Source organism: Caniella muris (assembly GCF_943193035.1).
Lineage (GTDB): Bacteria > Actinomycetota > Coriobacteriia > Coriobacteriales > Atopobiaceae > Granulimonas > Granulimonas faecalis.
The window spans coordinates 688,130-918,815 of the sequence record NZ_CALPCK010000001.1 but is presented as its reverse complement, the minus strand read 5'-3'; the positions used below and the strand labels follow the sequence as shown (position 1 = coordinate 918,815).

The following is a 230,686-nucleotide window of genomic DNA, read 5'->3' as shown; positions in this document are numbered from 1 at the left end:
GCGCCGGGCCGGTGATGCCGCGATCGAGCCGGGGAGGGAGCCGACCCCTCCCTCCCCACCTGAATGCGTCCGAGGACGACCCCTCCCGGCACCTGAACGCGGTTGAGGGTGGATTTCCTCTCCCTGAACGCGGATGAGGGCGGGTTTGCCGGGAATTCCGCCACGGGGGTCGCTCCTAACCGCGTTCAGGTGCCGGGGGCGGCCCGCCGTGCCCGTGCCGCGGCCCCACGCCCCCATGTGCGGGCCCCGCGCCCCAATCTGCATGCCCCACGCCCCCATGTGATGGGACCGTGAAGAACGACAGGTACCGGTTAAATCCCCTCGACAGGTTTGACCGGCACCTGTTAGAGTTGTCGCCATGAATAACAGGTGCCTGTTGTAAATCCGGGCACCCCCACCGCAACCGGGAGGTTCCATGTACGACAACAAAGAGCTCATGCACCGCTTTGCCAAGGTGGGCCGCATGGCCATGGGTGGCCGCGGCCGCCACGGCCACCACGGTCCCGAGGGCCACCACGGTCCCGAGGGTTCCCGCCACTGCTGCCACAGGGGCCCGGAGGGTCCCGCTCCCGAGGGCGGCCACCACGGCTCCCACGGTCGCTGCCACGGCCGTGGGCCGTCCGGCCCCATGAGCCCCATGCGGGGCCAGGGCCGCATCCTCGCCGCCCTGGCGGAGCGGGACGGTCTCACCACCCGCGACCTTGTCGAGCTGCTCGACGTCCGCCCCTCCTCGCTCAACGAGTCCCTCGGGCGCCTCGAGGCCCGCGGGCTCGTGGGGCGCAGCCAGTCGCAGGCCGACGGCCGCCAGGTGGAGGTGCGCATCACCGACACCGGCCGCGAGCTCGCCCAGGCCATGGCCGAGCGCGACCCCTCCTCCATGTTCGACTGCCTCACCGACGAGGAGCGCGAGCAGCTGGGCTCCCTTCTCGACAAGGTGATCGCCTCGGCCAAGGAGGCGCGCCCCGATCCCGAGCGGGGGACCGCGTAAGCCCCCTGCAGAGCCGTTTGGTACTTTTTGGTGCCAAACATGATGAAAACCACCAAACGGCAACCCGTTTGGTGGTTTTTCGGTCTCCGGACGAGGGAAAACCACCAAATGACCGGTGGCCGGCCTGCGGCCCCCGCCCCCGGCGCCCAACCGCAACCGTCCTAGGAAAAAGGGCCCCACATCCGGAGATGCGGGGCCCTTCGTGTCCATGGGGTCGGTCGTGCGGCCCCGGAGCGGGTTAGCGCAGGACGTTGAAGCCGTTGCGGCCGGCGTACTGGGCGGAGTCGCCGAGCTCGTCCTCGATGCGGAGGAGCTGGTTGTACTTGGCCACGCGGTCGGTGCGGGCGGGGGCACCGGTCTTGATCTGGCCGGCGTTGGTGGCGACCACGAGGTCGGCGATGGTGGTGTCCTCGGTCTCGCCGGAGCGGTGAGAGACGATGCAGGCGTACTTGTTGCGCTGGGCGAGCTCGATGGCGTCCATGGCCTCGGTGAGGGAGCCGATCTGGTTCACCTTCACGAGCAGGGCGTTGGCGGCGCCGTTGTCGATGCCCTTCTGGAGGCGCTTGACGTTGGTCACGAACAGGTCGTCACCCACGAGCTGCACCTTGTCGCCGATGCGGTCGGTGAGCTTCTTCCAGCCGTCCCAGTCCTCCTCGTCGAGGCCGTCCTCGATGGAGACGATCGGGAACTCCTCCACGAGCTCGGCCCAGTAGTCGACCATCTCGTCGGAGGTGAGGGTGCGGCCCTCGCCCTTGAGGTTGTAGGTCTTGGTCTCGGGGTCGTAGAGCTCGGAGGTGGCGGGGTCCATGGCGATCATGAAGTCCTCGCCGGGGGTGAAGCCGGCCTTGGTGATGGCCTCGACGATGAACTGCAGCGGCTCCTTGTTGTTCTTGAGGTCGGGGGCGAAGCCGCCCTCGTCGCCCACGCCGGTGCTGTGGCCGGAGTCCTTGAGGACGTTCTTCAGGGTGTGGTAGACCTGCGTGGACCAACGGAGGCACTCGGAGAAGGTGGGGGCGCCCACGGGCACGATCATGAACTCCTGGAAGTCCACGTTGTTGTCCGCGTGCACGCCGCCGTTGAGGATGTTCATCATCGGGGTGGGGAGCACGTGGGCGTTCACGCCGCCCAGGTAGTTGTAGAGCGGGAGGCCCACAGACTCGGCGGCGGCGCGGGCCACGGCCAGCGAGCAGCCGAGGATGGCGTTGGCGCCCAGCTTGCCCTTGTTGTCGGTGCCGTCGGCGGCCAGGAGGGCGGCGTCCACGGCGCGCTGGTCGCAGGCGTCCATGCCCACGAGCACGTCGGCGCACTCGTCGTTGACGTGGTTCACGGCCTCGAGGACGCCCTTGCCCATGTAGCGGTCCTTGTCGCCGTCACGCAGCTCGACGGCCTCGAACTGGCCGGTGGAGGCGCCGGAGGGAACGATGGCGCGACCCTGGGAGCCGTCCTCGAGGGTCACCTCGACCTCGACGGTGGGGTTGCCGCGGGAATCGAGAACCTCACGGCCGTAGACATCGATAATCTCTGCCATTGTTTGGAGCTCCTTTCGTGAGCGCCCGACCCGGAACTGCCCGGGTGCGGTTTTCTTTCACTGACTTTAGGCGTGCGCGGGCCGCCGTCGCGCCCGGCGTCCCCGCACTTTGGCAAACCCCGTCAGAAGTTCATAAGAAAAATGAGTGGACAGAGGCGAAAAGCGCAGCTAGTTGTGGGATGTCCAGCCGACAAGGGACAACTTCGCCGCGCGGGGGCGCCCAACGTGGACGCCATGTAACGACGGGGTCGGACCGTGGGGCGCGGCGCCGGGCCTGCACTAGAATGCGAGGGGCAGGGGGCCGCGCGGCGGCCCGCAGCTTTTTTCGACGAAGAGGGGACGCAGCCATGGCATTGAGCCAAGAGGACGTCCGCGGCATCGCCGACTATGCCCGCATCGCCTTGGAGGGCGACGAGCTTGAGGCCATGACCGCTTACATGAACGACGCGGTGGCAATGCTCGCTCCGGTCGTCGGGTTCGCCCAGGAGGCGGACCCCACCTACCATCCCATCGGCGACCTGGCCAACGTCATGCGCCCCGACGAGGTCAAGGCCGGCTTGGAGCTGGAGGACGCGCTCTACAACGCCGTCGCCGTCAAGGGCCGCTGCTTCCGTGTGCCCTCGATCATGCCCGGCGAGGCGGAGGGGGGCGACCAGTGATGGCCAACATCGACCAGCTCACGAGCTCCCAGATCGCCGCCGGCGTGGCGGCGGGCGACTTCTCTGCCACCGAGGTCTGCCACGCGGCCCTCGACGCCGTGACCCAGCGCGACCGCGACGTGGACGCGTTCCTCGAGATCACCTACGACATGGCCCTCGACCGCGCCCACGACCTCGACCGCGCCCGTGCGGCCGGCGAGGTGCTCGGCCCCCTGGCCGGCGTGCCCGTGGCCTTCAAGGACAACATGAACCTCGAGGGCTCCCACACCACGTGCGCGAGCCGCATGCTCGAGGGGTTCGACTCGCCCTACACCGCCACCTGCGTGCGCCGCATGCTCGACGCCGGCGCGCTGCCCATCGGCAAGACCAACATGGACGAGTTCGCCTTCGGCTCCTCCACCGAGACGAGCCACTTCCAGAAGACCCGCAACCCCTGGGACACCCGCCGCGTGCCCGGCGGCTCCTCGGGCGGCTCGGCCGCGGCGGTGGCCGCCGGCGAGGTCACGCTGGCCCTGGGCTCCGACACGGGCGGCTCCATCCGCCAGCCGGCGTCGTTCTGCGGCGTCGTGGGCATGAAGCCCACCTACGGCGCGGTCAGCCGCTACGGCGTCGTGGCGTTCGGCTCGTCCCTCGACCAGGTGGGCCCGTTCGGCCGCTGCGTCGAGGACGTCGCCCGTGCCATGAACGCGCTCGTGGGCCCCGGCAGGGACCCGCTCGACTCCACGAGCCAGGACGTCCCCGTGGACTTCCTGGAGCACCTCGACGACCCCGTCGAGGGCCGCACGGTGGGCGTCGTGAGCTCTCTCCTCGAGGCCGAGGGCCTCTCGCACGAGGTCAGGGAGGCCTGCGGGGCCGCCCGCCGCGCCCTCGAGGACGCCGGCGCCACCGTCGTGGACGTCGAGCTGCCCCACATCGACGCCGCCATCAACGCCTACTACGTCATCGGCCCCTGTGAGGCCTTCTCCAACCTGGCCCGCTTCGACGGCGTGCGCTACGGCTACATGGAGCAGGGCTGCGGCACGCTGGCCCGCCAGACGTCGCTGTCGCGCGCCCACGGGTTCGGCGCCGAGGCCAAGCGCCGCCAGCTCCTGGGCGCCTACCTGCTCTCCTCGGGCGTGTACGACCGCTACTACATGGGCGCCCTCTCGGCGCGCACCCTCATCGGCCGCGACTACGCCGAAGCCTTCTCCAAGGTGGACTGCCTGCTCATGCCGGTGGCCCCGCGCACGGCGTGGTTCTCCGGCGAGATGGGTGACGCCACGCAGATGTACCTGTCCGACATGTTCACCATCTCGAGCAACATCGCCGGCAACGGCTCGGTCTCGGTGCCCATGGGCCTCGGCCACGACTCGGGGATGCCCGTGTCGGTGCAGTTGCAGACCCCGGCGTTCCGCGACCGCACGCTGCTCACGTTCGCCCGTGCCCTCGAGAGGGCCGTGGGTGCCGGTACCGTGGCACCCGGCTTCGCTGGAAGGGGAGGCTCCCTGGCATGAAGACGCTGAACGAGGTGCTCAAGGACTGGGAGGCCGTCATCGGCCTCGAGGTCCATACCGAGCTCACCACCCTCGAGACCAAGATGTTCTGCGGCTGCAGGCTCAGCCACGACGACGAGCCCAACACCAACGTGTGCCCGGTGTGCCTGGGCATGCCCGGCGCGCTGCCGGTGCCCAACGAGGAGGCCATCCGCTCCGTCGTCAAGGCGGGCCTCGCCACCAACTGCACCATCGAGAAGCACTCGATGTTCTACCGCAAGCACTACTTCTATCCCGACATGGCCAAGAACTTCCAGACCACCCAGGGGCCCGTGGCGTTCTGCATGCATGGCCACCTCGACCTCGAGGTGCAGGGCCCCGGCGCCAAGGAGCGCGAGGACCGCGCCGGCCTGGAGGCGCTGGACGACGGCTACGTCGCGCCGGTGCGCATCCTGCGCATCCACATGGAGGAGGACGCGGCCAAGATGGTGCACGTGGGCGGCGAGGAGGGCCGCATCGCCAGCGCCATGGAGTCGCTCGTCGACTACAACCGCTGCGGCACCCCGCTCATCGAGCTCGTGACCGAGCCCGACCTCCGCACCCCCGAGGAGGCCCGCCTCTTCATGGAGAAGCTCCGCCGCACGTTCCTCGCCCTGGGCATCTCCGACTGCTCCATGGAGAGCGGCTCCATGCGCTGCGACGGCAACGTGAGCCTCCGGCGCCGCGGCTCCAAGGGGCTGGGCACCAAGACCGAGCTCAAGAACATCAACTCCTTCAAGAGCCTGCACGACGGGCTCGAGTACGAGATCCGGCGCCAGGCCGAGGTGCTCGAGGGCGGCGGCGAGGTCTTCCAGGAGACCCGCCACTGGGAGCCCTCCAAGAAGCGCACCGTGGTCATGCGCGTGAAGGAGACGGCCGACGACTACCGGCTGTTCCCGGACCCCGACCTCGCGCCCTTCGACCTGTCCGACGAGTTCGTCGAGGGGTGCCGCCGCGAGCTCCCCGAGCTACCCGACGCCCGCCGCGACCGCTACGTGGCCGACCTCGGCCTCAAGCGCGCCGACGCCGCCCAGCTGGCGGCCGACCCCGACGCCGCCGCGTTCTTCGACGCCGCCGTGGAGGGCGCGCCCAAGCTGGCCCAGGGCATCGCGAACCTGCTGGTGAACGACGTTGCCGGCCACCTCAACGCCGCCGGCCTGGGCTTCTCGGCGCCCGACGTCTCTCCGGCCCAGGTGGCCGGCCTCGCCGCGCTGCTCGCCGAGGACGCCATCACCGCCAGGCAGGGCCGCGAGGTCGTGGAACTCATGGCCGGCACCGACCAGACGCCCGACGCCGTCGTGGACGCCAAGGGCATGCGCCAGGTCACCGACGACGGCGCGCTGCTGCCTGTCGTGGAGGCCGTGGTGGCCGACTGCCCCGACCAGGTGGCGCAGTTCAGGGACGGCAATCAGCGCGTGGTGGGCTTCCTCGTGGGCAAGTGCATGAAGCGCGCCAAGGGCTCCGGCAACCCCAAGCGCTTCAACGAGCTGCTGGTGGAGGCCATGTCCAAGGCGCCCGCGGCGGAGGCCGAACCGGCGGCTGCGGAGAAGGGGGCGGAGAAGGCCGCCAAGCCGGCGGCCAAGCCCGCGGCGGAGAAGAGGTCCGCTGCCAAGCCGGCGGCAAAGAAGGCCGCCGCCAAGCCGGCTGCCGCAGCCAGGAAGACCGCTGCCGCCAAGAAGACCGAGGAGGCCAAGGAGCCTGCCGCGAAGGCGGCGCCGCCCAAGAAGGCAGAGCCGGCTACCGAGGAGGCGTCGTCCGCCAAGGCGGTCTCCAAGGCCAAGCCGGCCCCCAAGACGACCGGGGCAAGGAAGACCGCCACCAAGAAGACGACGGCCGCACCCAAGCCGGCCGCAGCGCCCAAGCCCTCCTCGTCCGCCAAGGCCTCCGAGGCCAAGCCCGCCAAGGCCGAGGTCGAGAAGGCCACGACCGCTTCCAAGTCGAAGCCCGCCCCCAAGGCCGCGGGGGCACCCAAGACCAAGGCCGCGACGGCACCGGCCAAGAAGGCGGCCGCCGCCGACAAGGCCCCTGCAGCCGCGGCGGAGGCCAAGCCCGCTGAGCCCAAGGCCGCGAAGTCCCCGGTCGCCCGCAAGTCCGCGGCCAAGCCGTCGGCCCGAAAGCGCCGCAGGTAACGGCGTCGGACGACCGAGCCGCCAGGCGCCCCGACCCCTCGGGAGGGTCGGGGCGCCTTCTCTTTTCCGTATCGGGGCCGGCCATGCCGAAGGCCCCTCTGGCATGGGTCTATCGACGCAAGATGGCCAAAACCCATGCCAAAGGCCCCTCTGGCATGGGTTTCCTGGCCCGACGCGCGCCAAAACCCATGCCAAAGCCCGCTCCGGCATGCCCGGGATTTATAAACTGAGAAATATCCTAAGTGACAGATGGGCCAGGCACCGCTGTCACATGTCACATGACGGCGGTGCCTGGCCGTTGGGACAAAAGTGCCCGACCATTGGGACAAAAGTGTCCGGGTGATGGGACAGGGGGGCGGCTAGTCGGCTCCCATCACCGACGACAGGATCATCGAGACGAGCGAGATCACGATGGCGCCGATCAGGGCCGAGCCGAAGCTGTCGATGTAGATGCCCACCCCGAGCACCGCACGGGCGAGCCAGCTGGAGAACTCGAGCAGCACCGCGTTGATCACGATATAGAAGATGCCCAGCGTGAGCACGGTGATGGGCAGCCCGATGACCTGCAGCACCGGTTTGATGGAGACGTTCACCAGCGACAGCACCAGGGCGCAGGCGAGCGGGCCCACCCACTGGCCGCCCACGGCGAAGATGCCCGGGACGATGTTCACGGTGACGATGGTGGCGATGAACGTGACGAGCCAACGGCCGATAAAACCCATGAGTTACTCCTGTCCTGCGGTCCCCGGCGTGCCGTACCATGGGAGGGTGACGTGTCAGATATGAAGGTATGTTCCCAGGAGACCCCATGGACCGACGGCGCAAAGAGCAGATGAGCAGACCCGATGTGGACGCCCTGGCGGCCGCCCTCGTGTCCGTCTCCACCGTCGCCGAGGCCAAGGCCCTCATGGTGGACCTCTGCACCATCCGCGAGATAGACGACCTCGCCCAGCGCCTCGAGGTGGCGCGCATGCTCGACGAGGGGGACCCCTACGCCAGCGTGCAGAAGGCCACCGGCGCCTCCTCGACCACCGTGAGCCGGGTCTCCAAGTTCCTCAACGGCGGCTCCGGCGGCTACCGCCTCGTGCTCGACCGCATGGACGGCGCCCGTTGAGCACGGCCCCGCACGACGGTGCCGTGACGCCCCGGACCGCCGAGCTCGTATGGCTCGTCGCCGGCTTCGTCGTCACGGCCCTCGACCTCTCCCGCCGCGCCCGCAAGTGGCCCCTGCGCCGCGAGTCCCTCGCCGGGATGCCCGTAGACGAGGCCCTGCGCCTCTCGGCCGCGGCGGACCGGTCCTGGACGCGCCTCGGCGCCGTGACCTCGTTCTGGATGAGGGAGCCCTTCGGCCCCGGCCCCGCGGAGGCCTGGCGCCTCGACCGCTCCTGGAGGGGCGACCGCTCCCTCGGCCCCGGCGACGTCCTCCGGTCGCTCGCGTCCTCCGCCCGCTCCTCCCGGCGCCCCGACCTCTGCCGCGCCCTCGCGGCCCTCGAGCAGGGGCGCCCCGCCCGTGCGGTCCGCATGATGGGGGAGGGGCCCGCCGCCGACGACCCCGCCTGCGCCCAGGCGCTCCGTCGCGTGCGGGACGCCCTGCTCGCCGTCGCCGCCGAGAGGGGCACCCGCTCCCTGCCGGCCACCGCCGAGCTCCGCCGGGCCCTCGCCGCGCTGCTCCCGCCTCTCGTCCCGCCTGCGCCACCTGTCCCTGCCGGCCGTCCCGCGGCGGGGCCGGCCCCCGACGCCGCCGTCCCCGTGCCGCCCGTCTATGCCCCCGGGCCCGTGGACGAGGCGGCGCGGCCCCTCGTCGTCTGCCGTACCGACGAGCGTGTCGGCGGCCTGCCGCGCCTCTCGGCGTCCCAGCTGGAGTCCTATGGGGAGTGCCCCGGCAAGTGGCTGGCCCTCAGGCGCCTGTCCCTGGGCCGGGTGGACGCGACGTTCGACGGCGCGGCGGTGGGCAGCCTCGTCCACCGCGTCCTCGAGCAGGTGCACCGCCGCCTCTACGAGGAAGCCTGCGCGGCGGCCGGCGTCGACCCGGACGAGAGGCCCCTGGCCCCCGTCCCGGGCAGCGCCGTCGCGCCCGACACCCTGGGCCGCGCCCTCGAGCTCCTCGACGAGGAGCTCGCAGGGGACCTGGGCGACCAGGTGCGCACCTACCGCCGGGCGGCGCAGCAGTCCGTGGTGCCGCACTCGGCCGGGGAGCTGGCGCGCCTCTCCGCCGTGGCCGACGAGATCGCCGGGTTCCTCTCGTGGGAGGCCGCCCACGCCGACGGGCTGCAGCCCCGTTGGTTCGAGGCCGCCTTCGGGCGGGAGCGCCCGCAGGTCCTGGGCGGCGCGTCGTTCGTGGGCACGGTGGACCGCATCGACGTCGCCCCGGACGGCCTGGCCCGCATCGTGGACTACAAGCACCGCTCCGCGGCCGAGGAGTACGCCGCCGCGCCCGACCCCGCCGGGGTGTCCGGCCCCGCCGGAGACCCCGGTTCCTCTGCCGTCCCGGCGCCCCGCCACGCCCAGGCCTACCTCTACGCCCTCATGGTCGACGGCGTCGACCCCCGGCTGCGCCCCGGCTCGGCTCTCTACGAGGGGACCATGGCGCCGTGGGAGCCGGCCGGCGCGGGGACGGCGGAGGGCCTCGGTTCCACGGTTATGCTACCTTTTGTGAACGATATGCAACCGGATGCATTCTCGGCCCTGCTTCATGCCACGGCCGACGACGTGTCCGCGTCCGTGGGATCTCTCCTCGCCGGCCGGCTCGCCCCCGCTCCGGTGGACGCGCGCGCCTGCGCCTTCTGCCCCGCGCCGGGCTGCCCCAGGCGCCGCTCCCCGGAGGACGCTCCCGTGGACGACGCGGCCCTGTCCCCAGAGTTTCAGGTTTCTGCAGCTGCAACGTTCCTCTCGCAGCCCGGCGACACGGCCGGTGGGCTCGCGCCGCTCCTCGTGGGCCCCCTCTTCTCCCTCTCCGCCGGCGACCTCCTGCTCCTGGCCACGGGTCGCGACCCGCAGACCGGACGCCTCTCGCACCGGCGCCTCGACCGCGGCGTGCTGGCCGGCGCGGCCGGTCTCGCGGCGCCCCCGTCGCCCCGGCTCGCCCATGCCCTCGCCGTATTGGGGGACGCCGTCTCAGCTGTGGCGACGACGCCCCTCGACGTCGCGGTCCGCTCCCTCGTCGAGGGGAGCGGGTGGCCGGGGCGCCTGGCCGCGTCGCACGCCCCCGGGGACGCCGCGGCCCTCGCCCGCCTGACGGCCGCGCTCTCCCGCCTCTCGTGCTCCGAGGTGCGCGCCCGGCGTGCTCTCTGAGGTTTTCCGCCGGTGGGCAACGGCAGATTGCCGTTCGCCTATATTTTGGATTGCATTCAGAAATGACTTGCAGCGGGAAGGTCCCAGCCGCTAACATATCGACTAAACACGTTGTATAACCCGGTGTGGAATACCCGCCGTGGCTGCGGGGCAGGATTGCCGGTCGGGGAGGATAGGGGGTACCCATGGAGAGGGAGAGCGTCGAGCTGCAGGAGGAGCAGGAGCATGCCGCCCGCCTGATCATCGAGGGCACACGGCTTCTCACCACGAGAATACCCGCCCTTTTCGAGACGGAGGCCTCGGACATCACGTTCCGGCAGTGGGAGGCCCTCAAGGTCGTCCTCGCCGCACGGTCGCCCGAGATCTCGCTCTCGGACATCACCTCGTACATGGGGTACTCGCGCCAGAACGTGAAGAAGCTCGTGTCGGGCCTCGAGCGTGCGGGCTACGTGACCCTCCAGCCCTCCCACATCGACAACCGCGCCCTCCGCGTGGAGGCCACCCGCAAGGCCCGTCGCGAGGCGCCCCGCTACGCCGAGGCCGAGAACCGCATGATCTGCTCGCTGCTCGACGGCGTGCAGGAGAGCGACCTCTCGGTGAGCGCCCGCACCATGGCCGCGATGATCCGCAACGTGGCCTACGACTGAGTGCCCGCCGCGCTCCCACCGTCGGAACCGGCCTTCCCGGGCCCGCCGTCCCCCTCTCCCCCGGGGGCGGCGGGCCTTTCCTGTGTCGGCGCCCCGCCGCCCGTGCCGCCGCCCGTGCCGCCGCCTCCGGGCAGCCCCACCTTGGGGGCCACATAGCCGCGGTTGAGGATCCGCAGGCACTCGGCCGCCACCATGCGGTCGCAGGCGGCCGGGTCGTCCATGCAGTCGGCGCCGCGGTCGCGGTAGTCGGCGGGGTCGTCCACGAGGTAGTAGTGGCGCATGAGACGCATGGACTCGTGGGGGAGGGGCTCGCCGGGCCTGGGCGAGCGGCCCACGAACGCCATGGTGCGCTCCAAGCCGTCGAACCCGCCCTCCACGGGCCGCCAGCCGTTGGCCCTGAGGAAGGCGCACCACCGCGCGTGCTCCAGGTCGCCCATGGCGCAGAGGAGCGGGTGCTCGGAGCGCAGGCGCGCGTCCCCGTCGGCCAGGGCCCTGCGGCGCGCCGCGCGCTCCTCGGCGCCGGTGCCGGCGGGCCCCGGGCGCACGCCGGCCAGCGCGGCCACGGCGCCGGCGTCGCCGGCGGCCAGGCGCTCCAGCACGGGGGCCACGCCCAGCTTGGCGAGCCAGCGGCCCTGGAGCTCGCCCGACACGTCGTGCTGCGCCCCGTCGCCCAGCCCCAGGCACCACAGGCGGTAGAACGTGAACCGCGTGGCCGCGCGGTTGGAGAGCTTCCTCACCTCGTAGGCGTTGTAGTCCTCCATGGCCCGGCCGCGGCCCACCTCGGTGGGCTTGCCCGCCGCGGCCGCCTGGGCGGCGTCGTAGGCGGCCTGCAGGTTGACGGAAGCGTCCTCCCAGGGGGCGGCCAGGATGGAGTCGTAGGAGAAGGCGTCCTCGGTGGAGCCGAACGGCACGAGGCCGAACCGCTCCTCGCCGCCGGAGATGTTGCGCACGGACTCCAGGACCTCCTCGCTGCGCACGAGCACCGAGACCAGGGGGTTGCACTGGGGTGCCGTGGCCTCGTCGAGCGTGCCGTCGAGCACGCGCTCGGAGAGGGTGCGGTGCAGCCTCAGGGACACGTCGAGGTCCACCTCGTCGTCGCCGAGGCACGTCACGGTGTAGACGCGGCTCCCCCTGCCGATGGACACGGGGCAGGTGCCGGCCCCGTCGGGCCCCCAGCAGAGCGCCTCCACCTCCTTGCCGGCGAGCAGCGGGGAGAGGTCCTCGGTGCGGGCGTCCGCCTGCACGAGGCACACGGTGGGCAGCGGGTCTCCCGTCGGCCCGTCCTCGGCCACCGGCTCGGCGAGGTCGGCCAGGCACGACGGCTCGCCCTCGGGCACGCGCTCGGCCATGAGGTCGGGCCACATGGCGGCGAGCTCGCCCAGGCGCCTCTCCGCCTCCAGGTCCACGCCCACGATGCGGAGCTCCACGCCGGGCAGGCGGCCGAACCAGAAGGCGGCGCGCACCGCCTCGGCGCCGAACGACCCCACGCCGAGCACCAGCACCACGAGGCGCTGCCGGGGCACGGGCCCCGCCGAGACGTCCACGGGGTCGAGGACCTCCGTGAGAGGGTGGCTCACGAGGGAGTCCCACACCACCTGGCGCTCCTCGGAGAGCAGGCGCACCTCCACGAGGTTGCGCACCCGCACCATGAGCGGGGAGAGGCCGTCCACGATGCGCCGGCGCCGCTCCTCCTTGGGGTCGTGGCCGCGGCGCCGCCTGAGGAGGCGCGCCAGGATCTCCTCGTCCGGGCGCCGGTGGGGGAGGGAGTCGAAGATGAGGTCGTCGTCGGGGTTGCCGTGGACGCACCACACGTGGATGTTGCCGGCGTAGCGGCGCGTGCGGTCGGTGAGGGAGGGCCGCGAGCCCACGCGCTCGACGTCCCAGGCCCGCGCGCCCATCTCCCACGAGACCATCTGGCTCGTGAGGGTGTCGCACAGGGCGATGGTGGCGCGCACGTTGTCGTCGGTGTCGTCGGAGATCACGAGGTAGTAGACGTTGCAGCGGGTCTGGGTCCAGCGAGCCAGGTGGCCCGGCACGCTCTCGAGGCCCAGGGGCGTGAACACCACCGTGGCGCAGCCGTAGGCCTCCTCGCGCACCTGCTGGGCCATGCCGTTGCCGTCGGCCACGGCGGCGCTCGACAGGTCGCAGAACACCAGGAGCGGCATGGAGCGGCTCCGCCTGCCGCCCTTCTGCACGTGGTCGAGCAGGTCCTTGGCCAGGGTGACGGTGTTGTCGTTGAGGTCGTAGAACACGTAGATGTCGCGCCCCAGGACCGACTTCTTGGCGCTCTCCACATAGAGGAGCAGGCCCGTGAAGCCGTTGGCGAAGATGTCCACGGCCGTGAGGGCCAGCATGACCGGCGCCGCCACGGTGTAGAAGCAGAGCACCTGGTAGTAGAGCAGGGAGAGCAACCCGTCGCCCATCACCTGGTGGATGACCGGCGTCCACTCCTCCAGCTCGCCCGCCACGCCGGTGATGTTGACGGTGAAGTAGAACGTGGCCGGCACCGCCTGGGCGAGCCCGGGCCAGAGGTCGCCATGGGACCCGGGCAGGTGGATGGCGATGGGCAGCAGGAGGAAGAACGCGCCCACGAGGATGAGGGCGAACTTGCCGCCCATGGTCCCCAGCCACTTGAAGCGGCTCTTGAGCCGGGCGGAGCCGATGGACGCGGCGATCAGGACGATGGAGAGCACGCCCACGGCGAAGCAGAAGGCGGCCAGGGGGTCGGTGTGGGAGAGGTCGACGAAGTGCTCCTCGGCCACGGTGGAGGAGTGGATGACCGACCCGGCCCCGGTCTTGTCGATGAGATGGGTCGTGTCCACGGCGGCTTCCTCCTCGTCTCGTGCCAGGAAGGGGAATATGCCCCGAGTCGGCCCCCGTTTTCTTGGCGTGGGGCGTCTCCAGAACCTTCTCCGCCGGCCCCCGGGTCGGGTAGTATCAAGGACCCGCCAACGCGGCACGACCGTCCCTACGACCCTACGGAGTCATGCCATGGCATTCGTGCACCTGCACAACCACACCGACTTCTCCATGCTCGACGGCGCCACGCGCGTCGAGGACATGGTCGCCCGGGCCGTCGAGCTCGGCATGCCCGCCGTGGCCATCACCGACCACGGCAACATGTGCGGCGTCCCGGCCCTCGCCCGGGCCACCGACGCCGTCAACCACGCGGAGCCCGACTACGACCAGTGGTTCCACGACAAGGACAACCTCGAGAAGGGCCGCCCCGTGGAGGAGCCCGACGCCTCCGACGAGCGCCGCCACGCCCAGTGGGAGGCCGACATGGCCTGCCACGAGGCCGGCCGCCCCCTGGACGAGGTCAAGCCCAAGCCCCGCGTGAAGCCCATCTTCGGCTGCGAGGTCTACTTCACGCCGGACTCCGAGCTCCGTCGCGACCGCAAGCCCGAGTACTACCACATGATCCTCCTGGCCAAGAACGAGACCGGCTACGTCAACCTCATGAAGATCGTGTCGGACGCCGCCACCCGGGGCTTCTACTACAAGCCCCGCGTCACGCTCGAGATGCTCCAGGAGCACTCCGAGGGCGTCATCTGCACCTCCGCCTGCGTGGCCGGCATCATCCCGCGCAACATCATGACCGGCAACCCCGGCGAGGCCCTGCGCTGGGCCAAGACCTTCAAGGAGACCTTCGCCCCCGGCGACTTCTACCTCGAGGTCCAGGAGCACGGGCTCGACTTCGAGGACCGCTTCCCCGGCTGGACCGACCGGCGCCTCACCGAGACGCTCCTGGAGATGGCCAAGACCATCGGCGTCAAGGTGGTGGCCACCAACGACTTCCACTACCTCACCCGCACCGACGCCGCCATGCAGGACGTGGTGAGCTGCATCGGCATGGGCAAGACCCTCGACGACACCAACCGCATGCAGATGACGCAGAACCCGCCGGGGTCGGGCCAGGGCGAGTTCTACATGAAGAGCGAGGATGAGATGCGCGCGCTCTTCGACTGGTGCCCCGAGGTCTGCGACAACACCCTCGAGATCGCCGACAAGTGCGACTTCGAGCTCGACTGGACCCACATGTACCTGCCCAAGTTCCCCGGCCTCGCCGAGGGGGAGACCTCCGAGGAGCGGTTCCGCAAGGAGTGCGAGGAGGGCCTTGCCAAGCGCTACGGCGACGACTGGCGCGAGCGCGAGATCGGCGGCGAGTCCATCCTCGAGCGCTTCGAGTACGAGTACAAGGTCATCTGCGAGAAGGGCTTCGCCGACTACTTCCTCATCGTGCAGGAGTACGTGCAGTGGGCCAAGGACCACGGCATCGGCGTGGGGCCGGGCCGCGGCAGCGCCGCCGGCGCCATCGTGGCCTACGCCATGAACATCACCACGTTCGACCCCCTGGAGAACGGCCTCATGTTCGAGCGCTTCCTCTCGCCGGAGCGCTCCGAGATGCCCGATATCGACATGGACTTCGACGACGAGCGGCGCCTGGAGGTCGTGCAGCACGTGCGCGAGCTCTACGGCCCCGAGCGCGTGTGCCACGTGATCACCTTCTCCACCATCAAGGCCAAGCAGGCCATCAACGACGCCAACCGCGTGCTGGGCAAGCCCGTCTACATGGGGCAGAAGCTCTCCAAGATGGTGTCGGGCGACCCCAAGGCCAAGCTCAAGATGGTGCTCAACAAGACCCCGGGCAAGGAGGACCTCTACAGCCCGGACTTCGCCGACGCCTACGGTCACGACCCGGAGTCCCACGACATCATCGACACGGCCCTCTCCATCGAGGGCCTCACCCGCGGCGAGGGCGTCCACGCCTGCGCCGTGCTCATCGCCCCCACGCCGGTGAACGACCACGTGCCCACCAAGCTCGACACCAAGGGCGGGTTCGAGATCACCCAGTACGAGGGCCACGACGTGGCCGACATGGGCCTGCTCAAGATGGACTTCCTGGGCCTGCGCACCCTCACGGTCATCTCCAAGGCCCTCGCCAACATCCGCGCCAACCACGGCACCGCCGCCGACGCCGAGGCCGCCCCCGAGGCCGTGCGCGCCACCCTCAAGGAGGGGTCCGTCGGCGTGGACATCGACGTCGACAAGATCCCCTTCGACGACCCGGCCATCTTCGACCTCATGGGCCGCGGCCACACCGCGGGCGTCTTCCAGGTGGAGTCCGGCGGCATGACCGCCACCATCAAGTCCATGCAGCCCAAGGAGTACCGCCAGGTGGTGGCCCTCATCGCCCTCTACCGCCCCGGCCCCCTGGGCGCCGGCATGGTGGACTCCTACATCAACCGCATGAACGGCCGCGAGCCCGTGGCCTTCTACGACGAGCGCCTGTCCGACATCCTGGACGAGACCTACGGCACCATGGTCTACCAGGAGCAGGTCATGAAGATCTCGGTCAAGATGAGCGGCTTCTCCGCCGGCGAGTCCGACAGCCGCATCCGCAAGCCCGTGGCCAAGAAGAAGATCAAGCTCCTCACGAGCACCGTGTTCCACTGGGACGACGGCTCCGACGAGACCACCTACGACCACTGGGTCAACGGCGCGGTCAAGAACGGCTACAAGCGCGAGGTAGCCCAGAAGATCTGGGACGACGTCCTCGAGTTCGCCTCCTACGCCTTCAACAAGAGCCACTCGGCCGGCTACGCCATCCTCGTCATGCAGACCGCCTGGCTCAAGGCCTACTACCCCCGCGAGTACATGGCGGCCGTCCTCACGAGCTACACCGGCAAGACCGAGAAGATCGTGCACTACATCGGCTCCTGCCGCCAGGAGGGCATCGACGTGCTGCCCCCCGACGTCAACGAGAGCGGCATCGAGTTCACTGCCGTGCCCGAGGGCATCCGCATCGGCCTCGCCGGCATCCGAGGCGTGGGGGAGGGCGCGGCCGAGCTCATCCTCAAGGAGCGCGCCGCGGGCGGCCCCTTCGCCACCATCCACGAGTTCTGCGACCGCGTGGACACCACGCAGGTGAACCGCCGCGTCATCGAGGCCCTCGTCAAGGCCGGCGCCTTCGACTCCACGGGCTACACCCGCAAGCAGCTGGCCCACTTCGTCGACAAGGCCAACCCCGAGAACATCCTCGACGCCGCCGTGAAGCGCCAGAAGGACCGGGCCGCCGGGCAGGTCTCGTTCTTCGACATGTTCGCCGACGTCGCCGACTCGGGCTTCGCCTCCGACGTCCCCGAGCCCGACGGCGAGGAGTGGGACCGCACGCTCAAGCTCTCCCAGGAGAAGGACGTGCTGGGCATCTACGTGTCCGACCACCCCCTGCGCCCCTACGAGTACGCCCTCACCAAGGCCCGGAGCTACTCCATCGGCGAGGTGCTCAACGGCTACGAGCACACGGCCGACGACGGCGTCACCGAGATGCGCGCCGTGGACGACGAGCGCACCATCTGGCTCGCCGGCATGGCCTCGGCGGTGCAGAAGCGCACCACCAAGAAGGGCGACCCCATGGCCATCGTCACCCTGGAGGACATGGAGAACAAGATCGACGTCGTGGTCTTCCCCAAGACCTACTCCAAGTGCGCGTCGCTCCTGTTCCCCGACGACGACGGCGACATCTTCCTGCGCATCGAGGGCCGCGTGGACCGCTCCGACCGCGGCGACCAGTTCATGGCCCAGTCGGTGGAGCCGCTGCTGCTCGACGACGAGGCCAACCGCCCCAAGACCCTCGAGGTGCTCATGCCCGCGGAGGGGGTCACCAAGGAGTTCCTCTCGGCGCTCTCCCGCTCGGCGTCCCGCCACGGCGGCCTCGACTCCCTGGAGCTCTACGTGGACGGCGGCGCGGGGCTCATGCGCCTCTCCATGCCCGTGACCGTGGACGCCCAGTCCGTGGTGCTCTACGCCGAGGTGGCGGCCCTCGTGGACGCCCAGGGCAAGGTGCAGGTGGCCTAGGTGCCGGACCGCCGCGCCCGCGGCTGAATCAGGGGCCCCCATATGGGGAACCCACAAGAGGAGTGTCGGCGGCCCCGCGCTGTGCGGGGCCGCCTTTTTTCACGGCTGCGACGGGAGCGGGGGACAGGGACATGGCCAAGGGCGGGATCGTTCCGGAGCGCGTGGGGCTTGCGGGCCTCGTTGGGATCTCGGTCTCGGCCATGGTGGGCGGCGGAATCTACTCCCTGCCCGGCGCCGTGGCGGCCCACGCCTCGGCCGGCGCCACCCTCGTGGCGTGGCTGCTCACCGGCCTGGGCATGTGGTTCGTGGTGGGCACCTTCCGCATCCTCGCCCAGGTGCGCCCCGACCTCACCAACGGCGTGTACGCCTACGCGGAGCGGGGCTTCGGCAGGCTCGTCGGCTTTCTGGTGATGCTGGGCTACTGGTGCACCTCCTGCTGCGCCATGGCCACCTACGGGGTGCTGCTCATGGCCACCCTCTCGCCGCTGGTGCCCGCCTTCGGGGCCGGCAACACCGTGCCCGCCCTCCTGGGCGCCTCGGCGGTGGTGTGGTCGGTCTTCGCCCTCGCGCGGCGCGGCGTGGAGCAGGCGTCGGTGCTCAACATCGTGGGCACCGTGGCCAAGTTCGTGCCCGTGGCGGTCTTCGTGGCGGTGTGCGTCGCCCATTTCGACCCCGCGGTCTTCTCCGGGGACTTCTTTGGCTCGGCCCCGGCCGCCCCCGGCGGCACGGCCGACGGTCTCGCGGCCCAGGTGGCCGACGTGATGATGGTGACCCTGTGGGTGTTCATCGGCATCGAGGGCGCCGTGGTGGTCTCCGGCGACGCCACGAGCCAGAGGGCGGTGGGCAGGGCGGTCACCCTGGCCCTGGCCGTGGCCCTGGTCTTCTACGTCCTCGTGTCCACGGTGCCCTTCGGCGTCTTCTCCCAGGGCGACATCGCCGCCATGGCCTCGCCCTCCACAGCCCAGATCCTCCTGGTGCTGGCGGGTGGCTGGGGGAGGGTCCTCGTCTCGGTGGGCATCGTGGTGTCGATCCTGTCGTCGTGGCTCGTGTGGATGTGCATGCAGGGCCAGATGCCCACGTCGGCGGCGGCCGACGGCATCTTCCCGGCCCGCTTCACCTCCCGAAACCGCTTCGGCGCCCCGGGGCGCTCCCTTCTGGCCTGCGCCGGCCTCACCCAGCTCTTCCTGGTGTTCGCCTGCCTGCTGGGCTCCGAGGCGTGGGACACCATGGTCTCCATCACCTCGGTGATGACGGTGCCGGCCTACTTCTGCTGCTGCCTGTTCTTGGTGAAGGAGGCCGTGGTGGGGCGCGACTGGCGGGCCCCGGGGGTGCCGAGGCCCCGGGCCTTCCTCGTCGGCGCCGCCGGCTGCCTGTTCGGCGTGGCGCTGCTCGTCGCCGCGGGGGTGGAGAACCTCATGCTCGCGAGCATCGTCTTCGCCCTGGGCCTGCCGCTCTTCCTCGTGGGGCTGCGCCAGTCGGGGCGGGGCGTCCCGCTCAGGGCGTGGGAGCGGGCGGCCATGGTGGCCATCGTGGCCGTGGCCGTGGCGTCGGTCCTGGGTTTCGTGTTGCAGGCCCTTGCCTAGACCCCGTGGCGGACGGTAGAAAACAGGGGTGCTACCTCAATTTTTAGCCGCAGGCACGCTTTCTCCACAATCGGTGTCCCTACAATGAATTTAATTTGACCGTCCGCAACTTTCAGGCTCTCCGCATACCGGGCCGAGGGCGCGGATTAAATATAAATACCTAAAACATATTAAAAGTAAGCTCTGTATATGTCGATATTACGAGGACAGACCCGTGGTTTTTGAAGACTAAATGGGGAACTAGGCCCCTAGGCAAGCTTCGGCAACCAAGGGGGTCCCATGGGCGGTCTCACAGACAGGCAACAGGCCACGATCGACAAGGCGTCGAGGGTCGATGTGGCGGGATGGCACCACGTGAAGGTGGCGGGCACGCCCTACGAGTGCGGGTTCCAGGAGGGCTACCTCCTGGCCGATGAGTATGCCGACGCCCTCCGCGTGTACGACTACATGACGCTGCAGACCTACGGCATGAGCTACCAGTGGTTCTGCGAGCAGGCCGTGCGCCTGCACAAGGACAGGATCCCCGAGCGCATCATGGACGAGCTCCGGGGCATGGCCGACGGCCTCACGGCGGCCGGCGTTCCCTCCACGGTGGACGACCTCATCGGCTGGAACGCCTACTACGAGGTCACCGGGTACTGGTGGCCCCTCAACGCCGCCAAGGTGGTGGGGGCCATGCCCGAGAACATCATGACCCACAAGACCTCCCACTGCTCGGCCATCGTGGCCACGGGCGGGGCCACCGCCGACGGCCGCCCCGTCATCGCCCACGAGTCGTTCGACGAGTTCTGGGCGGGCCAGTACTTCAACGTCTGCCTCGACGTCACGCCCGACGAGGGCCACCGCTTCGTCATGCAGACCGTGCCGTGCTACGTGGACTCCATGACCGACTACTACGTCACCGACGCCGGCCTGGCCGTCACCGAGACCACCCTGGCCGGCTTTTCCGGCTACGACGACTCCGGCGTGCCCGAGTACGTGCGCGTCCGCAACGCCGTGCAGTTCGCCGACTCCATCGACGACTTCGTGCGCCTGATCGATGAGGGCAACAACGGCGGCTACGCCAACGCGTGGCTTATCGCCGACACCAAGACCGGCGAGGTGGCCCGCTACGAGCAGGGCCTCAAGTTCCAGTCCCTCGACCGCACCCACGACGGCTGCTTCTTCGGCTGCAACGCGGTGTTCGACCCGCGCATCCGCAACCTCGAGTGCAAGGACAACGGCTTCAACGACCCGCGCCAGCAGACCGGCGCCCGGCGTCAGCGCTGGATGGAGCTCATCGAGCGTCACTCCGGCTCCATCGACGTCGAGCTCGCCAAGAAGATGCTCGCCGACACCTACGACGTATACACCGGCTACGACAACCCGTCGAGCCGCACCATCTGCAGCCACTACGACGTCGACCCGCAGTACTGGGCCGACGACCCGGCGGCCGTGTGGAACGTGCCCTTCTACCCGGCGGGGTCGTGCGACGGCAAGGCGGCGGGCGCCGACGACATCGAGGCCATGCGCTTCTGGGGTCGCTACGGCCGCGCCGACGGCGTGGAGTTCGACGCCGACGAGTTCTTCGAGCATCACCCGCTCTGGCGCTGGCAGGAGGGCTACACCAAGAGCCGCCCCTCCCAGCCCTGGACCCTCTTCGAGTAGGGCCGGCACGGCGGTACCCATAGACGCAGGAAGGCAACGGCCGCTGGGGCGGCCACGACAGAGGACGAGGTAGACACCATGAAACTGAGCAAGGAATCCATCGCGAAGATGGCCGAGGCCTACAAGGGCGCCACGACCCAGCACGTCGCCGAGCGCGCGGTGACCAAGAACGGCATCCTCGCCGCGTCCGAGGACATCCAGGTGGCCAAGGAGCTCTCCACCCCGGCCTTCGCGTTCTCCATCGACGTGGACGACGAGGCCGTTGCCAACCAGAAGCAGTCCGGCCGCTGCTGGATGTTCGCGTGCCTGAACTTCTGCCGCTTCCACGTGGAGAAGGAGCTCGACCTGCCCCGCGGCACCTTCGAGCTCTCCCAGGCCTACCTTGCCTTCTACAACAAGCTCGAGCGCTCCAACTGGTTCCTCGACCACATCGTGGCCACGGCCGACAAGGGCCTCGACGATCGCGAGGTCACGTGGCTCATCAACGCCCCCATGCAGGACGGCGGCGACTGGGACATGGTCTGCGGCCTCATCAAGAAGTATGGCGTCGTGCCCCATGCCGCCATGGTCGAGACGGCCTGCACCAACGACACCGCCCAGGTCAACACGGTCCTCTCGCACCTCCTGCGCCAGGACGCCCTCAAGCTCCGCTCCATGGTGAGGGAGGGCGCCGCAGACGCCGCCGTCGAGGCCGCCGAGGAGGCCATGCTCACCGAGGTCTACCGCGTGCTGTGCGTGGCCTTCGGCGAGCCGCCCCAGAAGGTGGACTTCGAGTACACCGACTCCAAGAAGGAGTTCCACGGCGTCTACGGCCTCACGCCCCTCGAGTTCTACAAGCGCTACGTGGGCATCGACCTCGACGACTACGTGGGCGTCATCAACGTCCCCGGCGAGGGCAACCCCTACGGCCGCACCTACGCCATCGAGGACTCCGACCAGGTCCCCGAGCGCGAGAACCTCTACCTCAACGTCGACATGCCCACCCTCAAGGCCGCGGTCATCGACCAGCTCAAGGCCGGCGAGCCCGTGTGGTTCGGCTGCGACGTGCTCCAGCACTGCGACGAGCAGCTCGGGGTCATGAGCCCCGACCTCTACGACTTCGACGACCTCTTCGGCGTCGAGTTCTCCATGGACAAGGCCGAGCGCTTCGCCATGCACCAGAGCCTGCCCACCCACGCCATGATGATCGCCGGCGTGAACATCGTGGACGGCAAGCCCGACAAGTGGAAGATCGAGAACTCCTGGGGCACCGAGGCCCACGGCAAGAAGGTGGGCCACAACGGCTACTACGTCTGCAGCGACGAGTGGTTCGACGAGTTTGTCTACGAGGTGGCCGTGAGGAGGTCGTTCCTCTCGCCCGAGCTCCAGAAGGCTCTCGAGGGCGAGCCGGTCGTGTGGCCCTTCTGGAACACCTTCAACCCGGTCTCCGCATCCTAAGGCCGCGTAGCGCAGGGGGAGGGGCGCGCCGCGCGCCCCTCCCACGTCTCCACACCCAGAAAGGGTCTCCATGTTCGGACATCATCATCTCAATAAGGTGAAGGGCCACGCCGACGCGGTCACGGCCGACCCCAAGCCCGACAAGTCGGGCCAGTACATCTCGCTGATGGCCCTGGTCATGATGAACGTGACCATCATCGGCTCCGTGGCCAACGACGTGCAGCAGGCCTACTACGGCCTGTCCTCGGTGACGCTCTTCGTCATCGGCGCCATCGTGTTCTTCCTGCCCACGGGCCTTGTGGCGGCCGAGCTCGCCAGCGGCTGGGGCCAGCGCGGCGGTATCTTCCGCTGGGTCGGCGAGGCCATGGGTCCCGGCCTGGCCTTCACGTGCCTGATGGTCCTCTGGTTCCAGACGGCCATCAACTTCGGCTCCGGCGTGGCCACCGCCTCCACCACCATCGGCTTCTACACGCCCGACTGGGACTGGGCCGTCAACTTCATGAACCACCCGCAGTTCCAGTTCCTCATCATCCTCGCCTGGCTCGCCTACTACTGGATTCTCACCTGGATCTCCACCAAGGGCGTCAAGGCCTTCGCCCGCATCACCAAGTACGGCGTGCTCATCGGCACGTTCATCCCGCTGGCGTTCATGATCGTCATGTGCGTGGTGTGGGTCGCCCAGGGGCACACCCCTAACGTCGAGGTGACCCCCGAGGCGTTCAACCCGTTCCGCGACGGCATCAAGCTCTCCACGCTGTCCCTGGCCGCCGGCGTGTTCTTCTCCTACGCGGGCATCGACATGAACGCCGCCCACATCAAGCAGCTCAAGAACCCCCAGAGGGAGTTCCCGCTCTCCATCTTCATCTGTATGATCCTCACCCTGGTCATCTTCATCGCCGGCACCCTGGTCATCGCCATCGTGACCCCCGAGTCCCAGATGAACCTCGTCTACGGCCTCAACCAGACCTACAAGATCCTCGGCGAGTGCTTCGGGGCGCCCTGGGTCTACGTGCTCTTCGTCTGGGCCGGGCTCGGCGCCTCCATGGCGTCCCTGGTCACCAACATGGCCGGCCCCTCCTACATGCTCGGCCAGGCCGGCCGCTCGGGCTTCCTGCCCAAGGCCCTGCAGTCCAACAACAAGCACGGCATGCCCAGCCGCCTCATGTACCTGCAGATGGCGTTCATGACCGCGATCGCGTTCCTGTGCTTCCTTATCCCGAACATCGAGGGCTTCGTGATCCTGATCACCCAGGCCATCACCATCCTCTACATGCTCTACTACGTGCTCATGTTCGTGTCGTTCCTCAAGCTGCGCCGCGACCAGCCCAACCGCCCGCGCTCCTTCAAGGTGCCCGGCGGCGCCGTGGGCGCCTACGTGGTGGCCGGCCTCGGCCTCGCCGCGTGCGTGTTCGGCATCGTGCTGGCCATCATCCCGCCGGCTCAGGTGTCCGAGGAGGTCGGCAGCCCCGTGGTGTACGTGGGCGTGATCGTCGCCCTCATCGCCGTGGTGCTCGGCGTCTGCTTCGCCATCTACCGCTCCTCCCGCAAGCACGACTGGGTGGACCCCTCCAACGCCTTCGCCCCCTTCACCTGGGAGGTCGAGGGTCTCAAGAAGCCCGAGAAGGTGCTCTCCAACGTGCCGTCCTCGATGCTCGCCGAGGGCCAGAACCCCATGGGCATGCCCGTGAAGAAGCTCTGGGACCCCAACGAGAAGCTGCCTGAGACGGCCGTCAGGGAGGCCGAGGCCAAGCCGCCCATGCCGGACGACGACCCCGCCGCCATCAACCACCCGGTGAAGCCAGCCGCCGACGCCGCCGGCGGCGCGGGCGGCGCCATCCCCCTGAGCCAGCCGCCCCAGATCTCCCGGGCCGCCAAGATCGGCACCTCGGCGGACGCCGGCCTCAAGCACCCCTCGACCCCCTCGGCCGACGTGGCCGTGAAGCAGGCCCCCGACGTCCCCGCCGCGCCCGCCGCGATGGTGGCCGCCGAGAAGGTCCCGGCCGACCCCGCCGCCGACGCCCGGGCCGCCACCGCGGCGGAGCAGGCAGACGAGCGTGCCCTCGCCGACGCGGAGGCCGACGTGGCCCGCGAGCAGGTGCGCATCCAGGCCGAGAAGAACCGCATCGCGGCCGACTCCGCCCTCGCCGGCGCCCAGCGCGCCGCCCGCGAGGCCCTGGCCGCGGAGCAGGAGGCCGCCAAGGACGCCGGCACCAAGGACGGTGCCGACGGCGCCGGTGCCGCCGCCAAGGACGCCGGTGCCGCCAAGCCCGCGCCCAAGCACGCCGCCGCGGCAGACGAGGACGACGCCCCCAAGGCGTAGCCCGGCGCCCCCGTGGGTAGATAGGAAACACCTCGGCGCCGGTCGGACCAGTCCCGGCCGGCGCCTTTCCGGACCAGACAAGAAAGCAGGCTGAAATGGCCCAGAGCACCCAGGAGGAGAGAGCGTCCGCCACGACCGTCGCGGTCCCGGGCGAGCGTGGTCTCAGGTACCACCACGACCCCGAGACCCAGGGCGGCAAGCCCCCTGTGACGCCGGAGAAGAAAATACCGGCGCCCAAGAGGCTGGGCATCAAGGACATGGTGTCCTACGGCATGATCATGATGGTGCCCATCGCGCCCTTCGCCCTCTACGCCTCCATCTTCCAGACCTCCAACGGCATGCCCGCCCTGTCCTACCTCATCGGCGCCGTGGGCATGCTCTTCACGGTCTTCTCCTTCGGCGTGATGATCCCGCTGTTCCCGTCGTCGGGCTCCATCTACACCTATGCCAGCCAGACCATCTCGCCCGCCGTGGGCTTCGTCGCGGGCTGGCTCATGCTCCTGCAGTATCTCATCACGCCCGACCTCATGTTCATCCAGGCCGGTCAGGCGCTGAACCAGTACCTCCCTGAGGTACCGGTGTGGGCCTGGTGCCTCATCTTCCTCACGTTCGTGACGTGCCTGTCCATCCGCAGCCTCGGCAACGCCATCAAGGTCGAGAAGGTCGCCCTGGTCTGCGAGATTGTGGTCTTCGCCATGTTCATCGTCTTCGGCGTCGTCTACATCTTCGGGCACCCTGCCACGAGCGGCTTCACCCTCACGGCCCTCGTCGACCCGTCCAAGATCGAGCCCAAGAGCCTCATGGGCTCCGTCTCCCTCGGCGCCATGTCGTTCGTGGGCTTCGGCTGCGTGGCGACGCTCACCGAGGAGGCCAAGGACCCCAAGAAGGGGCCGGCCAAGTCCATGCTCATCATCGTGGTCATCCTCGCCTGCATGTTCGTGGGCATGTGCTATGTGGCCACCTGCGTCGACCCCACCGGCTCCATCATGGCCGGCCATGCCGACACCGGCTTCTACCTGCTCGCCGGCACCGTGGGCGGCCCCTGGTTCGGCGTGGTCTGCGCCGTCGCCAACGCCATCGCCCTCGGCGCCTTCACCGGCCTCACCGCCACCACCTCCATCTCGCGCGTGCTGTACGTCATGAGCCGCTCGGGCGCCCTGCCCAAGGAGCTCGGCATCATGGACAAGAAGACCGGCGTGCCCCAGGTGGCCACGCTCTTCGTGTGCGCCCTGTCCCTGGTCATGCTGCTCTTCCTCATCCCGCTCGGCATGACCCAGGTGGCAAAGCTCAGCAACTTCGGCGCCCTGTCCACCTACTGCCTGCTCAACATCTGCGTCATCTGGTACGCCTTCGGCCGCAAGCAGGTCAAGCTGCCGTTCTGGCGCTCCGCCGTGCTGCCCGTCCTCGGCGCCCTGGTCACCGGGGCCATCCTGTTCTCCATCGACCCCCAGATCCTCTTCATGGGCTGGGGCTGGGTGCTTCTCGGCGTCATCTACTACCTGGTCCAGACCCGTGTGTTCAAGCACGAGATCGACTTCGGCTGATCCGTGGGTGAGAGAGGCACCGCCGCGGGCGCGGCCCCGACGGGCGGCACACCCACCCGTCCCGCCCGTCGCATAGGCTTCATCGGCCTGGTGTGCCTGGTGGTCTCGGCCATGCTCGGGGGAGGGGTCTACAACCTCCCCAAGTCCGTGGCCGAGACCTCGGGCCCCGCCGCCGTCGCCCTCGCTTGGGTCGTCACCGGCGTGGGCATGGTCTTCGTCGTCAACACGTTCCGCGTGCTGTCGCTTCAGCAGCCCGAGCTCAAGAACGGCATCTACACCTACGCCGAGCGGGGCTTCGGGCCGCTGGCCGGCTACCTCGTGGCCTACGGCTACTGGGTTTGCAACATCTTCGCCATGGTGGCCTACGGCGTGCTGCTGCCGGCCACCCTGGACGCCGTCTTCCCGGGCGTGTTCGGCGACGGCAGCAACTGGGCGTCCGTGGCCCTCTCCTCGTGCGTCACATGGGCGATGTTCCTCCTCGCGCGCCGCGGCGCCGAGAGCTCGGCCGCCATCAACGTCGTGGGCACCGTCTGCAAGGTGGTGCCCATCGTGCTGTTCGCCTGCCTGCTGGCGTCGCGGTTCTCCCTCGCCTTTGCGGGGGAGCACCTGGCCGGTTCGGCCGGCCTCGCGGGCCTGGAGCCCGCGGCCTTCTCCCATCAGGTCGGCGACACCATGACGGTGACGCTCTTCCTCTTCATAGGCGTCGAGGGCGCGGTCGTCGTGTCGGGGGAGGCCAAGAGCGCCAAAGCCGTCTCAGCCGCCACGGTGGCCGGCTACGTCGTGGTGCTCGTGCTCTACGTGCTCGTGTCGCTCCTGCCCTTCGGCTGCCTCACCCAGGACCAGGTCGCCGCCGCCGCGAGCCCCTCCATGGCCTCCATCCTCGACGCCCTCGGGATGGGATGGGCCTCCGCCGTGGTGAAGGCTGGCGTCGTGGTGTCGCTCCTCTCGGCGTGGCTCGTGTGGACCGTGATGCTCGGGCAGATGCCGCTGTTCGCCGCCCGCGACCACGTGTTCCCCGCGGCCTTCGCGCGGGAGAACCGGTTCGGCGCCCCCACCTTCTCGCTTTTCGTGACCTGCGTCCTGATCCAGTGCATGCTCGTGGCCGCGCACTTCCTCTCGGGGGCCGCGTGGTCGGCCATGGTCAACATCACGGCGGTCATGGCCATGCCCTGCTACCTCGTGTGCTGCCTGTTCCTCCTCAAGCTGGCGCTCCGGGGCCCCTGGGGAGGCGCCACCGGGCGCAGCTCGGGCCTCGTCACGGGCGCCCTCGGGTCGCTCTTCTCCGCCTACCTCGTGCTGGAGGCCGGCGTGCAGCTCCTGGCCGTGGCCTGCATCCTCTATGCGGCGGGACTCCCGGTGTACCTCTGGGCGCGCCGGGGCGAGCGGCTGCCGCGTGGCGAGCGGGTGCTCGCGCTCTGCGTGCTCGCGGCCGCCGTGGCTGGCGTCGTGCTCATCGTCCCGTGACGCCGGCGCCGCCCGGTGCGCCGGGGGAGGGTCTGGATTTCTTCTGGGCGTTCCCGCGCGGCGCATGGGCGGGGCGACCGGTGGTAGACAGTCAAGGATCGCGGGGGCCGGACCGGCCCCCGACAGACGAAAGGACCCGACCATGGCAGACATCAAGTTCTGGCGCTGCAACCACTGCGGCAACATCTTCTACACCGTGCAGGACGGCGGCGTGACGCCGGTGTGCTGCGGGGAGCCCATGGAGCTCCTCGTCGCCGACTCCACCGACGCCGCCACCGAGAAGCACGTCCCCGTCGTCACCCGCGACGGCGACGACATCGTGGTGCACATCGGCTCCGCCGACCACCCCATGCTCGACGCCCACTACATCCAGTGGGCCTCCGTCGTGGACCCCGAGGGCAACGTCATGATCAAGTACCTCAAGCCCGGCGAGGCCCCCGAGCTCACCTTCAACGGCAAGGGCATCGAGCACGGCACCGCCTACGAGTATTGCAACCTCCACGGCCTGTGGAAGCAGGAGTTCTAGGCCGCGCCCCTTCCCGGCGCGCATGACGTGACAGGGGTGCCTGGCCCATCTGTCACTTCCCCTATTGCGATCGTGATGGGAGGCCCCGGTGGCGACCGTGCCGCCGGGGCCTCTCTGCCTGCCGGGGGCTGTGACGGCCGCGGCGGGGCCTGTGGCCTGAGGCGGGGCGTCTCCGCAACGGCGCCCTGCAGGGCCGCCCTGCAACGCCCCTCTGGCGCGGGCCCGCGTTGCCGTGCGCCCTCCAACGCATTTTTGCCGCAAGGGGGTCTTGGAGGGCGGGTTTCGGCACGCAAAGGCGCCCCGACGCGCGACCCGCCGCCCCGCAGCGGGCCCCTGCCGCAACACCCCGTTGCAGGGTGCCCCTACAGGGCGGCCCCGCCGCATGCAGCCCCTACAGGGTGGCCCCGCCGCATACAGCCTCGGCACTCCGCCCCGCCGCACGCCGCGCCCCTCGCACGTCGCCGCGGCCCCGGACCGGGTCCGCCCCGCGTCGGCGAGGTGGGACAAAAGTGTCCGGGTGAATGGCCCTGCCCAGGGCTCCGCCTGCAGCGGTGGATACGTCTATGTATGGCGGGACCTCCTCAATTCCATTGGGCGCTATCACGCGGTTTGTGCCCGTGGGGTATGCTTGGGGCCAAGGGAGGGAGGCTTTCCATGAAGATAGCCATTGCCCAGATGAACGCGACCATGGGCGCCTTCGAGGACACGGTCGAGAGGGTTCTCGCCCACGACCGCGCCTTCGCGCGCCAGGGGGCCGACCTCGCCGTGTACCCGGCCTGCGTGCTCACCGGCTACGACCCCCAGACCCTGCTCAACGCCGAGGGCTTCCAGGCGGACGTCGCCGCGGCCCTCGACAGCCTCGCCGACGGCTGCTCCGTGCCGTCGCTCGTGCCGTTCGTCTTCGAGTTCGCCGGCGCCCCGGTGCCCGAGGTGGCCTACATCCACGAGGGTCGCATCGTGCCCCTGCGCATGGCCTCCTACCTGGCCAACGTCAACGCCCGCGGCTCCATGCCCGCGGAGGAGCCCGCCGTGCAGTTCCAGCTGGGCGACACGGACTTCGGCGTGGCCTTCGACTTCGCTGGCCTGGACGCCTACTCCCAAGGGGTCGAGAACGCCGACGTCATCGTCTACCTGCCCTTCGAGGGCTACAACACGGACGACGAGGCCACGTCCATGGCCAGCTCTGTGGGCGACGGCTTCTACCTCCAGGACGCCACGCGCGCCAACAGCTGGCTCGTGGCCGTGAACTCCGTGGGGGCCCAGGACGAGATGGCCTACGCCGGCGGCTCGTTCATCCTCGCGCCGTGGGGCGAGCTCGCCTGCGTGCTGCCCGCCTTCGAGGAGGCCGCCTCCGTCACCGAGGTGGAGCCCCTCGCCGAGGGCCCCCTCGAGGACCCGGTGGCGCCGCCCTCGTACCACCGCATGCGCTCGCTCTGGAGTGCCCTCACGGTGACCCTCCGCGACTTCGTGGAGAAGCAGGGGTGGGACGGCGTGTGGCTGCCCATGACGGGCGACCTCCTCTCCTGCGCCCTCGCCGCGCTCTCCGTGGACGCCCTCGGCCCCACCCGGGTGCACGGGCTCATCGTGCCGGCCATGGGCGGGGACGCCGTGGCCGACGCCCGCCGGCTGGCCTCCAACCTGCGCATCGGCTGCGAGGAGGTGCCCGCGGAGACCCTCTCGGCCGTGGGGGAGCTCCTCGGCGACGCCTCGCCGTCGCTCTGGTGCCGGTTCGCCCGCGCCATCGCCCCGCGCATCTTCCCCGACGAGCGCCTCCTGCCGCTCACCTCGGTGGACAAGACCGCCCTCGCCGTGGGCCAGGACCCCGACGACTACCACGGCGCCCTGTTCGCGCCCTTCTCGGACGTCTACCGCACCGACCTCGCCGCCCTCGTGTCCGACCGCAACCTCAAGAGCCCGGTGGTGCCCCGCACCGTCCAGGCGCGTCTCGAGGTGCCCGCCGGCATCGTGGCCCTGCCGCGCCTGCGCTCCAAGGCCCGCGCGCTGTCGGACATCGACTCCCTGCTGCTCAGGGTCATCGAGCGCGGCGAGTCGCTCACGGACCTCGTGCGCGCGGGGACGCCCCCCGACGAGGCCCGGGCCGTCCTCTCGCGCGTCATCGCCTCGGAGCTCGGGCGCCGCACCTGCCCCGTGGGCCCCGTGCTGTCGGACCGCTCCCTCGTGGAGCACCGGATGCCGCTCTCGTGCCACTGGGACGACCGCGTGCGCACCGACGAGGAGCTCGACGGCGTCTTCTCCGACGACGGCGAGCCGGCGGACGACGTGGCGGAGCTCATCGGGCGGTTCCAGGCCATCGCCGGCGTGGAGGCCTCGGTGCCCGACCCGGCGGAGGCCGCCATGCCCACCGACATCCGCGGCTACCTGCGCGACTTCGCCCTCGGCGGGGGCCTCTCCACCGACGGCGACGACATCTGGGGGTCGGGCCTCTTCTCCAAGAACTGAGCGCCGCCGCGCTCCCCGTGCTACACTGGAGGCTCTGTAGAACGTCTGTTCGCGGGAGGCGCGGTGGTCATTCTGGGCATAGATCCGGGCCTGGCCCACACGGGCTGGGGCGTCGTGGAGACCCGCGGCACCCTCTGCCGCGCCCGCGCCTACGGCTGCGTCGCCACCAAGGCCCACGACCCGCTGCCCGAGCGCCTGGGCGCCATCCACAGCGAGCTCGCCCAGGTGATAGAGCGGTTCCATCCCACGGACGTCGCCATCGAGCAGATCTTCTTCGGCCAGAACACCAAGAGCGCCATCGCCACGGCCCATGCACGCGGGGCCGCCCTCGTGGCCTGCGCCACCGCCGGCTGCGCCATCGGCGAGTACACCCCCATGCAGATCAAGCAGGCCGTGGCCGGCACGGGCGCGGCCGACAAGCACCAGGTGACCTACATGGTGCGCACGGTGCTCGCCCTGGACCACGACCCCAAACCGGACCACTGCGCCGACGCCCTCGCCGCCGCCGTGTGCCACGCCCACCTGGAGCGCACGCTCGCCAAGGCCCGCGTGGCCGTTCCCCGATAGGAGGCCCCATTTGATCGCACAGCTCACCGGCACCGTCGTCGATGCCTCGCAGCCGGGCGCCGTCGTGCTCGACGTGCGCGGCGTGGGCTACGAGCTCGGCGTCTCCCGCACCACGGCGGCCGACCTCCCGGCCCCGGGCACGCCGGGCGTCACGCTCCTCACCCGGCTCCGGGTGAGCGAGAACGCCGTGGCGCTGTTCGGCTTCTCCACCCGCGAGGAGCGAGCCGTGTTCGACCGCCTGGTGCAGATCCCCAAGGTGGGCCCGGCCCTGGCGCTCAAGATCCTCTCGTCGTTCACGCCCCGGCAGCTCGCCGAGGTGGTGGCGTGCCAGGACGTGGGCCGCATGACGGCGGTGCCGGGCGTGGGCAAGAAGTCCGCGCCCCGGCTCCTGCTCGACCTCGCCCAGGCCTTCTCCAAGGACCCCGAGCTCAAGGCCATCGCCTCCGCCGCCACGCCCCTCGACCTCGTGGGCGCGGGCCCGGCGCCCGCGGGCGGCCCCTCCGTGGTCGAGGAGGCCACGGCGGCGCTCCTCGCCATGGGCCTCACGCCCCAGGAGGCGGAGGTCGTCTTCGAGGGGCTGCCCGACGACGCCACCGTCGAGCAGGCGGTGCGCTACGCCCTCAAGCGCATCGGGGGCCGCCCGTGATGTGGGAGGCCGAGGCCGGCAGGGACCTCTTCGCCGACGGCGCCGGCAACCACGTGACGGGCCAGCGGCGCCCGGTGTCGGCGGACCTCGCGGCCGAGGACCTCGACATCGAGCGCGGCCTCAGGCCCCAGACCCTCGAGGACTACTGCGGCCAGAGCCGCGTGAAGGAGAACCTCCGGGTGCTCATCGACGCCGCGTCCTCGCGCAACGAGCCCCTTGACCACGTGCTCTTCTCGGGCCCGCCGGGCCTGGGCAAGACCACGCTGGCGGCCGTCGTGGCCAACGAGATGGGCGGCACGCTGCACACCACGTCGGGGCCGGCCATCACGCGCCCCGTGGAGCTCTCGGCCACCCTCACCAACCTCGGGGAGGGCGACGTCCTGTTCATCGACGAGATCCACCGCCTGAGCCGCAACGTGGAGGAGATCCTCTACTCGGCCATGGAGGACTTCTTCCTGGACATCATCATGGGCGACGGCCCCGGCGCCCGCTCCATGCGCTTCGAGATCCCGCCTTTCACGCTCGTGGGCGCCACCACGCGCACAGGCCTGCTCACGGGCCCGCTGCGGGATCGCTTTGGCATCTCGTACCGGCTCGACTACTACACGGTGGACGAGCTCACCCAGATCGTGCTGCGCTCCGCGGGTATCCTGGGCGTGGACATCGACCTCCCCGGCGCCCAGGAGGTGGCCAGCCGGAGCCGCGGCACGCCGCGCCTGGCCAACCGCCTCCTCAAGCGCGTGCGCGACTACGCCCAGGTGCGCGCCCAGGGCTCGGTCACATGGCAGGTGGCCGCCGAGGCCCTGGCGTTTTTCGAGATAGACGAGCTGGGCCTCGACTGGATGGACACCAAGATCCTGCGGGCCCTGGCCGAGACGTTCCGCGGCCGCGCCGTGGGGCTGTCCACCCTGGCGAGCGCGGTGGGGGAGGACCCCTCCACCATCGAGGAGGTCTACGAGCCGTTCCTGCTCCAGCAGGGGCTCATGGTCCGCACCCCCCAGGGGCGCCAGGCCACCCTGGCCGCCTTCGAGCACCTGTCGGTCGCACCGCCGGTTTCCTGAAATCGAACCGGTGTAGGATAGGAGAACCATGCTGCAGAGAGACTACCTGGCCAAGGTCATAGAGTCGTTCACCAAGCGCACGTCGGAGACGCTGCGCGACGCCGTCGTGCTGCGCTCCGCCGAGGGCGTGTCGGAGACCGAGGACGCCCTCGGCGAGCTCATGGAGCTCGACCCGGCGATGTTCCTCTCCCTCGCGCCCGACTCCATGGTCACCATGATGCGGCTCGGGGGCAACGGCGAGGCCGTGGGCGACTTCGTGGCCTACGTCCTCAACGCGCTGGCCGACGCCTCGCTCATCTCGGGCGACCGCGACACCGCGCGCCTCCGCCGCGACCAGGCCCGCGCCGTGGCCCTGGCCTTCGGCGTGAGCCGCGACGTCGTGCCCGAGCAGTACGCCGAGGTCGACCGCGACATCCAGCAGGCGCGCAGCGAGGCCGGCATCGGCTAGGTCGCACGGAGCATGGGGGCTCACCGTTCGCACGACGAGATGGGAGAGACATGCCTTCTGACATCGAGATCGCCCAGGCGGCCAACCCCGACCCCATAGCCGACGTCGCCGCACGGCTCGGGATCCCCGAGGAGGACCTCGTCCCCTACGGCCGCGACAAGGCCAAGGTGGACATCGGGGTCCTGCGCGAGGGGGGCGGCCACCGGGCCAAGCTCGTCCTCGTGACCGCCATCAACCCCACGCCCGCCGGCGAGGGCAAGACCACCACCACCATCGGCCTGGCCGACGCCATGCGGCGCCTCGGGACCAACGCCGTGGTGGCCCTGCGCGAGCCGTCCCTGGGGCCGGTCTTCGGCATCAAGGGCGGGGCGGCCGGCGGCGGCTACGCCCAGGTGGTGCCCATGGAGGACATCAACCTCCACTTCACGGGCGACTTCCACGCCATCGGCGCGGCCAACAACCTCCTGGCCGCCATGATCGACAACCACATCAAGCAGGGCAACGAGCTCGGCATCGACCCACGCCGCATCACCTGGCGCCGCTGCGTTGACATGAACGACCGCCAGCTCCGCAACGTCGTGGACGGCCTGGGCGGCGTGGCCGACGGCATGCCCCGCCAGGACGGCTTTGACATCACGGTGGCCTCCGAGGTCATGGCCGTGCTGTGCCTGTCCTCCTCCATCGCCGACCTCAAGGAGCGCCTCGCGCGCATCGTCGTGGGCTACACCTTCGACCGCGAGCCGGTGCGGGCCGGCGACCTCCACGCCCAGGGGGCCATGTGCGCCCTGCTCAAGGACGCCCTCATGCCCAACCTCGTGCAGACCCTCGAGGGCACCCCGGCCTTCGTGCACGGCGGCCCCTTCGCCAACATCGCCCACGGCTGCAACTCGGTCATGGCCACGCGCATGGCCCTGCACTACGGCGACGTCGCCATCACCGAGGCGGGCTTCGGCGCGGACCTCGGCGCCGAGAAGTTCTGCGACATCACCTGCCGCATGGGCGGTTTCGCCCCCGATGCCGTGGTCGTGGTGGCCACGGTCCGCGCCCTCAAGTACAACGGCGGCCAGCCCAAGGCCGACCTCGCCACCGAGGACCTCGACGCCCTGGCGGCCGGCATGCCCAACCTCCTGCGCCACGTCTCCAACATGCGCGACGTCTACGGGCTGCCCTGCGTGGTGGCGGTCAACCGGTTCCCCACGGACACCGAGGCCGAGCTCGCCCTCGTGGAGGAGGCCTGCCGCAAGGAGGGCGTGGACGTGCGCCTCTCCGAGGTGTGGGCCAAGGGCGGCGAGGGCGGCCTCGAGCTCGCCCGCGAGGTCCTGCGCCTGGTGGGGGAGCCCAACGACTTCGACTACGCCTACCCCAGCGGCACGCCCGTGCGCCGCGCCGTGGAGGCCGTGGCCAGGCGCGTCTACCGCGCCGACGGCATCGACTTCACGCCCCAGGCCCTCCGCCAGCTCGCCGAGCTCGAGCGCAACGGCTTCGGGAACCTGCCGGTGTGCATCGCCAAGACGCAGTACTCCTTCACGGACGACCAGTCCAGGCTCGGCGCCCCCGAGGGGTTCCGCATCACGGTCCGCGAGGTCAAGGTGGACGCTGGCGCCGGGTTCGCGGTGGTGCTCACGGGCGCCATCATGACCATGCCGGGCCTGCCCCGGCACCCGGCGGCGGAGTCCATCGACATCGACGAGACGGGCCGCATCACCGGTCTCTTCTAGGCCTCCTATCGATGCCCGTCGTTGGGTTGTCAAGGTGATTTTCAGTGAAGATGTGACGGAGGTGGGGTCGGCCACGGTGCCGGCCCCACCTTTTGCTCCGGGCGGTATCCCCAGTTCAACGGCCCGTCCCGTGCGTCTTGGGCCCCGGTGCGCAAAAACGTCCGTGCCTGGACCCGGTTCTTGGGTCTGCGGTCGGGGGTTTCGGTTAAACTAACCCATGCCCTTGCGGGGTCTGACCCCGGGGCGTTTGTTCAAGCGCGCATGCGCGCACCATGGTTGCCCTAAGCCAAGGGCAACAGAAAGAAAGGCACGTCATGGCTCACGGTACTGTTAAGTGGTTCAACCCGGACAAGGGCTACGGCTTCATCTCTCGCGAGGACGGGGACGACCTGTTCGTCCACTACTCCGAGATTCAGATGGACGGCTTCAAGACCCTCGACGAGGGCCAGGTCGTCGAGTTCGACATCACCACCGGCCAGAACGGCAAGCTCCAGGCCTCCAACGTCCGCAAGGCGTAGCGTAGGGTCTGACCTGCCTCTTGAAGGCACGCCGTACGGGGGCCGCATCCTAACGGGTGCGGCCCCCGTTCATTTTGCCTGCCCTGCGGGGTCCCGCGGGCCCGGGAGGGTACATAGTCCCCGAGAAAAGCGGGGACGGCCCAGGGGTCGACGCACCCCAAGGCCGAGCCGCCCCGGGACCGACGCATCGAGAGGAGCCGCGCCGTGCGCATCGCCTTCGTCATGGACGACCTCGGGGTCCACTCCAACGGGACCTCCGTGACCGCCCGGCGCTACGCTCGCGCCCTCAGGGCCCAGGGCCACGAGGTGCGCCTCGTGGGCGTGGGCGCCGAGGGGGACGACGCCTTCCCCGTGCCGGAGCGCCGCATCCCCGTGGTGACCCCGGTGTCGGCGCGCTGCGGCTTCCGGTTCGGCGAGCCGGACCCCGACGTGCTCGACCGCGCCCTCGGGGGCGTGGACCTCGTGCACCTCTTCCTCCCGTTCGCCCTGGAGCAGGCGGCCCTCCGGTGGGCGCGCTCCCACGGCGTGGCCGCATCGGCGGCCTTCCACCTGCAGCCCGAGAACGTCACCTACAACGCCGGCATCGGCGGGGCGCCCCCGGTGTGCGACGCCGTGTACGCGCTGTTCCGCCGTTGGCTCTACGACGGCGTGCGCCACGTCCACTGCCCCAGCGAGATGATCGCGGGCCGCCTCGCGGACCACGGCTACCGCGCCCGCACCACCGTGATCTCCAACGGCGTGCCCTCGCCCTTCGTCCCCGCCGGGGCCCCGGCGCCCACCTTCGGCCCCGACGGCCTGGTGCACGTGGTCACCGTGGGGCGCCTCGCCCCCGAGAAGAACCAGGCGACCATCCTGCGTGCCGTGGGCCTCAGCCGGCACCGGGACCGCATCAGGCTCCACATCTGCGGCTCCGGCCCCCGCCGGCGCTCCCTCGAGCGCCTGGGCTCCCGGCTCCCGGTACCGCCGTCATTCGAGTTCCACGACGCGGCCGGGCTTGTGGCGCTGGAGCAGGCGAGCCCCTTCTACGTGCACGCCTCCGTGGCCGACATCGAGGCCATCTCGGTCCTCGAGGCCCTGGCCTGCGGCTGCGTGCCCGTCATCGGCGAGGCGCCCCAGAGCGCGCCCGCGGCCTTCGCCCTCACCCCGGAGAGCCTCTTCCCGGCCAGGGACCCCCAGGCGCTCGCCGACCGCCTCGACTGGTGGATCGAGCACCCCGACGAGCGCGTCGGGATGTCGGCGCGCTACGTCGCCGAGGGGGAGTCCATGCGCGTCTCGCGGTGCTGCGAGCGGTTCGCGGCCTTCGCCGAGGGCGCCGTGGGGGAGGATGCGGCGCTCGGCCTCGCCGCGGCGGGCGCGCGATGAGCGGGGGCCGCCCCCTCAACCCGGCCGAGACCCCGGGGCGCCGCCGTCGTCGGCGGGCCCTCTACCGGGCGGTCCTGCCGCTCCTCTCCGTGCACCTGAGGCTCTGGTACGGGTTCCGCGTGCGCCGCGCCCCCGGGGCGGCCGCGGACCTCTCCGACTGCGTGGTGGTGGCCAACCACGTGTGCGTCCTCGACGCCCCCATGGTGGCCGTGGCCGCCCGCCCCGCCGTGGTGAGGTTCCTCTCCCTCGCGCAGAACGGCAGGAACCGCCTGTACGGGCCCGTCGTCCGCGCCCTGGGGACGGTGTTCGTGGGGTCGAGCCTCGCCGAGACCCGCGAGATGCTGCGCCGCGAGGACGAGGCCCTGGCGTCGGGCGAGGCCGTGGGGGTGTTTCCCGAGGGCCGTCTCAGCCCCTACGCGCGCACCCTCGGCCCCATGGCCGCGGGGGCCTTCCGCATCGCGGTCATGGAGGGTGTGCCCGTGGTGCCGGTGGCGCTCGTGCAGCGCGACGTCCCCTGCCTCAACCGTCTGCGCGGGAGGCCCGGCTGGGAGGCATGGGTGGGCCCGGCGCTCGAGCCCGGCGAGACGGGCGGCCGCGGGGAGCGGGCGCGCTCGCTCGAGGGACGGAGCCGCGCCTTCATCGAGGCACGGCTCGCCGGCGGAGACCGGCCTACCGGGCCGTGAGCCCCTCCCAGCCGTCGATGACGAGGGCGGCCTCGGCCCGCACGGCGTCGAGGTCCTGGGTGGGGTCGTCGGAGCGCACGCCCACGGCCGTGAACCCGGCCGAGGCGGCGGAGCGGAGCCCCGCGGGGATGTCCTCGAACACAACGGTCCGCCCCGGCTCCCGGCCCATGCGGCGCGCCGTCTCCACGTAGATGTCGGGCCAGCGCTTGTCGCGACCCACCTCGGCGCCGTGCACCCGGAGGTCGAACAGCGCGTCGACGTCCACCCGCGGCTTCAGGGCGTCGAGCACGGCGGCGTCGTTGTTGGTGGCGAGGGCGCAGGCCACACCGGCCGCGCGGAGGGCCCGGATGTAGGCCTCGACGCCCGGCCTCAGGCACACCTGGTCGCGGTAGAGGGCGCTGCCGAGGTCGTTCCACTCGTCGCAGACCTGCTCCACGGTGTCGGGGAGGCCGTAGGTCCCGATGACCCAGCGGGCGCCCTCCTTGAAGCCCCGGGCCGCCAGCTGCGCGGAGAAGCCGGGCTCGTAGGCGATGCCCCGGCGCGAGAGGAACGTCTCGTCCACGAGGCGCCAGACGTGGGACGACTCAGCGATCGTGCCGTCGAAGTCGAAGATGGCGGCCGTGAAGGGCGTGTGTCCCGGGGCGAGGTCGGCGGGGCCTGTGAGGGTCATGGGCGCTCCTGTGGTCGGTCGGCGGACGCGGGAAGTATAGCCGAGCGCGGGCCGGTTGGATGTGGTTTCATGGGCCATGAAGGAAGCCGTCAGGACAAGCGGCGCCTCGGGCGCCGGCAAAGGAGGTACGCCATGGAAGAGCCCAAGGTCTCCCGCGAGGAGATCGACGCCTACGTGGAGCGCGTGTGGCCCGAGGTGCTCGAGGACATCGCCACCCTCGTGGCCATCGACTCGGTGGAGGACCTCTCCGCCGCCGCCCCCGGCGCCCCGTGGGGCCCCGGCCCGAAGGCCGGCCTCGACGCGGCGCTCAACATCGCCGAGCGCCTGGGTCTCGACGCCCACGACGTGGAGGGCTACATCGGCTACGCCGACCTTCCCGGCAGGAGCGAGAGGCAGGTGGCCACCATCGCCCACGTGGACATCGTGCCCGTGGGCACCGGCTGGGACACCGACCCGTTCACCCTCACGGTGAAGGACGGCTACCTGATGGGCCGCGGCACCCTCGACGACAAGGGACCGCTCGCCCTCACCCTCTGGGCCGCCCACTTCTTCAAGGAGCGCGGCGAGGAGCTGCCCTACACCCTGCGCTGCATCGTCGGCGCCAACGAGGAGACCGGCCTCGGCGACGTGGACTATTACAACGAGCACTTCGAGCAGCCGGCGTTCCTGTTCACCCCCGACGCCGAGTTCCCCGTGTGCTGCGGCGAGAAGGGCGGCTTCTCGGCCACCTTCACCTCCGGCCCCGTGGCCGGCGGCACCATCGTGGACTTCAAGGGCGGCACCGCCGGCAACGCCATCCCCGACCTCGCCGAGGTCACCGTGCGCGCCGACGCCGCCTCCCTGCCCGCGGCCGAGGGCATCGACGTCGAGGACGCCGGCGACGGCCTGGCCCGCCTCACGGCCCACGGCAAGGGCGGCCACGCCTCCCTGCCCGAGGGCACGGTGAACGCCATCGGCATGCTGGTGGACTACCTCTGGGACAACGACCTCCACTCCGAGGAGGAGCGCCCGTTCCTCGAGCTCGAGCGCCTCATCTTCGCCACCACCGACGGCAGCTCCCTGGGCATCGACGCCACCGACGACATCTTCGAGCCCCTCACCTGCATCGGCGGCACCATCGAGGTCGAGGACGGCCGCTTCAAGCAGACCGTCGACGCCCGCTTCCCCAAGTCCACCACGGCCGAGCACATCGAGGAGGTCCTCTCCAAGCTCGGCGAGGAGCACGGCTGCACCCTCACGGTGGACCTCGCCCTCGTTCCGTTCTACGTCGACCCCTCGAGCCCCGAGATCCAGACCCTCATCCAGACCTACAACGACCACACCGGCAAGGACAAGAAGCCCTTCACCATCGGCGGCGGCACCTACGCCCGCGACTTCAAGAACGCCGCGTCGTTCGGCCCCGAGGAAACCGACATGGTGAACCCCGACTGGGTGGGCGGCATGCACGGCCCCAACGAGGGCGTGTCCGAGCAGCTCCTTCGCGACTCGCTCTCCATCTACATCGACGCCATCGCGCGCCTCATGGAGCTCGACCTCTAGGGGTCGGGCCCGTCGCACCGGCGCCCCGCGAACGGGAGGGCGCCCCGGCCGCCGTGGCCGGGGCGCCCCTTTCCGTCCCTGTCGCAGCCGACGGAGGCGGGGTCAGGCGCCCGCCTCCATGGAGAGGGCCACGGTGAGCAGGCTCTCGTCTTTGGTGAGGACGCCTACGAGGGCCGTGAGGTCGCGGGCCACGGGGAAGATGCCGGCGTCCACGGCCGCCTTCGCGCCGTCCACGAGGACCTCGCCCACCCGGGCCACCGGGGCCAGGGGGATGCCGGCGCCCTCGAGCTCGTCGGCGACGGTGCCGGCGGGGGCCGGCTCGTACCCGCCCCGGGCCTGGAGGTCGCCGAGGGCCTTGGCGGCCGCCGGGGCGCACACGCCTCCCACGGCCAGGGCGTGGCGCAGGCTGGCGTCGGCCAGGCGCAGCTCGCCCTCCTGGCGGAGCGCGCCGCCCAGGCGCAGGTAGGCGGCACAGATGGAGTCGGGGTCGTGGGCGAGGGACAGGAGCTCCCGGACGGTGGCCTCGGCCATGGGGGCGTCGCCCAGGAGCTCGTAGCACCGGGCCGCCCTCAGGCGCGCGTTGACGTCCATGGGGTCGAGCTCCACGGCGCGCAGGGCGAACGCGAGGGCGCGGTCGGCGCGGCCCAGGCGCATGGAGAGGCTCGAGAGGGCGCCGTGGGCGTGGTAGTAGGGCGCCGGGACGAGGCGCACCTCCCGGCCGTCGGGGCCCGACAGCCGGTTGTGGAGCCCGCGCTCGGCGTAGGTGTTGAAGAAGCGCCACACGTGGCCGGCGCCGTCGCGGTAGGGCTCGGCGTCCTCCTCGGCCGCCAGGAGCCCCTCCAGCCCGCGGGCGCACCGCTCCACCTGCACGGGGTCGCCACCCTCGGGGGAAGCGAGGAGCGAGAAGGCGTCGGCCACGGCGCGGCCGAGGTCGCCGTCGGCCAGGAGGGCGTCGCGCACGGCCCCGGGGTCGCCGCCGTCCAGGGTGCCGTCGATGAGGGATCGCACGACGCGCTGGCCCGCGGCGCGGACCTCCCGGTCGCCGTCGTGGGCCGTGGCCTCGAGGACGGCCGCCACGGCGTGGGAGCAGGTGCCGTCGAGGGCGGCGCAGACGCGGTCCGCGGCCGCCTCCCGGCGCGCGGTCCCGCGGATGGCGAGGTCGGCCATGGCCGAGGCGCCGAGGGCCCGGGCCACCTCGGGCGCCAGGGAGTGCCGGGAGGTCTCGGGCTCGTCGCCCCTCCACGGGGGACAGAGGAGCGGGTCGGTCATGGAGAACCGCGGCGTCACGGGGTGGAGGCGCCCGTCGCGGGCGTCGACGGACGCGCCCAGGGCAGCGAGCTCGTCCTCGGGGCGCTCGCCGGGGCCCTCGAGGTCGAGGGCCGCCACGGCGGCGCGGGTGGCGCGCCAGGAGATGAGGCGGCGGCCGTCGCCGTCTGCGGCCTGCACCCACGCCTCACGGAGGTGGGGCGACGTGGAGAGCGCCATGACGGCGAGCACCATGGCCTCTCGGCACGAGAGCCTGGCGGCCCTGAGCTCGCGGCGCGCCCGTGTGGTGCGGCGGGTGCCGCCGTCCTCGCACCACTCGCGGGGTGCGACGACGTCCGGGTCCACGGTGCCGAAGGAGAGGGCCACCACGCCGGCCTCGAGGTTGAGTCTGAAGCGGCACTCGAGACGGTAGGGGAGGCGGAGCGACTGGATGCCTAGGGCCACGGCCCGGCGCACCTCCCACTCGCCGCGGCCGCCGTATCCGGCGGCGCCGGTGTCGATGCCGGCGGCCTCGCAGGTGACGGAACGCTCGATGGCATCGGAGAGCAGGTAGAGCTCGGAGACCGAGGTCCCGGGCCTGCGGCCGAGGCAGCGCTTGGCGTAGACGGCGCGGTTGAGGGCCGACTCCACGCGCCGCAGGGTCCGCACGCCCTCCCCGTCGAGGCCCGGCCCCTGGACGTCCAGGCGCACCTGGCCCGACCGGGCGTTCGGTCGGAGGCGTGCGGGGGCGTCGTCGGCGAGGCCGAGCAGGCCTGCGTCGTCGAGCTGCTCGGCCACGAACGAGGAGAGGGCGTCGGGGAGAGTGGGGGAGGTGCGGCGGGCATGCGCCACGCGGAGGGCGCCGAGCACGGACTTCAGGGACTCCACGGGGAAGGGGTCCCTCTCGAGTGCGGCCACAAGGCCGTCGAGGTCGATGGTCCCCTCGGCCGCGCCCCAGCCCGTCTCACGTGATGCCATGGATCCTCCCTGCGCTTTCGTACGCAGGGTACGTTCCCCTCTTTTTCTGTCCCGTATTTAAGGGACAGTGCAGCATTGGGATCCTTGCGTGTGCCGCCCCGGCCGCCCGGGTGGGACAAAAGTGTCCGGGTGTTGGGACGGGGGTCAGTCGCCGTGGGGCTGTTCCAGCGACTCCCGCAGCCCCAGGAGCACCTCGTCGCTGTCGAGGAGGGCCGCCGCCGTGGCGAGCTCGCGGGCCACGGGGAAGACGCCCGCCTCCACAGCGGCCCGGGCGGCCTCGCGGACGGCGGAGCGCACGGCCTCGGTGGGGGCGTCCGGGACGCCGCGGCTCGCGAGCACGCGCCCCTGCTCCCCCTCCGGCACCGGCGCGACGCCCTCCTGGGCCTCGAGGGCAGAGAGCTCGAGGGAGGCGATGAGGGCGCAGGGCGTGTTGAGGGCGATGGAGCGCCGGTAGCAGGCGTCGGCCAGCTCGAGGTCCCCCTCCTGCCACGAGAGGAACGCGAGCCGGTAGTAGGCGACGGCCGCCCCGGCGGGCTCGTAGGCGCGCTCGAGGAGGTCGCAGCAGGAGGAGATGGCCATGGGGATGTCGCCCATGGCCTCGTAGCGGGCCACGAGGGCGAGGTGCGCCGACGGGTCGAAGGGGTCGAGCTCCCGGGCGGCGAAGGCGTGGGCCATGGCGCCGTCGCCGTCGCCCGTGGCGGCCAGGAGCGACGACGCCAGCAGGTGCGCGGCCAGGCGTGAGGTGGGCACGAGGGGCGCCTGGGCGCCGTCGGCCCCCTCGAGCCGGTTGTAGAGGCTCCGCTCCACGTAGTTGGAGAAGCAGCGGGCGCCCTCCGGCACCCAGGCCTCGGTGCGGGCCAGGGCTTCCTGCACCTCGGAGAGGGCGGCCGCGCCGTCGCCGCCGTGGATGTGGGCCGCGGCCCGGGCCATGGCGTCGCGCACGGCGTCGACGCGGGTCACCCCCACGGCCAAGGCCATGGGGTCGCATTCGTCGACGGTGCCCTCGAGCAGCACGTCCACGAGACCGCGCACGGCCTCGCGCACCTCCGGGTCGTCGATGCCGTCGAGCGCGCCCATCAGGAACGAGACGCTGCTCTCGCACGACCCGCCCAGCCCCGCCGCGATCCCCTCGGCGAGGGCGTGGCGCCTCGTCGCCGCGTCGCGGGAGAGCCCCGCCAGGGTGGGGGACCCGAGCGCCCGCCGGGCCTGCTCGGGGAGCGGGCGGTCCGAGCCCTCGGGCTCCTCCGTGCGCCACCGGGGGCAGAGGGCCTCGTCGTCGAGGGAGAACCCGGGCGCCACGGGGTCGAGTCCGTCGCCGCTCCAGGAGACGGAGCCGCCGGCGAGCCGCACGGCCTCCACGGGGTCGCCCAGGGCCGTCGGGTCGAGGTCGGCCACGGACGCCCGCGTCATCTGGGCGGAGAGCACGCAGGAGGGGCCGCGGTCGACGCGGACCCACACGCGCCCCACGCCGTCGCAGCGGTCGAACACGTGGAACGCGAGGAGCAGCGCCTCCCGGCACGCGAGCTCGGCGGCCGCACGGCGCCGCATGGTGCCGGTGGTCTCCACCACGCGGCCGAGGCCCTCCACCCACATGTGCCGGGCCATGGCGTCGGCCGGCTGCGCGGCCAGGGAGAACCCCACGACCCCGGTCCCGGCGTTGACGCGCCACCGGGCGTCCAACCGGTAGGGGAGCTGGAACTCCTCGAGCCCCTCCGACACGGCGCGCCGCACGTCCCACTCCCCGGACGCGCCGGTGACGTCGCCGTCCCTGCGCCACGGCGCCTGGGCGGCCACGGAGGCCTCCACCGACGCGCTGAAGCGGTAGCAGGCGTCCGTGCCCCCGGCGGGGGAGCAGCCCAGCCGGCGGTCGCAGAAGAGCGCCCGGTTGAACGCGGTCTCGACGCGTCTCAGGCGGAGCGGGGCGGCGGGGTCCTCGGGCGGCTCGGCGAAGGAGAGGCGCAGGCACCCGGTGCGGGGCGCCACGCGGGCGCGCACGGGGGCGTCGCCCAGCGAGAAGACGTCGGCGTCCTCGAGCTCGGCCGCGAGGAAGGTCTCGAGGGCGCAGGGGAGGGGCGCCGTGCCGCCGCCGAAGACGCCGTCGGCCGCGCCTTGGCGCAGCCGCACGTCGCGGACGAGCCCGGCGAGCGCCACCACGGGCTCGGGGGTCCCGGCGAGGGCCGCGGCGAGGGCGTCCATGTCGATGGAGCCGGTCTCGGCGGCGGGGGCAGAGGCAGGGGCCGCGGGTGCGCGGGACGCGGCGGCGGGCGTGGCGGGCGTCTCCGCGGCAGGGCCGGCGGGCAGCAGGGCGCGGCGGGCGAAGGCCCTGCCCGCCCCCACGCCGCAGGCGAGGCCGCCGAGGCAGCCGAGCAGCGCCGCGAGGGCGCCCCAGGCGGGGTCCTGCAGCGACGCGAGGACGGCGCCGCAACCGAGCAGGGCGGCCCCGGCCCAGCCGAGGGCGGCGTCGCCCATGGAGTCGATGCGTCGGCGAAGGTCCATGGAGCCCTCCCTCCCGGTGCCGGCGGGCCTCCCCGCCGGTCCACCCACAGTATATGCGCCGCCCGCCGACCCGGGGGCGCCGGCCGCCGGAGCCGGCGGCGGGGGCTTGCCCGCGGGGACCCGTGAGGTATACTGCTGATGAACATATGAGCAAGTGCTCATGAATTACGGAGAGGCCGCCCGTGACGGCGGCGGAGGGAGGGGCCCATGGGCACCGACGGACCGTCCACCGAGAGGACCGACGCGTTCCTCGCCGACGAGGACGCCATCTACGGGGCGACGCAGATCTTCGACGCCCTGTCCGACTACACGCGCTTCCAGATCCTCGGGGCGCTCATGACGGCCGAGCGCTCGGTCTCCGAGCTCCAGGAGATCTGCCCGGTGTCGCAGTCGGCCATCTCGCACCAGCTGCGCCTCCTGCGCGACCGCGGGCTCGTGGCCCAGCGCCGCGAGGGGCAGCGCTCGATCTACTCCCTGGCCGACGGCCACGTGGCCACGCTCATCCGCGTGGGCCTCGAGCACGCGGGGGAGGAGCTCTCATGAGCGGGCACGACCGCCACGACCACGACCACTGCGGCTGCGACGCCCACGGCCACGACGCCCACGGCCACGACGGCCACTGCGGCTGCGGCTGCGACGACCACGCCCACGGCGACGCCGCCCCGGCCCACGGGCTCTCCGGCGCCCCGGACCTCACGTTCAGGGTGGCCGACCTCGACTGCCCCAACTGCGCCCGCGCCGTCGAGGAGGCCGTGAGGGGCCTGCCCGAGGTCGCCGACGCGAGTCTCACCTATGCCACGGCCACCCTCTCTGTGGTCTCCGCGGCCGGGACCGAGCCCGCCGCCGTGGAGCGCGCGGTCCTGGACGCCGTGCGCTCGTGCGGGGAGGACCTCGAGCTCACCGACGAGCAGCTCGAGCGCCTCGACGCCCGCCGCGGGTGGTTCGCCGGGCACCGCGCCGCCGTGCTCCTCGGCGCCTCCGCCGCCCTCATCGTCGCCGGCGTCGTGGCCGAGGCCACCGTCGGCGGCCTCGCCACGGCCTGGCTCTACACCGCGGCCGCCCTGGCCGGCCTCGCGTTCATCCTCCCGCTCGCCGCCGCGTCCCTCGGGCGCCGGAAGGCCGACATGAACGTGCTCATGTCCATCGCCGTCGTGGGCGCCCTGGTCATGGGCCTCGTGGAGGCCCTCGGCGGCCACCTGGAGGTGGACACCTTCCGCGACGCCGCCATCGTCATCTTCCTCGACCAGGTGGGCGAGTGGCTCGAGGGCTGGTCCATGCGCCGCAGCCGCGGCTCGGTGGAGGGCCTCATGGAGCTCGCCCCCGAGACCGCCCACGTGGTGCGCGCCGACGGCTCCGTCGCCGACGAGCCCCTGGCCGACGTCGAGGTGGGCTGGGAGGTGCGCGTGCTCCCCGGCGAGCGCGTGCCCCTCGACGGCACGCTGGTGGCCGGTGACTCCAGCTTCGACGAGGCGCCCGTCACCGGCGAGTCCGTGCCCCAGGACAAGGGGGCGGGCGCCCAGGTGTACGGCGGCTCGCTCAACACGGTGGCGCCGGTCACCGTGCGCGTCACGAGCCGCGCCGACAGCGGCACCCTGGCCCGCATCGTCTCCATGGTGCAGGGGGCCCAGGCGCAGAAGGCGCCCTACGAGGCCTTCGTCGACCGCTTCGCCGCCGTCTACACCCCGGCCGTGGTGGCCGTGGCGGCGGCCGTGGGCATCGGCGTGCCGCTCTGCCTCACCCTCGTGGGGGCCCTCGGCCTCGGGGCGGCGCCCGACTGGGGCGCCTGGGTCTGGCGCGCCCTCACGCTGCTCGTCATCGCCTGCCCCTGCGCCCTCGTGATCTCCACGCCGGTCTCGTTCGTCTCGGCCATCTCCCGTGCGGCCCGCATGGGCGTGCTCGTGAAGGGCGGGGCGTACTTCGACATCGGCTCCAAGGTGGACGCCGTGGCATTCGACAAGACCGGCACCCTCACCGCCGGCACGCCCGAGGTGGTCTCGGTCACGCCCCTCGGCGGTCTCTCCCGCGAGCGCGTGCTCGCCCTGGCCGCCGCCCTGGAGCGCGAGTCCACCCACCCCCTGGCCGCTGCCGTCCGCGCGGCTGCCGAGGGGTCCGGCACCCCCGCCCTCGCTGCCGAGGACGTCCGCGAGACGGCGGGCAACGGCATGACCGGCACCGTGGACGGCGCCGCCGTGCTCGTGGGCAAGCCGGACTTCGCCCGCACCGCGGCGGGGCTCGACGGGGACGCCGGGCGGGCCGTGGACGACGCCGCCGCATCGGGGGCCACGGCCCTCGTGGTCGTGGTGGACGGCCGCGTCGCCGGCGTGGTGGCCGTGGCCGACTCCGTGCGCGCCACCACCCCCGAGGCCGTCTCCCGGCTCCACGCCATGGGCATCCGCGACACCGTGATGCTCACGGGCGACAACGCCCGGGTGGCCGCCGTGGTGGCGGGGCGCGTGGGCGTCGCGGAGGTGGCGGCCGAGCTGCTCCCCGACGACAAGGTGGCCCGCGTGGAGGCGCTCCGCTCCCAGGGCCGGACGGTGGCCATGGTGGGCGACGGCATCAACGACGCTCCGGCCCTCGCCGCTGCCGACCTCGGCGTCACCATGGGAGCCGCCGCCAGCGACACCGCCCTCGAGGTGGCCGACGTCGCGCTTCTCTCCGGCGACCTCGAGCGCCTGCCGTCGTTCTTCTTCCTGTCCCGCCGCTGCATGGCGGTGGTGCGCGAGAACATCGTCTTCGCCATCGCCGTCAAGGTCGCGGTGCTGGTGCTCGCGGTGCTCGGCGTGGCTGGCATGGGCGCGGCCATCTTCGCCGACACGGGTGTGGCCCTCATCGTCGTCCTCAACGGCATGCGCCTCATGACCCCCTGGGAGACGCGCTTCTAAAGGCGCCGTCCCGCGCGCGGGGCGTTTCCTCCGGCACCGGCACCCGGCGGCGGGTGCCGGTGCTAGGCTGGTTGCCGTGTCTGCAGCCGTCAGGAAAGAGCCGCCGTGCCAGAGCCTGCGCAAGGGAACCGGAACCTCTCCACCTATCTCGACGTGTCGGGTCCGCACCACATGCGGGTGCCCTGGCATGAGTCCCTCAACGAGCCGGACCTCCCCGCCGTGGACGCGCCGCTGGCCGACAAGGTCTCGGTCATCATGCGCACCGGCCAGCTGGCCCTCTCGGCCGGCGACTCCGCCTGGCGGGTCCGCGACTTCATGAACCGCGTGGCCCACGTCCTCGGCGTCACGGTGCATGCGGACATCTCGCTCGTCAACATCGAGGCCACCTGCATCGAGGGCTCCCGGTCCATCACCGAGGTGGTGGCCAACCCCACGGCCGGCGTCAACACCGAGCGCGTCATGCTCCTCGAGCACTACCTCCACGAGGTCGAGGCCCTGGGCCGGGAGATCTCGGTGGGCGCCTTCCACGACCTGCTTGACGTCGTGGAGTCCAAGGGCCAGCGCTACCGCCCGTGGCAGAGCGGCCTCGCCTCGGGCCTCGCCTGCGGGTCCTTCGTCTTCCTCCTGGGCGGCGGCCCCATAGAGATGGTCGGCGCCGCCCTCGGCGCCGGGTTCGGGCAGTTCGCCCGCCGCGCGGTGGCGGGTCGCCGCATCAACCAGTTCGTGGCCGTGGCCTGCGGCGTGGCCGTGGCCTGTGTGGCCTACCTCCTCTCCCTCATGGCCATGTCGCCCTGGGTGCCGGACGCCATGAGCCATGAGGCGGGCTACATCGGCGCCATGCTCTTCGTCATCCCGGGCTTCCCCCTCATCACGAGCGGGTTCGACCTCTTCCAGTCGGAGATGCGAAGCGGCATCGAGCGGCTGGCCTACGCCCTCAGCGTCATCCTCACCGGCACCGCCGTGGGCTGGCTCGTGGCCACGGGCGTGCAGCTCTACCCCGACGACTTCGCGCCTTTGGGCCTCGGCCCCGTGCCGCTCACCGCGCTCCGGGCGCTCTTCTCGTTCGTGGGCGTCTACGGCTTCTCGGTGATGTTCAACTCCACGCCGCGGATGTGCGCCGCCGCGGCGTCCATCGGGGCTGTGGCCAACACGCTGCGCCTGTCGCTGACGGGGTTCTGCTCCGTGCCCCCCGAGGCCGCGGCCCTGGCCGGCGCCTTCGTGGCGGGGCTCCTCGCCGCCGCGTGCAAGGCGCGCACCTCCATCCCGCGCACCGCCGTCACCGTGCCCTCCATCGTGATCATGGTGCCCGGCCTCTACATGTACCGGGCCGTCTACTACATGGGCACGTTCCAACCCACCGATGCCGTCGACTGGCTCATCAGGGCCTCCATGATCGTGGTGTTCCTGCCCATCGGCCTCATCGCCGCCCGGGTCATCACCGACCCGCGGTGGAGGAGGGTCTCGTGACCGCGCCGACCGCGCCCGCGGTGCGGCCCATGGGCGAGGACGACCCCCGCCAGCGGCTGTTCCGGCTCTTCGGCGACGACGCCATGGCCCGGCTGGCCGGCGCCCGCGTGGCCGTGGTGGGCATCGGCGGCGTGGGCTCCGCCTGCGCCGAGGCCCTGGCCCGCGGCGCCGTGGGCAACCTGGCCTTCGTGGACGGCGACACCGTGACGCCGTCCAACATCAACCGGCAGGCCGTGGCGTTCCTCGACACGGTGGGTCTGCCCAAGGTGGATGTCATGGCGGCCATTGCCTCGCAGGTGAACCCCGCGGCCCGGGTGGACACGTTCCGCAGGTTCGTGCTGTCCGACGAGGTGGCGGGCCTCCTGGACGAGATGGGCCCCGTGGACTACCTCTGCGACGCCGTGGACTCCATCGCCGTGAAGCTGGCCCTGGCCGGGCTCGCCCAGGAGCGCGGCATCCCGCTGGTGAGCGCCATGGGCGGCGCCAACAAGGTGCACCCCGAGCGCATCAGGGTCGCGAGCATCTGGGACACCGTCAACGACCCCATCTGCCGCGTGGTGCGCAAGGAGTGCCGCAAGCGCGGCATCCGCGACCTCACGGTGGTGTTCTCGGACGAGCACGCCGTGCCGGTGGCCATGGAGCCGGGCACGGGCCGCGCCGAGCGCACCAACCTGGGCACCGCGTCGTTCATGCCGCCGGCCATGGGACTGGCCATGGCCGGCAAGGTGATCCGCGACCTCACCGGCGTGGGGGAGTGACAGCCGTGGGTGCCGACGCGGCGGGCGCCTGCCTGGCGCCGTTCGACATGCACCTGCACGGCGACTGGTTCTCGGACCCGCGGGCCTGCTCGGCGTCGTTCGCCGCCGCCGGCGGCGGGGCGCTGGGGTGCACCGTGGAGCCGGCGGGCTACGAGGGGCTGGCGGCCGCGCTGGCGGACGCGGGCCGTGCGCCGGCCAAGGGGGCCGCGCGGGTGGGCGGCGGCCCCGGGATGGTCCCGGCCCTCGGGCTGCACCCGTGGTACCTGGGGGAGGGTGCCGAGGCCGGGCGGCGCGTGGAGCGGTTCTGCGAGCTCGCCGGCGGCTGCCGCCTCGTCGGCGAGGTGGGTCTGGACCGCGGGCGGGCCCACCGGCAGGCGTTCGACGCCCAGGTCGCGGCCTTCCGGCGCATGTGCGACGCCGTGGCGCCCGGGTCGGTGCTCTCCATCCACAGCGTGGGTGCGGCGGGGGAGGTGCTCGACATCCTCGGGGAGAGCGGCCGTCTGGCCGACTGCGCCTGCGTGTTCCACTGGTTCTCCGGCACGTCTGAGGAGCTTGCCCGCGCCCGGGGCGCCGGTTGCCTCTTCTCCGTGGGCCCGTCCATGCTGCGGTCCCGGCGCGGCCGCGAGTACGCCCGCCAGATACCGGTGGGCCGCCTGCTGTTGGAGACGGACCTCCCCGAGCGCCCGGGCACCCCCTGGGACGCCGGGGCGGGGCTCTCGGCCCTGGACGGGGCCCTGGTCACCGTCGCCGCCCTCAAGGGGATGGAGCCGGAGGCCCTCGCCGACGCCGTCCGCCGCGCCTCCCGGGAGCTCCTCTCCCGCTGATCCCATAGGTCGCCGACGTCGGCCGTCGAGCCCCCCCTCGCCGCCGTGGGTCCCTTCTTCACACCTGAACGCGGTTGGGGGCGACCTCGAAGGCCGACCCGGCCTCTGATGCGCCCCCAACCGCGTTCAGGGAGGCGATTTCCGCCCACAGCTGCGTTCAGGTGGGGGCGGGGGCGCCCTCAACCGCGTTCAGGTGGGGAGAGGGGGTGGAGAGGGGGCTCGAGGAGGAGGGGCCGAGGGGAGGTGTGGGCCTGCGCCGCGCCCCAGCCCCGTGCTCCGTGCCCGGTGGCCGCTTCATTGCCCTTTAAATTCAGTGAGTATATAGTCTGCTTTAGGTATCCTGAAATAAAACTCTACATACAGGGTAAACGCGGCTATGGGGGTAGACATGAGGCGGAAGGGTGCGGGCTCCAAGGTCTTTGCGTGGGTCCTCTCGTTTGTGATGACGCTCTCGCTGGTTCCCGCCGTCCCGCAGCGGGCGGTGGCGGCGGACGACCTCTCCTTCGAGGAGGGGCACATCAAGGTCACGGGCAAGGTGACCGTGGCATCCGACAAGCAGCTGGTCCAGGACCTGCGGTGGTCCTTCCCCTTCGAGAACCCGCTGCGCCCCGGCGAGGGCATCGCCGACCCGGGCCGCCCCTACAAGTACGTCATCTGGCAGTCCAAGAAGGCCACGAGCTCCGACACCTGGAGCGCCTGGGAGTCTCGGAGCGCCTACAACGACTCCAACAAGATCCGCGTGCTCAACGTGGCGCCCAACGCGGCCTCCAAGGCCTACCTCACCAACTGGATGAACATGGCGACCACCGACCCCGCCACGGGAGAGGCGACGACGGTGGGTCGCGGCCTCATGGACATCACGGCCATCACCTTGGACGAGTACAACGCCAACCCCAACGGCCACCTCATGGAGACCGTCCAGGACGCCCAGGGAAACAGCATCCAGCAGTACAGGTACGACGTCATCATGTTCGGCACCTACGACGCCAACGACAGCAAGGACCTCGTCGCCGCCTCCCGCGACGCCACGGTGGAGTTCGCCCGCCACGGCGGCGGCCTCATGTTCGGCCACGACACGGTGACCGGCTCCGCCTCGTCCACGGCCGACCCCTACGCCGACATGACCTCCAAGGCCCTCCACCACCCGTACTTCAACCGCTTCGCCAAAGAGGACTTCCTGGACATCTTCCCCGGCCAAGGGGGGACCACCTACGTCCTCAACCACTGCAAGGTCGTCGACACGGGCTTTCTCACCTCGCGCCCGTGGGACCTCAACGGCCAGACCCTCACCATCCCCACCACCCACGTCCTGGGCCAGAGCGTGAAGCCGGGCTCCAACGCCCGCGTGTGGATGCAGATGAGCGACGCCTCCGGCAACGTACAGGGCATCCGCTTCACCCAGGGAAACGGCACCGACAACTACTACCTCGTCACCAACGGCTCCAACGCCATGATCCAGACCGGCCACTCCAACGGCCAGGCCACCGTGGACGAGGCCAAGGTCTTCGCCAACACCCTGCTCTACATCGCCCAGGGGTCGCGCTACACCTCGGGCTCCGACCTCTCCTTCGCCGACGAGGATGCCCCCTCCGAGGCCACCGCGTCCCTGCGCCGGGTGACGCTCACCCGGGACGGCAAGAACTACTCGGCCACGCTCAACCTCCGCGGCTCCGTGGACGCCGGAACGCAGTTCGCCTACAAGATCCAGGGCATTCCCCAGGCCGCCCTGCAGAACGCCCCCGAGTACGTGGAGCTCTGGAGCGACCCCGAGACCTTCGACGACGCCCCCGACGAGACCGCGTCCCTCGTGCAGACGGCCCTCTCTGGCCTCCGCGGCTACTGGGTGCGCTCGGTGGACACCGACCCCACCCCCGTGGCGGTGACCAGGTCCCAGGTGGTGACCTCCCAGATCGTGCCGGCCAGCAACGCCACCGACACCGTGACCTACACCTCGGCCCAGAACCTCTCGCTCGACACCCAGTACTACGCGCACGTCTACGCCGTGGACTGGGCCGGCAACGTGAGCGGCGACACCGTGGTGCCCATCCAGGTGCTGGAGCGCCGCGCGCACTTCCATCGCAACGAGGACGGCGCCTCCGATCCCGAGTCCGAGGACGACGAGGCGCAGTCGCTCTTCACCAACAACCACATCATCGCCAGCTACCCCGACGACCCGGTGCGTGACGGCTACCGCTTCGACGGCTGGTACCTCGACAGTGCCGCCACCGGCACGCGCGTCGTGGCCGACGGCACCTACCCGCCCTCCGGCTCCGATCCCAAGGAGCCCCTCCACGCCTACGCCAAATGGGTCAAGACTTGGGGCGTGATGGTGAGCCAGAAGGGCAACGGCACCACGGGCATCCAGGTCGACGGCGCCGACCCCGTGCCGGTGGACGACCAGGCGCACACCTACGACACCGGTACTCGGCTCTCCGTCTCCCTCAAGGCCCCCGCGGGCGGCTCGATCGGGTCGGTGTGGCTGGACGACGAGCTGCTCGCCCCCTCCGCCTACGAGGGCGGCACGCTCGACCTCGGAGCCCTCGGGGACGACCACCACGTGGTGGTGGAGTACCTCTCGGCCGAGGTCGAGACCCCGGCCTACGCCCAGGTGACCACCAGGCTCACCGGCGACGCCGGCAGCTCGACCATCACCAAGTCGACCAACGTGCCCACGGGCGGCGACGAGGCCGTCGGCTACCGGGTGGACTGGGCGGTCGACCCCGACCGCGAGGTGGAGGCCGTCTACGTGGACGGCGTCGAGCGCCCCGACCTCGTGGCCCGCGGCGCCACGTCCGTGACCTTCTCGCAGGTCGATCGCGACCACGACGTGGAGGTCAGGCTCAGGCCCAAGGGCTCCCCGGCGTCCACGGGCGAGCACCGCGTCTCCACGCGCCTGACCGGCGGCCCCGGCACCATCAGCCCCTCCGTCACGGTGGCCGACGGCGAGGGGGTCGAGGTCACGGCGTCCATCGCCGAGGAGTTCGCCTCGTCCTACGACATCAGGAGGGAGAACGTCGTCGTCACCGACGCCGACGGCAACCCCGTCACGCCCGAGGAGGTCACGGTGAACGACGACGGGTCGGTGACCGTGCGTCTGCCCGAGGGCTCCAAGGACTGCACGGTGGAGGTGCGCCTCACGCCCAAGGACCAGGCCGGCAACGTCACCCTCCCCGAGGGCGAGCAGGTACGCATCGACACGGGGGTGACGGGCCGGGGCACCATCAGCCCCTCCGCCATCGTGCGACGCGGCGGCGACTACCCCGTGACGTGGGAGCCGGCCGACGGCTGGGTGCTCCAGGGCGTCACTATCGACCGGGCGCGCTCCTTCTACCCCGAGCGCTCGCTGGCCGACCGCCTGACTACCAAGGAGACCGACGTCCCGCAGAGCCAGGGCCTGCTGCGCTCCCTGCTCCGCATGGCCTCGCCGGCCCGCCTCATGGCGGCGGCCGACGACGGGGGAGATCCCGCCGGGGGCGGGGAGGAGGGGCCGCGGGAGGACCCCGTCATCGACGACGCCGGCTCGTACCCGTTCTACGGGGTCGACCGCGATCACACCGTCCACGCCACCTTTGTGAGGGCGGACGCCGTCACCACCGACCCCGAGGAGCACGACGGCACCACCTGCCGCGTCTTGACCTCGATCGTGAGCGAGGGGCCGGGCTCCATCACCGCGAGCGCCAGCGCCCTCGCCAAGGGCTCCAGCTACCCGGTGTCCTGGGACGTTCCCGAGGGCTACGCCGTCACCGGCGTCTTCGTGAACGGCGAGAGCCGTCCCGACCTGGCGGGTGCCGGCGAGGTCGTCCTTGAGGACCTCCAGGCCGACGCCACCGTCAAGGTGGTGGTCGAGAGGGTCCGTACGGGTTCCGGCCTCAAGGTGAAGGAGCATGCGGACGGCGTCGCGGCGTTCGTCTACAACGGCACGCAGCCGGGCTCCAAGGTGCTCTCCACCCTGGCGTCCCTCAACGACGACGAGGCCACCGCCTGGGCGCGGTCGATCGCCGAGAGGACCGGGCGCCCGTTCCTGGGCTGGAGCACCTCGCCGGAGGCGTCCGTGCTCGTCACGTCCAACGACACGCTGCCCGAGGGCTACACCACGGTGTACCCGGTGTTCGGCGCCGCCGCCGAGAAGGGCGAGCCTTCGAGTACGCCCGAGGACGGCCCCGACGACCCGGGTGACCCTGACGACCCCGACCGCCCCGTGGACCCGGATGCAGAGCCGGTGGACCCCGCCGACCCCGGCAGCACCCCGGCCCACGACCCCACCGTCGACCCCGACGGGACCGGCGACACCTTCATCACCAAGGTCCTGCGCAACCTCACGCACCCGCGCGGCGTCAACCGCGTGGGCGACACCGTGCGCTACTACATAACGGCTCAGAACAACCGCCTGGCCAACTGGGAGGGCGTGACGGTCTCCGACCCGCTGCCCCAGGGCGTGGTGCCCCAGGCGGGCACCATGAGGCTCATCGTGCGCGACCTCTCCGACCTCGGCGCGGGGACGGCCCTGGCGGTGCCCGACAGCGCCTACGACGCCGCGACCCGCCGCGTCACCTACACGCTGGGCGACGTGGCCCCGGGCACCGCGAGGACCCTCGTGTTCGACGCCACCCTCACCGCCGACGCCCTTGCGGGCGTGCCGCTCGGGACGCCCGTCGCCAACAGCGCCAGCGTCCTCGGCACCACCGACGGCACCCGCACCCCGGAGGACCCCGATCACCCCGACGGCCCCGAGCTGCCCGCCGTGCCGGCCGGCCCCGCCGGCGGTGTCACCGCGGACGTGGAGCTCCCCGACGACGGCGCCGTCCACTGGGCGTCGCCGGACATCTCGGTCACCAAGTCCGCCGAGAACCTCACCGACCCCTCGGCGCCCGTCACGCGCGTGGGCGACCGCGTCTCCTATGCGGTGGAGATGGTCACGGACAAGGCCGACTCCGCCATCGAGAACGGCATCATCAGCGACACGCTGCCCGAGGGAGTGGAGGTCGACACGGCCACCATCAGGCTCTCCGTCAAGGGCGGCGAGCCGGTGGCGGTGGCGCCCGAGGCCTACGACGCGGCGACCCGCACCGTCAAGGTGGCGTGCGGGACGCTCATGGCGGGGGAGAGGGCGCGGCTGACCTTCGAGGCCACGGTCTCGCCCGCGGCCCACGGCCTCTCGATCCCCAACGTGGCCACGGGCACCAACGTGCTGGTGGGCCCCGACGACACCGTCGTGCCGGGCGCCCCCTGGACCGACCCCGTCCCGGAGGGCGGCACGGACTCCGCGCCGGCCTACCCGGCACCGGGTGACAGCGAGCACGCCGTGATCTACGCCGACCCGGAGCTCGCCCTGGAGAAGACCGCCGAGAACCTCAGCCGCGAGGACGACTGGTACCTCGGCGACACCGTGGGCTACACGGTGGTGCTCTCCAACCGGAAGGACCCGAGCATGGGTCACGGCGCCGTGCTGGTGGACGTGATGAGCGACGGCCTCGCTCTCGACACCTCCTCGCTGGAGCTCACGCTCCCCGACGGCACGGTGCGGAGGCTCTCCATGGGGGACGTGGAGTTCGACGCCGCGTCCAACACGCTGCGCGTCCCGGTGGGCGACCTCGCCGGCGGCGAGAACGCGACCCTCACCTACCGGGCCACGATCCGCGAGCCCTCGGCCCCCGGCAAGATCGTCAACAGCGTGTCCGCCACGGCGACCGGCGAGGGTGGCTCCGCCATCCCCGACGGGTCCGACGGCGCCGCCGACGTGTTGATCCGGCTCTCCTCGGCGAGGCTCCCGGGAACGGGTGCCTCCGCCTCGGCGTCGGTCCTCTACCCGGTGAACGGGAGGTTCGGCCTGCTCGGGCGCATGGCCGACGAGCCCGCGCTCCACGCGGCCCTGACGGTGGCCGCGGCGGTCGTGGCCGTGATGCTTGCGAGGGTGTGGAGGCGCAGGCACGCGTAGGCGTAGGGCATCCCATCCCCCGACCGGACGAGAGGGGGCGGGGCCGTCTTCGTCGGCCCCGCCCCCTCTTTCCGTGTGGCACCGGGAACGCCCGGCCGTGGCGACGGCGCCCCTGTCCCTCGACAGGCGCGCCGCGGGTGGCTAGATCCGGTGGAAGAACAGCCCGCTTCTCAGCTTGGGCTCGAACCAGGTGGACTTGGGCGGCATGAGGCGGCCCTCGTCGGCCACGGCCATGAGCTCGTCCATGGAGGTGGGGTGGCAGGCGAAGGCCACGCCCCCCTCGCCGGCCAGGCGCCCCAGCTCCTCGGTGCCGCGGTTGCCGCCCACGAAGTCCAGGCGGGGGTCCTGGCGCGGGTCGGCGATGCCGAGCACCGGGCCCAGCACGCGGTCCTGCAGCACGGCCACGTCGAGCGCGTCGGCGGCGTCGGCCGCGGCGGTCTCGGCCGCGAGGGCCGCGGAGGGCGTCAGCCGGTACCAGGTCCCGCCGCAACACATACCGAAGGTGCCCGGCGCCGTGGGCGCGGCGTCGGCGGCGTCCACGGGCGCCACTTCGAAGCCGGCCGCCCCCACGGCGCCCACGAGCTCCTCGGCGCCCAGGCCGGCGCGGTCGGCCACCACGCGGTTGTAGGCGAGGAGCTCGAGCTCGTCCGCCGGGAACAGCACGGCCATGACGGTGTCGGAGGCCGCCTCGCTGCCGGCGGGGGCGTCGCGGCCGGCCATGGCGCCGGAGCTCTCGCGCCGCTCCATGGCCACCCGCACGGCCGAGGCGGCGCGGTGGTGGCCGTCGGCGATGTAGGCCCCCGGGATCTCGGAGGCGGCGTCGGCGAGCTCGCCGCGCAGGTGCCGGTCGTCCACGCGCCACACGGTGTTGCGCACGCCCTGGGCGTCGGTGAAGTCGTAGAGCGGCTCGCCCGCGCACACGGTCTCCACGGCGGCGGCCACGCGGCCGGCCCCCTGGGCGTCGGCGCGGTAGGCGAGGAACACGGGCCCCGTCTGGGCCGAGAGCGCCCGGATGTGGCGCACGCGCCCCAGCTCTTTCTCGCGGCGCGTGTTCTCGTGGCGCCGCACGGCGCCGGCCACGAAGTCGTCCACGGCCACGCAGGCCACGAGGCCGGTCTGGGAGCGGTCGCCGTCCTGCTCGCGGTAGACGTAGAACGTGGGCTCGTCGTCCTGGCGGTACACGCCCTCCTCCACCTGGCCGGCAAAGCGCCCGGCGGCCAGGGCGCAGGCCTCCTCGCCGTCGGGGTCGCCGCCGTCTGCCACCCAGAGGCCGGGGACGTCGACGCCGAGGAACGAGAGCGGCTCGGCCTCCACGGCGCGCCGGGCCTCCTCGAGGTCCACCACGTCGTAGGGCAGGGCGGCGGTGCGGGCCGTCAGCTCGGGCGCAGGCCTAAGGGCAGCGAAGGGATGGATGTGCATGGGGGCTCCTATTTGATGACGCGCACGCGCCACATGTTGGGGATGGAGGAGAGGCGCTCGATGATGCCCGGCTCCAGGTGCTCGTCGGTGTCGAACATGGTGTAGGCGGCGCGGCCGGCGTTCTCGTTGGTCATGCGCTGCACGTTGGCGCTGGCGTCCGCCAGCACGGCGGTGATCTGGCCGAGCATGTTGGGCACGTTGGCGTGCAGGCACGCGACGCGGCTGGCCCCGCGGCACACGCCCATGTGGCACGTCGGGTAGTTGACGGAGTTGGTGATGTTGCCGTTGTCCAGGTAGTCCACGAGCTCGTCCACGGCCATGCGGGCGCAGGAGGCCTCGGCCTCCACGGTGCCGGCGCCGGTGTGGGGCGTCACGTAGGTGTGGGGCATGTGGAGCGACCTCGGTGTGGCGAAGTCGGTGAAGAAGCGCTGCACCTGGCCCGACGCCAGGGCGGCCTCCATGGCGTCCTCGTCGACCACGTCCTCCCGGGCGTAGTTGAGCACCACGGCGCCGGGGTTGAGCAGGGAGAGCTGCCCGGCGCCGATCATGCCGATGGTGTCCTCCTTGCGGGGCACGTGCACCGTGAGGTAGTCGCAGCCGCGGCAGAGCTCGTCGAGGTCCTCCACCGGCGTGACGTCGCGGGAGAGCTGCCAGGCGTGGTCAACGGAGAGGTACGGGTCGTAACCGCACACCTCCATGCCCAGGTCCACGCAGGCGTTGGCCACCTTGGAGCCCACGGCGCCGAGACCCACGACGCCGATCCTGCGGCCGGCCACCTCGCGGCCCACGAAGGCCTTCTTGGAGGCCTCGGCCTCGGCGTAGGCGTCTGGGTCGTCCTCGTGCTCGCGGCACCAGCGCATGCCGCCGAGCACGTCGCGCGAGCCCATGAGCAGCAGGCCCACCACGAGCTCCTTCACGGCGTTGGAGTTGGCGCCGGGGGTGTTGAAGACCACGACGCCCTGCTCGGCCAGGCGCTCGTGGGGGATGTTGTTGACGCCGGCGCCGGCCCGCGCGATGCAGCGGATGGAGTCGGGCACCTCCATGCCGTGGATGTCGGTGGAGCGCATGAGGATGGCGTCGGCGCCCTCGGCGTCGGGCGCGATCTCGTAGCCCTCGGCGATGGTGGACAGGCCGTCCTTGACGATGTCGTCGATGATCTTGATGGTGCGCATGGGGTCTGGTCCTCTCGTGAGCGGTGTGCGGTGGCTGGGCGCCGGCCCGGACGGCCGGCTAGAAAGATCGCCCGGTCACCGAGAGCTCGAAGGACTCCATGAAGGCCACCAGGTCGCGGACGGCGTCGATGCCCACGGCGTTGTAGATGGAGGCGCGGATGCCCCCCACGAGGCGGTGGCCGGCGAGCCCCACGAGGCCCTGGCCGGCCGCCCGGTCCACGAACTCCCGCTCGAGCTCGGGGGTGGGGAGGCGGAAGGTCACGTTGGCCACGGAACGCGACGAGGGCACGGCGCAGCCGCGGTAGAGGTCGGAGCGGTCGATGGCGCCGTAGAGCAGCGCGGCCTTCTCGGCGTTGCGCTCGCCCATGGCCTCGAGGCCGCCCGTCCCGCGCACCCAGTCGAACACCTTGCCGCAGAGGTAGATGCCGAAGGTGTTGGGGGTGTTGAGCATGGAGCCCTTGGCCAGCTGCGCGGAGTAGTCGAGGTAGGTGGGGCAGACGCCGAGCGCCGGCCCGGCCTCCACGAGGGAGCGGTCCACGACGATCACGCACACGCCCGAGGGGCCGGCGTTCTTCTGGGCGCCGGCGAAGAGCAGGCCGTAGTCCGTCACGTCCAGCGGGAACGAGAGGAAGCACGACGAGACGTCCGCCACGAGCGGCGTGCCCCCGCAGTCGGGGAGCCCGTGGAACATGGTGCCGTAGATGGTGTTGTTCTGGCAGATGTAGCCGTAGTCCATGCCCGCGAAGGCCTCGGGCGCCGGGAGGTCCGGGATGCGGTCGAACCCCGTGGGCTCGCTCGTGGCCAGGATCTCGGCGCTGCCGTACCTCGCGGCCTCCTCGGCGGCGACCTTGGCGAAGTGGCCGCTCACGATGTGGCCGGCGCGGCCGCGGCGCATGAGGTTCATGGGGATGCCCGCGAACTCGAGCGTGGCGCCGCCCTGCAGGAAGAGCACGCCGTAGGAGTCGGGGACGCCCAGCACCTCGCGGAGCGACGCCTCGGCGGCGTCGACGACGCGCCGGTAGGCGGCGGAGCGGTGGCTCGTCTCGAGCACGGACATGCCGGTGCCGGCGAAGTCCATGAACTCCGCCTGGGCCGAGAGGAGGACCTCCTCGGGCATCTGGGCGGGGCCTGCCGAGAAGTTGCGCGGTCGGACCATGGGGCATCTCCCAACGTCGCGGGACAGACGCTAAGAGCATAGCCCGGGCCCCGGCGGCGCGGCCGGCCCTGACACCGGGTGGTAACGAGGGGGCGCGGCCGCTGCGCTATGCTTGGGGCAGATTGAAAGGAGCCCCGCCCATGCCCTTCGCTCCCGACGCCGACCCCGCGGCCTTCTCCGCGGCCCCCGCGGTGTTCTTCGACTTCGACGGCACGCTCGCGAACACCGTCGAGTCCATCCGCGCCACGGGGCGCCGCGCCCTCATGGACTACGGCCTCACCGAGGAGGAGGTGGGAGACGTCAACCGCATCATCGGTCCAGCGTTCCCCGGCGCCTTCTCCGAGGTCTACGGCCTCACCGAGGAGGACGCCGTGTGGGTCACGGCCCGCTACCGCGAGCTCTACCGCGAGCAGGGCCCCGAGGCCTGCGCGCCCTACCCGGGCATCGTGGGGCTCCTCGACGCCCTGCGCGGCCGGGGCCGCACGGTGGCGGTGGTCACCTGCAAGCAGACCGTGCTCGCCTCCGCGGGCGCCGAGGCCCACGGCTACCTCGACCGGTTCGAGCGCGTGGTCGGCAAGCCCGACGACTCCCCGGTGACCAAGGCCGGGCTCGTGGCCCGGGCCCTCTCGGAGCTGGGCCTCGACGCCTCCCAGGCCGTCATGGTGGGGGACCGCAGGAACGACATGGAGGGGGCCCGCGCCAACGGTGTCCTGGCCCTGGGCGTGGCCTACGGCGCCGGGACCGCCGACGAGCTCTGGGAGGCCGGCGCGCAGTGCGTCGTCGACTCTGTGGCCGCCCTGTCCGACGTTTTGCTCGGGCGGGGGACGGGTACGCTTCTTTGAACAGGTCTCACGACGGCATAAGGAGAGGACCATGGCAGACGATCAGAAGAACCCCATCGAGGGCCTGGGCGACATCGCCCACAACGTGTTCCTGGCGGGCGTCGGGGCCGCGGCCATCGTCGGCGAGAAGGCCGGCCAGGTGGTCGACGACCTCGTCAAGAAGGGCGAGCTCACCGTCCAGCAGGGCAAGGTGGTGAACGAGGAGCTCAGCCAGAAGGCCGCCGGCGTGGTCAACGAGACCACCGAGAACCTCATCAAGACCCACCTCAAGAACATGACGCCCGAGCAGCGCGCCGAGTTCGTGGCCAACGTGCGCTCCATGGCCGACGACATCGAGGCCAAGGCCGACGAGGCCTCCGACGAGGCCGCGGCCGACGCCGACGACGCCGCAGAGGCCGTGGAGGCCGACGCCATCGAGGTCGACGAGGACTAAGGACCCATGGCGGAGGACTCGAGGAAGATCTCGCCGGATGCCGAGCAGGTCGACGCCGACCTCTCGGCATCCGGCTCGCAGGAGGTCGTCATCGGCCTCTTCGGCGAGCGCGTGGTGGGCACCGGCGACCTGTCGGCCCGCGCGCGCCACCGCCGCCTGCGCGAGATCTTCGCCATCCTGCGCCGCTACGACATCCTCCGGGGCCTCACGCCCCAGAAGCTCGTGTCCATGCTGGAGGACCTGGGCCCCACCTTCGTGAAGGCCGGCCAGATCCTCTCCATGCGCTCCGAGATCCTCCCCGAGAGCTTCTGCCGCGAGCTCGAGAAGCTCCGCACCGACGTGGAGCCCATGGGCTACCGGACGGTGGTGGAGGTGCTCGAGCACGAGTACGGCCGCCCGGTGGGGGAGGTCTTCTCCCACGTCGACGAGACGCCCCTCGGCAGCGCCTCCATCGCCCAGGTGCACCGCGCCACCCTCGTGACCGGCGAGGACGTGGCCGTGAAGGTCCAGCGCCCCCGCGTGCGCGAGGTCATGGGCCAGGACATCGAGATCATGCGCACCGTGGTGCGCCACGTGGCGCCGTTCATGGGCGGGGACCAGTTCCTCGACCTCAAGGCCGTGGTGGGCGAGCTCTGGGACAGCTTCAACGAGGAGACGGACTTCCTCGTGGAGGCGCGCAACCTCCAGGAGTTCCTGGCCGAGAACGCCTCGGTCCGCTACGTCACGGCGCCCGCGCCCCACATGCGCCTGTGCACGGCCCAAGTGCTCGTGATGGACTACGTGGCCGGCCCCACCATCTCCAAGCCCAAGGAGATCGAGGCCGAGGGCTACGACCTCGTGGAGATCGGCACCAAGCTCGTGGAGAACTACGCCAAGCAGGTGCTCGACGACGGCTTCTTCCATGCCGACCCGCACCCCGGCAACATCATGGTGGCCGACCGCAGGATCGTGTTCATCGACTGGGGCATGGCCGGGCACCTCTCCACCTACTACCGCGGCATCCTGCGCTCCATGCTCACGGCCGTGGCCGAGCACAGCTCGCCCAAGCTCAAGCAGGGGCTCCTGGAGCTCTCCGAGAACCGAGCGAGCGGTGCCGACATCGACCATGGCGCGCTCCTCGCCGAGCTCGACGCCATCGTGGACACCTACGGGTCCATGAGCCTCGAGGAGCTCAACCTGGGGCAGTTCCTCTCGGACCTCATCCAGCTGGCGCGCACCTACTCCATCGAGCTGCCGGGCGCCATGACCATGATCGCCCGCGGGCTCGTGACCCTCGAGGGCGTGGTGGACGAGTTCCTGCCCGGCGTCTCCATGATCGAGATCGTGGAGAACCACGTGCGCGACAGCCAGGACCTGCGCTCCCTCGCGAGGGGCGAGGCCCGGACGCTCGCCCTGGAGGGCCACAAGGCGCTCCACGGGGCCCTCGAGGCCATGGGGCAGGCGGGGCTCGTCACCGACATGCTCACCCGCGGCCAGCTCAAGCTCAACCTGGACTTCTCCGGGTCCCAGGACCCCATCGAGGACCTCTCGCACATCGCGGACCGCCTCACCCTGGGCATCATCATCGCGGGCCTGCTCGTGGGCAGCTCCATCATCTACTTCGCCGGCGCGAGCTTCACGGTCCTGGGCGTGCCGCTGCTTGGCTTCCTCGGGTACGTGCTGGCCATATCGCTCTCCATCTACATGGTCCACGACATCCTCAAGCACGACCGCAAGCGCAAGCGGTAGGAGATTCGCTGTAGCGGGCGGCCCCCTTTCCGGCGCCCCGGCCTCCCCGCGCTACCATGGACGAGGCTCGCCCCTACAGAAAGGCCATCCATGCGCGAAGACGACCGTTCGAAGGTTTCTGTCATAGTCCCCGTCTGCAACGTGGAGACGTACCTGGCCCAGTGCCTCGACTCCATCCTCGGGCAGACCCACCGCGACCTCGAGGTCATCTGCCTGGACGACGGGTCGACGGACGGCTCGCTCGCCATCCTCGAGGCCTACGCCGCCAAGGACGGCCGCGTGCGCGTCGTGGCCAAGGAGAACGAGGGCTACGGCGCCACGTGCAACCGCGGCATCGACATGGCCACCGGCCGCTGGGTGTCGATCATCGAGCCCGACGACTGGATCGACTCGACCATGTACGCCGACATGCTCGCCTTCGCCGCCTCGTTCGACGAGGTGGTGGACGTGGTGAAGTGCCCGTGGACCGACTGGTACGAGTGGGACGACCCCGCCACGGCCCACAGCGCGCCGGGCTCGCTCGCCGGCAGGCTGGCCACCTCCAAGGAGTCGTTCACGCTGGCCGACGAGCCCGTCCTCATCGAGGGGCACCCCTCCGTGTGGTCGGCCGTCTACCGCAAGGGGTTCCTCGACGCCAACGGCATCCGCTTCAGGCCCTACCCGGGTGCCGGCTGGGCCGACAACCCCTTCCTCATCGACACCCTGGCCCGGGCGCGCTCCATCGTCTACCTGGACACGCCCTACTACAACTACCGGGCCGACCTGCCCTTCGCCACCCTCGACCACAAGACCGACGAGGCCGTCGCGCGGCCCTTCGACCGCTGGCTCGACATGCTGGACATCCTCGAGGGCCTCGGCATCGACGACCGCGGCATCCTCGAGGCCCACTACCTGCGCGGCTTCAACTACGCCGACGGCGCCGTGTTCGACGACGGCGAGGACAACCCGGTGGTGGCGGCCAAGACGCGCGAGATGTTCTCGCGCATGGACCCCGACATCGTCTACTGGCACCCCAAGCTGCGCGCCCGCCGCAAGAGGCGGTTCCAGGAGGTAACGGGCGACCACCGTCCCCTCATGCCCAACCCGCGCCGCATGCGCTACCTGGCGCAGGAGAGCCTCTACCAGTTCGAGGAGCGCGGGGGCGTCGTGGGTCTGGGCGGCCGCGTGGCCCGGTTCGTCCGCGACCGGCACATCGAGAAGGGCACCCGTCCCGACGGGGAGTGAGGCACCCTCGACGCGTCTCTGAGGCCCCTGCCCCGTGGAAGGAAGATTTCTGATATGAAGATGTGGTTTGGCGAGACGACCCGCGGCTCCGGGATGGTGTTCACCATGGTCTACGTCGAGGACGCCCCCGCCGACGTCACGTTGACCGTGAGCAACGCTACGTCGGACGGCTCCCCGCTGCCGTGCGGCGTCTACCCGTTCGACCGGTTCGGCGGCTACGTGCTCAACGTCCCGGTGCTCCAGGTGCCCCAGGCCGTGCGCGTGGTGGCGCGGGACGGCGCGGGGTCGGTGCTCGCGGAGGCCGCCAAGACCGTCGACCCCAGGGTCGCCAAGGTGCTCTCGCGGTTCAACACGGCCCGGCGCAACCCCGTCGCCCTGGCCATCCGCAACAGCAACCGCCTCGTCCGCGCCGAGTCCACCACGGTCAAGGTCATGAACGTCATCAAGGGCGTCCACGGCGACAGCCTGATCCATGGCAGCGTCTCCCGGGTCTCCTCCTCCGCGAACGGCGTCGGCGGGTCCATGCGCTTCGACGTGCTCGGCCCCGCCGGCACCCCGGTGCAGCTCGACCCCTGGACCGTCCTGTCGGACGACTCGGTGGAGGACCCGGACCATCCCGGCATCGTCCAGCGCACCGTCCAGTTCTCCGTGCCGATTCCGGCCAGCGAGCGCTCCATCGTGCTCTGGGCCCGTGGCGGCGACGGCGACGAGACGGGCGGCTTCCTGGCCCTCCAGCCCCATATGCTCGAGGGCATGAGGGAGGCGTGGCGCGGGCTGACGCTGTCGGCCGACCGCGACCCGCGCTACGAGGACTGGTTCTTGGAGCACCACCGGGCGTCGGCCCGCGAGCTCGAGGTCCAGCGGGTGAGGGTCTTCAACGAGACCCCCGTGTTCTCCATCGTGGTCCCCCTCTTCCGGACGCCGCTCGACTACTTCCACGAGATGGTCGAGTCCGTGCTGGCCCAGACCTACCCCCGCTTCGAGCTCATCCTCGTGAACGCCAGCCCGGAGGACGGGGCCCTCTCGGCGGCCGTCGCCTCCTACGTCGCCGACGACGACCGCATCAAGGAGGTGCGGCTCGACGGCAACCGGGGCATCACCCTCAACACCAACGAGGGGATAAGGGCGGCCACCGGCGACTTCGTCGCGTTCTTCGACCACGACGACGTCCTCGAGCCCGACATCCTCTACTCCTACGCGGAGGCCGTGAACGCCCACCCCGACACCGACCTGCTCTACTGCGACGAGGACAAGCTCGTGGAGGGGCACTACCGCAACCCGTTCTTCAAGCCCGACTGGAGCCCAGACCTCCTCCTCGGGTTCAACTACGTGACCCACATGCTCACGGTGCGCCGCTCCATCCTCGAGGAGCTCGGCGAGCTCCCCGGCCACGAGTTCGACGGCGCCCAGGACTACAACATGACCTTCCTCGCCTCCGAGCGGGCGCGCAACATCTTCCATGCCCGCAAGGTGCTCTACCACTGGAGGGTCCACCCGGGCTCCACGGCGGCCTCCTCGGGCGCCAAGTCCTACACCTCGGTCGCCGGCGTCCGCGCGCTCCAGGGCCACCTCGACCGCACGGGCATCGCCGGCACGGCGCAGGCCCATGCCCGGAGCAACGACTACTACGTGGACTACCGTTTCGACGAGGAGCCGCTCGTCTCCATCGTCATCCCCAACATGGACATGGTCGACGTGCTGTCGGCGTGCATCGACTCCATCAGGGAGAAGACCATCTACTCCAACTACGAGATCGTGGTGGTGGAGAACAACTCTTGCGAGAGGGCCACGTTCGACTACTACGACAGGCTGGCCGAGGACCCGAGGGTCAGGGTGGTCACGGTCGACACGGGCGGGAAGTTCAACTTCTCCAAGGTGGTGAACCACGGCTTCTCCGAGGCGCGCGGCGACTACCTCCTCATGCTCAACAACGACACCGCGGTCATCGAGGGAGGGTGGCTGACCACCATGATGGGGGTCTGCCAGAGGCCCGAGGTGGGCGTCGTGGGGGCGAAGCTGCTGTTCCCCGACAAGACCATCCAGCATGCCGGCGTGGGCATCGACCGCGGCGGCCCCGATCATCTGGGCCGCGACCTCCCCGGCAACACGACGGACTACTACAACATCTACGACACGCCCCACAACCTCTCGGCGGTGACGGGGGCCTGCCTGCTCACCAAGCGCGACGTCTTCGAGAAGGTCGGCGGCCTCGACGAGAGCTTCGCCTCCGACTACAACGACGTGGACTACTGCATGAAGGTACGCGACGCCGGCTACCTCGTCACCTACGACGCCCGGGCGGTGCTGTTCCACTACGAGTCGCTCTCCCGCGACGTGGGCGGCAACACGCGGCGCCTGCTCCTCCATTACCGTGAGCGTGGCCGCCTCATCCAGCGCTGGCCCGCCTACTGGGCCGTCGGCGACCCGTACCTGAGCCCGAGCTTCCGGCCGGGAACGCTCTACCGAAACCTCGGGTAGCCATCGACGGTCCCCACGAGAGAGGGGCCCTCCCACCGGTCGGCGGGAGGGCCCCTCTCTCGTGACGTCGTGTCGTCCGCCGGTCAGATGGCCAGGATGGCGCCGTACAGGTAGAGGAGGTACCAGAGGTCGAGGAAGGTCGCGACGCACAGCACCCCGGTCGCCGCGGGGCGCGTGAACGCCACGCTTCGGCCGCGTACGGCGAGGAGGAGCAGGGGGAGCACCGGGATGAAGTAGCGACCCTGGACGCCGAGGATGACCGACTCGGTGTCGAAGGTGAACGACGTCGCGAGGGCGAGGAGGCTCGCGAGGACGACGATCACGAAGACGGCGAGGCAGACGGCCCGGAGGAGGGGGCGGGCGACCGTCTCGTCATCCGGCGACCTCAAGGCGCTTGCGAACAGGATGCCGTAGAAGCAGTAGCCGAACACCTGCGGCGCGACGAGCTGGGGCTGGAACCACCCAAGGCTGCCGCCCCACATGGAGTAGAGGTAGAAGTTGCCCTGCGCCTGGAGCGTGTCGACGTAGAGCTGCACCGTCATGGCCGGGTCGGCCACAAGCTCGCCGATGGAGTAGTACCGGCCGGTCTGGTCGCCGCGCACCGCGAGGGCCTTCTCGCCGCCCCCGTCCAGGGCCTGGGTCGCGCTCACGATCGAGCCGAGCCGGAGGGCCGCAAGGGCGACGACGGCCGCGCCGAGACACCCCGCCTTGTAGAGGAGCGCGGTCCTGCGCGACTCGAACCGGGAGGCGGGGATGAAGAAGACCAGCGCCATGACCGGCAGGTAGATCACCTTGCAGGGGATGGTGAGGAAGGCGGCCACGGGTATGGCGGCCATCATGGGGCGCCCCAGGGGGCCGTCGTCGAAGACCGCCTTGAGCAGGAGCGCCGTGAGAAGGAGCATGAGCCCGAGACCGCCGGTGTCGTAGGAGTAGGAGGCGGCGAGGTGCAGGCTCATGGGAAGCAGGGAGACGACCCGAAAGGCGCCTTTGGCGACGGGGGTCAACCTGACCGCGGCCCAACAGAGCAGGATGTAGTACGCCAGGTTGCACAGCCGTCCGAGGTAGAAGAGGGGGAGGGGCCCCAGGTTGAGCAGCCGTGCGACGAGGACGCCGAGCACCGGTGCCCATTTGACCTGGGGGAGGTTGGAGGTCCACGGGTAAGGCGACGGCACGGCTACGTCGACCGTCCCCTGCTCGGCGGCCACGATCTCGAAATCCTCCAGCTGGTCCTCGTAGGACTCGCGGTCCATGACGGTCTCGCCCGGAAGGGCGGTGAAGAAGTTGCGGTCCGCGGTGCGCACGCTGATCGTGTCGTCGGTGGCCGTCTGGCCGAGCAAGGCGTCCGAGTACTTGTAGGTGCAGTAGAAGTGGTAGGACTCGTCGGGCACGGTCCCCGGTCCGAACACGATGCAGAAGCCCAGGCCCAGGGTGATGAGGGCCGCCAGGTACGCGCGGTCGGTGGAGGGCAGGCCCCTCTCGGCGGCGTGCCGCCCCGCCTCCGGGCGCGGTGTGCCCAAGACGGTGACGAGCACGAAGGCGGCCACGGCGACAACGCCTGCGACGACGACCCACTTCGTGTGGAAGAGCACGAAGAGGAACGCGGCCGCGGCGAGCAGGGCGACGGCGCCCGCGATCGCCCATCGGGGGACAAAGGGTGCCGTCAGGCACCCGTCGGATCGTCCGTTCTGGTCGGTGGGTCGCGGTTCTGTCACATGTCCTCCCCTGTAGGTGGAGCCTGTATGCTTGGTTCGGCTGGTCGCTATTCTAAAGGTGGTGCCCTTCTCTCGCAGGGAGAGGGCACTTTCGGTGAGGACAGGGTGTGGAGGGGACGGCAATGGGGCGCGAGGGGAAGAACGGTCCGGTCGACTGCGGGCAGGGCGCCCTTGGCAGCGGACGCGGGGCGCGGTGCCTCGCGGTGCTCGACCGGGGCGCGTCCCTGGCCTGCCGCTTCTCCGTGCCGTCCTGCGCGACGGGTCCCTGGGCCGCCTCGTCCGACGGTGTGCGCGTTGCCGACGGGACGGTCGTGGGCGCGGTACGGGACGGTCGCCCCGTCGTCTCCGTGGCCGCTCCCCCCGACGGGGGCGAGCTGACCCTACTCGGCGGCGACGGCACGGCGCTCTGCACCGTCACCGCCGAGGAGCTGGGGCGCCTCCGCGCCGAGCGCGACGCCCGCATGGTCAACCCCGCCATCGACGGCCTGTACGGGGAGTGGCTCGCGCGCCATCCCGCGGGCGACCCCGACCCCATGCCCGCGGAGGGCCCGCTGTTCAGCGTGGTGGCGCCGCTCTTCGAGACGCCGGTGCCGTACTTCCGCGAGATGGTCGCCTCCGTGCTCGCCCAGACCTACGGCCGCTGGGAGCTCGTGCTCGTCAACGCGAGCCCCCGCGACGCCGCGCTCGCCGAGGCGGTCGCGGCCCTGGACGACCCGCGGGTGCGCGTCGTGACCATGGACGAGAACCTGGGCATCGCCGGCAACACCAACGCCGGCATCGCCGCGGCCACGGGGGACTACGTCTGCTTCCTCGACCACGACGACACCTTGGACCCGCACCTGCTCGCCCACTACGCCGCGGCGGTGGCCGAGGACCCGGGGTGCGACCTGCTCTACTGCGACGAGGACAACTTCGAGACTGTCGAGGGCGGCTACCACGCCCCGCGCTTCAAGCCGGGCCTCAACCTCGACCTGCTCTGCACGTTCAACTACGTGGTCCACTGCCTCTGCGTGTCGCGGCGCGTCCTCGAGCTCACCGAGCGCTCGGACGGCTCGCTCGACGGCGCCCAGGACTACGACCTCACCTTCAAGGCCGCCGAGGTGGCGCGCTCCGTGCGCCACGTGCCCCACGTGCTCTACCACTGGCGCCAGCACGCCGGCTCCACCAACGGCGGCATCATGGAGGGCAAGCCCTACGCCATCGAGGCGGGGGCGCGGGCCATCCGGGCCCACCTTGCGCGGGTGGGCGTGGAGGCGACTGTGGAGGCCGACGAGATCCCCTGCGTCTACGACGTGGCCTACCGCCGCGACCCGTCCCACACGCTCTCGGCTGTGGTCCCGGTGGCCGACGCCGCGTGCCTGCCCAGGGCCCGGGCGCTGGCGGGGGAGCTCTCCGCCATGGGGGCCGTGGGCGAGGTCGCGCTCGCCGTACCAGCCGGGCTGCGCGAACGGGCGGGCGGGGGGCCCTGGGCGGTCGTCGCCGCGGAGGGCGGGGAGCCCACGTTCGGCGCTCTCGTCGACGCCGGCGCCTCCGCCGCCACCGGGTACGGCCTGCTGGTGGTCGCGCCGGAGGTGTCCGCGGTGCCCGAGGAGACGGTCGACGCCCTCGCGGGCTACCTGGAGCGTGCCGACGTGGGTGTCGTGGCCCCGCGTGTGCTCCGGCCCGACGGCCTGGTGGGCAGCGTGGGACTCTCCGTGGAGGACGGCGCCGTCACCGTGGTGGACAGCGGCTTCGAGCCGTTCATGGGCGGCGGCTACCTGGCCCTCGCCCAGTTCCCGGCCCAGTGGGGCGCCGTGGGCCCCCAGGTGTTCGCGATGAGGGGGGACCTCCTCGCCCGCATGGGCGGTCTCGGGGGTTGGGACGACCCGTGGCTGGCCGTGGCCGACCTCTCGCTGCGGCTTCGCGGGGAGGGCCTCTGCTGCGTGTGCGCCGCCACGGCCGACGTGACCGCCCCGGGCCCCGTGTTCGACGTCGCCGGCCCCTACACCGTGGGCACCGGGGAGGAGGCGGCGCGGTTCGCCCGCCGCTGGGGCTCCGTGCCCGACCCCTTCTCGAGCCCCAACATGACGTTCGCCGGGGGTTACCCCCACCTGACGGTGGACTGGGACCCCTCTGCCCCCCAGCCGCGACGCACCGGCACGGCCGCCGTCATCGGCTCCGTCGCCTCGCTCTGGCGGGTGGTGCGGGGGAGGGGCTAGGAGGCCGGCCGCGTGCGGCCCGCGCCTTCCCAGGAAGGGTTTTGGGAAGGGCCGGTTTCTCGGCTGATGATGAGGTACCTTCCCGGAACATGTTCTGGGAAGGTTTTTCTTCCCGGGACGGGTTCTGGGAAGAGGTTGGGGCCCGATCGGCGACCCCCCACCTTCCCAGAATCGATTTTGGGAAGGCCGCTGGGGACTTGGGCGGCATCTGGGGCGGGGCCCTGGGCGGCACCCGGGGCGTCACCACCGCCGTCCGCCCGTTCCTAAAGCGGGGCTTAACCCCGCCGGCGAGCCCGGCGCCGGCCGCCCGTTCGGGTTAGGGTGGTGCCGGGAGAAAGGGGAGCCATGCGTCTGCTGGTGGCAGAGGACGACCGCGACCTCGCCGAGGTGCTCGGCGTGTTCCTCGAGCGCAACAACTTCGCCGTGGAGGTGGTGGGCGACGGCCGCACGGCCCTCGACCACGGGCTCTCCGGCGCCTACGACGGCATCGTGCTCGACGTCATGATGCCGGCCATGGACGGCATCGAGGTGCTGCGGCGCCTCCGCGACGCCGGCGTGGACACGCCGGTCATGATGCTCACGGCCAAGGGCGCCACCCGCGACCGCATCGCCGGCTTCGACGCCGGGGCCGACGACTACCTGCCCAAGCCGTTCTCGCCCGACGAGCTCCTCTCCCGCGTGCGCGCCATGCTGCGGCGCCGCGGGTCCTGGCAGCCGCGCACCGCGTCCTTCGGCGACCTCGTGCTGGACCTCGACGGCTCGGTGCTGTCCTGCGGCGACCGCTCCGTGCAGCTGTCGCGCCGGGAGTTCCAGGTGATGGAGCTGCTCATGGCCGCGCCGGGGGCGGTGACGCCCGCCGAGCAGATCCTCGAGCGCGTGTGGGGCTGGGACGCCGAGGCGGAGGTCAACGTCGTCTGGGTGCACATCTCCAACGTGCGCAAGAAGCTGGCGGCCCTGGGCTCCTCGGTGTCCATCGTGGCCATCCGGGGGCTCGGCTACACCCTCCGGGAGGCCGCCGGTGATTGAGCGGCTGCGCCGGCGCTTCGTGGCCGTGGCCATGGCCGCCGCCACCGTGGTCATCGTGCTCGTGGGCCTGGCCATCAACGGCGCCGGCCTCTACGGCGTGTGCGACCGCGCCGACCACGTGCTCTCCGTCATCGCCGCCAACGGGGGCACCATCCCGCGCGGCACGGCGGGGCTCGACCCCGAGACTCCCTTCTCGGCCCGGTACTTCGTGGTGGAGGTGGGCCCCGATGGCACCGCCGTGGCCACGGACCTCTCCCACGTCGCGGCCGTCACCGCCGCGGACGTCGTCGCCTTCGCCCGCCGGGCCTCGGCGGCGTCGCCGGGCTTCAGCTGGTACGACGGCTACCGCTGCCTCGTGACCGAGGACGGCCCGCGCCGCACCGCCGTCTTCCTCGACTGCCGGGGCGACCTGGCGTCGCTCGAGACCACGGCGCTCGCCACGGTGGCCGTGGGCGTGGCGGCCGACCTCCTCGTCTACCTGTTCGTGAGGCTCTTCTCGGCCCGGGCCATCGACCCCCTCGTGCAGGCGGCCCAGCGGCAGCAGCGCTTCGTCACCGATGCCTCCCACGAGCTCAAGACGCCCGTCACCGTCATCGTGACGAGCCTCCGCGTGCTGGAGATGGAGGTGGGGGAGAACCGCTGGATCGAGAAGGCCTCGCGGCAGGCGCACTCGCTGGCGCGCCTCGTGGACGACCTCGTGGTCCTGTCGCGCCTGGAGGACGAGGGCGCCGCCGTCCGGGAGCGCGTGGACCTCTCGGCCCTCGTGGCGGGGGCGGTCGACGACCTGGCGGACTTCGCCTCGGTGGAGGGCCACGGGCTCCGCGCCGAGGTGGAGCCGGGCGTGTCCATGGAGGCCGACCCCCGCGCCGTGGGGACCCTGCTCTCCGTGCTGCTCGACAACGCCGTGAAGTACGCGCTGCCCGGCGGCGAGGTGACCGTCTCCCTGGCCCGGGTGCGCCGCGGCGTCGAGCTCCGGGTGTCCAACCCCGCCGAGCCGCTGGACCCGGAGGCGCTGGGGCGCGTGTTCGACCGCTTCTACCGGCCCGACGAGGCACGGTCCCGGGAGACCGGCGGCTTTGGCATAGGCCTCGCCCAGGCGGCCGGCATCGTGGAGGCCCACGGCGGCACCGTCCGGGCCACCCAGGGCCCGGGGGCCGACGGCGCCAACGCCTTCACCGTGACGGTGTGGCTGCCGGCCAAGGGGGCGCGGGCCTAGGGTGCGGGCCTGCGGGCCCAAGGTGCGAGCCTAGAAGGCCAGGGGGTGCGCCGTGGGCACGCGCCGCTCGTAGGTGACGAACTCCGTGAAGCCCAGGTCGCGGAGCATCCGCTGGCCCGCCCGCAGGTAGGAGCCCAGGTGTGAGGGCCGGTGGGAGTCGGAGCCCAGGGTCAAGAGCGTGCCTCCGAGGTCGCGGTACAGCCTGAGGACGTCGGTGGAGGGCATGAGGTCGCCGAGCCCGTAGCGCCAGGACGACGTGTTGAGCTCGACGGCCTTGTCGTGGACGACGGCGTGCTCCAGCACGGCGGCCACGCGGTCGCGCACGCGGTCGAAGGGCATCGGGCCGAAGGGGTCGTAGCGGCGCATGAGGTCGAGGTGGGCGAGGGCGTCGTAGCCGTCGAAGGACTCCATGACGGCGAGCATCTCGTCGTAGTAGGCGCCGTGGATGCCGTCCTGGTCGCGCCCCTGCTGGTACTCGCCGTTCCAGAACTCGAGGTCGCCCACCTGGTGGATGGAGAGCAGGCAGAAGTCCAGCCGGTCGCCCCAGGCGTCGAGCAGGCGCTCGAACTCTCCCACGGTGTGGCGCTGCACACCGAGCTCCAGGCCGCACCGGACGTCGATGCGCCCGTCGTACTCGGCGCGCACCCGCTCGACCGCGGGGAAGTAGCGGGCGTAGTCCACGTTGGTGACCGGCTTGCCGTTGTCGGGGTCGTAGCGGAGGGGCGGCTGGCCGGCATCGGGCTTCACGCCGTAGTCCACATGGTCGCAGAAGCAGATGGCGTCCAGGTTCAGGCGCAACGCGTCCTCGGCCACCTGCCCCATGGGGTAGGTGGAGTCGTCGGAGAACTCGGTGTGGACGTGGAAGTCGGCGAGCATGGCGGCCTCCCTTGCGGCTTTGCGGGGCTCGGTGCCCGGCCCCGTCCCGGCGTCTCCGACCAGTCTACGGCTTCAGGGGTGGGGTGCCTTCCCGGAACGGGTTCTGGGAAGGGGCGCGGCCGTTCTGGAGGAGCCCCGCCTTCCCAAAACCCGTTCTGGGAAGGCAATAAATCATAGGTTGAAATGATACCCATCCCGGAAACCGTTCCGGGAAGAAAAACCTTCCCGATCTGGTTTCTGGGAACGGTTCCGGTGCTGATTTTGATAGGCAGCCCTTCCCAGAACGGCTTTTGGGAACGCCCGGCGCCCTCGAGGGCCGGCGGCTCCCGTGCCCTTGCCCGGTGTCACCAGAAGAGGTGCTCGCGCAGCACGCGTGCGCGCAGGGCCCGGCGTGCCGCGAGCAGGCGGTCGCCCCAGTCGAAGCCTACGCCCAGGCGGCCCGCGGCCTTCTCGAGAAGGAGGTCGAGCTTGAGCTCGTCGCGCACCGCCGCCCTGGTGACGGTCATCAGGCGGATGCCGCGCCCCTCGGCGACCTCGCGCCTTGCGGCGTCCCTCTCCTGCTGTGCCGGGTTGTCGTGGAACTCCGCGCTGTCGTACTCGATGCCGAAGCCCGCCTCCGGCCAGAGGAAGTCCACCCTCATGGTCGACCGGCCGTCGAGGGCGAAGCGCTCGTCGGGCGTGAGGACCCACTCGCTGTTGAGGAGGGCGCGCGGGAAGCCCCGGCCGCCGAGGCTCTTGGGGGCCGTCATGAGCAGGGAGAGGGCCGTCTCCATGGGGGAGGCGGACCGCTCCTGGCAGAAGGGGAGAAGCCCGTTCAGCCGCCGGAGGCCGCGAACCTCGCCGACGGTCGCGAGGTTAGAGAGGAGGCCGTCGACCGTGGCGAGGGGCTCGTCGCGGTATTGGATCTCCCCGTTCAGGTCGGGTCGGCGCACGTAGGTGCCGCAGAGCACGGTGGCGGCGAGGGTCAGGTCGATGTCGTCTACCAGCGGGGCGCGCATGAGCAGGTAGAGGGCCGGCGAGACGGTGTAGAGGGGGCCGTCGACGTCGTCGAAGGCCAGTATCGGGTCGTCGGGCAGGGCGCGGGGGAGGCGGTGTGCCACGACGGCGGGCGTCCTCCCGTGGCGGCGGTCCGCGGTGGCGGCGAGGTGGGCGGCGACGGGGAGCCTCGGCGGCGTTCCCGCGTGGATGCGGGAGTACTCCGACAGGGATGAGAGCCACCACGAGCGGCGGAGCCTCCCGACCTCCGTCGAGGAGCACGCCGCCTCCCGCAGCGCGAGGTCTGCCTCTTCCTTCGGGACCGGTGAGAGCGGGGTTCGAGAGGCAAATACGGTCCAAGCACCCAGATCGCGCACCAGGCAACTCATGGGGCCCAGCGTACAGGACGCCTCCGACGGGTTTCCGACCGTCTTTCGACCGTCACCCGACATCGGCCGACAGGGCGGTGGTCGGGGCCTGCCCGCCTCGGCCCGCCGGCCCGGGACCCCCGCCAAAAGGGGACGGCCCCGCGCATCCCATGGTGCGCGGGGCCGTCGAGGCGGCTCTCGTCGGTATGGTGTGGGGCCCTCCCGGCGAGGGCGGCGCCCGCTATTCCAGCTCGAAGGCGCCGGTGTAGAGCTGGTAGTAGGTGCCCTTCTTGGCGATGAGCTCGTCGTGGCTGCCGCGCTCGATGATGCGGCCGTGGTCCAGCACGATGATCACGTCGGAGTTGCGCACCGTCGAGAGGCGGTGGGCGATGACGAAGGTGGTGCGACCCTTCATGAGGGCGTCCATGCCGCGCTGGACGATGGCCTCGGTGCGGGTGTCGATGGAGCTCGTGGCCTCGTCGAGGATCATGACGGGCGGGTCCGCCACGGCGGCGCGGGCGATGGAGATCAGCTGGCGCTGGCCCTGGGAGAGCTGGGAGCCGTTGTCGGTGAGCAGGGTGTCATAGCCCTGGGGCAGGCGGCGGATGAAGTCGTCGGCCCCGGCCAGCTTGGCGGCGTCGAAGCACTCCTCGTCGGAGGCGTTGAGCCGGCCGTAGCGGATGTTGTCGAGCACCGTGCCGGTGAACAGGTTCACGTCTTGGAGCACGATGCCCAGGGAGCGGCGCAGGTCGCCCTTGCGGATCTTGTTGATGTTGATGCCGTCGTAGCGGATCTTGCCGTCGGCGATGTCGTAGAAGCGGTTGATGAGGTTGGTGATGGTGGTCTTGCCGGCTCCCGTGGCGCCCACGAAGGCCACCTTCTGGCCCGGCTTGGCGTAGAGGGAGACGTCGTGGAGCACGGTGTGGTCGGGGGTGTAGCCGAAGTCCACGTCGTGGAAGCGCACGTCGCCGGCCAGCGGGGTGTAGGTGACCTCGCCGCTGTGGTGGGGGTGCTTCCAGGCCCACATGCCCGTGCGCTCCCCGGCCTCGGAGAGCTTGCCGTCGACCATGCGCACGTTCACCAGCTCGACGTAGCCGTCGTCGGTCTCGGGCTCCTCGTCGATGAGGGTGAAGACGCGCTCGGCGCCGGCCATGCCCATGACCACGGGGTTCACCTGCTGGGAGATCTGGCCGATCTGGCCGGCGAACTGCTTGGTCATGTTGAGGAAGGGCACGGCGATGGCGATGGTGAAGACCGACCCCGAGATGGAGACGCTGGGCACGTCGAGGGCCAGGAGGATGCCGGCCACCACGGCCACCACCACGTAGATGACGTTGCCCATGTTCATGAGGATGGGGGCGAGGATGTTGGCGAACGTGTTGGCCTTGCGGCTCGCGTCGAAGAGGCGCTCGTTGTACTGGTCGAAGTCGGCCTCGCACTCGCGCTGGTGGCAGAAGACCTGCACCACGCGCTCGCCGTTCATGATCTCCTCCACGTGGCCCTCGACGGCGGCGATGGCGCGCTGCTGGGCCAGGAAGAACCGGGCGGAGCGCCCGGCGAGGGCCTTGGAGGACAGGGCCATCAGGGCGGTGCCCGCCACCACGACGATGGTCATCCACAGCGAGTACCACAGCATGATGAAGAAGACCGAGACGAGCACCAGGCAGGTCATGGTGATCTGGGGCAGCGACTGGGAGATCATCTGGCGCAGGGCGTCGATGTCGTTGGTGTAGAACGACATGATGTCGCCGTGGGCGTGGGTGTCGAAGTAGCGGATGGGCAGGGTCTCCATGTGGTCGAACATCTCCTCGCGGAACTTCTCGAGGCTGCCCTGGCAGACGATGGCCATGAGGCGGTTCCAGGTGAAGTTGGCGATGAGGCCCACGAGGTAGATGCCGGCCAGGGAGAGGGTGATCTGGCCGATGGGGCCCGCGGCGGACTCCCAGTCGCCGGTGGGCCAGCAGCGCCCCACCACGGCCAGGGCCTGCTGCATGAAGATGGCCGGGGCCGCGTTGGTGAGCGCGTTGATGAGCAGGCACACGAACACGATGGGCATGAGCACGGGATAGAACCGGAACAGCGACTTGAACACGCGCAGGATGACCGCCGGTTTGACGCCGGGGCGCTTCGCCTGCATGGTCTGCTTAGCCACGCTGGGCCTCCTTTCGGTCGATGTCCTCGATCTTCTCGTCGTGGGACTGCTTGTTCTGCGACATGTACACCTCGCGGTAGATGGGGGAGCGGCGCAGCAGCTCCTCGTGGGTGCCCACGTCGGCGATGGTGCCCCGGTCCATGACCACGATGCGGTCGGCGTCCTTCACCGAGCTGGTGCGCTGGGCGATGATGATCTTGGTGGTCTCGGGGATGAAGCTCTTGAAGCCCTCGCGGATGAGGGCGTCGGTCTTGGTGTCCACGGCGCTCGTGGAGTCGTCGAGGATGAGGACCTTGGGCCGGGCGAGCAGCGCCCGGGCGATGCAGAGGCGCTGCTTCTGGCCGCCGGAGACGTTGGTGCCGCCCTGCTCGATGTAGGTGTCGTAGCCGTCGGGGAAGCGCTCCACGAACTCGTCGGCCTGGGCCAGGCGGCAGGCCTCGATCACCTGGTCCATGGTGGCGTCGGGGTTGCCCCAGCGCAGGTTGTCGGCGATGGTGCCGCTGAACAGCACGTTCTTCTGGAGCACCATGGACACGGCGTGGCGCAGGGTGTCGAGGTCGTAGTCGCGCACGTCGACGCCGCCCACCTTGAGCGTGCCCTCCGTGACGTCGTAGAGGCGCGGGATCAGCTGCACGAGGGTGGACTTGGCAGAGCCCGTGCCGCCGATGATGCCGATGGTCTCGCCGCTCTCGATGTGCAGGTCGATGCCGTGGAGGGCGGGGAGCTCGCTGCTCTCGGAGTAGGAGAAGTCGACGCCGTCGAAGTCGATGGAGCCGTCGGCCACCTCGCGGACGGGGTCGGCCGGGTCGTGGATGGTGGTCTTGGCCTGGAGCACCTCGTCGATGCGGCGGGCGCTCTCCATGGACATGGCGATCATGGCGAAGATCATGGAGAACATCATGAGGCTCATGAGGATCATGAAGCCGTAGGTGAACAGCGACGAGAACTGGCCGACGTTCATCACGGTGCCGCTCGTGGACACGATGGTGTAGGAGGCGAAGTAGATCACGCTCACGAAGATGACGGCCACGGCCAGGTTCATCATCGGGCCGTTGAGGGCGAGCAGCTTCTCGGCGCGGGTGAAGTCGGCCTGGACGTCCTTGGCGGCCACGCCGAACTTCTCCATCTCGAAGTCCTCGCGCACGAAGCTCTTGACCACGCGCATGCCCGAGACGTTCTCCTCCACCGACTCGTTGAGGGCGTCGTACTTGCGGAAGACGCGGCGGAAGATGGGAAGTACGCGGCGGATCACGAGGAACAGGCCGAAGGCCAGCGGGATGGTGACGTAGACGTAGACCCACGCCATGTCGCCCGCCATGACGAAGGCCATGACCAGGGCGAACACGATCATCATGGGGGCACGGATGGCGGTGCGGATGATCATCATGAACGACATCTGCACGTTGGTGACGTCGGTGGTCATGCGGGTGACCAGCGACGGGGTGGAGAAGCGGTCGATGGTGGCGAAGGAGAAGGTCTGGATGTTGTAGAACATGTCCTTGCGCAGGTTCTTGGCAAAGCCCGCGGCGGCCCGCGAGCAGGTGATGCCCGCCGCCGTGCCGAAGGCCAGCGAGGCCACGGCCATGACCAGCAGCACCAGGCCGGCCTGCAGGATGGAGGCCACCTGGGCCCCGTCGTTGATCGCGTCGATGAGGTTGGCGGTCACGAAGGGGATCAGCACCTCGATGACCACCTCGCCCGTGACGAGGATGGGCGTGGCTATGGCCGCCCGCTTGTACTCGCGCAGGCTCTTGGCCAGTCTTCTAATCATCCAGCTCCTTCCAGTCTTTCTGCTTCCAGTGGTCGAGCACCCGGTCGAGCAGCCCCTGCAGCTGCTCCTGCTCGGTGGGGGAGAGGCAGGAGAGGCTCCATGCCCTGAACCGGTCCCGGCGCGCGATCTCGGCCTCGGCCTCGGCGGCGCCAGCCTCGGTGAGCTTCACGATGAGCTTGCGGCTGTCGTCGGCGTCGCGGGTCCTGACCACGTAGCCGCAGGCCTCCATCTTGGCCAGGACCTCCGAGAGGGAGCTGGCCTTGATGCCGAAGCGGTCGCCGAGCTCCCGTTGGGTCCTGACGCCCCCGCTCTCGAAGAGGGCGCAGAGAATCTGGGGCTTCCCCGAGACGCCCCTCCCGTGAAAGTACAGGTAGTGGCCCAGGCACTTGATATCGAGCAGGGTTGAGTCGATGCGGTGCGCCTCGACGCTGTCCATGGGTTTCCAGACACCTCCTCAGGTCTTCACAATGCGGCCTAAGGATACTAGTCCCCTGGGACTGATATTGCAAGGTACCGAATGGTTCGGGACCAAAGTTTGTTCATAGGAGGCCATGGGGCCTGAAAGGGACGGCCGTGACGGGTCGTCGCAGGCCGTGGGCCGTGGGCCGGGGCGGGCCGAAGGTCAGGCCAAGAGGGCCTCGAGGCCGTCGCGGGCCCTGGCGAGCACATCCTCGATCAGCCGGCCCTTCTCGGCGTCGAAACGGAAGCTCGGCGTGGTCACACCGATGCCCCAGGCGACCCTGCCCGCCTCGCGCACCGGCAGGGCGATGCAGACGACACCCTCGCTCGTCTCCCCCCGGTCGAAGGCGAAGCCGCCGGCCCGCACCTCGTCGAGCTCGGCGTGGAGCTGGGCCGGGGAGTCGAGGGTCTCGTCGGTGAGCCGCTCCCAAGGGGCCGGCACCAGGGCGTCGACCTCCCCGTCGTCCATGGCGGAGAGCAGGGCCTTGCCGATGGCCGTGCTGTAGAGCGGCAGGGTGGCCCCCGGGGCGCTCGCCAGGCGCACGGCCTGCGGGGAGTCCACCCGCAGCAGGTAGCGAACCCGGGACCCGTCGCGGCAGCCCACCTGGCAGGTCTCCCCGCAGGCCGCCACCACGCCGCGGGCGCACTCGTCGAGGAGCCGGAACGTCCCGTCGCCGCGCTCGAAGGCCCGTCCGCACATGGCGGTCATGGGCCCCATGCGATAGCGCCCCGTGGCGGCGTCGAGGGAGAGGAAGCGCATGTCGGCCATGGTCTTGAGGATGGGGTAGAGGCTCCCTTTGGGGGCGCCGACGGCCCGGCAGAGCTCCGAGAACGACAGCCCCTCGTCGTGGGCCGCCAGGAGGGAGAGCACCTCGAGCACGCGTGCCGTGGCCCGATGCGGTGCCGTGGCGGTCTCCTCGGCCATGGATCCTCCTGCCCTCAGCTGTCCAACCTATATTCAGTCTATATACAGGTAAACCGCTTTTTTGCCCTGAACTGCCGTTCGCGGAGAAAACACGCCCGCTCATGGCAGAGCCGGCGGAACCGCGTCTGCGGCGTCCCGTCGGCTTCCTAGTATAGCAATCGTAATAGCGAACAAGGTTCGTATATACGAACAACAAGGTACGGCAGCAGCCGCACGAACACCGCCCACCCCTGACCCCACGAAGGAGGTAACCCATGCGCAACGCCGTCCTCATCGACCAGAAGGACAACGTCGTCGTTGCCATAGAGCCCCTCGAAGCCGGCACCGAGGTCTGCTACGTCACCCGCACCGGCGAGACCGGCCGCCTCGACTGCGTCGAGACGGTGCCCCTGTACCACAAGGTCGCCCGAAAGCCCATCCCCAAGGGCGAGAACGTGGTCAAGTACGGCGAGTACATCGGGGTGGCCACCTGCGACATCGCCGCCGGGGAGCACGTCCACACCCACAACTGCGTCTCCACCGACGGACTGCGAGCCGAGGAGGTCGGCAATGAGTAGGGTCTTCGACGGCTACCGCCGCCCCGACGGTCGGGTGGGCATCCGCAACCACGTGCTCGTGCTGCCCACGAGCATCTGCGCCTCCGACACCACCGAGCGCATCGCCCGCAACGTGGAGGGCTGCGTCTCGTTCCACAACCAGAACGGGTGCTCCCAGGTGCCCGCCGACCAGCAGGTCACCATGGACACCATGGCCGGGTTCGCCGCCAACCCCAACGTGAGCACGGTGCTGGCCGTGTCCCTGGGGTGCGAGGGGTGCCAGAACGACCTCGTGGTCGAGGCCATCCGCGAGCGCACCGACAAGCCCGTCGAGACCCTCGTGATCCAGCAGGTGGGCGGTTCCATCCGCGCCGTGGAGGAGGGCACCCGCATCGCCGGCCGGCTGGCGGAGCGGGCCGCCTCCGAGCGACGCGTGCCCTGCGACATCTCGGAGCTGGTCCTGGGCACCAACTGCGGCGGCTCCGACACCACCAGCGGCCTGGGCTCCAACCCCCTCATCGGGGAGGTCTCGGACTGGCTCGTCGCCCAAGGCGGCACCTCGGTGCTCTGCGAGACGAGCGAGTTCTTCGGCGCCGAGCAGATCCTGGCCCGCCGGGCCGCCACGCCGGAGGTGGCCTCCCAGATCCTCGGGATCGTCAAGGACTACGAGGAGTACGTGCACATGTTCGGCGCCGAGATGCGCCAGGGAAACCCCAGCCCCGGCAACATCGAGGGCGGCCTCACCACCCTCGAGGAGAAGTCGCTCGGCTGCATCCACAAGGGCGGCCACAGCCCCATCAACGCGGTCTACCCCTACGCCGGCCAGCTCAAGGCCCACGAGGGCCTCGTGATCATGGACACTCCCGGCAACGACCCGACCTCCATCTCCGGGCTTGTGGCCGGCGGCTGCCAGCTGGTGGTCTTCTCCACCGGCCGGGGCACCCCCACGGGCAACGCCATGGCGCCGGTCTTCCGCCTCACCGCCAACCGTGAGACGGCCCGCGCCATGGCCGACAACACCGACTTCGACGCCTCGGCCACCATCTACGGCCCCGAGACCATGGAGCAGCTGCGCGACGCCATGGTCGACGACCTCGTGGAGGTCTGCAGCGGGCGCCTCACCTGCGCCGAGGCCATCGGCTACACCGAGACGGCCCTGCCCCATCTCTGCAACTACATGTAAACGCCGGGGGACCGGCAAGGATGCCCGGCGGCGCCGGGCAACGAAGGGAGCTTTCGTCATGGACCTGCATCTCGAGGACAAGGTCGTCTTCGTCACCGGCGGCTTCAAGGGGATCGGCAAGGGCATCGTGTTCCAGCTGGCCCGCGAGGGGGCGGTGCCGGTGGTGCTCAACCGCAAGGACGGCGTGGAGGACGAGTTCGTCGCCGAGCTCAAGGAGGTCACCGACCGGTTCGAGGTCTACTTCATCGACCTCAACGACGACGACGCCATCAAGCCCATCGTCGACGAGGTCTACGCCAAGTACGGCCACATCGACGGCGTGGTGAACAACGCCGGCAAGAACGACAACAAGGACGTCGAGACCACCACCTGGCGCGAGTTCGAGGAGTCGATCCACGGCAACCTCACCCACTACTACGAGCTCGTCCACGAGTGCTGCCCCTACCTCAAGGAGTCCAAGGGCGCCATCGTCAACATCTCCTCCAAGACCGCCCTCACCGGTCAGGGCAAGACGAGCGCCTATGCCGCCGCCAAGGGCGCGATCCTCGGCCTCACCCGCGAGTGGGCCGCCGCCTTCGCCAAGGACAACGTGCGCGTGAACGCCATCGTGGTGGCCGAGGCCTGGACCCCCCTCTACGCCAACTGGATCAAGACCTTCGGCGACGAGGAGGCCCAGCAGGCCCGCCTCAGGGTGATCACCGACAAGATCCCCCTGGAGCACCGCATGACCTCGGTGGAGGAGATCGCCGACGCCTGCGTCTTCCTGCTCTCCGACCGCTCCAGCCACACCACCGGCCAGTGGCTCCACGTCGACGGCGGCTACGTCCACCTCGACCGCGCCCTGGACTAGGGGAGGGGACCCATGGCAGAACCCGCCTCCAAGGCCTCTGGTCCCAAGGACGCCGTCGGCGAGCGCCGCGGCTCCAAGGCCGTGGTGGCCATCGCCCTCGTCACCTCGCTCTTCTTCGTCTGGGGCCTCACCATGAACCTGGTGAACGGCCTCAACAGCCCCATGGCCAACTACCTCGAGCTCTCCGCCACCGAGGCGTCGCTGCTTCAGGTGGCCTACTACGGCGCCTACTTCATCATGGCCGTGCCGGCCTCCCTGGTGGCCCGCCGCTACGGCTACAAGGGCGGCGTCGTCCTCGGCCTCGCCCTCTTCGTGGTGGGCTCCTTCATCACGGTCCCCGCCACCAACGCCGCGAGCTTCGCTCTCTTCCTCGTGTCGATGTTCGTGGTGGCGGCCGGCGCCTCGAGCCTCGAGGCCAACTGCAACCCCTACATCACCAAGCTCGGTGACGAGAGGCACGAGGCCATGCGCCTCAACCTCGCCCAGGGCTTCAACGGCGTGGGAAGCATCGTGGGGCCGCTCATCCTGGCCCAGATCCTCGGCGTCACCGTGGCCGCGGGCAACCCCGGCTTCGACGCGGCCAAGGTCGACTTCCTCGCCAACATGCGCACCGTCTACATCGTCATCGGCGTCGTGCTCGCGGTGCTGCTCGCCGTGTTCGTGTTCGTGAAGCTGCCCGTGCCCCCGGGCGACGAGGCCGACGGCTCCGAGGTCCACGACAGGGAGGCCTCCTTCGCCCGGGTCGTGCGCCGGCCCCACGTGGCCCTCGGCGTCGCCGCAGAGTTCCTCTACGTGGGCGTCCAGACCATCGGCATGTCGCTGTTCTCCGGCATCGCCCTCGACCAGTGGCAGGGTATGACCGCCGCCCAGGCCGCCATGCTCCTCTCGGTGCTCTCGCTGCTGTTCACCGTGGGCCGCTTCGTCTCGGTGCCCCTGCTCGCCCGTTTCGATGCCGGCAAGATGCTCGGCGTCTACATGGGGGCCGCGGCCGTGCTGTTCCTCGTGTGCTTCCTGGGCCTCGGCCCGGTGTCGGTGGTGGCCCTCATCCTGGCCTTCCTGTTCATGTCCATCGGTTACCCCACGGTGTTCTCCCTCACCCTGCGGGGGCTCAACGGCGCCGCGGCCAAGACCTGCTCGTCGGCCCTCGTCATGTCCATCGTGGGCGGCGCCCTCGTGCCGCTCCTGGCGGGCGCCCTCATCGACATGACCGGCAGCCAGACCTTCGCCATGATCATCGCCGTGCCCTCCCTGGCCTTCGTGGCCTGGTACGGCTTCAGGGGCTCCCGCATCGGATTGGAGGCGAGCTGAGATGGCCGGCAAGGGACTTCGCGTCATAGACGCCCACTTCCACGTGTGGGACCTCTCCTGTCAGAACCTCCCCTGGCTCGAGGGCACCGACGGCTCCATCACACGCACCTACGACCTGTCTGACCTCGAGGCCGCCTATGCCGGGCTTCCCGGCGTGGACTTCGTCGGCGGCGTCTATGTCGAGGTCGACGGCGACGACCCGGCCCTCGAGGACCGGCTCGTGTGGGACCGCATGGCCGACGACCCCAAGCTCCTCGCCGCGATGCTGCGCACCCGGGTGGAGCCCTGGATGCGCCTGCCGGTCTTCGCGGCGGGTGTCCGCGAGCCCCTCCACATCGACTCGGAGCCTCCCCGTCGCTGTCTCGAGCCGGGGTTCCTCGAGGGGCTACGGGTGCTCGCCGCGGCCGGGCTGCCCTTCGAGTCGTGCAACCGCACGGCCGAGCTCCCCGACGCCCTCAGGGCCTTCTCCCAGGTGCCCGAGGAGACCGTCGTGCTCAACCACCTCGGCAACGTGACCCCCGACACCTTCGACGACGCCTGGCGCGACGTCATGGCCGGCTTTGCCGCCCTGCCGAACCTCTACGTCAAGGTGTCGGGGTTCCCGACGGCCGACGCCGGCTTCTGCCGGGAGCTCCTGGGCTTCGTGCGCGAGACCTTCCGCGCCGACCGCCTGCTCTACGCCTCCAACTGGCCCGTCGTCTCCATGTACGGCGACTTTGCCGAGCACTTCGCCCGCCTGCGCGAGGCCTTCGGCGACGACGGGCGCTTCTTCTGCGACAACGCCTGCGCCTGCTACGGCATCGACCCGGCTGCGCTGGACTAAGGAGTGACCATGCTCAAAGGAATCCCCGCCATCATCGGGCCCGAGCTGCTGCGCGCCTTGGACGAGATGGGCCACGGCGACACCCTCGTCCTCGCCGACGCCAACTTCCCCGCCGAGTCGGTGGGCAAGGACACCCTCGTGGTCCGCTGCGACGGCCACGGCGTGCCCGAGCTGCTCGAGGCCGTCCTGAGGCTCGTGCCCCTCGACCAGTACGTCGAGAAGCCCGTCACCCTCATGGAGAAGGTCCCGGGCGACACGGTGGAGACCCCCGTGTGGGACGTCTACGACAGGATCGTCGCCGCCGCAGACGGGCGCGGTGCCGAGGCGGTGGGCCGCATCGACCGGTTCCCCTTCTACGAGGCCGCCTCCCAGGCCTACGTGGTGGTGGCCACCGGCGAGCGCGCCCAGTACGCCAACGTGATCGTGCAGAAGGGCGTGGTCTACGAGAACGAGGAGCTGGCCTAGGGCCGGCGACCGAACCATGTGCGAGGCGTGCCGGGCCCCGGGGCACGCCCATGAAAGGAGCGATTAGATGTTCGACGGCGTGTTCTGCCCCTCGGTCACCGTGACCGACGACGAGGGCAACCTCGACCTCGACCTCTGGGGCCGCCACATCGACCACCTGGCCGAGGCCGGGATCGACGGCGTCCTCCTGTTCGGGTCCATAGGCGAGTTCTACTCGGTGAGCCTTGAAGACAAGAAGCGGGCCGTGTCCTTTGCCGTGGAGAGAGCGGCCGGGCGCATGAAGGTGTTCGTGGGCGTGGGCGACACCACCTTCTCCAACGTCCTCGAGCTGTCCCGCCATGCCGCGCGCTCCGGCGCCGATGCCGTGCTCGCGGTGTCGCCCTACTACTTCGGGCCGAGCCCGCAGTGCGCCGAGCGCTATTTCGGTGCCATCGCCGAGGCCCAGGACCTGCCGGTGGTCCTCTACAACTTCCCGGCCCGCACCGGCACCGACCTCACCCCCGACCTCGTCGCCTCCCTCGCCGCCCGCCACCCCACCATCTGCGGCATCAAGGACACCGTGGACTGCATCAGCCACACCCGCGAGGTGATCGGCGCGGTCAGGGCCGTGAACCCCGAGTTCTCGGTCCTCTCCGGCTTCGACGAGTACTACCTCGCCAACCGCTCCTCCGGCGGCAACGGCGTGCTCTGCGGCCTCACCAACGCCGTGCCCGAGGTGTTCTCCAAGATGGACAAGGCCTACAAGGCGGGGGACCTCGCCGAGGCGTTCGCGTGCTCCCAGATGATCTCGCGCTACATGGCGGTCTACGGGTGCGCGGACCTGTTCGTGTCGGCCGTGAAGGGGGCCGTGGCCGTGGAGGGGCTGCCCATCTCCACCCGCATCTTCGACCCTGCCGTCCAGCTCGACGACGCCCAGATGGATCGCATCGCCTCCATCCTCGGCGTCAGCCGGTAAAAGCCAGCAGGCGGGCCGAGCCCGCCGAGAGGAAGGAAGTACCGCCCATGGTCAACCGTTTCGTTCTCAACCCCGTCTCCTACCACGGCCCCGGGGCCGTGGCCGAGATCCCCGGCGAGCTGCTGCGCCGCGGGAAGTCCAAGGTCTTCGTGTGCACCGACCCCGGCCTGGTCAAGGCCGGCATCGCCGCCAAGGTGTGCGACGTGCTCGACGGCGCCGGCATCCCCTGGGAGCTCTTCTCCGACGTGAAGCCCAACCCCACCGTCGAGAACGTCCAGGCCGGCGTGGCCGCCTTCGAGGCCTCCGGTGCCGACGCCATCGTGGCCGTGGGCGGCGGCTCCTCCATGGACACCGCCAAGGCCATCGGCGTCATCGCCGAGAACCCCGAGTTCTCCGACGTCGTCTCCCTCGAGGGGGTGGCCCCCACCAAGAACCACGCCACCTTCACCGTCGCCGTGCCCACCACCGCCGGCACCGCCGCCGAGGTGACCATCAACTACGTCATCACCGACGTTGCCAGGAAACGCAAGTTCGTGTGCGTGGACGTCAACGACATCCCCGAGGTCGCCGTGGTCGACCCCGACATGATGGCCGGCATGCCCCCGGCGCTCACCGCCGCCACCGGCATGGACGCCCTCACCCACGCCATCGAGGGCTACCTCACCAAGGGGGCCTGGGAGCTCTCCGACATGTGCCACCTCGAGGCCATCCGCATCATCTCCCGCAACCTGCGCGACGCGGTGGCCGAGGCCGAGAGCGGCGAGCCCGGCAGCGGCCGCACCGCCATGGCCCTGGGGCAGTACATCGCGGGCATGGGGTTCTCCAACGTGGGGCTGGGCATCGTCCACTCCATGGCCCACACCCTCTCGGCCCGCTACGACACGCCCCATGGCGTCGCCTGCGCCATGCTGCTGCCGGTGGGGCTCGAGTACAACGCGCCGGCCTGCGGCGAGCGCTACCGCGCCATCGGCGAGGCCATGGGCGTCGAGGGCTCCGACAGCCTCCCCACCGACGAGGTGAACCGCCTCGTGGTGGCTGCCGTGGCCGAGCTCGGTGCCGACGTGGGTATCCCCACGGTGTGCGAGGGCATCGTCGAGGAGGACCTCCCCGACCTCGCCGCCGACGTCATGGCCGACGCCTGCTTCCCCGGCACGCCGCGCGACGCCGACGCCGAGACCATCATCGGGCTCTACCGCAAGATCATGTAGCCCTTGCTCTCACCCTGCGTCGAAGGCGCGCCGGACCCGTCGTCCGGCGCGCCTTTTCCCTGTGGCGAGAGGCGGGCCGCGGCGGCCTGGGCCACGTGACAGCGGTGCCGTCCTGCCCCTCCGCAACAACCCGTTTCTTGTCGGGCGCCCCTCCGCGCCCCCATCATGGGGTCATCGACCAACGACCTCGGGAGGAACCCATGGCCATGAAAGACGTCGTCGCCACCATCCGCAAGGAGTCCGGCCTCACCCAGGAGGAGATGGCCCGCAGGCTCTACGTGACCCGTCAGGCCGTCTCCCGCTGGGAGACCGGGGAGACGGCCCCGGGCATCGACATGATCAAGCTCATCTGCACGGTGTTCTCCGTGCCGCTGGAGCGCTTCTTCGAGATGCCCATGGAGTACTACTGCCAGTGCTGCTCCATGCCCATCCCCGACCCGTCCCTCCACGGCACCGAGGCGGACGGCAGCCCGAGCGACCACTACTGCAAGTACTGCTACGACGGCGGCGACTTCACGGCCAAGGACGTGTCCATGGACGACTTCATCGAGGCCACGGCCCAGCTCGAGGCCGACGCCATGGGCATCTCCCGGGAGGAGGCCGTCTCCCTCATGGGCACGCTGCTGCCGCACCTCGACCGCTGGCGCGGCGAGGCGGCGCAGGGGTAGCACGGCCCCTGCGCCCGCTCGCGCCCCGTCGGCTTCCCGATAACGCTTTTGGGAAGCCGGGAAGGCCTTGCGGCACCGGGCCGTCCTTCCCAAAAACCCTTCTGGGAAGTTTTTCCTTCCCAGAAGGGTTTCCGGGAACCTCTCCGGGGAAAAGGGCCTTCCCGTTTTGGATTCTGGGAAGGCCCGGCGCGGCAACGGGGCAGGCCCCCTTCTCGGGACGGCTTCTGGGAAAGGGGAGACCCTCTCCACGCACCACACAGACGGCAACGGAAGGGCGGCCCCCGCACCTCGAGGTGCGGGGGCCGCCCTTGATCGACCCGACGATGCCCGCCCGGGTCCCCTCGCCGGAGGGCCCGTCTCGGCGGTACCGGCTCAGCGGTACTGGCTCGGGTGCTTCTCGAAGAAGTCGGTCCTCGGCGGGAGCTCCACGAGCTTGTGGTCGGCCGCGGCCTCTCCCATGGCCCCCACGAGCTCCGTGACGCCCTCGAAGGCGTGGTCCCAGGAGAACAGCAGGTCGGCAGGGACGGCCAGGTGCTCGCGGACCTTCTCGCAGCCGGTGGGGGCGGCGGGGTGCATGAGCAGCGTCAGGGTGCGCAGGCTCCGGAAGGCGTCGGCGAGGGCGGCGGCATAGGCGTCCTCGTCGTCCTTGGCGGCCTTGGACGCGGCGTCCCAGCGGCGGTTGGCCTCGCGGCCGAAGGCGTCGGCCACGGAGAGGGCGCGCGTGAAGTCGAGCCCGTGCATGGCCTCCTCGAACGCCAGGGTGGCCTCGTCGCAGGCGGCCACGGTCTCCTCGCCCGGCGCCACCTCGGGCAGGCGGCCGCCCAGGTGCCGCTGGGCGCCGTAGAAGCAGGAGCGCGCCAGGCGGTTGAAGATGTTGGTGAGGAACGCACTCTCCTTCAGGGCCGGGTCCACCACGCGGGGGTCGTCCTTGACCAGGACCTCCTCGCCGGTCTTCTTGTCCTTGTGGGAGACGCTCGTGTCGAACGGCTTGGGGGCGAACGACACGGCCTTGGCGCCCAGGCCCAGCGACAGCCAGTGGCAGCGCAGCTGCTCGGGCGTGTAGAAGTCGAGCAGCTCGGCGGCCATGGGCGGCTTGACGGCCCCGGAGCTGGAGGCCTTCTTGTTCATGAAAAGGATGTGGTAGTTGGCCACGGGGGTGTCCTGGAACAGGCCCCACCCGAGGGCCTTCCATATGGCCGGCTGGGCCACGCAGTAGAAGTAGATGTTGTCCTGGCCGATGAACTGGAAGACCTGGGCGTCGTCGGCGCACCACCAGTCGCGCCAGTCCGCCCTGGCGTGGGTGTCGGGCACCGCCCCGGGCAGCGTGGCGTTGGCGGCGTGCTCCTCGGGCGTCTCGCCGAGCACGGTCTCGGTGAACGAGATGGGCGCCCAGAGCGACTCGGGCCAGCACCACACCGTGAGGCCGTCCACGCCGTCCATGGCCGGCGCCGGCACGCCCCAGTCGATGTTGCCGGTGATGCGGAACGGCAGCAGGCACTTGCCGGTGCGGAAGCGCAGGCCGGCGCCGTCGAGCACCTCGCGGGCGCGGTCCCGGGCCTCCCAGTCGGCGAACTCCACCGAGAAGGACTGCTGCCTGCCCTGGGGCTCGTGCACCGTGTGGGGCGGGAGCTCCGCGGCCACGGCGTCGAACTCCCCGCGCAGGTCGCACTTGAGGTAGATCGCCGGCGGCACGAGCGACTCGCGCACGGTCTTGACCACGACGTCGCGCACCTGGTCGTCGGTCTCCCAGTCGTCGTCGAGGCCCTCCAGGTAGTCCTGGAACCCCGGCAGGTCGAAGTACCAGTTGGCCACGGGCCGCAGCTCGGGCACGGTGCCCGTGACCTGGCTCACGGGGCGCACGAGGTCGGCCGGCTCGAACTGGTGGCCGAGGTCGCACTCGTCGGCGTAGGCCTTCTCGGACTTGCAGCCCGGCACGGGGCAGAAGCCCTGCACCTGGCGGCCGTTGAGGAACTGCCCGGCCTCGACGTCGTAGAACTGCAGCGTCTCGCGGAGCTTGAGGGTGCCGGCCTCGTGGAGGCGGCGGATGACGGCGTCGCTCATGGCGGCGTGGACGTCCTTGGCCGGGGCCAGGCCCGACCCGCCGTAGAAGTCGAGGGCCACCTCGTAGCTGGCGAGCGCGGCCTTCTGGGCCTCGTGGTTGGCGGCGACGTAGTCGGTGATGGTCCCCTCGTAGCCGTTCTCCGCCTTCTTGCGGAAGCCCTCCATGATGGGGGAGCCGTAGCAGTCGGTGCCCGAGACGAACAGCACGTTCTCGGCGCCGATGCGGTCGCGCAGGAAGCGGGCGAAGAAGTCCGCGGGGACGAAGACGCCCCCGATGTGGCCGAAGTGCAGGCCCTTGTTGCCGTAGGGCATGCCGGCCGTCACCACGGCGCGGGCAGGGAATGAGGGGCGGTTGGCAGTGGGCATGGCATACCTCGCGGTGGTCGCGTATCGTGTGGTCAACCCGTCCATTATGGCCCATCGGGAGGTGCCGTGCGCGACCTGGGGATGACGACGGTCGAGTCCTTCGACCTCACGGCAGACGACGCCTGGCTGGCCTCCGTGGCCCGCGGCTCCCTCGTCGTGGTCGCCGCAGGCCTGGTCCTCGACGTGCTCCTCGCCGTCGCCACGCCCGTGGAGGCGGTGGGCGTCCCCTGGCTCGCCGCGGTGGCGTTGGTCTCGGCCGTGGCGCTGCCGGTGCACGAGCTCGTCCACGGGGCGGCGTTCAAGCTGCTGGGCGGCCGCGGCCTCAGGCTGCGGTTCGGCTACATGCCGCCGGGCATGCTCTACACCTGCGCCGACGGCGCCGTGCTGCCGCGCCGCTCGTTCGTGGCCGTGCTGCTCGCCCCGGCCGTGCTCCTCTCGGCCGCGTTCCTGGCGGGCGGCGCGCTGCTCGACGTCCCGCTGGCCGGCGTCACCTGCCTCTGGCTGCACCTCTCGGGCTGCACGGGCGACCTCGTCATGGCCCGGCGCGTCTCTGCGGCGGAGGCCCCCTACGTGCGCGACACCGCCCGGGGCTACGACCTCGTGGCGCCCGGCCCCGCACCCGTGGGGGAGGGGGAGCGGTGAGCGCGCCGGTGCCGGTCGCCGTCCACGCCTGCTGCGGCCCGTGCTCCCTGGAGCCCGTGCGGCTGCTCCGCGAGGAGGGCATGGAGCCCACGGTCTTCTGGACCAACCCCAACATCCAGCCCGTGGCCGAGCACGACCGGCGCCTGGCCACCCTCCTGGAATGGGCCGAGGGGGAGGGGATCGAGGTCGTGACCTGCGGGGACGACCGCACCCTCTGGGAGCGCGCCGTGGCGCCCAAGGGATTCGACCGGGGGGCCCGCTGCCGCGCCTGCTACGCCCTGCGCCTGGCCGAGACGTGCCGCGCCGCCCGGGAGCGGGGCTTCTCGCTGGTGACCACCACCCTGGCCGTGTCGCCCCACCAGCTCCACGACACCTGCGACGAGGTGCTCGTGGCCTGCGCCCGCGCCCACGGCCTGGAGCCCGTGGTGCGCGACTTCCGGCCGGCCTACCCCGAGGCCACGCGGCGGTCGCGCGAGCTGGGCATGTACCGGCAGAACTACTGCGGCTGCCGCTTCTCGGCCGTGGAGGCCGCGCTCGAGCGCGCCGAGGCCCGCGAGGAGCGCCGGCGCCGCCGCGAGGGGGCCCGGGCCAGGACGTGACGGCGCCCCGGGAGGCTTCCGGCGCGCATCGGTGGTATAACCCTCATGTTTTGCCGCGCGTCCCAGGGAGCCAAGCCATGAAGACCGACGATTTCGACTACGACCTGCCCGAGGCCCTCATCGCCCAGGCCCCCGCGGAGCCCCGCGACAGCTGCCGCCTCCTCGTGCTGGACCGCGAGGACGGCTCGGTGGAGCACCGCACCTTCACCGACATCGTCGACTACCTGGAGCCGGGCGACCTGCTCGTTGCCAACAAGACCCGTGTGCTGCCGGCCCGCCTCGTGGGGCGCAAGCCCACCGGCGCCGTCTCCGAGACGCTGCTGCTCCGCCGCCGCGAGGATGTGGACCCCCTGGGCGGCGTCTGGGAGTGCCTGGTGAACCCGGGCAAGCGCCTCAAGCCCGGCGCCGTCATCGAGTACCGCGCCGGCGGCCTCCACGCCCCCGAGGGTGCCGAGGTCGTGCTCACCGGCGAGGTCCTGGACTTCGTGGAGGGCTCCAAGGGCGGCCGGCTCGTGCGCTTCTCGCCCGCCGGCGGCCGCACCCTCGACGAGGCCATGCACGCCGTGGGCCACGTGCCGCTGCCCCCCTACATCACCTCCTACGAGGGCGACCCCGAGAAGTACCAGACCGTCTACGCCATGGACGAGGAGCACTCCGCCGCCGCACCCACGGCCGGCCTGCACTTCACGCCGGCCCTGATCGACCGCCTCGCAGCCCGGGGCGTGGGGATGTGCTTCGTGGAGCTCGAGGTGGGGATCGACACGTTCCGCCTCGTGGAGGAGGACGACCCCGCCGACCACGTCATGCACACCGAGCGCTACCACGTGCCGGCCGAGGTCGTGGAGAGGGTGAAGGCCGCCAAGGCCGCCGGGCACCGCGTGGTGGCCGTGGGCACGACGTCCGTGCGCTCCCTCGAGAGCGCCTTCGACCCCGAGGCGCCGGCCGACAGCCCCGCCGTCGTCGCGCGCCGCTTCGAGGACGCGCCCGACTCCGCCGCCGTGTGCGGCAGGGGGGACCTCGTGGAGCGACGCGACGCCACCACGGACCTCTTCCTCATGCCCGGCTCCACCTTCCACGTGGTGGACGCCATGGTCACCAACTTCCACGTGCCCCGCTCCACGCTGATGATGCTGGTCTCGGCCTTTGCCACGCGCGACCAGATCATGGCCGCCTACGGCGAGGCCGTGGACGAGGGCTACCGCATGCTGTCGTTCGGCGACGCCATGCTCATCAGGTAGGCTGCGGGGCCTTCGCCTCCTGGGTCCGGCGCTTTGCACCACGGGGGCTCCGGCTCGGCCCGCGGCCCGTATCTGGCGATACAGGCCGCGGGCCGAGAGGTCGCCCCCTTTGATGCAAAGCGCAGGACCGCCTGTGACCCCGCTGCAGGGAGGGCCTAGGGGTGCTCTTCGGGGGCCGGGGCTCGGCGAGTACCGCTCGGCTCCGTGACAGTGGTGCCTGGCCCATCTGTCACTTCGCCTATTTCATCATTGAAGTATCACCGCCATGCCGGAAGGGCCTTTGGCATGGTTTTGGGGCGGCAGGCATCAGAAAACCCATGCCGGAGGGGCCTTCGGCATGGGTCTGGGCGCCTCTCGGACGGGAGAACCCATGCCGGAGAGGCCTTTGGCATGGTTCGGCACCCGCGCTGCCCGCGTGGCCACCCCAGCGCGGCGCCGCCGGGGGAGGCCCTAGGCGGAGAACGCCATGAACAGCACCGCCAGCACGATGACGGCGGCCACCACCACGAGGATGAAGGCCACGCGGCTGCGCAGGGTGCGCTGGCGCAGGTCGCGCTCGGTGTCGGCCAGCGTCTGCACATGGATCTCCTGGCGCTCGGCGGCGGCGCTGTTGTCGGCCACGCGGTCGGCCAGGGCGCCCGTCTCCTCGGGGTGGGCCACGATGTCGGCGGCCTCGTCGAGGGTCGCCTGGGCCTGGGACTCGGCCTCCTGCTGCGCGGCGAGGTCCTGCTTGAGGGTGCGCACCTGCTTCTGGGCCTCGATGAGCAGGTCCTCGGCGTCGGCCTCCGCCGCCTTGGCGCGCTCCTGCTCGCGGTCGAGGTCCCGGGCCCGCTTCTTGGCCTCCTTCTTGGCGGAGTCGGCCTCTCTCTCGGCCCCCTCCAGGACCTTGCGGGCGTCGGCGAGGTGCGCCTCGGCGGCCTCGATGGCGGGCGCCGCCTCGCCCGGGGCGGCCTTGGCGTCGTCCTGGGCGCGGGAGAGGCGCGCCATCTCGGCGGTGGCCTCGGCCTTCATCGAGGAGAGCTGCTTCGGGTCGGCGTCGGGGTCGCGCTGCATGGAGGAGATCTCGGACTGCAGGCGCGTGAGGCGCTGGCGGGCGTTGTCGGCGGCCTTGTTGGCGGTGGCCACGCGGGAGTCGCGCCTCTTCGTGAGGTCGCGCACGGCACCATCGGCCGTCTTGGCGGCCTTCTTGGCCTCGGAGAGGGTGCGGGCGGCGTCGTCGGCCGTGGACTTAGAGCTGTCCGCAAGGTTCTTGTAGGGACGGAGGTCGCGCTCGTTCCTCGCCTTGAGCTCCTCGAGGTCGCCCTCCCGGGCCCCCACCTCCGCCTCGGCGGCGGCGATCCTGTCCGAGAGGTCCCGCTGCGCCCGACGGGCCGCCTCGAGGGCGGCGGTCTGCCTGGCGACGAGCTCGTCGTAGGTCTCCTCCACCTCGCGGCGGTGGGCGAGCGTGCGGCTGTCCTCCTCGATGGTGGCCTTGAGCTCGGCCAGGCGGTCGGCGGCCTCCCCGTGGGCGCGCTTGGCCTGGCTCACGGCGCGCATGGCGCTCCAGCCGCTCACGGTCTCCTGGCCCAGCGCCCCCGCGGCCTTGCGGGCGCTGTCGGCCACGGTACCTGCGGCCTTGCGGGCGCGGTCCACGACGTCGGGGGCTGCGCCCGCCTCGGGGCCGTCGTCGGGGGCGCTGCCATCAGCCGCGCCATCCGCCGCTGTGTCATCAGCCGCAGGGGCGTCGTCCCCGGCGGCCGTCCCGCCGTCGCCGGCCGGCCCGTCCACGGCGTGCCCGCCCGTCCCCGGGGCGTCCTCCGCCGCCGCGGCCGCGTCCGCCCGGTCCTCCGTCACGTCCGTGCCCCGCAGGTCGTCCTGCGCCTGCCCGTTCTGCCCGGCATTGTCCGCCATGGGACCTCCCAAAGCCGTTCCATCCGTATGTGAACCACTGTACCCGCCCCGGCGCCGCGTTGCCGCCGGGCCTGCCTCCCCGCCCCCGCCGCACCGGCCGCCGCTGCTAGACTGGCCCCACCGCGAACACTCTGGAGGACCCGTGAGCCAGCAGCCTTTCCCCTTCACCTTCGACGTCGTCGCCGAGGACCCCGCCACCCACGCGCGGGCCGGCGTGCTCCACACGCCCCACGGCGACGTCCCCACCCCCATCTTCATGCCCGTGGGCACCAAGGCCACCGTCAAGGGCCTCATGCCCTCCATGGTGCGGGACCTCGGCGCCAAGATCATCCTCGCCAACACGTACCACCTGGCCATGCGCCCCGGCGCCGAGCTCGTCGCCCAGATGGGCGGCCTGCACGCCTGGGAGCGCTGGGACGGCCCCATCCTCACCGACTCCGGCGGGTTCCAGGTCTTCTCCCACGGCGACCACGTGCGCCTGTCCGACGACGGCGTGACCTTCCGCGCCGTGGACTACGACGGCTCCTACGTCACCTGGACGCCCGAGGAGAACATGCGCATCGCCGAGCTCCTCGGCTCCGACATCTGCATGCAGCTGGACGTCTGCCCCGGCTACCCCTGCGAGCGCTCCTACCTCGAGCGGGCCGTGGACCTCTCGAGCGCCTGGGCCGAGCGCTGCTGGAGGGCCCACACCCGGCCCGACCAGGCGCTCTTCGGCATCGTCCAGGGCGGCATGGACCTCGACCTGCGCCTCAAGAGCCTCCGGCGCCTCGAGGACATCGGCGATTTCCCGGGCTACGGCATCGGCGGCTACTCGGTGGGGGAGAGCCACGACGTCATGTTCGAGACCCTGGCGCCCCTCGCCGGCGAGTACATGCCGCGCGACAAGCCCCGCTACCTCATGGGCGTGGGCAACCCCACCACCCTCGTGGAGGGCGTGGGCGTGGGCGTGGACATGTTCGACTGCGTGCTGCCCACCCGCACGGCGCGCACGGGCACGGCCTTCTCCGACGAGGGGCGCCTCAACCTCAAGAACGCCTGCCACCGCGCCGACCCCCGTCCCATCGGCGAGCATTGCGGCTGCCCCGCCTGCGCGGGCGGCTTCTCGCGCAGCTACATCCACCACCTGGTGAAGCAGAGGGAGATGCTCGGCGGCATCCTGCTGTCGCTCCACAACACGTGGTACCTCCTCGACCTCATGGCCCGTGCGCGCCAGGCCATCCTCGACGGCCGCTACGGAGCCTTCATGGCCGAGTACCGCGACCGCCTCGACGGCCGCCGCGACTTCTAGGCCCCGCACCCCGCGCGGCCGCCGCGCTTCCGACCCGGCGGGGCGGCTTCCACGGCGGGGCGCCGTCGTCGTGGCATACTCAAAGACCACGAGAGGCGGGCCGCGGCCCGGGGAGGGCGGTGTGCCATGGCAGGGCTTGACCGGAGCGACCGGTGGCGCGTCCTCGAGGCCGACCCCGCCGTCGAGCAGGCCATACGCCAGGCCTTCGGCGTCCCGGCCCTCGTCGCCCGCGTGCTGGCCGCCCGCGGCCTCACCGACCTCGACGCCGTGGGGCGCCTCCTCACGCCGTCCCTCGGGCGCGACTGGCTCGACCCGCTCGACCTGCCGGGCATGGCGCAGGCGGCGGACCGCGTGGAGCGGGCCGTGCGCGACGGGGAGACCGTCGCGGTCTTCGGCGACTTCGACGTCGACGGCATGAGCTCCGCCGCCCTGCTCACCCTGGCCCTGCGCGACCTCGGCGCGACGGTCCACGCGTTCATCCCCCGGCGCTTCGGGGAGGGCTACGGCCTCTCCGCCGCCGCCCTCGAGCGCGTGGCGGCCGCCTGCTCGCCCGACCTCGTCGTCACCGTGGACAACGGCATCGCGAGCGCCGACGAGGTGGCGGCCGCCGTCGCCCGCGGCATCGACGTCGTGGTGACCGACCACCACGAGCCCGGCTCCTCCGTGCCCCGGGGCGTGCCGGTCACCGACCCCAAGCTCGACCCAGAGAGCCCGTCGCGCGACCTCGCCGGCGCCGGCGTGGCGCTCAAGCTCGTCTGTGAGCTGGGCCGCCGCCTGGGCCGGCCCGACCTCTGGCGCGGCTACACCGACCTCGCCAGCCTGGGCACCGTGAGCGACATGATGGAGCTCGTGGGCGAGAACCGCGCCCTCGTGGCCGACGGCGTCGCGTCCATGCGGCGCACCTCCCGGCCGGGCCTCGTGGCGCTCGCCGCCTCCAGCCGCGCCGACCTCTCCTCCATCGAGGCCGACGACCTGCCGTTCTCGCTCGTCCCACGCCTCAACGCCGCCGGGCGCATGGGCGACGTCGACGTGGCGTTCGACCTGCTCGTCTCCCAGGACCCCGTGGAGGCCGCCACGCTGGCGGGCCGCCTGGAGGCCATCAACGACGAGCGTCGGGCCACGGAGGCGTCCATGGCCGCCTCGGTGACGGCCCGGGCGGCCGAGGAGTACGACGGCGGGCCCTGCCTCGTGCTGGGAGGCGAGGGGTGGCACGAGGGCGTCAAGGGCATCGTGGCCAGCCGCATGGTCAACCGCTACCACGTGCCCTGCCTGCTGTTCTCCGTGGCCGACGGCGAGGCGCGCGGGTCGGGCAGGTCCGTGGGGTCCGTGGACCTCTTCCACGCCGTGGAGGGCTGCTCGGACCTCCTCACGCGGTTCGGCGGCCATGCAGGCGCCGTGGGCGTCACCCTGCCGGCCGACCGCCTGCCGGAGTTTCGCGACCGCCTCTCGGGGGAGCTCTCCGCCCTGCCCCCGGAGCAGTTCGCCTCGGTGGGGGAGGTGGCCTGTGTCGTCACCCTCGACGAGCTCACGATGCCCGTGGTCCAGGGCCTCGACCTCCTGCGCCCCTTCGGCCAGGGCAACAAGAAACCGCTCCTCGCCGTGCGCGGCGTCACCATGTGCTCCGCCGCGGCCGTGGGCGCCACGGGGGAGCACGTGCGCTTCTTCGCCAGCGACGGCGCCAGCTCCGTGGCGGCCATCATGTTCCGCGCCCCGGACGTGGAGCGGGCGCTCTCCTGGGAGGGCGCCGTGGACCTCGTGTTCGAGGCCGTGGTGGAGACCTGGCAGGGCCGCTCCAAGGTCAAGCTCATGGTGCGCGACATCCTCTACCGCGACGGCGCCCCCGGCGACGGCGGGGACGGGGGCGAGGGCCCCGCGTGCCCCGACGACGCGCCGGCCCCCGGTGCGGCCGCGGACGGCGGCAACGCCGCAGAGGACGGCCCCGACCCCGCGTCCGAGCGCGCCCGCCTGGCGGCCCTCGACGCCCCCGGGCTCACCGACGCCCTGCGCCGCTCCCTCATCGGCGACCGCGACCTGCTGCCCGCCCAGGCCACCGCCCTGGACATGCTGGCCGAGGGCCAGTCGGTCCTCGAGGTCATGGCCACCGGTCGCGGCAAGTCCCTCGTCTTCCACCTCCACGCGGCGCGCCTGGCCGTGGCCGGCGGACGGGCCTCCGTGCTCGTCTTCCCGCTCCGTGCCCTGGTCAACGACCAGGCCTTCCACCTCGAGCACACGTTCGCGGGGCTCGGCATCGGGGTGCGCGTCCTCACGGGCGAGACCCCCGCCCACGAGCGCGACGCCGCCTTCGCCGGCCTCGCCGACGGCTCGGTGGACGTGGTGCTCACCACGCCCGAGTTCCTCTCCATCCACCGAAGACGCTTCGCCGCCTCGGGCCGCGTGGGCCTCGTCGTGGTGGACGAGGCCCACCACGCCGCCATGGGTCACGGCGGCGACCGCGCCGCCTACCAGGACATGCCCGAGGTCCTGTCCCTCCTCGGGTCGCCCCAGGTGCTCGCCGCCACCGCCACGGCGTCGGACTCCGTGGCCCAGGAGGTCTGCCGGCTGCTCTCCGTGGACCGTGTGGTCGTGGACCGCACCGTGCGGTCCAACCTCTCCGTGGTGGACCACCGCGGCCTCCGCGACCGGGGCGCCTACGCCGCCTCCGTGGCGTCGTCGGGGGAGCGGTGCATCGTCTACGTCAACACCCGCGACGCCGCCTGCGCCGTCGCCCGCGAGTTGCGGCACCGGCTGCCCGACCTCGCCCACCGCGTGGCCTTCTACCACGGCGGCCTGGACCGCGGCCGCCGCGTGGCCGTGGAGCGGGCCTTCCGGTCCGGCCGGGTGAGCTGCGTGGTGGCCACCTCCGCCTTCGGCGAGGGGGTCGACCTCCCCGACGTCCGCCATGTCGTGCTCTGGTCGCTGCCCTTCGACACCGTGCAGTTCAACCAGATGAGCGGCCGCGCCGGCAGAGACGGGCGCCCGGCCTGGGTCCACGCGCTCTTTGGCCCCGCGGACGCCCCCACCAACGACGCCGTGCTCTCCTCGGCCGCGCCGGCCCGCGAGGCCCTCGTGGCCCTCTACCGGGCCCTGCGCACCCTGGGCGCCCCGAGCGGCGGCACCGTGGCCGAGTCCGACGGCCAGGTGCTCGACCTCGCCCGCACGCTCCCCGGCGGCGCCGGGCTCACCGAGGCCGCGGTCTCCTCGGGCATCGGCGTCTTCAGCGAGCTCGGCTTCTGCTCCCAGGAGGGCTTCGGGGACGGCCGGCGCCTCTCCATGGCCCAGAGCCCGGGCCACATGGAGCTCACCTCGTCGGTGCGCTACCGCGAGGGGCAGCGGAGCCGGGAGGGGTTCCGCACGTTCTCCGAGTGGGTCCTGCACGCCCCGGCCGAGGCCCTGGCCGAGCACATCGACCGCCCCATCGCCCCCACCTTCGGGGTTCTGTGCGATAGTTGAACCCAACCGTAAAAAACGAGGGGAGGGGCAGGTCATGGATAGCACGGAGGTCCAGGGCGTCCACGCCACCCCGAGAGTGGGCGCAGACAACTACGGCCAGCTGAGAAAGACGTGCGAGCTGTACATGACGCCGGCCCAGATGGCCAAGGTCGAGGAGGCCTACCTCTTCGCGGCCGACTTCCACTCCGAGCAGAAGCGCCGGAGCGGCGAGCCCTACATCAACCACCCCGTCGAGGTGGCCCTGATCCTGGCCCACGACCTGCGCATGGACGACGACGTCGTGTGCGCGGCCCTCCTCCACGACACCGTGGAGGACACGCCGGCCACCAAGGACCAGCTGCAGGACCTGTTCGGCCAGACCGTGGCCGACCTCGTGGACGGCGTGACCAAGCTCACCAACATCGACGTGGGCTCCACCGACGAGAAGCAGGCCCTCAACCTGCGCAAGATGTTCCTCGCCATGTCCAAGGACATCCGCGTGGTCATCATCAAGCTGGCCGACCGCCTCCACAACATGCGGACCCTCGCCGCCCTCAAGCCCGACCGCCGCCAGTTCAAGGCCCGCGAGACCATGGACGTCTACGCGCCCCTGGCCGACCGCCTGGGTATCAGCTCCGTCAAGTGGGAGCTAGAGGACCTCTCCTTCTTCTACCTCGAGCCCGAGGAGTACCAGCGCATCGCCCGCATGGTCCAGGAGTCGCGCGAGCAGCGCCTCGTGGCCACCGACGAGGCCATCAAGGTGCTGGACGACGAGCTCAAGGGCGCGGGCCTCTCCGGCTACCAGATCACGGGCCGCGCCAAGCACCTCTGGTCCATCTACCAGAAGATGCAGCGCAAGAACAAGGACTTCTCGGACATCTACGACCTCATCGCCCTCCGGGTGATCACCGAGACCGTGGGGGACTGCTACTCGGTCCTGGGCTCGGTCCACTCGCTCTGGCACCCCCTGCCCGGGCGCTTCAAGGACTACATCGCCACGCCCAAACCAAACCTGTACCGCTCGCTCCACACCACGGTCATCGGTCCCGACGCCCGGCCCATCGAGATCCAGATTCGCACCAAGGAGATGCACGAGCAGGCCGAGTACGGCATCGCGGCCCACTGGCTCTACAAGAGCTCGGGCAACTCAAGCGGCGCCATGAGCTCCAGCGACCAGTCCATCGACCTCACCATCTCCCACATCCGCCGCAGCCTGGACTGGGCCGTGGAGGGCGAGATCGACGACCCGAGCCGCTACCTCCAGGACCTCCGGGTGGACCTCTTCGACGACGAGATCTTCATCTTCACCCCCAAGGGCGAGGTCATGAGCCTCAGGCGCGACTCCACACCCCTGGACTTCGCCTATGCCGTGCATACCGAGGTGGGCAACCACTGCGTGGGCGCCCGTGTCAACGGCGCCGTGGTGCCGCTCACCTACCACCTGCAGACCGGCGACCGTGTGGAGATCCTCACCAACAACAACTCCAAGCCGTCGGCCGACTGGGTCAACATCGTGCGCACCCCCTCGGCGAGGGCAAAGATCCGCAAGTACTTCACCTCGGTGAACAAGGGCACCGACGCCGAGTCGGGCCGCTCCATGCTGGCCGTCGAGCTGCGCAAGAAGGGCTACGGCATCTCCACGAGGCGCTCCGTGCGCGCCATCGCCAAGGTGTGCGAGACGCTCAAGTTCACGACGCCCGACGACCTCTTCGCCGCCATCGGGTCCAACAAGCTCTCGCCCAAGTCGGTGGCCAACAAGGTGGAGAACGTGCTCGAGGAGGGATCGCCGGCCCAGCTCGCCGCCGCCAAGAAGGCCGCAGAGGAGGCCGAGGAGTTCAAGAGGGTCTTCTCCGAGGACCGCCCCATGCTGCCCACCCACGGCGCCAACCGGGCGCGCCGCCAGCAGGAGCGCAAGCGTTCCAACTGCGGCGTCGTGGTGAAGAACGACCCCGACCTCCTCGTGCACCTGGCCCACTGCTGCAACCCCGTGGCCGGCGACGACATCGTGGGCTTCATCACCCGCGGCCGCGGCGTCTCCGTGCACCGCACGAGCTGCCCCAACGTCAAGGGCCTCATGGCGCACCCCGAGCGCATGATCGACGTCGCCTGGGACACCAGCGGGGCCACGCAGTTCCAGGTCGAGATCGTCGTGGAGGCCACGGACAGGATCGGCCTTCTCAAGGACGTGACGATTGCCCTGGCCGACGCCGGGGGAAACATCCTCTCGGCGGCCACCCAGGTGACCTCGTCGGGCCTCGCGCGCCTGCGCTTCCTCGTGCTCATCTCCGACGCGAGCCTGCTCGACCCCCTCCTGGCCGCCGTCAGCCGGGTGCCCAGCGTCTACGACGCGCGGCGCATCATGCCCGGCGAGGGTGCCAACCAGATGAAGAGGAGGGCCTGACATGGCCGAACCCATGGACGAGCGAGAGATCGAGGACCCCGAGGACTCCCATGTGGAGATCCGCGCCTTCACCGTGGGTCCCATAGAGACCAACTGCTACGCGCTGGTGAGCGACGGCCACGCCATGGTGGTGGACCCGGGCTTCTGCGGCGCCGGGATCGCCGGGCAGCTGTCCGACGTCACCGTGGACCTCGTGGTGGCCACCCACGGCCACGGCGACCATGTGGGCGGCGTGGCCGCGCTCCTCGAGGCCTTGGGCGGCGACGTGCCCTTTGCCATCGGCGCGGGCGACGCCGAGCGCGCCATGCACGCCGGCGGCGTGGGGAGCCTGGGTATCGCCTACGATGACGATGCCCCCGAGCCCTCCCGCCTGCTCCGCGAGGGCGACACCGTGACCGTGGGCAGCGTGACCATGGCCGTCATCGAGACCCCGGGCCACACCGAGGGCGGTGTCATCCTCCTGGGCGACGGCATCGCGTTCACCGGCGACACCGTCTTCAAGGGCACCGTGGGCCGCACCGACCTCGTGGGCGGCGACCCCGAGGTGATGGGGGAGACCCTGGAGCGCCTCAAGGGCCTCATCCCGCCCGAGACCGTGCTGCTCCCCGGCCACGGCGAGGCCACGACCATGGCCGACGAGCTCCGGGACAACCCCTACCTCAACGGCCGGGCCAGCCGGTAGGGGCGAGATGGGCGAGGCCGTGGGCCTGCGGCGCCTCTGCTAGAATGGCTGGGCCCGCCCGAGTGGTGGAATGGCAGACACGGGGGTCTCAAAAACCCCTGGGGGCAACCCCGTGTGAGTTCGAGTCTCACCTCGGGCACCATGAGAACACGCAGCTCCCGGCACCTGTTTTGGCGCCGGGAGCTTTCTTTTCTTGTATGCATTTCCGGGCGCTCAAGGGAATGCAGTGGAACGGCCGGGTTTTCGACATCGGCGGCTGTCCCAATGGTCGGACACTTTTGTCCCACCACCCGGACACTTTTGTCCCATTTTTCCGACGGTTGGTTCCCCCCCCGCCGTCCAGGCGGGGCCGTGCGCGCCATGGCCACCCTGTAGGGGCGCCCTGTAACGGGGTCTTGCGGCAAGTGCCCCGTACGGGGCGGCAGGTCGCGCATCGAGGCTGCCTCGGGCGCCAAAATCCACCCTCCAAGACCACTTTGCGGCAGAATCCTCTTAAAGGGCGCACGGCAACGCGGGCTTGCGCCAAAGGGTCCTTACAGGGGGCCCCTAGAGGGCGGCCCTGTCGCGCACGGCCGAGATAAGGGGCGGCGCCCGATGCCGTGCGGGGCCATGGGTCGGCGACATCTCGCCCCGGGGCCCAGCACCCTCGCATCCCGGCCCGGGGCCCGGCCTCCCGCCCCCCAGACCCTGCGCCTTCCACCTTGCAACCCCGCTACCTGCGGTTCGCTACCCCCGGGCGCCTCCCGGTCGCTTAAGAAAGCATCCAGCGGTTGGTAGAATCGTGGGTCCCGCAACCCCATCGTGGGTGCCGTCGCGTTTCCCGCCGCCCGAAAGGACACCCATGAGCTTCCGAGAGAACGTCCAGCACCTCCGCGCCGCGCACCGCATGACCCAGGAGCAGCTCGCCATGCTCCTCGGCGTCTCCCGCCAGTCGGTCACCAAGTGGGAGTCGGGCAAGTCCAACCCCGAGATGGACAAGCTCCTCAAGATCTGCGAGATCTTCGGCTGCACGCTGGACGACCTCGTCTGCGGCGACCTCACCTCCCGCCCCGCGGAGCCCACGGTTGCCATGCCCGACGCCGCCCCCGCCGACGTCTGCGGCTACGACGAGGAGCGCCGCTCCTTTGCCCGGTCCGTCTCCGCGGCCGTGGCCTGCTTCATCCTCGGACCGGCCTGCTCGGCGCTCCTCGAGGCCCTCGGCCGCCTCGCCGACATCGACCACCGTCTCGTCGACGTCCTCGGCGTCCTGCCGGTGCTCGGCCTCGTGGCCGCGGGTATCGCCCTCGTGGTGCCGGCGGGCATCCGGCATTCGGCCTTCGTGCGCAGCCACCCCTTCGTGGAGGACTTCTACACCGAGGAGGACCGCACCGCCTGCCGCACCCTCCTCACCCGCCGCCTCGTGGCCGGCATCGCCCTCATCCTGCTGGGCGTGGCGGTGTGCGTCGTCGTGGACCAGTACCTCTGCCTCGAGGACCTCGCCGGCGGCCTCATGCTCTGCCTCGTGGCCGTGGGCGTCCGCTCCATCGTCCTGGGCGGGATGCTCTGGGGCGGCATGGACGTGGAGACCTACAACAGCGCCAACGCCGGCGCCGAGGCGGAGGGCGCCCTCGGCCCCCGCAGCCGCCGCGACCGCGTCACGGGCGGCCTTTGCGGCGCGGTCATGCTCGTGGCCACCCTCGTCGGCCTCGTCATGCTGTTCGTGCCGGGCTACCAGACGCCGCTCTTCTGGCTGGCGTGGCCCATCGGCGGCATCACCTGCGGCGTGGTGAGCTGCCTGACCTCGGCCTTCATGGCCGACGAGTGAGCCTCCCGCACCGGTCGCGCAAAGACGGGCGCCCCGCCACCGACCCTCGTGCCGGTGGCGGGGCGCCCCTGTCGGCCGCGCTGCCGCCGTCCCCTAGTCCTCCACGATGACGAGCTCGGGGCTCTCACGGGTGAGCGTGCCACGGGCCGTGACGGTGCCGCCGAGGAACCGCCCCACGAGCTCCCCGAGCTCGTCGATGGCGGCCGCGAGGTCGTCGGAGCGCCCCGGGTCCACGGACTCTATGACGAGGAACGCGTCGCGGGAGTCGTCGGAGAGCGCGGTGCGCTGCCCGTCGCGCCAGTTGAGGCAGCGGCAGACGGCGCCCTCGTCGTCGCGGTAGCAGACCTCGCCGGGGAGCGTCGGGCCGTCCTTCTCCTCGCCGAGGCCCCGGAACGCGTCGCCGCCCTCGGTGACGCCCAGGCGCAGGTCGCCCACGAAGGCGTTCACGTCCTCGCCGCCCACGGGGAAGGCGTGGCGCAGGCTCACGATGTTGTAGAGGTCCACGGACGGCGTGATGGGGCCCACGGGGTTGTCCTTGAGGACGCGCTTGAGGAGGTTCTCGATGGAGCAGCGCGCGCCGCGCTTGGTCTTGAAGCTGCGGTAGGCCTCGCGCCACACCTTGACGGGCGCGTTCTCGGCCAGGGTGGGGGAGTCCAGGTGCCTGGCGGCGTCGCGGTTGGCCTGCTCGAGCAGGCCCGCGATGGCAGTGCGGTCCTCGGCCCCCACCTCGTCGGCGGTCCTCATGCCGCGCACCACCAGGCAGGCGACGGACGCATCGGGAAAGAGGTCCCAGAACGAGTCCTCCACGACGAACCTTTGCATGACGGGCTCCCTTCCCGGCCGCATGGGGCCGAGTTCGATGGCGGATGCAATCTCGCTCGGCCGGCTGCAGCCCCCGGGTCCCGGTGCCGGCGTCTCGACCTCGTCCCAGCCTAGCATCGTCGCGCCTCCCCTTCAAACGCACCTTAAAAATGGATGTGGAGAGGCCCGGCGAGCCGCTTCCGGGCGCTCCGACCGGGCATCAACCACCCAGACCCGAGGAGGACCCGATGGCCACAGACACCGCAGACAACCCCGACAACCCCAGCACCGCAGGCAGCCCCAAACCCGCCGACAGCCCCGGCCCCGCCGCCCCCGCGTTCGACGCGGCCGGCCTCGTGGCGCGCCAGCACGCCTACTTCGAGGCCGGCCGTACCCAGGACGTGAACCTGCGCATCATCGCCCTGCGCCGGCTCTACGACGCCATCAAGGCCAACGAGGGTCGCATCGCAGAGGCCATGCACACAGACCTCGGCAAGTCGCCCGACGAGACGTACCTCTCCGAGGTGGGCCTCGTCCTGTCCGAGATCTCCTACCAGATAGCCCACGTGCGCCGGTGGTCGCGCCCCAGGCGGCGCATGCCGAGCCTGCTGAGCTTCCCGTCGTCCTCCGTGGACTACCCGTGCCCCAAGGGCGTCGTGTTCGTCATGAGCCCGTGGAACTACCCGTTCATGCTGGCCCTCGACCCACTCGTGGGCGCCGTCGCCGCCGGCAACTGCGTCGTCGTCAAGCCGAGCGACTACTCGCCCAACGTGAGCCGCGTCATCGCCGACATCCTCGCCGGGGTCTTCCCGCCCGAGCACGTCGCCTGCGTGCTCGGGCACCACGACGTGGCGGACGCCATCCTCGAGCAGCCCCTGGACCATGTGTTCTTCACCGGCTCCAAGGCCGTGGGTGCCTACGTCATGGGCGCCTGCGCCAGGATCTGCTGCCCGGTCACCCTCGAGCTCGGCGGCCAGAGCCCCTGCATCGTGGCGCCGGACGCCGACATCGACCTCGCCGCCCGCCGCATCGTCTTCGGCAAGTTCCTCAACTGCGGCCAGACCTGCGTCTGCCCCAACCACGTGTTCGTCCACGAGTCCGTGCACGACGGGCTGGTGGCGGCCCTCAAGCGTGAGGTGCGCCGCCAGTACGGCGCGCACCCCCTGGAGAACCCCGCCTGGGGGCACATCTGCAAGCGCCGCCACTTCGACCGCATCGTGGGCCTCATCGACCCGGCCAAGGTGGTCCTCGGCGGGCGCACGGACCCCGCCACCCTGCGCATCGAGCCCACGGTCATGGACCGCGTGGCCCTGGACGACGCCGTCATGGCCGACGAGATCTTCGGCCCGGTGCTGCCCGTCCTCACCTACACGGACGTCAGCGACGTGTGGCACGAGGTCGCGGCACGCCCCACGCCGCTGGCGGCTTACATCTTCACCCACGACCCCGCGACCGTCGACTACTTCAAGCGACGCCTGCGGTTCGGCTCCGGCTGCGTCAACGACACCGTCATGCAGCTCACCACCTCCAACCTGGGCTTCGGCGGCGACGGCGCCTCGGGCATGGGCCGCTACCACGGGCGCTTCTCGTTCGACACGTTCACCGACGTCAAGGGCGTGCTCACCGTGTCCACGCGCCTGGACATGCCGTTCCGCTACCAGCCCTACACCAAGGCCCACATGGCCGTGGTGCGCCTCCTGGAGCGGTAGGGGAATGTGGCGGTTCTCTGGACCGCCCCGCACGGCTTGCATCCGGGTGGGCCTGCGGTATCATGGTTTCTCACATGGGTCTGCCCATGCCCAAGCGGGACCTCGCGTCCCCACCTGATCGGCACCCGCGGGTCGCTGACTGGTACCAGCAAAACGGATCTCGCGGCGCTCGGCGCCGCGTCTTCACAGGTGTTGCGTGCCGGTGGCCTCCTTGGGATGCCACCGGTTTTTCTATGCGGCCCCGGCCGCGCAGAGAGGAAGGTGCACCGACATAGCCAAGAACGATGGACCCCGCATCAACGGCCAGATCAACGCCCGTACCTGCCGCCTGATCGGCGTCGACGGCTCCCAGCTGGGGCTCTTCGGCGTCCGTGACGCCCAGCGCATCGCCGACGAGCAGAACCTCGACCTGGTGGAGATCGCCCCCAACGCCGACCCGCCCGTCTGCAAGGTCATGGACTACGGCAAGTACAAGTACGAGCAGGCCATCAAGCAGAAGGCGGCCCGTAAGAACCAGCAGCGTGTCGAGATCAAGGAGATGAAATTCCGTCCCAAGATCGACACCGGTGACTACGAGACCAAAAAGGGCCACGTCATGCGCTTCCTCAAGAAGGGCGCGCGCGTCAAGATCACCATCATGTTCCGCGGCCGCGAGATGGCCCACCCGGAGCAGGGCCTGAACGTCCTCGAGCGCCTCGCCGACGACCTCAAGCCCTACGCCACGGTGGAGTCCCAGCCCAAGATGGAGGGCCGCAACATGCATATGCTCGTCGCCCCCATCAAGGGCGCCTTCGACGAGAAGCCCGAGGACACTGCAGAGAAGAAGGAGAACTAGCATGCCCAAGATGAAGACCCACAAGGGTTCTGCCAAGCGTTTCCGCCGCACCGGCACCGGCAAGATCATGCACGCCCACGCCTTCAAGAGCCACATCCTGACCAAGAAGTCGCCCAAGCGCATCCGCCGCTTCCGCAAGGAGGCCCCGCTGGCCGCCGGCGACGCCAAGGTCGTCTCCCAGCGCATGGGCAAGTAGCTCGCGCCCTTCCGTTCCCTTCGTTATCACCGGGCCCCCGGGCCCCATTTAGGAGTTGATTTACATGGCACGAGTCAAGCGCGCTGTGAACGCCAAGAAGCGTCGTCGCACCCTCCAGGAGCGCACCAAGGGTTATTACGGCACCTCCTCGCGCACCCTGCGCGGCATGAAGGAGCAGAGCCGCCACTCCATGCAGTACCAGTACCGCGACCGTCGCAACAAGAAGCGCGACATCCGCAAGCTCTGGATCCAGCGCATCAACGCCGCCGCCCGCATGAACGGCCTCAACTACTCCAACTTCATGCACGGCCTGAAGCTCGCCGGCGTGGAGCTCGACCGCAAGGTCCTCTCCCAGATCGCCTACGAGGACGAGGCCACCTTCGCCGAGCTGGCCGAGGTCGCCAAGAAGGCCCTCGCCGAGTAGGGCGCGCCGGGACCTGCACCAACGGATGACATGAGGGGCGCCGCCCGTATCGTCGGATACGGGCGGCGCCCCTCCGCCGTTCGTCCCATGTCCCACCACCCGGACACTTTTGTCCCAATGGTCGGGCACTTCTGTCCCATCACCCGGGCACCCCTGTCCCAGTGGCGACGGCCCCGGGCCTCACTCCATGTGCTGGCGGTGGGCCTCCTCCTCGAACTCCGGGTCGTCCGGGCCGATGAGCTCGTCGCGCCCCTGGGTGTCGTAGTGGTGGAGCAGGACGGGCGTGAAGAGCTTGAGCCTCATGGCAAAGAGCACCGACATCGCCACGAGGAACGCGAGGACGAGGATGCGGGGGAGGAGCTCCACCTGCGTCATGACGACGGCCCCCAGGCAGAGGGCGGCCGTCCACAGGTAGATGAGCACCACGGCCTGGCGCTGGTCGAAGCCCTCCTCGATGAGGCGGTGGTGGATGTGGCCCTTGTCGGCGTGGCCCACCGAGACGTGGGCGCGGCGCCGGCGCACGATGGCGGAGAAGGTGTCGATGATGGGGATGCCGGCGAGCACGAGGGGGAGCAGCAGCGTGGTGAGGCCGGCGACGCGCGCCACGGAGAGCAGCGAGATGGCACCCAGGAGGAACCCGAGCAGCAGCGACCCGGAGTCCCCCATGAAGATGGAGGCCGGGTTGAAGTTGTACCGGAGGAACCCGAGCGTGGCGCCGCAGAGCGCGATGGAGAGGGCGGCGGCGTCCATGCGGTGGGCGAGGACGGCCAGCACGAACATCGTGAAGCTGGAGATGCACGTGATGCCGGCGGCGAGGCCGTCGAGGCCGTCGATGAGGTTGATGATGTTGGCGAAGGCCACGAGGTAGATCACGGTGATGGGGTAGGCCAGCCAGCCGAGGGCGATCTCGCCGCCGGCGAAGGGGTTCACGATGTCGCCGATGACCAGGCCGCTCGCGGCGGCGATGGAGGCGGCCGCCACCTGGCCCAGGAGCTTGGGCAGGGGCTTCAGCTGCCGCACGTCGTCCACGGCGCCCACGACGAAGATGGCGAGGACCGACGCCGCGATGCCCTGGTAGGTCACCGTGAGCTTGGGGCTGGGGACGAGGACCACGGGCCACTGGAGCCGGGTGGTGCCCAGGTACTGCACGACGCAGGCGAGGACGAGCCCGCAGAGGATGGCGATGCCGCCCATGCGGGGGACGGGCCTCACGTTCACGCGGCGCTTGGAGGGCATGTCCACGGCGCCGAGCGACACGGCGATCCTCCGGGCGACCGGCTCGGTGGCGAGCGTACCCGCCAGCGCCGCGAGGAACACGCTGGCGAACGGTATCCAGTTCACGGGCCCTCCCTCCGGTGTCCGCCCGGGCCGCCCGTCGCGGCCGTGAGGTCTACCAGTCTACTTCATGGCCCGCCCCGGCCAAAAAGGCCACGGCCTCTGCACGGCGGGGATGAGCCGTCGGCCGGCGGTCCCGGCCGCTTCCCGACGTTTTGTGCACTTTCGCGCCCTCCGGCGGGGGAGCGGCGGGGGCCGGGGTATTATGAGGTCGTCGACTTTCGCGGTACAAACTGGGTGAACCGACGCGTTTGTTTCAGGGAGTCCGCATCTCGTCCTCAGTACAGGTATCCTCCGTTGTTGAGGAAGCTGGAACCGGCGACGAGGACACCCACCTGTGAGAGGTGGGTTCATTATCGTCCCGCGGGGTCGACTCGCAGATTCGGGGCGGGGCCCATCGGGGTCCCGCCCTTTCCCGTGCCGGGCGCCGCTTGACGCGCGCGGCCGCGGGTGCGACAATCGCTTCTGCGCAAATGCGCCTGGGGACGTAGCTCAGCTGGGAGAGCGCTGCCGTCGCATGGCAGAGGCCGAGGGTTCGATTCCCTTCGTCTCCACCAGATGAATCCAAGAGGGGTGCCCCGCAGGGGTGCCCCTCTTCTCGTAAACGTCCGAGGGGAGCGTGCCGTGGGCCTGCTCGACGAGTCCGCCTACACCGAGTGCCGCCTCTGCCCCCGGGGGTGCGCCGTCGACCGCACGGCGCCCGGCCCCCGCGGCGTGTGCGGCCAGGGCGACGGGGTCCGCGTGGCCCGGGCCGCCCTCCATTACTGGGAGGAGCCGCCCATCTCGGGGGAGGCGGGCTCGGGCGCCATCTTCTTCTCGGGCTGCCCCCTCGGGTGCGTCTTCTGCCAGAACCACCGGATCAGCTCGGAGGGCTTCGGCCGCGCCGTCTCGGTGCGCCGCCTGGCCATGATGATGCTGGAGCTGCAGGGCCAGGGCGCCCTCAACGTCAACCTCGTCACGGCGCTGCACTTCGCCCCGCAGGTGGCCCGGGCCGTGGCGCTGGCCCGCGACGCCGGGCTCGTCATCCCCGTGCTCTGCAACACCTCGGGCTACGAGCGGCCCGAGCTCGTGGAGGCCCTCGACGGCGTCGTGGACGTGTGGCTCGCCGACTTCAAGTACGCCTCGCCGGACCTCGCGGCGCGCTACTCCCGCGCCCGGGACTACCCTCGGGTGGCGGCCGCCGCGCTTACTCAGATGGTGGCGCAGGTGGAGGCCCGGGGCGGCCGCAGGCTCGCGCCCGACGGCACCATGCTGCAGGGCGTCGTCGTCCGGCACCTCGTGATGCCCGGCGCCTCGGACGACTCCATGGCCGTCCTCGACCGCGTGTGGGAGATCGGCGGCAACCGTGTGGACCTCTCGGTCATGAACCAGTACACGCCCAACGCCGAGTGCCGCGCCCGCGGGGACGAGCTCTCCCGCACCGTGACGGACGCCGAGTACGAGCGCGTGCTCGACCACGCGGACGCGCTCGGCTTCGATCGCATGTGGTGGCAGCAGGGCGGCACGGTCTCCGAGAGCTTCGTGCCCGAGTTCGACGACACCGGGGTGGCCGGCTCCGAGCTCTGAGCGCCACCTGGCATGCCAACCTGCCGTCTCCCGGCCCCCGCGCCCCGTGGCCCCTGTTTCCGTGAAGGCGCGTCCCTCCACCGGGTACACCGCGGTTGTGAGTCTGCAAGCGGGGTATAGACCGGCGCGAAAGGTTGTGACCGACGCGCCCGAGAAGGAGGCAAGCATGTTCGATTTCTTCAATCGCGACCACGAGACCCGCGAGTCCAAGGACCTCGACCGCCCGCAGGAGATGACCGAGGCCGAGCAGGCTTCGCTCGACGACCGGGCGAAGGCCGAGAAGGAGGAGAAGGAAGTCCTCGACCAGGCCCGTCGCGACATGATCGACAACGAGGAGGAGGGCTACCTCCGTCAAACCGTCTACGACTCGGTCTACGAGACCACCCGTGACGAGGAGATCGGCCGGTAGGACCTTCGGCACACAGGGAGGGCGCCGGGAGGACCGGCGCCCGTTTTCGTGAGGAGAGACCATGGCATACATCTATGACGAGCCGCTCAACGACCGCAGCGGCATCGGCGGCAAGGAGAAGATGGAGCGCGAGCACGCCGTGGGCGAGATGGACGAGCAGCTCGAGGAGGGCCGCCCCGAGGTCGCCGGGAAGGCCGAGGCCGAGCGTCTGGCCGACGAGGCCGAGGCCCGCGAGACAAAGCGAGCCATCGCTGAGAAGATGGAGGCCGAGGCCGAGCAGCGCTAGGCCCGTCCTGTCCCTTCTCCGTCGGGAGGCCCCATGTCAGACACGCCCAACGCCCTGAGCGACCAGGAGCGCGCGGAGCTCGAGCAGCTCCGCGCCGAGAAACGGCGCCGCGAGGCCGACGCCGCAGCCGCACGGGAGCGCGCCGAGCTCGAGCGGCTCCGGGCGGAGCGCGACGCCGAGGCCCGAGACGCGGCGGCGCACGAGCGCGAGGAGCAGGCCCGCCGGCGCATGGAGCCCGGCGACGACCTCGCCATGCCCACCGCCCAGAAGGTCGTCTTCGCCATCTGCGTGGTGCTCATGGTCTGCGGCGTGCTCTACATCGCCTTCGCGCCTAGATAAGAGCCGGTCTTTCCGGACCTGTGCGCGCCCTTCCCCGCAAAACGGGGGAGGGCGCGCTACCATTGCCCCGAACCGCGCCACAGCCCGCGTACAGCAAAGGGAGACCTCCCATGTCGCTCACCGACCGCACCGTCCCCACCGACGTCGCACTCAACACCGACCTCTACGAGCTCACCATGGCCCAGGGGTTCTGGGAGTCCGGGCTGGCCGACACCCGCGCGGTCTTCTCGATGTTCTTCCGCGAGAACCCCTTCGGCGGCGGCTACGCCGTGGCCTGCGGCACGGGCCAGGTGGCCGACCTCGTGGAGAACTTCCGCTTCGAGCCCGACACCGTCGAGTACCTGCGGGGCCTCGAGGCCCCGAGCGGCGGCCCCATGTTCAAGGACGGCTTCCTCGACTACCTGGCGGACTTCAGGTGCGACCTCGACATCTACGGCGTGCGCGAGGGCGACCTCGTCTTCCCCCGCGAGCCGCTGCTGCGGGTGGAGGGGCCCATCATCGCCTGCCAGCTCGTGGAGACGGCCCTGCTCAACCTCGTGAACTTCCAGACCCTCGTGGCCACCAAGGCGGCCCGCGTGGTCCAGGCGGCCGAGGGGCACACCGTGAGCGACTTCGGCCTGCGCCGCGCCCAGGGGCCCGACGGCGGCCTGGCCGTGGCCCGCGCGAGCTACATCGGCGGCGCGAGCTCCACCTCCAACGTGCTCGCCGGCAAGATCTACGGCATCCCGGTGTTCGGCACCCATGCCCACAGCTGGGTCATGGCGTTTCCGAGCGAGCTCGAGGCCTTCCGCGCCTTCGCCCGCTCGGCGCCCAACAACTGCGTGCTCCTCGTCGACACCTACGACGTGGCCCAGGGCGTCGAGAACGCCATCACGGTGGCCCACGAGATGGAGGGGCGCGGTGAGCGCCTGGCGGCCGTGCGCATAGACTCCGGCGACCTCGCCAAGCTCTCCAAGCTCGCCCGGGCGCGCTTCGACGAGGAGGGCCTCGGCTACGTGCGCATCAGCGCCTCCAACGACCTCGACGAGTACACCATCCAGTCGCTCTTCGCCCAAGGGGCCCCCATCGACTCCTTCGGCGTGGGCACCAAGCTCGCCACGGCCGACCCCCAGCCGTCCCTCGGCGGCGTCTACAAGCTCTCGGCCTACCGCAAGGGCGACGAGGGCCCCTGGCGCCCCACCATGAAGCTCTCCGAGATGGCCTACAAGCGCACCGTGCCGGGCGTCCAGCACATCCTGCGCTACCGCGACGCGTCGGGCGTGCCCGTGGGGGACGTCATCGTGGACGACGACTGGGTGGACGAGACCCGCGCCGGCCGCGCCGTGGACGTGCTCGACGTCGACACCCTCTACGACTTCGGCCCCTACGAGGCCGAGGAGGTGCTCGTCTGCCTCGTGCGCGACGGTGTCGACACCGGGGAGGGCGGCACCATAGACGAGGCCCGCGAGCGCTGCCGCGCGTCCCTGCGCTACCTGGACCCGGCCACGCGACGCTTCCTCAACCCGCAGATCTACCCCGTGGCGCTGGAGCCGGGCCTCTCGGCCCTGAGGAGCCGCCTCGCCCGGGAGGAGCGCGAGCTCGCGGGCAACCCCGTGGCCTGAGGTTTTGCGCCCGCTGCATGGGTGCTGCTCCGTGATACACTACTTGCATTCTTGCCCCGGGCCCCTCCCGGGGCGTTTCATCCCGCTGTGAGAAAGGACCTCTCCCATGCCTGAGACCATCGAGGAGCTTGTGCGCCAGGCCGTGGCAGCCGCCCAGGCCGCCGGCGACCTTCCCGCCTTCGAGGTGACCGATGCCGGCGTCGAGCGACCGGCGGACACCTCCCACGGCGAGTGGACCTCCACGGTGGCCCTGCGATCGGCGCGGCTCGCCCGCATGGCCCCCGCCAAGATCGCCGAGGCCGTGGCCTCTCACATGCCCGCCTCGCCCGAGATCGAGAAGGTAGAGGTGGCCGGCCCCGGCTTCATCAACTTCTACCTGGCCACGGCCGCGCACAACGAGATCTTCGCCGAGGCCCGCGCCGAGGGTGCGAACTTCGGCCGCTCCGACGCCGGTCACGGCGAGAAGGTCCAGGTGGAGTTCATCTCCGCCAACCCCACCGGCCCCCTGCACGTGGGCCATGGCCGCTGGGCCGCCATCGGCGACTCCCTCTGCAACGTCCTCGACTTCGCCGGCTACGACGTCCAGCGCGAGTACTACATCAACGACCACGGCTCCCAGATGGACGTCTTCGGCAACTCCATCTCCGAGCGCTACCTCCAGATCGGCGAGGTCATGGAGAAGGAGGGCCTCGACCTCGACGGCGCCGTGCAGTTCCTCATCGACGACCGCGAGGCCTACATCGCCGACGAGGACGACTCCGCCCCCGAGACGCACCCCTACATGGACTCCTTCAACGAGAAGCTCGGCGGCAACTCCTACGGCGGCGACTACATCATCACCCTCGCCCGCGAGTTCTGGGACGCCGACGGCGACAGGTGGATGACCGCCACCGAGGAGGAGCGCGCCCCCGAGTTCCGCGAGCGCGGCTACAAGCTCCAGCTCGGCCGCATCAAGGACACCTGCTCGAGCGTGCGCTGCGAGTTCGACAACTGGAAGAGCGAGCGCTCCTTCTACGTCAAGGACCCCGAGACCGGCGTGAGCCCCATCGACGCCACCTTCGCCATGCTCGAGGAGCAGGGCCTGCTCTACCGTACCGACGACGGCGCCCTCTGGGTCAAGACCACGGACTTCGGCGACGACAAGGACCGCGTGGTCGTGAAGTCCAACGGCGAGTACACCTACTTCGCCTCCGACGTGGCCTACACCTGGGAGAAGCTCACCAACTACGACTACGAGATCAACATCCTCGGCGCCGACCACCACGGCTACATCCGCCGCGTGCAGGCCGTGGGCGCGGCCATGGGCTTCCCGGGCAAGTACGAGGTGCTGCTCGGCCAGTTCGTGAACCTGCTCCGCAACGGCGAGCCCGTCCGCATGTCCAAGCGCCGCGGCACCATGGTCTCCTTCGACGAGCTCATCGACGAGGCCGGTGTGGACGCCACCCGCTACACCCTCATCAGCCGCTCGTCCAACCAGACCATCGACTTCGACATCGAGAACGTCCGCAAGCAGGACAGCTCCAACCCGGTGTACTACGTGCAGTACGCCCACGCGCGCATCTGCTCCATCCTGCGCCGCGCCGCCGGCGTCGACTACGCCGAGGCCGAGAGGATGGGCATGGAGGCCGTGGCCGCCAAGGCCGTGGGCCCCGACCCCGACCTCGCGCTGCTCACCGACCCCACCGAGGCCGAGCTCGCCCGCACGATGTCCAAGTTCGCCGAGCTCGTCGCCGGCTGCGCCCGCGACCGTGCCCCGTTCCGCATCACCCACTACGTCCAGGAGCTGGCGAGCGAGTTCCACCGCTTCTACAACGAGTGCCAGATCCTGCCGTCCGACACGCGCCCCATCGACCCCGCGCTGTCCCATGCCCGTCTGGCCGTGTGCGACGCCGTGCGCATCAACCTCGAGGTGGCGCTGCGCCTCATCGGCGTCTCCGCCCCCGACAGGATGTATCGAGACGCGGCGAACGATAACGCATAGGTATCTTTGATTTGTTGAAGCGGCGCAGGCTATAGCCTGCGCCGCTTTTTTTGTCCCGGCCTGCTCCTAAAGCGAACCTAAAGCGAAGGTAAAAACGGGACGTTCGGCGTAGGCTCGCACATTCGCCGCATTTCCCCAGCACCCGGTGCATTTAGGCTGTAGCAGAAGTGAGTGTCCCCTACTTTTAGTATGAACTTCAGCTCCGTGCTAATCTGGAAGTTGAAAATCGGCGGGAGTTGGAGTAGAAAAGGATACGAATTTGGTATACACGTGAATGCGATAGAAAAAGAGTCCTTTTTTGAGTACGCCCGCGCCCGGAATTGATATTCTGGGGATGACGGGAGCCACAGGGGACCCCGTTTCCGTCGCAACGGCCCACAGACCAATCGGGGAGGCAGCGTCATGGAGCTCAAGGAATTCATGTCCGTCAGATGCGCGTGCAACATCGTCCGCCAGGAGACGCCGGCGCCCGAGCGCCTCACCTTCGAGGAGCTCGCCATCCTCTGCCACCTCTTCGAGAACGGCGACGAGCTTAAGACCTCCGAGATCGCGGACTACCAGGGCGTGCTGCGGCCCACCATGACGCACCGCACCAACCACCTGGCCCGCCTCGGCCTCATCACCCGCCACGAGGGCATCCACGACCGCCGCAACGTCTGCTGCGCCATCTCCGACAAGGGCATCGAGGTCAAGGACCGCCTCTGCCGCGAGGTCTGTAGCCACATCCAGAACGGCGCCCCGCTGCACCGCTCCAGCCCCGAGCGCATCTGCAAGTTCATCGACGCCATGGGCACCGTGTTCTGCATGTCCGGCGACCTCGTGCTCCTCGCCCTCCAGATGAGCGGCGACGATTCCCTCTCCGTCTCCCAGATCGTGCGCACCCTCGGCCTGCTGCAGCCCACCGTGTCCATGTCGGTCTCCAGCCTGGTGGACCGCGGCATGGTGGAGCGCAACCGCGCCACGCCCGACGCCACCCGCACGCTCCAGGTGAGCCTCCTCCCCGAGGGCAAGGCCCGTGCCCTGGAGCTGGCCGACCGCGTGAACCAGATCGTGGTGCGCCGCAACCGCCGCTCCCACGGCACCGCCGAGGCCGAGTAGCCCGACGGCGCAGACCGGTTCCCCGCATGCAGGCGCCCGCCCTCCCGGCGGGCGTTTTTTCTTGCCGGTGGGGGAGGGTGGTGAACCGCGGGTCCCCGCTGTGGTATAGTGCCTGCGATGCCGTGGCCCTTGAGCTGCGGCTCCCCGCGGGCGCCTGTCCCGCCACCTTCCAGAGCATCCCCGCGTCCCGTCCCGCATCCCGTCGTGCGCCGGACGCCGCGATGCCCCCCAACCTTGTGTGCAAGAAGAAAGGCTCCCCATGGCCCAAGACGAGAACCCCGCCGTCGCACCCGCGGACCCGTCCCCCTCGGAGGAACCGGCCAAGCCAAAGCGCCGCCGCCGTGTGAAGCCGCCCGAGCCCCAGGACGCCGCGGCGGACACCCCCGCTGAGGAGAGGCCCAAGCGCAGGCCTGGCCGTCCCCGCAAGAAGCCCGCCGAGGCCGAGGCCGCGCCCGCCAAGGACGCCGCTCCCGCCGAGGCTTCTGAGGCCGCCCCGGCCGCTCCGGCCAAGGAGGAGGCCGCCGGCCCCGAGGGCGAGGCCAAGCCCAAGCGCCGTCCCGGCAGGCCCCGCAAGAAGGCCGCTGAGGCAGCGGACGACGGCGCCCAGGACCGCCAGGGCGACGCCAAGGCCGGCAAGGGGGCCGACGACGACCGCGGTCAGGAGAAGGCCGAGAAGGCCGAGAAGGCGCCCCGCGACGACCGCGACAGGGGAGAGCGCGACCGCGGCGACCGTCCCGAGAGGAACGACCGCGACCGCGGCCAGAACCGCGGCAACAACGGCCACCAGCAGAACGGCAAGGGCTACAACGGCAACGGCCGCAACAACGGCCACCAGCAGAACGGCCGCAACAACCGCAACAACCGCCACAAGAAGCAGGTGCAGACGGCACCCAGCCTCACCCGCGAGGAGCTCGAGGCCCTCAAGGTGGCCGAGCTCCGCACCAAGGCGGCCGAGTACGACGTGGACCCCAAGGGCCTCCGCAAGGCCGAGCTCGTGGACGCCATCTACGACGCCGCCGCCCGCGCCGAGGGCTTCCGCACCGTCACGGGCATCCTCGAGATCACCAACGAGAACTACGGCTTCGTGCGCACGGACCACTACATGCAGGGCGAGGACGACGCCTTCGTGCAGCAGGCCATGATCCGCAACCTGGGGCTGCGCCGCGGCGACCTCATCGAGGGCACCGTGCGTCCCGCCGGCCCCGGCAACAAGTTCCCGCCCGTGGCGCGCGTCACCGCCGTCAACGGGAAGGACCCCGAGCTCGCCCGCCGGCGCCCGCGCTTCCGCGACCTCACGCCCGTCTACCCCAACGAGCGCCTGTACATGGAGACCGGCCGCGAGTCCATCACCGGCCGCGCCATCGACCTCGTGGCGCCCGTGGGCAAGGGCCAGCGCGGCCTCATCGTGAGCCCGCCCAAGGCCGGCAAGACCACGGTGCTCAAGCACATCTGCCAGTCCATCGCCAAGAACAACCCCGAGGTGCACCTCATCTGCCTGCTCGTGGACGAGCGCCCCGAGGAGGTCACCGACATGGAGCGCTCCATCCGCGGCGACGTGGTGGCCTCCACGTTCGACATGCCCGCCGACAACCACACCCACGTGGCCGAGCTCGTCATCGAGCGCGCCAAGCGCCTCGTGGAGGAGGGGGAGGACGTCGTGGTGGTGCTCGACTCCATCACGCGCCTGGCCCGCGCCTACAACCTCGCGGCCCCCGCAAGCGGGCGCATCCTCTCGGGCGGCGTGGACTCCGCGGCCCTCTACCCGCCCAAGCGCTTCCTCGGCGCCGCCCGCAACATCGAGAACGGCGGCTCGCTCACCATCCTGGCCTCGGCCCTGGTGGACACCGGCTCCAAGATGGACGAGGTGATCTTCGAGGAGTTCAAGGGCACCGGCAACATGGAGCTCAAGCTCGACCGCGAGCTGGCCGACAAGCGCATCTTCCCGGCCATCGACCCCGTGCAGTCGGGCACCCGCAACGAGGAGCTGCTCATCGCCAAGCAGATGCAGCCGTTCGTCTGGGGCCTGCGCCGCGTGCTCGCCAACATGAACAACGTGGAGCGCGCCGAGGCCTCCCTCGTGAAGGGCCTCAAGCAGACCGAGACCAACCAGGAGTTCCTCATCCGCTCGGCCAAGAAGGCCGCGCAGCTGGAGTACTCCGACTAGCGCCCAGGGGCATCTCCGAGGGCATCCCTCACAGGGGCATCCCACAGGCATCGGGGACCCGTCCCCCGACAAGACAAGGGCGGCGCGCCGGGGCATCCCGCGGCGCGCCGCCCTCTCTCGTCATGGGGGGTGGTTATCGGCCGTTCTTCTCCCGGTGCCTGGCATAGGTCCTCCCCACGGCGCCCTGCAGCGCCATGACCAGGCCCGTGGGCAGCGCCTTGCAGAGGCCGTTGGCCACGCGCATGTCCGGGGCGGTGATGATGCAGGCCTTGCCCTTCAGCGACTCCCTGAGGGCCTTGGCGCACACGGCGTCCGGGTCCTCGAAGCCAATCCACTCCATGGTGGCGAGGGCCTTCTCGCTGCCCGGGCGGTCGAGGAACGCGGTGTCCATGAACTTGGGGCAGACGGCGCTCACGTGGATGCCGGCGCCGCCCAGCTCGCGGTCGAGGGCGCGGGAGAAGTCGAGCACGAACCGCTTGGTGGCCCCGTAGACCGAGAGGCCGGGCTGGGGGACGAGGGCGGCCGCGCTCGCGATGTTGACGATGCGGGAGCCCGCGTGCATGTAGAGCAGGCAGCTGTAGCAGAGCTCCACCACGGCGAGGCAGTTGAGCCGCACCATGTTGCCGTTGGCGGTGGCCCCGATGGAGGTGAAGGGGCCGAACTTTCCGAACCCGGCGCAGTTGAGGAGCCACTGGACGTTGAGGTCGTGCTCGGCGGCCAGGGCGTCGTCCACGGCCTTGAAGCTCGCGGGGTCGCAGAGGTCGAGGGCGAGGACCTTGGTGGGGGTGGCGAGGCCGGAGGCTACCTCGTCCAGCTTTTCCGCGCTGCGGGCGATGAGCCAGATCTCGTCGAGCGGCCCGCCGGCCCCCTGGTCGAGGAGCTTGGCAAAGCGCAGGCCGAGGCCGGAAGAGGCGCCGGTGACGATGGCGATGTTTCGCACGGTGGGTCCTTTCGACGGGGTCTCCCAAGTGCTTTCGACAGTTTTGCACGGTGCGGCGTACAGGTGGGTGGTTACCCCTCGGCGGACCGGCGAGTGGTTCCGTTGCGGGAAGAATCATGGATTTGGCACAGGGTACAGAGGGGAAAATGGACTATAGTCGGAGTTGGTTCGACGCACTTCGCGACGGTAAACGCAGCAGAAACCCACCAAGCCGTTGCACTGCAAGCGTCTCGTACGCCCAGCGCATCCCGGGGACACCGCTCCCCATCTGCTCATACCGCCGCCGTAGGCGTCCTCGCGGCGAAGGGATGCATCGATGGTCAAAGATCACGGGAGCCGGGCGGTTTTCGCAGGCTTGGCAACTTCCACGACCCTCTGGTCGGTCCCTTCCATCGCCCAAGCGTCGCCCCTCGACGGGGCGTCCCCTGTGCTCGCCTGCACCGGCGCGGCCGTCCTCGGCTTCGCCGCCGGTGCCGCGGTCGCGGCCGTCCTGGCCCGCCGGGCCGTGGCGGGGGAGCGCTCCGAGCTCCTCGCCCGCATCTCGGCCCTCGAGGAGGCCGTCCAGGAGACGCGCCTCACCGGCACCGTCACCGGCCGCCATGTGGCCACGGGCGAGCCCCGCTACCGGCTGCGCCGCACCGACGCCGTGACGGCCGTCGAGGCCCCCGCCGCCGACGCACCCGTCGCGCAGGTGCCCGCTCCCGCACCGGCCGCCGAGCCCGTCTCGCAGGCCCCTGCCGCCGAGGCCCCCGCGCCTGTGGAGGCGCCCGAGGGGGAGCCCGCCGCCGCGCCGCGCCCCAAGGGCCGCCACTTCAAGGAGAACGTCGCCGCGGCCCGCGCCGCCGCCCCCGCACCCGAGCCGGTGCAGGCGGCACCCACCCCCGCCCCCGAGCCGGTGCAGGCCGCGCCCGCCGCGAAACCTGCCGCAGCAAAGCCTGCCGCCCCGAGCCCTGCCGCCGCGAAGCCTGCCGCCCCGCTCGCCGACCGCCTGCCGGGCTTCGGCGTCCCCGACGAGGAGCGCCTGTTCTCCGCGCCCACCCTGGGCGACGCCGGGCTCCACACCGCCGCGCCGGTGGAGGACTACGAGAGCGTGGCCGCCCAGTACGCCCAGCGGAAGTCGTTCAAGAACCGCATGATGGCCCTCTCCAAGGGCGTGGGCCGGGTCCTCGCCGAGCGCCTCGGCGGCGACATCATGGACGACCTGCCCATGATCCAGCGCGCCGACGGCACCGTGGCCGACGTGGGCACCTCCTGGTGGGAGGCCGCCGCCGCCATGAACGACCTCGAGATCTCCCGTGACCTCTCCAACGAGCTCGCCTCCATCCAGGAGACCGTGGACGATGTGGCCGCCGCCGTGGACGCCTCCATCTCCTTCGAGGTGCCCTTCTCGGCCTCCGACGTCCCCGGCCGCCCCGCCCAGACCCTGGACCGGGAGGACCCCGCCGCCCCCGCGACCGCCGAGGGGTCCGCGGCCGCGACGCCCGCGACGACGCCGGATGCTCCCGCGCCGGCCGCCGCGGCCCTCGAGGCCGACTCCACCGACTGCATGGACCTCCAGGGCCGATCCGACGGCTGGGAGCAGGCCCTCGACGCCCTCGACCAGCGCTTCGACGACAACCTCGTCTCCGGCAAGGCCGAGCCCACCCCGGCCGGTGTCCGCTGCGAGGTGGAGCCCGTGGCCGAGTTCTCGCGCTTCCAGGACTTCGTGGGCGGCGACGACACCCTCGACGAGCCCGACGGCCTGGAGCCCGACACGCAGTTCCTCACGTTCCGCGCGCCGGCCGGCCACCCCGAGGTCACCGACACTGCGAGCTACGTGAACTACCTCGTGGCCCACGAGATGGGCGAGAACCGCTCCCGCACCGCTCGCCGTGCCGTCAAGCACGCCCTCAAGGTCATCCCCGGGGGCACGTCGGCCGACCTCAAGGTGGTGTAGGTGACGGCCTCCCCCAAGGGCGGAAGGACGGCGCGCCGGACCTGGGTCTGGCGCGCCGTCCTCGTGTGCTGGTGCCTCTTCATGTGGAGCCGCTCGCTCAAGGCGGGCGACGCGTCGCTCGGCGACAGCGCCTTCGTGGTGGGCCTCGTGCGCCCGCTCTTCGAGGCCGTGGGCGTCACCGACGCCGACCTCATGCAGTTCGTCGTGCGCAAGCTCGCGCACTTCACCGAGTACCTCGTCATGGGCCTCGTCTGCCGCCAGGCGTTCCCTGCGGGCCCGGGGCGCCGCGGCCGCAGGGCGGCCTACGCGGCCCGGGCCCTCACGGTGGTGCTCGTGCCGAGCGCCGACGAGTGCATTCAGCTCTTCGTCCCCGGGCGCTCCGGCATGGTGCGCGACGTCCTCATCGACATGGCGGGGGCCGCCTGCGGCCTCGTCCTCAGCGGATGGACGTCCCGCCTGCGCAGCAGGAGAGCGCGAAGGTCCTGAGCCCGGGGTCGACCCCCCGGGCCGCGGCCTCCACGGCGGCGGCGCAGGCGTCGCCCAGGCACGCGGCCATCATGGTGGAGCCCGAGCCGCTGATCCAGAACGCCGAGGCGCCGGCCCCCAGGCAGGCGGTGCGGCAGCGGTCGTAGTGGGCGATGAGGGGGCGGCGGTAGGGCTCGTGGAGCCGGTCGTCGCATGCCTTGGCGAGGAGCCCGCCGTCGCCGGTCTCGAGGGCGTGGCACGTGGCGGCCACGCGGCCCATCTGCCACACGGCCGTGGCGAGCGGGACGGAGGGGGGCATGACGCGACGGGCGTCCTCGGTGCGCACCTCGTAGGGAGGGCACACGGCCACGAACCGCCAGGCGTCGCTCACGGGGGCCTCCATGCACACGACCTCGCCTTCCTCCGTCATGAAGGAGCTCGTGAGGCCGCCGAGCACGGCGGGGGCCACGTTGTCGGGGTGGCCCTCCCGCTCGCTCGCCAGTCCCACGAGGCGCCGGCGGTCCACCTCCACGCCGGCGAGGGCGTGGGCCGCGGCGATGCCGGCCACGATGCACGTGGAGCTGGAGCCCAGGCCGCCGGAGAGAGGGATGCCCGTCTCGCAGGAGAGGGCCACGGGCGACGGCTCCACGCCGAGGGCCCGCGAGGCCTCGAGGTAGGTGGTGTAGGCCAGGTTGCCCGGGTTGGCGAACCGCGGCTCGCAGCCGGAGAAGGAGCTCTCCTCCGCCCGCTCGAACGTGAAGCGGTTGCCCAGCGTGAGGGCCAGCCCCAGGCAGTCGAAGCCCACGCCCAGGTTGGCCGACGTGGCCGGAACCCAGACGGAGACCCGGTCGCGCGGCACCGTCACGCCCCCGCGCGGAAGACGGCCCCGGCGGCGCGCTCCACGGCGGCGCCCATGGCGTCGCGGTCCACGACCTCGGTGAAGCGCACGGCGCGGTCCCGGAGGGCCGAGAGGGGCGCCGGCGGCTCGGTGCCGGTGAGCGCGGCCAGGCGGTCCATGGCGGCGAAGCCGTCGAGCCCCGCCACGTCCTCGCCCAGGGCGGCGAGCACCTCGGCCGGGAACTTGTAGGGGCTGGCCGTGGCGAGCACCACGCGCTGGCGGCCCTGGGGCTCCCCGGCGTCGAGGACGCTCTTGGCCACGGCGGTGTGCGGGTCCAGCAGCACGCCGTCCCCCTCCCAGGTGCGGCGGATGGTCTCGCGGCACATGGCGTCGTCGGCGCGGCCGCCCGAGAAGGTGGAGCGGATGGCGTCCATGACGGGGGCGGGCACGGTGTAGGCGCCCTTCTCGGCGAGGTCGGCCATGAGGGAGGCCACGAGCTCGCAGTCGCCGTCGGAGGCGAAGTAGAGCAGCCGCTCCAGGTTGGACGACACGAGGATGTCCATGGACGGCGAGATGGTCTTGTGGAACGGGCGCCGGCGGTCGTAGGTGCCGGTGGCCAGGAAGTCGCAGAGCACGTCGTTGGCGTTGGAGCACACGTGGAGGCGGCCCACGGGCAGGCCCAGGCGTTTGGCGTAGTAGCCGGCGAGGACGTCGCCGAAGTTTCCGGTGGGCACGTAGAAGTCCACCTCGTCGCCCATGGCCACGGCGCCGCGCCCCAGCAGCTGGGCGTAGGCGTCCAGGTAGTAGACCACCTGCGGCACGAGGCGCCCCACGTTGATGGAGTTGGCGCTGGAGAGGAACACACCCTCCCCGGCCAGGCGCACCGCCAGGTCGCGGTCCGCGAAGATGCGCTTGACCTCGCCCTGGGCGTCGTCGAAGTTGCCGCGCACGGCGTACACGGCCACGTTGGCGCCGGCCTGGGTGGCCATCTGCAGGTGCTGGACGTCGCTCACCTTGCCGTCGGGGTAGAACACGCAGACGCCGCAGCCCTCCACGTCGGCGAAGCCCGCCAGCGCCGCCTTGCCGGTGTCGCCGGAGGTGGCGCACACGATCATGACGTCACGGCCGTCGCCGGCGCGGGCCTGGCCCATGAGCTGGGGCAGCATCTGCAGCGCCACGTCCTTGAAGGCGCTCGTGGGGCCGTGGAAGAGCTCCAGCAGCCAGTCGTCGCCCACCGGGGTCACGGGCGTCACGGCCGGGTCGTCGAAGGTGCCGCCGTAGGCGCGGCGCACGCAGCCCGCCACCTCCTGCTCGGTGAAGTCGGGCAGCAGGTGGCCGAGGACGCGCCGGGCGCGGGAGAGGTAGTCGCCGGCCCAGAGCGGCTCGAGGTCGAGGGGGGAGGCGAGCACCCCGTCGCTCACGTAGAGCCCGCCGTCCGGTGCGATGCCCGCCAGTATTGCTTGCTTGCTTGTTACGGGTTCGAGCAGAGAACGGGTGCTGTGGTAGAACGAATCCATCGAGACTCCCCCTCGGTCGAGCGGTGCAGGGTTCTGCCCATGGTAGCGGAGCCGCCCCGCGGGTCGCCGAGGGGCGATGGCCGCGAAAGATTGGATTAACAGAGATGAGAATCGCCCTTCTCGGCGCCGGTACCGTGGGAGGCGGCGTCATCGAGATCGTCGACTCGCGCGTCCCCTCCCTCGAGGTGGCCCGCATCCTCACCCTCCCGGGCACCTACGACGACCCCCGCGTCACCTACGACTTCGCCGACATCGTCTCCGACGACTCCATCGAGTGCGTGGTGGAGGCCATGGGCGGCCTCGAGCCGGCCCACACCTTCATCATGGAGAGCCTCGCCGCCGGCAAGCACGTGGTCACGGCAAACAAGGCCGTGGTGGCCGCGTTCCTGCCGGAGTTCTGCGCCCAGGCCGAGGAGTCCGGCGTGGGCTTCTTCATCGAGGCCACCTCGGGCGGCGGCATCCCCTGGATCGCCTCCATCGAGAAGGCGCGCCGCATCGACCGCATCGAGCGCATCTCGGGCATCCTCAACGGCACGTCCAACTACATCGTCGACCGCATGGCCAAGGACGGGGCCGAGTTCGCCGACGTGCTCGCCCAGGCCCAGGCCCTCGGCTACGCCGAGGCCGACCCGTCGGCGGACATCGACGGCATCGACGTCGCCAACAAGTGCATCATCAGCTCCACCGTGGCGTTCGGCACGCTCTGCCGCCGCGACATCCCGGTCCACGGCATCCGGAACCTCACCAAGGCCGACCTCGACACCTTCGCCGGCCTGGGCTACGCCGTGCGCCTCATGGCCCGCGCGTCCCGCGACGACGACGGCTACGCCGCCTGCGTGGAGCCGGTGCTCCTGCCCCTGGCGTCGGTGGAGGGCAACGTGCCCGACAACTTCAACATCGCAACGCTCGTGGGCACCACCGTGGGCCCGCTCAAGTTCTACGGCCAGGGCGCCGGCGCGCTGCCCACGGGCAACGCCATGGTGCAGGACCTCCTCGACTGCGCCGGCGGCGAGCGGCCCGTCTACCCCACGGGGGAGACCCTGTCCTGGAAGCCCGGCCTGCTCCGCGCCGACTACGTCTTCCGCACCGCGGCGGCGCTCCCCGCCGACACCCCCGGCACCGCCGTGGAGGTCGCGCCCGGCTACGTCTCCGTGGGCGGCCTCTCTGCCACCGAGGCCGCGGCCCTGGCCGACGCCCTCCTCGCCGAGGACCCCGCCACCCTCATGGCCGCCGTGGCCGACGTCGACTAGGGCCCGGAGCCCCCGAGAGCTAAGGACCATCGCCCGATGATCAAGATCACCAAGTTCGGCGGCTCGTCGGTCGCCAGCCCCGAGCAGTTCGCCAAGGTCAAGCGCATCATCGACGCCGACCCGGCCCGCCGCTTCGTCGTGGTGAGCGCGGCCGGCAAGCGCTTCGCCGGCGACAACAAGGTCACCGACCTCCTCTACCTCGTGAACGCCCACCGCGACTACCACGTGGACTGCTCGGACCTCCTCGACGACATCGAGGGCCGCTTCCTCGCCATCAAAGAGGGGCTGGGCCTCACCTGGCCCGTGGCCGAGAAGTTCCGCGACTTCCGCGAGGGCCTGTCGGAGGACTCCCCGGAGTACGTGGTGAGCCGCGGCGAGTGGTTCACCGCGCACCTCATGGCCGAGTACCTGGGCCTGCCCTTCGTGGACGCCGCCGACGCCATCGTCTTCCACCACGACGGCACCCTCGACCTCGAGCGCACGGCCGACCGCGTGCGCGAGCTCGTGGTGCGCCGCGGGAGCTTCGTCATGCCCGGCTTCTACGGCGCCACCTGCGACGGCGAGATCAAGCTGCTGGACCGCGGCGGCGGCGACATCACGGGCTCAATCCTGGCCAACGCCCTCTCGGCCGACCTCTACGAGAACTGGACCGACGTCTCGGGCTTCCTCACGGCCGACCCGCGCGTGGTGGACCGCCCCCGCACCATCGAGCGCATCACCTTCGACGAGATGCGCGAGCTCTCCTACATGGGCGCCAACGTGCTCCACGAGGAGGCCATCTTCCCGGTGCGCGAGGCCAACATCCCCATCGCCATCCTCAACACCAACGACCCCGACGCCCAGGGCACCACCATCCGCGAGCGTGTGGAGACGAGCCCCGACGACCCGGTGATCACGGGCATCGCCGGCAAGCGCGATTTCATCACGGTCTACATCGCCAAGACGCACATGAGCGACGCCGTGGGCTTCATGCGCCGGGCCCTCTCGGTGTTCGAGCGCTACGGGGTGAGCGTGGAGCACATCCCCACGGGCATCGACTCGTTCTCGGTGGTGGTGAACGGCGCCGACGTCAAGGACTCCATCTACTCCATCGTGGCGGACCTCCAGAAGGAGCTCCAGCCCGACCAAGTGAAGGTGGTCGACAAGCTGGCCCTGGTCTCCGTCGTGGGCCGCAACATGAGCTCCCGCCCCGGCTCGTCGGGCAGGCTGCTCGGGGTGCTCGGCAACGCCGGCATCAACGTGCGCATGATCACCCAGAGCTCCCAGGAGATCAACATCATCATCGGAGTGAACAACGAGGACTTCGAGCGCACCGTGGCCGTGGTGTACGAGGCGTTCGTGGTGAACGAAGGGAAGTGAGGGCGGTGCCCGAACCCAAGAACGTCGCCATCCTCGGCGCCACCGGCGCCGTTGGGGCCCAGATGCTGCAGTGCCTCGAGGAGCGGGACTTCCCCGTGGGCGAGCTGAGACTCCTGGCCAGCAAGCGCTCCGCCGGCGCGGACATGTGCTGGAACGGCCGCCTCCTGCGCGTGACCGAGGCCACCCCCGAGAGCTTCGAGGGCATCGACATCGTGCTGGGCGCCGCCACCAACCCCGTGGCGGAGGCCCTGCTGCCCCACGCGGTCGCCGCCGGCGCCGTGTGCGTGGACAACTCCAGCGCGTTCCGGCTCGACCCCGAGGTGCCCCTCGTGGTGCCCGAGATCAACCCCGAGGACGTGGCGTGGAACCACGGCATCGTGGCCAACCCCAACTGCGCCACCATCATCGGCCTCGTGTGCGTGGCGCCGCTGTCGCGCGTGGCGGGCGCCAGGCGCATCGTCTGCAGCACCTACCAGGCCGCCAGCGGCGCCGGCCTCCCCGGCATCGAGGAGCTGGAGGCCGAGAACCAAGCCATCGTGGAGGGCACCCCCATGCCGGAACCCCGCGCCTTCGCCTACCAGCTGGCCTACAACCTCATCCCGCAGATCGGCGGCTTCGACGGCCTCGGCTACACCTCCGAGGAGATGAAGATGCAGAACGAGGGCCGCAAGATCATGCACGACCCCGACCTGCGCGTGAACTGCACCTGCGTGCGCGTGCCCATCGCCCGCAGCCACAGCGAGTCCATCACCGTGGAGTTCGAGCGCCCCATCACGCCCGACGAGGCCCGAGATGTGCTGCGCCAGGCCCCAGGCGTGCGCGTGGTGGACGACCCGGCAGGGCAGCTCTACCCCATGCCGCTCGACACGAGCGACCAGGACCTGGTGTACGTGGGCCGCATCCGCGAGGACGTCTCGGCGCCGGAGGGCGTGAACTCGCTCACGTTCTGGTGCTGCGGCGACCAGATCCGGAAAGGCGCCGCCACCAACGCTGTGCAGATAGCAGAATTGCTGCTCTAGGGGTAGAATGGGCGCTGTTTGGAGCTGCAAGGTCCAGATAACGCGCCCATAGCTCAGTGGATAGAGCACCGGTCTTCTAAACCGATGGTCGACGGTTCGAATCCGCCTGGGCGCACCATGACCTTGAGGAGAGCCCCCGTGGCCGCAAGCCGGCCGTGGGGGCTTTTGTCATGGCGGGGGGCGTGCGGTCTGCTCCGGCAGGTCCAGCGCCCTGTAGGGTGGGCGTGGCACAGGCACGCCCTCTAGGGCGTCCCTGTTGGAGGCCCTTGTCCCATCCCCCTGTTAGAGGGGGAGCGCCAAGCCCCCGTTGGTCCATGGGCCCCTTAAAGGGGGCTTTTAGGCCGCAAACCCCCTTTGCAGGGTGAGTCCGCCCCCCTTCATCGAGACCATGCGCCACACCCGCGTAGCAGGGGGACCCTAGAGGGCGCCCGTCTGCCCTGTCCCAACACCCGGACACTTTTGTCCCACGTACGAGCCGTCCGAGATCCGCCTCAGCTGTCGTGGGCCCGAGAAAAGGGCGCCGGCGGTCGCGTCCCGCCGGCGCCCGGGCACTGTCCCGTGCCTCTCAACACTTAACATACTTTCAACCCACAGAAGTATTGTGAACAAGGTAATCCTTCTGACGAGGCTAGTCTCCCACATGGCACATCCAGTTACTGGATCAAATTACAGAAGGAAATTTACATTATATAAAACCAGATGTGCTATAGTTCCCTTAACACTTACTGAAACAAAGGGGGTCGATATGGCATATGGCTACTACGCCCACACCTCCGATACGGACGATGAGTCCACGTGGCAGTCGCTCGAGGACCATTTGCTGAACGTCGCGGCTATGGCTGCCTGCTTCCTCTTGCCTATCGGGCTGGAGGAGTACGGGAGATACGCCGGGCTCCTCCATGACCTCGGCAAGGCTACCCAGCCGTTCCAGGCCAGACTGCACGGTTCCCGGCAGCCATTCGACCATTCTCCGGCCGGTGCCCAGCTTGTACTGGAGAAGCTGCCGGGTACAGCCTTGGCAATGTGTGTCGTACCGGCCATCTGCGGTCATCATCGGGGCATGGGCGATGCGGGGCGCCAGGGCGAGAACGACCGTCTGGCTCCCCTTGCCGTGCAGCTCGCCAAGTCCGGAGGCCCGGTGGACCCTGGTTTTGCTGGGTCCCTGCCGGCGGCCCCCGGTGCGGAATGCCTTGATTCCGCCGTGCTGGAGGCCCACGCCTCCCTGGCGTCCAAGATGGCTTCCAACGAGCGGAGGAACCCGCTATCCTACCTCCTCTACCTGGCCACGAGGTTCACATATAGTGCATTGGTTGATGCGGACTGGCTCGATACCGAGCGCTTCGTCCGGCTGGAGGTCGCTGCCGTGCGCGACTTCGAGCGTCCTGCAATGGATGAGCTGAAGCGGCGGTTCGATATGTACATGGAGCGAAAGCTTTCAGGGGTGGACGACTCCTCCGTCAGCCGCGCCCGCGCACGCGTCCTTTCTGATTGCCGCGCTGGCGCAGACGCGCCTGTCGGCCTCTTCTCGTTGGAGGTCCCCACTGGGGGAGGAAAGACCCTCTCGTCCATGGCGTTCGCCCTCGACCATGCCTTGCGCAACGGGTTGGAGAGGATCGTCTACGCCATTCCCTTCACATCGATCGTCGAGCAGACCGCACGGGAGATGCGCGCGATATTCGGAGACGAGGCGGTGCTGGAGCATCATTCGGCCGTGGATGTGGACCCCGAGGACGACTCCCGCAGGCGGCTGCTGGTCCAGAACTGGGACGCTCCCATCGTGGTCACAACGAACGTCCAGCTCTTCGAGTCGCTTTTCTCAAACAGGCCGGCGCGGAGCCGCAAGGTCCACAGCATGGCAAACGCGGTCATTGTCCTCGACGAGGTCCAGACCCTGCCCGACGGCCTCCTCACGGCAACCCTCGGCATGCTCGAATGCCTCAGGGCCCTCGGTCACACCTCGACGGTCCTGGCCTCTGCGACGCAGCCGGGGCTCTCCACACTGTGGCCCTTCGGGTCCCGGCCGGTCCAGATCACCGACCCCGATCCGCTGAGGGAGGTGCTCGACTGCCGCGTGAGGTACGAGACCGACCGCATCGGCGCAGACGCCCTTCCCCTCGAGGAACTGGTCGAGGAGCTTGCCGGATATGACCAGGTGCTCTGTGTCGTGAACACGAAGAAGGCCGCCAGGGTCCTCTTCAGGTCGCTGGCTGCCCGGTCGGGCGGGGTCTACCACCTCAGCACCGCCATGACCCCTGATCATCGTGCAGAGGTCCTGGGCGAGGTACGCGGTCGGCTGAGCCGGGGGGAGCCGTGTCGCGTGGTGTCCACGCAGCTCGTCGAGGCGGGCGTTGACGTCGACTTCCCCGTGGTGTTCCGCGAGCTCACGGGCATCGACTCCATCGTCCAGGCGGCCGGGCGCTGCAACCGCGAGGGACGGCTCGGGGCCCAAGGCGGGAGGGTCGTCGTCTTCGAGTGTGAGGAGTTCGCCGAGGGCACTGGGGGAGCGCACGGCTCCTTCCCGCAGTCCCCCTGGATGCGCACCCTCAAGGGGTACGGCCGCTCCATCATCGAGGATCGCGGCCCCTCGGCGATGGATGACGCCGGGGTCCAGGAGTACTTCCAAAAGAGGCACCACAACCCCGAACTTCTGGATCACGGTCACGAGGGCGTCGAGGTCTTCAGGGAGATAACCTCCGGGAAGGCCTGGCAGCACAGGATACCCGGCCTTCCCTACGCCGCCGACCATTCCACCATCGCCCGAGGCTATCGGATGATCGACGACCGCGACGAGGAGGTCGTGTTCGTCCCCCGGGGACCGGAGGGGGAGTCCCTTCTGGCAGAGGTCGAGTCGGACCCTTTCGCCCCCGGGCTGTTCCAGCGGGTGCAACGGGAGAGCGTGTCCATCAGCAGGTTCAAGAAAGAGGAGTACGAGCCGTACGTGCGCGCCGTGGGGCCGTGGCTCGTGCTCGACAACGGCGCGGGCGTGCCCGGGCTGTATGACGCGCAGGTGGGGCTGCTGGGTCCCGAAGACGTCGAGATGCCGGTTTTCATTGATTGAGAAAGGAGGTTCCCATGGGTTACGGGTTCACCGTTAGGATCAGAGGGGCCCGCGCGTGTTTCACGCGACCCGAGATGCACGTCGAGCGGGTGAGCTACGACGTCATGACGCCGTCGGCGGCTCGGGGGGTCATGGAGGCCGTCTACTGGAAGCCCGCCATCGTGTGGCGGGTGGACAGGATTGCCGTCCTGAATCCCATCGAGTTCGCCTCGATACGCCGCAACGAGCTCAATTCCAAGCTCTCGTACGACGGTGCGGAGGGGGCGAGGAGGCTCTGGCGAACGGGCGAGGGCGAGATCTCCGTCAACGCCGCCGAGGACCGGGCGCAGCGAAACACGCTCTACCTCGTCGACGTTGACTACCTCGTCGACTACCACTTCGAGCTCACCTCCCGGGCCGGGGACGAGGACACGGTGGAGAAGCACTACAGCATCGCGCTCCGTCGCCTGAGGAAGGGGCAGTTCTTCAACCATCCATACCTCGGGTGCAGGGAGTTCCCGGCCGAGGTGACCTTGGTCGAGGAAGGGGAGGCGCACCCGGCGTCCTGCTACGAGGGCGCAGGAGAGCGCGACCTGGGGTTCATGCTCTACGACCTCGACTTCGAGGCGGGCAAGGCGCCGCAGCCCCGGTTTTTCCGGGCCGTCATGAGGGACGGCGTCGTCGACACCGCCGCCGCGCGAAGGGGGTTGCTCTCATGATCCTTGCCGACCTGTGCACGCTCTACGACAGCTTGGAGGGAACCGACGACGCCCTGCCGCCCCTCTGCTTCTCGGCGAAAAGGCCCGACGCGGCGCTCGTGATCGCCCCCGACGGCACGCCGCGGGAGATCCGCTCCCTCGTGCCGCAGGGTGCCAAGGTGGGGGTTCGCATGGTCGTCCCCGCCGGCCAACGCTCGAGCGGCATATCGCCGTACTTCCTCTGCGACAACCTTGAATACCTCGTCGGGGACGGAGCCAAGAAGGCTGGGGAGAAGAGGGAGAGGTCCAAGGAGCTCCACCACGAGGTGCTCGACGGCGTCTGCGGCACCGTCGCCCGGGCCGTGCTCGGCTTCTTTGACGGCCACGCCACGGTGGGGGAGCTTGAGGCCGTCGCCCCCGCCTTCATGGCCGACCCCGATCGCACCAAGAAGACCCTTGTCTTCATGGTCGAGGGGGAGCGGGAATACGCCCACGAGGACGCCTCCGTCGCGGAGGCCTGGACCCGCTACCGGCAGGAGAGGGACGAGAGGGAGAACGGCCTTGCCGACTGCATGGTGACGGGGAAGGCCGCGGTGAGGCGGGCGAGGCTGTTCCCCAAGATCACCGGCGTGCCGGGCGCCCAGAGCGCCGGGGCCTCCCTGGTGGGTGCGAACGCCGACTCGTTCCTCTCCTACGGGCAGGAGAAGAACGACGTCGCGGGCATCTCGGCCGAGGCCGCGCACAAGGCTTCCGAGGCGTTGTCGTACCTGATCAAGGACAGGGGCCACAGCGTCAAGCTCGGCAAAGAGGTCGTCGTGTTCTGGACCGACTCTCCGGAGCCGGAGCCCAACGACTTCATGCAGGCCGCCCTTGGCTCCAGCTTGGACGAGACGGGCAACTCCGTGGTGCGCGTCGGCGAGGACCAGGCGCTTGCGGATGCCGTGGCGCAGTTTCTCCTCGACCTGAGGTCGGGCCGGCGTCCCGGCCGCGTCCCCCAGGATGCGGGGTTCCACATCCTGGGGCTGTCGCCGTACCAGGCCCGTCTCTCCGTCCGCTTCTACGAGACCGGGTCCATGGGCGGCCTCATGGACCACGTCGAGCGCTTTCTCGTGGAAGGCGAGCTCCAGGGCGCGAGACCGCTCACGGTGGCTCAATGCCTCCGCCAGTGCGCGCTCCAGGGCAATCTCGACAACCTTCCGCGGCCCCTGGTCACCTCCGTCTTCGACGCCTTCCTCAGCGGGACGGCGTTTCCCCCGGCGCTCTACGTCCAGGTGCTCTCCCGCATGAGGGCCGACGGCGGTTTCGTTCCCGCCAGGACGGGCAAGGTCGACGTCATCGATTACCGGGTGTCTGTCCTCAAGCTCTGCCTCGCACGCGCGATGGGAGGCGCCCCGGACCCAAGTGAAAAAGGAAAGGAGCTCACCGTGGCACTGAACCCCGAGAACCACGACCCCGCCTATCTGCTGGGGCGGCTTTTCGCCCTCTTCGAGAAGGCGCAGCTCGATGCGAACGGCGGCAACAAGCCGAACGCCTCCATCCGCGACCGCTACATGGGCGCCGCGGCCACGACCCCGGCCCGCGTGTACCCGCAACTGATCCACCTCTACGGCCACCACCAGTCGAAGGCGTCCAGCGGCTCTTACATCGACCGGACGGTGGGGGAGGTCGTGGACGAGCTGGACGGGGGCTTCCCGGCGACGCTCGACCTCGAGGAGCAGGGCGTCTTCTATATCGGCTACTACCAGCAGCGGCAGGACCTCTACAGGAGCAAGAAGAGCAACGACGACAACCGCGACGAGGCGGCAGAAGGAAAGTAGGAGGCACCATGAGCGACCCCATCCAGAACCGGTACGACATTTCGTTCTTCTTCGACGTGCGCAACGGCAACCCCAACGGCGACCCCGATGCCGGCAACATGCCGCGCATCGACCCCGAGACGGGCCTCGGTATCGTCTCCGACGTGTGCCTCAAGCGCAAGGTGCGCAACTACGTCGAGCTTTCCATGGGCGATTCCGCCGGCTACCGGATCTACGTGCAGGACGGCGTGATCCTCAACGACCGCAACCGCGAGGCCTACGTGGCCACCGGCATCAAGCTCAACAAGAAGAAGCTGCCCAAGGACGAGGAGGGGCGCGCCGTCACCCGGTTCATGTGCGACAACTTCTTCGACATCCGCACCTTCGGCGCCGTCATGACCACCGAGGTCAACTGCGGGCAGGTGCGAGGCCCCGTGCAGTTCTGCTTCTCCGACTCCATCGACCCCATCGTCCCCAGCGAGATGTCCATCACTCGCATGGCGGTCACCAACGAGAAGGACAAGGCGGCCGAAAGCGGGCGCACCATGGGTCGGAAGCAGTTCGTTCCCTACGGCCTCTACCGCATGAACGGCTTCATCTCGGCCCCCCTCGCCGAGAAGAGCGGCTTCGGCGACGAGGACCTCCAGGTGCTCGTGACGAGCCTCATGAACATGTTCGAGGTGGACCGCTCGGCGTCGCACGGACTCATGACGTCGAGGATGCTGTTCCTCTTCAAGCACGACAGCCGTCTCGGCAACTGCAGGAGCGAGCGGCTGTTCGACCTCGTGGCCGCGCGGAAGCGGTGCGAAGGCGCGCCGCGGTCCTTCTCGGATTACGAGATCGTCTTCGATGAGGGCGCGCTTCCCGAGGGCGTCTCCGTCGAGGTCCTTTCTTGACGGACGCACCTGCCGGATATGGGGAGGAGGACCTCCTCCCCATATCCGGCATCCAGCACTTCTCGTTCTGCAGGCGCCAGTGGGCCCTCATCCACCTCGAGGGCCAGTGGGCGGAGAATCTCGACACGGCGGTGGGCACTACGTTCCATGGGCGCGCCCATGGGGGAGAGGGCGGCACGGTCCAGGGTGTCCGGACCGTGCGGTCGATGGCCCTTGTCAGCCGGACCCTCGGCCTCAAGGGCATCGCCGACGTCGTGGAGTTCGACTATGGGAAAGACGGGGGCTGCGACGGCATCCCCAAAAGGGTCGTCCCCGTCGAGTATAAGAAAGGTCGGTCCAAGGCGTCCGATTGCGACCGCCTGCAGCTTTGCGCCCAGGCCCTCTGTCTCGAGGAGATGCTCGGCATTCCCGTTTCCGAGGGCTGCCTCTTCTACGGCCAGACGCGTCGGCGAGAGGCGGTGTCCATAGACGAGGGGCTGAGGACGCGGTTGGAGGACGTCGTCTCCGAGATGCGCGACCTATGGGGGCGAGAAGAGACGCCGCTTCCGGTGCGCCGGGGCGCATGTCGGCGCTGCTCGTTGAACGATGCGTGCGTGCCGGCGTTGGCGGACCGGTCGGCTGCCGGCTACTGGGCCGAGTGAGAGAAGGGGTGTGTTTCCGTGAGACATCTGCTCAACACGCTCTACGTGACCACGCCCCAGAGCTACCTGCACCTTGACAATGAGAATGTTCGAATCGACAAGAAGGGCGAGCAGTCTCGCAAGGTCCCCCTCCGCGTTCTCGAGCAGATCGTTGCCTTCGGGTCGCTCGGCTGTTCTCCCCAGCTTATGGGGGCCTGTGTCGACAGGGGAATTCTCCTCTCCTTCCTGGATATGAACGGGAGGTTCCTGGCAAAGGTCGACGGGGAGCCTGCCGGCAACGTCCTGCTTCGCAGGGAGCAGTTCCGATGGGCCGAGAGCGACCGTCGGTCACTCCATGTCGCCAAGAGGTGCGTCGCCGCGAAGACGCGTAACCAGTTGGTGGTTCTCAAGCGCTTCGCGAGGGAGAGGGCCGAGCGGGTAGACGATTCCTTCAAGGGGGCGATGGCCTCCGTGGAGGACCTCCTGTGCGACGTCGAGGCGGCGGAGACGATGGACGAGCTCCGCGGCATCGAGGGCAAATGCGCCCAGTGGTACTTCTCGGTTTTCGATTCCATGGTGCTTCCCGAGGCGCCCGAGCTTCGGTTTGCCGGCAGGTCGAGGCGTCCTCCCAAGGACCCCGTAAACGCGCTGCTCTCCTTTTTCTACACGCTGCTCTCCCGCGATGTGGCGGCAGGGTGCGCTGCGGTGGGGCTTGACCCCTACGTGGGCTTTCTCCATGCGGACCGAGCGGGGAGGGAGAGTCTCTCGCTGGACCTGATGGAGGAGCTCAGGCCGTACCTGACGGATAGGTTCGTTCTCAGCCTGGTCAATCGGGGGCAGGTGGGGTCTAAGGATTTCGTTTTTGAGGTGGATGGGTCTGTCAGCCTCAAGGATGAGGCGAGGAAACGGGTGATCTCCCTCTGGCAGAAACGCAAACAGGACGAGGTGGTGCACCCGTTTTTGGGGGAGCGGATGCCGGTCGGTTTGCTGCCGTATGTGCAGCCGCTGCTCTTTGCCCGGTACGTGCGAGGCGATCTTGACGATTACCCCGCCTTCTTATGGAGGTAGCCGTGTATGTCCTGGTGACCTATGACGTCTCGACGAAAAGCCCCGGAGGTGAGGGCAGGCTGCGGAAGGTCGCCCGTACTTGCGAGCGGTATGGGCAGAGGGTTCAGAACTCGGTGTTCGAGTGCATCGTGGAGCCGGCCGATTATCACGAGTTCCTGGAGAGGCTCAAGGCGCTGGTGGACGACACGGAGGATACCGTGCGTCTGTACAATCTGGGAAAGCGCCGCAGCCAGGCCGTTGAGATCGTGGGAAGGCGCGGGGAGGTGCGTTTGGATGACGCCCTCATCGTCTAGCGCGAACCTCTAGCTCTCGAGGAATCGCAGGCGGGTTCGCGCACGGGTGTCCCTTGTTATAGTTATTTAGAGTGAATGTGTATGCCGCTCCGCCCCGGGTTTTGTATGCAACGGGGCGGAGGGTGTGCTGTAACGTATAAAAGTGGAGTCGCGCCCCGCACGGGGCGCGTGGATTGAAACAAGACCGCCCAGGAGGCGTCCACCGTGTCCCAGGGTCGCGCCCCGCACGGGGCGCGTGGATTGAAACACCACCAACTCCGCGACCACCCTCCCCACAGTCGGTCGCGCCCCGCACGGGGCGCGTGGATTGAAACCGACGCCGTAGGCGGGGGCCGCCCGGGCGAAGGCGTCGCGCCCCGCACGGGGCGCGTGGATTGAAACCCCCAGTCTGCACCGCCCTCGTATCCGACCCGAGCGTCGCGCCCCGCACGGGGCGCGTGGATTGAAACTCCACATTGAACTCTATGCGGGACCCGTCCTCACGTCGCGCCCCGCACGGGGCGCGTGGATTGAAACATGGGCAGCTGAGTCACGAACGTCACGATCCCGCCGTCGCGCCCCGCACGGGGCGCGTGGATTGAAACGGCGACGCCGCCGCGGAGGAGCTCGTGGGCGGCGGTCGCGCCCCGCACGGGGCGCGTGGATTGAAACAAGGGCCTCTGCGAGTCGGCGGCCGACGCCATGGGGTCGCGCCCCGCACGGGGCGCGTGGATTGAAACTCGTCGCGGGTGCCAGAGGGGTCCATGCCGATGGGTCGCGCCCCGCACGGGGCGCGTGGATTGAAACATCAAGCAAATCGCGGTGATGTATGGATGAGCAAGGAAAAGTCGCGCCCCGCACGGGGCGCGTGGATTGAAACATGTCGGGGTCCGTCGTGATGGCGGATGGGGACGGTCGCGCCCCGCACGGGGCGCGTGGATTGAAACTCCGGCAGCAGGGCGAGCTCCGGGTGGTCCCGCAGTCGCGCCCCGCACGGGGCGCGTGGATTGAAACAACGAGCCGTGGCGCAGCCCGGACCAGGTGGCCCGGTCGCGCCCCGCACGGGGCGCGTGGATTGAAACTCCTCGGCATGGCGCTGGGGATCCGCAGGGACTAGTCGCGCCCCGCACGGGGCGCGTGGATTGAAACTCGCTCAGGCCCGCGCCATGGGCGGCAAGCTCACGTCGCGCCCCGCACGGGGCGCGTGGATTGAAACGGTATCGACGCAGCTTACCGACGCGAACAACGCGTCGCGCCCCGCACGGGGCGCGTGGATTGAAACTCAGTCGCAGATGATGGGTTGATTGCAAAGAAGAGTCGCGCCCCGCACGGGGCGCGTGGATTGAAACGACGAGATGTGCCGCTACAACTACCTCGCCATAGAGTCGCGCCCCGCACGGGGCGCGTGGATTGAAACATTAGAGAGGTGATGAACATTGAGCCGTTTCCCGCAGTCGCGCCCCGCACGGGGCGCGTGGATTGAAACTTCGAGTACGTGGCCGACCGCCTGGTGTCCGGCGCGTCGCGCCCCGCACGGGGCGCGTGGATTGAAACACGAGCGCCCACTACGGGGCCCGCCCGTCCCACGGGTCGCGCCCCGCACGGGGCGCGTGGATTGAAACACGGGACTCGTGCAGGCGATACCGCAGATAATCCCGTCGCGCCCCGCACGGGGCGCGTGGATTGAAACGACAACTGCACGGGAGACATCCTGTTCGTCGCCAGCGTCGCGCCCCGCACGGGGCGCGTGGATTGAAACCTCGACTCGGTGGCCGTGGAGCGCGACCCGGCGGGCCCGTCGCGCCCCGCACGGGGCGCGTGGATTGAAACTCTGAGCCTCGAATGGGGGCCATCCAGAAGATGGCGTCGCGCCCCGCACGGGGCGCGTGGATTGAAACGGCTGCTACGCGCCCTGCGGCTGCGACGGCGAGGTCGCGCCCCGCACGGGGCGCGTGGATTGAAACCGGCGAAAAGCCGCTATGTTGGTACCGCGGCACAGTCGCGCCCCGCACGGGGCGCGTGGATTGAAACCACGGACGGCCCGGGCACCCTGCGGCACCTCCCGCGTCGCGCCCCGCATGGGGCGCGTGGATTGAAACACCGCAGCGGGGCGTGGCGAGAGGTGATCGCCCAGCCGTCGCGCCCCGCATGGGGCGCGTGGATTGAAACTTGCCGAAGCCGACGATGTCGCCCACCTCGGCCCAGTCGCGCCCCGCATGGGGCGCGTGGATTGAAACCCTCCGGGGTGACTGCCTAGGTGCCGTTGGCCGTGTCGCGCCCCGCATGGGGCGCGTGGATTGAAACACCATGTCGACGGCGGCGCCCATCTCCTCGACGTGTCGCGCCCTGCATGGGGCGCGTGGATTGAAACAACGCATGGATGAGCGACACGGCCGGGGGCGCGTGGATTGAAACCTGGACGACGGCACCTTCGACGACGTTTTGGTCGTCTGGAACCGCTGCGGGAGCGAGCGTTTGCTCCTAGAGGCAAGAGCCAAATAAAAAAGCAACCACCACCTCGGAGACTGTCCCAAGGGTGGTTGCCTTTTCGCTCACTTTACCTTGACGAAGCAGAAGCAGCAAGTGCGGCTGTCCCGGACGAGGTCCTGGTCGTCTGGACGCGCTCGGGCAGCGACGGCTCAATCCCAGAGCCCGAACAAAAGAAGGCAACCGCCTGCCTCGGAGCCTGTCCCAGGGGCGATTGCCTTTCCGTCCCGGCCCGAGGGCTGGGCGATAAAAAAGGACGGTACAACCAACCTCGGTTCTTAACCCAGGCGGAGGCACCGTCCGACGAAGCAAGTCTATCGCACGACGGAAAAGGCGGCACCAACCACATCGGATCCTGTCCCAAGGGTCGAGCCGCTCGACCGGGAGGACAGCGCGCATCGGGGCGTGGCGGAACAGGCAGACACGCGTGCCCCAGGAGAACGTGGGCTTGCGCCCGTGAGGGTTCGACCCCCTCCGCCCCGACCACACCGTTGAACCCGGCGCCCGAGGGCGCCTTCTTCATGACGCCCGCGCGGGCGGAAAACCGCGCCAGTCGCGCCCCGCACGGGGCGCGTGGATTGAAACTGCGCTGGCCGGGCGTGGCCCGAGTGTCCACGGGGTGTCGCGGCAAAGAAAAAGGCCTCTCGCGGGGGCCTCGTCTTCGCTCGGTTGTGGGTGGGGGTGGCTAAAGGCCGGTGGCCCGGGCAGTCGTGGCCGCGACGGCCGAGGCGAGGGTGGAGGCGAACGGCCCGCCGACGGCGCAGCCGACCCGAGTCACAAGCAACGGGAGGGGGCGATACGCCATGACAGACAGAGAGTTCGAGATGCTACTTGCAGCTCTCGCCGTTGTCGGGGGCTTCGGGCTGCAAGTAGCGTGGGACGTCATCAAGTGGCTCTGGGAGAGCCGCCGATGACACCGTGGGGCCCCGGGTACAGCCGGGGCCCTGCCCCCATCCTAGATCATCGGACACCGTAACAGGGAGGTCACTATGGGAACCATCGCAACCATCGCGCTGTTCGCCGCCTGCGCCGTCCTCGGCATGCTCGCCGGACACAGGTTCTTCGTCGCCGTCGTCCGTTCCCGCCTCGAGGGTACGGGGCACTGACGTGGCATCCACGGACGCCCAGCGCCGGGCCAAGGCGAAGTGCCAGCGCAACAACGTCAAGTCCGTCCGCCTGTCCTTCTACGCGGGCAACCCGGAGGACGACGCCATGCTCGCGTGGCTCAAGTCCCGGGGCAACATGGCCGGCTACCTCAAGGACCTCGTGCGCGAGGACATGGAACGCCGCGCGGGCGGCGCCGGCACGGACGAGGACGCGTGAGACTGACGGCGTGACGCCGCTCCCCGGTGACGGGGGCGGCTTTTTTCCATGCCTCGGCACCGCCGTCGGCACTCTCCGGCGACTCCCGGCACCTCTCGGCAGGCCGGCGCGCGGTATAGCTATGGTGCGCGCACGGCGGCCGGGTGGTCGGCGGAGGTGGCCCGCCACGCCCTCGGGCGCTGTCCCATGGTGGCCGTCTGCAACAGGCCGAGCCTGCGCCACCCGTTCGGGCGCTCCAAAATAGGCCCCGACCTGCGCCCCATCATCGGCGAGGCGTCCGAGGTGATGAGCCTCATGAAGCTCGCCGTGCAGTTCGCCGCCGCCCCGCAGACCTACGCCCTGGGGCTCGACCCGGACGCCGCGGCTACTCCCACCGGCAGATACGGGATGCCATGTCCGGTATCCCCGTGGACGAGCTCGGGCCGCCCAACTCCGGCGTCGGCGGCAGGCCGAGGAAGCCGGCGGTGGACCCGGAGAGGAGGGCCGAGGTGGCCAGGCAGCTCGGCCTCGACGACAACGACGAGAACCGCTGGGCCATAGAGCTCGACCTGTCGCTCAGGGACGAGAGGTGGCTCGCCGGGGGGCCCACACCGGGCATCACCTACGCCCCGGGGGCCGAGGAGAGCAAGCGCCGCAAGGGCAACCCGAAGCTCTTCACGAAGGAGCACGAGGTGGAGCGCGAGACGGTGGGGCTCTCCGCCGCCATGGGCTACGCCTCCGAGTTCCAGAAGGACGAGATCCCGAACCCGGACCCCGAGGACGCGAAGAGGCGACCGCGCATCGGCCTCCCGGACCTCAGCTCGGGGATGGAGGTCAAGACCCTCCGAAACGCCTCGAGCTACAACACCGTGGCCAGGCACGCATCGAGCTCGAAGTCCAAGGGCGCCATGTCGACGATGATGAGCTTCTACGGGAACGAGTCGCTCACGGCATCGAAAATCGACGAGTACGTGGAGAAAGCCATGACGGCGAAGCGACTCCGTCACGTCGTCGTCATCTACCCGGACGGCACACACTCGATAAAGGTAAAAAAGTAGCGGCCATTCAGTCTGTCGCATAGATCGCGTCAAAGTGATGGCCGCAGCTCATTTATACCACACCGGCCCGTGGCGGAACAGGCGGGTGCGCACGCCCCGGGAGCGTGTGGAGGCAACTCCGTGTGGGTTCGATTCCCGCCGGGCCGACCACCTGCACACACTTCCCCCTCGTCCAAGGGCAGGACGCCGGATTCTGGCTCCGGAAACCGCGGTTCGAGCCCGCGGCGGGGCGCCGCGCGACACGGGGGCTGATGAGCACGCACGTGCAGAGGACAGCCGCACGGGAGCGTACGGAGGAGACACCGGCCGCTGGCTCTCAGCGAACGCCGGGCTTTTCATCCCGGATGCCGACCCCTGCGCCTCGTGCAGCGGTCGCGCCCCGTGATTGGGCGCGTGGTCCGAAACGATTGCGGAATCCCTGCAGAGTGGTTGGGCGCACTGCTCGGCATGATCCGCAGCCATGTCGAGGCCGGCCCTGCGAACTCGGCCCCGCAGCCGTTTGGTGGTTTTTCTCTCCGCGGGGCCCTGAAAACCACCAAATGGTGTGTCGTTTGGTGGTTTAGATCAGGTTCTGTACCGAAAAGTACCAAACTGCCGGAGCGGCCCCGGGGAGCAGCCCCGAGAGCCCGTGCCAGGCTCCGCCCGCAGGGGCGAGTCGACGCCCAATACATCAAACAAGTAATATACTAAGTGACAGATGGTCCAGGCACCGCTGTCACGCCTGGCCGGTGGCCCCGGCGCACGGCCGCCGCCAAACCGGGTACCCTCCCTGCGCACCCGCACCCGCACCCGCACCCGCACCCGCACCCGCACCTCGCAGCCAGGAGCCCCCATGGCACAGTCCCGCAGCACGCGGCCCGACCGGCCGTCGCCTTTCGCCGGCTCCTCGGAGCCGCCCATCCCCGACGCCACCCTCCGGCGCTTCCCCGGGTTCGTCGAGGCCCGCGACACCGGCCGCTCGCTGCGCAAACGCTGCCCGAGGAGCTCCCTCGCCCGATGGGAGGTCGTGCCCGGCCGCACGTCGGCCCTGGACCTCATCCTCTCCCAGGAGCGTGGCCGCCTGCAGGCCCTCATCCCCGAGCGCCACCGCCGCATGGCCGCCTCGCCCTTCGCCTACTTCCGCGCCACGGCGCTGCCCATGGCCGCGGACCTCGCCACGACGCCGTCCACGGGCCTCATCGTCGAGGCCTGCGGCGACGCCCACGTCGGCAACTTCGGCGGCTACCGCTCGCCGGAGTCCGCACTGGTCTTCGACCTCAACGACTTCGACGAGGTGGCCCGCGGCCCCTGGGAGTGGGACGTCAAGCGCATGGTCGCGAGCGTGGCCGTCTGCGCCCGCAGCCGCGGGTTCGGGGCGGCCACCGCCCACGACGCCGCGCTCGCCTGCGCCGCGGCCTACCGCGAGGCCATGGCGTACTTCGCCCACCAGGGCGCGCTCTCCATCTGGCACACCCACGTGGACGTCCAAGGGCTTCTCGACACCCTCTCCGCCGACGCCTCCAAGAAGGAGCGCCGCCAGGTGGCCAAGGGCCTCGCGGCGGCCTTTGCCAAGGACAACTCCCGTGCCTTCAGAAAGCTCGTGGAAGGGGAGGGGGCCGGCCGGCGCATCGTGTTCGACCCGCCCGCCATCGTGCCGCTGGACCGGTTCCTCCCCGCGGGCGACGTAGAGCGGTTCCCGCGTTCCGTCGCCGAGCTCCTCGGCGCCTACCGCTCCTCCCTCGCCCCGGAGAACCGCGGGCTCATCGACCGCTACGCCTACGTTGGCGCCGCCCTCAAGGTCGTGGGCGTGGGCAGCGTGGGCATGCGCAACTGGGTGGTGGCCCTCTCCGGCCGCCAGGTGGACGACCCGCTCGTGCTGCAGTTCAAGGAGACCGGGGAGTCGTGCCTCTCGCGCTACACGGGCCTCGCGCCGCGCTACCGGGGCGGCGAGCGCGTGGTGCGCGGCCAGCGCCTCATGCAGGCCACCGGCGACGTGCTCCTCGGCTGGGCCGACGTCCCCGTCCCCGGCGCCCCGGGCCGCTCCTTCTACGTGCGCCAGCTCTGGGACTGGAAGGCCACGGTGGACCTGGACGCCATAGACGCCGACACCCTCGCGCTCTACGGCGAGCTCTGCGCCTGGACCATCGCCCGCGCCCACGCGCGCTCCGGCGACCGCGGGGCCATCGCCGGGTACCTCGGCACCTCGGACGCGGCCGACCGCGCGCTCTGCGCCTTCGCCGAGGCCTATGCCGAGCAGAACGAGTGCGACTACCGCGTCTTCATGGACCACGTCGCCGGCGAGGCCGGCACCGAGAAGGGGGAGGCCTCATGAGCCTCGGAGCCGTCGACACGTACCTCACCCGCCGCCACGGCCGTCGGGTGCAGCGCGAGCAGGCCGTGCCCGAGCGCGACTGGGCCCCGGTGCCCGTGGGCTCCTACACGCTCCTCGTGCTCTTCAACCTCATGGCGGCCTTCGACGAGGGCCATGCCATCCTCGCCGTGGGGCCGTCCGGGGGCGACCTCATGACCTACTCCTACTACCGCCGGGGCAACGCCCTCAAGGCCCCGGCGCTCATGGCTTGCCTGCGGGAGCCCGAGACCTTCTCCGCCCTCCGCCGGGCCTCCGGCTGGATCGTCCACGGCAACCCCGGCAACTGGTGGAACGAGCACGTGGACTGCGCCGTCGCCCTCGCGGCCCCCTCCGAGGCCGGTCGTGCCGTGGCCGACTACGCCGAGGGGGTCAAGGCCGCGCCCGGCACCTACGACCTCGTGACCCACAACTGCCTCGCCTTCGTGGAGGAGGCCTTGGCCGCCGGCGGCGTGCGCCTCACCACGGTCTCCGGCGCGGGCCTGCGCACCTTCGTGCCCAAGGACGCCTTCGAGGCGGTGACCGGGGCCACCGGCGCCACGCCCTTCCGGGCGTGGAAATACTGGTTCGACGACGTCCCCGCTCCCGACGACGGCCTGCGCACCATCGGCGACGACCCCGGCACGGAGCGCGGCGACGCCCCGGCGGCACATCGGGGGTAGGGGAGGTCTCTCGGGACTCATCGCCGTCCCGCGCACCTACACCGCCCGCGCCCCGTGCGCGGAAGCCTTTGTGTGCCGACCGCGCGGCCCCCGTCGTGCGGCGCGGCAAACGGGTACGTAGGGCCCAGCACACGCCCACAGGAAGGAACACCCATGGCCACTGCGTTCTACGGCACCATGTCCATCGCCACGTCCGTCATAGGCGACCCCGCCTTCAAGCCGCTCTGGGACGCCACCCTCGACGGCTACGACGAGGCGAGGCTCACCTACGGCATCACGTCGGTCTACGGCTCCGACGAGGAGGGCGGCCGCACCGTCTACCAGGTGAGCGGCAAGACCGACGACGGATTCGACGAGGACGCCGCCGCCTGCCTCTGCGGCTCGCTTTCCGTGGAGGACGCCGGTCGCCTGCTGAAGGCCCTCGAGGACGCCTCCGCCGCCATCGCCTTCGACATCGACGAGTACGACGTCGACGCCGACTCCCTCACCCGCGAGAAGGTCACCGTCACCGTCGAGGGCGGCCGGGCCCGCCTCTCCGACACCTCCTACGACGACGTGCCCGTGACCTCGCGCAAGCTTATCGACATGGGCTTTGCCGAGGAGTCCGAGCTCGACGACGAGGAGCTCGCCGTCATGGTGGCCGCCGAGATCCCCGACGGCCCCGAGGCAGACGACCTCGTGGACGCCATCGAGGACCTGCGCGAGGACGCCCGCCACGACGGCGTCTTCACCGCCGAGGAGACCGCCGACCCGGTGGCCTTCGCCCAGATGCTCGAGGCCTCCTACGCCGACGAGGACGACATCGAGTAGCCGATCGTCCCCCAGACGCGCGGGAACGCGGCGCCGGGCCGGCCCGTCCGAGGCGACGGAGCGGCCCGGCGCCGCGTCGCTGCGGGTACAATGACACGCGTTGCCCTGCCCTGCGAACCGGAAGGTGGCCATCCGTGACCGACATGCCCAAGACCTACGATCCCCAGACGACCGAGCCGCAGCTCGTCGAGCGCTGGATCGACGCCGGCTGCTACCAGCGCTCCAAGGGCACGGGCGACTGCACCGTCGTCATCCCGCCCCCCAACGTCACCGGCGTGCTCCACATGGGCCACGCCCTCGACGACACCATCCAGGACGCCTTCATCCGCTACAACCGCATGGCCGGCCGCTCCACCCGCTGGATCGTGGGCCTCGACCACGCCGGCATCTCCACCCAGACCAAGGTGGACAAGCGCCTGAAGGAGCAGGGCGTCTCCCGCCTGGAGCTGGGGCGGGAGAAGTTCGTGGACGCCTGCTGGGACTGGACCCGCGAGTACGGCGGCACCATCGTCAAGCAGATCAAGCGCATGGGCTGCTCCGCGGACTTCGCCGACGAGCAGTTCACCATGAGCCCGCAGTTCTCCCACGCCGTGCGCAAGGTCTTCTGCGACTGGTACCACGCCGGCCTCATCTACCGCGGCGAGCGCATCGTCAACTGGTGCCCCAACTGCTGCACCGCCATCTCCGACGACGAGGCCGAGTACAAGGACGAGCACGGCCACCTCTGGTACCTGCGCTACCCGCTCAAGGAGCCCGTGGACGGCAAGGACTACATCGTCGTCGCCACCACGCGCCCCGAGACCATGCTCGGCGACACCGGCGTGGCCGTCTCCCAGGACGACCCCGAGGCCTCCAGGTTCGTGGGCGCCACGGTGGTCCTGCCCATCGTGGGCCGCGAGATCCCCATCTTCGCCGACTGGCACGTGGACGCGGGCTTCGGCACCGGCTTCGTCAAGGTGACCCCGGCCCACGACCCCAACGACTTCGCCATGGGCGAGGCCCACGACCTCGAGAAGATCAACGTCTTCGACGAGCACGCCCACGTGGTGGACGGCTACGGCGAGTTCTCCGGCATGGACCGCGACGAGGCCCGCGCCGCCGTGGTGGCCTGGTTCGAGGAGAACGGCCTGCTCGACCACGTCGAGGACCACGACCACTCCGTCATGCACTGCTACCGCTGCGACACCGCGCTCGAGCCTTGGCTCTCCGAGCAGTGGTTCGTGGCTGTGGACAAGCTCAAGGGCCCGGCCACCGAGGCCGTCACCTCGGGCGACGTCACCTTCCACCCCAAGCGCTGGGAGCAGACCTACCTCACCTGGATGGAGAACCTCAAGGACTGGTGCATCTCGCGCCAGCTCTGGTGGGGCCACCGCATCCCCGTCTTCACCTGCGAGGACTGCGGCTGGGAGGACGCCTCCATGGACGACGTGGAGGTGTGCCCCGAGTGCGGCGGCCGCCACGTGCACCAGGACCCCGACGTCCTCGACACCTGGTTCTCCTCGCAGCTCTTCCCGTTCGCCACGCAGGGCTGGCCCGAGCACCCCGAGGAGATGGCCGGCCACTATCCCACCAAGGCCCTCGTCACCGCCCGCGACATCATCGCGCTCTGGGTGGCCCGCATGATCATGAGCTCGCTGTACTTCTGCGACCGGATCCCCTTCGAGGACGTGGTCATCTACGCCACCATCCTCGCCAAGGACGGCAGCCGCATGTCCAAGTCCAAGGGCAACGGCGTCGACCCCATGGACCTCATGGACAAGTACGGCGCCGACGCCATGCGCCACAACCTGCTCACCCTGGTCACCAACAACCAGGACGTGCGGTTCGACGCCGTGTTCGACAAGGACACCGGCGCCTTCGAGGCGAGCCCCCGCACCGAGCAGGCCCGCGCCTTCGTCACCAAGATCTGGAACGCCTGCCGCTTCGCCCTCATGAACATGGAGGGCTTCGAGCCCGGCGCCCCCGTTGCCGCCACGCCCGAGGATGCCTGGATGCTCTCGCGCCTGGCCAAGCAGGTGGCGGAGACCACGGCGTGCCTCGAGGAGTACCGCTTCGGCGACTACGCCCGCGGCCTGCAGGGCTTCTTCTGGAACGAGGTGTGCGACTGGTACATCGAGCTCTGCAAGGGCCGCCTGCAGTCCGAGGACCCCGAGGTCCGCGCCTGCGCCCAGCGCAACCTCGTCTTCGTGCTCGACACCTCGCTGCGCCTGCTGCACCCGGTCATGCCCTTCGTGACCGAAAAGGTCTGGGAGTCCATGCCGGCCTCCGCCCTCGACCTCGCCGAGGCGGCCAAGACCGGCTGCGATCCCTCCCACGACGGCCGCTTCCTCATGCTCTCGGCCTGGCCCGAGCCTGCGGCCTACGGGGCCTACGTCAACGACGAGGCCGAGGCCGACTTCGAGATCGCCCGCGCCCTCGTCTCCGGCGTGCGCTCGCTGCGCGCCCGCTACCGCCTGAGCCCCCGCGCCGAGGTGGACGTGGTGGTCAAGGCCGCCCCGGCCGACGCCGCCCGCCTCGAGGCCCAGCGCGACTTCCTCGTGGAGGTGGGCCGCCTCTCGTCGCTGCTCGTGGGCGAGCACGCCGAGAAGCCCGCCAACTCTGTCTCGTTCGTGGCCCCGGGCTTCGAGGCCTACGTGGTGCTCGAGGGGCTCGTGGACCTCGGCGAGGAGGCCAAGCGCCTGGAGAAGGAGGTCAAGAAGGTGACCGGCGAGCTCGCCGGCATCGAGCGAACGCTCGGCAACCCCGGGTTCCTCGCCAAGGCGGCCCCGGAGGTCGTGGAGGCCAAGCGCGCCCGCAAGGAGGAGCTCGAGGCCACGCTCTCCCGTCTGAGCGCCCAGCTGGAGGACCTCTCGGAGTAGGGGCGGGCGGCTCCCTCCCCTTAGGGAGGACGTTCGGGTTTCAGGCACCCCGCGGGCAGGCCCCGCGGGGTGCCTTTTTGCGGGGGCGACCCATGCCAGAGGCCGCTCCGGCATGGGTCCGGGCCGCGGGCCGGCCCCGGCCCATGGCTGCGGGGCCCGCTTTTTCAGCTACTATGACGTCGACCGTGGGATCGATGAACAGGGAGAGGGGCAGGGACCGTGGCCACCATCAAGGATGTCGCCCGCATCGCCGGGGTGAGCAGCGCCATGGTCTCGCGCTACCTCAACGACGGTTACGTCTCCGCCGAGAAGCGCCCCATCATAGCCGCCGCCATCGAGGAGTGCGGCTACCGTCCCTCTCAGCAGGCCCGGAGCCTGCGGCGCGGGCGCTCCCGGCTCGTGGGCGTCGTGGTGCCCCGCATCAACTCCGAGAGCGTGGCCCGTATCACCGCCGGCATCGAGCAGGGCCTCTCGGGCCGCGGCTACCAGATGCTGCTGGCCAACACCGACAACCAGCCCGAGCAGGAGCTCGCCTACCTCGACCTGTTCGCGGGGTACCCCGTGGACGGCCTCATCCTCGTGGGCTCCGTGGTGAGCGACGCCCACGCCGCGTTCCTCGCCTCCTGCCCGGTGCCCGTGGTGGTGGTGGGCCAGCGGTTCGCCGGGGTGAGCTGCGTGCTCCACGACGACTATGGCGCCGCCCGCGACCTGGCCTCGCGCCTTGCGGCGTCCGCCCCCGACGCCACCTTCGCCTACCTGTCGGTCGACCCGGCCGACGTGGCCGTGGGCGTGCGCCGCCGGGAGGGGTTCGAGGCCGGCCTCGCCGAGCACGGTACGGCCCTGGACCCGGCGCTCGTGAGACGCTGCGACTTCTCGGCGGAGTCCGGCCTCGCGGTGACCCGGCGCCTCTTGGACGACCGGGACAGGCTCGGAGCTAAAATCGATTTCATCTGCTGCTCCACCGACCTCATCGCCGCAGGGGCCCTCAGGGCCGTGGCCGAGCATGGGGGGAAAGACGGGATGGCGCGGCCGACGGTTACCGGTTTTGGCGACAACCGCATCGTCTCCATGCTCACGGGCGGCATTCCCACCGTGCACTTCGCCTACCGCACGAGCGGTGTGAAAAGCGCCGAGATGTTGATTGACCTCGTGGAGAACCCGGGTTCCGTGGCGTCGAGCACCATCATGGGCTACCGGGTCGAAGGCATCTGAGAACCGTTTCTCACTTTCTCATGGTCGTGGAGCGGCACCTTCGACCGTTTTTCTGGCCCGCGGGTACCGCTCACCCCCCGATATCGACCGCTTGCGGTCCATGGACCGTCCGCCCCTTCTTTCTGTGCCTTCCCTGTATGCAAACGTTTACAGTAAGAACCAGGGGATGGGGCCAGCGGGGCCCCTAGGACAAGAGAAAGGGCATGCCATGGATTACGCCAAGTCGGCTAAAGACGTGCTCGGGCTCGTGGGCGGGGCGTCCAACGTGGCGTCGGCGGCGCACTGCGCCACGCGCCTGCGCCTCGTCATCGTGGACAACGCCAAGGTCGACCGCGACGCCATCGAGGACGTCGACGGCGTCAAGGGCGTCTTCGAGGCCCAAGGCCAGCTCCAGATCATCTTCGGCACGGGCACGGTCAACAAGGTCTACGAGGAGTTCGTCAAGGCCGGCGGCATCACCGGCGCCTCCAAGGACGAGGCCAAGCAGGCGGCGGCCGCCAAACAGAACCCCGTCATGCGCGGCATCAAGCTCCTGGGCGACGTCTTCGTGCCCATCATCCCGGCCATCGTGGCCTCGGGCCTGCTTCTGGGCATTATGAGCACCGTGGGCTTCATGGCCTCCAACGGGTTCATCCAGCTGGATACCTCTAACGAGTTCTACGTGGTGGCCGACCTCGTGTCGTCCACGGCCTTCACCTTCCTCCAGGTACTCATCGGCTTCTCGGCCGCCAAGGCCTTCGGCGCCAACCCCTTCCTCGGTGCCGTCATGGGCGCCATCATGATCCACCCCAGCCTCGAGAGCGCCTACAACCTGGCCGCCCTCTCCGCCGCCGGCGAGGTGCCCCAGCAGTCCATGCTCTTCGGCCTGATCTCGGTCGACTGGATGGGATACCAGGGCCACGTGGTCCCCATCGTCATCGCCTGCGCCATCCTGGCCTTCCTCGAGAAGCGCCTCCACAAGGTGGTGCCCGAGGCCGTGGACCTCTTCGTGACGCCGCTCGTCTCGGTCTTCGTCAGCGCCTACCTCGTGCTCGGCTTCGTGGGCCCCGTCTTCGTGGTGCTCGAGAACGCCGTCCTCGGCGCGGTGCAGTGGCTCATCACGCTGCCCTTCGGTCTCGGCGCCCTCGTGGTGGGCGGCTTCTACGCCCCCACGGTGGTCACCGGCCTGCACCAGATGTACACCGCCATCGATCTCGGCCAGCTCGCCTCCTACGGCGTCACCTACTGGCTGCCCATCGCCAGCGCCGCCAACATCGGCCAGGCGGCCGCTTGCCTCGCCGTCTCCGTCAAGACCAAGAGCCCCAAGGTCCGCGGCCTCGCCTTCCCGGCCGCCCTCTCCGGCTTCATGGGTATCACCGAGCCCGCGATCTTCGGCGTCAACCTGCGCTTCTTCAAGGTCTTCGTCGCCGGCTGCATCGGCGGCGCCGTGGGCGCGCTCCTGTGCTCGCTCACCGGCCTCGCCGCCGCCGGCACCGGCGTCACCGGCATCTTCGGCATCCTCCTCTGCCTCAACATGCCCCTCCAGTACGCGCTGATGTTCGCCGCCACCGCCGCCGTGGCCTTCGGCCTGTCGTTCGTCCTCTACTCCGACGAGCCCGCCGCAGCCAAGGCCGACAAGGCCCCCGCCGCCGAGCCCGAGGCCGCCCCGGCGCTCCTGGCCGCCGAGACCCTCGTGGCCCCGCTCGCCGGGTCCCCCGTGGCCGCCGCCGACATCGCCGACCCCACCTTCGCCGCCGAGATCCTGGGGCCCACCGTGGCCATCGACCCCGGTGAGGCCGACAGGCTCCCCGTGGTGGCCCCGTGCGGCGGCACCGTGAGCACGGTCTTCGACACCGGCCACGCCGTGGGCATCACCAGCGACTCCGGCGCCGAGATCCTCATCCACGTGGGCGTGGACACCGTGAAGATGGAGGGGGAGGGCTTCTCCAAGCTCGTCTCCGAGGGCCAGCGCGTGGTCGCGGGCGATCCGCTCCTCGACGTGGACTTCTCCGCCGTGCGCCGTGCCGGCTACCCCGCCACCACGATGATGATCGTCTCCAACGCCTACGACTTCGACGTGGAGCGCCCCGAGCTCGCCGCCCCCGTGGAGCCGGGCAAGAGCGACGTCATGGGCCTCGCCCGCAAGGGCTGAGACGCCCGTCTCCGAGGGCCCGGGCGCCCCGGCTGCGGCCGGCGCCCGGGCCCGGCCCGTACCCGACACCCGACCATTGGAGATCAACCGGTGAACTCCCTCACCCGAGACCTCGCACGACTCTGCCGCGCCCGCACCGAGGAGGCCGCCCGCCGCGGCCACGGGCCCTGGTCCCAGCGGTTCCACCTCATGCCCGAGGCCGGCTGGCTCAACGACCCCAACGGCCTCTGCCAGAAGGACGGCGTGTTCCACGCGTACTACCAGAACTCGCCCTTCGACGTGGACGGCGGCCTCAAGTGCTGGGCCCACGCCACGAGTCGCGACCTCGTGACCTGGGAGCCGGGCGGCGTGGTGCTGGTGCCCGACACGCCCTTCGACTGCCACGGGGTCTACTCGGGGTCCGCCGTCGTGCACGGGGGCCGCATCCACGCCTTTTACACCGGCAACGTCAAGCGCGAGGGGCCCGGGCGCGAGTTCGACTACGTGCTCGACGGACGGGAGTCCAACACCGTGCTCGTGGAGAGCGACGACGGCGGCGCCTTTGGCCCCAAGCGCCTAGTCATGACGGTGGACGACTACCCCGCCTCCGTCACCCGCCACGTGCGCGACCCCCGCGTCCTGGCCAACCCGGGGGAGGGCGGCCCCGCCTTCCTCATGCTCCTGGGCGCCCGGGCCAAGGGGGCGGACCGCGACCGCGACCGCGGCGAGGTGCTCGTCTACGGCTCCGACGACCTCGTGCACTGGGCCTACGCCAACACGGTGGCCTCCGAGCGGCCCCTGGGCTACATGTGGGAGTGCCCCGACCTCCTCGTGCTGGGGGCCACGGAGGCCACGCGTGCGCCGGGCTTCGACCCAGCCGCCGCGCCGCTGACGGTGCTCTCGGTGAGCCCCCAGGGCATGGAGGGGCCCGCCGCCGGCGCCAACGTGTACCCGAGCGGCCACTTGCCCTTCTCGGGGTCGCTCCTCGGCCCCTGCTCGCTGGGGGAGTTCACGCTGTGGGACGCCGGGTTCGACTTCTACGCACCCCAGACCTTCGAGGCCGAGGACGGCCGGCGCATCCTCATAGGGTGGATGGGCATGGCGGACTGCCCCGACCACGCCAACCCCACCGTGGACCACGGCTGGCAGCACTGCTTCACGCTGCCCCGCGAGGTGGTCACCGACGGCCGCACCGTCCTCCAGCGCCCCGTGGCCGAGCTCGCCGGGTTCCGCGGGCCGGTGCTGGAGGGGGAGGGGTCGCTCCGCGCGGAGGGTCTTGCGGCCTTCGACCTCGAGGTGTCGGGCATTCGGGGCCCCCGGTGCGCCGTGACGCTCGCCGGCGGCCTGGACGTCTCCTACGACGCTGCGGCCGGCGAGGTGGCCATGGCGTTCCGCGACCGGTCCCGCGGCTCCATGGGCGGCGGCCGCGGCGAGCGGCGCGCGGCGGTGCCGGCCCTCCGGTCGCTCCGCGTCGTGGGCGACGCCTCCTCGGTGGAGGTCTTCTGCAACGGTGGGGAGCAGGTGCTCTCCACCCGCTACTACCCGTCGTCCTACTCCGTTGCCGTGGAGGCGCCGGGCGCCTGTGCCCGCCTGTGGCCCCTGGAGGTACCGCTCACCTTGTAGAAACTGTTCAGGTTCCCGTCGTCACCGGTGGACCGGGGCCAAAACCGTATCGTTACAGTCAGTAAGGCGTATCGCTCTCGTTCACCTATCCAGGGAGGAGACCCATGTCCGAGAAGAAGTCCCTGCGCATCGGAGCCCTCGAGGCCGGCGGCACCAAGATGGTGATGGCCGTGGCCACCCCCGAGGGCGAGGTCCTCGAGCGCGAGGAGATCCCCACCGGGGAGCCCGGCCCCACCTGCGAGGCCATCGTGGCGTGGTTCGCCGAGAGGGACATCGACGCCCTCGGCGTGGGCGCCTTCGGCCCCACCGGCGTGGACCCGGAGTCTGGCACCTACGGATGGATCCTCGAGACCCCCAAGACGGCCTGGCGCCACTTCGACTTCCTCGGCACCCTCAGGAGGGGCCTCGACGTACCCTGCGGCTACGACACCGACGTCAACGCCGCCTGCCTCGGCGAGGCCACCTTCGGGTGCGCCCAGGGCCTGGGCACCGTGGTCTACATCACCATCGGCACGGGCATCGGCGCCGGCGTCATGGTGGGCGGGAAGCTCCTCCACGGCATGCTGCACCCGGAGGCCGGCCACATCTCCCTGCGCAAGCGCCCCTACGACACCGGCGCCAGCGTCTGCGGCTTCCACGACTCCTGCTTCGAGGGCCTGGCCTCCGGCCCCTCCATCGAGGCCCGCTGGGGCGCCAAGGGGGTCGACCTCGCCGACAAGGCCGAGGTCTGGGAGCTCGAGAGCGAGTACATCGCCGAGGCCCTCGTCGACTACGTCATGGTCTACTCGCCCGAGAAGATCGTGCTGGGCGGCGGCGTCATGAAGCAGGAGCAGCTCTTCCCGCTCGTGCGCAACAAGTTCACCGAGCTCCTGGGCGGCTACATCCAGACCGAGCAGGTCAAGGCCGTGGACAGCTACATCGTGCCCGCCGGCTGCGGCGGCGACCAGGGCATCCTCGGCTGCACGGCCCTGGGCGTGGAGGCCCTGGAGGCAGCGGGGGAGTAGCGGCCCCGGACAAGGTCCTGCATGACGGAGGCCCGGGTCCCCAGCGTCGGGGGCCCGGGCCTCCTGCCGTGGGCGCCGTGCGCCCCCGCGGCCGGCGGCCTAGGTGATGTTGATGGTGTGCAGGGCGGAGCGGCTGCCCACGTTCCGCGAGACCGAGTACTCGAAGGGCACGCCCGAGTCCAGGAAACCGATCTGCTCCAGCTCGAGCAGGGGGTCCCCCTCGGCGATGTCCAGGCGCTCGGCCTCCTCGGCCGTGGCCGCCACGGCCCGCACGATGCGGTGGAAGCTCGCCAGGTGCAGCCCGAGGTCCTGTCGCAGGTAGTTGTAGATGGAGCCCTCCACGTGGTGCCGCTTGAGGCCGGGGACGAGCTCCAGGGGCATGTAGGTGTCCTCGATGACCAGGGGCACGCCGTCGAGGAGGCGTGCGCGCACGTCGTGGTAGCAGAAGTCCTCCTCGTCAAGGTCGAGGCGGGCCGCCACCTCGGCGGGGGGCACCTCGATGGCGAACAGGTAGACCACCGAGGAGACCTCGCCCTGGTGGGCGTGCTCGTTGGTGAAGCCGATGGAGCGGTCGGTGCGGCCTATGTAGAGGGTGTCGCCGGCATGGCGCCCGTCAACCCCCTTGGACTCCGGCGTCGCCTTGACGAAGGTGCCCGACCCCCGGCGGCTCGAGACCAGGCCTTGCTCGGCCAGAAGCTCCACCGCCTTGCGCACGGTGACCTTGCTCACCCCGTAGAGCTCGCAGAGCTCGACCACCGTGGGCAGCCGTTCGCCCGGGGCGATGGCCCCGTCCTCGATGGATGCGCGGATGTCGTGGGCGATCTCTGCGTACTTGGACATGGCTGCCTCCCTCGAGGCCGGTGTGGGGAGTCCCCAAGTTGTGTGCAAAAAGAAGAATACCGCTTGCGGTGGGATAGCTACCACTCGCGCTCAAATAGAACCAAATTTCTCAAAAAATCGCTGCGGAAGAAGAATTATATCGCTACAATTCTCACCAAGAAGCGCGACCCAAAAGGGGGCACCCCGCGGGCCGGACCAAACCACACGTGCAAGGAGGACCATGGAACCCATCACCCTGCCCGAGAACTTCTTCTTCGGCGCGGCCATGTCGGGTCCCCAGACCGAGGGCCGCTGGGCCGAGGGGGGCAAGCTCGAGAACCTCTGGGACACCTGGTCGATCGAGAACATCGACGACTTCTACAACAAGGTGGGCTCCTACGTGGGCAACGACTTCATGACCATGTACGAGGAGGACCTCCGCCTCCTCAAGGAGGAGCTCGGCTTCACCACCTTCCGCACCTCCATCCAGTGGAGCCGCCTGCTCGACCGCGACGGCGAGCTCAACCCCGCCGGCGTCGAGTGGTACCACCGCCTCTTCGCGGCCGCCGGGGAGGCCGGCCTCGAGATCTTCGTGAACCTCTACCACTTCGACATGCCCACCTACCTCTTCCGCCGCGGCGGCTGGGAGAACCGCGAGGTCGTGGACGCCTACGAGAACTACGCCCGCAAGGCGTTCGCGGAGTTCGGCCAGGAGGTGCGCTACTGGTTCACCTTCAACGAGCCCACCGTCGAGCCCGAGCAGCGCTACCAGGAGGGCGTGTGGTGGCCCTTCATCAAGAACTTCAACCGCGCCCGCACGGTGCAGTACAACATCTCCATCGCCCACGCCAAGGGCGTGCAGGCCTTCCGCGAGGCCAAGTCCGCCGGCCTCGTGCGCGACGACGCCCGCATCGGCCTCATCAACGCCTTCATGCCGCCCTACACCAAGGACGACCCCTCCGACGCCGACCTCGAGGCCGTGCGCATGGTGGACGGCATCAACAACCGCTGGTGGCTCGACCTCGTCACCAAGGGCGAGCTTCCCGCGGACGTCGTGGAGACCCTGGCCGAGCGCGGCTGCGTGCTCCCGGTGCGCCCCGGCGACGACGCCATCCTCGCCCGCGGCACCGTGGACTGGCTGGGCTGCAACTACTACCAGCCCACCCGTGTCCAGGCCCCCTCGCGCGACGTCGACGACACCGGCTGCCCCGTCTTCGCCGACAAGTACGTGTGGCCCGACGCCGTCATGAACGAGAGCCGCGGCTGGGAGGTCTACCCCAAGGGCATCTACGACTTCGGCATGACCGCAGCCCGCGACTACCCCGACCTCGAGTGGTTCGTCTCCGAGAACGGCATGGGCATCGAGGGCGAGTACAAGAACCGCGACGCCTCCGGCAAGGTGCAGGACGACTACCGCATCGACTTCGTGCGCCAGCACCTCACCTGGATCGCCAAGGCCATCGAGGACGGCGCCAACTGCGTGGGCTACCACTACTGGGGCGCCATCGACAACTGGTCGTGGAACAACGCCTTCAAGAACCGCTACGGCTTCATCGAGGTCGACCTCATGGAGAACTACCGCCGCGTCCCCAAGCTTTCCGCCGCCTGGATGCGCCAGGTGGCCACCTCCCACATCGTCTCGTAACGGCCTTCCGGCCGGGGAGGGGAGCCCCGGCCGGGGCGCGAGAGGGGCGGGTGCCCGCCCCGTTCTGAGAGAGCAAGAGAGTCAAGTGAAGAAGAGAAAGAGTTAAGGAGACACCATGGCATCAGGCAAGGGCCAATCCTTCCTCGACAAGTTCGCCGAGGTCTCGGCGAAGATCGGCAACCAGGTGCACCTGCGGTCGCTGCGCGACGGCTTCGCCACCATCATGCCGATCTACATCCTGGCCGGCATCGCAGTCCTCATCAACAACGTCGTGTTCCCGCTGTTCCTGACCGGCGACGGCCTCGCTGCCGCCCAGTACTGGGGAAACGCCATCACCCAGGGCACCCTGTCCTTCGCGGCCATCCTCCTCTGCGGCGTCATCGGCTACTGCTTCGCCCAGAACAAGCGCTTCGGCAACGCCATCGCCTGCCTCGTGGTGAGCATCTGCTGCCTCGTCATCATGTTCCCGCAGGCCGTCAACACCGCCGTCTCCAACCTCACCTACGCCGTGAGCGCCGGTGAGACCGGGGCCGCCACCCAGACCCTCGAGGCCGTGGACATCGCCAACACCCTCGGCATCGCCGAGGACGCCTCGGTGACCACCGCCGCCACCGGCGTCATCTCCACCACCAACACCGGTGCCAACGGCCTGTTCGCCGGCATCATCGTGGGCCTCGTCGCCACGACCATCTTCATCAAGATCTCCTCTATCGAGAAGCTCAAGATCAACCTCGGCGAGGGCGTGCCCCCGGCGGTGGGCAAGTCGTTCAACGTCATGATCCCGCTGCTGTTCACCCTGTCCATCTTCGCCCTGGTGGCCGCCCTGCTCCACGGCATCTGGGGCACCAACCTCATGGACATCATCGCCACCTGCGTCTCCGCGCCCCTCAAGGACGTCATGAACGCCGGCCCGCTCGCGGTCATCGTCATCTACACCGTGGCCAACCTGCTCTTCTGCCTGGGCATCCACCAGTCCACCATCTCCGGCGTCCTGGCCGAGCCCATCCTCACCGTCCTCATCGTCGAGAACATGGCCTTCTACGCCGCCGGCGAGGCCATCCCCGCCGACCACTACATGAACATGCAGATCGTGAACTCCTTCGCCCTCATCGGCGGCTCGGGCTGTACGCTCATGCTCCTGCTCGACACCTTCCTCTTCTCCAAGAACAAGGCGTCCCGCGACATCGCCAAGCTCTCCATCCTGCCCGGCATCTTCAACATCAACGAGCCCGTCATCTACGGCTACCCCATCGTCTACAACATCGCCCTCATGATCCCCTTCGTGATCCTGCCCGACATCTTCATCGCCGCCACCTACGGCCTCACCTGCATCGGCTGGATCTCCCCCTGCGTCGTCCAGGCCCCCTGGACCACCCCGCCCGTCCTCTCCGCCCTCTTCTCCACCGGCATGGACTGGCGCGCCGCGGTCTGGCAGGTCATCGAGATCGCCATCGGCATGGCCGTGTACCTGCCCTTCATGAAGGTCTCCGAGCGCGCCCAGGCCAAGCAGCTCGAGGAGATGCAGAACGCCGCCTAGGACCCTGTGACCTAGGACCCCGCACCACCGTCACCATCCCCGGCCGTCGGGGGCATGCCTCCCCGCGCTCCCCGACGGCCCCATCCCCGCGCCATGCACCGCACCTACACTGAGCCCATGGGCCGCTGGCCCGGAAACCGCTAAGGAGGAACCATGCAGAAGATTATGCTCGTGTGCAACGCCGGTATGTCCACCTCTCTCCTGGTCCAGAAGATGCAGAACGAGGCCAAGACCCGCGGCCTCGACGTCGAGATCGAGGCCCGTCCCATGGCCGAGGCCATGGAGGCCCTCGACACCGCCGACGTCCTGCTCCTCGGCCCCCAGATCGGCTACGCCAGGGGTGACTTCGAGAAGGCCACCGACAAGCCCGTGGACGTCATCGCCATGGTCGACTACGGCCGCATGAACGCCCCCAAGATCCTGGACGACGCCCTCGCCAAGCTCTAAGGGCGCACCGGACCGCACCTGAGGGGGCGCGCCACGTCAGCGGTGCGCCCCTTTTTCTAGACGAGAGACGCCCGGCACGGCCGGGCGGGAGGGAGAGAGACCCATGGACGAGATGAACGAGCTCCAGCTCACCTGCTTCGAGATCATCAGCTACGTGGGCACGGCCAAGTCGTGCTACGTGAACGCCATCTCCAAGGCCCGCGAGGGGGACTTCGAGGGCGCCCAGGCCCTCATCGCCGAGGGCGACACCGCCTACGCCGGCGGCCACGACGTGCACCTCAAGCTCCTCCAGGCCGACGCCGCGGGCGAGCGCGACGCCGAGGCGCCCCTCATTCTCCTCCACGCCGAGGACCAGATGGCGAGCACCGAGACCGTGAAGATCATGGCCCTCGAGTTCATCGCCCTCTACAAGCGCCTGGACGGCGTGGAGGCCTAGGGTCTCGACGGCTCCGCACGCACCTCCCCTGGACGGTCGGCCCCCTCGCGGGACCGGCCGTCTATCATTGGCGCGGCGGGCTCGGACGGGGAGGGGCAGTGGACAAGGGGACGTTGAGGCGGCGCGCCCGGGAGGCCCGCGACGCGCTCGGGGAGGCCGGGCGCGCGGCCGCGGACGGGCTGCGCGCGGCGGCCGTGGGGGCGTCCGGGCTCTGGGCGGCCGCCGACGTCGTCCTCGCCTACGTGCCCATGGGGTCCGAGGCGAGCCCTGCCGCCCTGGTGGACGCCGCCCTCGCCGGGGGCAAGGCGGCGGCCCTGCCGCGCTGTGTGGCCGGCCGCAGGCTGGAGTGGCGCGCCGTGGGGCCGGGCTGGCGGGACGGCCTCGTGCGCCATCCCTTTGGCATGGCCGAGCCCGACCCGGGGCGCTGGGGGTTGCTCGACGTGCCGGCGGCCCTGGCCGGCGGCGCCGCGGTGCTCGCGCTCTGCCCCGGCCTCGCCTTCGACGGCGAGGGGCGCCGCCTCGGCTACGGCGGCGGCTACTACGACCGGTTCCTCTCCGCCGCCCGCGCCTGCGGCGGCCCCGGCACGTTCGCGGCCGTCGGCCTGGCCCACGGATGCCAGGTGCTCGACGCCGCCGTGCTCGCGTCCGTGGAGGGCCCCTGGGACGAGCCTGTGGACGCCCTGGCCCTCGACGGGTCTATCATGCGGTGCGCACACACACCTTCTACCGAGGAGCGCCTGTGACCGAGCCCGAGAACCAGCGGCCCTACGAGGTGCCGTTCCCTGTGCGGCCCATGGACTACGAGGGGGCGCTGGCCCACCTCCACGGCATCCTGAGGCTGGGGATCTGCCCCATGCTCGAGACCGTGGTCGACATGCTCGCCGAGCTCGGCCGCCCCGACGCGCGCTTCTCCGTGGTGCAGGTGGCCGGCACCAACGGCAAGACGTCCACGTCGCGCTACACGGCGGCGATCCTGGCGGGGGAGGGGCTCTCCACCGCCCTCTACACGTCGCCGGAGCTCGTGGACTACACCGAGCGCATGGAGGTGGCCGGCCGCCCCGTCTCCCGCGAGGGGTTCGCCCGGGCCGTGGCCGCCGCCGCCGAGGCCGGGCGCCGCGTGAACGCCGCCCGGGAGGCCGCGGGAAAGCGGCCCTACGACGTCACGGAGTTCGACACCCTCACCGTGGCCGCCTGCGTGCTCTTTGCCGAGCGCGGGGTCGACGTGGCCGTGCTCGAGGTGGGCATGGGCGGCCGGTGGGACGCCACCACGGCCACGCACCCGGCGGCCACCTGCGTCACGGGCATCGGCCTCGACCACACGCGCATCCTCGGCGACACCCTGGAGGAGATAGCCGGCGAGAAGGCCGCCGTCATCAAGGCCGGCCAGGCCTGCGTCCTGGGGCGCGGCACGGCCGAGCCGCCCTCGGTGCAGGACGTCCTGCTGGGGCGGTGCGCCGCCCAGGGCGTGACGCCCGCGGTGGTGCGCGCCGCGGGCGAGCCGGCGCCGGCCGGGCTGCCGGTGTGCCGCTACGCGGTCGTGTCGGAGCCCACGGCCCTGGGCGACCCCCTCGTCCTCGACGTCGAGGCGCCGCTCGCCGCCTACCGCGGGCTCTCGGCTGTCAAGCCCCGCTACCAGGCCGCCAACATCGCCTGCGCCGTCGCCCTGGCCGAGGGGTTCCTCGGCCGCCCGCTCGATCCTGCGGCCCTCGCCGCCTCCGTGGCCGCGTGCCCCACGCCGGGGCGCTTCGACCTCGTGCGCGCCGAGCCGCCCCTGCTCGTGGACGCCGCCCACAACCCGCAGTCGGTGGCCGTGTTCCTCGACAGCCTGGGGGCCCTGGACGGCGCGGGACGGGCGCCGGAGCTCGTGTGCGCGGTCCTCGCCGACAAGGACGTCGCCGGCATCGTGGGGCTGCTCGCCGGGGCCTTCCCCGTGGTGCACGTGTGCCGGACGCCGAGCCCCCGCGCGCTGCCGCCCGAGGAGCTCGCGGGGCTCTTCCGGGAGGCCGGCGCCACGGTGGCGTCCGTCTCGCCCACGGTGGCGGGCGCCCTTGCCGCGGTGGGGGACGCCCCCGCCGTGGCCGTGGGATCCATCACGCTGACGGGCGAGGTGTGCCGCGTGCTGAGGGCCGGTACGGGGGAGTAACGGCAACCGGTTGCCTTTGCGGAGCGGGGTCGCGGTGCCTGCGGGGCCGGGGGCTCCCGCCCATGGGCAACCGGTTGCCCATGGGGCCGTCAGACGACGATGTATGGGCTGGCGCGGGGCCCCGACCGCCGCCGACGCGGGCCGTAAGGCTGTGTGGCGGGGCTGTGATGGAGAGGGGAGTGTCGTGCCGGTACGGTACAATGCACCAAGCACGCAGCTCGAACGCACCGCCGGTGCAGATAGCCCCGAAGGAGCCACCCGATGCAGGATCTGCTCGATCAGATAATCACGCCCGAGGTCCGTATGGTCCTCTACCTCATGCTCGCCTGCGTGGTCATGCTCTACCTGCTCTCCATCGTCTACGTCATCCGCGACGCCCAGCGCCGCGGCGCCGAGCCCTGGTGGCTGTGGGCCATCATCTCGGTGGTTCCCATCGTGGGCCTGCTCGCCTACGTCATCCTGCGCCCCAGCAGCTACCTGGTGGACCGCGAGGAGCAGGACCTCGACATCGCCCTGCGCGAGCACCAGCTGTCCCACTACGGCATCTGCCCCAAGTGCGGCACGCCCATCGACCGCGACTTCATCGTCTGCCCCATCTGCAACACGCAGGTGCGCAACGTCTGCCCCACGTGCCACCGGCCGCTCAACGCCGACTGGAAGGTGTGCCCCTACTGCCGCACCCGCATCCAGTAGGCACGCCCACAACGTATCGTCCAGGCCCGCTCCGGCGGGCCTTTTGCTAAGGAGGGAGCCCCATGCCCCGCGAGACCATGGCTCAGAAGCGCGAGCGCGCCGCCGAGGTGGAGCGCCGCATGTTCGAGGTGTACGGCGAGGGGGCCTGCTCCCTGGACTACACCGACCCGTTCCGCCTCACCGTCGCCGTGGTCCTCTCGGCCCAGTGCACCGACGCCGCCGTCAACAAGGTGACGCCGCTGCTGTGGGAGCGGTTCCCCGAGCCCGCCGACCTCGCCGCCGCGGACACCGACCAGATCGAGGAGATCATCCGGCCCCTGGGCTTCTACCGCGCCAAGGCCGCCAAGCTCAAGGGTCTCGCGCAGATGAGCGTCTCTGAGTTCGGCGGGACCGTGCCCCAGGACATCGACGAGCTCCAGCGCCTCCCCGGCGTCGGCCGCAAGACCGCCAACTGCGTCATGTGCCAGGCGTTCAGGGACCCCCAGGGCATCGCCGTCGACACCCACGTGTACCGCATCGCCCACCGGCTCAAGTTCTGCGGCCCCTCGGCCAACACACCCGACAAGGTGGAGGCGGCGCTGCTCAAGGTCTACCCCCGCGAGCAGTGGCTCTACATCAACCACCAGTGGGTGCACTTTGGCCGCGAATATTGCCGCGCGCGCAACCCGCGGTGCTCCGAGTGCTTTGTGGCGGACATCTGCCCGAGCGCCGGCAAGTGCTGACCCGCCCCGTTGTCCCAACACCCGGACACTTTTGTCCCATTGGTCGGGTACTTCTGTCCCACCGTCGGGCACCGCTGCCGCATCATCAGTTGCGAAACAAGCGAAGTGACAGATGGGCCAGGCACCGCTGTCACACCGGGCTTGATTGATATGTGACACGGCCGCCCATGGCGCCCTCCGGCCCGCGGGGTATGAACCCCCGTCGAACGACGATTCGAAGGAGGCCCCATGGCCAAGAAGGACAGGAAGAACGACCGCCTCGACCCCGACGAGGTCGAGCGTCGCGTCAAGGAGGAGCTCGAGCGGATCGGCGCCGTGCCGGTGCGGTCCGACGACGCGGACCTCGCCGAGGGCGACGACGTGGAGATGGCCACCGTGGAGGAGGTCATGGCGCCGGCCCAGACCACCCCGGTGGAGCTCGAGAACGAGCTGGCCGCCTACCTCATCGACACCGCCGTGCGCTCCGTGGACACCGAGAACCAGCGCGGCCGCTCCATCGGCTCCTACTCCAGCCGCCTGCTCATCGGCATCGCCGTGCTGGCCGTCGTGGCCCTGGCCGTGGCCGTGCCCACCATCCTCATCCTCGCCCCGGGCTGGGAGGCCGTGCTCATGACGGCCCTCTTCACCGGCGTGCTCGTGCCGCTGCTCGTGGCGTTCCTGCTGGCCGTGACCGCGGGCGCCGGCTCCGCACGCATGGTCAAGGGCGTGCCGGCCGACCTCTTCTCCACGGCCGTCTCGGCCCCCGTCAAGACCAAGATGGAGCTCGCCAGGCGCATCTGTGCGGCCGAGCAGGAGCGCTACGAGGAGGCCAGCCGCAGCCACGACCGCGTGTCCGGCGCCCTCACCGCCGCGCGCATCCTCATGCTCGTGGCCGTGGGCTTCTTCGTGGTGGCGCTCCTGTTCCTCTGCGTCATCATGTTCGTGCACGTGGCGTAGGCGCCCGGACGGGGCCTCGACCCCACCCGCACAGGGACGACCGCCCGGGGCGGCGGGACGGCGACCGGCCGCCCCGCCGCCTTTCCCGTGCCGCGCGACGCCCCTTCCCACGCGACGCCCCCCCCGCGCTGCGCCGCCCCCGCGCTGCGCCGCTCCCCCGCGCGCCGCCCAGCCTTGTGGACACCTTCTGAACCTTGTTAGCCCCGGTTACCTTCTACCGGTTCGCTCTGGTTAACTTGTCGCGCCAGAAACCGGACCGAAAGGAACCGCCCGCAGATGATGATCGACAAGCGCCTCATCGCCGTGGCCGGCGACGCCAGGCGCCACGTGGCGGCCAACGTCGCCTTCCAATGGGTGGCGCTGGTGGCGAACATCGCCGCCATGGGCGCCGTGGCGCTCCTCCTCCAGGGGCTCTACGAGCGCACGGCCACCGCCGCCTCGCTCTGGGGCACCGTCGCCGCCGTTGCGGCCGCGGCCGTGGTGCGCCTCCTCTGCACCGCCGCGTCGTCGCGCCAGAGCCACCTGTCCTCGGCCGAGGTCAAGCTGCGCCTGCGCGACCTCATCTACCGCAAGCTCCTCGCCCTGGGCCCCCGCTACCGCTCGGTGGCGCCCACCTCCGAGGTCGTGCAGGTGGCCGTGGAGGGCGTGGACCAGCTGGAGACGTACTTCGGCGCCTACCTGCCGCAGTTCTTCTACGCCATGCTCGCCCCCGTCACGCTCTTCGCGGTGCTGTGCTTTGTGAACGTGCCGGCCGCCGCCGTGCTGCTCGTGTGTGTGCCGCTCATCCCGGCCGCCATCGCCGCGGTGCAGACGTGGGCCAAGAGGCTCCTCGGCACCTACTGGGGCCGGTACACCTCCCTCGGCGACACGTTCCTCGAGAACCTCCAGGGCCTCACCACGCTCAAGGTCTACCGCGCCGACGCCTTCAAGCAGCGGGAGATGAACGAGGAGGCCGAGCGCTTCCGCTGCGTCACCATGCGCGTGCTCACCATGCAGCTCAACTCCATCACCATCATGGACCTCGTGGCGTTCTGCGGCGCGGCCGCCGGCACCTGGGTCGCCGTGACGCAGTTCCAGGCCGGTGCCGTGGGCCTCGCCGGCGTGCTCTTCACCGTCCTCGTGGCCGCCGACTTCTTCATCCCCATGCGCCAGCTGGGCAGCTTCTTCCACATCGCCATGAACGGCATGGCGGCGTCCGAGAAGATCTTCCGCCTGCTCGACGCCGACGTCCCGGCCGACGGCTCCCTCCCCGTGCCGGACGAGGGCCCCATCGTCGCCCGGGGCCTCTCGTTCACCTATCCCGGCGCCGAGGGACCCACCCTCCGCGACCTGGACATCGAGGTGCCCCGCGGTTCGTTCACGGCCGTGGTGGGGGAGTCGGGCTCGGGCAAGTCGACGCTCGCCTCCCTCGTGGCCGGCCGCCTGCGCGACTACGACGGGTCGCTCTCCATCGGGGGCGTGGAGCTCGCGGACGTCGCCGAGGCTTCCCTCATGGGCTCCGTCGCCTACCTGGGCCACCAGAGCCACCTCTTCTCGGGCACCGTGCGCGACAACCTCGCCATGGCCGCGCCGGACGCCACCGACGGGGAGCTCCTGGCCGCCGCTGCCCGTGCCGGCATCGACGGCTTCCTCGCGGCCGAGCAGGGCCTCGACACCCCGGTGGCCGAGGGCGGCTCGAACCTGTCCGGCGGCCAGCGGCAGCGCCTCGCCCTGGCCCGCGCGCTCCTCGCCGACGCCGACGTCTACCTGTTCGACGAGGCCACGTCCAACGTGGACATGGAGAGCGAGGACGCCATCATGGCCGAGGTGCGCCGCCTGGCCGCCACCAAGACCGTCGTCCTCGTGTCGCACCGCCTGGCCACCGCCGCCCAGGCCGACCGCATCTGGGTCATGGAAGACGGGCGCCTCGTTGAGGACGGCACCCACGACGAGCTCGTGGCGGCCTCCGGACCCTACGCCCGCCTGTGGGACGCCCAGCGCTCCCTCGAGACCTTCGGAGGTGAGGCCGCGTGACCCGCCGCAGCCCCCTTGCCGTCATGGGCCGGCTCGTCGGCCTCGTGCGGCCCCTCGCCGGCTTCATGGCCCTCGCCGTGGCCCTCGGCCTGGCGGGGCACCTCGCCGCCACCTTCGTGACCGTCCTCGGCGGCGTCGCCGTCCTCGGCGCCCTGGGCGAGCCCGTGGGGATGGGCACCGCCGCCGCCCTCTGGGCCATGGCGGCCTGTGCCCTCGTGCGCGGCCCGCTCCGCTACGGCGAGCAGGCCTGCAACCACTACATCGCCTTCAAGCTGCTGGCCCTCGTGCGCGACCGCGTCTTCACGGCGCTCCGCCGCCTGGCCCCGGCCAAGCTCGAGGGCCGTGACAAGGGCGACCTCGTGGCGCTCGTCACATCCGACATCGAGCTCCTCGAGGTGTTCTTCGCCCACACCGTCTCGCCCGTGCTCATCGCCGTGCTGTTCTCGGCCGTGATGGTGGCGTTCATCGGCTCGTTCAGCCCGTGGCTGGGCCTCGTCGCCCTGCTCGCCTACGTGGCCGTGGGCGCCGTGGTGCCCGTCGCGGCCTCCCGGGCCGCCGGCGACGCCGGTGCCGAGGTGCGCGGCAAGGCCGGGGCCCTGGCGTCCTACGTGCTCGACGGCCTGCGCGGCATCGCCGAGGTCGTGCAGTACGGCCGCGGGGAGGAGCGTCTGGCCGGCATGGCCGCCCGCACCCGGGGCCTGCTCGCCGACGAGGCGCGCCTCAAGCGCGTCACCGGCCTGGACACCGCCGCCACCGGCGCCGTCATCACGGCGTTCGACCTGGCCATGCTCGTCTCGGCGGCCGCGCTCCACGGCCAGGGCGCCGTGGGCTTCGCGGGCGTGCTCGTGCCCACCCTCGCTCTCATGGGGTCGTTCGGCCCCGTGGTGGCCCTCGCCAACCTGGGCGCCACGCTGCAGCAGACCATCGCCTCGGGCAACCGCGTGCTCAACATCCTCGACGAGGAGCCCCAGGTGGCCGACGTCACCGGGCGCCCCGAGGTGGGGTTCTCCGGCGCCGCGGCGTCCCATGTGGACTTCTCCTACGGCGACGAGGGCCCGGTGCTCGCCGACGTCTCCGTGGACGTGCCCGAGGGCTCCGTCGTGGGCCTCGTGGGGCGCTCCGGCTCCGGCAAGTCCACGCTGCTCAAGCTGTTCATGAGGTTCTGGGACGTGCAGGGCGGCTCCGTGGCGGTCTCGGGCACCGAGGTGTCCGACGTCGACACCGACAACCTGCGCGACCTCGAGGGCTACATGACCCAGGACACGCACCTGTTCCACGACAGCATCCGCAACAACCTGCGCATCGCCAGGCTGGATGCCACCGACGACGAGATCGAGGCCGCCTGCCGCGCCGCGTCGGTCCACGACTTCATCGCCGGCCTGCCCCAGGGCTACGGCACGCCGGTGGGCGAGCTCGGCGACACGCTCTCGGGCGGGGAGCGCCAGCGCCTGGGCCTGGCCCGCGCGTTCCTCCACGACGCGCCGTTCCTGCTGCTGGACGAGCCCACGAGCAACCTCGACAGCCTCAACGAGGCCCAGGTGCTGAAGTCGCTCGCCGAGGGGCGCGACGGCCGCACGGTGCTGCTCGTGAGCCACCGCGAGTCCACCATGCGCGTGGCCGACCGGGTCTTCTCCGTCGAGGACGGGAGGTTGAGCTGATGGCCGCCGCCGGTGACGCCCGCCGGCCTGCGGCCGCCGTGGAGGCCAGGCGCGCCCGGGAGCAGGAGGTCGTCTCGCAGATGATCGGCATCTGGTGCCACGCCAGGCACGGCACCGCCCGCGGCGAGCTCTGCGACGAGTGCGCCGAGCTGGAGGCCTACGCCCGCGCCCGGAGCGAGCGGTGCCCCTTCATGGAGACCAAGACGTTCTGCTCCAACTGCAGCGTCCACTGCTACCGGGCGGAGATGCGCGAGCGCATCCGGGAGGTCATGCGGTTCTCGGGACCCCGCATGCTCCTGCACAGGCCGGTCATGGCCTGCCGCCACGTGGTCGAGTCCCGCAGGGAGAAGAAGGCAATCGAGAGGGAGATGAGAGATGACCGTTAAGAAACTGCCGTTCCTCGTGCTCGGGTTCGTCGGGCTCGGCCTGGGGTTCGTGGGGGCGGTGCTGCCGCTCATCCCCGCGTTCCCGTTCCTCATGCTGGCGGCGTACTCGTTCGCCCGTTGCTCCGAGCGTCTTGACCGCTGGTTCCGCGGCACGCGCCTCTACCGCGACAACCTGGAGGACCTCGTGGGCGGCCGAGGCATGGCCCGCGCGGCGCGCCGCCGCGTCATGGGCGCCGTCACGCTGGTCATGGCCGTGGGCTTCACCCTCATGGCGCTGAAGGGCCTCGTGGTGCCGTGCACCGTCCTGTTCGCCGTGTGGCTGGGCCACATGCTGTACTTCGCCTTTGGCGTGAGGCGCCGCGAGGAGGGCGAGGGGGCCGCGGCGTAGGGGAGGAGCTCTGGGGCGCGGCCCGCAACCCATCCCAAGGCGACCGGTCGCGCTGCGGGGCCGCACGGTAGGTGGGGCCCTGTGGTGGGGCCAACATGGCGCGGCCTCTCCCCGGCGCGCCCCCTGGCAAGCAGCGGCCCCTGGTTCACAGATGCGCCTCCCGGCGAGTGGCCCCTCTGACAAGCGCTCCCGATTCTTCAGTGCGGCCCCCTGCAGGGCGACCTTGTCCCCAAGGCGCCCTGCAGGGGGCCTTCTGTCTTTTGGCGGTGCATCTCCGCGCCCTACAGGGCCCCGCTGTCCCTTGCGCGCCCTAGAGGGGGATGATGCGCCCGGCAGGTGGTCGCAACTGCCTTCCGTAGGTGGCCGGAGCAGGAAAACCCCCTTCAACGGCCCCCTGTGCCGGTGGCTTGTCCCAAGGGCGGGATGCAGGGCGCACGCTAGGCTCGTCTCGCTCCAAAAGGACTTTGGAGGGGGGCTTTTCGTGCACTGAACGCCCTTGGAGGGCGGCCCGTCACCCTCCAAGGGGCCTTTGCCGCAAGCACCCTCCGCAGGGTGCCACTAGAGGGGGGTCTTGCGGCTTCCCGCGCGCCGGCCGCCCACGCCCCGCCAGCCGCCCGCGCGCGCCGGCCGCCCACGCCCCGCCTTACCAGAGGTCCCACGGGGTGAAGAGCTCCCGGTGCAGGCGGGCGCGCCTCTCGAGGGTCGAGCGGCAGAGCGGCCTCTGCCTCACGCCGAGCCTGTCCGCCACCTCCCCCATGAAGGCGTCCAGGCGCTCCCGGCGGTCTGCCATGTTGGGCGTCAGGGGCAGGATCTCAAAGCCCATGTGGGCGGCGGCCACCAGGCGGTCCTTGTCCTCGAGGGGGCGCATGCCCTCCTCGTGGCCGTGGGAGTCGTACTCGACGGCCAGGTGGCTCTCGGGCCATGCGAGGTCGAGGTAGATCGCCCGCTTTGCGGGGAGCAGGGCCCGCGCCCGAGCGTTGAGGGCCACCGGGTGGTTGCGCTGCGGCTCGGGGAGCCCGTAACCGCCGCGGCGCGCGGGGAGCGAGGCGTAGAGGACGGTCGCTGCCTCACGCGGGGAGGCGCATCCGTCGAGCAGGTGCGGGGCGGCCGAGCGGGCCGTGGAGACGTGCCTCGCGCCATCCGGCACGGAGGCGATGAGGTCCGCCACCTCGCCGGGCGTCGTCAGCGGGCCCGGCCGCCTCCTCATGCCCTGGGGCGCCATGGAGTAGGTGCCGCACAGCTCGCATCCCAGGAGGAGGGCCTGCCCGAAGCCGAGGCCGCGCGTGCGGAGCAGCCAGTGAAATGCGGGGGAGGGGGCGAAGACGCCCAGGTCGGGCGGGTCGGACGGGTCGTCGAGGCGCACGAGCGCCCCGTGGGGCAGCCCCACGCCCCAGCGCCTGCAGCCGATATTGCCGCCGTGCCGACGGGCGGCGTCGGTGCCCACGAGACACGGTATGGGGAGGGGCTCGTCCTCGGGACGCCTGCGGGCCCCGTTCACCACCGGCCTGAACGACGGCTCCCAGCGGGAGAGGGCGTCCAGGGCCGGCGCCCCGTCCATGTCGCGTATGTTGGCCGTCGCGGACGCCAGGGCGACGGCCGCCTCCTCGTCCGGGACGGGGGCGAGGGTGATTCCCGAGAGGTACGCCGCGCGGGCGCACCAGTCGTGGACGATGAATGCCATGGGACCTCCCTTGGTCGTCTCCATGGGTCGGCCGACCCATACGACAAGGGTGTCCACGTTGCGATGATGATGGATGTTCTCCGAGCATACCTAACGGGTGTCGCCCTGTGAAGACGCCTCCCGCCTGACGCCTTTCCGACGGCGGCCGTCAGGGTGCGGAAAGGGAGCAGGCGCCGAGGAGCGCCCCGCGCCCGCGTGCGCCCCGCACTCGCGCACCCGCCCTCGCGACACGCCCGTGCCCGCCCCGCCCCCGACCCTCGCGACACGCCCGCGCCAAGAGGGGTATCCTTGACCCCGTGCGCCGGCATCGGGCCGGCTCGTATCCGGAGGGTGCACCCCATGAACCAGCGCGTCCCACAGCCCGCAGCCACGCGGCCCGTCCAGGGCGTCATCGCTGCGTGCGGCACCCTCACCCTCACCCAGACTATCTAGGCGCTTGGCGAGCGGCCCCGGCCGCCCGGTGAGCGCCGCCTCCTGTACGGGGACGTCCCTGCCGCACGGCGGGCCGGCCCCTGCCCGTTGTCGTCAAACGGCCATCGTGAGGCCGAGAAAACAAGAAGGAGTCAGCACCATGTCCAACCCCATCTCCGTCAACCTGCCCGACGGCTCCGCCCGCGAGCTCGAGGCCGGCGCCACCGCGGCCGACCTCGCCGCCTCCATCGGCGCCGGCCTGGCCAAGGCCGCCCTCGCCGCCAAGGTCAACGGCGTGCCCCAGGACCTCGCCGCGCCCCTGCGCGACGGCGACACCGTCGAGATTCTCACCATCAAGAGCCCCGACGCCCTGCCCATCGTGCGCCACTCCTGCGCCCACGTCATGGCCGAGGCCGTGAGCGAGCTCTTCTCCAACGTGGCCCTGGGCATCGGCCCCGACGTCGAGAACGGCTTCTACTACGACTTCCAGACGCCGGACCAGATCTCGTCCAACGACTTCGAGCGCATCGAGGAGCGCATGCGCGCCATCATCCGCGAGGACGAGCCCTTCGTGCGGGAGGTCGTCAGCCGCGAGCAGGCCCAGGAGATGTTCGCCGACCAGCCCCTCAAGCTCGAGCTCCTCGACGACATCGACGCCTCCGAGGACGTCACGGTCTACCGTCACGGCGACCACCTCGAGCTCTGCCGCGGCCCGCACGTGGCGAGCGCCGGCAAGATCCCGGCCGACTCCTTCGAGCTGCAGAAGGTGGCCGGCGCCTACTGGCGCGGCAACGCCGAGAACGAGATGCTGCAGCGCGTCTACGGCGTCGAGTTCGCCACCAAGAAGGAGCTCAAGGCCTACAACCACATGATGGAGGAGGCCCGCAAGCGCGACCACCGCGTCCTCGGCCCCAAGCTCGGCATCTTCGAGACGCTCGACGAGGTGGGACCCGGCCTGCCGCTGTTCTTCCCCAAGGGCGCGCGCATCGTGCGCACGATGCAGGAGTGGCTGCGCAAGGAGCTGTACCGTCGCGGCTACGAGGAGGTCATCACCCCGCACGTCTACAAGTCCGATGTCTGGAAGACCTCCGGTCATTACGACTTCTATAAAGAGAACATGTACTTCTTCAACATCAACGAGGGCACCGACGAGGAGCCGCGCCTCTCGGAGTTCGGCGTGAAGCCCATGAACTGCCCGGGCCACGTGCTGCTCTACAAGAGCAACCTCCACAGCTACCGCGACCTCCCGCTGCGCTACTTCGAGTTCGGCACGGTGTACCGCCACGAGCTCTCCGGCGCCGTCAACGGCCTGTTCCGCGCCCGCGGCTTCACCCAGGACGACGCCCACGTGTTCTGCCGCGAGGACCAGGTGGTGGACGAGGTCGAGAGCATCATGGACCTCGTCGACCAGATCATGGGCACCTTCGACCTCACCTACGAGTGCGAGATCTCCACGCGCCCGGCCCACTCCATCGGCACCGACGAGATGTGGGAGAAGGCCGAGAGCTTCCTCAAGGAGGCCCTCGAGAAGCGCGGCGTGCCCTACGACATCAACGAGGGCGACGGCGCCTTCTACGGCCCCAAGATCGACGTCAAGGTGAAGGACTCCATCGGCCGTACGTGGCAGTGCTCCACCATCCAGGTGGACTTCAACCTGCCCGAGCGCTTCGACATCACCTACCGAACGGCCGACAACACCCAGGAGCGCCCCTGGATGCTGCATCGTGCCATCTTCGGCTCCATCGAGCGCTTCCTGGGCATCCTCATCGAGAACTACGCAGGCGCCCTGCCCCTGTGGCTGGCCCCGGTCCAGGCCGAGATCGTGCCCATCGCCGACCGTCACCTCGACTACGCCGAGGACGTGGCCAAGCGCCTGCGCGCCGTGGGCGGCCGTGTGGAGGTGGACACCCACTCCGAGCCCATGCGCGCCAAGATCGCCCGCGCCCAGGAGCAGAAGATCCCCTACATGCTCGTGGTGGGCGACAAGGAGGCCGAGGAGGGCACCGTCTCCGTGCGCGAGCGCTCCGAGGGCGACCAGGGCTCCATGGCCGTGGACGAGTTCGTGAAGGTCATCGCCGACGCCCAGGTGTAGCCGCCGCGGGGCCTTCCCCTCAGGGGCCCGGGCTTTTGCATCATCGGAGGCAGTTCGAAAGGGCCGACCGTATCTGGCGATACGGTCGGCCCTTTCTCGGTGTTCTCATCGCGGTGGGCGACCCCGGGCCGGCCGGGGCCGCCGCTTTACCGCTTTTGTGCTTGATGCCCATGGAGCCAGGGCCACTGCAAGGAACCTGATACCATTTTCGGCGATCCCGTCGGAAGAAGGAAAACGTTGAAGGTCCTGTGCCTGGGCGAGCCGGTCCTGCGCCTCTCCCCGCGTCCGCCCCTCATGCTCCATCAGACCGACCAGCTCTCCATGGCCTTTGCCGGCTCCGAGGTCACCGTGGCCAAGTCCCTGGCCCTCCAGGGCGACGACGTGGCCCTGGCCTCGGTGGTGTCGTCCAACACGCTGGGGGAGCGCTCCCTCATGGAGCTCCGCCGGTTTGGCGTGGACGTCAGCCGCGTGCAGCGGGCCGACTGCCGCCTGGGCGTCTACTACGTGGAGCGCGGCGGCACCGTGCGCCCCGACCGCGTCCTCTACGACCGCGACGGCACCGCCATGCGCGACGTGGGGCGGGACGACTTTGACTGGGATGGCCTGCTCAACGGCGTAGGGTCGTTCTACTTCTCCGGGGTCGTGGCCTCCATCACGCCCACCCTCGGCGACGTGGTCGAAGACGCCCTCGTGGCCTCCAAGGGCAGGGGCATCCGCACCTTCTGCGACCTCAACTTCCGCCGCGGCATGATCACGCCTGCCGCCGCCCGCGAGCTCTGGGGGCGGCTGCTGCCCTATGTGGACGTGGTGTGCGGCTCCGACGAGGACTACGTGGGCATCTGGGAGCGCGAGGGCTTTGAGGGCGACGGCGACCAGTGCGCCGCGGCCGCCGACCGGCTCATGACGGCCAACGGCATCCAGTCGCTGGCCATGAACCGCCGCGACGTGGACGCCGGGGGGCTCCTCTCGGTGCGGGGCATGCTGCTCTCCGAGAAGGGCCTGTTCCGCTCGCGCTCCCGCGACGTGGCGCCCATGGAGCAGTCCGGTTGCGGAGACGCCTTCTCGGCCTCCATCGTCCACGGGCTGCTCAACCGCTGGGACGCCCAACACACGCTGGACTACGCCGTGGCGCACGCCGCCTACAAGGCCACCGTGGAGGGCGAGCTCTCCTGGGCCGACGAGGCCACCATCGAGCGGATCGTCACCGGCGACGCCCGCGGCTCCATCATCCGCTAGCGGCCGCCGGTTGAGAGGTGCACCAAGTAGCCACCTGGTGCAGGTCGCGGAGGCTTCTGCCGGTCGGGATGTGCACCAACTAGCTACCTGGTGCATGTTGGAGGCGCTTTTCGGGCCGATAGGTGCACCAACTGGCTACTTGGCGCAGGTTGCGGCTGGTTCCGCCGGTGGGGAGGTGCACCAACTAGCTATCTGGAGCAGGTCGGGGGGCTTCCGTCGGTAGGGAAGTGCACCAAGTAGTTACCTGGTGCAGGTCGGCAGGGATCTGCCGGCCGATGGGTGCGCCAACTGGCTACCTGGTGCAGGTCGTGAAGGCTCCTGCCGGCTGGGAGATGCGCCAACTGACTACCTGGTGCAGGTCTGAGGCGCTCTTCGGGCCGAGACCCGCGCCAACCGGCCACCCGCTGCAGGTCGGACCGCCCGCCTACCCGTCGAGCCGCCCGGCAAGGTCGCCGGCGCCCACGGCCCCGGCCTCTCGCGAGCCGTCGCGCCCCTCCACGGCCGCACCCAGGGGCCGGCCCACGGCCACGCCCGCCACGCACAGTGCACACACGGTGCCCAGCGCCACGGAGAACGACGTCGCCTGGGCGAGGAGCCCGGCGCCAAAGCTGCCCGCCAGCGAGGCGAAGATGCTGTAGGTGTTCACGGCGGCCAGGTTCTTTGCCATGGCGGCGGCCCCCCACACCTTGGCGCACACGTACGTCATCATGATGACGGCCACGCCCCAGGAGAACCCGCAGGCCAGAAGGGCCACGGCCTGCATCGGAAGGCTCCCGGCGCCAAGGGACCCGAGCAGCGCCAGGATCGAGGCCACCATGGCGGCCGACGTGGCGCGGATGGTCGCCGGCGCGCCGAAGCGGTCCGCCAGCCCGCCGCCCACAAGGCGCCCGAGGCCCGACCCCACGTTCACGAACCCGATGACGAAGGCCGCCGTCACGGCGTCCGCCCCCAGGCTCGCCGGCAGCTCGCGCCCGAGGCCCGTCACGGCCATGCCGGCGCCGCACACCAGGAAGAGCCACAGGTAGAGAAGCCTGAACCGGCGGTCGGCCACGAGGGGCCCGCCGTCTGCGCCGCCCTCATCGGCCGCGCCGGCCCCCGCGCCCGCCGGCTCCACCACCACGGCGGAGGCGGCCCAGAGCATGCAGAGGAACGCCGCGCCGAGCACCCTCAGCACCACGCGCCACTCCACGATGCCGTAGACCCAGCTCACGGCCGGCCCCAGCAGGAAGCCGCCGATCCCAAAGCCCATGAGGCAGATGCCCTGGGCGAGCCCGCAGCGGTCGGGGAACCACTCGGTCACGGCGGCGATGAGCACGTCGTAGGCCAGGCCGATCCCCAGGGCGCAGAGCACGCAGTAGCAGAGGCAGGTGACCGGGAACGCCAGCGGCCCGTCGGCGACGGAGCAGCCCACGAACCCCGCGGCGAGCAGCACGCCCGCCGCCATGAACGTGGCCCGGGTGCCCCAGCGCCCGCCCATCCTGGCCCCGGCCACGCCGCCGAGGGTGAACATCCCGATGGAGAGCGCGAACACGAGGGTCATCTGCGAGACGGACCACCCCCAGAGCTCCTTCATGGGCGCGAGGACCACCGAGTAGGCGTAGATGAGACCGAGGAAGAGCAGCAGGAGGGTGGACGCGGCGAGGATGCCGCGCCTTCCGCGGAGGGAAGCCATGGGGGAGGGGCCTTTCTTTCTTGTACGACGTCCTGATGTGGGGGAGGGGGGGCGGCCGGGGACCGCCTGCCCGGAGGCCCTAGGCGGCGGCCACGCCGCGGCCCTGGGCGCGGGTCTTGACCTTCTTCTTGCCGCGCACGAGCCCGGGGTGCAGCCGGCGCACCACGGCGAGGGCGTCCTCGCAGGTGTAGCCGCCCGGCACGCTCGCCAGCTGGATGCGCACGGGGGCGAAGCCCGTGGTCAGGTTGGCCTCCAGCAGCTTGCGCTGGCGCCCGTTGAGGCGCGCCGAGAAGCCCTCGACGTCGGCGAGCTCCAGGCACAGGTAGCTGTTGGCGCCCATCTCCAGGATGTAGGCGGCCGAGACCTCGTCCCAGGCGACCTCGCCCGGGCTCATCCAGTTGGAGCGGTCGCGGATGCCGCGTTCGTCGATGGCCAGCAGCTCCGGGCGGCGCACCAGGCGGTCGACGCTCCACGCCAAGACGCCCAGGCCCAGAGGAAGGCCCGCCGCCCCCATCCACAGGCGGATGGACAGCTCGTCCTGGCCCGGGGCCAGGGGGGCGAACAGGGCCAGGGCGCCGGCCACGGCCACGCATGCGCCCATGAACGCGGTGAGGGCGCACTTGACGCGGTCGCGCATGATCACGAGCTCGGTGGGTCCACAGTTGCGTTTCTTAGAAGATGGCATGGTCTGCCCCCAGGGGTCGCCGCCTGCGTTGACTCCAGTATATGGAGGGACACCTTCTCCACGGATGCAGAGCCAGAATATGTGTAGGAAATGTGTAGTAGATAGAGTCTTAACCCTATCTGAATCCATATGAAGCGATGGGACCAAGAAATACCAGCTATACGCCCCGTACATTTGTGAAGGAAAAGTGGAGAGACGACAAATACACCATTTGGGAACCACTCAGAAAAATGGAGACATACGATGGGGCCGTGGAAAGAGGGGACAGTCCGACCCCTCACGACCTTCGACAGAGAGAGGAAGGACATGGCCAAGAAGTACATCGTGGGCGTCACGTCGTGCATCGTGGGCATCGCCCACACCTACATGGCCGCCGACGCCCTCAAGCGGGCCATCGAGGCCGCGGGCTGCGAGGCCAAGGTGGAGACCCAGGGTGCCGACGGATCCGAGAACGCCATCACCGAGGAGGACCTCGCCCGCGCCGACGCGGCCATCATCGCCGCCGACCTCAAGATCAAGGGTCTCGAGCGCTTCGAGCCGGTTCCCTACATCTCCTGCCCCACCGAAGAAGTCATCAAGGACGCCCCCTCCGTGGTGGCCGAGCTTTTGGAGGCGATCGGATAAATGGCCGAGCTCGCACGCAAGGGCGCCAAGAGCGCCAAGAAGTCCCAGGGCGCCGTCATCAAGGAAGCCATCTTCACCGGCGTCTCGTACATGATCCCCGTCATCGTGGGCGGCGGCGTGCTCCAGGGCATCGCCAAGGCCATGGGCGGCTACGACATCGCCCAGCAGGCCGCCGAGCTCGCCTACACGCAGTTCACCTTCGCCATGGTGCTCAACGCCATCGGCGCCGCCATCATGAACCTCTCGGTGCCCATCATCGGCGCCTACTCGGCCTACGCCATCGCCGAGAAGCCCGGCCTCGCCCCCGGCTTCGCCGTCGGCTTCATCTCCGTCACCACCCAGACGGGCTTCCTGGGCGCCCTCGTGGGCGGCATCCTCGCAGGCTACCTCGTCAACTGGATGAAGGACCTGATGAAGAAGGCGCCCAAGGACCTGCAGTCGGTCTTCCCGATCCTGCTCATCCCCGTGTGCGCCACCCTCATCGTCTGCCTGGCCATGTGGTACGTCATCGGTGTGCCCATCGCCTGGTTCATGGGTGCCCTCACCACGTTCCTCACCGGCCTCGAGGGCGGCAGCCGCTTCATCTTCGGTGCCGCCATCGGCGCCATGATGTCCATCGACCAGGGTGGCCCCATCGGCAAGGCCACCGCGCTCTTCACCAACGGCCTCAACGCCGACGGCGTCTTCGGCCCCACCGCCTCCAAGATGTGCGGCGGCATGCAGAACCCCATCGGCATCTGCATCGCCATGCTCCTCGGCGGCAAGAAGAAGTTCGCCGAGAACGAGCGTCAGACCATCGTCTCCGGCCTCATCCTCGGCTGCTGCTACATCCAGGAGTACGTGATCCCCTTCCTGGTCAAGGACCCCATCCGCGTCCTCGTCTGCTGCATGTGCGGCGGCGCCGTCTCCGGCGGCCTCGCCATGACCTTCGGCCTGGAGTCCATGGCCACCCACGGCGGCATCTTCGTCGTGCCCCTGATGACCGCCTCCGCCGACGCCCCCTTCGCCGGCCCGGTCATGTTCCTGCTCTGCTGGCTCGCCGGCGCCCTGGTCACCGGCGTCTCCTACGCCCTGGTCAAGGCCCCCATCAGTGCCACCGAGACCGACACGGGCAACCCCATCCTCGACAACCTCGTCTAGGAACGGTCCCCCGCAGGGCCGGGGGTGCGAGAAGCATCCCCGGCCCTTTTCCGTATCAGCGCCCCACCGTGAGCAAAGGGAGAAGCCCCACCATGTACACCTCCATGAAGGAAATGCTCTGGCACGCCAGCGAGAACTCCTACGCCGTCATGGCCATCAACTGCACCGACATGGAGCAGGCCCGGGCCATCTGCCACGCCGCGGCCGCCGAGCACGCCCCGGTGATCATCGACATCTCCCCGCGCCAGATGAAGGCCCACGCCACCCCCGAGGTCATGGTGCCCATGATCCGCGCCATCGCCGAGCCCCTGGCGGTGCCCGTGGCCCTCAACCTCGACCACGGCGGCGAGTACGCCGACATCGTCCGCTGCATCCAGGCGGGCTTCTCCAGCGTCATGATCGACTCCTCGAGCTTCCCCTTCGAGGAGAACGTGCGCCGCGCCCAGCTCGTGGCCTCCGTCGCCCACGCCCACGGCGTCTCCTGCGAGGCCGAGCTCGGCCACGTGGGCGTCGCGGCCGCCGGCGACGGACGCTCGGCCGACATGTACACCAACGTGGAGCAGGCGGTGGAGTTCGTGGAGCGCACCCACTGCGACTGCCTGGCCGTGGCCATCGGCACCGCCCACGGCTCCTACCCCGACGACTTCGTGCCCAGCCTCGACTTCGACCGCCTGGCCGAGCTCAAGGCCGCCCTCAAGATGCCCCTCGTCCTCCACGGCGGCTCCGGCGCCGGCGAGGAGAACATCCGCCGCTGCGTGGAGTTGGGCATCAACAAGATCAACGTCTGCACCGACCTCTTCAAGTTCCAGCGCGGCGCCATGCACGAGCGCCTCAACGCCGAGCCCGGCATCGACTACATGGACATCCAGATGGTGGGCGAGGAGGCCGCCATCGGCTTCATCCGCGACTACATGCGCATGATCGGCTGCTCCGGCACCTACACCTTCGACGGCTCCGGGGAGGAGCTGGACTAGACGGCCCCGCGGCGGCCCGGGAGCTCCCGGGGGCGTGCGGCCGGCAGACGGCATCGAAGGCGGCGAAGGCGGCGGGAAGAGAGGGGAGTGATGGGCATGATCTCGGGCGACCTCTGCTGGGGCTCCCTCGCGGACGACCTCATCATAGGCTGTGACGGCAAGCGTCGCTGGGCCGGTGCGCCCCGCACGCTCTACGCGACCTTGGAGCAGAGCGCCCGGCGCTACCCCCACCACGACGCCGTGGTGGACGACGACGGCACCCGCACCACCTACGCGGCCCTCCTCGACCTGGTAGACCGCCTCGCCGGGCGCCTGGAGCGCCGCCTCTCGGTGCGCCCCGGCGACCGGGTGGCCCTGCTAATGGAGGCGGGCCTTCCCTACGTGGCCTCCCTCTACGCCGTGAACCGCCTGGGGGCGGCCGCCGTGGCCGTGCCCACCAAGTGCCGCCGCGACGAGGCCGTGACCCTGCTCTATGCCGCCGACGTCACCCATGCGGTGGTGGGGCCCGAGTACGAGGCCTGGGCGCCGTCCCTGCCGGTGGAGCCCGACCGCGTGCTCTGGGCGTCCCAGGTGGCCGGCGGCGACGTTCCGGCCCCGGCCTCGGCCCCCCACGGGGACGCCGCCTCCTGCGCCCTCATGATGTTCACCAGCGGCACCACGAGCCGGGCCAAGGCCGTGATGCTGTCAAATGAGAACGTGGTCCACGCGGCCCTCACCTACGGCCGGCTCTGCGGCACCACCATCGAGGACCGCTGCCTGGTGTGCCTGCCCATCTACTACGTCACGGGCCTCGTGGGCCTGGTGGCCCACTTCGTCGCGGTGGGGGCCACGGTGTGCCTCCAGCGGCGCTTCGACGCCCAGCGGGCCCTGGGGCGCGTGGCCGCGGAGGGCGTCACCTACCTCCACGCGGCCCCCGCGGCCTTCTCGCGCATGCTCGACGAGCGCGGGGCCTTCCCCGAGCTCCCCTCGGTGCGCATGGTGCTGTCGGGGTCTGCCCGGGAGACCGCGGCCACCATGGACGCCTTCCGACGGTGGATGCCCCAGGCGCAGTTCCGGGTGGTCTACGGCCTCACCGAGACCGCCAGCCCCGCCCTGCTCTTCCCAGGCGACACCCCCAGCTCCCCTTGCCCCATGGCCACCGGGCTCCCCGTGCCCGGCATGGACGCCAAGATCGTGGACGGCGCCGGCAACGAGGTGGCCGACGGGGCGGCCGGGGAGCTGTGGCTCCGCGGCACCAACGTCTGCGAGGGCTACTGGAGGCGCCAAAGCGGCGCCCACAAGGGCGACGGCTGGTTCGCCACCGGCGACGTGGCCCGTCTCGACCACGGCCTCGTCTGGGTGGTGGACCGCATCAAGGACATGATCAACCGGGGCGGGGAGAAGGTGTGGTGCTCCTCCCTGGAGGAGCACCTGGCCGCCGTGCCCGGCGTGGCGGCCGCCCTCGTGGCCGGCATCCCCTCCGCCGCCTACGGCGAGGTACCCGTGGCGGTCTGCGTGCGCGAGGCTGGCTCCCGCGTCAGCGAGCAGGAGGTGCGCTCCTGGCTCTCGGGGCGCGTCGCCCGCTTCGAGGTGCCCGAGCACGTGGCCTTCGCCGACGAGCTGCCCCTCACCCCCGCCTCCAAGCCCGACCGCGCCCGCGTGGCCTCCATCGTCCTCGACCACATCGCCCAAGAAAGGACGGCCGTCCATGGCTAGCGCCCTCGACGCCCACTTCTGCACCCCCGACGAGGCCATGGCACAGATCCGGGACGGCCAGACCGTGGCCACCGTGGCCATGACCCTGGTGTCGGCCTCGGAGTCAAACCTCAAGGCCCTGGAGCGCCGGTTCCTCGAGACCGGGCACCCCCGGGACCTCACCCTCATCCACTCCTGCGGCCAGTCGGACCGCGAGCGCGGCATCCAGCACCTGGCCCACGAGGGCATGGTGCGCCGCATCGTCGGCGCCCACTGGGGGCTGCAGCCCAGGTGGATGGAGCTCATCGCCTCAAACAAGGTGGAGGCCTACTGCCTGCCCCAGGGCCAGATGGCCCAGCTCTACCGCGAGGCCGCCTCGGGGCTTCCCGGCAAGGTGAGCCAGGTGGGCCTGGACACCTTCATCGACCCGCGCGTGGAGGGCGGCAAGATGAACGAGCGCACCCGGGCCTGCGAGGACCTCGTGGAGGTGGTGGAGCTCGACGGCCGGGAGTTCCTGTTCTACCGGGCGCTCCCCATCGACTGGCTCCTCATCCGCGGCACCGCCGCCGACGGCCAGGGCAACCTCACCACCACCGACGAGGCCATGAAACTCGAGGTGCTGCCGGCGGTGCTCGCCTGCAAGCGATGGGGCGGCAAGGTGGTGGCCCAGGTGCGCGAGCGCGTGGAGACCGGCACCCTGGACCCCAAGGACGTCACCGTCCCCGGCGTCTTCATCGACTCCGTGGTGGTCTGCCCCGACCCGGAGACCGACCACCGCATGACCTCGTCGTTCTACTTCGACCCGTCGTTCTGCGGCCAGGCCCGGGTGCCCGAGGAGGCCATCGAGCCTGCCCCCATGAACGAGCGCAAGCTCATCGCGCGCCGCGGCGTCTGCGAGCTCTACCCCGGGGCCGTGGTGAACCTGGGCACGGGCATCCCCAACGACATGGTGGGCCGCGTGGCCGCCGAGGAGGGACTGTCCGACGACGTCATGATCACCGTCGAGAGCGGCATCTACGGCGGCGTGCAGCTGGGGGGCGTGGACTTTGGCATCGGCCAGAACCTCACGGCCATGGTGGCCCACCACGAGCAGTTCGACTACTACGACGGCGCCGGCGTGGACGTCACGTTCATGGGCCTCGGCGAGCTCGACGGCCAGGGCAACGTCAACTCCACCAAGATGGGGGACCGCTGCGCCGGCGCCGGCGGGTTCATCGACATCACCCAGAACGCCAAGAAGGTGGTGTTCCTCGGCACCTTCACCGCCAAGGGCGGCCGGTACCGCTTCGAGGACGGCCGCCTGGTGATAGAGCGGGAGGGGGAGGTGCGCAAGATGGTCCCCCAGGTGGGCCAGCTCTCCTTCAACGGGCCCGCCGCCCGCCGCGCCGGCCAGGAGGTGCTCGTGGTCACCGAGCGCGCCGTGTTCCGTCTGGTGCCGGAGGGTGTGGAGCTCATAGAGATCGCCCCGGGCATCGACCTTCAGACCCAGGTGCTCGACCTCATGGGCTTCACGCCCATCGTGAGCCCGGACCTCAAGGTCATGGACCCGGCGCTCTTCACCGTGGACGGCCCCGCCGGCATCGCCTTGGGCCCGCGCCCGGAGGGGCGCTGAGAGACGGCCCTCCCAGCTGGATTGAACCATCGGATTAACCATAGCGGATACATTAATTTAGGAAAGGAAGCACACCCCATGAACGAGAAGAAGGTCGCGGTCATCGGCTCCGGTCTCATGGGCGGCGGCATCGCCCAGCTCTGCGCCCAGTCAGGCTTCGAGACGGTCAACGTGGACATCGCCCCGGAGCCCCTGGAGCGCGCCCAGGCCCTCGTCGAGAAGCTGCTCTCCGGCAAGGTGGCCAAGGGCAAGATGGACCAGGCCGAGAAGGACGCCGTCATGGGGCGCCTCACCTACAGCTGCGACTTCGCCGACATCGTCGACGCCGCCGTGGTGGTGGAGGCCGTGCCCGAGCGCATGGACGTCAAGAAGGCCACCTTCGCCTCCATCGACGAGCACGCCGACCCCGAGGCCGTCCTGCTCACCAACACCTCGGGCCTCTCGGTGTCGGCCATCGCCGCCGCCACGGCACGGCCCGGCTCGGTCATGGGCATGCACTTCTTCTATCCGGCGCCGGTCATGAGGCTCGTGGAGCTCATCCGCGGTCTCGCCACCACCGACGACACCTACGACCGTGCCGCCGCCTTCGCCGAGGCCATCGGCAAGGAGGCCATCGACGTCCCGGAGCTGCCGGGCTTCGTGGTGAACCGCCTCATCGTGCCCTACCAGAACGAGGGCGCCTTCCTCGTCATGGAGGGCGTGGCCCCCGAGGACGTGGACCGCGGCATGAAGCTCGGCTGCAACCACCCCATGGGCCCCTGCGAGCTCATGGACTTCACCGGCATCGACGTGGTGCTCGCCACCATGCGCGGCCTCTACGAGCAGTTCGGCGACTCCAAGTACCGCCCCGCGCCCATCCTGCAGACCATGGTCGACGCCGGCCGCCTGGGCCGCAAGACCGGCCGTGGCTTCTACGACTACACCAAGTGACCGTAGCCCGAGAGAGAAGAGAGAGGGAAGAGCTTTGAACAGGACCTTCGAGAAGAACGACGACGACATCGTCATCGTGGCCGGCGCCCGCACCGCCATCGGCCGCTTTGGCGGCAGCCTCAAGGACGTCTCGGCCATCGACCTCGGCGCCACCGTGGTGGCCGAGGCCGTGGAGCGCGCCGGCATCGACCCGGCCGAGGTGGACGAGCTCGTGGTGGGCCAGGTGGGCGGTTGGGGCCCCAACGGCTTCGTGGCCCGCGCCGTGGGCCTCAAGGCGGGCCTGCCCGACGAGACCTGCGCCTACTCGGTCAACCGCCAGTGCGGAAGCGGCCTCCAGGCCATCGTGGAGGCCGTGATGGAGATCCGGTGCGGCGCCAGCGAGGTCGTGGTGGCCGGCGGCACCGAGAACCTGTCGCAGCTGCCCTACTACGTCACCGACGCCCGCTGGGGCGCCCGCATGGGCCACAAGCGCTTCGAGGACGGCGTCATCGACATCCTCACCTGGCCCCTAGACGAGTCCCACAACGGCGTGACCGCCGAGAACGTGGCCCGGGAGTTCAACGTCACCCGCGAGGAGCAGGACGAGTTCGCCGCCCGCAGCCAGCAGCGCGCCGTGAGGGCCGTGGCCGACGGCGTCTTCGCCGACGAGATCGTGGCCGTCAACGTGCCGGGCCGCAAGGGCGCCGTCACCGTGGTGGACACCGACGAGAACCCCCGCGACGGCGTCACCGCCGAGGGCCTGGCCCGGCTCAAGCCGTGCTTCGTCTTCGACGGCACCGGCACCGTGACCGCGGCCAACTCCAGCTCCCTGAACGATGCCGCCGCGGCCGTGGTGGTCATGACCCGCGCCAAGGCCGCCGAGCTGGGCTGCGAGCCCATGGCCACCATCCGCGGCTGGGCCGTGGCCGGCTACGACGCCGCCCTCATGGGCTACTCGCCCTTCCTCTCCACCAAGAAGCTCTCCGAGCAGCTGGACATCGACCCGGCGGAGGTGGGGTTCTTCGAGCTCAACGAGGCCTTCGCCAGCCAGGCCGTGGCCGTGAGCCGCGACCTCGGCCTCGACCCGGAGCGCGTGAACGTCTACGGCGGCGGCATCTCCCTCGGCCACCCCATCGGGGCCACCGGCGCCGTGCTCGCCCTCAAGTGCGCCTATGAGCTCGGGCGCCGCCACCCGGAGAAGGGCGACGCCATGGTGTCCATGTGCATCGGCGGCGGTCAGGGCATTTCCATGTACTTCACCGCCGGCTGATCCCGCCGGCCCGCTGCCGGGCCGGCTCTCTCACCGGGTTTTCCCACCGTTCAAAGATCCCTATGGATTGGAGTTGCGCGTCATGGTCAATTTCGAGTTCCTCGTTCCCACCAAGGTCGTGTTCGGCAAGGACACCGAGAGCGAGGCCGGCCGCCTCGTCAAGGAGTACGGCGGCACCAAGGCCCTCATCCACTGGGGCGGCGACTACGTGCGCGCCACGGGCCTGCTCGACCGCGTGGAGAAGGGCCTCGCCGAGGCCGGCGTCGAGTACGTGGAGCTGGACGGCGTGGTGCCCAACCCGCGCCTCTCCCTCGTGAAGGAGGGCGTGGAGCTCGCCCGCAAGGAGGGCGTTGACTTCGTGCTCGCCATCGGCGGCGGCAGCGCCATCGACTCCTCCAAGGCCATCGCCTACGGCCTGGCCAACGACTTCGAGCTGGAGGACCTCTTCCTCGGCAAGGTGGCCACCGACAGGATCGCCCCCCTGGCCGCCATCTCCACCCTGGCCGGCACCGGCTCGGAGACCTCCAACTCCACGGTGATCAACATCGACACCCTCGACGGCCCCATGCTCAAGCGCTCCTACAACCACGAGTGCGCCCGCCCGCTCTTTGCCATCATGAACCCCGAGCTCACCTACTCGCTGCCGGCCTTCCAGACCGCGGCCCCCGGCGCCGACATCATGATGCACACCATGGAGCGCTACTTCACCACCGTGGAGCACACCGAGCTCATCGACGCCATGGCCGAGGGGCTCATGCGCACCGTGAGGACCGCGGTGCCCGAGGCCCTGGCCAACCCCGGCGACTACGCCGCCCGCTCCAACCTGCTGTGGGCCGGCTCGCTCTCCCACAACGGCCTCACCGGCACCGGCAACGTGGGCGACTTTGCCTGCCATGCCATCGAGCACGAGATCGGCGCCATGTTCGACGTGGCCCACGGGGCCGGCCTCACGGCCATCTGGTCCGCCTGGGCCAAGTACGTGCTGCACACCAAGCCCGAGCGCTTCGCCCAGTTTGGCGTGAACGTCTTTGGCGTGGAGAACGACTTCGACGACCCGGTGGCCACGGGTCTCCGCGGCATCGAGGCCTGGGACGACTGGTGCCACAAGATCGGCCTGCCCACGACCCTCACCGAGCTGGGCATCGACCCCACCCCCGAGCAGATGCGCGAGATGGCCGAGGGCGCCGTGGAGGCCCGCGGCGGCAACCTGGGCGGCTTCTGCCACCTGGAGGCCAGCGACGTGGTGGCTATCCTGGAGGCGGCCCGGTAGGGGGCGCCGGCCACCGGGGTGCGCCGCACCTCTCGGCACCCGGGGTCCTCTCGGCACCCGGGTCTTCGGTACCTGAACGCGGTTGAGGGCGACTCGCGGCGCGATCCAGCCGCCGAAGTCGCCCTCAACCGCGTTCAGGAGGGCGAAATCCGCTCCCAATCGCGTTCAGGTGCCGAGGAGGCCGCCCCCAGTCGCGTTCAGGTGCCATGTGACAGAGGTGCCACGTGACAGAGGTGCCTGGCTCATCTGTTACTTTCCCTATTGCGTGTTTGATGAAACCGCCGACAACCGCCGGCAACCGCCGATAACCGCCGGTCCGGCCCGGCCTTGCAGCCGCTACGCTTGATATCCCGCCAGCCCCCGTACCGAGGAGGACCCATGCCCCGCTTCCTGTTTGCCTGCGACTCCTTCAAGGGCACGCTCTCCTCGGTCCGCACCGCGGAGCTGCTCGCCGAGGCCGCCGAGCGGCACTTCCCCGGCTGCGGGTGGGCCGCCGTTCCCATGGCCGACGGCGGGGAGGGGACCGTCGACGCCGTCGTGGCGGCCACGGGTGGCGAGAAGGTGACGGCCCAGGTTGACGGCCCCTTGGGCGACCCTGTCCAGGCCGCCTACGGCATGCTGCCGGACGGCGGCGCCGTCATAGAGATGGCCGCCGCGTCGGGGCTGCCCCTCGTGGCGGGCCGGGAGGACGTCCTCGCCGCGTCCACGCTGGGGACCGGCCAGCTCGTGGCCCACGCGCTCGACCGCGGGGCGCGCGGCGTGGCGCTGGCCATCGGCGGGTCGGCCACCAACGACGGCGGCAGTGGCTTCCTCGTGGCGCTGGGTGCCCGCCTGCTGGACGCCCGGGGCGAGGAGGTCGCCCCCTGCGCCGCCGACCTCGGGCGCGTGGCGGCGGTGGACCTCTCGGGGCTGGACCGGCGCCTGGCCTCCGCGGGGCTCACCGTGATGTGCGACGTGGGCAACCCGCTTCTGGGCGAGCAGGGTGCCACCCGGGTCTTCGGGCCGCAGAAGGGCGCCAGCCCCGAGGTCGTCGAGCGTGTGGAGGAGGGCATGGCTGCCTACGCCCGGGCGCTCTCAAAGGCCTGCGGTCGCGACGTCGCGTCCGTCCCGGGGGCGGGGGCGGCCGGCGGCCTGGGTGCCGCGTGCCTGGCGGTGGGGGCCGCCCTCAGGCCGGGCATCGACACGGTGCTCGACCTCGTGGGCTTTGAGGGGCTCCTCCGTGGCACCGACCTTGTGGTCACCGGCGAGGGACGGCTCGACGCCCAGACCGCCCACGGCAAGGTGGTCTCGGGTGTGGCGGCGGCGTCCCGGCGGGCGGGCGTGCCCTGCGTGGCCGTGGCGGGGTCGGTGGACGAGGGCTACCGTCCGGGCGACATCCCCGGTCTCGCCGCCGCGGTGTCCTGCGTCACGAGGCTGGAGCCCCTGGAGCAGGTGCTCGCCCATGCCGAGGAGAACTTCGCCGCCGCGGCGGACCGCCTCTTCTCGCTCCTGGCCATCGACCTCGCGTGACGGCGAGTGGGTGGCGGCGGCCGGGTTTTGACAGGCTCTCGCGCTCCTTACAGCCCGTTTGAAAGAAGGTGGTCGCGCAGATAGGGGACCGCGAAGGTGAGCCTGCCGCGTCCGGCCTGCTCCACCACGCCGGCATCGAGGAGCCTCCTGCGGTACTTCTGGGCGTAGTCGGGGGTGACCCCGAGGCGCTCGGCGACGTCGCCGATGCGGCTCGACCCCTCGTCCGGTGCCATGGCCATGAGGAAGTCGACGTCGCGGTCGGAGAGGGCGCGCAGCGTCGTCTCGCAGACGTCGTTCTCAAAGTCCGCCTGCGAGGAGGCGACCGCGCTCTCGAGGACATCCGGTGTGAGCTCGCCGCCGGGCTGCAGGCGGATGGCTATGTTGTGCCCCAGGAGCTGCATGAGGTACGCGGACCCCTGTGACGCCTCTGCCGCCTGGCGCGTCATGGGGCCGGCGCTCGCGATTCCCAGCTCGCGGAACGCATCCTCGTAGAACGCCTCCACGTCGCCGACGGGAATGGCGGGGAGGGGGAGCTTCCGGGCGCGGTTGAGGAAGGTGAGGACGCGGTCGTTGAGGGTCGCGGAGACGGCGCCGGGAAGCCCCGCCATCACGATGGCGACGTTGAGGCCCTGGCCGACCAGTTCCTGGTACACGGAGACCAGCTGACGGACCTCCGGGGAGTTGGCCTGAAGCTCGTCGATGAGGATGAGGGAGCCCCTGCCGAGTTCGCTCAGCCTCTGCACGGTCTGGGTGAGACGGTGCTCTGGGCTGGCCACGGTCGGAGCATCCTTGGAAAACTGGACCCCGACGGAGAAGCCGAGCGCCCCGATGCTCCCGCCCGAGATGCGGGCGTGGTCGTCACCCTCGACGTACGTGCCGGCATCTGCCTGCAGTTTCTCGACGATCCTGTCGAGCATCCCCTCGGAGGGGATCGTGGGGCTGGCGACGGTCCAACCGCGGGCACGGGCCCGCTCGGCGAGCTCCCAGAGGAGGACGGTCTTGCCGCTGCCACGCTGGCCGAGCATGACGATGGAACGCTCCCTGCTGCCGGGGGCGGAGTCGAGACCGGCGAGCATCGTCCCGATCTGGGGTTCCCGACCCACCAGTTGGGACGGGCGGTTGCCAAACGAGGGGGCGAAAATCGTGTCTATGGTCATTCATCCTCCTCACCTGCAGTTTTCCTTTTTTTCCTATTCTTTCCTTTTTTTCCTATTCGTCAAGCGGGCTGCCACTGTGCGGGCTGGGAGCCACCATGGGCGGGCGCTGCCGTCCCGGTCGTGCCACTCCTCGCGCAGCGCGTAGGGGACGGCACCCACCAGCGCCATGTTCCCATGACGGCTACAATCCCCCCCCCAAACCCCGACGGACGGGAGTCGCCATGGAGCCGGACCATGTTCTCGTAGACGTAGACGCCCTGCGCGCGTACCTGCTCGACTACTGCGGCACGGCCATGTTCTCCGGCTTTCCCGCGGCGCTCCTGGACGTGGCCGATGTGGACGGCGCGAGCCCCGAGGAGCTCGTCTCCATCGCGGAGCGCCTGGGCGTGGACCTGGCGCGGTTCGCGGTGGGGGAGTGAGGGGGCGCCGGCATCTTGTGGACCTTGCTCTCGGGAGGTCACAGGCGGGGAGGGGCTGCCGGACCCTCTGGTTTCTCTTCAAACAGCTAAAATGCCCTGTAGCCAACAAACGAAAGCACCCCCACCGCACGGAAGGAGCCGGCATGTCGCCAGAGGCCAGAACCACCCTGGACGACCAGGTCGCCGCGCTCCGCGCCTTCCGCGACGAGCGCGACTGGTCCCGCTTTCACACGCCCAAGGACCTGGCTTGCGCCATCTCAGTGGAGGCGGCCGAGCTGCTCGATGCCTTCCGCTGGAGCGGCCCGGACACCGGCGTTGCCGGCCGGGAGGACAAGGTGCGCGAGGAGTTCGCTGACGTCATGATCTACTGCCTCTACCTGGCAGACGCCATCGGCGAGGACCCCGCCGCCCTCATCGCCGACAAGCTCGCCCTCAACGAGGGCCGCTATCCTGCAGACAAGTCCCGCGGCAGCGCGGCCAAGTACACGGAGCTCTAGCCATGGCGCACACTGTAGAGGCCCATGAGAACGCCTGCGTGCCCAAGCGTGGGGAGCCCTTTCGAATCTTGGAAATGCCGTTCTCGAAGGCCGAGAACATCGTCGATGCCGCGATCGTTGACGGCAAGGTAATCGTTGACAAGGACATCTTGGGCGATGAGCAGGTCCTGTACGACTGGCCTGCCGTTTATGTCCTTGATAACGGTAAAAAGGCCTACGTTGGCCAGACGACCAATTTCACACGTCGTATGGGTGACCACGGACGTAATGACGAGAAGCGTGGCTTCACTCGAGCCAACCTCATCACGCATCCCGAGTTCAATCAATCCGTCATTATCGACTACGAGCATAAATTGATCAGCCTCATGGCCGCGGATGGTAAGTACGAGCTCACCAACAAGAACAACGGTTGGGATGAATGCGACTTCTTCTCACGGAGCATCTACGACGAGATGTTCGAGGACCTTTGGGAGGAGCTCAGGGGAATCAAGCTTGTCGATAAAACGATTGCTGAGATCGAAAACTCCGAGGTCTTCAAGTACAGTCCCTATAAGGAGCTGAATCTCGACCAGAAGGTGGCCTTGGAAAAGATTCTCTCGGCCGTTCTCGATGCGCAGAAGACCAACCGGGCACTTTGCGAGCCCATCGTGGTTGATGGCAAGCCTGGTACAGGCAAAACCATCCTTGCGCTGTTCCTACTCAAGATGCTCAAAGACCGAGCAGCAGATAAAGATGATGAGCTGTTCGGAAAACGGATCTTTCTGGTCGAGCCCATTTCCTCCATTCGCAAGACGGTCAAAGAGGCTGTTGGGGTTATCCCAGGAATCAGGAAGAAGGACATCATTGGTCCTTACGACCTTGTGAAGTTGGAATACGGCCTTACTACCGATGGCCATCCCGGCATAGACATTTGTATCGTTGACGAGTCCCATCGTCTTAAGCGATTCAAGAACCTCGGCCAACAGAACAGTAACTACATGCAGAAATGCGCCCTTCTCGGTATGGAGGCCGCAACTACGACACAAGTCGACTGGGTTCTCAAGACGTGCAAGCTGCCTATTTTCCTCTATGACAGCCGGCAATCGGTTCTACCTTCCGATGTCGAGCATCACACGTTTAGCGACCGCCTGGGCGATTCATTTGAGCATCCCATCATGCTTGATAAGCAGATGAGGGTCAAAGGTGGCAACCGTTACCTCGATTACATCGAGGACATCCTTAAGGAGAAAGATCCCATAATCCAGGAGTTCCCGGAGTACGAGCTTTGTTTGCACAAATCGTTTGCCTCGTTCAACGAGAGCTTCGTCGAGCACCTGGAGTACGCCGAGCTGACCCGCATGGTGGCAGGCTACGGATGGAAATGGAACTCCAGAGACGATGACAGTCGCGCTAAGACGGACATTCATATCGACGGGATTGATAAGCGATGGAATTCGATGACCGAGAACTGGGTTGGAGAAGGCCAGGAAGATGAGTTCTATGCCAACGAGGTCGGCTGCATCCATTCGGTTCAAGGCTATGACCTTTCCTATGCCTACGTGATTTTTGGACCTGAGATTTGCTACGACAAGCAACGTCAAGCCATCGTCATTGATCAGGTGCGGTACTTCGACAAAAACGGCAAGAGGGGCTCGACCCCTGAAGACGTCGACGCCTTTATCCGCAACATCTACTACGTCCTGCTCACCCGCGGCATCGAAGGTACCCACGTGTACGTATACGACGCGGCGCTGAGGAAGTACCTGTCCCGCTACATGGACGTGGTGGATTAGGAGAGTAGTTTGAATTCCATCGAATCGAGAGCCAGCTTGCCTAAGACACTCAACTCGCTCATGAAACATCTCCGCGACAGCGGCATCTCCATCGGGGGCTCCTCGCAGAAGCGCAAGCTGAAGAACATCGGATACTACCACGGATACAAGGGGTATCGTTTTGCCCACAAGGCGTCGAATCGGTTGCCAATAACCGAATTTTCCCAAGTGGCGGCCCTATACGATTTCGATACTCATCTAAAAGCGCTTTCCTATCCCCGTGTGATGTCTATCGAAACTGGGCTTAAAAACTACACGTTGGAGGCTGTGCTCAAGGACTCGGATTCCGCCTTTTTTGAAGATATCTGGGGAAAGAGTCTTACCGACTATCGGACCTATTCAGGTCGGGACTACCGAAAGGCATGGGAAAAGCGCCAGCGTCTCCGCCAAGAGATTGATGGAATTATATACCGGTATAGGACGCGAGATGTCATAGGTCATTTTCGCGACTCCGATAAAGACACTCCTATCTGGGCGATTTTTGAGGTTATGACGTTGGGAAACTTCGGTGCCTTCTATGAGTGCCTCGATGCTCGGGTAAAGGCAGAGATAGCCAAAGACCTCAGCATGCCGACGAACCTCGATTCGGAGCTGCGCCTTAAAGAGATGATTTATGTACTTAAGGATTTTCGAAACGCAATTGCCCACAACGGGGTGGTTCTTGACGTGCGTTTCCAGTCCGGATCTATCAGCTTGAAGCTATCTCAGTTTCTCAAACAAGAGACAGGCGTAAGCAAGGTCGACTTTACCGATGTGACCGACTATGTCGTCCTGCTGGTTTATCTCATGCGGTGCATGCGCTTCACCAAAACGGAGTGCAAGCAGTTCATTGCGGGGTATGAGGCGGCAATTGAGAAGTATCGTGCCGAGTTGCCATTTAACGTATATTCGAAAATCATCAAGACGAACACGCGAGGTAAATTGCGTGCCCTGCGGCAGTTTGTGAGCGGGAGGTAAGTTGGGGCTCGCCGACCGCTATTCGTGGTAAATTGTCACTAATCGCGGTGGAAGGCTTCGGCTGACACCTGGAAAAGCCTGATGCGTCGGGCTTTTCTTTTGCCAAAGGTTTACGCTCAGGTAGAAAGCCATCAACAACGCAATATGAGAAGTGACAGATGAACCAGGCACCATTGTCACGCGTGACCGGTCGGCGGTGCTATGCCGCATCGCCGTCTGGATTAAGCTTTTGGCGATGTATTATGGCTGATTGTACGAACCTGAATAAAGACGGGGACACGCCATGGCTTCAATGATCGTATGTAATACGGGGGGGGGCGTCGCAGTCTTAGCGCGCCTCTGATTGTTCCCGTGGGGGCGTACCAATGGTGCGCCTAGCCGACATCACCCCTGGTTGCCGGCTTATCGGCCTCATCCCCGGTCAGGCCGTCAGCGTCGTCTCGGTTGAACCCTACAGCGACATATCGGCAAATATCACCTATAGGCTGTCGTCTGGCGCCATCGAGGGGCGGGTCTTCTTTGCCGAGGACGTCGAGGGGCTCTCCGTCGAGGAGAGCTCCTGGGGCTTCACGGCCAACGGTGATGACTTCAAACTCGCGTCCGAGGCCCTGCGCATCTCGCTCGCCTCCACCCAGGACCCCTTCCTGGCCGTGCGCACCTCCCGCATCCGGCCGCTGCCCCATCAGATCAGCGCCGTCTACGAGAAGATGCTGCCCCGCCTGCCGCTGCGGTACGTTCTCGCCGATGATCCGGGGGCCGGAAAGACCGTCATGGCCGGCCTCCTCGTCAAGGAGATGATGGCGCGCGGCGACCTCAAGCGGTGCCTCGTCGTGTGCCCCGGCAGTCTCTGCGTCCAGTGGCAGGACGAGCTCCTCGACAAGTTCGGCCTCGACTTTGCCATCCTCACCCGGGACGCCTTCGAGGCCTCGGGCCGGCGCAACGCATTCCTGGACCACGACCTCGTCATCGCCCCCCTCGACCGCCTGGCCCGGGACAAGGAGATCGGGTCCCTCGTGGAGGATTGCCAGTGGGACCTCGTGATATTCGACGAGGCCCACAAGCTGGCCGCCCATGTGTACGGCAGGGAGGTCAAGTACACGGCGCGCTACAGGCTGGCCCAGCTCCTTTCTGGCCATACGGAGAACCTCCTCCTCATGACGGCGACGCCCCACAACGGCAAGCCGAAGGATTTCCAGCAGTTCATGGCCCTCGTGGACGCGGACCGTTTTGAGGGGGCCGCCCACGGCGAGCCCGACATCGCCGACGTCTCCGACGTCATGCGGCGCCTGGTGAAGGAGGAGCTCCTCACCTTCGAGGGCCGGCCGCTCTTTCCCGAGCGCATCGCCCACACGGTGAGCTACGAGCTCACGCCCCTGGAGGACGAGCTCTACCAGGAGGTCACGGAATACGTGCGCACGGGCTTCAACCGCGCTGACTCCATCGGCGACGGTGCCAAGCGCAACTCCGTGGGCTTTGCCCTCACCGTGCTGCAGCGCCGGCTCGCCTCGTCCCCGGCTGCCATCCTCAGCTCGCTGCGCCGTCGCCGCGACCGCCTCAAGGAGGAGCTGGCCAACATGAAGGCTGGGAGGCCCCGCAAGGAAGCCCCGGGCGTCTCGGCGGATATCTGGGACAGTCCGGCCTACGACGAGGACCTCTCCCAGGAGGAGCTCGACACCCTGGAGGACTCCACCTCCGGCGTCACTGCAGCCGAGACCGAGGCCGAGCTCGTGGCCGAGATCGCAGAGCTTGACCGCCTGGTGGACCTTGCGGGCCGCGTGTACCGCAGCAAGGACGACCGCAAATGGCAGGAGCTCTCCCGGCTGCTGCAGGACGCGCCGGCCATGTACGCCACGGACGGCTCGCGCGAGAAGCTCGTCATCTTCACCGAGCACAAGGACACGCTGGACTATCTGGCCTCCAACATCCGCCAGCTCCTGGGCCGTCGCGACGCAGTGGAGGTCATCTGCGGCGGCATGGGCCGCGACGCCCGACGCCAGGCGGAGAACCGCTTCAAGAACGACAAGGACGTCCAGGTGCTCCTCGCCACCGACGCGGCGGGGGAGGGCATCAACCTCCAGCAGGCCCACCTGGAGATCTCCTACGACCTGCCCTGGAACCCCAACAAGCTGGAGCAGCGCTTTGGCCGCATCCACCGCATCGGCCAGACCGAGGTTTGCCACCTGTGGAACCTCGTGGCCGGGGGCACCCGGGAGGGCCAGGTCTACGAGCGCCTGCTCAACAAGCTCGAGGTAGAGCGCGGCGTCTTGGGCGGTCGCGTCTTCGACGTGCTGGGCGAGGTCTCCTTTGGCGACAGGAGCCTGGCCGACCTCCTCAAGGACGCCGTGCGCTACGGCTCGGACCCTGCCCGGGCGGAGGAGCTCAACCGCATCGTGGAGGGGGCGCTCGACCAGGAGAGGCTCAAGGAGCTCCTTGCCGAGAACGCCCTCACCGACGACGTGATGAACCAGGCCGCGGTGGCCCGCGTGCGCGAGGAGATGGAGCTCGCCGAGGCCCGCCGGCTGCAGCCTCACTACGTCGCCTGCTTCTTCTGCGATGCCGTCGAGCGCCTCGGGGGACGCGTCGTGGAGCGGGAGCCCGGCCGCTTTGAGGTCACCCGTACGCCTGACGTGATGCTCGAGCGCGACCGTCGCAGCAGGGGTGCCCGGTCCCTGCTGCCCCGTTATACGCGGGTGTGTTTTGACGGCGGGCTCGCCGAGGCCCCCGGTGCTCCGGATGCCGAGTTCGTCTACCCGGGCCACCCCCTCATGGACGCCGTCATAGACACCGTGCTCGCGCTGCATGGGAACCTGCTTCACAAGGGGGCCGTGCTCATCGACGAGGGGTCCTGCGAGACCGAGCCGCACGCCCTCTTCTATGTGGAGGACCGCATCTGCGACGGCCGGCGCACGGCTTCGGGCGAGCAGCATGCGGTGGCCCGCAACCTCTGCTTTGTGGGCATGGCGGAGGACGGCCGCACCTTTGACAGCGGCGATGCCCCGTACCTGGACTGCAGCGCGCCCACCGAGGACGAGCTCGAGCTCCTGGAGGCGTGGCTGAGGGAGCGCCGCCCCTTTGCCACGGTGAGCGAGCAGGCCGTCCGTGCCCGTGCCATGGGCGACGTGGTCCCCCGCCATATGGACGCGGTCAAGGCGCTGCGCGTGCCCCGCCTCGAGAAGATGCGGGCGGCCGTAGACCACCGTCTCACGCAGGAGATCCGCTACTGCGGCGTCAAGAGCGCCGAGATGCGCTCCCGTGGCGCGGACGGCACGTTCTGGCGCGACCGCGCCAAGGACCTCGAGCGGCGCCGCACGACCCGTCTTGCCGAGATTGACGAGGAGCTGCGGATCTTCCCCGTGTCGCCGCAGGTGGTGGGGTGCGCCCTCGTGGTGCCCCGCGCCCTCGTGGAGACGCTCAAGGTGCCCGCCATGGCCGCCAGCCTCGCGGCCGACGCCCAAGCGCGCCTCGCCGTGGAGCTTTGCGCCATGGAGGCCGTCATGGCCACCGAGCGGGCCCTCGGCTTTGAGCCTGTGGACGTCTCTGCAGACCATTGCGGCTTTGACGTGCTGTCCCGGCCCCCGGAGGGCCTGGTTTCCGCGCCGGGGCAGCCCGTCCAACGGTTCATCGAGGTGAAGGGCCGCATCCAGGGGTCTACGACCGTGACCCTCTCCCGCAACGAGGTGCTCAAGGCCTTGAACGCGCCCGACAACTTCATCCTGGCCGTTTGCGAGGTGGTGCCCCGGGAGGGCGGCACGGTCGGGGCCGGGAGGCTCGTCTACATCAAAAACCCGTTCAACGAGGAGGTGGGCCGTTCCGTCGTCTCGGTCAACTACGACGTCAGCAAACTCATGGAAGACGGAACGGTGGTCCTCCATGAGGAGGACCTTTATGGCTGAGTCCACGCCCAAGAAGAAGCTCATCGAGGTGGCCCTGCCCCTGGACGAGATCAACGCGGCGGCGGCCCGCGAGAAGTCCATCCGCCACGGCCACCCCTCCACATTGCACTTGTGGTGGGCCCGGCGCCCCTTAGCCTGCGCCAGGGCCGTCATCTGGAGCTCCCTGGTGGACGACCCGTCGTCTCACCCGGAGGAGTTTCCCACCCCCGAGGCCCAGGACACCGAGCGTGAGCGTCTCTTTGACATCCTCAGGCGCCTGGTGGTGTGGGAGAACTCCAACGACCCCAAGACCCTCGAGGACGCCAAGGCCGAGATATGGCGCTCCATGGGGGATGACGTGCCGGCCCTGCTCGACCCCTTTGCCGGCGGCGGCGCCATCCCCCTTGAGGCCCAGCGCCTTGGCCTCAAGGCCCATGCCCAGGACCTCAACCCCGTGGCCGTCACCATCAACAAAGCCCAGATCGAGATCCCCCCGCGCTTTGAGGGGTTGCCTGTCGTGAACCCGCGGGACCGCAAGGACCGCATGGTGGATGTCTGGGAGGGCCATACCGGCCTTGCCGCAGACGTGGACTACTACGGCCGGTGGATGCGCGAGCGCGCGTGGGAAAAGATCGGCCATCTGTATCCCAAGGTGGAGCTTCCGGCGGAGCAGGGCGGAGGCATGGCCACGGTGATCGCGTGGCTGTGGGCCCGCACCGTCACGTGCCCCAACCCGGCGTGCCGCCACACCACGCCGCTGGTGCGCAGCTGGGACCTCTCCAAGAAGAAAGGGAAGGAGTGGCACGCCGAGCCCTTCTACAACGAGGAGGGCGAGCTGGACTTTGTGATGAAGCCTGGGAAGGCCACCGAGAAGGGGACGGTGGACCGCAAGGGCGCCGTGTGCGTCCACTGTGGGGAGCCGATCAAGTTCGACTACATCAGACAAGAGGCTCAGGAAGGGCATATGGGCTCGTCCCTCATGGCGGTTGTGGCTGAAGGCGAACATGGTCGCGCCTACGTAGCTCCAAGCGCGGTTCAAACAGAGGCGGCGGATGTTCCCGTACCACTTGATGCCCCGAGAACCAAGCTGCCCGAAAAGGCGCTGTCTTTTCGAGTGCAGGTATATGGTATGGATGAGCATTGGAAGCTCTTCACTCCGCGTCAGCTGACAGCCCTCACCACCTTCAGCGGCTTGGTCAAGGACGCCCAGGAGCAGGCCCGTCTGGATGCCGTGGCGTCCGGCATGGCAGATGACGGCGTGGGTCTCGCCGACGGCGGCACCGGCGCCACCGCCTACGGCGAGGCAGTGGGCGTGTATTTGGCCTTTGTGGTCGACAAGATGACGGACTATCATTCGTCAATTTGCTCATGGAATATCAGCAGAGATAACACCCGCAATACATTTGGACGCCAGGCTATCCCAATGTCTTGGGACTACGCTGAGAACAATCCATTCTCTGATTCTTCTGGCTCGTTTAGCAACATGCTGGAGTGGGTCGTAAAGGCAGTTGTAACGCTGCCCCAGTCCGGTTTAGCCGGCGAAGCTTCCCAACACAACGCGGCGACCGATGCGGGCCTTTCAGACATGGTGGTTTCAACCGATCCGCCCTATTACGACAACATCGGCTACGCAGACCTTTCGGACTACTTCTACGTGTGGCTTCGTCAGGGCCTTAAGAATACCTATCCCAAGCTCTTTTCCACCATGCTCGTGCCCAAGGCGGAGGAGCTCATAGCAACACCCTACCGTCACGATGGGTCCAAACAGGCGGCCAAGGAGTTCTTTGAGGACGGCATGCTCGATGTCTGTCGCCGCATCCATGGATACGCCCGCGACGACGTACCGGTGACCATCTATTACGCCTTCAAGCAGAGCGACTCCCAAGCAGGGGACGCCAAGGACACCACCGCCTCCACCGGGTGGGAGACCATGCTCTCGGCCATCATCGAGGCTGGCTTCACAATCACGGGAACGTGGCCTATGAAGTCGGAAAAACCAGGGAGAACCATATCCAACGGCACCAACGCCCTCGCCTCCTCCATCGTCCTCGTATGCCGCAAGCGCCCCGAGAACGCCGCGCCCCTCTCCCGGCGCGACTTCGTGCGCAGGCTCCGGGCCAACCTGGCCCCGGCCGTGCGCGACCTCCAGGCTTCCAACCTCGCCCCCGTGGATATGGCCCAGTGCGCCATCGGCCCCGGCATGGCGGTCTTCTCCGCCGCCGGTGCCGTGCTCGAGAGCGACGGCTCCAAGATGGGTGTGCGCTCGGCCCTGGCCCTCATCAACCAGGAGCTCGACGCCGTGCTCAACGACGCCGGCGACACCACGGATGCCCCGTCCCGCTTCTGCGTGGAGCTCTACGGCTCCCACGGCTTTGACGCGGCCCCCTACGGCGAGGTGGACGTGCTGGCCCGGGCCAAGAACGTGGAGCTCCAAAAGCTCGTGGACGCCCGTATGGTGGCGGCGGCCCGGGGCAAGGTGCGCCTCCTGGGACGCAACGAGCTGCCCGAGCGGGGCGTCGACCTCTCCAACGACTGGCTCCTCTGCCAGGCCCTGGTGCGCGACCTCGAGCAGGGCGGCATCGAAGGGTGCTCGGCGCTGGCTGCCCAGCGCACGCCCGCCGAGGCCGAGGACGCCCGCGCCCTGGCCTACCGCCTGTACAACCTGGCGGACCGCAAGGGCTGGGCGTCGGAGGCCCTGCTCTACAACAACCTCGTCACCGCGTGGCCCCAGATCGCGGGGCAGGCCGAGGCCCGCCGCCGCTACGACGAGAAGACCGACCAGACAACCCTGGGTTTCTAAGGAGGACGTCATGCCGGATTCCATGAGCAACCATGACTATCTCAACAAGGGCTTCGACCTCCTGCTCGACCCCCTGGCCGACTACGTGTGCATCCGCCTCAAGGACGTCTACGGCGTCTCGGACTGGTGGCGCACCGGCGTGTACGACCGGCTCTTTGAGAACCAGCGCATGAACCTGCCTCGGGAGGGCACGTTCATGGACCTCGTGAACTCTCTGGACGTCACCGCCTCCCTCAGGCTCATCGACGTCAACTGGAGGGAGGCCTTCAAGGCCCAGCTGGTCAAAAGTGCGCGTACGTGGGTGAACGAGCTCATCGAGCTGCGCAACGCCGTGGCGCACCGCGGCCGCCAGGACATGACGAACGACCAGGCCGCCCGCGGCCTCGAGACCATGGCCCTGCTGCTGGAGTCCTTCGACGACCGCGAGGAGGCCGAGAAGATCCGCAAGCTCATGCGGGTGGTTCGCTACGGCTCCGAGGACGGGTCCGTGGCCGCCCAGTCGGTCGAGGCGGCGGACGTTCATCTCACCAAGAAGCAGCGGGCCTTGGCCGAGACCCTCCCGGCCGAGGCTCTTCCCTCGTGGCGCGATGTGGTGAGCCCCCAGGCCGACGTCACCCGCGGCGTCTACCGCAAGGCGGAGTTTGCCGCAGACCTCGCCCAGGTGGCGGCCGGTACGGCCCAGAGCGAGTACCAGGACCCCGTGGAGTTCTTCGGCCGCACCTACGTGACCGCCGGCATGCAGGGGCTGCTCTCCCAGGCCCTCTCCAGGGTGGCCGGCGGCAGCGGCGAGCCCGTGATCCAGCTCAAGACCGCCTTCGGCGGCGGCAAGACCCACTCCATGCTGGCCCTCTACCACCTCATGAAGAGCGGCACGGTGCTCGGGGACACGCCGCGCACCAGGGAGCAGCTCGAGCCGGTCTTTGAGGCGGCCGGGGTCTTCCGCGTGCCCAAGGTCCATGTGGCCTGCGTGGTGGGCACGGCGCTGAACCCGGCCAAATCCTCCCGTCCGCAGACCATGCCCGGCGTCACGGTCAACACCCTCTGGGGCGAGATCGTCTGCCAGCTGGCCTCATCTGCCGGAAAGCCCGAGCTCTACGACCTGGTGAGGGAGGCCGACAAGAAGCACGTCTCGCCGGGCAGCGAGGCGCTCCGTCAGGTGATGGACGACTGCGGCTCCTGCCTCGTGCTCCTCGACGAGCTCGTGGCCTATGCCAAGAAGCTCTACGGCGTGGACGGCCTCAAGGCGGGGTCCTTCGACAACTTCATCACCTTCGTGCAGGAGCTCACCGAGGCGGCCCGTGCCAGCCGCTCCTCCCTCGTGGTGGCCTCCATCCCGGAGTCCGAGCGCGAGATCGGTGGCGAGGCCGGCCAGCTGGCCCTCGAGGCCATCGAGCACACCTTTGGGCGCATGGAGAGCATCTGGAAGCCCGTGACCAAGGACGAGGGCTTTGAGATCGTGTCGCGGAGGCTCTTCCTGCCGGTGGAAGACGCCGAGGCCCGGGACCGCGTGTGCGAGGCCTTTGGCGCCCTCTACCGCGACAACGCCGGGGAGTTTCCGGTGGAGGCGAAGGAGGCCGACTACGAGCGGCGCCTTGCGGCCTGCTACCCGGTGCACCCGGAGGTCTACGACCGTCTCTACGAGGACTGGACCACCCTCCCGGGCTTCCAGCGCACCCGCGGCGTCCTGCGCTTCATGGCCAGCGTCATCCATCAGCTGTGGCTGGTGGGCGACAGGTCCCCCATGATCCTGCCGGGCTCCCTGCCCCTCTACGACGCCGTGACCCGCGACGAGATCACACGGTATCTCCCGGACAGCTGGAACGCCGTGGTCGACGCAGAGGTAGACGGCGAGGGCTCCGAGCCCCTGCTGCTCGACCAGCGCGAGACCCGTTACGGTCAGTTCCAGGCGGGCCGCCGCGTGGCCCGTACGGTGTTCCTCGGCAGTGCGCCGGATGTGGCGGCCCAGAACGTGCGCGGCCTCGACCGCAAGCAGATCCTTCTGGGCTGCATCCAGCCCGGCGACAACGTCCCTGTGTTCGTGGACGCCCTGGTGCGGCTCAAGGGGAGTTCCCAGTACCTGTACGAGGACACCCAGGGCGTCCGCTATTGGTTTGACACCCGGCCCTCCCTGCTCAAGACCGTGGCCGATCGCATGGGTCAGGTCGGTGACCCGGAGGCGGACGACGCCCTGCGGGCCCAGATGCAGCGGCAGATGAAGGGCGTGGACCCCCTGGGATGCGTGCAGGTGTGGCCGCTGCGCTCGGCGGACGTGCCCGACGAGGAGCAGGTGCGCCTGGTGGTGCTCGGCGTGGACCACGGCGTGGGGGCCACCGGGTTCGACGGTGACGCGGCGTCCTGCGCGCGGGACTACCTGTACAACCGCGGGGAGGCGCCGCGCACCAACCGCAACATGCTGGTGTTCTGCGCCTGCGAGTCGCGCCGTAGGACCGACCTGCGGGAGCGCGCCAAGCGTCTGATCGCATGGAGGGGCATCGAGGCCGACTCCGAGCTCCTCAACCTTGACCGCAGCCAGCAGCGGGAGGTGGCCGAGGGCATCAAGGGGTCGCAGGCAGACCTTCAGTCGGCCATCCGCGAGGCGTGGTGCCACCTGCTGGTCCCCTCGTCCACCGTGGAGGGCGGGGGCTCCGACCTCGAGTTTGACGATGTGCGCATCAATGCCGTGGACGGCGTGGTGCCAGGTTGTCTGGCGCGGCTGAGGAGCGACGAGTCCCTCGTGGAGCGTTGGGCCCCCATGCTGCTGTCCATGGAGCTCGGCCGACTCCTGTGGGACGACAGGGACGAGGTGGGTGTGAGCGAGCTGTGGAACATGTTCTGCCGCTACACGTACCTGTCGTGCCTGGCCGACCGCGACGTGCTGCTGCGCTGCATAGAGGAGGGGAGCGCCGCGGACTCCTTCTGGGGCGTTGCCAGCGGCGTGGAGGACGGCGAGTACGTCAATCTCACCCTGGGGGAGCGCCGGAGCGTCTACACGACGGATGTGCTGGTGAGGCCTGACGTGGCGAGTCGGGTCATCGCCGAGCGCGAGGCCGAGAAGGGGGATGACGGCCCCGGTGACATGCCGGTGGAGCCGGGGACCGTCGGCCCCCACGGCGGTGAGGGCAGAGACGCGCCCTCCCAGGGGGACGGGCCCACGGAGGCGCTTCCCCGCGGGTTCTATCTGGATATGGAGCTGGACCCCGTCAACGGTGTGATGGAGCTGGACACCGTGCTCGCAGAGATTGTGGACCCGCTGAGGCTTGCCGATGGCACCAGGGTGCGCCTGCACCTGTCCCTCTCTGCCGAGAACGGCGCCGGCTTTGACGGAGACACCCAGCGGACGGTGCGGGAGAACTGCAACACGTTGGGATACTCGGGGCAGTTTGAGGAGTAGCGGCCGGCCAGTTTGGCCGGGTGTTTTGGCTGTCACATGGTCTACGGGAACGGGGCCCGCTCTCTTGCTGCCCGTGCTTGCCGCCCCAGCCGCAAACGGCGTAATTTGCAGTCTCAAAACGGCGTATTTTGCTGTGCGAGAAGGGCGTATTTTGCTGTCACAAAGTGGCGTAAAATGTAGTCAGAGAAGGGCGTATTTTGCAACTTGCATTTCTGACCAGCGTTTTTGTCGATAAAGACGTGCGGGACAAGGGGTGACCACCATGGCAGACAACGACCGGGCGGCAAGCGGTTTCCTCGTCCCGCAGGGCTATCGCCCCAGGCTCGTGGAGGTGCGGCTGGACACCCTGTTGGGGTCCTTTGGATGTGTCGAGATCACCGGGCCCAAATGGTGCGGCAAGACGTGGACGGCGTTGACCCGCTCCCGGAGCGTTTCTCGTCTCGACGCGCCGGGGGAGCGCGCGGCCGCGCAGACGGACCCCCGACTAGCCCTCTTGGGGGAACGGCCCCACCTGGTGGACGAGTGGCAGGAGGTGCCCCAGGTCTGGGACGCTGCCCGGCGGGCCGTGGACGACGAGGCTGGGGAGCGCGGCCTGTTCATGCTCACGGGCTCGTGCGGCCTTTCTCCTCAACAGCGCGGGCTCATCAGCCACAGCGGCGCCGGTCGCATCGCAAGGCTCGCCATGAGGCCGATGACCCTTGTGGAGACGGGGGACTCCACCGGTCAGGTGAGCCTTGCGAGGCTCCTCGGTGGGGAGGGGCTCGACCCCTGCAGGCGCGACACCTCGGTCGAGGACGTCGCCCGGTGGTGCTGCCGTGGGGGATGGCCCTCCAACCTCGGGCTGTCCGAGGACGTCGCCCTCGAGACCGCGCCCCAGTACCTGAGGGCCGTGCTGGACGAGCGGGTGTTCTCAGAGGGGCATTCCGTCGAGCAGGCGGAGTCGCTCCTGCGTGCGCTCTCCCTCAACGTCTCCCAGGCTGCGACAGTCAACACGCTCGTCAAGGATTCCGGGCTGGGGTCCGACGGGCTCGCACGCACGGCGGTGGAGCACTACGTGTCCCTGTTCAAGCGCCTGTACCTGCTCGACGACGTCGCGGGCTGGGAGCCGCCGCTGCGTGCGAAGACGCGCGTGAGGGTCAAGCCCAAACGCTACTTCGCGGACCCGTCCCTGCCGGCGGCGCTGCTCGGGGCCACGCCCCAGGCGCTCCTCAGGGACATGCAGACACTCGGCCTGCTCTTTGAGAACCTGGTGGCGCGAGACCTCCTGGTCTTCCTGTCCACCTATCGCGGGCTGGGGAACCGGCTCTCCTACTATCGGGACGAGAAGGGCCTGGAGGTCGACTTCATCGTGGAGGGCGCCGGCGCCTGGGGTGCCGTCGAGGTGAAGCTGAGCGACCTCAAGGCCGACGACGGTGCCCACAACCTCCTCCGCCTGCGCAAGAAGGTGCTGGCCAACGGCGCGGCCCGGAACCTGGAGCCGGCGTTCATGGCGGTGGTGGTGGGCCGGGGCTCCGTGGCGTACCGCCGCGACGACGGCGTGTACGTGGTCCCGGTGGCGACGTTGGGCGCCTAGCCGCCGGGGTGCTGGCCGGGTGGCTCGGGCAGGACAGTCCCTCGATATCATTCAACTGTTTGTTAATACTCCATGTTCTGGAGCTGCTGTGGAACAAGTTGCTGTTCTCAACTTGAACAGGAACTGTAAAGATGGAACGAAGCCGACGAGAACGGGAGTCATATGAATGAAGAGGTCTGCCCGCTAGGGGGCGAGGGGAGCCTGCAGGGGCCCAGAGGGGCGCTTGACATCACGACGCTGCTCGATCGTGCCGGCGAGCAGGCCAATCGGATCCTATCGCATGTCGTGGATATCGTTCAGCCGGTCCTTGCGTCCTCTGGTGATGAGGACGTCCGGTTTGTCGTGGATTTGCCCGACAAAGTCAAGGAGGCCTTGAAGGACGGCAGGCTCAAGCTTGACCACGACAAAGAGGGACGACTGTACGCGCAGTTGCGCGAGAACGGCAAGTACAGCAAGAAGTTCCCCATCAAGGAGGAGGTTGTCGGGGGGATCGACCCCGCGCAGGTGAATGCAGCGGCTCAGATGGCAGTTGTGAAGGCGCAGCTCGAGGACATATCCTGCACGCTGAGCGACATCGGCGAGGAGGTCTCGCTTATCTCCGAGGGCCAGCGTACCGACCGCGAGGCACTCTGCGCGTCGGGCGAGGCCATGATGCTCCAGGCCGCCCAAACGACAAGTCCCGAGTTCAAACGTCTCCTGGTCGCCCAAGCGGTCAAATCCTTGAGCGATGGTAAGACGCAGATAGAGCGAGATTTCGAGACGCACGTTCGCGCCCTCGAGGCCGGTTTTGACGGTAAGGGCAAAAAGACGCGGGTCCAGAAGATCGACGAGTGCATCGAAACGCTCCATCGGGATTTCGCTGGAATCCACCAGGCGGCATCCCTCATGGCGGCCGCGTATTTCCAGGTTGGCGAAACCGGCGCGATGCTGGAGGCTGTGCGTTCCTACGGCCGCTTCATCGAGCGCGTCGTTGTTCCCAACCAGGCGCTTCTCGTGAGCTACGACAAGGGCGACACCAAGCTGGTGGGGGGTGTCTGGGAGTCTCGCGCCAAAGCGCTGACCGACGGCGCCTTCGGAGGGCGAATCCGACTTTCCGCCGACTCCGTTATGGGTCTGCTCGAGGAGGGATCTGAGGATGGCTTTGATGCATAATGATAAGAGGTCGAAGGGGGTGCCCCAACGAGGGCTGCGCGCGAAATGCCAAGAAACATCTGTATAAGGCGGATGAGCACTACTGCGTGGAATGTGGCAGCAAGCTTGTGTATGTGTGCCGCGGTCGCGATTGTTTCCGCCCTCTTGTCGGCGATGACCCTTCTGCGACCTTGTGCGCCCACTGCCAGGCAAAACGTGACGATCGGTTGCAGAGGGCCAGAAATACGGCCGCGGCTGTCGCCGGTGGTGCGGCAGGGGTTGCAGCTGGCGCCAGATTCGTCGTTGGCCACTATGGCCCGGCAATCGCCAAGGGCGCCAAGTTCGTTGCGGGGCGCGTTATTCGGTTCTAGTTACATGGGGATGGTGGGGGTGCAGTCTCCCGCCATCCCCCTCGTTCCGATTCTGTCTTCTTCTGCCACACCTGCATTCAGCTCACGCAGCTTGACGAGGGAGATGGACCTCTGGCTGGTCTTCTGCGGCTTGCCGGCAGCCTCCCATGCCTCCGAGGCCGTAAAGAGCTTAAGTCCGTAGTGCTCCGCCGCCACGACCTCGCCCAGGCTTCCCACCATGTGCCCGTCGGGCGTGAAGTGGCGCCCCGGGTAGAGCGCGCCCAGCCGGTTGGTTACGGCGTACAGCTCGCGGATTGCCTGGGCGGTCTCTGCGCCCGGCTCGATGATTTTGGCCATCCCTCACTCCCGCTCCCCGTGGAGCACCTCCCAGAGCCACTGGCCCTCCGCGGAGAGGTCCTCCCTCTCAAAGCCGCTGGTCTTGGCACATCCCGCCTTGAACAGCGCCGACGACTCGTCCTTGTTCGACAGGTTCCAGCACACGAAGCTCACGTCGAGGGAGTCCATGAGGTCCACCCACGCGTCGGCCGACGCCAGGTCCACCGCCCCCGACCCGCTGGCGTCGCACACGCCGAACTCGCTCACAAACACCGGCAGCCCCGCCTCCACGGCCGTCTGCAGCCGGTCGCGCAGGTCCTGCTGGTGGGTGGCGGCGTAGAAGTGCAGCGCGTACATCACGTTGTCAAAGGTCAGGGGCTCGGCGGCGGCCTTGTCCACCTCCTGGGACCACGTGGGCGTGCCCACGATCACCACCGCGCCGGGCGCGTGCTCGCGTATGACCGGGATCACCTCGTTGGCGTAGCGTCTCACGTCGTCCCACGAGGTGTCGCCGTTGGGTTCGTTGCAGATCTCGTAGATCACGTTGGGGCGGTCCCCCAGCCGCTCGGCCATCCTCCCAAAGAAGTCCTTGGCCTCGTTTAGGTGGGCGTTGGGGTCGCCCTCGGCGAGCACGTGCCAGTCCACGATGGCGTAGAGGTCCGCCTCGGCGGCCGCCTCCACGCCCGCCGCCACGAGGTCCTCCAGCCGCCCCCGGTCGCCGTCGGTGCAGTAGCCGCCGCTCTCCTCGGTGTACATCGCCAGACGCACCACGCTGGCGCCCCAGTCGCTGCGGAGCTCCTTGAAAAGGGTCTCGTTCACATAGTCGGGGTACCAGGCCAGGCCGTGGGTGCTCACGCCCCGCAGCTGCACCGGCCGGCCGTCCTCGCCCACAAGGCGGCTCCCCTCCACGCGGAGCTCCCCGGTGAGGGAGGGTGCCGCGTCCTGGGTCTCCCGGTCTCCCCGCGCGTGGGCGCCCTCGTCTTCCGCGGGCGCGGCGGCATCCTCGGCGGGTGCCTCCTCGGCGGGGTCCTGGCTGACAGGCGGCTCCGACGGGGCGGAGCAGGCCCCGAGTCCCAGGCAAAGGCACAGCCCAAGGGCCACGACGGCTGCTCGCAACGGGATCCTGACGGTCATGGGGCTCCTCTCCGCGGGGTTCTGCATAAAGGTAACAGGTGCCTTGTGCCACTGTCCTTTGGTCCCTTATCATGAACGGCGCCTGAAAACGAGAGGAGCCCCATGGCCACCACTGACCAGACCAGCCCCGCCGCCCCCATCGTGCTCCTTGTGGAGTCCGGTGCCGACGTCCCCGCCGCCGTCCGTCAGGACCTGGGCATCGAGGTGGTGCCCATGCACGTGACGCTGGCGGGGGAGACCTTCGACGACGGCTCTGTTCCCTGCGCCCGGATGCTCGCCACCTGCGCCGAGACCGGCGCCGTCCCCACCACGAGCGGCTGCACGCCCCACGACTTCACCGTGGCCTTCGACCGCATCCACGCCGAGCGCCCCGACGCCCAGATCCTGCACCTGGCCTACTCGGCAGCCACCACCTGCTCCTACGAGTCGGCCCTCACCGCCGCCGAGGGCCGCGACTACGTGACCTCGGTGGACGTCAAGAGCGTCACCTGCGCCCAGTACCTCCTGGTCTCCGAGGTGGCCCGGTTCCTGGCCGCCAACCCCGGCGCCACGGTGGGGGAGGCCGCGGACCTCGCTCGGGACCTCTCCGGGCGCATCCGCCTGGGGTTCATCCCCGGCGACCTCGCCTTCCTCCGCGCCGGCGGCCGTCTGAGCAACGCCGCCTACGTGGGGGCTCACCTGCTGCGCATCAAGCCCACCATCGAGATGATCGACGGCCGGCTCGTGGCCACCAAGAAGCACCGCGGCTCCATGGCCCGCGCGTGCCGCGCCTTCCTCGACGACTTCCTCTCCAAGGAGGACCTCGACCGCTCGCGCCTGGCCTTCGTCTACTCCCACGGGCTGTCCGACGGGATTCGTGCCGACGCCGAGGCCCGGGTGCGCGAGGCGGGCTTCCGGGAGGTCGAGTGGGTGGAGACCGGCTGCGTCATCGCCTCCCACAGCGGTCCGGGCTCCTTTGGCGCGGCGGCCATCGCGGAGCACTAGGGGCGCCGGGGAGCGCCGGGGAGCGCCGGGGAGCGCCCCTCCACCCTCTTGGCGCCTCCCCCCCGGCACCTCCCCTTCGGCACCTGAACGCGATTGAGGACACCCTCTTCTCCACCTGAATGCGAATGAGGGCGGATTTCCTGTCCCTGAACGCGGTTGAGGGCGGATTCCGACGCGGTCAGCCGCCGAGAGTCGCCCTCAACCGCATTCAGGTGCCGAGGAGGGGTGCCGAGAGGGGGTGCCGGGGGCACTGCCGAGAGGGGCGCCGCGGGATCGGGGCCGGTGACCCCCTCGGGGTATGAACCCCCTCGCGAGCCCCAACGCCAAGGAGGCGCCATGTCCCGATCGGTCATCACCCTTTCCGCTTACCAGACCACCGCCGAGCAGTTCTTCACCACGCTCGTCGACCACAAGGTCGACCTGCTCCTCGACGTGCGCCTGCACAACACCAGCCAGCTCTGCGGCTTCACCAAGCAACGCGACCTCGCGTACTTCGCCAAGGTCATCGCCCACTGCGACTACCTGCACGACGTCGAGCTCGCTCCCAGTCAGGAGCTGCTCCAGCCCTACCTGCACCACGACATCGACTTCGACGAGTACGCCAGCGGTTACCGCGCCCTCATCGAGGGTCGCGGCGGCATCGCCATCTTCGACAGGGACGCCGGCCCCCACGCCTCCATCGCCATCCTCGGCACGGCCACCAAGAAGCGCCGCAGCCACGCCGAGGTCCTGGCCGAGATGGTCTCCGGCAACTAGGCGCCCCGACGGCGGTCGCGCGGGCCCGGCCGCAGGGGGCCGTCTCGGGGGCGCACGGCTGCCGCCATCGTTTCTCCATCGCCGGTGTGCGGCCTCCCACCTCGCGTTCTGACGCGGCCCGTCGGACTCCGGTCGGGAGGCGGTCGGGGGTCGGTCAGACGCGTCGTCAGACGCGTCGTCTACCGTTGCGGCCATGGACATCGTGCTGTGCGACCTGGATGCCTGGACACTCTTCGCCTCCCGGGCATCCCTCGACCCCGTCCCCAAGGTGGAGGCGAACCGCATCCTCGGGACCGCCGTCTGTGACGCGGCGGCCGCCGAGGCCGTGCGCTCGTTGCCGTGGCGCCATGAGCTCGAGGGGCACCTGCGCACCCTCGCGGGTGCCGCGCCCGACGACGACCTGCCGGTTCACCTGCTCTCGGCGCCCGGCTCCCGTCGGCATAGGGTGCGGGGGCTCGTCTCACACCGCACCCCTGCCGGCCTTCCCGAGGGGTCGCTGGTGGCGGCCCCGGCAGGGTCTTCTCCGTGTCGCCCGAGCTCTACCTGATGCTGCGGGCCCGCGAGCTCCCCGTCGCCTGGCTCGCCGTGGTGGCCTCCGTGCTGTGGGGCCGGTACAGCCCGCGCCTCGACGACGTCGACGGGGGAGCGGTGCGGTGCGAGCCGAGAAGCTCGTGCGCCGCCGCCCGCTCCTTCGCGGACCGGTGCGAGGGGCTGTGGTTCCCGCGGGCGGACGTCGCGTGCGTGCTGGATGCCGTGGGCGACGGCTCCCGATCCCCGATGGAGACGGCCCTGAACGCGCTGCTGTGCCTCCCGGAGTCAAAGGGCGGCTACGGCCTGCCAAAACCCGAGCTCAACCATGCCGTTTTCCTCGACCGCAACCAGTCCTACGCCCTGAGGGGCCAGCGCCGGTGCGAGGTCGACCTGCTGTGGCCCGACCTCGGAGTGGGGGTGGAGTACGACGGCGGCGAGCATTTCTCGACCCGCGAGGCCCAGGAGCGCGACCGCGCCCGCGACGCCGTGATGCGGGAGATGGGCCTGGACGTCGTCCGGTGGACCTGGCCCATGGTGCGCGACGAGGTCTCGTGCGACCTGCTCGTCCGCGACCTCGCCCGCAAGCTGGGGGCGAAGGTGCGCACGGGGCCGTCGTGCAGCCGCCTGGCCGAGCGCCGGGCGCTCCGGTCCCTGCTGCTGGGGCCTCATCTGGTCTGGTGAGGGCGCCGGCCGGGAGGGGGGGGTGGTGGAGAGGTGCTCCCGACCTGCACCAACTAGCTACTTGGTGCACCTGCCGACCAGGCGGACGCCCCCACCTGCACCAACTGGCTACTTGGTGCACCTTTTCTGCCTGCGGGGAGGTTTGGGGTGCACCAGGTAGCTACTTGGTGCACCTTTCGACCCGGAAGTCGCCCCCGACCTGCACCAACTAGCTACTTGGCGCACCTCTCAACCAGACGGGCGCCCCCAGACCTGCACCAACTAGCTAGTTGGTGCAGGTCTCGACCCGGCCCCCGCCCGGCGTGCTGTCGGCCCCGTCGATGGGGGAGAAACCCTAGAATCGCTTGGGGCACGTTCCGGCGTGCCCCTCCGACGGAACGGTCCGGCCGGGCAGGCAACACGTCCCGGCCAGGCCCACAACAAGCACCCGGCCCACAAGACATGCGAGGAGGTCCCATGACCAAGAAGGCCAAGCGGACGTCTGGACCCAAGAGCAACTTCACCTTCAACGACGACACCATGGCCCTCGTGACCGCCGTGGTCGACGCCACGCCCGACGACAACGTCCTGGCGCTCTTCGACCCGGCGTCCGGCATGTCGTACTTCGGCATCCCCGGCCCGCTGCTCAAGGCCAACCTCGTGGGCGGCCGCGACTCCAAGCGCTACACCGCCACCTCCCACGACTTTGGCCGCAACATCGTGGGCCACGTCTACAAGGCCTGGATGCCCTCGCAGCACGGCCGCCTCGAGCTCCTCGTGGCCGAGAACGAGAAGCGCGCCCTCGAGGAGACCCGCGACGTGGACGACCCCGCCGACGACACCACGCCCGACCCCGAGTGACCGCCCCCGCCGACAAGCCCGCCGCCCCCGGCGACCCCGCCGCGGCCCTGACCGGGATGCTGGGCGCCCGTTGCGCCCGCACCTGGCTCGTGGCCGCGACGCCGTCCGAGGCGGCCGCAGCCCTCGGCGTGCCGTGCGCCCCCGTGGTCTCGTGCGCCCTCGGCGCCCCGGGCCTGCCGGCCTTCTCCGTGCGCGACCTCCGTGCCGAGAAGGCCGCACGGCCCCGGGGCGCCCTCCTCGGCTGCGACGTGTCGGCCACCGGCCCCTACCTGTGCCCGGCGGCCATGCGCGGCGCGGACGTGGTCGTGGACGACCTCTCGTCCCTCGGCCTCGGCCCCGCCGCCGCGCCCGTCTGCGCGCTCTCCCTCTCCCGCGACGCCCTCCGCGACGCCGCCGCCGTCTCCGCGGCCGAGCGCCTCGCGGCCTCCCGCCCCATGGCGCCCGCGGCCGTCCGGGCCCTCTCCGCCGCGCTGCAGGGCTTCCCGAAGCGCTGCCGCCGCCGGGCCGACGCCGCCTCCGCCATGGCCTCCTACCTCGCCTGTCACCCCGACGTCGCCGCAACGGCCTACCCCGGTCTCAAGGGCGACCCCACCCACGGCACGGCCGAGCGCGTCCTGGAGAACGGCTTCGGCTTCTCCGTGGCGTTCGCCCCCGCCCCGTCGCCCGCGGCCGTCCTCGCCGGGTCCGGCGCCCTGGAGCCCGCCGCCCGGGCCCGGCGGGACGCCCCCGCGGCCCCCGATGCCCCGCTGCCCTCGCCCACGACCCTCGCACCGCTCCCGTCCGGCCCCGGCGCCCTCCAGGCGCTCCTCCTCACGGTGGGGGATGCCGACCCGCTCGCCCTCGTCATGTGGCTGGAGCGCCTCCTCGACCCCTTCGGCGAGTTTTGAAGTAATTGTGCAGGGGCCGCCCCGCCCCGAGACTGTCCCTTTGTTTTCAGATTCTTTTGCGGCAACAACAACCCTTTGTCAAAACAAAAGGTAACATCGGTTTCCAAGGGGATGGTCCCTCATTTTCCGCAACGTCCCCGCTTAGGGCGCCGCGGCCTCCCGCCGGTTGCTGTGGGAAAACTCAAATGACCATTCCCAAGTGGTCCTTATTGACAATATAAGAAACTATATATATGATAAGAGTTTAAACTCAACCAGCTAGAAATACCTGTCAAGTGCAATTCGGTAAGTGGTTCACGTAGCGAAACCCCTCTCCGAACGCTACTATCTCATTGTCAGGGAGCATTCGGTCTGCACCCGGTCCCGGGTGCGCCGACCCGCAAGGAACATCCAAGGTCAGATGGAGGTCATCCATGGCAAATCCCGACCAGGTCCTCGACACCGTCGAGACCATCGACAGCGTCGACGCCCTGAAGGCGGCCCTCGACGAGATGCGCGTCGCCGAGGCAGAGTACGCCACCTTCAACCAGGAGCAGGTCGACAAGATCTTCTTCGAGGCCGCCATGGCCGCGAACAAGGCCCGCATCCCGCTGGCCAAGCAGGCGGTCGAGGAGACCGGCATGGGCGTCGTGGAGGACAAGGTCATCAAGAACCACTACGCCTCCGAGTACATCTACAACGCCTACAAGGACACCAAGACCTGCGGCGTCATCGAGGAGGATGCCGCCGGCGGCTACAAGGTCGTCGCCGAGCCCATCGGCGTGGTGGCCGCGGTGATCCCCACCACCAACCCCACCTCCACCGCCATCTTCAAGTGCCTGCTGGCCCTCAAGACCCGCAACGCCATCATCATCTCCCCGCACCCCCGCGCCAAGGAGTCCACCATCGCCGCCGCCAAGGTCGTGCGCGATGCCGCCGAGGCCGCGGGCGCGCCCAAGGGCCTCATCCGCTGGATCGAGCAGCCCAGCCTCGAGCTCACCAACGAGCTCATGCGCGACGCCGACATCATCCTGGCCACCGGCGGCCCGGGCATGGTCAAGGCCGCCTACAGCTCCGGCAAGCCCGCCCTGGGCGTGGGCGCCGGCAACACCCCGGCCATCATCGACTCCTCGGCCGACATCAAGCTCGCCGTCATGTCGATCCTGCACTCCAAGACCTTCGACAACGGCATGATCTGCGCCTCCGAGCAGTCTGTCATCGTCCTCGACGACATCTACAAGGCCGTGAAGGACGAGTTCAAGCGTCGCGGGGCCTACTTCCTCAAGGGCGACGAGATCGACAAGGTCCGCAAGACCATCATCATCAACGGCGCCCTCAACGCCAAGATCGTGGGCCAGTCCGCCCACACCATCGCCGAGATGGCCGGCGTCGACGTGCCCAAGAACACCAAGGTCCTCATCGGCGAGGTCGACTCCGTGGAGCTCTCCGAGGAGTTCGCCCACGAGAAGCTCTCCCCGGTGCTGGCCATGTACCACGCCAAGGACTTCGACGACGCCATCGCCAAGGCCGAGCAGCTCATCGCCGACGGCGGCTACGGCCACACCAGCTCCCTCTACATCGACACGATGAACGAGAAGGAGAAGATGGCCAAGCACGCCGAGGCCATGAAGACCTGCCGCATCGTCATCAACACCCCCAGCTCCCAGGGCGGTATCGGCGACCTCTACAACTTCCGCCTCAAGCCCTCCATGACCCTGGGCTGCGGCTCCTGGGGCGGCAACTCCATCTCCGAGAACGTGGGTGTGAAGCACCTCATCAACACCAAGGTCGTGGCAGAGAGGCAGACCAACATGCTGTGGTACCGCACCCCCGACAAGATCTACTTCAAGCGCGGCTGCATGCCGGTGGCCCTCGCCGAGCTCGGCACCATGGGCAAGAAGCGCGCCTTCATCGTCACCGACCAGTTCCTCTACAAGAACGGCTACTCCAAGGCCATCGAGGACAAGCTCGACGAGATGGGCATCGTCCACTCCTGCTTCTGGGACGTGGCCCCCGACCCCACCCTCCAGTGCGCCGAGGAGGGCGTGAAGCAGATCCGCTCCTTCGAGCCCGACTGCATCATCGCCCTGGGCGGCGGCTCCGCCATGGACGCGGCCAAGATCATGTGGCTCATGTATGAGCACCCCGAGGCCCGCTTCGAGGACATGGCCATGGACTTCATGGACATCCGCAAGCGCATCTTCACCTTCCCCGAGATGGGCTCCAAGGCCTACTTCGTGGCCATCCCCACCTCCTCCGGCACCGGCTCCGAGGTCACCCCGTTCGCGATCATCACGGACGCCGAGACCGGCATCAAGTGGCCGCTCGCCGACTACCAGCTGCTGCCCAACATGGCCATCGTGGACGTCGACAACATGATGAGCCAGCCCAAGGGCCTCACCTCCGCCTCCGGCATCGACGTGCTCACCCACGCCCTGGAGTCCCTCGTGTCCATCATGGCCAGCGACTACACCAAGCCCGCGTCGCTCCAGGCCATCAAGCTGGTCTTCGACTACCTGCCCGCGGCCTATGACAAGGGTGCCGCCGACCCGGTGGCCCGCGAGCACATGGCCAACGCCTCCTGCATGGCCGGCATCGCCTTCGCCAACGCCTTCCTGGGTGTCAACCACTCCATGGCCCACAAGCTCGGCGCCTTCCACCACCTGCCCCACGGTGTGGCCAACGCCGTCATCCTCACCCGCGTCATGCGCTACAACGCCGTCGACCGCCCGGTGAAGATGGGCACCTTCCCGCAGTACGCCTACCCCGAGGCCAAGGAGCGCTACTGCGAGGCCGCCCGCTACGTGGGCATCACCGGCAAGAACGACGACGAGGTCTTCGAGAAGTTCCTCGCCGCCATCGACGAGCTCAACGAGCACGTGGGCATCAAGAAGACCATCGCCGACTACGGCATCCCCGAGCACAACGACGAGGGCACCGGCTTCCTCGACACGCTCGACGAGATGGTGGAGCAGGCCTTCAACGACCAGTGCACCGGCGCCAACCCGCGCTACCCGCTCATGAGCGAGATCAAGGAGCTCTACCTCGACGCCTACTACGGCCGCGAGCCCCAGAGCTACGAGGACTAACACGGCTTGACCGGGCCGCCGGGCGCCCCTTGGGGGAGGGGCGCCCGGCATGCCCGTTGTTTGTTCCGTACACCTGAGAGAGAGGAACGAGAGTGGAGCAGATAGTCCAGCGCGGCAACAAGGCCGTCTTCGTGGACGGCGAGAACATCGTCAAGGTCTTCAACGACACCAAGCCCGTCTCCGACGTCTTCAACGAGGCGCTCAACCTCGCCCGCGTCAACGAGGCCGGCATCTCGACGCCCGAGCCCGTCTCGGTGACCAAGGTCGACGGCTCCTGGGCCCTCACCACCACCTACGTGCCCGGCCGCACCCTGGCCGAGCTTATGGCCGAGGACCCCGACCAGCTCGACCGCTACCTCGCGATGTTCGTCGACTTCCAGATCGACATCCACAGCCATCGCGCGCCCCTCCTCCAGCACCAGAAGGACAAGTACGCGCGCATGATCGCGTCGCTCACCGACGTCCTCGACGCCACCACGCGATACGAGCTCGAGATGCGTCTCGACGGCATGCCCAACGAGGTCTCCGTCTGCCACGGCGACTTCAACCCCACCAACGTCATCGTGGGCGACGACGGCAAGCTCTACGCCTGCGACTGGGCCCACGCCACCCAGGGCTCCGGCGCCGCCGGTGCCGCGATCTCCTACCTTCTGTTCGAGATCGACGACCACGAGATGGCCAAGCGCTACCTCGACCTCTACTGCAAGAAGAGCGACACGCCCAAGCAGGTCATCCGCAACTGGATGTCCATCGTGGCCGCCGCCGAGCTCTCGCGCCGCCGTGAGGAGTCCGCCAAGGACTTCCTGCTCCGCTGGATCGACGTGGTCGACTACCAGTAGGCCCCCGCGGCCCCGCGCTCACCGCCCCGGCGGCCTTTCCAGGCCGTCGGGGTTTCTTTTGTGCAAGAATAAGGGGACACTTTAAGCCTGCTTACAGGAGAAAGGCGGATCCCATGGTAGAAAGCTTCTGGCGCAAGGCGTGCACGGTGGTGCTGGGCGCCGTGCTCGCGGTGGTCCCCGTCGTCGGCCTCACCGCCTGCGGCGGCAACCCGGCCGACCAGGTCAAGTCGGTGGTGACCTCCAACTTCGACCAGATCAAGAGCCTCGACGCGGAGGCCATCGACGAGCTCGGCAGCATGGACGAGCTCAAGGAGCTCGAGACCACCTACGGTATCTCGTCCGAGCGGCTCATCAAGGCGTTCTACGGGCACTTCGACTACACCGTCGACTCCGTCGAGGTGGACGGCGACACCGCCACCGTCAAGATCACGAGCTCCAACGTCGACCTGCAGAAGGTCGTCGAGAGCTACATGGACAGCCTTACCGAGTTCGCCACGAGCGACGAGGCCCAGAAGCTCGTGACCGAGGGCGGCCAGCAGGCCGTGCAGGACAAGGTCGTGGAGCTGCTCATGGCCGCCTTCGAGGCCGAGGACGTGCCCATCGCCACGGGTCAGACCGATCTGGCCATGGAGCGCGCGGACAACTCCTGGACCTACGTCAACGAGGGCGAGGTCCTGCAGGTGCTCTTTGGCGGCCAGGACCTCCAGGGCGCCATGAGCCAGTTCTCCTGATCCCCGCAGGGGTTCCAAGGACCGGCTGACGAGAGGGGGCCGGCACCCGGTGCGACGGGTGCCGGCCCCCTCGGCCGTGCGGGTGGGGGAGGGCTCAGCGCTGGCGGTACACGCGGTACTCGTAGGCCACACCCTCGTCGGTCTCGCCGCCCGGGCAGCGCTTGGACAGGCACCAGCCGGGGTGCGTGTCGAGGTTGGGGAACCACGCGTCGGCCTTGGGGCAGAGGGTGTGGTTGACCGTCACGTCGCAGGCGCTGCACAGGGGCAGGAAGGTACGGTAGACCGACTCGCCGCCGATGACCCACACCAGGTCGTCGTCGGCCACCATGGACAGGATCTGGCTCACGCGGTGGGCCACCTCCACGCCCTCGCGGGCAAAGGACTCGTCGCGGGTGAGCACGATGTTCCGGCGCCCCGGGAGCGGCCTGCCGCCGGGCAGGGTCTCCAGGGTCTTGCGACCCATGACCACGGTGTGGCCCCAGGTCTTCTCCTTGAACAGGCGCATGTCGGCGCGGTTGGAGACCGAGAGGCGGCCCTTGCAGCCGATGGCCCAGTCGTCGGTGACCGAGACGATGGTGCGGAACTCTGGCTTCATGGGAGCGCCTTCCCTAGACGGCGATGGGGATGTTCTTGATCTGCGGGCCGTGCTCGTAGCCCTCCACGACGAGGTCGTCCACGGTGAAGTCGTAGAAGTCCGTGACCGCCGGGTTGAGCGAGACCCTGGGCGCCGGGTACTGCGGGCGCTCGATGAGCTCCTCGATCAGCGGCACGTGGCGGTCGTAGATGTGGGCGTCGGCGATGACGTGGAGCAGCTCGCCGGCCTCCATGCCCGACACCTGCGCCACCATCATGAGCAGGATGGCGTACTGGCACACGTTCCAGTTGTTGGCGGCCAGCACGTCCTGGCTGCGCTGGTTGAGCACCATGTTGAGGGTGGGGCGGGGGTTTCCCGGCTCCTGGGTCACGTTGTAGGTGACGCTCCAGGCGCAGGGGTAGAGGCCCATCTCCGGCAGGTCGCCGACGGTGTAGGTGCTCGTGATGATGCGCCGGGAGAACGGGGTGTGCTCGAGGTCGTAGAGCACCTTGTCCATCTGGTCGAAGTCGCCCTCGGGGTAGTGGGTCACCTGGCCGATCTGGTAGCCGTAGGCCTTTCCGATGGACCCGTTCTCGTCGGCCCAGGAGTCCCAGATGTGGCTCGAGAGGTCGCCTACGTTGTTGGACTTCCGCTGGTAGATCCAGAGCACCTCGTCCATGGCGCTCTTGAGGGCGGTGCGGCGCAGGGTGATGGCGGGGAACTCGCGGCGCAGGTCGTAGCGGTTGACCACGCCGAAGCGCTTGACCGTGTAGGCCGGGCTGCCGTCCTCCCAGTGCGGGCGCACGAGCTCGCCCTCCGTGGTCGTCCCGTTGTCTATGATGTCGCGACACATGGAGCAGAACAGCTCGTCGGCGTGGCTCATGGTGCCTCCCTAGGGGTGTCGTTGCATGGGAAAAGGGCCCCGCGAGGGGCCCGGTGGGTCGGGGGTCAGGACGCCGAGAGGCTCAGCGCCTCCATGAGGCTCTCGTAGCCGTCGTCGGCCACGGTGTCGAGGCCCTCGCGGCAAGTGTTCTCGAAGTCGTCCAGCGTGGCGCTGCCGTTGCCCGCGGCCGCCTCGCCGAGCGCGGCGAGGGCGTCGGCCGTGTCGTCCCAGCGCTCGGCCACGGCGCGGGCCGCCTTGGCGAGGAGCCTCGCCTCGCGGCCCTCTACGCCCTCGGGGAGCGCGTCTGCGAGCCCTGCCGCCTGGGTGGCGGCGTCGGCAGCCGTCCGGCGGGCCTCCTCGACGGCCTTGGCGGCGGCCTCGTCGTCGCCGTTCTCGGCGGAGGCGAGGGCGGGGCGCAGCTTGGAGACCACGGTGCCGTTGGCGGTGGCGTCGAGGGTGCAGAGCCCCTTGACCCAGTCGCGCACGCCCTGGGGGACGCCGGAGTAGTCCGAGGCGGCCACGTAGTCGTCGATGGTCACGTCGTAGGAGCTCACATAGGCCTCGAGCCCGCTCTCCAGCGTGAGCTTGTCGACGGAGGCGCGGTCGTCCCAGCTGAGGCCGCCGTCCCAGCCGTCGTAGGGGTTCGTGCCGTCCCAGCCGTAGTCGTCGTCCCAACCGTAGCCGTCCCAGCCGTCGTACCCGTCGTCGTAACCGTAGCCGTCGTCCAGGTCCCAGTAATAGGGCACGCCCGCCATGATGAGCGAGGACGTGCAGCCGCCCACGCCGAGGGCGAGGAGGCAGAGGACCGCCAGGGCGCACACCACCCCCACGACGGGGCCGACGCCGGCATGGTTGTGCTCGTGGTCAGTGGTCGCAGAGGCCGACTCGACGACGGGGTCGCCGTCCGGGACGTTGGCGACGTGCTTCTCCTCCATGGGATCCTCTCGCGGGCGGTCGGGTGCAGGTGGCCTGATTCTAACAGGCAAAGGCGGGACCCCGTGCGGCACGGCGGCCGTACGGTCGGGGCCCGTGCCCTAGTGCTCCTCGAAGATGGCGACCCACCAGGTCTGGAGGTTCTTCATGAGCCCCACGTCGGCGGGGAGCCAGGCGACGTCCATCAGCTCGTCGCGGGAGAGCCAGCGGAGCTCCTCGTGCACGGAGGCGACGGGCTCCTGGCCCGCGGCGATGCGTGCGCAGAAGACGTCCATGGAGAGGTGGAAGTCCGGGTAGTCGTGCTCCACGTGCTCGAGCGCCCACAGGGACTCCAGGTCGCAGGAGAGCTCCTCGCGCACCTCGCGCACGCAGGCCTGCTCGGGCGTCTCGCCGGGCTCCACCTTGCCGCCGGGCAGCTCCCAGAACCCCGCCTGGCCGCCGTCGCTGCGGCGACAGGCGAGCATTCGGTCGCTGCCGTCGACGATGAACGCCGCCGCCACGGTTACCTGCCTCATGGATGCCTCCTCGTCCGGGTGCCTGCGGGTGGTCGCGCCGCCCCATTGTGGCACCTTGCCCGCCGCCGGGCGCGGTTGGTCGCGGCCGGCGGCATGGCGGCGCGGGCCCCGCTGGGACAGAAGTGCCCGGGTGCTGGGACAAAAGTGCCCGACCATTGGGACAAAAGTGTCCGGGTGGTGGGACAGGGGGGCGGCGGGTTTGCGCTACCCATTTACCCCTGTCAAAATGATGGCTCGATTACCGGTTGCTTTCAGATTCGTGATGGAAGGGGAGGGTCATGGCCGTCTACGTGCTCTCCGACGTCCATGGGCACCTGCGGGCGCTCGACGGCGCCCTCGCCCAGGCGTCGCCCGCCGACGACGACCGCGTCTACGTGCTCGGCGACATGGTCGACCGGGGGCCGGACCCCATGGGTGTCATCCGCCTGCTCCGCGGGCTGCCCAACGCCACCGTGCTCGCCGGCAACCACGAGCAGCTCATGCTCTCCTGCGTGGGAAACCCCGACGACCGCGCCGCCTGGGACCTCTGGATGCGCAACGGCGGCACCACCACGGCCCAGGGCCTCATGGGCCTCGTGCCCGAGGCCTACGAGCACACGGTCTCGTGGGTGCGGCGCCTCCCGCTCTTCGACGTCGTGACGGCGGGCGGCCGACCGTGGGTTCTCGTGCACGCCGGCATCGTGGACCCCGCGCCCCCCGAGGGCGGCGTGTGGGACGAGCGCTCGCTCTTCTCCATGCTCCTGGACCAGCGTCCCGACGACCTGCTCTGGGTGCGCTCGGGGTTCTGGGACCGCCCCACGGGGCTCGTGTCGGAGGAGGGCCCGTCCCCCGTGGTGGTGGCCGGCCACACGCCCTCCACCTACCTGCCCTACGTGACCGACGCCATGGACGGCCCCGTGGCCGACGACGACGGCCGCGGCGTCATGGTCTGGGTGGGCGGCGACAAGCTCGATGTCGACTGCGCGGCGGCGGGGGGCCATCCGGAGGGCCAGGTGGGGATCGTGCGCCTGGACGACGGGGCCACGTTCTACGAGCCGGTGCGGGAGGGCGAGTAGGGGAGGGCCCGGGGCCTGGCGCTCGGGGCCTAGCGCTTCTTGGGCGCCTTCCAGCGGCGGGGCTGCTTCACGGCCTTGGGGCGGTACGCCCGGGCGGCGTCGAGCACCTCGTCCACGGTGTAGGAGCCGGGAAACGCCGCCACGCGGATCTCGACCGCCGGGATGCCCTGGGCGAGGCGCGCGCGGACGTTGGCGGCGGGGTGGGGCGCCATGCGCCCCTGGAGGTCCTCCGGGTCCTTGAGGTCGATGGCCAGCGTGTGGCCCTGGCGCACCTGCCAGTCGTAGACGGCGGCGATGTCGTCCCAGGGTATGAGGCCGGGGGCCGCGGAGGAGGAGTTGTCGGTGATGCCGCGCTCGTCCACCTCGAGGGCCCAGCGGTGCTCGGGGAGCATGCGCATGAAGATGATGGCGCAGGCGGAGCCCACGACCACGCCCGTGGCGGAGGCCCACACGCGCCACGGCGCCTCCCCGTAGGAGCCCACCGACGTCAACAGGATGAACAGCGACGCCACGGCCACCACGGCGCCGATGGCGATGAAGATGCGCTGGCGGGTGGTGTCGGCGGCGATGCGGAACGGCTGGGGACCTTCGGTGCGAGCGGTCATGGGACCTCCAGGACGGCGGGCGCGCTGGCGCCGCGCGGCGGTGGTTTCCTGATGTCTTTCTGTTAAAGAAAGAGGAGAAACCCGGCATTGGTTTTTGGCTGTGCCATGCTGCCTATAATGACAGGCGGGCACGGTGCCGTGCCCGTCAAACCGTGATGAGTGGCCAAGATGCCCCAAGGAGGCAACATGAGCGATTTCGTTAAGCCAAGCCAGGTCTTCGTGGACAACCCCTCCAAGAGCCGCGAGGAGGTCCTCCAGCTCCTGTCCGACCAGGCCGTGGCCCTGGGCATGGCCGAGGACGCCTCCGCCGTGCGCGCCGCCTACGACGCTCGCGAGGACATGGGTGCCACCGGCATGCAGGACGGCTTCGCCATCCCCCACGCCAAGGCCGACGCCATCAAGGAGGCCGGCGTCATCGTCGTGAAGCTCCAGGAGCCCGTCGAGTGGCCGTCCTTCGACGACAAGCCCGTCGACGTGGTCATCTCCCTGCTCGTCCCCGACGGGGAGGCCGGCACCACCCACATCAAGCTCCTCTCCAACGTCGCCGTGATGCTCATGCGCGAGGAGTTCCGCGACGCCATGCGCGCCACCGACGACGCCGAGAAGATCGCCGCCATCATCAACGACGGCCTCGACGCCTAGCCGCGCCCCGATCCGCCCTGCCCCGGCGCCCCCTGTCGCGATGCGGCCCGGGGCGCCGTTTTTTGTGGGGAGGGGCCCTTGATGCGGGCGGAGCCGCGTTTGGGGGCGTTCCGGCGGGCGAACCGCTCCAGCACCACGGTCACCCAGCTGGAGATGAGCAACGGCTGCAGCACGAGGTTGATGTTGGCCGGCGTGAGGGCGATGGAGAAGAACTGGCCGAGGCCCTCCGGGTGCCCGAGGCGCGCCACGCTGGCAAACCCCTCGAAGAAGCACTGGTAGACCACGCAGAAGATGGTCAGCCACTGGATGATGTACTCGAAGATCTGGTACTCGTCGCCGCCCATGGACACCCAGCCGAAGCGGCCGCGCAGGAGGCGTCGCACCTCGTACTGCACGATGGCGGTGGCAAACACCAGGAGGAAGATGGCGGTCATGAGCGTCCCCGCCGAGAACCGGCCGTCGTCGGTCACCAGGAGGCCCATGAGCGCGGCGGTAGGCCCGGGGGCCCGGAGCAGCGCGGCGGCCCCCACCAGGAGCGCGGCCATCACCAGGGCGTTGCCCACCATGACGGCGCAGAACTCCAGCACCACGTGGAAGATGCGCCAGCGCACCTTGGGGTCGTCGCCCTGGTACATGATGCGCCCGCAGGCGTAGAGGGTCACAAGCACGATGAGTGCGCGCGCGATGACGGTCACGGGGCTCCCTTCCCACGCATCCTGTCCGGGGCACGGCGCCCCGGGGTGCTCGTACCCATCGGGCGAGGGTGAGAGGCCCCGGGTGCCTTGTGAGACAATGGCCGGTGTCCGATGAGCGCCGACCGCGAGAGGGGGACCCGAATGGGCAGATGCCGCTGGCACAGGCTGGGGAGGAGCTGGCCCGTTGAGGTCCCCGCCGAGGGGCTGCTCCACGGGGCGGTGTCGGTCGAGCGCGGCGCGTCCGGGTGGGTGCGCCCGCTGCGGTTCTTCCCCTCCCAGCTCAGGGCCCTGGGGAGCTGCGCCGCGTGGCACCCGTCGCTATACCGGGCCCAGGCGCGCACCACCTCGGGGATCGTGGTCGAGTTCGAGACCGATGCCTCCGAGTGCGCCCTCCAGATAGACGTGGACCCCGAGCCCCGCACCACCACGGCCCAGGTGGAGCTCGCCGCCGGCGGCCCCACGGACGACCCGTTCGACGGCGTCTCGGCCACGGTCGACGGCCGGCCCGTGGCGCCGTGCATGCCCCCGGAGGGCCCTGTGGAGCTCGTGGTGGACCTCGCCGGCGAGGAGGGCGACCCCACGCTGCCGGGGTTCGACCCGCGCCGCCACGTGCGCATCTACCTGCCGGCCCTGAGGGGCTGCACCGTGGGCAGGGTGCTCTGCGACGGCACGTACGTGGACCCGGTGCCGCCCCGGCCCACCCTCCTCGTGCTGGGCGACTCCATCTCCCAGGGGTTCCTCGCCGGCGACCCGGCCGGCACCTGGCCCGCGCTCGTGGCGGCCGACAAGGGCCTCGACCTCGTGAACCAGGGCGTGGGCGGCCTCGTGTTCCAGCCCACGGCCCTCATGGGCCTCGGGGCCCTCGAGGCCCCGGACACGGTGTGGGTGGCCCTCGGCCCCAACTACCGCTTCGAGGGGTGGTCCGGCACCGTCGTGGCCCGCGAGGTCGCCGCCTACATCGACACCGTGTGCGCCCTCTGGCCGGAGGCCCGCCTCTTCTGCGCCACGCCGACGCCCCACGACGAGGACGCCTACCCCACGGCCCGCGGCGCCGCCTACGGCACGGTCCCGGGCCTCATCGCCGACGCCTGCGCCCGCCACCCGGAGGTGACCCTCGTGGACGGCCTCGAGCTCCTCGAGGACCGCGCCCGCTACTTCGCTGACGCCGACCACCCCTCGGCCCGCGGCGCCCGGCTCATGGCCCTGCGCATCGGCCGCGTCATGGCCGGCGAGCCGCCCATCGACACCATGGCGGCCAAGAAGGCCCGCCGCGCCGCCCGGGAGGCCCTCGCCGCCCGGGAGGGCGCCGAGCCCTGCGAGCTGCCGCCGGAGGACACCGAGCCCTTCGACCTCGCCGCGCTGGCGCCGGCCGTGCCCTGCCACCTGGAGCCGCTGGCCCCGGCGTCGGTGGGGGAGGGCGCCCCTGCCTGCGCCGACGCCGCGCCCGCACCGGGGGCCGCGGAGGCGGGGGAGAGGGCCGGCGCCGCCGCACCCGCACCGGCGCCCGACGCCGCCGAGCCCGCCCTCGGGCGCGCCCTGGAGGGTCGCTTCAACGCCCTCTGCGGGTCGCTGCCCGGCCTCGACGCCGAGGGCCGCGCCGCGGGGCAGGCCTACCTCGCCGGGACGCACGCCCTCTACCACGGGGCACCGCTCAGCTGGGCCTTCACGCCCAAGCTGTTCACCGTCGAGGGCGAGCGCCTGCTCGCCGACGCCGCCGAGACCATGTACCGCATCATGGTCAAGACGCTCCGGGCCTACCGCTCCGACCCGTCGGTGCGCGCCGCCTTCGGGCTGCCCGCCGACGTCGAGCGCCTCTGCCTCATCGAGGACCACTTCCCCTGCCCGGTCCCTGTGGCCCGCGTGGACGTGTTCCTGAACGAGGACACCGGGGAGTACTGGTTCTGCGAGCTCAACTGCGACGGATCGGCGGGCATGACGGCCACCGACGAGGTCTCCCGCGCCGTGGCCCTGAGCCCCACGTTCGCCGCGCTCGAGGGGGAGCGCCCCGGCCTCGAGCCCTACTCGGTGGTGGACGCCTGCGCCCGCGAGGTCCTGGACTGCTACGGTGCCTGGGACCGGGCCGGGACCGGGCCCTTCCCGGCGGGGCGGCCCAGCCTCGCCGTCGTCGACTACCTGGAGTCGCTCTCCCGCGACGAGGCCGAGGACTTCGTGGCCCGCTTCGCCGCCATGGGCGTGGACGCCCGCATCACGGACATCCGCGACCTCTCCGTCGACGAGGTGGGCGGCCGGTGGCGCCTCGTGGACGGCCGCGGCCCCATAGACTGCGTGTGGCGCCGCGTGGTGGTCTCGGAGATGATGGGGAAGCCCTGTGACGGCGCAGACGCCCTGGTCCTCGCCGCCGAGGAGAACCTGGCCTGCGTGGTGGGCGGCTTCTCCACCTGGCCCTGCGCCACCAAGAACGTGTTCGCCTTCTTCCACGGGCCGGAGGCGGCCTCGGTGCTGGACGCCGGGGAGCTCGAGTTCGTTCGGGCCCACGTGCCGTTCACCAAGGTGCTCGCCCCGGGGGACGACCTCTCCCCCTACCTCGACCGGGAGGCCTGGATCGTCAAGCCCGCCGACGGCTACAACGCCGACTCCGTCGTGGCCGGCCGGGACGTGGGCGACGGGCGCTGGCTCGAGGTCCTCGGGCGGGCCCGCGAGACCGGCGCCGTCGTGCAGGCCTACGCGCCGCAGTACGTGTGCCCCGTGGTCGTGGGCGGCTGCGCGCCGGAGGACGTCACCCAGCTCTCGGGCGTCGTGGACGCCTCCTGCATGGAGGGCCTCTACCTCTTCGGCGGGCGCTTCTCGGGCGTCTTCACCCGCTGCGGCGTGGGCGCCACCATCGGCGAGTGGACGAGCCGCCTCAACATGGGCTGCTTCGTGGACCGCGGGGGCCGGCCGTGAGGCCCGGCAGCCGGCAGGGCGCCCTCAACCCCCTGGCGCCCGGCCTCGCCCGGGGGCTCTCCCCCGAGGCGCGGGCCCAGGTGGCCGAGAACGCCGCCCGGGGCGCCTGCAGCCCCTGGGCCACGCCCGACTCCGCGGCGCTCCGCCGTGCGGACGAGCCCCGGGACGTGGCCACGGCCCTCCGCCCCGCCTTCATGCGCGACGTCGAGAAGGTCATGCACCTGCCGGCCTACAACCGCCTCGCCGGCAAGACCCAGGTGTTCAGCTTCCTCGCCGACGAGGACCTCTCGCGCCGCGGCCTCCACGTGCAGCTCGTGAGCCGCGTGGCCCGCGACATCGGCCGGGCACTCGGCCTCAACTGCGACCTCATCGAGGCCGTGGCCCTCGGCCACGACATCGGCCACACGCCGTTCGGCCACGCCGGCGAGCGCTTCCTGGACGCCATCCTGCGCCGTCGCGACGGGCGGCGATTCTTCCACAACGTGCACTCCGTGCGCGTGCTCGACACCCTCTACGGGCGCAACCTCTGCCTCCAGACCCTGGACGGCATCCTCTGCCACAACGGCGAGTGCGAGCTCCAGCGCTTCACCGTCTCGGGCCTCTCCTCGTTCGAGGGGTTCGACGCCGCCGTGGCCGCCTGCGCCACGGAGGGCGATGGGGCCGTGGGACACCTCAGGCCCATGACGCTCGAGGGCTGCGTCGTGCGCGTGGCCGACATCGTGGCCTACGTGGGCAAGGACCGCCAGGACGCCATCCGCGCCGGGCACGTGGGGGAGGGCTCCTTCGCCGACGGCCTCGGCGGCGCCTACAACAGCTGGGCCCTCGACGCCTTCATCTCGGACATCGTGGAGTCGAGCCTGGGCCAGGACGCCATAGTGATGAGCGACGAGGGGTTCGCCGAGCTCAAGCGCGCCAAGCGGGAGAACTTCGAGCGCATCTACCACTCCACCGAGATAAACGGGGCCACGAGCCACGCCGTGGAGGGGCTGTTCGAGCTCGTGTTCGACGCCGCCCTCGACGACCTCCGGGCCGGCCGGGCCGACGCGCCGGTCTTCGCCCACCACGTGGCGCCCCTGGAGGCAGACCTCGCCCACTACGGCCGCACCTACGACTGGGAGGCCGACCCGGTGCAGACGGCGGCCGACTACATCGCCTCGATGACCGACGACTACTTCATGGCCCTCGCCGAGCGCCTGGACCCCGACGCCGCCAAGGTGTTCCCCCAGCACAACTACTTCGACGCCCTGGGCTGAGGCCCGAGACCTGAGGCTCCCGGCGCCCGCGCCCTCCCCGGTGCACATCAGTCCGTGTCCCGCGCCTGTGCCTGATTTTCAGCTACCATTGCCCGGACAACCGCGAGCATCCTCACGTTAGGGGAGACCAATGCACCCTGAGACCAGCCAGTCCCCGCGGGCCGGCCGCGCCCTCACGCCGCGCGCCCTCGTCATCGGGTCGGTGGGCAGCGCCGTGCTCACGGCGAGCTCCATGTTCATCGCCCTCAAGATGGGGGCCCTGCCCTGGCCCATCGTCTTCGCGGCCCTGGCCTCGGTGGTGACCCTGAGGGCCCTCGGCGGCCGGGACCTCCACGAGGCCAACGTGTGCCACGCGGCCATGAGCGCCGGCGCCATGGTGGCCGGCGGCCTCGCCTTCACGCTGCCCGGGCTCTGGATGCTGGGCCCCCAGTACCAGGTGACGTTCCCCCAGGTGCTGCTCTGCGCCCTGTCGGGCACGGCCCTCGGCCTCGTGGCCTCGGCGGTGCTCCAGCCCTACTTCATCCGGGAGCGGCGCCTGGCCTACCCCGTGGGCCTCTCGGCGGCGGACACCCTCAGGGCCTGCGACGGCTCCCAGGGCAAGGACGCCCCGGTGCTCTTCGGGTCCATGGGCCTCGCCGCCCTCTACGCCTTCGTCCGCGACAACCTGGGGGTACTGCCCTCGGTCCTGGGCTTCGGCGGCGTCATCCCCGGCGTCACCCTAGGCGTGTACAACTCGCCGATGATGGCGGCCATGGGCTTCGTGGTGGGCGTCGTGCCCGCCCTCGTGTGGTTCGCCGGCGCCGTCCTGGGCACCGTCGTGGTGGCCTGGGCGCTCCCCGCCCTCGGCGTCATCGCCGCCGCGGACGCGCCGTCCATCCAGACGAGCCTCGGCCTCGGCCTCATGCTCGGCGTGGGCGGCGGGGCCGTGGTCTCGGGGCTCGCCCCCGTCGTCAAGGCGCGCCTCGCGGGCGGCGCCGGCGCCGCGCCGCGCCCCGACGCCGCCGAGGAGCGCCGCCGCCTCTCCGTGCCCCGCTCCGCCGTGGCGCTCGCCATGGCCGTGGTGGCCGTCGTCGCCTGCGTGGGCCTCGGCCTCGGGCCGCTGCCGTCGGTCGTCGTCATCCTCGGCGCGTGGTTCTCGGTGTACCTCTCCGCGTGGCTCACGGGCACCATGGGCATCAACCCCATGGAGATCTTCGGCGTGCTCGTGCTGCTGCTCGTGCGCATCGCCTTCGCGGGCCTCTCCATGGAGACGCTGTTCCTCGGTGCGGCCGTGGTGGCCGTGGCCTGCGGCATCGTGGGCGACGTCATGAACGACCTCAAGGCCGGCGACGCCCTGGACACCGACCCGCGCGACCAGTTCGCCGGCATGGCGGTGGGCGGCCTCGTGGGCGCCGTGGTCGCCTCGCTCATGCTCATGGCCCTGGCCGGCGCCTACGGGCCCGAGGCCTTCGGCCCCGAGGCCACCGGCGCCGACACCTTCGTGGCCGCCCAGGCCTCCGTCGTGGCGACCATGGCGGGCGGTATCCCCCACGTGGGCGTGTTCTTCGGCGCCCTGGCGGCCGGCTTCGTCATGGCCCTGCTCAAGCTGCCGGTCATGACGCTCGGCCTGGGCGTGTACCTGCCGTTCCACATGAGCGCGTCGGCGGGCCTCGGCGCCCTCGTGCGCATCGTCGTGGAGCACCGCCACAGGGATGACGACCCCGAGGCCAAGGCGGCCCGGGAGGCGCGCTGGCAGGCGGCGGCGTCGGGCCTTCTCGGCGGCGAGTCGCTCGTGGGCGTGGTGACGGCCTTCGTGGCCGTGGCCCTCATGCTCGCAGGCTGACGGCCGGCCGGGACGCGCACGGCCGGGACGCGGAGGGCGCCCGGGACCCGTCTCAGACGGCGGTCCCGGGCGCCCTGTCCGTCTGCGCCCGCATGCTGTACCCGGGCCGGACCCTCAGCGGCCCAGGGCCCTCCGCCGGGCGTCGGCCGCGGCCACGAAGGCCGAGAAGAGCTCGGGCTGCGTGCCCATGATCTCCGGGTGCCACTGCACGCCCATGAAGAACGTGCGGTCCGTGAAGTCGATGGCCTCGGGCGTGCCGTCGAGGGCGCGCGCCACCACGTGGCCGCCCTGGGGCACCTCGGAGATGGCCAGGTGGTGGATGGAGTTCACCCGGGTCTCCAGGCAGCCGAGGATGCGGGCGAGCTCGCTGTTGGGCTCCACCAGCACGTCGTGGCTCGGCGTGTCGAAGGGCTCGGGCTGCAGGTGGCTGCCGATGTGCGCGGCCATGGACCAGGCCTGCTCGCTCACGTCGCGCACGAGCCTCCCGCCCATGGCCACGTTCATGACCTGGAGGCCGCGGCAGACGCCCAGGCACGGCACGTCCCGGTCCCAGCAGGCGTGCACGAGGGCGCCCTCGAAGGCGTCGCGCACGGGCATGGTCTCGCCGAGGGGGTGGTGGGTGGAGTCGTCGTAGGCGCGGCCGCCGAAGCTTGCGCCGTCGATGTCGCAGCCGCCGGTGAACACGATGCCGTCGAAGCGCTCGGCCACCTCGTCGGCGCAGGCGTCGGCGCCCTCGTGGGCGGGCAGGCCAACGGGGAGTCCGCCGGCCTCGTAGACGCGGTCCGCGTAGTCCTTGAAGATGATGAGGTACTCGCCCGTCTCGTCGGGCCTGCCGCAGATGCCGATGAGGGGGCGGCGGCAGGTCCCCGCCGTGTAGTCCATGGTCCCTCCGTCGAGTTCGTGGGTTTGGGCCAGTATGGCGAACATTAGTTTCCAAGACCTTACAATACCTGCCATGGACACTCTATTCTCCCAGCGGGAGCGCGAGGCCAAGGCGCGGTTCGCACCCCTCGCCGCCCGTATGCGCCCCCACACCCTCGAGGAGTTCGTCGGCCAGACCCAGGCGGTGGGCCCCGGCTCGTGGCTGCGCCGCGCCATCGAGCACGACGCGCTCTCCTCCGTGATCCTCTACGGCCCCGCCGGCACGGGCAAGACCACCCTGGCCCGCATCGTGGCCAACGTCACCCGGGCGGAGTTCGTGGAGGTGTCGGCCATCACCGGCACCGTCAAGGACCTCCGCCGCGAGGTGGACGCCGCCGAGCACCGCCTGCTCTCCGACGGCCGGCGCACGATCCTGTTCGTGGACGAGATCCACCGCTTCAACCGCAGCCAGCAGGACGCCCTGCTCCACGCCGTGGAGGACCGCGTGGTGGTGCTCGTGGGCGCGACCACCGAGAACCCCTACTTCGAGGTCAACTCGGCCCTGCTGTCCCGCAGCCGCGTGGTGGAGCTCACGGCCCTGGACGACGGCGCCGTGGGGGAGCTCGTGGACCGCGCCCTGGCCAGCGACCGGGGCCTCCGCGGCTGCTTCGCCCTGGACGACGAGGCCCGCGCCGCCGTGGTGTCGCTCGCCGGCGGCGACGGCCGGGCCGCACTCACCACGCTGGAGCTGGCGGCCCAGCTCGCGAGCCCCGACGGCACGGTGCCGGCGTCCGTCCCGGAGGAGGGCCCCTACGCCATCACGGTCGCCGAGGTCGAGGAGGCCAACCCCCGCCGCGGCCTGCCCTACGACAAGGGCGGCGACATGCACTACGACGTCGTCTCGGCCTTCATCAAGTCCATGCGCGGCTCCGACCCCGACGCCGCCCTCTACTGGCTCGCCCGCATGATCGACGGGGGAGAGGACCCGCGCTTCATCGCCCGCCGCATCCTCATCTGCGCGTCCGAGGACGTGGGCAACGCCGACCCCCAGGCCATCCTCGTGGCCGAGGCCGCCTTCAAGGCCGCGGAGGTCATCGGCTACCCGGAGTGCCGCATCAACCTGGCCCAGGCGGCCACGTACCTCGCCCTCGCGCCCAAGTCCAACGCCTGCGAGGCCGGCATAGACGCCGCCCTCTCCGAGGTGCGCCGCGGCCCGCGCCGCGAGGTGCCCAACCACCTGCGCGACCGCCACCGCCCCGGGTCCGACTCCTACGGGCCCTACCTCTACCCCCATGCCTTCCCGGCCGGCTGGGTCCCCCAGCGCTACCTGCCCGAGGGCCTCTCCGCGGGCGCGTTCTGGCACCCGTCGGAGCGGGGGTGGGAGGCCTGGCGCCGTGAGGCCGTGGCCCGCGACCGCGGCGGTGGGCCCGCGCCCTCAGATGGGTAGAATGCAAACCATCGGAGCGAACGGGCCCCGGCCGAGGCCGGCGCCCTGAGAAAGGGAACGCCATGAACATCTGGATTATCGTCGCGCTCGTCGTGCTCATCGCCGCCTTCGTGTGGGTGGGCGTCGAGATCGCCCTCACCCTGCGCAAGGTCCGCGGCAAGGTCGACGGCCTCGTGGACAAGGTCGACGGCACGGTCGACGGGCTCCAGGGCACCATCAAGAACGTCGACAAGGCCGTCGCCGACCTCAACCCCGCCATCCAGGAGGTCAAGCCCCTCCTCGGCAAGGTGGAGACCACGGTGGACGCCCTCTCCCTCGACC

The 230,686-nt window shown here is 70.0% G+C and carries 176 protein-coding genes, 5 tRNA genes, 1 pseudogene and 1 CRISPR repeat array (2 of these 183 cut by a window edge); of the genes and pseudogenes, 145 read left to right on the top strand and 37 right to left on the bottom strand.

Going from position 1 to position 230,686, the window contains the following annotated elements; all coding sequences use genetic code 11:
• Positions 1–15, top strand: the final stretch of a protein-coding gene (locus NFR49_RS04045) for an MFS transporter (RefSeq protein ID WP_251158369.1). The gene continues 1,230 nt to the left of window position 1, outside the view; the window shows 15 of its 1,245 coding nt (coding positions 1,231–1,245); its start codon lies beyond the left edge, outside the window; the stop codon is at positions 13–15.
• A gap of 400 nt (positions 16–415) precedes the next feature.
• The gene (locus NFR49_RS04040) at positions 416–988 is read left to right on the top strand and encodes a MarR family winged helix-turn-helix transcriptional regulator (protein ID WP_251158368.1); all 573 of its coding nucleotides are present in this window, start codon (positions 416–418) and stop codon (positions 986–988) included.
• A 238-nt stretch (positions 989–1,226) separates the two neighbouring features.
• Here the strand turns inward: NFR49_RS04040 and eno are convergent, their stop codons facing one another.
• Positions 1,227–2,516, bottom strand: coding sequence for a phosphopyruvate hydratase (eno, locus tag NFR49_RS04035; protein ID WP_135978760.1), 1,290 nt, complete (start codon positions 2,514–2,516; stop codon positions 1,227–1,229).
• 347 nt (positions 2,517–2,863) lie between these two features.
• Between eno and NFR49_RS04030 the strand changes: the two genes are divergently transcribed.
• From NFR49_RS04030 to gatB, 3 genes and pseudogenes are all read left to right on the top strand, one after another.
• Positions 2,864–3,175, top strand: coding sequence for an Asp-tRNA(Asn)/Glu-tRNA(Gln) amidotransferase subunit GatC (locus tag NFR49_RS04030; RefSeq protein WP_135978761.1), 312 nt, complete (start codon positions 2,864–2,866; stop codon positions 3,173–3,175).
• A complete protein-coding gene (gene gatA, locus NFR49_RS04025) occupies positions 3,175–4,668 on the top strand; it encodes an Asp-tRNA(Asn)/Glu-tRNA(Gln) amidotransferase subunit GatA (RefSeq protein ID WP_251158367.1) in 1,494 nt (497 codons plus the stop codon). The genes NFR49_RS04030 and gatA overlap by 1 nt, the downstream gene beginning before the upstream one ends.
• Positions 4,665–6,194 (top strand): annotated as a pseudogene (gene gatB, locus NFR49_RS04020) (Asp-tRNA(Asn)/Glu-tRNA(Gln) amidotransferase subunit GatB); the annotation flags it as partial. The gene gatA and the pseudogene gatB, both read left to right, overlap by 4 nt.
• A gap of 980 nt (positions 6,195–7,174) precedes the next feature.
• Here the strand turns inward: gatB and NFR49_RS04015 are convergent.
• Entirely contained in the window at positions 7,175–7,537 is a 363-nt protein-coding gene (locus tag NFR49_RS04015; protein ID WP_251158366.1) for a phage holin family protein, read from the bottom strand.
• An 86-nt stretch (positions 7,538–7,623) separates the two neighbouring features.
• On the opposite strand from NFR49_RS04015, the gene NFR49_RS04010 reads away from it, so the two are divergent.
• The 3 genes from NFR49_RS04010 (at position 7,624) to NFR49_RS04000 (ending at position 10,753) form a co-directional block, all read left to right on the top strand.
• Positions 7,624–7,929 carry a YerC/YecD family TrpR-related protein gene (locus NFR49_RS04010; protein ID WP_251158365.1) on the top strand — a complete coding sequence of 102 codons (306 nt, stop codon included), beginning with the start codon at positions 7,624–7,626 and terminating at the stop codon, positions 7,927–7,929.
• The gene (locus NFR49_RS04005) at positions 7,926–10,106 is read left to right on the top strand and encodes a PD-(D/E)XK nuclease family protein (RefSeq protein ID WP_251158364.1); all 2,181 of its coding nucleotides are present in this window, start codon (positions 7,926–7,928) and stop codon (positions 10,104–10,106) included. Before NFR49_RS04010 ends, NFR49_RS04005 begins: the two co-directional genes overlap by 4 nt.
• A gap of 185 nt (positions 10,107–10,291) precedes the next feature.
• Positions 10,292–10,753 (top strand): MarR family winged helix-turn-helix transcriptional regulator, encoded by a 462-nt coding sequence (locus NFR49_RS04000; RefSeq protein ID WP_251158363.1) that lies wholly within the window; start codon positions 10,292–10,294, stop codon positions 10,751–10,753.
• Here the strand turns inward: NFR49_RS04000 and NFR49_RS03995 are convergent.
• Positions 10,744–13,575, bottom strand: coding sequence for a hypothetical protein (locus NFR49_RS03995; protein ID WP_251158362.1), 2,832 nt, complete (start codon positions 13,573–13,575; stop codon positions 10,744–10,746). The genes NFR49_RS04000 and NFR49_RS03995 overlap by 10 nt on opposite strands.
• A 169-nt stretch (positions 13,576–13,744) precedes the next feature.
• Between NFR49_RS03995 and dnaE the strand changes: the two genes are divergently transcribed.
• From dnaE to NFR49_RS03910, 17 genes are all read left to right on the top strand, one after another.
• Positions 13,745–17,611 (top strand): DNA polymerase III subunit alpha, encoded by a 3,867-nt coding sequence (dnaE, locus tag NFR49_RS03990; protein ID WP_251158361.1) that lies wholly within the window; start codon positions 13,745–13,747, stop codon positions 17,609–17,611.
• A 131-nt stretch (positions 17,612–17,742) separates the two neighbouring features.
• Positions 17,743–19,194 carry an amino acid permease gene (locus NFR49_RS03985; protein ID WP_251158360.1) on the top strand — a complete coding sequence of 484 codons (1,452 nt, stop codon included), beginning with the start codon at positions 17,743–17,745 and terminating at the stop codon, positions 19,192–19,194.
• Between the two features lie 279 nt (positions 19,195–19,473).
• Positions 19,474–20,841 carry a C45 family autoproteolytic acyltransferase/hydrolase gene (locus NFR49_RS03980; RefSeq protein ID WP_251158359.1) on the top strand — a complete coding sequence of 456 codons (1,368 nt, stop codon included), beginning with the start codon at positions 19,474–19,476 and terminating at the stop codon, positions 20,839–20,841.
• A 78-nt stretch (positions 20,842–20,919) separates the two neighbouring features.
• Positions 20,920–22,278, top strand: coding sequence for a C1 family peptidase (locus NFR49_RS03975; protein ID WP_251158358.1), 1,359 nt, complete (start codon positions 20,920–20,922; stop codon positions 22,276–22,278).
• Between the two features lie 70 nt (positions 22,279–22,348).
• Positions 22,349–24,598 carry an APC family permease gene (locus NFR49_RS03970; RefSeq protein WP_251158357.1) on the top strand — a complete coding sequence of 750 codons (2,250 nt, stop codon included), beginning with the start codon at positions 22,349–22,351 and terminating at the stop codon, positions 24,596–24,598.
• A 95-nt stretch (positions 24,599–24,693) separates the two neighbouring features.
• Positions 24,694–26,142 carry an APC family permease gene (locus NFR49_RS03965; RefSeq protein WP_251158356.1) on the top strand — a complete coding sequence of 483 codons (1,449 nt, stop codon included), beginning with the start codon at positions 24,694–24,696 and terminating at the stop codon, positions 26,140–26,142.
• A 3-nt stretch (positions 26,143–26,145) separates the two neighbouring features.
• Entirely contained in the window at positions 26,146–27,606 is a 1,461-nt protein-coding gene (locus tag NFR49_RS03960; RefSeq protein WP_251158355.1) for an amino acid permease, read from the top strand.
• 142 nt (positions 27,607–27,748) lie between these two features.
• Positions 27,749–28,132, top strand: coding sequence for a desulfoferrodoxin family protein (locus NFR49_RS03955; RefSeq protein ID WP_251158354.1), 384 nt, complete (start codon positions 27,749–27,751; stop codon positions 28,130–28,132).
• Between the two features lie 654 nt (positions 28,133–28,786).
• Positions 28,787–30,592, top strand: a complete 1,806-nt coding sequence (locus NFR49_RS03950; protein ID WP_251158353.1) for an NAD(+) synthetase — start codon at positions 28,787–28,789, stop codon at positions 30,590–30,592.
• A 63-nt stretch (positions 30,593–30,655) separates the two neighbouring features.
• On the top strand, positions 30,656–31,159 hold the full coding sequence (ruvC, locus tag NFR49_RS03945) for a crossover junction endodeoxyribonuclease RuvC (RefSeq protein WP_251158352.1): 504 nt from the start codon (positions 30,656–30,658) through the stop codon (positions 31,157–31,159).
• Positions 31,160–31,169: 10 nt separating this feature from the next.
• Positions 31,170–31,805 (top strand): Holliday junction branch migration protein RuvA, encoded by a 636-nt coding sequence (gene ruvA, locus NFR49_RS03940; protein ID WP_251158351.1) that lies wholly within the window; start codon positions 31,170–31,172, stop codon positions 31,803–31,805.
• On the top strand, positions 31,805–32,866 hold the full coding sequence (gene ruvB / locus NFR49_RS03935) for a Holliday junction branch migration DNA helicase RuvB (RefSeq protein WP_251158926.1): 1,062 nt from the start codon (positions 31,805–31,807) through the stop codon (positions 32,864–32,866). The genes ruvA and ruvB overlap by 1 nt, the downstream gene beginning before the upstream one ends.
• Positions 32,867–32,894: 28 nt before the next feature.
• Positions 32,895–33,314 (top strand): hypothetical protein, encoded by a 420-nt coding sequence (locus tag NFR49_RS03930; RefSeq protein ID WP_251158350.1) that lies wholly within the window; start codon positions 32,895–32,897, stop codon positions 33,312–33,314.
• 50 nt (positions 33,315–33,364) lie between these two features.
• Positions 33,365–35,032, top strand: coding sequence for a formate--tetrahydrofolate ligase (locus NFR49_RS03925; protein ID WP_251158349.1), 1,668 nt, complete (start codon positions 33,365–33,367; stop codon positions 35,030–35,032).
• 314 nt (positions 35,033–35,346) lie between these two features.
• Positions 35,347–35,550 (top strand): cold-shock protein, encoded by a 204-nt coding sequence (locus NFR49_RS03920; RefSeq protein WP_135978777.1) that lies wholly within the window; start codon positions 35,347–35,349, stop codon positions 35,548–35,550.
• Between the two features lie 204 nt (positions 35,551–35,754).
• Positions 35,755–36,912 (top strand): glycosyltransferase, encoded by a 1,158-nt coding sequence (locus tag NFR49_RS03915; protein WP_251158348.1) that lies wholly within the window; start codon positions 35,755–35,757, stop codon positions 36,910–36,912.
• On the top strand, positions 36,909–37,595 hold the full coding sequence (locus tag NFR49_RS03910) for a lysophospholipid acyltransferase family protein (protein WP_251158347.1): 687 nt from the start codon (positions 36,909–36,911) through the stop codon (positions 37,593–37,595). Before NFR49_RS03915 ends, NFR49_RS03910 begins: the two co-directional genes overlap by 4 nt.
• On the opposite strand, the gene NFR49_RS03905 is transcribed toward NFR49_RS03910, so the two are convergent.
• Positions 37,582–38,265, bottom strand: coding sequence for an HAD family hydrolase (locus NFR49_RS03905; RefSeq protein WP_251158346.1), 684 nt, complete (start codon positions 38,263–38,265; stop codon positions 37,582–37,584). The genes NFR49_RS03910 and NFR49_RS03905 overlap by 14 nt on opposite strands.
• 132 nt (positions 38,266–38,397) lie before the next feature.
• Between NFR49_RS03905 and NFR49_RS03900 the strand changes: the two genes are divergently transcribed.
• Positions 38,398–39,804, top strand: a complete 1,407-nt coding sequence (locus tag NFR49_RS03900; RefSeq protein ID WP_251158345.1) for a Sapep family Mn(2+)-dependent dipeptidase — start codon at positions 38,398–38,400, stop codon at positions 39,802–39,804.
• A 102-nt stretch (positions 39,805–39,906) separates the two neighbouring features.
• Here NFR49_RS03900 and NFR49_RS03895 read toward each other — a convergent pair whose 3' ends face one another.
• Positions 39,907–42,027 carry a tetratricopeptide repeat protein gene (locus tag NFR49_RS03895; RefSeq protein ID WP_251158344.1) on the bottom strand — a complete coding sequence of 707 codons (2,121 nt, stop codon included), beginning with the start codon at positions 42,025–42,027 and terminating at the stop codon, positions 39,907–39,909.
• A 144-nt stretch (positions 42,028–42,171) separates the two neighbouring features.
• Positions 42,172–44,523, bottom strand: coding sequence for a tetratricopeptide repeat protein (locus NFR49_RS03890; RefSeq protein ID WP_251158343.1), 2,352 nt, complete (start codon positions 44,521–44,523; stop codon positions 42,172–42,174).
• 207 nt (positions 44,524–44,730) lie between these two features.
• Here NFR49_RS03890 and NFR49_RS03885 point away from each other — a divergent pair, with 207 nt between their 5' ends.
• From NFR49_RS03885 to NFR49_RS03855, 6 genes are all read left to right on the top strand, one after another.
• Positions 44,731–45,066: an ArsR/SmtB family transcription factor gene (locus NFR49_RS03885; RefSeq protein ID WP_251158342.1), complete on the top strand. Its 336-nt coding sequence runs from the start codon at positions 44,731–44,733 to the stop codon at positions 45,064–45,066.
• Positions 45,063–47,408 (top strand): heavy metal translocating P-type ATPase, encoded by a 2,346-nt coding sequence (locus NFR49_RS03880; protein WP_275557130.1) that lies wholly within the window; start codon positions 45,063–45,065, stop codon positions 47,406–47,408. Before NFR49_RS03885 ends, NFR49_RS03880 begins: the two co-directional genes overlap by 4 nt.
• Before the next feature lie 105 nt (positions 47,409–47,513).
• The gene (locus NFR49_RS03875; protein ID WP_251158341.1) at positions 47,514–48,875 is read left to right on the top strand and encodes a threonine/serine exporter family protein; all 1,362 of its coding nucleotides are present in this window, start codon (positions 47,514–47,516) and stop codon (positions 48,873–48,875) included.
• Complete coding sequence (locus NFR49_RS03870; protein WP_251158340.1) at positions 48,872–49,633, top strand: tRNA threonylcarbamoyladenosine dehydratase; 762 nt, start codon at positions 48,872–48,874, stop codon at positions 49,631–49,633. The genes NFR49_RS03875 and NFR49_RS03870 overlap by 4 nt, the downstream gene beginning before the upstream one ends.
• Positions 49,634–49,638: 5 nt before the next feature.
• Positions 49,639–50,457: a TatD family hydrolase gene (locus NFR49_RS03860; RefSeq protein WP_275557129.1), complete on the top strand. Its 819-nt coding sequence runs from the start codon at positions 49,639–49,641 to the stop codon at positions 50,455–50,457.
• A 388-nt stretch (positions 50,458–50,845) separates the two neighbouring features.
• Positions 50,846–56,392, top strand: coding sequence for an InlB B-repeat-containing protein (locus NFR49_RS03855; protein WP_251158339.1), 5,547 nt, complete (start codon positions 50,846–50,848; stop codon positions 56,390–56,392).
• A 141-nt stretch (positions 56,393–56,533) separates the two neighbouring features.
• Here NFR49_RS03855 and NFR49_RS03850 read toward each other — a convergent pair whose 3' ends face one another.
• The 3 genes from NFR49_RS03850 to serC are packed head-to-tail and all read right to left on the bottom strand — an operon-like array spanning position 56,534 to position 60,139.
• On the bottom strand, positions 56,534–57,811 hold the full coding sequence (locus NFR49_RS03850) for a DUF1015 domain-containing protein (protein ID WP_251158338.1): 1,278 nt from the start codon (positions 57,809–57,811) through the stop codon (positions 56,534–56,536).
• Positions 57,812–57,819: 8 nt separating this feature from the next.
• On the bottom strand, positions 57,820–58,983 hold the full coding sequence (locus NFR49_RS03845; protein ID WP_251158337.1) for a phosphoglycerate dehydrogenase: 1,164 nt from the start codon (positions 58,981–58,983) through the stop codon (positions 57,820–57,822).
• 58 nt (positions 58,984–59,041) lie between these two features.
• A complete protein-coding gene (serC, locus tag NFR49_RS03840) occupies positions 59,042–60,139 on the bottom strand; it encodes a 3-phosphoserine/phosphohydroxythreonine transaminase (protein ID WP_251158336.1) in 1,098 nt (365 codons plus the stop codon).
• A gap of 140 nt (positions 60,140–60,279) precedes the next feature.
• Here serC and NFR49_RS03835 point away from each other — a divergent pair, with 140 nt between their 5' ends.
• From NFR49_RS03835 to NFR49_RS03815, 5 genes are all read left to right on the top strand, one after another.
• A complete protein-coding gene (locus NFR49_RS03835) occupies positions 60,280–60,981 on the top strand; it encodes an HAD family hydrolase (RefSeq protein ID WP_251158335.1) in 702 nt (233 codons plus the stop codon).
• Positions 60,982–61,012: 31 nt separating this feature from the next.
• Positions 61,013–61,414 (top strand): phasin family protein, encoded by a 402-nt coding sequence (locus NFR49_RS03830; RefSeq protein WP_251158334.1) that lies wholly within the window; start codon positions 61,013–61,015, stop codon positions 61,412–61,414.
• Between the two features lie 6 nt (positions 61,415–61,420).
• Complete coding sequence (locus NFR49_RS03825; protein WP_251158333.1) at positions 61,421–63,142, top strand: ABC1 kinase family protein; 1,722 nt, start codon at positions 61,421–61,423, stop codon at positions 63,140–63,142.
• Between the two features lie 90 nt (positions 63,143–63,232).
• Positions 63,233–64,366 (top strand): glycosyltransferase, encoded by a 1,134-nt coding sequence (locus NFR49_RS03820; RefSeq protein ID WP_251158332.1) that lies wholly within the window; start codon positions 63,233–63,235, stop codon positions 64,364–64,366.
• A gap of 54 nt (positions 64,367–64,420) precedes the next feature.
• Complete coding sequence (locus tag NFR49_RS03815) at positions 64,421–66,844, top strand: glycosyltransferase family 2 protein (protein WP_251158331.1); 2,424 nt, start codon at positions 64,421–64,423, stop codon at positions 66,842–66,844.
• Positions 66,845–66,927: 83 nt separating this feature from the next.
• Here NFR49_RS03815 and NFR49_RS03810 read toward each other — a convergent pair whose 3' ends face one another.
• Complete coding sequence (locus NFR49_RS03810) at positions 66,928–68,556, bottom strand: DUF2142 domain-containing protein (protein ID WP_251158330.1); 1,629 nt, start codon at positions 68,554–68,556, stop codon at positions 66,928–66,930.
• Positions 68,557–68,663: 107 nt separating this feature from the next.
• Here NFR49_RS03810 and NFR49_RS03805 point away from each other — a divergent pair, with 107 nt between their 5' ends.
• From NFR49_RS03805 to NFR49_RS03795, 3 genes are all read left to right on the top strand, one after another.
• Positions 68,664–70,754, top strand: a complete 2,091-nt coding sequence (locus tag NFR49_RS03805) for a glycosyltransferase (RefSeq protein WP_251158329.1) — start codon at positions 68,664–68,666, stop codon at positions 70,752–70,754.
• A gap of 345 nt (positions 70,755–71,099) precedes the next feature.
• Entirely contained in the window at positions 71,100–71,780 is a 681-nt protein-coding gene (locus NFR49_RS03800; protein ID WP_251158328.1) for a response regulator transcription factor, read from the top strand.
• Positions 71,773–72,996, top strand: coding sequence for a sensor histidine kinase (locus NFR49_RS03795; protein ID WP_251158327.1), 1,224 nt, complete (start codon positions 71,773–71,775; stop codon positions 72,994–72,996). The genes NFR49_RS03800 and NFR49_RS03795 overlap by 8 nt, the downstream gene beginning before the upstream one ends.
• A 30-nt stretch (positions 72,997–73,026) precedes the next feature.
• Here NFR49_RS03795 and NFR49_RS03790 read toward each other — a convergent pair whose 3' ends face one another.
• From NFR49_RS03790 to NFR49_RS03765, 6 genes are all read right to left on the bottom strand, one after another.
• On the bottom strand, positions 73,027–73,872 hold the full coding sequence (locus NFR49_RS03790; protein ID WP_251158326.1) for a histidinol-phosphatase HisJ family protein: 846 nt from the start codon (positions 73,870–73,872) through the stop codon (positions 73,027–73,029).
• Between the two features lie 344 nt (positions 73,873–74,216).
• Positions 74,217–74,972: a hypothetical protein gene (locus NFR49_RS03785; protein WP_251158325.1), complete on the bottom strand. Its 756-nt coding sequence runs from the start codon at positions 74,970–74,972 to the stop codon at positions 74,217–74,219.
• 484 nt (positions 74,973–75,456) lie between these two features.
• Entirely contained in the window at positions 75,457–77,367 is a 1,911-nt protein-coding gene (locus tag NFR49_RS03780) for an ABC transporter ATP-binding protein (RefSeq protein WP_420840257.1), read from the bottom strand.
• Positions 77,360–79,138, bottom strand: a complete 1,779-nt coding sequence (locus tag NFR49_RS03775) for an ABC transporter ATP-binding protein (RefSeq protein ID WP_251158324.1) — start codon at positions 79,136–79,138, stop codon at positions 77,360–77,362. Before NFR49_RS03775 ends, NFR49_RS03780 begins: the two co-directional genes overlap by 8 nt.
• A complete protein-coding gene (locus NFR49_RS03770) occupies positions 79,131–79,574 on the bottom strand; it encodes a MarR family winged helix-turn-helix transcriptional regulator (protein WP_251158323.1) in 444 nt (147 codons plus the stop codon). The genes NFR49_RS03775 and NFR49_RS03770 overlap by 8 nt, the downstream gene beginning before the upstream one ends.
• Before the next feature lie 186 nt (positions 79,575–79,760).
• Positions 79,761–80,522, bottom strand: a complete 762-nt coding sequence (locus NFR49_RS03765; protein ID WP_251158322.1) for an IclR family transcriptional regulator — start codon at positions 80,520–80,522, stop codon at positions 79,761–79,763.
• 254 nt (positions 80,523–80,776) lie between these two features.
• Between NFR49_RS03765 and NFR49_RS03760 the strand changes: the two genes are divergently transcribed.
• From NFR49_RS03760 to NFR49_RS03720, 9 genes are all read left to right on the top strand, one after another.
• Positions 80,777–81,079 (top strand): UxaA family hydrolase, encoded by a 303-nt coding sequence (locus tag NFR49_RS03760; protein WP_251158321.1) that lies wholly within the window; start codon positions 80,777–80,779, stop codon positions 81,077–81,079.
• Complete coding sequence (locus NFR49_RS03755; RefSeq protein ID WP_251158320.1) at positions 81,072–82,241, top strand: UxaA family hydrolase; 1,170 nt, start codon at positions 81,072–81,074, stop codon at positions 82,239–82,241. Before NFR49_RS03760 ends, NFR49_RS03755 begins: the two co-directional genes overlap by 8 nt.
• A gap of 58 nt (positions 82,242–82,299) precedes the next feature.
• Complete coding sequence (locus tag NFR49_RS03750; RefSeq protein WP_251158319.1) at positions 82,300–83,091, top strand: SDR family oxidoreductase; 792 nt, start codon at positions 82,300–82,302, stop codon at positions 83,089–83,091.
• A gap of 12 nt (positions 83,092–83,103) precedes the next feature.
• Entirely contained in the window at positions 83,104–84,399 is a 1,296-nt protein-coding gene (locus NFR49_RS03745) for a sugar MFS transporter (RefSeq protein ID WP_251158318.1), read from the top strand.
• A 1-nt stretch (position 84,400) separates the two neighbouring features.
• Positions 84,401–85,222: an amidohydrolase family protein gene (locus tag NFR49_RS03740; RefSeq protein ID WP_251158317.1), complete on the top strand. Its 822-nt coding sequence runs from the start codon at positions 84,401–84,403 to the stop codon at positions 85,220–85,222.
• Between the two features lie 9 nt (positions 85,223–85,231).
• Positions 85,232–85,687: an RbsD/FucU family protein gene (locus NFR49_RS03735; RefSeq protein WP_251158316.1), complete on the top strand. Its 456-nt coding sequence runs from the start codon at positions 85,232–85,234 to the stop codon at positions 85,685–85,687.
• A 67-nt stretch (positions 85,688–85,754) separates the two neighbouring features.
• The gene (locus NFR49_RS03730; RefSeq protein ID WP_251158315.1) at positions 85,755–86,642 is read left to right on the top strand and encodes a dihydrodipicolinate synthase family protein; all 888 of its coding nucleotides are present in this window, start codon (positions 85,755–85,757) and stop codon (positions 86,640–86,642) included.
• A gap of 47 nt (positions 86,643–86,689) precedes the next feature.
• A complete protein-coding gene (gene fucO, locus NFR49_RS03725) occupies positions 86,690–87,850 on the top strand; it encodes a lactaldehyde reductase (protein ID WP_251158314.1) in 1,161 nt (386 codons plus the stop codon).
• 200 nt (positions 87,851–88,050) lie between these two features.
• Positions 88,051–88,518, top strand: coding sequence for a zinc ribbon domain-containing protein (locus NFR49_RS03720; protein ID WP_251158313.1), 468 nt, complete (start codon positions 88,051–88,053; stop codon positions 88,516–88,518).
• Positions 88,519–88,890: 372 nt separating this feature from the next.
• Here the strand turns inward: NFR49_RS03720 and NFR49_RS03715 are convergent, their stop codons facing one another.
• The gene (locus tag NFR49_RS03715; protein WP_251158312.1) at positions 88,891–90,945 is read right to left on the bottom strand and encodes a class I tRNA ligase family protein; all 2,055 of its coding nucleotides are present in this window, start codon (positions 90,943–90,945) and stop codon (positions 88,891–88,893) included.
• A gap of 66 nt (positions 90,946–91,011) precedes the next feature.
• Here NFR49_RS03715 and NFR49_RS03710 point away from each other — a divergent pair, with 66 nt between their 5' ends.
• The 3 genes from NFR49_RS03710 (at position 91,012) to queA (ending at position 93,424) form a co-directional block, all read left to right on the top strand.
• The gene (locus tag NFR49_RS03710; protein WP_251158311.1) at positions 91,012–91,587 is read left to right on the top strand and encodes a DUF3267 domain-containing protein; all 576 of its coding nucleotides are present in this window, start codon (positions 91,012–91,014) and stop codon (positions 91,585–91,587) included.
• On the top strand, positions 91,584–92,186 hold the full coding sequence (locus NFR49_RS03705) for an epoxyqueuosine reductase QueH (RefSeq protein WP_251158310.1): 603 nt from the start codon (positions 91,584–91,586) through the stop codon (positions 92,184–92,186). Before NFR49_RS03710 ends, NFR49_RS03705 begins: the two co-directional genes overlap by 4 nt.
• Before the next feature lie 77 nt (positions 92,187–92,263).
• The gene (gene queA, locus NFR49_RS03700; RefSeq protein ID WP_251158309.1) at positions 92,264–93,424 is read left to right on the top strand and encodes a tRNA preQ1(34) S-adenosylmethionine ribosyltransferase-isomerase QueA; all 1,161 of its coding nucleotides are present in this window, start codon (positions 92,264–92,266) and stop codon (positions 93,422–93,424) included.
• A 450-nt stretch (positions 93,425–93,874) separates the two neighbouring features.
• Here queA and NFR49_RS03695 read toward each other — a convergent pair whose 3' ends face one another.
• The gene (locus tag NFR49_RS03695) at positions 93,875–95,314 is read right to left on the bottom strand and encodes a coiled-coil domain-containing protein (protein WP_251158308.1); all 1,440 of its coding nucleotides are present in this window, start codon (positions 95,312–95,314) and stop codon (positions 93,875–93,877) included.
• A 142-nt stretch (positions 95,315–95,456) separates the two neighbouring features.
• Here NFR49_RS03695 and tgt point away from each other — a divergent pair, with 142 nt between their 5' ends.
• The 6 genes from tgt to NFR49_RS03665 all read left to right on the top strand — a co-directional run bounded on the left by tgt (position 95,457) and on the right by NFR49_RS03665 (position 104,921).
• Positions 95,457–96,605 carry a tRNA guanosine(34) transglycosylase Tgt gene (tgt, locus tag NFR49_RS03690; protein ID WP_251158307.1) on the top strand — a complete coding sequence of 383 codons (1,149 nt, stop codon included), beginning with the start codon at positions 95,457–95,459 and terminating at the stop codon, positions 96,603–96,605.
• Positions 96,606–96,731: 126 nt separating this feature from the next.
• A complete protein-coding gene (recJ, locus tag NFR49_RS03685) occupies positions 96,732–100,055 on the top strand; it encodes a single-stranded-DNA-specific exonuclease RecJ (RefSeq protein WP_251158306.1) in 3,324 nt (1,107 codons plus the stop codon).
• A 34-nt stretch (positions 100,056–100,089) separates the two neighbouring features.
• The gene (locus NFR49_RS03680; RefSeq protein WP_251158305.1) at positions 100,090–102,435 is read left to right on the top strand and encodes a RelA/SpoT family protein; all 2,346 of its coding nucleotides are present in this window, start codon (positions 100,090–100,092) and stop codon (positions 102,433–102,435) included.
• 1 nt (position 102,436) lies between these two features.
• Positions 102,437–103,117, top strand: coding sequence for an MBL fold metallo-hydrolase (locus NFR49_RS03675; RefSeq protein WP_251158304.1), 681 nt, complete (start codon positions 102,437–102,439; stop codon positions 103,115–103,117).
• Positions 103,118–103,173: 56 nt separating this feature from the next.
• Positions 103,174–103,259, top strand: a tRNA-Leu gene (locus tag NFR49_RS03670).
• 699 nt (positions 103,260–103,958) lie between these two features.
• Positions 103,959–104,921 (top strand): helix-turn-helix transcriptional regulator, encoded by a 963-nt coding sequence (locus NFR49_RS03665; protein ID WP_251158303.1) that lies wholly within the window; start codon positions 103,959–103,961, stop codon positions 104,919–104,921.
• 93 nt (positions 104,922–105,014) lie between these two features.
• On the opposite strand, the gene NFR49_RS03660 is transcribed toward NFR49_RS03665, so the two are convergent.
• Entirely contained in the window at positions 105,015–105,743 is a 729-nt protein-coding gene (locus tag NFR49_RS03660) for a B3/B4 domain-containing protein (protein WP_251158302.1), read from the bottom strand.
• Positions 105,744–105,970: 227 nt separating this feature from the next.
• On the opposite strand from NFR49_RS03660, the gene NFR49_RS03655 reads away from it, so the two are divergent.
• The 4 genes from NFR49_RS03655 to rplT all read left to right on the top strand — a co-directional run bounded on the left by NFR49_RS03655 (position 105,971) and on the right by rplT (position 108,886).
• A complete protein-coding gene (locus tag NFR49_RS03655; RefSeq protein WP_251158301.1) occupies positions 105,971–107,431 on the top strand; it encodes an aldehyde dehydrogenase family protein in 1,461 nt (486 codons plus the stop codon).
• Positions 107,432–107,642: 211 nt separating this feature from the next.
• The gene (infC, locus tag NFR49_RS03650; protein ID WP_251158922.1) at positions 107,643–108,266 is read left to right on the top strand and encodes a translation initiation factor IF-3; all 624 of its coding nucleotides are present in this window, start codon (positions 107,643–107,645) and stop codon (positions 108,264–108,266) included.
• 1 nt (position 108,267) lies between these two features.
• Positions 108,268–108,462 (top strand): 50S ribosomal protein L35, encoded by a 195-nt coding sequence (gene rpmI, locus NFR49_RS03645; protein ID WP_135977105.1) that lies wholly within the window; start codon positions 108,268–108,270, stop codon positions 108,460–108,462.
• Positions 108,463–108,526: 64 nt separating this feature from the next.
• Positions 108,527–108,886 (top strand): 50S ribosomal protein L20, encoded by a 360-nt coding sequence (gene rplT / locus NFR49_RS03640; RefSeq protein ID WP_135977106.1) that lies wholly within the window; start codon positions 108,527–108,529, stop codon positions 108,884–108,886.
• A 180-nt stretch (positions 108,887–109,066) separates the two neighbouring features.
• On the opposite strand, the gene NFR49_RS03635 is transcribed toward rplT, so the two are convergent.
• Positions 109,067–110,227 carry a glycosyltransferase family 4 protein gene (locus NFR49_RS03635; protein WP_338032520.1) on the bottom strand — a complete coding sequence of 387 codons (1,161 nt, stop codon included), beginning with the start codon at positions 110,225–110,227 and terminating at the stop codon, positions 109,067–109,069.
• Positions 110,228–110,702: 475 nt separating this feature from the next.
• Here NFR49_RS03635 and NFR49_RS03630 point away from each other — a divergent pair.
• The 9 genes from NFR49_RS03630 to rho all read left to right on the top strand — a co-directional run bounded on the left by NFR49_RS03630 (position 110,703) and on the right by rho (position 119,665).
• A tRNA-Ala gene (locus tag NFR49_RS03630) sits at positions 110,703–110,778 on the top strand.
• A gap of 67 nt (positions 110,779–110,845) precedes the next feature.
• Entirely contained in the window at positions 110,846–111,787 is a 942-nt protein-coding gene (locus tag NFR49_RS03625) for a radical SAM protein (RefSeq protein ID WP_251158300.1), read from the top strand.
• A 166-nt stretch (positions 111,788–111,953) separates the two neighbouring features.
• Positions 111,954–112,196: a hypothetical protein gene (locus NFR49_RS03620; RefSeq protein WP_251158299.1), complete on the top strand. Its 243-nt coding sequence runs from the start codon at positions 111,954–111,956 to the stop codon at positions 112,194–112,196.
• Between the two features lie 61 nt (positions 112,197–112,257).
• The gene (locus tag NFR49_RS03615; protein WP_251158298.1) at positions 112,258–112,482 is read left to right on the top strand and encodes a hypothetical protein; all 225 of its coding nucleotides are present in this window, start codon (positions 112,258–112,260) and stop codon (positions 112,480–112,482) included.
• 33 nt (positions 112,483–112,515) lie between these two features.
• Complete coding sequence (locus NFR49_RS03610; protein ID WP_251158297.1) at positions 112,516–112,821, top strand: hypothetical protein; 306 nt, start codon at positions 112,516–112,518, stop codon at positions 112,819–112,821.
• A 110-nt stretch (positions 112,822–112,931) separates the two neighbouring features.
• The gene (locus NFR49_RS03605) at positions 112,932–114,422 is read left to right on the top strand and encodes a nicotinate phosphoribosyltransferase (protein ID WP_251158296.1); all 1,491 of its coding nucleotides are present in this window, start codon (positions 112,932–112,934) and stop codon (positions 114,420–114,422) included.
• 106 nt (positions 114,423–114,528) lie between these two features.
• Complete coding sequence (gene argS, locus NFR49_RS03600) at positions 114,529–116,403, top strand: arginine--tRNA ligase (protein WP_251158295.1); 1,875 nt, start codon at positions 114,529–114,531, stop codon at positions 116,401–116,403.
• A gap of 402 nt (positions 116,404–116,805) precedes the next feature.
• A complete protein-coding gene (locus NFR49_RS03595) occupies positions 116,806–117,501 on the top strand; it encodes a MarR family transcriptional regulator (protein WP_251158294.1) in 696 nt (231 codons plus the stop codon).
• A 259-nt stretch (positions 117,502–117,760) separates the two neighbouring features.
• Positions 117,761–119,665, top strand: coding sequence for a transcription termination factor Rho (rho, locus tag NFR49_RS03590; RefSeq protein WP_251158293.1), 1,905 nt, complete (start codon positions 117,761–117,763; stop codon positions 119,663–119,665).
• 133 nt (positions 119,666–119,798) lie between these two features.
• On the opposite strand, the gene NFR49_RS03585 is transcribed toward rho, so the two are convergent.
• Positions 119,799–120,605 (bottom strand): SDR family NAD(P)-dependent oxidoreductase, encoded by an 807-nt coding sequence (locus tag NFR49_RS03585; RefSeq protein WP_251158292.1) that lies wholly within the window; start codon positions 120,603–120,605, stop codon positions 119,799–119,801.
• A gap of 427 nt (positions 120,606–121,032) precedes the next feature.
• Here NFR49_RS03585 and NFR49_RS03580 point away from each other — a divergent pair, with 427 nt between their 5' ends.
• The gene (locus NFR49_RS03580; RefSeq protein ID WP_251158291.1) at positions 121,033–122,541 is read left to right on the top strand and encodes a hypothetical protein; all 1,509 of its coding nucleotides are present in this window, start codon (positions 121,033–121,035) and stop codon (positions 122,539–122,541) included.
• The gene (locus NFR49_RS03575; protein WP_251158290.1) at positions 122,542–123,027 is read left to right on the top strand and encodes a VanZ family protein; all 486 of its coding nucleotides are present in this window, start codon (positions 122,542–122,544) and stop codon (positions 123,025–123,027) included. It begins immediately after the preceding gene.
• On the opposite strand, the gene thrB is transcribed toward NFR49_RS03575, so the two are convergent.
• Positions 122,978–123,865, bottom strand: a complete 888-nt coding sequence (gene thrB / locus NFR49_RS03570) for a homoserine kinase (RefSeq protein ID WP_251158289.1) — start codon at positions 123,863–123,865, stop codon at positions 122,978–122,980. The two genes, NFR49_RS03575 and thrB, sit on opposite strands and share 50 nt — an antisense overlap.
• A 2-nt stretch (positions 123,866–123,867) precedes the next feature.
• The gene (gene thrC, locus NFR49_RS03565) at positions 123,868–125,361 is read right to left on the bottom strand and encodes a threonine synthase (RefSeq protein WP_251158288.1); all 1,494 of its coding nucleotides are present in this window, start codon (positions 125,359–125,361) and stop codon (positions 123,868–123,870) included.
• Positions 125,362–125,465: 104 nt separating this feature from the next.
• Here thrC and NFR49_RS03560 point away from each other — a divergent pair, with 104 nt between their 5' ends.
• The 23 genes from NFR49_RS03560 (at position 125,466) to NFR49_RS03450 (ending at position 154,849) form a co-directional block, all read left to right on the top strand.
• A complete protein-coding gene (locus tag NFR49_RS03560) occupies positions 125,466–126,611 on the top strand; it encodes a homoserine dehydrogenase (protein ID WP_251158287.1) in 1,146 nt (381 codons plus the stop codon).
• Positions 126,612–126,647: 36 nt separating this feature from the next.
• Positions 126,648–127,970, top strand: a complete 1,323-nt coding sequence (locus NFR49_RS03555) for an aspartate kinase (protein WP_251158286.1) — start codon at positions 126,648–126,650, stop codon at positions 127,968–127,970.
• Positions 127,967–128,989, top strand: a complete 1,023-nt coding sequence (locus NFR49_RS03550; protein ID WP_420840256.1) for an aspartate-semialdehyde dehydrogenase — start codon at positions 127,967–127,969, stop codon at positions 128,987–128,989. The genes NFR49_RS03555 and NFR49_RS03550 overlap by 4 nt, the downstream gene beginning before the upstream one ends.
• A 42-nt stretch (positions 128,990–129,031) precedes the next feature.
• A tRNA-Arg gene (locus NFR49_RS03545) sits at positions 129,032–129,107 on the top strand.
• Between the two features lie 627 nt (positions 129,108–129,734).
• Positions 129,735–132,047: a CRISPR-associated helicase Cas3' gene (gene cas3, locus NFR49_RS03540; RefSeq protein WP_251158285.1), complete on the top strand. Its 2,313-nt coding sequence runs from the start codon at positions 129,735–129,737 to the stop codon at positions 132,045–132,047.
• Positions 132,048–132,061: 14 nt separating this feature from the next.
• On the top strand, positions 132,062–132,745 hold the full coding sequence (gene cas5c, locus NFR49_RS03535; RefSeq protein ID WP_275557127.1) for a type I-C CRISPR-associated protein Cas5c: 684 nt from the start codon (positions 132,062–132,064) through the stop codon (positions 132,743–132,745).
• Positions 132,742–134,541, top strand: a complete 1,800-nt coding sequence (cas8c, locus tag NFR49_RS03530; protein WP_251158283.1) for a type I-C CRISPR-associated protein Cas8c/Csd1 — start codon at positions 132,742–132,744, stop codon at positions 134,539–134,541. Before cas5c ends, cas8c begins: the two co-directional genes overlap by 4 nt.
• A gap of 8 nt (positions 134,542–134,549) precedes the next feature.
• Positions 134,550–135,416, top strand: coding sequence for a type I-C CRISPR-associated protein Cas7/Csd2 (cas7c, locus tag NFR49_RS03525; RefSeq protein WP_251158282.1), 867 nt, complete (start codon positions 134,550–134,552; stop codon positions 135,414–135,416).
• Positions 135,413–136,057, top strand: coding sequence for a CRISPR-associated protein Cas4 (cas4, locus tag NFR49_RS03520; RefSeq protein ID WP_251158281.1), 645 nt, complete (start codon positions 135,413–135,415; stop codon positions 136,055–136,057). Before cas7c ends, cas4 begins: the two co-directional genes overlap by 4 nt.
• An 18-nt stretch (positions 136,058–136,075) precedes the next feature.
• The gene (gene cas1c, locus NFR49_RS03515) at positions 136,076–137,104 is read left to right on the top strand and encodes a type I-C CRISPR-associated endonuclease Cas1c (protein WP_251158280.1); all 1,029 of its coding nucleotides are present in this window, start codon (positions 136,076–136,078) and stop codon (positions 137,102–137,104) included.
• 2 nt (positions 137,105–137,106) lie between these two features.
• Entirely contained in the window at positions 137,107–137,397 is a 291-nt protein-coding gene (gene cas2, locus NFR49_RS03510) for a CRISPR-associated endonuclease Cas2 (protein WP_251158279.1), read from the top strand.
• 147 nt (positions 137,398–137,544) lie between these two features.
• Positions 137,545–139,747: direct repeats of the CRISPR family, unit length 33 nt; unit sequence GTCGCGCCCCGCACGGGGCGCGTGGATTGAAAC.
• Between the two features lie 515 nt (positions 139,748–140,262).
• Positions 140,263–140,349: transfer RNA gene (locus tag NFR49_RS03505), tRNA-Leu, on the top strand.
• A gap of 621 nt (positions 140,350–140,970) precedes the next feature.
• On the top strand, positions 140,971–141,186 hold the full coding sequence (locus tag NFR49_RS03500) for a hypothetical protein (RefSeq protein WP_251158278.1): 216 nt from the start codon (positions 140,971–140,973) through the stop codon (positions 141,184–141,186).
• Positions 141,187–141,578: 392 nt separating this feature from the next.
• The gene (locus NFR49_RS03495) at positions 141,579–142,223 is read left to right on the top strand and encodes a hypothetical protein (protein ID WP_251158277.1); all 645 of its coding nucleotides are present in this window, start codon (positions 141,579–141,581) and stop codon (positions 142,221–142,223) included.
• 63 nt (positions 142,224–142,286) lie between these two features.
• Positions 142,287–142,373, top strand: a tRNA-Pro gene (locus tag NFR49_RS03490).
• A 682-nt stretch (positions 142,374–143,055) separates the two neighbouring features.
• Positions 143,056–144,534: a DUF2252 domain-containing protein gene (locus NFR49_RS03485; protein ID WP_251158276.1), complete on the top strand. Its 1,479-nt coding sequence runs from the start codon at positions 143,056–143,058 to the stop codon at positions 144,532–144,534.
• Positions 144,531–145,232 carry a hypothetical protein gene (locus tag NFR49_RS03480; protein WP_251158275.1) on the top strand — a complete coding sequence of 234 codons (702 nt, stop codon included), beginning with the start codon at positions 144,531–144,533 and terminating at the stop codon, positions 145,230–145,232. The genes NFR49_RS03485 and NFR49_RS03480 overlap by 4 nt, the downstream gene beginning before the upstream one ends.
• A gap of 153 nt (positions 145,233–145,385) precedes the next feature.
• Positions 145,386–146,042, top strand: a complete 657-nt coding sequence (locus tag NFR49_RS03475; RefSeq protein ID WP_251158274.1) for a hypothetical protein — start codon at positions 145,386–145,388, stop codon at positions 146,040–146,042.
• 134 nt (positions 146,043–146,176) lie between these two features.
• Positions 146,177–148,900, top strand: coding sequence for a valine--tRNA ligase (locus tag NFR49_RS03470; protein WP_251158273.1), 2,724 nt, complete (start codon positions 146,177–146,179; stop codon positions 148,898–148,900).
• A gap of 219 nt (positions 148,901–149,119) precedes the next feature.
• On the top strand, positions 149,120–150,112 hold the full coding sequence (locus NFR49_RS03465) for a LacI family DNA-binding transcriptional regulator (RefSeq protein ID WP_251158272.1): 993 nt from the start codon (positions 149,120–149,122) through the stop codon (positions 150,110–150,112).
• 208 nt (positions 150,113–150,320) lie between these two features.
• Positions 150,321–152,243: a PTS sucrose transporter subunit IIABC gene (locus NFR49_RS03460; protein WP_251158271.1), complete on the top strand. Its 1,923-nt coding sequence runs from the start codon at positions 150,321–150,323 to the stop codon at positions 152,241–152,243.
• Positions 152,244–152,333: 90 nt separating this feature from the next.
• Positions 152,334–153,845: a glycoside hydrolase family 32 protein gene (locus NFR49_RS03455; RefSeq protein WP_251158270.1), complete on the top strand. Its 1,512-nt coding sequence runs from the start codon at positions 152,334–152,336 to the stop codon at positions 153,843–153,845.
• A 104-nt stretch (positions 153,846–153,949) separates the two neighbouring features.
• Positions 153,950–154,849 carry an ROK family protein gene (locus NFR49_RS03450; protein WP_251158269.1) on the top strand — a complete coding sequence of 300 codons (900 nt, stop codon included), beginning with the start codon at positions 153,950–153,952 and terminating at the stop codon, positions 154,847–154,849.
• A 99-nt stretch (positions 154,850–154,948) separates the two neighbouring features.
• Here the strand turns inward: NFR49_RS03450 and NFR49_RS03445 are convergent, their stop codons facing one another.
• A complete protein-coding gene (locus NFR49_RS03445) occupies positions 154,949–155,689 on the bottom strand; it encodes a GntR family transcriptional regulator (protein ID WP_251158268.1) in 741 nt (246 codons plus the stop codon).
• A 220-nt stretch (positions 155,690–155,909) separates the two neighbouring features.
• Between NFR49_RS03445 and NFR49_RS03440 the strand changes: the two genes are divergently transcribed.
• The 13 genes from NFR49_RS03440 (at position 155,910) to NFR49_RS03380 (ending at position 168,672) form a co-directional block, all read left to right on the top strand.
• A complete protein-coding gene (locus NFR49_RS03440) occupies positions 155,910–157,313 on the top strand; it encodes a glycoside hydrolase family 1 protein (RefSeq protein ID WP_251158267.1) in 1,404 nt (467 codons plus the stop codon).
• Between the two features lie 115 nt (positions 157,314–157,428).
• A complete protein-coding gene (locus NFR49_RS03435; RefSeq protein ID WP_251158266.1) occupies positions 157,429–158,850 on the top strand; it encodes a PTS sugar transporter subunit IIC in 1,422 nt (473 codons plus the stop codon).
• A 153-nt stretch (positions 158,851–159,003) separates the two neighbouring features.
• On the top strand, positions 159,004–159,297 hold the full coding sequence (locus tag NFR49_RS03430; RefSeq protein ID WP_251158265.1) for a PTS sugar transporter subunit IIB: 294 nt from the start codon (positions 159,004–159,006) through the stop codon (positions 159,295–159,297).
• A gap of 103 nt (positions 159,298–159,400) precedes the next feature.
• Positions 159,401–159,733, top strand: coding sequence for a PTS sugar transporter subunit IIA (locus NFR49_RS03425; RefSeq protein ID WP_251158264.1), 333 nt, complete (start codon positions 159,401–159,403; stop codon positions 159,731–159,733).
• A 98-nt stretch (positions 159,734–159,831) separates the two neighbouring features.
• On the top strand, positions 159,832–160,476 hold the full coding sequence (locus tag NFR49_RS03420; protein ID WP_251158263.1) for a 5-formyltetrahydrofolate cyclo-ligase: 645 nt from the start codon (positions 159,832–159,834) through the stop codon (positions 160,474–160,476).
• Positions 160,473–161,876, top strand: coding sequence for a bifunctional folylpolyglutamate synthase/dihydrofolate synthase (locus NFR49_RS03415; RefSeq protein WP_338032519.1), 1,404 nt, complete (start codon positions 160,473–160,475; stop codon positions 161,874–161,876). The genes NFR49_RS03420 and NFR49_RS03415 overlap by 4 nt, the downstream gene beginning before the upstream one ends.
• Positions 161,877–162,137: 261 nt before the next feature.
• Positions 162,138–162,569, top strand: coding sequence for a zinc ribbon domain-containing protein (locus NFR49_RS03410; RefSeq protein WP_135977142.1), 432 nt, complete (start codon positions 162,138–162,140; stop codon positions 162,567–162,569).
• A gap of 62 nt (positions 162,570–162,631) precedes the next feature.
• A complete protein-coding gene (gene nth / locus NFR49_RS03405) occupies positions 162,632–163,291 on the top strand; it encodes an endonuclease III (protein WP_251158262.1) in 660 nt (219 codons plus the stop codon).
• Positions 163,292–163,519: 228 nt separating this feature from the next.
• Positions 163,520–164,227, top strand: coding sequence for a hypothetical protein (locus NFR49_RS03400; RefSeq protein ID WP_251158261.1), 708 nt, complete (start codon positions 163,520–163,522; stop codon positions 164,225–164,227).
• Positions 164,228–164,503: 276 nt separating this feature from the next.
• Entirely contained in the window at positions 164,504–166,240 is a 1,737-nt protein-coding gene (locus tag NFR49_RS03395; protein ID WP_251158260.1) for an ABC transporter ATP-binding protein/permease, read from the top strand.
• Positions 166,237–167,898, top strand: a complete 1,662-nt coding sequence (gene cydC / locus NFR49_RS03390; protein ID WP_338032518.1) for a thiol reductant ABC exporter subunit CydC — start codon at positions 166,237–166,239, stop codon at positions 167,896–167,898. Before NFR49_RS03395 ends, cydC begins: the two co-directional genes overlap by 4 nt.
• Positions 167,898–168,284 (top strand): nitrous oxide-stimulated promoter family protein, encoded by a 387-nt coding sequence (locus NFR49_RS03385; RefSeq protein WP_251158259.1) that lies wholly within the window; start codon positions 167,898–167,900, stop codon positions 168,282–168,284. The genes cydC and NFR49_RS03385 overlap by 1 nt, the downstream gene beginning before the upstream one ends.
• Positions 168,274–168,672 (top strand): YbaN family protein, encoded by a 399-nt coding sequence (locus NFR49_RS03380; protein ID WP_251158258.1) that lies wholly within the window; start codon positions 168,274–168,276, stop codon positions 168,670–168,672. The genes NFR49_RS03385 and NFR49_RS03380 overlap by 11 nt, the downstream gene beginning before the upstream one ends.
• A gap of 643 nt (positions 168,673–169,315) precedes the next feature.
• Here the strand turns inward: NFR49_RS03380 and NFR49_RS03375 are convergent.
• The gene (locus NFR49_RS03375) at positions 169,316–170,353 is read right to left on the bottom strand and encodes a hypothetical protein (RefSeq protein WP_251158257.1); all 1,038 of its coding nucleotides are present in this window, start codon (positions 170,351–170,353) and stop codon (positions 169,316–169,318) included.
• A gap of 571 nt (positions 170,354–170,924) precedes the next feature.
• Between NFR49_RS03375 and thrS the strand changes: the two genes are divergently transcribed.
• A complete protein-coding gene (gene thrS, locus NFR49_RS03370) occupies positions 170,925–172,856 on the top strand; it encodes a threonine--tRNA ligase (RefSeq protein WP_251158256.1) in 1,932 nt (643 codons plus the stop codon).
• A gap of 237 nt (positions 172,857–173,093) precedes the next feature.
• Complete coding sequence (locus NFR49_RS03365; protein WP_251158255.1) at positions 173,094–174,092, top strand: sugar kinase; 999 nt, start codon at positions 173,094–173,096, stop codon at positions 174,090–174,092.
• Between the two features lie 424 nt (positions 174,093–174,516).
• Here NFR49_RS03365 and NFR49_RS03360 read toward each other — a convergent pair whose 3' ends face one another.
• Positions 174,517–175,764 carry an MFS transporter gene (locus NFR49_RS03360; protein ID WP_251158254.1) on the bottom strand — a complete coding sequence of 416 codons (1,248 nt, stop codon included), beginning with the start codon at positions 175,762–175,764 and terminating at the stop codon, positions 174,517–174,519.
• A 79-nt stretch (positions 175,765–175,843) separates the two neighbouring features.
• Complete coding sequence (locus NFR49_RS03355) at positions 175,844–176,449, bottom strand: STM3941 family protein (protein ID WP_251158253.1); 606 nt, start codon at positions 176,447–176,449, stop codon at positions 175,844–175,846.
• A 306-nt stretch (positions 176,450–176,755) separates the two neighbouring features.
• On the opposite strand from NFR49_RS03355, the gene NFR49_RS03350 reads away from it, so the two are divergent.
• The 9 genes from NFR49_RS03350 to NFR49_RS03310 all read left to right on the top strand — a co-directional run bounded on the left by NFR49_RS03350 (position 176,756) and on the right by NFR49_RS03310 (position 187,431).
• Positions 176,756–177,073, top strand: a complete 318-nt coding sequence (locus NFR49_RS03350; protein ID WP_251158252.1) for a PTS fructose transporter subunit IIB — start codon at positions 176,756–176,758, stop codon at positions 177,071–177,073.
• Entirely contained in the window at positions 177,074–178,213 is a 1,140-nt protein-coding gene (locus tag NFR49_RS03345; RefSeq protein ID WP_251158251.1) for a PTS fructose transporter subunit IIC, read from the top strand.
• Between the two features lie 92 nt (positions 178,214–178,305).
• Positions 178,306–179,187, top strand: coding sequence for a class II fructose-bisphosphate aldolase (locus NFR49_RS03340; RefSeq protein ID WP_251158250.1), 882 nt, complete (start codon positions 178,306–178,308; stop codon positions 179,185–179,187).
• Positions 179,188–179,277: 90 nt separating this feature from the next.
• Complete coding sequence (locus NFR49_RS03335) at positions 179,278–180,882, top strand: class I adenylate-forming enzyme family protein (protein WP_251158249.1); 1,605 nt, start codon at positions 179,278–179,280, stop codon at positions 180,880–180,882.
• Entirely contained in the window at positions 180,875–182,473 is a 1,599-nt protein-coding gene (locus tag NFR49_RS03330) for an acyl CoA:acetate/3-ketoacid CoA transferase (RefSeq protein ID WP_251158248.1), read from the top strand. Before NFR49_RS03335 ends, NFR49_RS03330 begins: the two co-directional genes overlap by 8 nt.
• 78 nt (positions 182,474–182,551) lie before the next feature.
• A complete protein-coding gene (locus NFR49_RS03325) occupies positions 182,552–183,403 on the top strand; it encodes a 3-hydroxyacyl-CoA dehydrogenase family protein (protein ID WP_251158247.1) in 852 nt (283 codons plus the stop codon).
• A 34-nt stretch (positions 183,404–183,437) separates the two neighbouring features.
• Positions 183,438–184,652, top strand: coding sequence for a thiolase family protein (locus NFR49_RS03320; protein ID WP_251158246.1), 1,215 nt, complete (start codon positions 183,438–183,440; stop codon positions 184,650–184,652).
• Between the two features lie 82 nt (positions 184,653–184,734).
• Positions 184,735–185,922: an iron-containing alcohol dehydrogenase gene (locus NFR49_RS03315; RefSeq protein ID WP_251158245.1), complete on the top strand. Its 1,188-nt coding sequence runs from the start codon at positions 184,735–184,737 to the stop codon at positions 185,920–185,922.
• A 378-nt stretch (positions 185,923–186,300) separates the two neighbouring features.
• A complete protein-coding gene (locus tag NFR49_RS03310) occupies positions 186,301–187,431 on the top strand; it encodes a glycerate kinase (protein WP_251158244.1) in 1,131 nt (376 codons plus the stop codon).
• 47 nt (positions 187,432–187,478) lie between these two features.
• Here the strand turns inward: NFR49_RS03310 and NFR49_RS03305 are convergent, their stop codons facing one another.
• Positions 187,479–188,588 (bottom strand): AAA family ATPase, encoded by a 1,110-nt coding sequence (locus tag NFR49_RS03305; RefSeq protein ID WP_251158243.1) that lies wholly within the window; start codon positions 188,586–188,588, stop codon positions 187,479–187,481.
• A 221-nt stretch (positions 188,589–188,809) separates the two neighbouring features.
• Here NFR49_RS03305 and NFR49_RS03300 point away from each other — a divergent pair, with 221 nt between their 5' ends.
• From NFR49_RS03300 to NFR49_RS03260, 9 genes are all read left to right on the top strand, one after another.
• Positions 188,810–189,007: a hypothetical protein gene (locus NFR49_RS03300; protein WP_251158242.1), complete on the top strand. Its 198-nt coding sequence runs from the start codon at positions 188,810–188,812 to the stop codon at positions 189,005–189,007.
• A 143-nt stretch (positions 189,008–189,150) separates the two neighbouring features.
• Positions 189,151–189,504, top strand: coding sequence for a nucleotide pyrophosphohydrolase (locus NFR49_RS03295; RefSeq protein WP_251158241.1), 354 nt, complete (start codon positions 189,151–189,153; stop codon positions 189,502–189,504).
• A gap of 2 nt (positions 189,505–189,506) precedes the next feature.
• Complete coding sequence (locus NFR49_RS03290) at positions 189,507–191,276, top strand: DNA/RNA helicase domain-containing protein (RefSeq protein WP_251158240.1); 1,770 nt, start codon at positions 189,507–189,509, stop codon at positions 191,274–191,276.
• A 9-nt stretch (positions 191,277–191,285) separates the two neighbouring features.
• Positions 191,286–192,272, top strand: coding sequence for an Abi family protein (locus NFR49_RS03285; RefSeq protein WP_251158239.1), 987 nt, complete (start codon positions 191,286–191,288; stop codon positions 192,270–192,272).
• 365 nt (positions 192,273–192,637) lie between these two features.
• Positions 192,638–196,165, top strand: coding sequence for a helicase-related protein (locus NFR49_RS03280; RefSeq protein ID WP_251158238.1), 3,528 nt, complete (start codon positions 192,638–192,640; stop codon positions 196,163–196,165).
• The gene (locus NFR49_RS03275; protein WP_251158237.1) at positions 196,158–198,944 is read left to right on the top strand and encodes a DUF1156 domain-containing protein; all 2,787 of its coding nucleotides are present in this window, start codon (positions 196,158–196,160) and stop codon (positions 198,942–198,944) included. Before NFR49_RS03280 ends, NFR49_RS03275 begins: the two co-directional genes overlap by 8 nt.
• Positions 198,945–198,954: 10 nt before the next feature.
• A complete protein-coding gene (locus NFR49_RS03270; RefSeq protein ID WP_251158236.1) occupies positions 198,955–202,335 on the top strand; it encodes a DUF499 domain-containing protein in 3,381 nt (1,126 codons plus the stop codon).
• A gap of 262 nt (positions 202,336–202,597) precedes the next feature.
• Positions 202,598–203,908, top strand: coding sequence for an ATP-binding protein (locus NFR49_RS03265; protein WP_251158235.1), 1,311 nt, complete (start codon positions 202,598–202,600; stop codon positions 203,906–203,908).
• Positions 203,909–204,070: 162 nt separating this feature from the next.
• Positions 204,071–205,060 (top strand): hypothetical protein, encoded by a 990-nt coding sequence (locus NFR49_RS03260; protein WP_251158234.1) that lies wholly within the window; start codon positions 204,071–204,073, stop codon positions 205,058–205,060.
• A 350-nt stretch (positions 205,061–205,410) separates the two neighbouring features.
• Here the strand turns inward: NFR49_RS03260 and NFR49_RS03255 are convergent, their stop codons facing one another.
• Positions 205,411–205,746 (bottom strand): DUF6998 domain-containing protein, encoded by a 336-nt coding sequence (locus NFR49_RS03255; RefSeq protein ID WP_251158233.1) that lies wholly within the window; start codon positions 205,744–205,746, stop codon positions 205,411–205,413.
• 3 nt (positions 205,747–205,749) lie between these two features.
• The gene (locus NFR49_RS03250) at positions 205,750–206,859 is read right to left on the bottom strand and encodes a glycoside hydrolase family 5 protein (RefSeq protein ID WP_251158232.1); all 1,110 of its coding nucleotides are present in this window, start codon (positions 206,857–206,859) and stop codon (positions 205,750–205,752) included.
• A gap of 102 nt (positions 206,860–206,961) precedes the next feature.
• Here NFR49_RS03250 and NFR49_RS03245 point away from each other — a divergent pair, with 102 nt between their 5' ends.
• From NFR49_RS03245 to NFR49_RS03205, 9 genes are all read left to right on the top strand, one after another.
• The gene (locus NFR49_RS03245; RefSeq protein WP_251158231.1) at positions 206,962–207,843 is read left to right on the top strand and encodes a DegV family protein; all 882 of its coding nucleotides are present in this window, start codon (positions 206,962–206,964) and stop codon (positions 207,841–207,843) included.
• 336 nt (positions 207,844–208,179) lie between these two features.
• Complete coding sequence (locus tag NFR49_RS03240) at positions 208,180–208,599, top strand: DUF488 domain-containing protein (RefSeq protein WP_251158230.1); 420 nt, start codon at positions 208,180–208,182, stop codon at positions 208,597–208,599.
• Between the two features lie 193 nt (positions 208,600–208,792).
• Positions 208,793–209,146 carry a hypothetical protein gene (locus tag NFR49_RS03235; RefSeq protein WP_251158229.1) on the top strand — a complete coding sequence of 118 codons (354 nt, stop codon included), beginning with the start codon at positions 208,793–208,795 and terminating at the stop codon, positions 209,144–209,146.
• Complete coding sequence (locus tag NFR49_RS03230) at positions 209,125–209,811, top strand: endonuclease domain-containing protein (protein WP_251158228.1); 687 nt, start codon at positions 209,125–209,127, stop codon at positions 209,809–209,811. The genes NFR49_RS03235 and NFR49_RS03230 overlap by 22 nt, the downstream gene beginning before the upstream one ends.
• A gap of 456 nt (positions 209,812–210,267) precedes the next feature.
• The gene (locus NFR49_RS03225; protein ID WP_251158227.1) at positions 210,268–210,651 is read left to right on the top strand and encodes a hypothetical protein; all 384 of its coding nucleotides are present in this window, start codon (positions 210,268–210,270) and stop codon (positions 210,649–210,651) included.
• Positions 210,648–211,538: a PLP-dependent transferase gene (locus NFR49_RS03220; RefSeq protein ID WP_251158226.1), complete on the top strand. Its 891-nt coding sequence runs from the start codon at positions 210,648–210,650 to the stop codon at positions 211,536–211,538. The genes NFR49_RS03225 and NFR49_RS03220 overlap by 4 nt, the downstream gene beginning before the upstream one ends.
• Before the next feature lie 413 nt (positions 211,539–211,951).
• Positions 211,952–214,606, top strand: coding sequence for a bifunctional acetaldehyde-CoA/alcohol dehydrogenase (adhE, locus tag NFR49_RS03215; RefSeq protein ID WP_251158225.1), 2,655 nt, complete (start codon positions 211,952–211,954; stop codon positions 214,604–214,606).
• Positions 214,607–214,698: 92 nt separating this feature from the next.
• Positions 214,699–215,445, top strand: coding sequence for a phosphotransferase family protein (locus tag NFR49_RS03210; protein ID WP_251158224.1), 747 nt, complete (start codon positions 214,699–214,701; stop codon positions 215,443–215,445).
• A gap of 113 nt (positions 215,446–215,558) precedes the next feature.
• A complete protein-coding gene (locus NFR49_RS03205) occupies positions 215,559–216,176 on the top strand; it encodes a hypothetical protein (RefSeq protein ID WP_251158223.1) in 618 nt (205 codons plus the stop codon).
• 94 nt (positions 216,177–216,270) lie between these two features.
• Here the strand turns inward: NFR49_RS03205 and NFR49_RS03200 are convergent, their stop codons facing one another.
• From NFR49_RS03200 to NFR49_RS03185, 4 genes are all read right to left on the bottom strand, one after another.
• Complete coding sequence (locus NFR49_RS03200) at positions 216,271–216,771, bottom strand: dihydrofolate reductase (protein ID WP_251158222.1); 501 nt, start codon at positions 216,769–216,771, stop codon at positions 216,271–216,273.
• Between the two features lie 13 nt (positions 216,772–216,784).
• Positions 216,785–217,633, bottom strand: coding sequence for a thymidylate synthase (gene thyA, locus NFR49_RS03195; RefSeq protein ID WP_251158221.1), 849 nt, complete (start codon positions 217,631–217,633; stop codon positions 216,785–216,787).
• A 65-nt stretch (positions 217,634–217,698) separates the two neighbouring features.
• Complete coding sequence (locus NFR49_RS03190) at positions 217,699–218,568, bottom strand: hypothetical protein (RefSeq protein WP_251158220.1); 870 nt, start codon at positions 218,566–218,568, stop codon at positions 217,699–217,701.
• 99 nt (positions 218,569–218,667) lie between these two features.
• Positions 218,668–219,081, bottom strand: a complete 414-nt coding sequence (locus NFR49_RS03185; RefSeq protein WP_251158219.1) for a (deoxy)nucleoside triphosphate pyrophosphohydrolase — start codon at positions 219,079–219,081, stop codon at positions 218,668–218,670.
• A gap of 278 nt (positions 219,082–219,359) precedes the next feature.
• Here NFR49_RS03185 and NFR49_RS03180 point away from each other — a divergent pair, with 278 nt between their 5' ends.
• Positions 219,360–220,136: a metallophosphoesterase gene (locus NFR49_RS03180; RefSeq protein ID WP_251158218.1), complete on the top strand. Its 777-nt coding sequence runs from the start codon at positions 219,360–219,362 to the stop codon at positions 220,134–220,136.
• Positions 220,137–220,165: 29 nt separating this feature from the next.
• On the opposite strand, the gene NFR49_RS03175 is transcribed toward NFR49_RS03180, so the two are convergent.
• A complete protein-coding gene (locus NFR49_RS03175; RefSeq protein WP_251158217.1) occupies positions 220,166–220,741 on the bottom strand; it encodes an STM3941 family protein in 576 nt (191 codons plus the stop codon).
• A gap of 186 nt (positions 220,742–220,927) precedes the next feature.
• On the opposite strand from NFR49_RS03175, the gene NFR49_RS03170 reads away from it, so the two are divergent.
• Positions 220,928–221,383: a PTS sugar transporter subunit IIA gene (locus NFR49_RS03170; protein ID WP_251158216.1), complete on the top strand. Its 456-nt coding sequence runs from the start codon at positions 220,928–220,930 to the stop codon at positions 221,381–221,383.
• Here the strand turns inward: NFR49_RS03170 and NFR49_RS03165 are convergent.
• Complete coding sequence (locus NFR49_RS03165) at positions 221,380–222,078, bottom strand: SA1002 family membrane protein (protein ID WP_251158215.1); 699 nt, start codon at positions 222,076–222,078, stop codon at positions 221,380–221,382. The genes NFR49_RS03170 and NFR49_RS03165 overlap by 4 nt on opposite strands.
• Positions 222,079–222,219: 141 nt before the next feature.
• Here NFR49_RS03165 and NFR49_RS03160 point away from each other — a divergent pair, with 141 nt between their 5' ends.
• The 3 genes from NFR49_RS03160 (at position 222,220) to NFR49_RS03150 (ending at position 228,057) form a co-directional block, all read left to right on the top strand.
• Complete coding sequence (locus NFR49_RS03160; RefSeq protein WP_251158214.1) at positions 222,220–224,982, top strand: SGNH/GDSL hydrolase family protein; 2,763 nt, start codon at positions 222,220–222,222, stop codon at positions 224,980–224,982.
• The gene (locus tag NFR49_RS03155) at positions 224,979–226,235 is read left to right on the top strand and encodes a deoxyguanosinetriphosphate triphosphohydrolase family protein (RefSeq protein ID WP_251158213.1); all 1,257 of its coding nucleotides are present in this window, start codon (positions 224,979–224,981) and stop codon (positions 226,233–226,235) included. Before NFR49_RS03160 ends, NFR49_RS03155 begins: the two co-directional genes overlap by 4 nt.
• Positions 226,236–226,365: 130 nt before the next feature.
• Positions 226,366–228,057: an OPT/YSL family transporter gene (locus NFR49_RS03150; RefSeq protein ID WP_251158212.1), complete on the top strand. Its 1,692-nt coding sequence runs from the start codon at positions 226,366–226,368 to the stop codon at positions 228,055–228,057.
• A 114-nt stretch (positions 228,058–228,171) separates the two neighbouring features.
• Here NFR49_RS03150 and NFR49_RS03145 read toward each other — a convergent pair whose 3' ends face one another.
• The gene (locus NFR49_RS03145) at positions 228,172–228,939 is read right to left on the bottom strand and encodes a gamma-glutamyl-gamma-aminobutyrate hydrolase family protein (RefSeq protein WP_251158211.1); all 768 of its coding nucleotides are present in this window, start codon (positions 228,937–228,939) and stop codon (positions 228,172–228,174) included.
• A 73-nt stretch (positions 228,940–229,012) separates the two neighbouring features.
• On the opposite strand from NFR49_RS03145, the gene NFR49_RS03140 reads away from it, so the two are divergent.
• The gene (locus tag NFR49_RS03140; RefSeq protein WP_251158210.1) at positions 229,013–230,365 is read left to right on the top strand and encodes a replication-associated recombination protein A; all 1,353 of its coding nucleotides are present in this window, start codon (positions 229,013–229,015) and stop codon (positions 230,363–230,365) included.
• A 62-nt stretch (positions 230,366–230,427) separates the two neighbouring features.
• On the top strand, positions 230,428–230,686 hold the 5' end (the start) of the coding sequence (locus tag NFR49_RS03135; protein WP_251158209.1) for a DUF2703 domain-containing protein. Its footprint extends 281 nt past the window's final position; 259 of the gene's 540 nt are visible here — the first part of the coding sequence; its start codon is at positions 230,428–230,430; the stop codon falls past the right edge of the window.

Bases quoted from the DNA above. Each gene is read 5' to 3' on its own strand.
- NFR49_RS04040 (WP_251158368.1), top strand. From the start codon at position 416: ATGTACGACAACAAAGAGCTCATGCACCGCTTTGCCAAGGTGGGCCGC.
- eno (WP_135978760.1), bottom strand. From the start codon at position 2,516: ATGGCAGAGATTATCGATGTCTACGGCCGTGAGGTTCTCGATTCCCGC.
- NFR49_RS04030 (WP_135978761.1), top strand. From the start codon at position 2,864: ATGGCATTGAGCCAAGAGGACGTCCGCGGCATCGCCGACTATGCCCGC.
- gatA (WP_251158367.1), top strand. From the start codon at position 3,175: ATGGCCAACATCGACCAGCTCACGAGCTCCCAGATCGCCGCCGGCGTG.
- NFR49_RS04015 (WP_251158366.1), bottom strand. From the start codon at position 7,537: ATGGGTTTTATCGGCCGTTGGCTCGTCACGTTCATCGCCACCATCGTC.
- NFR49_RS04010 (WP_251158365.1), top strand. From the start codon at position 7,624: ATGGACCGACGGCGCAAAGAGCAGATGAGCAGACCCGATGTGGACGCC.
- NFR49_RS04000 (WP_251158363.1), top strand. From the start codon at position 10,292: ATGGAGAGGGAGAGCGTCGAGCTGCAGGAGGAGCAGGAGCATGCCGCC.
- dnaE (WP_251158361.1), top strand. From the start codon at position 13,745: ATGGCATTCGTGCACCTGCACAACCACACCGACTTCTCCATGCTCGAC.
- NFR49_RS03985 (WP_251158360.1), top strand. From the start codon at position 17,743: ATGGCCAAGGGCGGGATCGTTCCGGAGCGCGTGGGGCTTGCGGGCCTC.
- NFR49_RS03980 (WP_251158359.1), top strand. From the start codon at position 19,474: ATGGGCGGTCTCACAGACAGGCAACAGGCCACGATCGACAAGGCGTCG.
- NFR49_RS03975 (WP_251158358.1), top strand. From the start codon at position 20,920: ATGAAACTGAGCAAGGAATCCATCGCGAAGATGGCCGAGGCCTACAAG.
- NFR49_RS03970 (WP_251158357.1), top strand. From the start codon at position 22,349: ATGTTCGGACATCATCATCTCAATAAGGTGAAGGGCCACGCCGACGCG.
- NFR49_RS03965 (WP_251158356.1), top strand. From the start codon at position 24,694: ATGGCCCAGAGCACCCAGGAGGAGAGAGCGTCCGCCACGACCGTCGCG.
- NFR49_RS03955 (WP_251158354.1), top strand. From the start codon at position 27,749: ATGGCAGACATCAAGTTCTGGCGCTGCAACCACTGCGGCAACATCTTC.
- NFR49_RS03950 (WP_251158353.1), top strand. From the start codon at position 28,787: ATGAAGATAGCCATTGCCCAGATGAACGCGACCATGGGCGCCTTCGAG.
- ruvB (WP_251158926.1), top strand. From the start codon at position 31,805: ATGTGGGAGGCCGAGGCCGGCAGGGACCTCTTCGCCGACGGCGCCGGC.
- NFR49_RS03930 (WP_251158350.1), top strand. From the start codon at position 32,895: ATGCTGCAGAGAGACTACCTGGCCAAGGTCATAGAGTCGTTCACCAAG.
- NFR49_RS03925 (WP_251158349.1), top strand. From the start codon at position 33,365: ATGCCTTCTGACATCGAGATCGCCCAGGCGGCCAACCCCGACCCCATA.
- NFR49_RS03920 (WP_135978777.1), top strand. From the start codon at position 35,347: ATGGCTCACGGTACTGTTAAGTGGTTCAACCCGGACAAGGGCTACGGC.
- NFR49_RS03910 (WP_251158347.1), top strand. From the start codon at position 36,909: ATGAGCGGGGGCCGCCCCCTCAACCCGGCCGAGACCCCGGGGCGCCGC.
- NFR49_RS03905 (WP_251158346.1), bottom strand. From the start codon at position 38,265: ATGACCCTCACAGGCCCCGCCGACCTCGCCCCGGGACACACGCCCTTC.
- NFR49_RS03900 (WP_251158345.1), top strand. From the start codon at position 38,398: ATGGAAGAGCCCAAGGTCTCCCGCGAGGAGATCGACGCCTACGTGGAG.
- NFR49_RS03895 (WP_251158344.1), bottom strand. From the start codon at position 42,027: ATGGCATCACGTGAGACGGGCTGGGGCGCGGCCGAGGGGACCATCGAC.
- NFR49_RS03890 (WP_251158343.1), bottom strand. From the start codon at position 44,523: ATGGACCTTCGCCGACGCATCGACTCCATGGGCGACGCCGCCCTCGGC.
- NFR49_RS03885 (WP_251158342.1), top strand. From the start codon at position 44,731: ATGGGCACCGACGGACCGTCCACCGAGAGGACCGACGCGTTCCTCGCC.
- NFR49_RS03880 (WP_275557130.1), top strand. From the start codon at position 45,063: ATGAGCGGGCACGACCGCCACGACCACGACCACTGCGGCTGCGACGCC.
- NFR49_RS03855 (WP_251158339.1), top strand. From the start codon at position 50,846: ATGAGGCGGAAGGGTGCGGGCTCCAAGGTCTTTGCGTGGGTCCTCTCG.
- NFR49_RS03850 (WP_251158338.1), bottom strand. From the start codon at position 57,811: ATGCACATCCATCCCTTCGCTGCCCTTAGGCCTGCGCCCGAGCTGACG.
- NFR49_RS03845 (WP_251158337.1), bottom strand. From the start codon at position 58,983: ATGCGCACCATCAAGATCATCGACGACATCGTCAAGGACGGCCTGTCC.
- serC (WP_251158336.1), bottom strand. From the start codon at position 60,139: ATGGTCCGACCGCGCAACTTCTCGGCAGGCCCCGCCCAGATGCCCGAG.
- NFR49_RS03835 (WP_251158335.1), top strand. From the start codon at position 60,280: ATGCCCTTCGCTCCCGACGCCGACCCCGCGGCCTTCTCCGCGGCCCCC.
- NFR49_RS03830 (WP_251158334.1), top strand. From the start codon at position 61,013: ATGGCAGACGATCAGAAGAACCCCATCGAGGGCCTGGGCGACATCGCC.
- NFR49_RS03825 (WP_251158333.1), top strand. From the start codon at position 61,421: ATGGCGGAGGACTCGAGGAAGATCTCGCCGGATGCCGAGCAGGTCGAC.
- NFR49_RS03820 (WP_251158332.1), top strand. From the start codon at position 63,233: ATGCGCGAAGACGACCGTTCGAAGGTTTCTGTCATAGTCCCCGTCTGC.
- NFR49_RS03815 (WP_251158331.1), top strand. From the start codon at position 64,421: ATGAAGATGTGGTTTGGCGAGACGACCCGCGGCTCCGGGATGGTGTTC.
- NFR49_RS03800 (WP_251158328.1), top strand. From the start codon at position 71,100: ATGCGTCTGCTGGTGGCAGAGGACGACCGCGACCTCGCCGAGGTGCTC.
- NFR49_RS03790 (WP_251158326.1), bottom strand. From the start codon at position 73,872: ATGCTCGCCGACTTCCACGTCCACACCGAGTTCTCCGACGACTCCACC.
- NFR49_RS03775 (WP_251158324.1), bottom strand. From the start codon at position 79,138: ATGATTAGAAGACTGGCCAAGAGCCTGCGCGAGTACAAGCGGGCGGCC.
- NFR49_RS03770 (WP_251158323.1), bottom strand. From the start codon at position 79,574: ATGGACAGCGTCGAGGCGCACCGCATCGACTCAACCCTGCTCGATATC.
- NFR49_RS03765 (WP_251158322.1), bottom strand. From the start codon at position 80,522: ATGGCCGAGGAGACCGCCACGGCACCGCATCGGGCCACGGCACGCGTG.
- NFR49_RS03760 (WP_251158321.1), top strand. From the start codon at position 80,777: ATGCGCAACGCCGTCCTCATCGACCAGAAGGACAACGTCGTCGTTGCC.
- NFR49_RS03755 (WP_251158320.1), top strand. From the start codon at position 81,072: ATGAGTAGGGTCTTCGACGGCTACCGCCGCCCCGACGGTCGGGTGGGC.
- NFR49_RS03750 (WP_251158319.1), top strand. From the start codon at position 82,300: ATGGACCTGCATCTCGAGGACAAGGTCGTCTTCGTCACCGGCGGCTTC.
- NFR49_RS03745 (WP_251158318.1), top strand. From the start codon at position 83,104: ATGGCAGAACCCGCCTCCAAGGCCTCTGGTCCCAAGGACGCCGTCGGC.
- NFR49_RS03740 (WP_251158317.1), top strand. From the start codon at position 84,401: ATGGCCGGCAAGGGACTTCGCGTCATAGACGCCCACTTCCACGTGTGG.
- NFR49_RS03735 (WP_251158316.1), top strand. From the start codon at position 85,232: ATGCTCAAAGGAATCCCCGCCATCATCGGGCCCGAGCTGCTGCGCGCC.
- NFR49_RS03730 (WP_251158315.1), top strand. From the start codon at position 85,755: ATGTTCGACGGCGTGTTCTGCCCCTCGGTCACCGTGACCGACGACGAG.
- fucO (WP_251158314.1), top strand. From the start codon at position 86,690: ATGGTCAACCGTTTCGTTCTCAACCCCGTCTCCTACCACGGCCCCGGG.
- NFR49_RS03720 (WP_251158313.1), top strand. From the start codon at position 88,051: ATGGCCATGAAAGACGTCGTCGCCACCATCCGCAAGGAGTCCGGCCTC.
- NFR49_RS03715 (WP_251158312.1), bottom strand. From the start codon at position 90,945: ATGCCCACTGCCAACCGCCCCTCATTCCCTGCCCGCGCCGTGGTGACG.
- queA (WP_251158309.1), top strand. From the start codon at position 92,264: ATGAAGACCGACGATTTCGACTACGACCTGCCCGAGGCCCTCATCGCC.
- NFR49_RS03695 (WP_251158308.1), bottom strand. From the start codon at position 95,314: ATGGCGGACAATGCCGGGCAGAACGGGCAGGCGCAGGACGACCTGCGG.
- recJ (WP_251158306.1), top strand. From the start codon at position 96,732: ATGGCAGGGCTTGACCGGAGCGACCGGTGGCGCGTCCTCGAGGCCGAC.
- NFR49_RS03680 (WP_251158305.1), top strand. From the start codon at position 100,090: ATGGATAGCACGGAGGTCCAGGGCGTCCACGCCACCCCGAGAGTGGGC.
- NFR49_RS03675 (WP_251158304.1), top strand. From the start codon at position 102,437: ATGGCCGAACCCATGGACGAGCGAGAGATCGAGGACCCCGAGGACTCC.
- NFR49_RS03665 (WP_251158303.1), top strand. From the start codon at position 103,959: ATGAGCTTCCGAGAGAACGTCCAGCACCTCCGCGCCGCGCACCGCATG.
- NFR49_RS03660 (WP_251158302.1), bottom strand. From the start codon at position 105,743: ATGCAAAGGTTCGTCGTGGAGGACTCGTTCTGGGACCTCTTTCCCGAT.
- NFR49_RS03655 (WP_251158301.1), top strand. From the start codon at position 105,971: ATGGCCACAGACACCGCAGACAACCCCGACAACCCCAGCACCGCAGGC.
- rpmI (WP_135977105.1), top strand. From the start codon at position 108,268: ATGCCCAAGATGAAGACCCACAAGGGTTCTGCCAAGCGTTTCCGCCGC.
- rplT (WP_135977106.1), top strand. From the start codon at position 108,527: ATGGCACGAGTCAAGCGCGCTGTGAACGCCAAGAAGCGTCGTCGCACC.
- NFR49_RS03620 (WP_251158299.1), top strand. From the start codon at position 111,954: ATGTTCGATTTCTTCAATCGCGACCACGAGACCCGCGAGTCCAAGGAC.
- NFR49_RS03615 (WP_251158298.1), top strand. From the start codon at position 112,258: ATGGCATACATCTATGACGAGCCGCTCAACGACCGCAGCGGCATCGGC.
- NFR49_RS03610 (WP_251158297.1), top strand. From the start codon at position 112,516: ATGTCAGACACGCCCAACGCCCTGAGCGACCAGGAGCGCGCGGAGCTC.
- NFR49_RS03605 (WP_251158296.1), top strand. From the start codon at position 112,932: ATGTCGCTCACCGACCGCACCGTCCCCACCGACGTCGCACTCAACACC.
- argS (WP_251158295.1), top strand. From the start codon at position 114,529: ATGCCTGAGACCATCGAGGAGCTTGTGCGCCAGGCCGTGGCAGCCGCC.
- NFR49_RS03595 (WP_251158294.1), top strand. From the start codon at position 116,806: ATGGAGCTCAAGGAATTCATGTCCGTCAGATGCGCGTGCAACATCGTC.
- rho (WP_251158293.1), top strand. From the start codon at position 117,761: ATGGCCCAAGACGAGAACCCCGCCGTCGCACCCGCGGACCCGTCCCCC.
- thrC (WP_251158288.1), bottom strand. From the start codon at position 125,361: ATGGATTCGTTCTACCACAGCACCCGTTCTCTGCTCGAACCCGTAACA.
- NFR49_RS03560 (WP_251158287.1), top strand. From the start codon at position 125,466: ATGAGAATCGCCCTTCTCGGCGCCGGTACCGTGGGAGGCGGCGTCATC.
- NFR49_RS03555 (WP_251158286.1), top strand. From the start codon at position 126,648: ATGATCAAGATCACCAAGTTCGGCGGCTCGTCGGTCGCCAGCCCCGAG.
- cas3 (WP_251158285.1), top strand. From the start codon at position 129,735: ATGGCATATGGCTACTACGCCCACACCTCCGATACGGACGATGAGTCC.
- cas5c (WP_275557127.1), top strand. From the start codon at position 132,062: ATGGGTTACGGGTTCACCGTTAGGATCAGAGGGGCCCGCGCGTGTTTC.
- cas8c (WP_251158283.1), top strand. From the start codon at position 132,742: ATGATCCTTGCCGACCTGTGCACGCTCTACGACAGCTTGGAGGGAACC.
- cas7c (WP_251158282.1), top strand. From the start codon at position 134,550: ATGAGCGACCCCATCCAGAACCGGTACGACATTTCGTTCTTCTTCGAC.
- NFR49_RS03495 (WP_251158277.1), top strand. From the start codon at position 141,579: ATGTCCGGTATCCCCGTGGACGAGCTCGGGCCGCCCAACTCCGGCGTC.
- NFR49_RS03485 (WP_251158276.1), top strand. From the start codon at position 143,056: ATGGCACAGTCCCGCAGCACGCGGCCCGACCGGCCGTCGCCTTTCGCC.
- NFR49_RS03480 (WP_251158275.1), top strand. From the start codon at position 144,531: ATGAGCCTCGGAGCCGTCGACACGTACCTCACCCGCCGCCACGGCCGT.
- NFR49_RS03475 (WP_251158274.1), top strand. From the start codon at position 145,386: ATGGCCACTGCGTTCTACGGCACCATGTCCATCGCCACGTCCGTCATA.
- NFR49_RS03460 (WP_251158271.1), top strand. From the start codon at position 150,321: ATGGATTACGCCAAGTCGGCTAAAGACGTGCTCGGGCTCGTGGGCGGG.
- NFR49_RS03450 (WP_251158269.1), top strand. From the start codon at position 153,950: ATGTCCGAGAAGAAGTCCCTGCGCATCGGAGCCCTCGAGGCCGGCGGC.
- NFR49_RS03445 (WP_251158268.1), bottom strand. From the start codon at position 155,689: ATGTCCAAGTACGCAGAGATCGCCCACGACATCCGCGCATCCATCGAG.
- NFR49_RS03440 (WP_251158267.1), top strand. From the start codon at position 155,910: ATGGAACCCATCACCCTGCCCGAGAACTTCTTCTTCGGCGCGGCCATG.
- NFR49_RS03435 (WP_251158266.1), top strand. From the start codon at position 157,429: ATGGCATCAGGCAAGGGCCAATCCTTCCTCGACAAGTTCGCCGAGGTC.
- NFR49_RS03430 (WP_251158265.1), top strand. From the start codon at position 159,004: ATGCAGAAGATTATGCTCGTGTGCAACGCCGGTATGTCCACCTCTCTC.
- NFR49_RS03425 (WP_251158264.1), top strand. From the start codon at position 159,401: ATGGACGAGATGAACGAGCTCCAGCTCACCTGCTTCGAGATCATCAGC.
- NFR49_RS03410 (WP_135977142.1), top strand. From the start codon at position 162,138: ATGCAGGATCTGCTCGATCAGATAATCACGCCCGAGGTCCGTATGGTC.
- nth (WP_251158262.1), top strand. From the start codon at position 162,632: ATGCCCCGCGAGACCATGGCTCAGAAGCGCGAGCGCGCCGCCGAGGTG.
- NFR49_RS03400 (WP_251158261.1), top strand. From the start codon at position 163,520: ATGGCCAAGAAGGACAGGAAGAACGACCGCCTCGACCCCGACGAGGTC.
- NFR49_RS03395 (WP_251158260.1), top strand. From the start codon at position 164,504: ATGATGATCGACAAGCGCCTCATCGCCGTGGCCGGCGACGCCAGGCGC.
- NFR49_RS03385 (WP_251158259.1), top strand. From the start codon at position 167,898: ATGGCCGCCGCCGGTGACGCCCGCCGGCCTGCGGCCGCCGTGGAGGCC.
- NFR49_RS03380 (WP_251158258.1), top strand. From the start codon at position 168,274: ATGACCGTTAAGAAACTGCCGTTCCTCGTGCTCGGGTTCGTCGGGCTC.
- NFR49_RS03375 (WP_251158257.1), bottom strand. From the start codon at position 170,353: ATGGCATTCATCGTCCACGACTGGTGCGCCCGCGCGGCGTACCTCTCG.
- thrS (WP_251158256.1), top strand. From the start codon at position 170,925: ATGTCCAACCCCATCTCCGTCAACCTGCCCGACGGCTCCGCCCGCGAG.
- NFR49_RS03360 (WP_251158254.1), bottom strand. From the start codon at position 175,764: ATGGCTTCCCTCCGCGGAAGGCGCGGCATCCTCGCCGCGTCCACCCTC.
- NFR49_RS03355 (WP_251158253.1), bottom strand. From the start codon at position 176,449: ATGCCATCTTCTAAGAAACGCAACTGTGGACCCACCGAGCTCGTGATC.
- NFR49_RS03350 (WP_251158252.1), top strand. From the start codon at position 176,756: ATGGCCAAGAAGTACATCGTGGGCGTCACGTCGTGCATCGTGGGCATC.
- NFR49_RS03345 (WP_251158251.1), top strand. From the start codon at position 177,074: ATGGCCGAGCTCGCACGCAAGGGCGCCAAGAGCGCCAAGAAGTCCCAG.
- NFR49_RS03340 (WP_251158250.1), top strand. From the start codon at position 178,306: ATGTACACCTCCATGAAGGAAATGCTCTGGCACGCCAGCGAGAACTCC.
- NFR49_RS03335 (WP_251158249.1), top strand. From the start codon at position 179,278: ATGGGCATGATCTCGGGCGACCTCTGCTGGGGCTCCCTCGCGGACGAC.
- NFR49_RS03330 (WP_251158248.1), top strand. From the start codon at position 180,875: ATGGCTAGCGCCCTCGACGCCCACTTCTGCACCCCCGACGAGGCCATG.
- NFR49_RS03325 (WP_251158247.1), top strand. From the start codon at position 182,552: ATGAACGAGAAGAAGGTCGCGGTCATCGGCTCCGGTCTCATGGGCGGC.
- NFR49_RS03315 (WP_251158245.1), top strand. From the start codon at position 184,735: ATGGTCAATTTCGAGTTCCTCGTTCCCACCAAGGTCGTGTTCGGCAAG.
- NFR49_RS03310 (WP_251158244.1), top strand. From the start codon at position 186,301: ATGCCCCGCTTCCTGTTTGCCTGCGACTCCTTCAAGGGCACGCTCTCC.
- NFR49_RS03305 (WP_251158243.1), bottom strand. From the start codon at position 188,588: ATGACCATAGACACGATTTTCGCCCCCTCGTTTGGCAACCGCCCGTCC.
- NFR49_RS03300 (WP_251158242.1), top strand. From the start codon at position 188,810: ATGGAGCCGGACCATGTTCTCGTAGACGTAGACGCCCTGCGCGCGTAC.
- NFR49_RS03295 (WP_251158241.1), top strand. From the start codon at position 189,151: ATGTCGCCAGAGGCCAGAACCACCCTGGACGACCAGGTCGCCGCGCTC.
- NFR49_RS03290 (WP_251158240.1), top strand. From the start codon at position 189,507: ATGGCGCACACTGTAGAGGCCCATGAGAACGCCTGCGTGCCCAAGCGT.
- NFR49_RS03280 (WP_251158238.1), top strand. From the start codon at position 192,638: ATGGTGCGCCTAGCCGACATCACCCCTGGTTGCCGGCTTATCGGCCTC.
- NFR49_RS03275 (WP_251158237.1), top strand. From the start codon at position 196,158: ATGGCTGAGTCCACGCCCAAGAAGAAGCTCATCGAGGTGGCCCTGCCC.
- NFR49_RS03270 (WP_251158236.1), top strand. From the start codon at position 198,955: ATGCCGGATTCCATGAGCAACCATGACTATCTCAACAAGGGCTTCGAC.
- NFR49_RS03265 (WP_251158235.1), top strand. From the start codon at position 202,598: ATGGCAGACAACGACCGGGCGGCAAGCGGTTTCCTCGTCCCGCAGGGC.
- NFR49_RS03260 (WP_251158234.1), top strand. From the start codon at position 204,071: ATGAATGAAGAGGTCTGCCCGCTAGGGGGCGAGGGGAGCCTGCAGGGG.
- NFR49_RS03255 (WP_251158233.1), bottom strand. From the start codon at position 205,746: ATGGCCAAAATCATCGAGCCGGGCGCAGAGACCGCCCAGGCAATCCGC.
- NFR49_RS03250 (WP_251158232.1), bottom strand. From the start codon at position 206,859: ATGACCGTCAGGATCCCGTTGCGAGCAGCCGTCGTGGCCCTTGGGCTG.
- NFR49_RS03245 (WP_251158231.1), top strand. From the start codon at position 206,962: ATGGCCACCACTGACCAGACCAGCCCCGCCGCCCCCATCGTGCTCCTT.
- NFR49_RS03240 (WP_251158230.1), top strand. From the start codon at position 208,180: ATGTCCCGATCGGTCATCACCCTTTCCGCTTACCAGACCACCGCCGAG.
- NFR49_RS03235 (WP_251158229.1), top strand. From the start codon at position 208,793: ATGGACATCGTGCTGTGCGACCTGGATGCCTGGACACTCTTCGCCTCC.
- NFR49_RS03225 (WP_251158227.1), top strand. From the start codon at position 210,268: ATGACCAAGAAGGCCAAGCGGACGTCTGGACCCAAGAGCAACTTCACC.
- adhE (WP_251158225.1), top strand. From the start codon at position 211,952: ATGGCAAATCCCGACCAGGTCCTCGACACCGTCGAGACCATCGACAGC.
- NFR49_RS03205 (WP_251158223.1), top strand. From the start codon at position 215,559: ATGGTAGAAAGCTTCTGGCGCAAGGCGTGCACGGTGGTGCTGGGCGCC.
- NFR49_RS03200 (WP_251158222.1), bottom strand. From the start codon at position 216,771: ATGAAGCCAGAGTTCCGCACCATCGTCTCGGTCACCGACGACTGGGCC.
- thyA (WP_251158221.1), bottom strand. From the start codon at position 217,633: ATGAGCCACGCCGACGAGCTGTTCTGCTCCATGTGTCGCGACATCATA.
- NFR49_RS03190 (WP_251158220.1), bottom strand. From the start codon at position 218,568: ATGGAGGAGAAGCACGTCGCCAACGTCCCGGACGGCGACCCCGTCGTC.
- NFR49_RS03185 (WP_251158219.1), bottom strand. From the start codon at position 219,081: ATGAGGCAGGTAACCGTGGCGGCGGCGTTCATCGTCGACGGCAGCGAC.
- NFR49_RS03180 (WP_251158218.1), top strand. From the start codon at position 219,360: ATGGCCGTCTACGTGCTCTCCGACGTCCATGGGCACCTGCGGGCGCTC.
- NFR49_RS03175 (WP_251158217.1), bottom strand. From the start codon at position 220,741: ATGACCGCTCGCACCGAAGGTCCCCAGCCGTTCCGCATCGCCGCCGAC.
- NFR49_RS03170 (WP_251158216.1), top strand. From the start codon at position 220,928: ATGAGCGATTTCGTTAAGCCAAGCCAGGTCTTCGTGGACAACCCCTCC.
- NFR49_RS03160 (WP_251158214.1), top strand. From the start codon at position 222,220: ATGGGCAGATGCCGCTGGCACAGGCTGGGGAGGAGCTGGCCCGTTGAG.
- NFR49_RS03150 (WP_251158212.1), top strand. From the start codon at position 226,366: ATGCACCCTGAGACCAGCCAGTCCCCGCGGGCCGGCCGCGCCCTCACG.
- NFR49_RS03145 (WP_251158211.1), bottom strand. From the start codon at position 228,939: ATGGACTACACGGCGGGGACCTGCCGCCGCCCCCTCATCGGCATCTGC.
- NFR49_RS03140 (WP_251158210.1), top strand. From the start codon at position 229,013: ATGGACACTCTATTCTCCCAGCGGGAGCGCGAGGCCAAGGCGCGGTTC.